Source organism: Mucilaginibacter sp. GW822-FHT03E02, assembly GCF_058801545.1.
In genome coordinates this window covers 115,343-346,028 of record NZ_JBXANJ010000001.1, presented here as the reverse complement: position 1 = coordinate 346,028, position 230,686 = coordinate 115,343, and the positions used below count along the sequence as shown (strand labels likewise).

The following is a 230,686-nucleotide window of genomic DNA, read 5'->3' as shown; positions in this document are numbered from 1 at the left end:
TCAACTGTGCGTTATGCCATTAAAAACGGATCGGCTGCCGAGCAGAACTTTAACTTTAATTATACTTTCCCGCTCAACACCTGGACAAACCTGGCCATAACGCGGTCGGGCAGCACCTGTACCATGTACATCAATGGTGCTTCGGTAGCTTCATCTACAGCTATCAGCATTAAACCATCGGCACTGGGTACCACAAGCGCCAATTATTTAGGAAAATCGCAGTTTTCCGGAGATCCTATGTTTAAGGGCTCGATAGATGGGTTTAAGATATACAGCCGGGCATTAAGCGCCACAGAAATTGCTGCCGATCAGCTGGGCGATCAAACCATTGCCTTTAACCCAATTGCACAAAAGGTAATGGGCGATGCCGATTTTGCACCGCCAGCTACGGCGTCTTCCGGTCTTGCTTTAACATACGCCAGTTCCGATACTACCATCGCATCTGTTGTTAACGGCAATATTCATATTAAAGCAGCCGGAACAGCTGTTATTACTGCTTCGCAGGCCGGCAATACAAGTTATAAAGCCGCAACCTCGATGAACCAAAGTTTAACCATAGTTAAAAAAGCTCAGACAATAGCTTTCAATACTTTAAGCCCCAAAACTGTTATCGATACTGATTTCTATGCAGGCGCAGTTGCAAGCTCAGGCCTCTTGGCATCGTGCGTAAGTGCTGATACCACAGTTGCAAGCATCTTAAACGGCAAAATCCATATTAAAGGAGCAGGTACCACTACTATTACCGCTTCACAGGCCGGCAATGCTACTTATCTTTCGGCAAGTCCGGTAAGCCAAAGCCTTACTGTAAGCAAACTGGTTCAAACTATCACGTTTAATACATTAACTGCTAAAAAGGTTAATGATACTGATTTCTATGCAGGCGCCACAGCAAGTTCGGGTCTATTGGTCTCTTACGCAAGCGTTGATACAACAGTTGCAACCATTGTAAACGGTAAAATTCATATTAAAGGAGCAGGTACAGTAAGCATTACCGCAACACAAGCCGGCAACGCTACTTATCTCCCTGCAAGTCCGGTAAGCCAAAGCCTTACCGTAAGCAAACTGGCTCAAACCATTACTTTTAATTCCCTGCCTGCCAAACGGCCAGGCGATGCTGATTTTAATGTTTCGGCCACCGCATCATCGGGCCTGCCGGTAAGCTTTGGCAGCAGTAATACAGGTGTTGCAACGGTAACAAACGGGCTGGTTCATATTACCGGCACCGGCACAACTATTATTACAGCCAGCCAGCCGGGCAATGCAATGTATAAAGATACTACGCTTAGCCGGACCTTGACGGTTATCCCACTTAACCTTCAGGTACAATACCAGGACGGCGATGCCGGGCAGTTAACCAATAACATAACCCGCCCTTACCTGAAGGTAGTGAATGCCGATTCAGTCGGCGTAGCCTACAGCGAATTAACCATGCGTTACTGGTTCACGGCCGAAAATTACGCAGGCATTAATACCTGGATAGACTATGCCCAGTTGGGGAACAGCAATGTAAAAATGAAATATGTTGCCCTGGATCAGCCCCGGAATGGCGCCCTGGGTTACATCGAATATAGTTTCACCGCAACAGGGAACCTGGCTGCCGGCAGTAATACCGGGCAGATCCAATCCCGGTTTGCCAACCAGGACTGGGGATTGTTGAACGAGGCGGATGATTATTCGTACCAAAGCAATACCGGCAGCTATGCTAATAACAACCACATTACGCTTTACCGCAACGGGATGCTGATATGGGGAACCGAGCCGGCAGCTGCTACCCCGCTTACCAGCCTGAACGTGTTTTACCAGAATCAAAACACCGGTACCAGCGGCAATACCATCAGCACCTACCTGGCCATTAATAACACCGGGAATGTACCGGTAGCTTTTGGTGACATTACTGCCCGTTACTGGTTTACCAAAGACGGCACACAAAGCCTGAACTACTGGATAGACTATGCTAAAAAAGGCAGCGGTAACATCAGCGGTAATTTTGTATCATTAGGTACTGCGCTTACCGGGGCCGATACTTATTTTGAGCTTGCGGTAAATTCCTCAGCCGGCACCCTTTATCCTTTAAGTTCATCGGGCAATATCCAGTACCGTATTACCAAAGCAGACTGGTCGAACTTTAATGAGCTGAATGATTACTCCTACATGGCCAAAGATGTGATGAAGGAGAATAACCATATTACGGTTTATTATAAAGGGCAGCTGATTTACGGGACAGAACCTTCGGCAGGCTCCATGTCATTTAAGAGTGCACCTGTGGCCATAGCCCCGCCGCAGCGCGACATCATTAACGAAGGAATTGTAGTACACCAGGGCCTTTCGCCAAATGGGGATGGTATTAACGATGTGCTGATCATAGACGGATTAACAGCCTACCCCGATAATAAATTAACGATCATGAACCGCAGCGGCGTTAAAATATTTGAAGCAAAAGGCTATGATAACAGCTCGAATGTATTTGATGGCCACTCCAGCATCAGCGGTACCATGCAGCAACCCGGTACCTATTTTTACACGCTGGAATATAAGAAAGGCGAAGAAAATAAACATAAAACCGGTTTCATCATCATTAAATACTGATAGCGCGGCATGATCCGGGATACGAATAAGATATATAACAACAAGTTTTCCCTGCTTGTTACATTAAGCCTGTGCCTGTTACTTATAGTAACAGGCCACAGCGCTTGTGCCCAGCAGCAAGCCTTTAGTTATACCCAGTACATGGATAACCTAACACCGTTTAACCCGGCCTATTCCCTTTTGGATAAAGCCGGATCGATCCATACCCTGGCACGTAAACAATGGGTGGGTATGGACGGTGCGCCGGTAACCTACCTCATCAACGGAAACCTGCCCATCGAATCTGTTGACGGTGCAGCAGGATTAATTGTATTTGATAACCGGCTGGCAATAGAACACCAGACCGAAGTAAATGCCTATTTTGCAAAAGGCATCCAGCTGGACCCGTATAGTTATTTAGCGGTATCTATCAATGGCGGTATTCGTAACTATGCGGCCAATTATTCTGCATTGGATTCCAACGATCCAACCTTCAGGAACGATGTGAGAGGAACCAAACCCAACATCGGATTTGGCGTAATATATTACACCGGCTGGTATTACCTGGGTATCTCGGCACCCGAGCTTACCATAACCAGTTTAGGAACCGCATCTATACAAAACAATTCCAATTTCAGGAGCCATTATTACTTTTCGGGGGCGTTGCTGACCAATATCAGCGAGGATATTAAATTTAAACCAGCCACATTGGTTGCCTACGCCAAAGGAGTGCCGCTTGTGGCAAATATATCAGGTACAGTGTACATGAAACAGGCATTGGGCATTGGCATCAACTACAGTACTGATAAGGCAATGGCCGGCATTGTTACCATAAATATGAATGCCTTCCATGTAGGTTACAGTTACCAGTTTGGCACCTCATCAGCCAATTTGGGCGGTTTTAATAATGCTACGCATGAAATATCCATTAGTTATCGGTTTGGCAATGGCGCGTCATCCAACCCTAATCTATTGTAGCTACAATTCCCGGCAATCTCTTTTATTAGCCCGAATATTCGTTTTCGGGATGCTGTACCCACCTGCTGAAAAGCTAAATTCATTCTGCAATACTGGTTAAGCATACCGGGCAATCCGTTTAAACATTTTGCCTCATATAATAGCTTTTTAATGCCTCCTATATTGGTAGTTGGGATTTATCGAAAAGCTTAAAATATTCTTTTTAGTAATTATGTAACAAAGCCTTACGGAGCGGAGCCAAGTGCCGTTTCTATCAACAGAGGTATGCCCGCAAGGGACCGCATTGTTTTGCCGTGGCCTGTTGCAGGGCTGTGGTAAAAATGCCTATCTTAGGCATATCATACATTTATAGCTACATGGCAGGTTACTTCGATCTGGAAAAGAACAATACCAACATATCTACTGAAATTATTGCGGGGGCATCGTCGTTTTTGGCTACAGCTTATATTATTGTGGTTAACCCTGCCATTTTAGCGCAGGCGGGTTTGCCTTTCGCCGGTGTGCTTACAGCTACGGTGCTGGTTTCTTTTTTTAGTAGCTTGATGATGGGCCTTTATGCCAAAAACCCTGTTTTGGTTGCACCGGGTATGGGCCTCAATGCTTTTTTTGCTTTTACAGTGGTTTTAGGTATGAAGGTGCCCTGGCCGGTGGCGCTTGGGGCGGTGTTTTGGAGTGGGATTGTGTTTTTGCTACTCTCGGTTTTTAATATCAGGGCGGCTATTGTGAAGGCTATACCCCGGCAACTGCGTTATGCCATAACCGCGGGCATTGGTATGTTTATAACGCTTATTGGTTTTACCAGCGCCAAATTTGTGGCGAGCAATCCGGCTACCATTGTAAGCATTGGGCCGCTTACACCTATGGTGCTTACTTTTTTGTCCGGCTTGGGAGTAACGGCTGTGTTGCTGATGCGTAAGGTAAAAGCCGCCATTTTATTGGGTATTTTGTTTACCACGCTGGCAGCTTATCCGCTGGGACGCTGGTGGGGTGGTACGCAAACGCTGGTGAGTGTACATCATGTGGTGGCCGCGCCCGATTTTAGCCTGCTGCTAAAGCTTGATTTAATAGGCTCTTTTAAATGGGCACTGGCACCGGTTATCTTCGCCTTTGTGTTTACAGATATGTTTGATAGCCTGGCTACGTTTATTGGCCTGGCCGAAGGTGCCAACCTGCTGGATGCCGATGGCGAGCCACGCAACGTGAAGCCTGCCTTGCTTACCGATGCGGTTTCGACAACTATTTCGGGATTGTTGGGTAGTAGTCCGGGTACGGCGTATATCGAGTCGGCAGTTGGCATTAGCGTTGGTGGGCGCACCGGGTTGACAGCCGTGGTGGGCGCATTTTTGTTTTTGCCCTTTTTGTTTTTTTCGCCCTTGCTGGCGGCCATACCGGCTATTGCCACCGCGCCGGCCCTGGTGTTGGTTGGCGCGCTGATGATGGGCGCGGTGCTCAAAATTAACTGGCACCAGGCCGATGATGCCATTCCCTGCTTTTTGGCGATGGTGCTTATTCCTTTTACCTACTCGATTACCCAGGGCATTATATGGGGATTTTTGAGCTTTACCGTTTTAAAAGTTTTTAGCAAGAAAGCCAAAGAGGTAAGCCCCACGCTGTGGGTTATTGACGCGTTTGCTGTGCTTGCACTGATATACATTTAGAAACTGAAAGCCTAAAGCAAAAGGGGTATAGATAGATAACGGTTATTTAAAGGAGAACAGAAGTATAAATAATATCGAAGACAGAATTTCGAATGTTCAACACCGAAGTTTTTCCTTCATTATTCGAAACTGCCTATTCGGAGATGGACGTTAGTCGGCTCATTTCGTTAATTGTTTTTAATAGATAGAATATATACAACTTATATGAAGAAACTACTACTGCTGTTGCCTGTTGTTTTGTTGAATACCTTGATTGCTTTTGCACAACAAAAAGCGCCGGTGACGGCGATACTTGGGGCTTTCGCGCCCGAAATTTCGCTAATACACTCGAGGATGGAGAACCGGAGGGAGGATACTATTCAGCATATACCTTTTACCGAGGGTGTTTTGAACGGCAGACGTGTGGTATTGGCGCAAACAGGAATGGGCAAGGTGAACGCGGCCATTACTACCACACTGGTACTGGAACACTTTAAACCTGCCGAAGTGATTTTTACCGGCATAGCGGGTGGCGTAAATCCGGCGATATCGCCCGGCGATATTGTAATTGGCAGCAAGATTGCCTACCATGATTACGGTATGATAACGCCAGAGGGTATGGTAATAAAACCCACCAAAATACAAAACAGCAGCGCCGAAAACCCCATGTATTTTTTATGCAGTCCGCCGCTTGTTGCCCTGGCGCAGGTTGCCGGCAAGGAAATTAAACTGCAAAACATTGGCACCGCCAGCAATCATACCCCGCAGGTAATTACCGGTACCATTGTTACTGGCGATGTTTTTGTGGCATCCACCGCCGCTACCCAAAACCTGCGCCTTAAACTAAATGCCGATGCCACCGAAATGGAGGGTGCGGCTGTGGCGCAAGCCTGCTACCAGCAACAGGTGCCATTTTTGGTGATCCGCAGTCTGAGCGACAACGCCAATAATGGCGCCCATGACGATGTGGCATCGTTTTATAAGGTGGCAGCCTTTAATTCGGCCACGCTGGTAATGGACATTGTGGGCAGGCTGAAGTAGGGCGGCGTTCAACGAGGTTTCGCAGCGCAGTCGGGTTCGTTAGCGGGTAATACTGTAATAACTTTGGTTTTTACCCTTATTTGCATTAAAGTTAATTATGTTGCTCATCCGTCAGATAATTTCGGTACTATTAATGGCACAAAAAATACACAATGAATTCAGGTATCGATCAAGGTAAGGCTAAAAAAATAGGACTGGCACTTTCAGGTGGCGGTGTAAGGGGCGTGTCTCATTTAGGTGTAATGCAGGCGCTAACAGATTATGGTATTAAATTCTCGCATATATCGGGCACAAGTGCTGGGGCAATTGCCGCGGCTTTTTTTGCAGAAGGATATGCGCCGAAAGAAATATTGCAGATGATTAAAGATAATAGCCTGCTTAAATTACTGCGTCCTTCTTTTGGTGGCGATGGGTTGATCTCGATATTAAAAGCAAGGTTTTTAATATCAAAATATATCCCGCATAATTCCTTCGAAAAGCTTAAAACGCATATCACAGTTTCGGCTGTCGACCTGGGAGAAGCAAAACTGGTTTACTTTACCGATGGGGAGCTGGACATGGCTGTTTTGGCTTCGTGCTGCTTACCCGGAATTTTTAAGCCTATTACCATCAACAACCGGATGTATATAGATGGCGGCATCCTGAATAATTTCCCTGTGGAACCATTAGTGGGCAATTGCGACCTGATCATTGGTTCATCCTGTAACCATTTACCGGTGGTTACCTCTATCAAATCATTTGGTAACCTGGTTGACAGGGCTGCTATGATCGCCATCAACTCGGGGCTTAACACCCACAAAATGTTGTGCGATATAGTTATTGAGCCACACGATTTGGGCGGGTACGGTATTTTTGACACCGATGCAGTAGACGAGATTTTTATGATAGGCTACGAAGAGGGCTTAAAAACCATCAATGGCAACGAAAAGCTGAAAGAACTTATCCTGGCACAAAAGAAGTAAAAACAGAGGCCTTAAAAACAGGATAAGCTACCAATCGCGTTTAACCTTTTTACGCCAATATAATAGCTTTTCAAGGTTGAGATAGGTAACCCCTACGGGGCATAAAAGAAATTTATACAAATATTGCTACAAACAGGTAGCCTCTACGAGGCAGACTATCACCTTTGTGAGTGGGTGTCTTGCCTCGTAGAGGCTACCTGTTTGTAGCAAAAAACAAAAAAATATTTTGCCTCGTAGAGGCTACCCATCTTCCGATATGTAAGCCTTTAAAGGCGATTTTCCATGATAAGCAATTGTGATTTATCAAACGTCTATCAGATGTTCCTCAACTTGCCAACTGCCAACTGAAAACCGCAAACTGCATCAAGGGAATTTGACCCCATTATAATCTGATATGTTTACCCGCGGGATAGACGAATTGTATTTGTCATTAATGGCTTTGATAAATTCATCGGCTACTATAGCATAACCGCGTGGAGTAAGGTGCACCCCGTCCAGCGAGAACAGTCCGCCGCTAATATAATTGGAACTAACGCTTACGCCATCTACAACCAATCCGTTTTGTTTTATATTTCGCAGAAAAGTGTAGGCGTCAAAAATAGCCAGGCCTTTTGCTGCCGCTATCGTTTTTATGGTATTGTTGTATGATGTAACATAGTCTTCGGTAAGTGCAGCCTCTTTTTCATCAAGCACATATTGGTTGTCTATCGGCGTATAAGGGGTTAAGCCATAAGGCAGGTTACCAAAAGGTGTTGTAACCGGCTGGCCAATTTTGCTTGTAGGAAAGGTAAGCACAATAAGGTCATTGGCAGTTGCCGCGCGTGGGGCATAAGTACTGCCCGAAACCAGCGCCTTAATATAAAGCGCCTTGGCAGCAGGGTTTACTTTTTGTACGCCAGCCAGTATAGCCGTAACGGTAATGGTATTAAAATAAGGTATCGATGTTACATCGGGTATTGTCGCCACTACGCCTTTTTGCCCTTTGGAGGTAAGGGTGGTTATCAATACGTTGTATAAATAGGCAAAAGTATTTTTATCAGTTAGCACGTCGCCGGCTCCGCCCGATGTAGCGTAAAGTAAAGCATCATTGTTTCCCAGCCAGTTTGAGAAAAAGGTAAATGGCTTTGCCATCACAAAATCAAGATAAGTGGTGGAGTTTGTTGGCGGATTTCCGGGCAGCAGGCGCTCAAAATATCCGTTAAGGTTGCCATAAGGTGCGTAAGTAATATGCAACAGCTTAATGCCCGGTACACCGTAGTTGTTAATATCGCCCGAGTATTTGGTATATAAAATAACATTACCAAAACCCGGAACAGTTACCTGGCCCCGGATACCCAGGTTTGTGGTAACCGCTGTAGTTATTGGCGTACCATCGGCATTAAAACCGGTTAACGATAAATAGCCCGATCCGTTTGATTGGGAGGTTCCGAACAATGGTTGGGTAAACGTTCCGCCGCCCACTACCTGCATTTGTTTACCAATAATGCTGGGGTAGGATACCTGTTGCCCTGCCAGGTATAAACCACCATCGGCATAGCCTGCAGTAAGCGAATTGCCTACCGATATGTATCGCGAGAAATCGGCCGAGCCGGCAACCGGTTTTGGAGTATGGATTTCGGGCTTGCAGGCACCTAATAAAAGTAACCCTGCAATAATATAAATATGCTGTTTAAGTGTTTTCATGTATTAATTTCTTTTAAGAATTACCAGTGATAAGCCAATGAGATACCAGGAATATACACCTCGGTTTTAAATGTTCCCGATAGCTGCGATTCGATATTGGTTTGGGTACGCTGCATCAGGTGTTCATACTCAAAAGAGATATCTATATCCAGGTGTTTGGCCAATGTATAACCTAAGCCCAGTGTGCCATAAACGCGGTTGGCGTCCGGGGCTTCGGGTGTTACATAACCATCTGAAACAGCCGTGCTGGCATAGCCGCCGCCAAAGCGTAGGGCAAGGTTACTGGTAGCTTTGTATTGCGCGCCACCACGGAAACTATACGCCTGTTGGTAATTCCTGGCCGAGTGGGTATCTTGCAAAGCCGCGGTATTGGTTTTATAATCAAATGATAACGTTTTATAGGCGTCCCAGTTAACTATGTTAACATCAAGCGCCAGGATCCATTTACTACAAGGATAAAACCCAAAGCCGATAGAATTAGTAGCCGGCAATGGAATAGTTGAAGTGAAAGTATTAGGCTGCGGGAAACTGCTTTGTATTGATGCAGGTACTTTAAAAATGGCATTACCACCGGAAATAGTGGTATTTACCTGCGAACGGTGAGTTATCCCAACCGTTACACCCGATTCTGTTTTGATATATATACCGGCATTCCATCCGTAGCCTTTTCCGCTGCCTTTCAATTCGGCCTGGCCCGGTTCACCAGAGCTGTTTGCCAGGGGAATAGCACGTGTAAGGTCAACACTGCCATGGTTATAAACAAAACCGCCGCCAATGCTCAGGAAATCGGCCAGTTTAATGCTTAGCGTAGGTTGAAAATAAATAGCTTTCAGATTAAGGCTTTCCAGTACGTATTTGCCCTGCCAGGTATTGCCCCAATCCGTTAAACCGCCAAAGGGTGTATAAACGCCAAGCCCTAATTTCCAAAAGGACGACTTAGGCCCCCAAACCGCGTAAAACTCGAATGGAGTTGCAATCTTATTGGAGGTTCGGTTTTGAGTTGATGTGCCGGCCGGATTAAAATCAGATTTGAAAAATAACGGGCTTATGCCGCCTTGTATGTAGTTTTCTGGCAGCATGGCTACTGCCCCCGGGTTAAAAAATACAGACGCGCCATCCTGAAGGGTACCCACCCCGGTATGGCCCATACCTATTTGCTTTTGTCCTTCCAGGTTTACCTGGAAACCCTGGGAAAAAGCCGTTAGCGGTGCTATAAAAAGCATCAAAAGTAAAACTTTTCTCATAAAAATATAATTGGTTACAATAGGCAATTGCATGTGGATTACAATTGGAAACTATCGGGAATAAAATTAGTTTGGATTGAAAAGAAAAAAAGGGCTATAATGCGGAGATATTAGTCAAAAAGTCGGATAACGCCTATATTTAAGTTAAGGGGCAAAAAATACTGTAAAACTTTCGCCGTTTTGAGGTCTTTTTTTAAAAATAGAAGAATTAAATAATTATAATTAAATATACATGAGTAATAAGGTTGGACAATTAAGCTTATCAAAATTTGCCGATCTATACGCCGACAAGCTGGCCGGCGCTGATTTTTTTGTTGTTGACGAAAAACAGCTATTAAGTTTGAGCGAATATCCATACCGGTCGGATGGTTATATAATAGGTATCTGCACACGCGGCACGGCCAGGGTTGAAGTTAACCTTCAAATATATGATGCCCGGCCCGATGCCATGCTTTTGGCAACCCCTTTTCATGTTTTACGAATTTATAACAGCAGCGATGACTTTTTATGCCGTTTTGTTGTTTTTAGCAAAGCCTTTTTAACAGAAAACAGCGTCAATAGCCATTTTTTGGAGTCCTTCAGTTATTTTAAAAGCGCATCTATCCCGGTAATTTATCCCGATAAAGCAGATGCCAGGATGATACTGGAGATTTATTTATTGATTCAAAAAAAATTAGACCGTGAGGGACATCCCTACAATGTAGAAATTTCCAGGAGTATTTTGATGACCCTGCTTTATGAAATACAGGCCATTTACGAAAAGCAGCACATCATCATAAAAGGTAAACAAACCCGGAAACAGGAACTGAACGTACTTTTCCAGGAACTGGTTTTTCATCACTATAAAGAACATCGTAACGTGCAGTATTATGCCGATGCGCTGTATGTATCCCCCAAACACTTAACGGAAACCGTTAAGGAAGTTACCGGCAGAACGGCCGGCGAATGGATAGACGATGCGGTAATACTGGAGGCCAAAGTATTACTAAGAAACCACGATGTAAGCATCGCCAGGGTAGCCGAGGATATCCATTTCCCCGATCAGTCCTCCTTTGGCAAATATTTCAAAAAACATGCAGGCATGTCGCCGTCCGATTATAGGGCGGTATCGGCGCATTGAGTTGACTAAGTTGGGTGCATAGGTGTTCGGAAGAAATAAAAAAAGCGGAGGGGCGTGCGATTCCTTCCCTGGGGAAGGGGGAGGTAGGGGTTAAATCGGGCGTTCAAGCCGCTTGCAACCCGCCGCTCGTATAAACCCCTCCCTGCCTTTGCGCTCATTCCAGCCGCACCCCTCCCGTGGGGAGGGAACTAAAAAGTCTTCCGAACACTTAAGGAGTTGGTGCAAATCAAATCCATAAAATCTGATAAATCTGTTTAATCCCGGTTCAGACATGAAGCTGATACGCGACACAACACTCACAATCAACCCAATACAACTTAATCAACTACTCACCTCCAATCCCTCCCCAATCCGACTTTTTGACTAATATCTCCGCATTGCAGCCCTTTCATTAGTTTATCATCGCTGCTAATTTTACTCCTGATTATAAAACCAACTGCAGCCCTTTAAACCAGGGTGCTTGTTACATGCTGATAATTACTGGTATAACATAGTGATTAATAATCGGCTAAATTTTAAAACGGGACAAAACACAACCATTAAATACTTATTTATGAATGCCACTGAACCAATGAAAGCCATAAAAGGAGGGGAGTTTCTGATTAGGGAAACATCTGCCGAAAGCATTTTTATTCCCGAAGAATGGAACGAAGAGCAGTTGATGATTGCCGAAACATGTACCAATTTTCTTGCCCAGCAGGTAACACCCAACCTGCAGCGTATTGACGAGCAGGAGGAAGGACTGATGCGTCATTTAATGGACGAGGCCGGAGCGCTTGGGTTATTGGGCATATCGGTACCCGAAGAATACGGCGGTTTTGGTAAAGATTTTAAAACATCTATGCTGGTTACCGAGAAATTGGGCGCCGGGCATTCGTTTTCAGTAGCGTTTTCGGCACATACAGGGATAGGCACCATGCCGATATTATATTACGGTACCGAAGCACAAAAACAAAAATATGTTCCTAAACTGGCAAGCGGCGAGTGGAAAGGCGCTTATTGCCTAACCGAACCATCTGCGGGGTCGGATGCCAACTCTGGCAAAACAAAAGCAAAGCTGTCTGCTGATGGTAAACATTATCTCATCACAGGTCAAAAAATGTGGATCACCAATGCGGGCTTCGCCGATGTATTTACCGTTTTTGCCAAAATAGATGATGATGAAAACCTGAGCGCCTTTATTGTTGAAAAAGATTTTGAAGGCCTTTCGCTGAATACCGAAGAACACAAAATGGGTATCAAAGGGAGCTCGACCCGCCAGGTGTTTTTTAACGATTGCAAAGTTCCTGTTGAGAACCTGCTGTCCGAACGTCAGAATGGATTCAAGATAGCCGTTAACATATTAAACCTTGGCCGTATCAAATTAGGTGGCGGTACGGTAGGGGCAAGCAAGGATGTGATAACCGCATCAGTACGTTATGCCAATGAGCGCGAACAATTTGGCCGCCAGATTTCAAAGTACGGGGCCATAAGATACAAACTGGCCCAACAGGCTATCCGCACTTATGCTTCAGAATCGGCCGTGTACAGGGCTTGCCAAAATATGGAGGAGGCGACCGAAATGCTGATGGCATCCGGGCTTGATGAAACCAAAGCTAAATTAAAAGGAACAGAGCAATATGCCATTGAAGCGGCAATTCTTAAAGTTCACGCATCCGAAGTTTTGGATTATGTAACCGACGAAGGCGTACAGATTTACGGCGGGATGGGATACAGCGCCGAGGCGCCGATGGACAGGGCGTACCGCGATTCAAGGATCAACCGGATCTTCGAGGGCACTAACGAAATTAACCGCTTGTTAACGGTTGATATGATGCTTAAGCGTGCCATGAAAGGCGAACTTGACCTGATGGGCCCTGCCCAAAAAGTAGCAGGCGAACTGGTAAGCATCCCCGATTTTGGTGCAGCCGAAGACGATGGCCTGTTTGCTAAAGAAAAGAAATACATAGCCAATTTTAAAAAGGCCATATTGATGGTAGCAGGTGGGGCAGTGCAAAAACTGATGACACAATTGGGTAAAGAGCAGGAAGTGCTGATGAACCTGGCCGACATGCTGATAGAGCTTTATGTGAGCGAATCGTTGCAACTGCGGGTAGAAAAGCTGGTTGGTTTACGGGGAGAAGAAGCTTGCAAAGTACAGCTGGATATCATGCGCGTATATATTAACGATGCGGCAGAGCATCTTGCAAAAGCCGGCAGGGAGGCGTTAAACTCGTTTGCCGAAGGTGACGAAAGAAGAATGATGCTGATGGGACTGAAGCGTTTCACCAAAACCGAAGATTTTAATACCACCCAGGCACGCAGGAATGTTGCCGCAAAACTGATAGCCGAAAATAAATATTGTTTTTAAGCCGGCGAAAGCCTTACGAAGTGTTAGAAACTTCGTAAGGCCGGGATTCTGAGGGAGGAACGACGTCTATCGCATGTCGGCGACGACTCACCCCGACATCGCTACGCTTGTCACCCCTCTCTCCGCTTCGCGCATAGAGGGGGCAAATAAAAAAAAATGAGCTTCACCCTCTTTGCGGCTTTAGCCGGAGAGAAGGTCGGCCAGCGCAGTGTAGCCGGGGTGAGTCGTAACCAGCGTTCAACCGAATGTTCGTATAAATCCTAACACGCACGGGCAGCCCGCTCCCCATTATAAACAACATCAACCTAAAAAATAAAAATCTAATAATGAAAGTATTAGTTTGTATAAGCCAGGTACCCGATACCAGTACTAAAATTGTATTAAAAAATAACAGTACCGCCATCAGCAGCGATGGTGTTACCTACATAATTAACCCTTACGATGAATGGTATGCCCTCATCCGGGCAATTGAACTAAAAGAAACCGGTATAGCTACTGAGGTTCACCTTGTAACTGTTGGTTCTGCCAATGTCGAGCCGGTGATCCGGAAAGCCCTGGCATTGGGTGGCGATGAGGCCGTCCGCATTGATGCCGATAGCAATGATTCTTATGAAACCGCCGGTTATATAGCAGAGTATGCTGCCGGGGCCGGTTATGATCTTATTTTATGCGGCAAAGAATCTATCGACTACAATAACGGTACTACAGGCGCTATGTTGGCCGGATTGCTGGATATCAGTTACATTGGTTTTGCAACGGGGATACAAGTGGAAGGCAATACGGCAGTGGTAACCCGTGAAATAGAAGGCGGCGAAGAAACTGACGCCTGTAACTTACCCGTGGTAATATCCTGCCAAAAAGGAGTTGCCGAAGCGCGCATACCCAATATGCGTGGTATAATGGCGGCGCGTACGCGTCCGTTAAAGGTTGTTGTGCCTGTAAAAATAGCACAGCTTACCCAAATATTAGCTTATGAATTACCACCGGCCAAAGCCGGGATAAAGCTTGTAAGTCCCGATGATATGGACGAGCTGGTAGCATTGCTGCATACCGAGGCCAAAGTAATCTGATAGCTGAATTTTCATGCCCGCTACTTGTCGGGCACTTCTCAAACCAAAAAACTTAAAAAAATGTCTGTAGTTGTATTGATAGAACATACCGGGGGAACCATTAAAAAGAAAAATTTTGAGGCGCTACACTATGCCGCGCACGTAGCTAAGCAAACGGGTACCACGGTAACTGCCCTTGTTTTGGGCACCGTTGCCGCTGCTGAAATGGAGAGCCTTGGCGGATATGGCGCTCAAAAAGTTTTACATGTTGCCGATAGTCGTTTAGACGAACTGCATGCACGGGCTTACGCCGGCGCGTTGATAGCTGCAGCGCAAAAGGAGGGGAGTAAAATAATTGTAACGCTTCATGATATCGGGGGCAGGATGGTTGCCCCGCGGGTGGCCGTGAAATTAGGGGCCGGTCTGGTGGCGGGTGCATTGTCGTATCCCGATACCGAAAAAGGATTTGTGATTAAAAAAGCCGTATTCTCGGGCAAAGCTTTCGCCTATGTGAATATTTTAAGCGACGTAAAAGTAATTATGCTGATGCCGAATACTTTCCCGGCAACTAAAATTGAAGGGAAAGCGGTGGTAGAGCAATTCGATGTAAGCTTTGGCGAAGAAGATTTTGGCGTAAAAGTAAAAGCAGTAAATAAAGTGACCGGCGAGGTGGCGCTTGCTGATGCCGAACTGGTTGTCTCAGGCGGACGCGGGATGAAGGGACCCGAAAACTGGGGCATATTAGAAGAGCTGGCAAAAGAACTGGGCGCTGCCACAGCCTGCTCGCGCCCTGTGGCCGATTCGCATTGGCGGCCACATCACGAGCATGTTGGCCAAACAGGCGGTACAGTTCGCCCTAATTTATATATAGCAGTGGGAATATCAGGCGCCATCCAGCACCTGGCGGGCGTTAACGGTTCAAAAACCATCGTAGTGATTAACAAAGATCCCGAAGCTCCTTTTTTTAAAGCTGCCAATTACGGTGTTGTGGGCGATGCAATGGAGATTTTACCAAGGCTGACAGCAGCCGTCAGGAAGTTTAAGCAACAGCATAAATAAAACAATAGGGTTATGGAATTTTTTTATGAAGGCCAGGTACTCTGGTCGCAAATAGATTCAAACCAGCACATGCGGCACTCCGCTTATGCCGATTTTGCAGCACAGGCACGTATAACCATGCTGGAAAACCTGGGTTTAAAACTTCCCAAGCTTTACGAATATAAAATAGGGCCCGTACTGTTCAGGGAAGAATTGATTTACCTGCGCGAAATTGGCATTAACGACCTGATCCGCGTAAGCTGCGAACTTATAAGCTCGCGGCCCGACGGTTCCCGCTGGGCAATCAGGCACGAGTTATACCGTGGCGATGGCGTTAAAGCCGCAGTAGTAAATGCCGAAGGTGCCTGGATAGATATGGAAAAACGCAGGCTTGCCATATTGCCGGCAGAACTAAGCCAGATGTTTATGAATGCACCCCGGGGTAGTGATTATATTGAAGAACGTAAACCTGCAGGTGATTAAAATTTTCAAAATGATTTCCGCACTTTAAATCTGGAAAAAAGTTCGATTCCGAATTTATATCGGGTGCGAAGCTAAATCTCCCTTACCGGCTATCATGTACCCACATCTTTTTAACAAAATAAAATTGTCATACGATAGAGCCTGAAGGGGAAGGAGGGAGGCGCGAAAGAGAAATCTTGTACGCCCTGCATCACGACCAGCCCATCGGAATGCAGGGCGTACAAGATTTCTCCTCACCCCCTGTGCACAAGCCCCTTCTGGTTCGCTCGAAATGACATTCGGTTTTATTAATTGATAAGATTCAAAAGGTGTGGGTACACGATAGACGGGAAGGGAGGGATAAAGAGGGGGTTTGGCGGAAATTATTCCGACACATTTATAAATTAATATTTTACCATGACTGATTTAAAAAACACCTTTGAAAAAGCGGTTGCCGAAAGCAAACAACTGCCATCAAAACCGGATAACGAAACACTGTTAAGCTTATATAGCCTATACAAACAGGCAACAGAAGGCGATATTAATACTCAAAATACTCCGGGTATGTTTGATTTTGTGGCCAAAGCAAAATATGACGCCTGGCTAAAACTGAAGGGTATGGCTGCCGATGTTGCAATGCAGCTATATATTAATTTAGTAGCAACCCTGAAAGGCGGATAGTCTTGAGTTGGAAGTCTTAGGTTCTAAGATGCTATCTGAATATAAAAAACATACTGTTATTGCTTCGTGCCACCCGTCATGCATTGGGATTTACATAAACATTCGTTTGAACGCTGGCTAAGACTCACCCGGTCGAGGCTACGCCCGACCACCCTCTCTTCACCTGCGGTGGAAAGAGGGTTTTTGTATGTAATTATTTTATAATCAGATATTTGTAAATATAAATTTCCAAAACCCTCTTTGCGGCGCAGCCGGAGAGAGGGTCGCCGGCGTAGCCTGGCGGGGTGAGTCGTAACCGACATGCGATATACGTCATTCTTTCTTTATCAGAAGTATAAAAAGCATTAGTAAGCCAAATTTAAACAGCCTTTAATCCAAAAATGACACTTCCGACTTAAGACTTCCGACTTAAGACTTAATATTATTTAATAGCGCAATTATCAAACAAAAGAGGCTAACTTTAATTTCCGAAATATTGACAAATGTTTCCGTCGTTTTAACCTTTGTTAAGCGCCGCATAAGCTGATATTTGTTATTATAAACCATCCCGTTAATTAGCGGGGCTAAATTATTTTAATCATTTTATAATTCTACCTGTTTCTTATGGAGAGACGGCTTCTGATGCCGGGATTGCTATTTTGTAAATCTTAAAAGCATGGATATGCCTCAAAAAAAAGGAATGGTTTTTTTGTAAAAATAACACCTGAAGCAATGTCTGTATCAAAAAAACAACCTATCCGTTTTGCACTAATCCTGCTAACTCTGTTATCGGTAAGCGTATGCGTAAAAGCGCAGGCAGACAGAATTGAGGGCATGTGGTATAACGATGTAAAAAGTGCTAAAATTCAAATCACAAAAGAAAACAATGGTAAGTTTTATGGTAAGGTGGTGTGGCTTAAAGAACCCCTTAAAAACGGCAAACCAAAAGTTGACGAAATGAATGTTGACGAAAAATTGCGCACAAGGCCCCGGTTGGGCTTACCTGTATTGGCCGGTTTTGAAAAAGATGGCGAGGACAAGTATACAGGCGGCACCATTTACGATCCGCTAAACGGTAAAACATACTCCTGCAAAATAACTTATAAAGGCAAAACCTTAGATATCCGCGGCTACATCGGCATTTCGCTGTTTGGGCGTACCACTACCTGGTCGCGGGCCGAATAAATTAAAAATTTAATAAACAAGCTTTACTAATGGATGCTAAACGAATTATAAAAAAAGTTGCAGTACTGGGGTCGGGAGTGATGGGCAGCCGCATAGCCTGCCATTTCGCAAATACCGGTGTACAGGTGCTGTTGCTTGATATTGTGCCTAAAGATGCCCCGCCGGAGGATAAAAAAGCCCGGAATAAAATTGTTAATGATGCGCTGGATTTTGCCTTAAAATCCAATCCATCGCCCATTTACCTGAAAGCTTTTGCCAAACGCATCACTACCGGGAATTTTACCGATGATATGCCCAAAATTGCCGATTGCGATTGGGTTATAGAGGTGGTTGTTGAACGGCTTGATATTAAACGCCAGGTATTTGAAACGGTAGAAAAATACAGGAAACCCGGCACGCTCATTACATCAAACACATCCGGCATCCCCATACATTTAATGGCCGAAGGCAGGAGCGATGATTTCAAAAAGCATTTTTGCGGCAGCCACTTTTTTAACCCGCCCCGGTATTTAAAATTATTGGAGATCATCCCCATAAAAGAAACACTGGTTAGCGTAGTTGACTTTTTGATGGACTATGGCAGCAAGTACCTTGGCAAAACCACCGTTTTGGCTAAAGATACCCCTGCATTTATAGGCAACCGCATTGGGGTGTTCAGCATCATGAGTGTGTTGCAATACGTAGAGAAAACCGGCATGACGGTCGAAGAAGTTGATAAGCTAACCGGGCCGGTAATAGGTCACCCTAAATCGGCAACCTTCCGCACCAATGATGTGGTAGGCTTAGATACCATGGTACACGTTGCCAACGGCCTTTATCAAAACGCCCCGGATGATGAGGCAAGAGAGTTATTTAAGGTGCCATCATTTGTAGATGGCATGGTGAAAAATAACTGGCTAGGAAGTAAAACAGGCCAGGGTTTTTATAAAAAGGAGAAAGTTGACGGCGTAAACCAGTTTTACGCGCTCGATTTAAAAACGCTGGAATACAAGCCTTCTCAAAAAGTGAAATTCGCCTCGCTGGAAACTACCAAGGCAATTGACAGTCTTCCGGCCCGTTTGAAAATATTAATCGCTGCAAAAGATAAAGCCGGGGATTTTTACCGGGCAACTTTTTACGAGTTATTTGCTTACGCCGGCAATCGTATTCCCGAAATAGCCGACGAGCTTTATAAAATAGATGCAGCCACAAAGGCCGGCTTTGGCTGGGAAATGGGCCCTTTTGAAAAATGGGACGCGCTGGGTGTTGAAGATACGGTAAAAGCCATGGAAGCAGCGGGCAACAAACCTGCCCAATGGGTATATGATATGCTTGCCGCCGGTGCAAAAAGCTTCTACAAGATTGAGAACGGCAAACGCTTGTATTACGATATTCCGGCTAAAGACTATAAAACCATTCCGGGAACCGAGGGACTTATTTTGCTGGATACCATCCGCGCCACAAATACCATATGGAAAAACAGTGGAACTACCATTACCGATATTGGCGATGGTATATTGAACCTGGAATTCCATACTAAAATGAATACCATAGGCGGCGAGGTAATTGAAGGCATTAATAAAGCTATTACCCTTGCCGAAACCAGCTATAAAGGCTTGGTAATATCAAACGAAGGAGCCAATTTTAGCGCCGGGGCAAATGTAGGTATGATATTTATGATGGCGGTTGAACAGGAGTTTGATGAGCTGAATATCGTTGTCAAAACCTTCCAAAATACCATGATGCGGATCCGTTATTCGTCTATCCCGGTTGTGATAGCCCCTCACCAGATGGCTTTAGGCGGTGGCTGCGAAATGTGTTTGCATGCCGATAAAGTTGTAGCCCATGCCGAATTGTATATGGGTTTGGTTGAATTTGGCGTTGGTTTGATACCGGGCGGCGGCGGAACAAAAGAATTTGCCCTGCGGCTTTCGGATGAATTACAGGAAGGCGATGTTGAGCTGAATAATTTCCGCGATAGGTTTTTAACCATTGGCCAGGCAAAAGTATCCACATCGGCTTATGAGGCTTTTGAATTCGGGTACCTTAAAAAGGGAAGGGATGTAGTAGTGGTATCGCGCGACAGGTTACTTGCGGAAGCAAAGCAGCAATGCCTGCAGATGGCAAATGAAGGATATGTGCAGCCTATCCCGCGCAGCGATATCAGGGTATTGGGCAAGCAGGCCCTCGGCCTTGGGTATGTGGGTGCCAATACGATGTATAGCGGCAACTACATCAGCGAACATGACGTAAAAATATCCCAGAAGCTGGCCTATGTGCTTTCGGGAGGTGATCTGTCTCAACCCTCGATAGTAAGCGAAGAGTATTTGCTGAACCTGGAGCGCGAAGCCTTTATTTCGCTTTGCGCCGAAAAGAAAACGCTTGAGCGGATCCAATCTATTTTAACAGGCGGAAAAGTGTTAAGGAACTAAGTTTTAATAAGTATAAAATCTCGATAAAATGAACGCATACATAGTGGCAGCCAGCCGCAGCGCTGTTGGAAAAGCTACCCGGGGTGGATTTAGGTTTACCCGGCCGGATACACTTGCCGCAGATGTTATCAGGCAGTTAATGGCATCGGTGCCTAATGTTGATAAGGAGCAGATTGACGATGTAATTGTGGGCAACGCTACCCCCGAAGCCGAGCAGGGCTTAAATGTAGCCAGGCTTATCTCGTTAATGGCATTGGATACCGATAAAGTACCCGGCATGACGGTAAATCGCTACTGCTCATCCGGCCTGGAAACTATCGCGATAGCCTCGGCAAAAATACACAGTGGCATTGCCGATTGCATTATTGCAGGCGGTGTAGAAAGCATGAGCCTAATTCCGATGGGGGGCTGGCGCATTGTGCCCAATGCCGATGTTGCCCTGGCGCATCCTGATTATTACTGGGGGATGGGCCTTACAGCCGAAGCCGTGGCAAAGGAATACAATGTCAGCCGCGAAGAGCAGGATCAGTTTGCTTATAACTCCCACCAAAAAGCTATCAATGCCATCAAATCGGGCAAATTTAAAGGTGAAATAGCCCCGGTAAATATAGTGGAAACTTATGTTGACGAAAGCGGGAAGAAAAAGACAAGGGAGTTTAAGGTAGATGTGGATGAAGGGCCGCGTGCAGATACATCCATTGATGCATTGGCCAAGCTAAAACCCGTATTTGATGCCAAAGGGATGGTTACAGCCGGTAACTCATCGCAAACAAGCGATGGTGCAGCCTTTGTAATGGTGGTGAGCGAACGGTTTTTAAAAGCCAATAATCTTAAACCTATTGCAAGGCTGGTTAATTATGCTGTTGCCGGTGTACCGCCACGTATTATGGGGATAGGGCCATTGGTAGCTATACCCAAAGTATTAAAAATGGCCGGGATGAAACAGCAGGATATTGACCTGATAGAATTGAATGAGGCATTTGCATCACAGTCATTAGCTATTATTAAAGGGCTGGAGCTTAATCCCGATATCGTAAATGTAAATGGCGGCGCGATAGCGCTTGGCCACCCGCTTGGCTGCACAGGGGCCAAGCTTTCGGTTCAGCTTTTTAATGAACTAAAAAGACGTGAAAAAAAATATGGTATAGTTACCATGTGTGTAGGCACCGGGCAAGGCGCAGCGGGTGTATTTGAATTACTATAAAGGGCAACCTTTATTTAAATAATTGTTGCAATATGGAAAACGCGACAAGACTATTTGATTGCATGGACACCCAGGCCAAGGCGCCAGGGGCAAATTTCCTGAATGCAAAACAGAATGGGGCCTGGAAATCATACAGCACAAAAGAGGCGCACGATATGATTTACCAATTGTCCATTGCTTTATTGAATCTGGGCGTTTCGGCTGGTGATGGCACCACGGAAGGGCGCGATAAAATAGGGCTGATAAGCAACGGCCGGCCCGAATGGGTGATAACCGATCTGGCAGTGCAGCAAACAGGTGCCGTGCTGGTTCCGTTATACCCTAATACGGGCACTAAAGATATTGAACAGATATTAAATGAGGCCGAAGTTAAATACGTATTTGTAAGCAGTAAAGATTTATGCGATAAGGTTAAAGAGGTATATTTAAATATACCATCATTAAAAGGCATTTATACTTTTGATGATATAGATGGCTGCATGCATTGGGGCACATTACTTAAACCTTTAAAGGAAGATGACTTGCAGAAAATAAGGCAAGTCAGCGATCAGATTACCGAAAATGATATCGCGACCATCATTTATACGTCCGGTACTACCGGCCGCCCAAAAGGGGTAATGCTTACCCATAAAAATATCATGAGCAATGCGGCAGCATCCGGCGATGTGCTTGCCCGGATCCCATTGAAAGAAAAATGTGTTTTGAGTTTTTTGCCCCTCAACCACATTTTCGAAAAGATGTGTACCTATGTTTATCTTTTCCACGGTTTTTCTATTTACTATGCCGAAAATATGGATACCATTGGCGCGAACTTGAAAGAGGTAAAGCCTTCTCTTTTTACAGCCGTTCCGCGTTTGCTCGAAAAAGTGTTTGAAAAAATCATGGTCGAGGGCCAGAAACTAACCGGTATTAAAAGGAAGATCTTCTTTTGGTCGGTAAAACTGGCCGAAGCATATGAGATTAATGGCAACAGCGAGTGGTATAAAATTAAGCTTGCCGTAGCCGATAAACTGGTATTCAGCAAGTGGCGTAATGCTATAGGTGGAAATATAAAAGCGATAGTGGTTGGCAGTTCGGCCTGCCCTGTTAAACTCGAGCGGATTTTTACCGCGGCCAATATCGTTATTTTAGAAGGCTACGGGCTTACCGAAACTTCGCCGGTAATTGCTGTTAACCGGTATGAAAAAAGCGGCAGAAAATTTGGGACCGTTGGCCCCTTGCTTGACGGTGTGCAGGCTAAGATAGCAGCCGATGGAGAAATCCTTTGCAAAGGGCCTAATGTTATGGCCGGATATTATAAAAATCCGGAACTTACCGCTGAGGTGATAGAAGACGGCTGGTTCCACACCGGCGATATCGGCGAACTGGATAAGGATTCTTTCCTGAAAATAACCGATCGTAAAAAAGAGATCTTTAAAACATCCGGAGGCAAGTATGTAGCGCCATTACCCATCGAAAATAAGATGAAAGAAAACTATTTTATTGAACAGATGATGGTGTGTGGCTCCGAAAGAAAATTTGTTTCGGCATTGATTGTACCCTCTTACACCCATTTAAAACCCTGGTGCAAACAACACGAGATCTCGTTTTCATCCAATAGCGAACTAATTAAAGATGCCAGGGTGATTGAACTATACCAATCAATTATCAATACATACAATCCCGAGTTTAACCATGTTGAACAGGTAAAGAAAATAACCTTGCTTCCGGATGAATGGTCGATAGACAGCGGGGAGCTTACGCCAACGGGGAAAATGAAACGGAAGGTGATAGCCGAAAAGTACAAAGCCCAGATAGATAAAATGTATCCCAGCGAAGTGAGTGATAACCCAACCCTTGTAAATTGATTTAGCAGATGAGCACATTTCAAACAACCATACAGGATAAACTTGTTGTAATTACACTTGACAGGGGACGTTCAAATCCTATCAATCATCAGATGGTTAAAGAACTGACCGATTGTATCCACAAACTCGAGAATGATGATAATGTGGGCGGTGTGATTTTAACCGGTAAGGAAGGTTTTTTCTCATCGGGGATTGATCTGATAGAGGCTTATGATTATGATCAGGAACAAAGCCGCGGTTTTTGGATCGACTTTTTAGTGTTGCAAAATACGCTAACAGCTTTCAGGAAGCCAATGGTTGCTGCCATAAGCGGTCATAGCCCGGCCGGAGGCTGCATATTAGCTATTTGCTGCGACTACCGGGTAATGGCTGCAGGGAAATTTGTCATCGGGTTAAATGAAATTCCTGTGGGCATTATTGTTCCTGATAGTGTTTTTAATTTGTATTCATTCTGGCTTGGCCGGCGCAAAGCCTATCAATATTTACTGGAGGGCAAGTTGCTCCAGGTAGATGAAGCATTGGAAGCGGGTTTGATTGATGAAATTAGTGCACCGGATAGCTTGATGAATGCTGCAATAAAGAAGATAACTGTTTATATGAAACTGAACCCCGTTACCTGGAGTGAAAGTAAGCTGAATTTGCGTAAGCAGTTGATAAGTAAATTAAAGACCGATCAAACCCGTACTTTAAATAAGATGCTGGAGCAATGGTGGGCCCCGGCCACCAGGCAAGGCCTGCAAATGATGATCCAGAATTTAAAAGCAAAAAATACAACCGCAAATTAATTGATGATGACAGATCCTTCAACTCCCGATAATTCTAAAGGCCCTAATCCAGTAAATGCCGGGGGTATGTTAAGGGATGATGCCTTGAAAGGTAAAACCATCATCATAACAGGTGGCGGCACCGGTTTGGGTAAGGCTATGGGCACTTACTTTTTACAACTGGGCGCCAACCTGGTTATCACCAGCCGCAAACTGGATGTGCTGCAGCAAACGGCAGCCGAAATGGAATCTGCAACCGGCGGCAAGGTATTGCCCATAGCCTGCGATGTACGAAAGTATGACGAAGTTGAAAAGATGTTGCAACAGGCCATTACAACTTTTGGCAGGGTAGATGTATTGCTGAACAACGCGGCGGGTAATTTTATTTCGCCGACCGAACGCTTGTCGGCAAACGCGTTCTCGGCCATCATCGATATCGTGTTAAAAGGCTCGGCCAATTGCTCATTGGCTTTGGGCAAATATTGGATCGGTGAAAAAATACCGGGTAACATACTGAATATTATTACCACCTATGCTTTTACAGGTTCGGCTTATGTGGTGCCCTCGGCCTGTGCCAAGGGTGGCGTACTGGCCATGACCAGGTCGTTAGCCGTTGAGTGGGGCCGGCACGGCATCAGAACAAACGCCATTGCGCCCGGTCCCTTTCCAACCAAAGGAGCCTGGGAACGTTTACTCCCGGGGGACATGGCCCAAAAATTTGATTTTAAAAACCGGGTACCCCTTAAACGTGTAGGTGAGCACCAGGAGCTGGCCAACCTGGCCGCGTTCCTGGTGTCCGATTTTTCTGGTTACATCAATGGCGAGGTAATTACCATAGATGGCGGCGAATGGCTGCAAGGCGCCGGCCAGTTTAGCGCGCTCGAAATGATCCCTGCCGAAATGTGGGATGATATTGAGAAGTCTACCCGCTCGGCATAGCTTTTATTAAAAACGAAAGCCTAATACATCCGATTTTTTAGGCGGCTTTATCTGAATTTTTGAGCAAAATTTTTTGTGTCAATAAATGTACTATTTGTATCAATAAATTGCGCATTTGTTGCTGAAAAGTATCAATTAATTGCCTCGTTTTTACCTGTTTATGTATGAATAATAGGCGGTTTTTAAATATAAAACGAAGCGCGTAAATTTGTATTGTTTACCCACAAATAAGAACGGTTTCAATGTCGTTTTGCAAGCATTAGGTTTGCGGAATTCGCTTTAACTTGCGGGAGTTATTGCCCATCAGTTTTAACTACTCGCATATTATAGATCTTTAATAATTAAATGCCAGGCAGCGCATATTTTATTGGTATGGCAAATCTCCATCGTTTTCGTAAATAAAAAGCCGCCAATTAAGTTTTTGAATGATTTTTATGCGGATGTTTGATTTAATCCCATTCGCCAATAAAACTGAAAAACTTAATTTATTGATATGCCTAAGAAATTGTTTTCCACGCAATACCTTGTTGTTGTTTTAATTATGGCCGGTGTTAATGTCTCTGCGCAAAACAAAAACGTAAGCGGCTTTCTGTTACAGAATCAGCAGCAATTATCAGTGCTGAAAAAGCAATACCAGGCTGGTGATACAGCTATCAGCAATCAAATTAAATCACTTTTAACCGATGCTGATAAAGAGTTAGCAGGCGGCCCGTATTCGGTTACTTTTCATAAAACCAAGGTTGCACCAAGCGGTAATCCGCATGATTATGTTAGCCAGGCCCCTTATTGGTGGGCTGACCCATCCAAACCCGATGGCAAACCCTATATCCGCAAAGATGGTGAACGTAACCCCGAAATATACCAGCTGCATGACGATTCGCAACTAAATGATTTATGCCGGGCGGTTAAAAAACTGGGTTTTGCTTACTATTTTACGGGCAATGAGCAGTATGCTCAAAAAGCGGCGGGATTAATGCGTACCTGGTTTGTAGATACAACCACAAAAATGGCCCCCAACTTTAACTACGCCCAATACATTCCGGGCATTAATGATGGCCGCGGTATAGGTATCATCGAAAGCCGTGCGCTGGCGGTTATTCCGGATGCCCTTGCCATGATGCAGGGTAGCAAAAGCATAACAGCCAATCTTAAAACAGGTGTAAGGCATTGGTTTGCCGAATATTTGGAATGGCTGCAAAAAAGCAAAAACGGAAATGAAGAAAGGCAGGCACGCAATAACCACGGCACTTTTTACGATGTTCAGGTAGTTGATTTTGCTCTTTTCACCGGAAACGACAAACTGGCAAAAGAAGTTCTCCAAAACCGCACTATCGCCAGGATAGATACCCAATTTGCAGCTGATGGCCGCCAGCCATTGGAATTGGAGCGCACACGGTCATGGAGCTATTCAAATATGAACCTGACCGGCTGGAGCATGCTGGCTACACTTGCAGACCGGGTGGATATTGATTTATGGCATACTGAAAAGCAGGGGAGGGGAATAAAAAAATGCATTGAATGGATAATGCCGTACGTGTTGAAACAAAAAGACTGGCCGTACAAACAAATAGAACCTATTAGTTACGGCGAGACTTTAACCATTTGCAGCCTTGCTGAGGAAAAATACCCAGGGATTGATTTTAAAAAGGTTTTTAAAATGTATCCGCGCCCGAAACCATGGGGAGAAGAGCATCATTAAAATTTAATAGCAGTACTTTCAGTAACACATTGAGGATGAAAAGAATTATACTGTTTGTTGGCATTTTATTGATAAACCTGGCTGTAAACGCCCAGCAAAAAATACGGCTGAATAATAATTGGGAATTTTTAAAACAGGATCTTGGCAGTATATGGGAAACCGTACGACCGCTGACTAAAGACGGACCGGACAATTACCCCCTATGGCAAAAAGTAACGTTGCCACACTGCTTTAACGCTCGCGATGCTGTCGACCCAACCGGAAATTACTACCAGGGGCCCGGCTGGTACCGTACCCGGTTAAACATTAACAATCCATATAAAAACGGGCGTACGCTGTTGTTTTTTGAAGGGGCCGGCCAAACAACCGATGTATATGTTTACAGCACCAAAGTGGCGGCACATGCAGGTGGTTACGACGAATGGTTTGTTGATATTACGCAAGCGGTTGAAGAATTTAAAAAGACAGAAGCCTTCACCAAGCAATTTAAAGGAACTGTTCCCATCGAAATACATTGTGATAACTCGCGCGATGTGGAAAGCATACCCTCGCAGCTATCTGATTTTGATGTTTTTGGCGGTATTTACCGCTACCTCGATTTGGTTTATCAGCCCGCTCTTGGCATCGATAACTTATTTGCAAGCGCGGTATTGGGTAAACAATATAAAACCGGCACTATTGATGTTCAGGCTACATTTTACAATCCCGATCATGTAAAAAAAGCAATCGGGAATATTAAAATCACCGATGCATCCGGCAAAACGGTTGCAGAAACTGTTTACAACATTGATGTTGATAATGATGGCACTATTCCGGTTGGTAAATTCAAAGTTAATAATCCGCATTTATGGTCACCCAATGATCCTTATTTGTATACCGTAACTGTTGAGGCCGGTGGATATACGCGAAAGGAAAAAATAGGTTTCCGCGATTTCTTATTTGCCGATAATGGTCCGTTCTATTTAAATGGCAAACGGCTATTACTTCGCGGCACGCACAGGCATGAAGATCAATCGGGTGTGGCAGCTGCCATGACCGATAGTATGATGTACCAGGAAATGCGCATGATAAAAGAAATGGGAGCCAATTTTATTCGGCTTGGACATTATCAGCAATCGCGGATTATTTTAAATTTATGCGACAGCCTGGGTTTACTGGTGTGGGAAGAAGAACCCTGGTGCCGGGGCGGCTTGGGCGGCGATAAATATAAGGATCAGGCTCGCCGCATGCTAACCAACATGATCTATCAGCATTACAATCATCCATCGATAATTTTGTGGGGCCTCGGTAACGAAAATGATTGGGCAGGCGACTTTCCGGAGTTTGACAAGGCCAAAATAAGGGCATTCATGAGCGAACAAAATGATTTGGCGCATCGGCTCGACCCATCCCGCAAAACGGTTATCCGCCGTTGCGACTTTTGTAAGGATATTCCGGATGTTTATTCGCCCACCATTTGGGCCGGCTGGTACAAGGGAAAATACACAGAGTACAAGAAGTACAGCGAAGATGAGTTTAAGAATGTAAAACATTTTTTCCACGCAGAATGGGGCGGCGACAGCCACTCTGGTCGTAACTCCGAACTTGCAGACAAAGCTTTGGAAAACATCAGGAATAGTGCCGGATTAATTGACACTACACTTTTCAGCAAATCAGCCGAACTTTTAAAAAACGGCGATTGGAGCGAGAATGCCACCTGTAACCTGTTCGATTGGACATTGAAAGAGCAGGATACCATGCCCTGGCTAAGTGGATCGGCGTTTTGGGCTTTTAAAGATTTCTCGACACCCATAAGATTTGATAACCCGCTGCCTTACATGAATCAGAAAGGCGTGGTTGAAAGTGATTTGACAAAAAAGGAAGTTTATTATTTGGTTCAGTCCTATTGGGCCGATAAACCTATGGCGCATATCTACGGGCATAACTGGTCGGTTAGGTGGGGCGATGATGGGGAATTAAAAATGGTAAAGGCCTATTCAAACTGCAGCGAAGCCGAACTATTTGTAAATGGTAAAAGTTATGGCACCAAAAAGCGTAACAGCCAGGACTTTCCCGCAGCCGGCTTAAGGTGGATGGTTCGCTTTAAGAAAGGCAGAAATGAACTTGTCCTAAAAGCCCGCAAGGGACGTGTTACCGTTATTGATACGGTATCACAAGTATATCAAACTGAAAAATGGGGCAAACCAGCTAAACTAAAGCTGGAAAAAATTGCCCAAAGGAATGGCACAGTTACAATACAGGCAACGCTGTTGGATAGCAGGGGAGTATTGTGTCTTGACGCCATTAACTGGGTCAATTTTTCGTTAACCGGAGACGGAACGTTACTGGATGATTTGGGTACATCAAAAGGATCTGCAAAATTGCAAGCTATTAATGGCCGGGCTGTTATCAGCATAAAGACCAATAGGGGCAATAGTGTTGTTGGTGTACAATCGCCGGGCTTGCAAACTGTGTTTTTAAGTCTTTAAATAACAGCGCACATGTGTGTTGTTGAAATTCGTTTAATGGATGATGCCAGCCATTTTACTCCTGACAAATCAGGATGATTACCTATAAACAGTTTCTTGAATTTTTGGCGCCCAACTAAATCGTTTGCGTAGAAATATTAACGCTTATGTGTGAAGTTTAGAGGATTTGGGTGTAATATTGATTTTTACAGCTATCTGCCACTAAAACATTTACCATGATACAAAGCAATCTTTTTCAATATAACGAAGCAACCGATTGGAAAACCGTTGGAGATGGTGTACAACGCCAGGTGTTTGGTTATGATGATAAAGTTATGCTTGTTAAAGTAAAGTTTGAAAAAGGCGGGTGTGGTGTGTTACACAATCATGCACATTCGCAGGTTAGCTATGTGGAGAGCGGCGTATTTGAAATGACCATAGATGGCACCAAAAAAATAATACGTAAGGGCGATGGTTACTACATCCCCCCGTATTCTGTGCACGGTTGTGTTTGTTTGGAAGCAGGTATGCTTATTGACGCCTTTGGTCCATGCCGGTGGGAGTTTGTTGACCACGATCACTGGCGATACACACTATAGATAATGTATCACCTTATTTGCGGTGAAACAAGGTAGGGGGGCATTGCCCCCTTAACCCATATTGTAGTTTTTAAACATCAAGCGCGAAACCATTGAGTACTTCACGCGCTTCTTTGTGAAATACCCGCATAAAATCCTCTGCTTTTTCAACCATTAGCCGCGACCCGATAAAGATGGGAGAGCGCTGATGCAATTCATAAACATCCAGGTCGAGTATACGGGTTGTGCCGTCAGATGCTTTTCCGCCAGCCTGTTCCATGATGAAAGCCATGGGGTTACACTCGTATACCAAGCGTAATTTTCCTTTGGGAGATGCCGATGTATAAGGATAAATGAATATACCGCCTTTGATAAGATTGCGGTGCAGGTCGGCTACCATCGATCCCGTATAGCGGGATGTATATGGCCGGCTGGTATTCTTATCTTCCTCCTGGCAATATTTGATATACTTTTTAACGCCCTGCGGAAAGTGAATGTAATTACCTTCATTTATCGAATAAATGGTCCCGGCTTCCGGGATTGTTAAATTTGGATGCGACAGGCAAAACTCGCCGATTGATGGGTCGAGGGTAAAACCGTTAACCCCTTTTCCTGTTGTATACACCAGCATAGTAGATGAACCGTATATAATATAGCCGGCGGCCACCTGGCTGGTGCCTTTTTGTAAAATGTCTTCCACCGTTGCCGCTCCGGAAACCGAAGTCCTGCGGTAAATTGAAAATATTGTGCCAATCCCCACGTTCACATCAATGTTAGAAGAGCCGTCCAGGGGATCGATAGCTACAACATATTTGGCGTTCTTTGAAATTTCCGAATCAATATTGATGTGTTCGTCGTTTTCTTCGGATACTATCATACAACATTCGCCCCCGCTTCTTAGCGCGGCTATAAATTGCTCGTTTGCATAAACATCCAGTTTTTTCTGGCTTTCGCCCTGTACATTTACCGTCCCTGAATCGCCAAGTATGGAAGCAAGCCCTGCTTTATTAATTTCGCGGTTCACAATTTTTGCAGCAATGGCAAGGTCTCTTAATAATCTCGATAATTCTCCTTTTGCATAAGGGAAATCTTTTTGTTTTTCAATAATAAACTGGCCTAAGGTCTTGATCTCGTTCATGTTATAGAGTATAATAGTATCTGTGAATTAAAATAAGCTATTTGCTGTTATGTTCTGTAATTCAATGAGTTGCTCTGGTAAAGTGATCTGTTTGAGCTTTATCTCTTGCTCAATCTGGCCAATCGCTTTAACTGTTTTCATAAAAGAATCGGGCGTTACCGAAATAGAATCGATGCCTTCTTCAACCAAAAACTGGGCAAAGTCCGAAAAATCGGAAGGTCCTTGCCCGCAAATGCCCACTTTTACTTTCGATTTTTTAGCAATGCGTATCAAATGGGATATCATCATTTTTACAGCCTCATTCCGTTCGTTATATAAACCCGCTACCAAAGATGAATCCCTGTCGAGCCCTAAAACGAGTTGCGTCAGATCATTTGAGCCGATCGAAAATCCGTCAATATGCCGGGCAAATTGTGCCGCCAAAATCACATTAGACGGAACTTCGGCCATCAAATAAACCTCCAGCTTGTTTTCGCCCCGTTTTAGGCCAAACTCATCCATTGTATTATAAACCATTAACAGTTCATCAACTGTGCGGCAAAAAGGGATCATGACTACCACATTGTCAAGACCCATTACTTCCCTTACTTTTTTAATGGCTTTGCATTCCATCCCAAAGGCCTGTTTGTATGCTGTAGAATAGTATCGCGATGCCCCCCTCCAGCCAATCATGGGGTTTTCTTCAACGGGTTCAAAATATTTGCCTCCCGGCATATTGAAATATTCGTTGGTTTTAAAATCCGAAAACCTCACGATAACTTTATTGGGGTAAAACGCCGCTGCTATTTTGGCAATGCCGTAGGATAGTTTTTCGATAAAGAAATCCTCGCCACTTGCATATCCTTTTGTTATCCCGGTAATGTGTTCAGTTAGTGCTGCATCATTTAATTCACCATGCTTAAGCAGCGCGAGCGGATGAACTTTGATATAATTGTTAATGATAAATTCTTCTCTGGCGAGCCCAACCCCTTTATTGGGGTAGCAGGCGTATTGAAAAGCCATCTCGGGCGAAGCCACGTTCATCATTACCGGGGTTGTTATTTCCGGCAAGTCAGCCAGGTTTTGTTCTAATTTTTTAAACGAGATTAAGCCCTCATAAACGATACCGGCTTCACCTTCGGCGCATGATGCTGTAATAAGCTGCCCTGTTTTCAATATATCGGTTGCATTTTCGCAGCCTACTATTGCCGGTACGCCCAATTCGCGTGCTACAATTGCGGCATGGCATGTTCTGCCGCCTTTATTGGTAATAATAGCGGCGGCCTTTTTCATCACAGGTTCCCAGTCGGGGTCGGTCATGTCGGTAACCATAATATCTCCCGGCTGAAAATTAATCTCGTGGATATTTTGCTTTTCAAGGCCGTTAAGTAAATGCACCCGGCCGCTGGCTATTTTATCGCCAACGGCAATACCTTTGAGCAATACTTTTTCATGGCGCATTTCGTCATCTATTTTAAATTCAATAACAATGCCCGCGGTTTTTCTTGAGTGAATAGTCTCGGGCCGGGCTTGTACTATAAAAAGTTCTCTTGAATTTCCGTCAACAGCCCATTCCACATCCATGGGGCACCACCGGCCTTTCAGTGCCGAATAATAATCTTCGATGATCAACACCCATTTGCCCAACTGTAAAATCTGTTCGTCGCTGAGGCAAAACTGTGCACTGTCATTGGCTGGTGTTTCTACCACCCGCACTCTTTCCTTTGCAGTATCGCCATAAACCATTTTTTGATGCTTTGTGCCTAACTTTTTTTCGATAATTGCTCGGAAGCCATCTTTTAATAAGGGCTTGAACACAATATATTCATCTGGGTTTATCGCCCCCTGCACTATCATCTCGCCAAGGCCGTATGATCCATTAATTACCACCGCATCCTTAAACCCGCTTTCGGTATCCAGCGAAAAAGCTACGCCCGAAATACCAAGGTCGGAACGAACCATTTTTTGAACGCATACAGAAAGGCCAATCTGAAAATGATCGTATCCGAACGCTTTTCTGTAACTGATTGCCCTATCGGTAAACAGGGAGGCAAAACAATCTTTTACAGCCGCCAGGAGGCCAACCGCCCCGCTGATGTTTAAAAAAGTATCCTGCTGACCGGCAAAGGAAGCATCCGGAAGATCTTCGGCAGTGGCAGACGACCGAACGGCAACGTCGACATCGTTTTGATGGTATTGTTCACTTAGTGTTCTGTATCCTTCAATTATCTGGGATTCCAGAACAGGTGGAAAACTACCCCTGCATATAAGGCTACGAATACTGGCGCCGCATTGCATCAACGCTTCCAGGTCGTCTGTGTTTGTTTCATCAACAATCTGTTTTATAATTTCGTCAAGCTTATTTGATGAAATAAAATGATAGTAAGCAGCAGCCGTAATAATAAATCCATCGGGAATATTAATGCCAAATCCACCAAGGTTTTGGAGCATTTCGCCAAGCGAGGCGTTTTTGCCACCTACAATGTCAATATCATCAATTGACGCTTCAGTTAGTTTGAGGATAAATTTTTCTGTTTTCATAAACAATTGTGTTTGCTCAAAATTATCCTGCTAAAATTTAGCTTAATTTGTAAATGTTAATCATAACTGATACTATATTAACCAATAATTGGTGTTGTTAAATAAAAATGGTTAGAACTGTATAATGGAAACGCATTTTTATTCATTTTTTAAGCAACAAAAAAAATCGTTAAGCATAACGGAGGCTAACAGGTATCACGCTTTAAATGATTTTCATTATCATGTAGAAACCGAGCTTATTTACATTATTGAGGGTGAGGGGACGCTATTGCTGGGCGATAAATTAATACGGGTATCGGGCGATACGTTAATATTAATCGGCAAAAACACACCGCACATGTTTAAGTTTGATACTTTCACTTACCAGGATGATTTGATGCAGCGTGGAAAAATTCCGTTACAAGTGCAGTTATTAACACTGCATTTTGACCCCAATATCTGGGGCGATGCTTTTATGAAACTCCCTGAAAACGAAACGATGACCCGGCTTTTCGTTGAAGCTGTAAAGGGGTTGCATATTGAAGGCGAAGAAAAAAGAAACGTTATTGAATTGATGTCGAAATTGGTGAATGCCCCGGTTTACGAGCACTTTTCAATTCTGATTAACCTTTTTAATAGGATTGCCATTGGTAATGAGCACCAGTTTTTAACAGAAACGCCCGACGCAGATACTTTTAATAAAACTGACGAAAAACGGCTATCTAAGATATACATATACACGTTAAATAATTTTACGAGAACTATAAAGCTAAAGGATGTTGCTGATATTGTTTATATGTGCCCGAATGCTTTTTGTCGTTATTTTAAACTCCGCACCAATAAAAGTTATTTCGAATTTTTAATTGAAATCAGGATTGACTACGCGTGCAGGTTACTGCGCGAAAAAGATTACAGCACCACTGTAATCTGCTATAATTCGGGCTTCGGCAACCTTTCAAATTTCAACAGACACTTTAAGGCCCTCACCGGAAAAACTCCATTAGAATACCGCAGAAATCCAGGTAGCCCGTTGGCTGCATTCCCTTTTGTCAAAGTCAATTGATGGTTCTTTATTGACATGAAAAATCCCGATTGGGTAAAAAGCGATGAGTGAATTTGCACAAACACCTACAGCAATCAACCAATTTGTTTTGTTCAACGCTCATTAATTCCTAACTAAATCGTTGGAGTGAAAATATTAAGGCTCATTTGTAAAGGGTGACAGAATTGAGTGTATCTTGAGTTTTAAAGCTATCGGGCGTTGAAATATTATGGCAAATGGCGGTATGTCTGGTAAGTATTTTTTGCATGTTAATTACACATGAAAAATATTTACAAATCAATCTGGTACCATGAAGCCCGGTGCATGTATTATTATAAAGTAGTAGTTATCCGGATACTGCTTATGCCAATGAAAACTAATAAATAAACCAGGCGAACGTATTACTATCGCTCAAAACAAAAAAGGGTTATGCGCAGCTTTAATCTTTTGTCGGTAAGGCGTACCGTGAAGAGGTTTCAACAAATATCAATGATGATCAGAAAATTTGCGATAGCCGTATACTTTCTTGCCACAATATTAAATACAAGCCTCGCCTTTGCCCAGGATAAAGGTGACGAGGATAAAACGATGGCAAATGAGGCCAGGGACCGCGACAAAAAAGCCATTGACAATGCGGTAAATGGTTGGTGGACTGCAAGCATGAAAACTCATGATAGCAGGGTAAGCTGGTGGCGCGATGCCCGGTTTGGTATGTTCATTCACTGGGGCATTTATTCATTACCCGGCGGTGAATGGAAAGGTAAACGCATAGATGGTTATGCCGAGCACCTGATGCGTAAACAAAAGATTCACCGCGCCGAATATCTTGAATTGGCCCATCAATTTAACCCGGTAAAGTTTGATGCTGATAAATGGGTTAAAATAGCCAGGCGGGCCGGTATGCGCTATTTAATTATCACCGCTAAACATCACGACGGTTTCGCGATGTACAACTCCAAAGTGTCTGACTACAATGTTGTAAAACAAACGGCCTGGAAACACGACCCAATGGCCGACCTTTCTGCCGCATGTAAAAAATACGGACTGAAGTTTGGCTTTTATTATTCGCATGCCTTTGATTGGGAACATCCTGATGCACCGGGCAATGATTGGGATTATAAAAATCCCGGCGGCGACCTGAATCTGTATGGCGGGCGCGACTGGTATGATCTTCATCCCGAATTGTTACCTAAGGCTGTAAAGTATGTTGATGAAAAAACAATTCCGCAAATTAAGGAACTGCTAACCACTTATCACCCGGATATCCTATGGTTTGATACGCCGCAAAAGCTCCCACTGTCCGAAAATATCCGCATCCTGCAAGCCATCAGCGAAACCGACCCAAATGTTGTGGTGAATGGCAGGCTGGCGCGGGCCGGCAATAACTTAAATATGGGCGATTACAAAAATACTTCCGACCGCCCTGCCGAATTCTTTCCCGTTGACGGCGATTGGGAAGCTATCCCCACTACAAATGAATCATACGGTTACTCAAAATTTGATAAAAGCCACAAGCCCGTTGGTTTTTTTATACAGCTGCTGGCCAAAGCTGCTTCGCGTGGAGGTAATTTGCTAATGAATATTGGCCCTATGGGCGATGGTGAGTATGCCCCGGAGGATGTAGCTATTTTAAACGGCATCGCTGGATGGATGGATAAAAATTCGGAAAGTATCTATAAAACCACCAAAACACCTTTGCCTTTTCAAAGCTGGGGCGTATCTACCCGTAAGGAAAACCTTTTATTCCTCCATGTATTTAAATGGCCGGCTGATGGTAAAATTATATTAGGCGGATTGAAAAGCGATATCAGCAAGGCCTATTTATTAGCCGATCCATCAAAAAAAGAATTATCGTTTCAACGTATCAATTCCCTGGATATGAGCATCACTGTTCCGTCAAAAGCCCCCGATACCATAAATACTGTCATTGTTTTGGCCACAAAGGGTAATATTGAAACAGACCCTGTAAGACTACTGTCGGATAGCGGTGTACCAAATCGTTTACTGGCATTTGACGCTAAGCTAACGGGTAAAGGTTTTGGTTTCGGCGATGGTAAAGCGGGCAAATATTACCTGGATGGCTGGAGTAAAATGGATCAGTCAATCAAATGGAATTTCAGGCTTCTGAAACCAGCTGCTTATAAAGTTACGATAAAGTACCTGGCTGATGATAGTGATGCAGGCAGGTTTGATTGCACAATAGACGGCATGGTTAAACAGGGCGAAGCTTTATCGTCTGAAAAAGATGAAATTAAAAGTTCATCTCTGGGCGAGGTAACCCTGCCAGCCGGTGTGCATACACTACAGATTATCCCTACCGCAATAACCAAAAACAGTCTGATGAAAATTTTAGAGATCCAATTAACGCCTCTTAATAACTAAATGATGAATAAAAAATATACAATCGCATGCCTTTTATGTGCGTTTTTGCAATTAAATGCTTTTGCTCAAAAAAGCGTGTCAAAAGGTTTTGCTTTGGCTCAAAAGCAAACCGAGGTTATGCTATCCGCAATTGATCAGGCCAAAAGTTCCGGAAATGCCGGGGTAACACCACGTTCGTTAACGGCTAATGGCGATTTAGCATTAGTGCCTTCTAAAGATTGGTGCAGCGGCTTTTTTCCCGGCGAGCTTTGGTTCCTGTATCAATATACAGGTCAGGAGAAATGGTTAAAGCTGGCCAAAACATTTACCGCGTTTATTGAAGATCAAAAAACTAACGGGGGGACCCATGATATGGGTTTTAAAATTTATACCAGCGTAGGTAACGGCTACCGCCTCACCAAAGATCCGCATTACCGGGATGTAATCATTGAAGGCGCAAAAACGCTTTCGACCCGGTTTAACCCAAAAGTGGGTTGTATTAAATCATGGGATAACAGGATATGGAAGTTCCCGGTTATTATTGATAACATGATGAACCTGGAGCTGCTTTTTGAAGCCACAAAGCTTTCGGGCGATTCATCGTTTTATAAAATTGCCGTCACCCATGCCAATACTACAATGAAAAATCATTTCAGGACAAACTACAGTTCCTACCATGTGGTAAGTTATGACCCCGAAACCGGCGAAGTACTTAAAAAACAAACCCACCAGGGCTATGCCGACGAGTCGGCATGGTCGCGCGGGCAAAGCTGGGCCTTGTACGGCTATACGATGTGCTATCGTGAAACCAAGGATAAAACTTACCTGCGCCAGGCAGAAAATGTTGCCAAATTTATTTTAGGTAATCCCACCTTGCCCCAAGACCTTGTGCCTTATTGGGACTACAATGCACCTAACATACCAAACGAACAGCGCGATGTTTCGGCAGCCGCAGTAATGGCTTCAGCATTATATGAGTTGAGTACTTATAGTGATAATGGTAAATTGTACAGGTACAAAGCCGATTTGATAATAAAAAATCTGACAGATCATTATACGGCTGAACCGGGCACAAGCAAAGGTTTTATATTGCTGCATAGTACAGGATCAAGACCAGCCAACACCGAAGTTGACTTGCCGTTAAGCTATGCCGATTACTATTATCTTGAAGCGCTGTTACGACAAAAACACCTGGCCGACAAAAAACCGGTAGTAGATTGATTTTACAGGCCCATGGCTTGCAAAGGTGATTCTTGCGCAGGTGATCCATTTAAAAGGGACAAGATTAGTTTGCTATTTTGTCCCTTTTTGTTGTTGATAGTGCGTGGTAGTTCGCCAATCGTTCCATGCACTTTTGTTAAACGGCGGCGTATTTCGCACACCCGGTTTACATTAACTACTCCGCGCCCTTTAGGACATTCTTTTTTCAGACGCAAGTTTCGGCTGATATCTCCTTTATGTTCTGGTGTCTATCGCTATGTGTAATCATTCTGAAAAATAGTGAAGCTTTTAGTTGAATCTTTTATATACCGCTTCCGGCCCAACTTTGCCCGCTTCGTTCACATTTTGCTATAATGCCGCCCCTTTACTGCTCACCTTTGATCTAAATGAAGTAGCCAGCCAACAGGCGGCGCTCAAAAAAAGTCAAAACAAAAGAACACAATTTATGAAAAAGCTATTATCAATGTTAGTGGTTTTGGTTGCAATATCAACCAAAGGTTTCAGTCAGACAACTTCCGAGAGTCAGAGTTTCGGTCAAAAGCTGATGAAAAAATTAGAATTCGGCATTACTGCAGGAGGAAACTATAGTAATTTTACAAGCGCCAATTTTCCTACAGATCCATTACCTGGCTTCCATGCAGGACTTACGGTTGCCTATAAGTTTACTGATAATTTTATGGTGCAGGAAGAGTTTTTATATTCCCTGCAAGGCGCCAAAGTTAAGGGCGGCACGCTCGGCACACAGGATATAAAACTTTCCTATGCATCGGTCCCAATCCTTTTCAAATACCGTACTAACTCCGGTTTCTTCGTAGAAGCGGGCCCGCAGGCCAGTTTTAAAGTAAAAGAAGACCTTGGGGGTATAACCGATGCGAAATTTGCTAAAAAGATTGATTTTGGTATGGCCGGTGGTCTTGGTTATCAGTCTAAAATTGGCTTGGGGATCGGTGCCAGGTACGTTTATGGATTGCAAAAGGTTCAGGAAACACCTTCTCCTATCTTAGGCGACTTTAAAAATAACAGTATCCAGGCCAGTATTTTCTACGTTTTTTAAAGGAATCTAACTCAAAGTCAATATATATAATAATGAATGTCCCGGTTGCACAGTGCATCGGGACTTTTTTTGTCACTCCAAAACCCTGGCAAAGATTAAGTCGCCCGGGGCGATACGGTTTTTAACGGCTAATTATAAGATGGTGTGTGCATGCAATAAGTTAGCCGCTACATTTCCGCTGTAAATCCGCTAATTATAGCTATCCGATATATTTTTATTCTCTGATCAATAGCGAGTTGCGTTTTATTGTAAAGTAAATGTTAAATACAGTTTGCATAAGTGTTAAAAGTATCTACCTTTGCAGCCCGCAAATAAGGAAGCGGGATTGTTCTTAGAAAGGTTACTGAAGGTTTTTTTTGAAGCAGGAATAGGGGAGAGGGAAGAAAAAATAGAGGTTCAAAAAAAACTTCAGATAAAATTTCGGAAAGCGAAAAAGTTTACTACTTTTGCACCCCGCAACGGAGGGAGAAAAGAGAAGGAGTAGGCGGCCAAAACGAAATAGATTCTTTGGAAATCAAGAGAGAAAAAAAGAAAAAATAAGTTTTGGAAAAGTAAAAAGGATTACTACCTTTGCAGACCCAAACGGAGGGTTGTTCGGAAGAGCAAAAGAAGTTAAAAAGCCGGAGCGATTCCGGTAATAGAAATGACAAATCAGACAAGGCAACTTGTAAAGATTATATAGCGGATTCGGATGATGAAGCGAGAAAGTTCTTTTAAGAAATAGAAAATCATGTAGAGTAACAACTCAAACAAACGCAAGTAAGTAAGAGGGGTTATGATAACAAAAGTTAGATACTGTATAAAGATATAATAATTATACAGATTCTATTATTAATAATAGGGTCAGTGAACAAACGAGACATTTTACAATGGAGAGTTTGATCCTGGCTCAGGATGAACGCTAGCGGCAGGCCTAATACATGCAAGTCGGACGGGATAGGAGAGCTTGCTTTCCTTGAGAGTGGCGCACGGGTGCGTAACACGTATGTAACCTACCTTGTTCAGGGGGATAGCCTCTCGAAAGAGAGATTAAGACCGCATAACATTAAGTTGTGGCATCGCAATTTAATCAAATATTTATAGGAACAAGATGGGCATGCGGAACATTAGCTAGTTGGTAAGGTAACGGCTTACCAAGGCTACGATGTTTAGGGGATCTGAGAGGATGACCCCCCACACTGGTACTGAGACACGGACCAGACTCCTACGGGAGGCAGCAGTAAGGAATATTGGTCAATGGGCGGAAGCCTGAACCAGCCATGCCGCGTGCAGGAAGACGGCCCTACGGGTTGTAAACTGCTTTTGTACGGGAATAAACCTTTGGTCGTGACCAAAGCTGAATGTACTGTAAGAATAAGGATCGGCTAACTCCGTGCCAGCAGCCGCGGTAATACGGAGGATCCAAGCGTTATCCGGATTTATTGGGTTTAAAGGGTGCGTAGGTGGCTTATTAAGTCAGGGGTGAAAGACGGTAGCTTAACTATCGCAGTGCCTTTGATACTGATGAGCTTGAATGAACTAGAGGTAGGCGGAATGTGACAAGTAGCGGTGAAATGCATAGATATGTCACAGAACACCAATTGCGAAGGCAGCTTACTATGGTTTGATTGACACTGAGGCACGAAAGCGTGGGGATCAAACAGGATTAGATACCCTGGTAGTCCACGCCCTAAACGATGAATACTCGATGTTGGCGATATACGGTCAGCGTCTAAGCGAAAGCGTTAAGTATTCCACCTGGGGAGTACGCCCGCAAGGGTGAAACTCAAAGGAATTGACGGGGGCCCGCACAAGCGGAGGAGCATGTGGTTTAATTCGATGATACGCGAGGAACCTTACCCGGGCTTGAAAGTTAGTGAATTGAGCAGAGACGCTCAAGTCCTTCGGGACACGAAACTAGGTGCTGCATGGCTGTCGTCAGCTCGTGCCGTGAGGTGTTGGGTTAAGTCCCGCAACGAGCGCAACCCCTATGTTTAGTTGCCAGCACGTCAAGGTGGGGACTCTAAACAGACTGCCTATGCAAATAGAGAGGAAGGAGGGGACGACGTCAAGTCATCATGGCCCTTACGTCCGGGGCTACACACGTGCTACAATGGGCAGTACAGAGGGCAGCTACCTGGCAACAGGATGCCAATCTCTTAAAGCTGTTCACAGTTCGGATCGGGGTCTGCAACTCGACCCCGTGAAGTTGGATTCGCTAGTAATCGCGTATCAGCAATGACGCGGTGAATACGTTCCCGGGCCTTGTACACACCGCCCGTCAAGCCATGGAAGCTGGAAGTGCCTGAAGTGCGTAACCGCAAGGAGCGTCCTAGGGTAAAGTCGGTAACTGGGGCTAAGTCGTAACAAGGTAGCCGTACCGGAAGGTGTGGCTGGAATACCTCCTTTCTGGAGCAGTATCGAAACATTAGTTATTGTAACAAGTTACCTACATGATTATTTCTTAAAATAGATGTGAGATATTAGATGTGAGATATGAGACAGGAACCAAACGAAAGCGCAGTTCATCTCAATACTCAAATCTCAATACTCAAATCTATAATTAAACACAAAAAGGAAACCCAAAAGATGAAGCCATCTATGTGGAGCTATGCCGAAAGGTGAGTGAAGGATAAGGTAGGCAGTCAGCAGTTGGCGGTAAGCAGTTAGCAGTTAGCACGAAAGTGAAGCTAAGACTGCAAACTGAGAACTCAAAACTGCAAACTAAAAAATAGTCCTGTAGCTCAGCTTGGTTAGAGCACTACACTGATAATGTAGGGGTCAGCAGTTCAAATCTGCTCGGGACTACAAGCAATTATTGAATTGGATAATTATGGAATTACTGAATAAAAAGTATTCATTAATTCAGACATTCAATAATTCAATTATTCATTTTTAGGGGGATTAGCTCAGCTGGCTAGAGCACCTGCCTTGCACGCAGGGGGTCAACGGTTCGAATCCGTTATTCTCCACCACACCCTCCGTTTTCCGAAAGGAATAGGATATAATGTAAGCTACGAAACGCAAGTGGAGTATGGGGTAAAGTTCTTTGACATATTGGAAGAAGTAATAAAAAAGAGAAGACAACAGTATAGAGACGGTTGTTGGCTTTAAAGGATTACGAGAACAAAGGTAAAGAGGTAGCAATACCAATGAACTAATGAACGAGTGAACCAATGAACGGCAACTTTATCAAAAAGCATACATACCGAGCAAAAGGCGGTATAGTAGAAGAAAGTAAGAAAGGGTACACGGGGGATGCCTTGGCTCTCAGAGGCGATGAAAGACGTGATAAGCTGCGATAAGCTGCGGGGATCAGCAAATATGAATTGATCCGCAGATTTCTGAATGGGGAAACCTAACTATTTGAAGAATAGTTGCATAAATGCGCAAACCTGCTGAACTGAAACATCTAAGTAAGCAGAGGAAGAGAAAATAATAATGATTTCCTGAGTAGTGGCGAGCGAAAGGGAAGAAGCCCAAACCAATTATGTTACGGCATAATTGGGGTTGTAGGACCACAACATGAATACTAAACAAAACCGGAATGGGGTGGGAAACCCGGCCATAGAGCATGACAGCTGCGTACGGGTAATGAATAGTAGGATAGTGGTATCCTGAGTACCGCGAGGTCGGAGACGCCTTGTGGGAATCTGCCGGCACCATCCGGTAAGGCTAAATACTCCTGAGAGACCGATAGTGAACCAGTACCGTGAGGGAAAGGTGAAAAGAACCCCGAACAGGGGAGTGAAATAGAACCTGAAACCGTGTACTTACAAGCGGTCGGAGCGGATTTGTTCCGTGACGGCGTGCCTTTTGCATAATGAGCCTACGAGTTACTCTTTCCTGGCAAGGTTAAGTGTTTAAGACACGGATCCGAAGCGAAAGCGAGTCTGAATAGGGCGTATAGTCAGGGGAGGTAGACGCGAAACCTTGTGATCTACCCATGGACAGGTTGAAGGTGCCGTAACAGGTACTGGAGGACCGAACCGATAAACGTTGAAAAGTTTCCGGATGATTTGTGGGTAGGGGTGAAAGGCTAATCAAACTGGGAAATAGCTCGTACTCCCCGAAATGTTTTTAGGAACAGCCTGGCGGTTGAGTTAATAAGAGGTAGAGCTACTAATTGGGTGCGGGGGAGTCAAATCCTACCAAATCCAGATAAACTCCGAATGCTTATTAATATACGCTGGAGTGAGGCTCTGGGTGCTAAGGTCCAGGGCCGAGAGGGAAAGAACCCAGACCATCAGCTAAGGTCCCCAAATTACTGCTAAGTTGAACTAACGAGGTCCGATTGCACAGACAGCTAGGATGTTGGCTTGGAAGCAGCCATTCATTTAAAGAGTGCGTAACAGCTCACTAGTCGAGCGATCGGGCATGGATAATAAACGGGCATCAAGCAGTATACCGAAGCTATGGATTTGCAGCAATGCATCTGGTAGGGGAGCATTCTATTATCCGGCGAAGCAGGAGGGACAACCGACTGTGGAGGGAATAGAAAAGCAAATGTAGGCATAAGTAACGATAAGGCGGGAGAGAAACCCGCCCACCGAAAGACTAAGGTTTCCTGATCAACGCTAATCGGATCAGGGTTAGTCGGGGCCTAAGGTGAAGCCGAAGGGCGTAGCCGATGGACAACTGGTTAATATTCCAGTACTTTTTATAACTGCGATGCGGTGACGGAGTAGTGACACTGACGCGAACTGACGGAATAGTTCGTTAAAGGCCGTAGGTATAGGATTTGTAGTTAAGTACGCAGATCTTGCTGAAAGCTGATAGTATACCAAATCTTCGGAGGCGGTAATAGTTCAGGTAATCAGACTTCCAAGAAAACCCGCTAAGCTTCAGGTTATAAAAACCCGTACCGTAAACCGACACAGGTAGTCGAGGAGAGAATCCTAAGGTGCTCGAGTGAATCATGGCTAAGGAACTCGGCAAAATGGCCCTGTAACTTCGGGAGAAGGGGCGCTTTCAGCAATGGAAGCCGCAGTGAAAAGGCCCAGGCGACTGTTTAACAAAAACACATGGCTATGCAAAATCGAAAGATGACGTATATGGCCTGACACCTGCCCGGTGCCGGAAGGTTAAGAGGGGATGTTAGTCGCAAGGCGAAGCATTGAATCGAAGCCCCGGTAAACGGCGGCCGTAACTATAACGGTCCTAAGGTAGCGAAATTCCTTGTCGGGTAAGTTCCGACCTGCACGAATGGTGTAACGATCTGGGCGCTGTCTCAGCCATGAGCTCGGTGAAATTGTGGTATCGGTGAAGACGCCGGTTACCCGCAACGGGACGGAAAGACCCCATGCACCTTCACTACAACTTAACATTGATATCGGATACAGGATGTGTAGGATAGGTGGGAGACTGTGATGCTGCTTCGCCAGGAGTAGTTTAGTCAACGTTGAAATACCACCCTTTCTGTATTTGGTGTCTAACTCTGCAATGTGGAGGACATTGTTTGGCGGGTAGTTTGACTGGGGTGGTCGCCTCCAAAAAGGTAACGGAGGCTTTCAAAGGTAAGCTCAGTACGCTTGGTAACCGTACGTGGAGTGCAATAGCATAAGCTTGCTTGACTGTGAGGCAGACAAGCCGAGCAGGGTCGAAAGACGGATATAGTGATCCGGTGGTTCTGCATGGAAGGGCCATCGCTCAAAGGATAAAAGGTACGCTGGGGATAACAGGCTGATCTCCCCCAAGAGCTCATATCGACGGGGAGGTTTGGCACCTCGATGTCGGCTCGTCACATCCTGGGGCTGGAGAAGGTCCCAAGGGTTGAGCTGTTCGCTCATTAAAGTGGCACGCGAGCTGGGTTCAGAACGTCGCGAGACAGTTCGGTCCCTATCTGTTGTGGGCGCAGGAAGTTTGAGTGGGGCTGACCTTAGTACGAGAGGACCGGGTTGGACTAACCTCTGGTGAATCTGTTATGGCGCCAGCTGTATTGCAGAGTAGCTACGTTGGGAATAGATAAGCGCTGAAAGCATCTAAGTGCGAAACTAGCCACAAGATGAGACTTCCATTGAGGGTCGTAGCAGACTACTACGTTGATAGGTCATAGGTATAAAGGTGGTGACATCATAGCCGAGTGATACTAATTGCCCGAAGCTTTCTCATAGCAGGTAATAATAGTGGTTGATGGCAAATGGATCATAGTTCATAGTAATATGTGCGATGAACCATGAACTATCAACCATGAACACACTAATATTGTTGTTTTCTCTGATTAATTACTTCTTTCAATAATATGTCAATAGATATGAGATATTAGATGTGAGATATGAGACCGGGCGCAAGTCAATCTCAATACTCAAATCTCAATACTCAAATCTAAAAGAAATTCAGGTGCCTATATCGGCGGTGTCTACCTCTTCCCATTCCGAACAGAGAAGTCAAGCCCGCCAGAGCCGATGGTACTGCGGTAAAACGTGGGAGAGTAGGTCGGTGCCAAATCTTAAATCAAGCCCTTGCTGGAAACAGTCAAGGGCTTTTTTGTGTTTGGGAAGTTTGCTCATTGGTCATTTCGCTGCGCTGTCATTAGTCATTGGTGTTCGGTTTGCTACCATACCGTTCGGGTGTTCGGGGGCGAACACTTAGGTTGCTTACAATCAGTATGTTAGGTGTTCGGATGCCTCCGTGAACATAAAATTCACGGGCTAATCAATGCCTCCGTCCGCAGGCATAACCATGCAATAATCCAGCGATTTTCAAAATAGCACAGCGGAATATGGGATACCTGCCGATACCTCGCCGGTGCCTTATCTGCCACCGTTGGCTCACCGTTTGTATCCTTTAAGCTACTTATCGGTAACTTCCTGGTACCGGAGGTTTTGCGTGCGCTGTTTTTGGCGGGGGGGAGTGGAAAAATCCATCCGGTCCGGGCGTTAGTAAAGGTTCCGGGTTCGGGTAAGTGGTTTACTGACAAAGTAAGTAGTGTCACTTGAAGGCAGCACACCACCTCCAGGTAAATAGTAGGTAGTTGAAAAATTACTTACAGTAAGGACTTATCAGCAACCCATTTTCGTAGCAGGTTTTTGTTTGCTGTTAAGCTGCCAATCATGAAAAATTTATTGGTGCTTAGTGCCGGCGATGTATCTATTTTTTCGCGTACTACTCCTTCTTTGTTGATATAGCTGGAATGCAAAAAATAGCAACCGGTACTGGTTTTAACAACGTAGCCGGTATGAAAATCGAGGCCAATAATGAAAACCGAGTTAACCGGCTGTTTGGCCAGGTAGCAATTCAATTTACCGAGGCTATTAAATGATTCAATCCCCACGCAGAGCTTTTTGATCATATCGCCTGAGCGGACTTCGGCAAGCCCCCCCCGGTTAATCTTAAACCCGAGATCTGTCAAGGTATTGGTTATAAAATACCCGCATGCAATACTTCCTGCTTTAGGTTGCTGTGTGGTTCCATGAAATTCCCAGGGGGTACCCGCCCAATAGTTATAAATATCCTCATCTATCAGTTTGAACAAATAATTGCCAATATCTTTTGCCGGGTGTTTAATCAGCAGGCTTTTATGGTCAATTACACTTTTTTTAAAGCTGGTATAATCAACTTTGTTATTGGCAGTTAATTGCGCGTTTTTATAACTGCCATTGCCAAATGCTGTAATAACAATCCAGGTATAAAGTGAAACTAATTGTGCAAGGTGCATAAATTGCTACGCATCAGAATGCGCTGTAACTAAGGTACATAATAGTTTTCAATTCTGCATCGCAACTTAGCCCAGATCCTTCCATTTTACAATACTTGCGCCAGGGGAGTTAAATTATTCAGCGGGGCTAAAATCCCGAAAAGGCTTTACAAAAGTATCGTACTTTACATAAGGGCACACAGGGCCGGAGGTGTGTGGCAGCAGGAAGTGCCTGCAATAGCTGCGGATGCAAATAACAATCGCTTTTAAAAATCTTGCTACCTGCTACTTGATACTCAAAAAGGGCGTTCCCTGCGGGCCGGGCTTTCCATTCATACGCCTGCAGGCATTACGCTCGTGGGCCGGTACCCATTGCAATCCCTAACGCGAACGCCGGAAAACCGTAGGCTTCAATGCTCCACAAAAACACGGTGATTTGCAAGCGGGCGCATGTCGATATTATCGGGGCGGCAGCCGAAATACTTACTTGCGGAGGTATACGGCGATAATATCGGCCATAGGTTGACATGCTAAAACGGTTTACAAGTTGCCCTCCGTTTAGATCAGGTGCCCGCGTGTCACGTGTGATATTTTTCTATCGTCAATATCGAACAAAAAATACAATGGTATCGTGGTGTTTACCCGTCAGCCGCGCACACGAGACACGCGCGCGCCACCGGGTGCTAATACGTTTTAGCACGGGTGTGGAGTAAAGGTTTGAGCGTTGGCTCACCTGTGCCATGATCGGTATTTGTTAAAGGAAGTCACAAGTGACCCTCACGCACGCAAACGCACAACACTGCGCCAAAGGGGGGAATCTAAAACCTTTTGATTTAAAAATCTGTCCAAGCCTGATACTAAAAGCAGGTACTGACAAGGTAGTGTCACCATTGTATTCAACCATCTCCGGTAAATTTGTAGTGTCCCGCCTCCCCGTGTTTTAACCTACCGTGTGTGCACATCTTTTTAGAATCGTATCACTAAACAAAACTGATGTCATACGAACGAACTGGGGCGGGCATTGAGCGTTGGCTCGTACCTCGTTCGTGACATTTTCTTTTGTTTTAAAGATGTGTACACACAGTAGGTGTTTTAACGGGGTGCCGGCAGGTGAAAACACCTATTGCAAAATAATTCCGACAATATTAATTTAAACCCCGAAACTATTGATACCCCGATAACTAAATGAAACCCAGAATCCTTATCACCACCGTGTTATCCGGCTGCCTTGCCTTGTGCTTTGTGGGCGCGACCAACTTAAGCGGCAAATGGACCGGCGCCCTTCGCCAGGCCGACAGCACCGCTTACCCACTAACCTATAATTTTACGCTCATTGGCGATTCTGTTGCCGGTACGGCCAAAAGCCCGCTGGGCGAATTCCCGATTGACCAGGGCAAGGTGGATACCGCCGGGCTGCACTTTAAAGTTACCGTAAACGGGCTGGATGTGTACCACAACGGTATTGTTTATACCGATTCCATCGGGATGAACATCAGCCTGAACGGTTCGGTAGTGCACTGCACGCTTAACCGGGCGGCTAACTAAACCCAGGACGGTTCTGTACCGCATACACGAAATGACGGCAAAAGCCCCTTCCGATTTTTACCCGTGCAAACTACGCGAGGGATCGCAGGTGCTCCAGCGTCAACACCTCCAGGAACCTTCATATACAAATGCTTTATAAATCCGATATGTACTTGTTCAAAAAAAAATACCTGATTCTAAAAACGGTCGTGGCTCTATTGACAGTCGTGGCCTCCACCTTTCCGGCGCTCTCCCAGACGGATTTTACCAAACTGACCGACGTGCTGCACCCGTCGCCTAACGCGGCGTCCCTCGGGAAGTACGGCGGACTTAATACGGGGCTCTCTTCGGGCATGCTCAGCGTAAGCATACCTATTTACCAGTACGAATCCCATAGCCTGAAGCTTCCGGTTTCGCTCAGCTATTCCAGCAACGGCCTGAAGGTTGACGAGATAGCCTCCAGGGTAGGTCAGTCATGGTCGCTAAACGCGGGAGGGGCCATTACGCGTTCGGTCATGGGCACCGCCGACGAACAGGCGGCCAGGGTCATACCACCCGCAGACTTTCCGCAGCGTACCCAAAACCTCATCAACTTCGTTGAAGCCCTGAACGACAAAACCGCGAACGACGGCGAGCCGGATGTTTTCTCGTTCAATTTCGACGGATACTCGGGCCAGTTTATCCTGGACAACAGCCTGAACCCGGTACTGCTCGGCCATTCGGCACTCAAGATCGAAAAGGACTTTACGGGCGCAGCCGGATGGAACTTTAAGATCACCTCACCGAAAGGCGAGCAGTACTTCTTCGGCGGCTCGGCGGCCACGGAAACCACCAACAAGTTCCAGAGCGGATGTGGGAAAAGCTACGCTGCATACGTTCCCACCGCGTGGTACCTCATACGAACGGTCCACCCGAACCGCGACACGCTGACCTTCACCTATTCCCCGATAGGATACAGTTATAAAACCGGCGTAACCGAAACGATGTACGGAACACTGGTTGGCCAGAACGTCCCCAGCGGGGCTCAGCCGGGCCCGCCACCCATGCCCAACACGTCCTGCCTTTCGTGGATGCAGACAAACACAGTACTATTGCAAGAGATAAACTCGACATCCGGCGGCAGGCTAAAGTTCCTGTATGCCGACCGCACCGACGTAGGCGACAAGTTGTTGAGCAGGATAGAGGTCTATCAGCGGAGCCAGTCAGTGCCACTCTCATACTTCAATTTCTATTACCAGACCAGCAAGGCATCCGGCTTTTCCAACTCCTACACCACGGCGGATACCTCCCTGAGTAACCGGCCGTTCCTTACCAGCATTGTAGAAGGCTCGCCTTCTACGTCTCAGACCCAGACCCACCGGTTCTTCTACAACCAGGGCCAGCTTCCCCCGCGGCTGTCATATGCACAGGATGCCTACGGCTATTTCAACGGGAAGTCGAACAATACGCTTATTCCGCATCCCGCCTATCCATACTGGACACCGTACTTCTCCGGCGCTACGGCAGATAGAAGCGCGGACGCGCTGTCGGCCTCGATGGGCATGCTTAATAAGATCCAGTACCCCACCGGCGGTTATGATACCGTGCTGTACGAGGCGAATACCAACTACCAGCTGCTTCCAAACAATTCGACTAAGACGGTCTACCTCACGGGAGTTGGCATCGATACCCACTTGCCAAACCAGCAGACTTCACCGACCTTCGGGCTGGTGGCCAATGAGACGGCAACGCTTGTGGCAAGTTGCTCATACGACCCTCATTCCGGCTTTCCGGAAGACGACCTCCACAACAAGTGCACGGTAACCGTGCTTGACGTTACGAGCGGCACTACCCTGTTTTCGCAGATACTCGTGATGAACCAGTCGATATCGCAACTGATACCTCTCAGTTCCGGCCATTCCTACCAGCTCCAGATCACGCCGTATGGTGCCGCGGCGCAGGCTTCTGCTAATCTCAGCTATCCCGACGACACGGTAGTGCCCCAGTATGCGAACGTGCCGGTGGGCGGGCTTCGCGTGAGCAAAGTAATCACCAAGGCGGCGGCAAGCGATGCCGCGCCTCAGGTAAAGAGTTATTACTATTACAATTCGGCCACGCCGTCGGTCTCGTCGGCATCGCTCATTTATGCGCCCCAGTTTGAAAAGTACTTGCGCGTACTCACGCAAAGCCATGCCTACCCGACCGGCGATCCGGCCGGTACGATCATCTGTGCGCCCTCGGAATACGACTATTACGCCATGTTCTCAAACACCCAGATCAGCCTTTATGCCTATCCGGCACCGGTCTACTACACCTCCGTATTTGAGTCTCTCGGAGACAACTTTCAAAACGGCGGGGTGGAGCACCGCTTCCAGCTCTGGGCGGACGCGCCAGGACAGAGCATTCTCGGCGACCCGATCCCCAATGCGCCACTCAGCGGCTACGGCTGGCGGAACGGCAGGGAACTTTACACCTGCACGTTCAAGATGAACGGCGCCAGCATGGTTCCGGTCAGAAAGGTTTTTACACACTACAAGGAAGACTCCAGGATAAACCAGGAATATGTATCCTATATGGTAAACAAGAAATTTTCGCCAGCCTGCACCCAAACGCCGACCCCGCTCCCCGGGCAGTTTGATGCCTACGACCTGGTGTCGTATTCGCATTTCCGCGAATGGGTGTATCCCGACACGGTAAGAACCTGGGCGTACAACTCGGCGGGAACGGCATACCAGGAGGAATTGGCCGTCAGCGAGTACGGCAACCCAAGCCACGCAATGCTGACCAAGTCGACGGTTACCACCAGCGACGGCAAGGCCAGCGTGACCGCTATGGCATACCCGCAGGACCTGACGCTGACCGGCCCCGAGGAGACGGCGAGGCTGGCCCTCGTGGCGCAGAACAACATTTCAGCCTTGCTTAGCCAGCACTCGACAAGGGGAACATCGGAGGTTTCCACGACAAAGGTCAATTACCTGGTATATCCCAACGGCATGGTACTGCCGCACGTCTACAACGTAAAGGTGGGCAACAACGCGGCGCAGGATAGGGTGATCTTCAACGGGTACAACCACCGCGGCCAGCTGACCTCTGAGTCGCTGGTTGGCGGGGCACCGGTGAGCTTCATTTACGACTACCGCGCGATCATGCCGACAGCGAAGGTCACCAACGCCGACACGACATCCATCGCGTACACCAGCTTCGAGGCCGACGGAAGTGGCAGGTGGACAATCGGCTCATCCCAGCGCGACTCCTCCACGGCGATCACCGGCTACAGGTCGTACAATCTTTCCGGGGGAACGCTGAGCCGTTCCGGGCTGACATCGTCGGCGACATACGTTGTTTCCTACTGGACGAAGACTGCGGCGGCGCTGACTATTACCGGCACGATAGCGGGCTACCCGATAACCGGCATGAAGACCCAAAACTGGTACTACCATGAACACCACGTTACCGGGGTTACTGCCATCACGCTTTTGGGCACGGGGAGCATCGACGAGGTGAGGCTGTACCCGCTGGGTTCCCAGATGGCTACCTTTACCTATTCGCCGATGATCGGGATAACCAGCTCGGCAGACGCCAGGAGCAACCTGTCCTATTACGAATACGACGGCCTGCAGCGGCTGCTCAATGTAAGGGACAAGGACGGCAATATCCTGAAGAACTACAATTACAACTACGCTTCGCAGGCCGCTGCCTGGGCCGACACGGGAACGCCGGAATGCGTTCAGGGCGCAAGCGGCAATACCGGCGAGCAGCGGGTTCAGCAAACCGACACCAACCCGTACAGCGCCACTTACGGTGCGCACCAGTGGCGGAGCATCAGCACTAACTCGTCGTCCTGCCCGGTTTCGGCAGGCGTATACGTACAGCAGACAGTGGGCAGCACCAGCGTAAGCAACGGAGTGACCTACAATACGCTGAAGTTCAACACGTACAGCGACGCCAACTGCACGACACTGGTGAACGCCCCTGCAACATTGACCGTAAACTATACCTATGTGACCAGTGCGAGTTATGCGGACGGCCGCACGCCGAACCCGACAGTGACGACGACCAATGCCACCATCACGATAGCCTCTGGCACTAACCAGGCCACCAGCGGCTCCATCATTGTTTCGGGCTGCAACGGCATCGGCACCAAGCAGATTTGCTATACGCCCACTACCCAGATAACGGTACAGCCGGGTACCGGTTATACGCCGGTCAACATTGAAAATTGATGCCCTATCAAATGACAAAAATGGATATACAGCATAAAACATATAAAAGCTTCCTGCTGATAGCAGGGGCATTTTTTCTGATCAATACCGCGGCTGCCCAAACGGCCACGCAGAACTACGTGCGCACGCGGGTGCCCCGCACGCCTATCCCCACGGTTACGCGGCTTGACCAGCTGACGACCATAAAAGATTCGGTGATGACCACGATCCAGTACGTGGACGGCCTGGGCCGCCCGATGCAAACGGTACAGCAGCAGGCCTCGCCTTCGGGCTATGACATTATTCAACCGAACGTCTATGACGCGTACGGCCGGGAAGCGCAAAAATACCTGCCCTACAGGAATACGTCAACGGGCTATGGAAGCTACCGCACGGATGCGCTTGGCGCGACCGCGGGCGTAAAGGCATTCTACAATCCCACAAACGGCATCATTGAGGGCCAGCAGAGCAACGGCGTTGTCCTTACGCAATTCCCGTACGCCCTTAGCAACTTTGAGCCTTCGCCCATGAACCGTGTGACCGAACAGGGCGCTCCCGGCGCGGCATGGCAGCCGCAGGCCACTGTCGACGCCGGCCATACGGTGCGCATAACGCTGGTAACAAACGAGCAAACCAGCAGTTTCAACACAGGCGACGTAACGGCTTCCAATGCCGGCAGCCGCAAGGTGGCACTCTATACAGCAAACATCAACGCCAATAACAGCCGTAACCTGGTACGGGCAGGCAACAACGCCACATACGGCCCGGATCAATTGGAGGTGACCATCAGCAAGGACGAGAACTGGAAGGCTGCCAACGGCTGCTTCGGCACCAACGAGCAGTACAAGGACAAGGAAGGCCATGTCGTACTGAAGCGTACCTACAATATTAAAGGCAGCGCAGCCGAAATGCTTTCTACCTATTACGTATACGACGACCTGGGCAACCTGTGCTTCGTGCTGCCGCCGGGAGCGGCTCCCGATGCTACATCCGCCATAAGCCAGGCAACACTAGACAACTTCTGCTACCAGTACCGTTATGACGACCGCAACAGGCTGACGGAAAAAAAAGTGCCCGGCAAGGGCTGGGAATTCATGGTGTACAACCTGCTTGACCAGGTGATCTTCAGCCAGGATTCCGTACAGCGCCAAAAATCGCCCCAAGACTGGAGCTATACCAAGTATGACGCGATGGGCAGGACGATCATAACCGGGGTTGAAGGTGGGCATGCCGAAACACGCGCCGCGCTGCAAAGTTACGTGACCAGCATGCTGGCAGACCCGGGTTCCGGCACAACCGAATGGGAAATGCCAAGTACAGCAGGCCCCAGCGGATACACCAACACCGCGTTTCCAACGGGCTCCAACGCCAAGCCAATGGTTGTCACCTATTACGATACCTACGCCAACATTCCCGGCTTACCATCCATGTACAACCAGCTAAGCAATACGCTGTACAGCAGCCATATCACGGGGCTGGTTGCCGCAACCAAGGCCCTGGTGCTGAACACCACGGGCGACTACCTATGGTCAGTTCCTTATTACAACGAGGACGGGCAGGTGATCCGCACGTTCACGCAGCATTACGTGGGCGGCTCATCGGCGCTGAGCCAGTACAACTACGACGACGTAACCACGACATATAACTTCGCGAAGCAGGCGTTGTCCAATGTGCGGCAACATTATGTCACCAACGCCGCCAAAACAGCTCCCATACGGAAGCTGATGTCGGCAGAAAGCTATTCCTACGACCACATGGGGAGGCGCAGGTCGAACGCGAGCCAACTGCAGGACAGCACGAACACCATCCAGGGCGCCGTACGGGTATCGCTGGCCAGTTATAATGAGATAGGGCAGCTGACCAAAAAAAGCCTGCACTCCGTCAACGGCACCTCCAACTTTTTGCAGAATGTGGACTACCGTTACAACGCAAGGGGCTGGGTGACGAATATCAACAACCCGGCCCTGAGCGCCGACGGCGGTACCACCAACACCGACCTTAACGACCAGTTTGGCATGGAACTGAAGTACGACAACGCGGCAACACCGCAGTACAACGGGAACATCGGCAGCACGACCGTTAAAACAACGGCCTTGTCTGGCATTACCTACCCGGCCCTGGTTTACAACTACAGTTACGACAAGCTGAACAGGCTGACGGATGCCATAAGTACTACCACAACCCAAGGTGATGGTTTTTACAACGAAAACCTGACTTACGATCCTATGGGCAATATCCAGACGCTGAAACGATACGACAAGAACGGAACAGCAGCCCAGCTGATAGACAACCTGAATTATATCTACGTAAGTGGTAATAAGGTTGACCGGATTGATGATGCAGGAACCACCGCAGGGTTTAACAATACCGTAAGCCAGGCGGGCGAATACACCTACGACGGCAACGGCAACCAGCTTGTCGATCTGAATAAAGGACTTACCCAGGCCTACAATATGCTCAACCTGCCGCAAACGGCGGTCAAGTCTGGTGTATCCGTTGCCTATATCTACGATGCCACAGGCAGGAAGTTGAGGAAGCTGTCGACCATGGGCACCACAACCACGGTTACCGAGTATGTTGGCGGCATCCAGTACGAGTATACGGGAACCTATCCTGTGATTTCCTTTATCCAGACCGAGGAAGGCCGGGCGAGAAAAAGTGGAACTGTCTACAAGTACGAGTATGATTTGAAGGACCACCTGGGCGATACCAGGCTGACCACCACCTGGGACCCATCGGACGTGAACCAGCTTACGCCGCTGAACCTGCAGCGGAACGATTATTATGCGTTTGGGTACGTAATACAATCTACCGCTTATTCCATTTTTCCAAAAAATGAGTACCTTTATAATCATAAGGAATTACAGGAAGAGACGGGGCTATACGATTATGGCGCGAGGTTCTATGACCCGGTGATTGGCAGGTGGGGAGCTGTTGACCCATTAGCGGAAAAAGGAAGAAAAGAAACGCCGTATGGCTATGCTTTTGACAATCCTATGCGCTTTACCGATCCTGACGGGATGTGGCCGGACTGGGGTGCTTTGGTAAATGCAGTGAAAGGTTGGTTCAATACTCCGACCAAGTTTGCCAGTGACGTTTCAGCTGGTTATCAAACTTCAATGGGCATGGTACCGGCTGGAACAGAAAAGGCAACAAATGGAACAGCCGTTATGTGGGCTATTGCTGCTGGAGTTAATGCCTACTCAAGTCAATATAATACTGGAAGTAGATTTGAGATTGAAAGTCCCGTAAATACTCCAAAAGTAAATGCTCAACCCGAAGTACCTGAGGTTGCAGTAGCACCAAAGGCTTCGGCGCATACGGAACCTGAAGCACCCCAAGGTGGAGCTTATAAAAACCTTTCGGTCGGGGCGGATGAACAAAGGCATCATTTAGTGGCTGATGCGGTCAGCCCTGTTAGCAAGAAAGCAGGACCATCGATAGTTATGAAAACTACCGATCATGTCCTTACAGGAAGCTGGGGTAATTTCAAAGAATCAAAGGCTTTCCAGGCTAAACAATATGAAATGATTTCGCAAGGCAATTTTGAAGGCGCGATGAACATGGGTATTGAAGACGTTCAGGCTAAATTCGGCACAAAATACGACGTCGGCATACAGCAAGCGAAAGCTTACGCAGATAAATTAAATAAGGCAAAAACATCAACAACCAAAGAATAAAGCATGGATTACACAATAACGCCATATGAGTCTCTCGGAAATATCCCTTTGGGACTACATAGAAATGAAATCAGGAAACTCCTAAAAGAGCCTAATATTGAATTTTACCGTAACCAATTTTCTAAAACTCCAACTGATTTTTTCGAAAATTTAGGGCTTTTTATAGGTTATGATGAAGATTTTTTATGTGAGGCAATAGAAATAGTGAAGCCCGCAAATCCGATTTTGTTTGCGATTGAGCTGTTAAACCTGCCCTATGCATCGATCGAAGAGCAAATTGCAGAGTGGGACGATGGGTTAGAGATTATGTATACAGGCTTTACATCTTATAAATTCGGCGTAGGTGTGTATGCCCCGAACAGAGATGACTCTCCGAATGAAATTAGCGAATCAGTAATTGTATTCAAAAAGGGTTACTATGATTAGCCCCCAAGCTGGCGCACGCGGGGGGCGATTAATAATGCTGTAAAAGTTGCACTACAAGACGGGACAAGCGTAGTAAAAAATGTTGAAAGAGGTGCTGCAAACCCCAGTTGTCCGTAGTCTTCCGCTGTTCGAATCTGACTTCGAACGGCTATGCTTGTAGTTTACAACTACAGTATTTTCGCTGAATGAATATGCAACACCCGGATGTTTAATTTCATCCGGGTGTTTTTGTATACCGGCAGCTCGCGTAAAGGATTGGCGTGGATACCGGCCAGGTGGCTAAGGCCTGTGTAGTATGAACAGAAAGCCTGGCGCCGCTTCTACCGGCGGCGTACGCCATGATATTAAGTCAAAAGTTAAAATTCAAAAGTCAAAAAACAGCCAGCATCACCTTGGCGGCTCGTCGGCCTTAAGCCCGTATAATTATGATGATGCATCCATTGGTTATAATTTCGTAAAACAGGTTACCTCCAATTACCGGCAACATTATGTCACCAACGCCGCCAAAACAACTCCCATACGGAAGCTGATGTCGGCAGAAAGCTATTCCTACGACCACATGGGGAGGCGCAGATCGAACGCGAGCCAACTGCAGGACAGCACGAACACCATCCAGGGCGCCGTACGGGTATCGCTGGCCAGTTATAATGAGATAGAGCAGCTGACCAAAAAAAGCCTGCACTCCGTCAACGGCACCTCCAACTTTTTGCAGAATGTGGACTACCGTTACAACGCAAGGGGCTGGATGACGAATATCAACAACCCTGCATTAAGCGCCGACGGCGGTACCACCAACACCGACCTTAACGACCAGTTTGGCATGGAACTGAAGTACGACAACGCGGCAACACCGCAGTACAACGGGAACATCGGCAGCACGACCGTTAAAACAACGGCCTTGTCTGGCATTACCTACCCGGCCCTGGTTTACAACTACAGCTACGACAAGCTGAACAGGCTGACGGATGCCATAAGTACTACCACAACCGCAGGTGATGGTTTTTACAACGAAAATCTGACTTACGATCCTATGGGCAATATTCAGACGCTGAAACGATACGACAAGAACGGAACAGCAGCCCAACTGATAGACAACCTGAATTACATCTACGTAAGTGGTAATAAGGTTGACCGGATTGATGATGCAGGAACCACCGCAGGGTTTAACAATACCGTAAGCCAGGCGGGCGAATACACCTACGACGGCAACGGCAACCAGCTTGTTGATCTGAATAAAGGACTTACCCAGGCCTACAATATGCTTAACCTGCCGCAAACGGCGGTCAAGTCTGGTGTATCCGTTGCCTATATCTACGATGCCACGGGCAGGAAGTTGAGGAAGCTGTCGACCATGGGCACCACAACCACGGTTACCGAGTATGTTGGCGGCATCCAGTACGAGTATACGGGAACCTATCCTGTGATTTCCTTTATCCAGACCGAGGAAGGCCGGGCGAGAAAAAGTGGAACTGTCTACAAGTACGAGTATGATTTGAAGGACCACCTGGGCGATACCAGGCTGACCACCACCTGGGACCCATCGGACGTGAACCAGCTTACGCCGCTGAACCTGCAGCGGAATGATTATTATGCGTTTGGGTACGTAATACAATCTACCGCTTATTCCATTTTTCCAAAAAATGAGTACCTTTATAATCATAAGGAGTTACAGGAAGAGACGGGGCTATACGATTACGGCGCAAGGTTCTATGATCCGGTGATTGGTAGATGGGGTGCGGTGGATCCGCTGGTTGAAGCAGGGCAGGAGTCAGGTACACCTTACGGGTATGTATTTGATGACCCGATGAAGTTCACCGATCCTGATGGACGGTCACCGGATATTACAATTGACGGTTCGAATAATTCCAGCCTCACAATAAAGACCGACCTGATCAATGTAAGGGTCAATGTTGACATAGATCTTCATGGTAATCATACTATTGATGGAGAAGCTGCTGTTCAGACAGGCTTAGATTTTGTTAGCTTATTCGACCCCACTGGAATTACGTCTGTATTAAGTGCTGGCATTTCTGCTAAAAATGGGGATTACCTTGATGCTGCAATGGGCGTGTTAGGTGCGATACCGATAGCAGGTGAACTTGCAAAAGCAGAAAAGGTTGCCAAAGACATTAAGGTTATTGATAAGTTAATTGTTGATGGAGAAAAGGCTGCAAAAATAGCAAAAGCAGAGGCAAGGGCAGCTAAGTTAAGTAAGGTCGCAAGAGAAGGAGAAGATTTTACAAAAGCGGGTAAAGAAGCGGTACATGACTTAAATGCTGCACATAACGATGGAAAAGTCATATGTGTAGATTGCAAAGTGGAGACGTTGCCAGCAACTCAATCAAAAAAAGGCGTAAAGCCTTCAGATAGAGAAAGACATGCAGATCACAAAATCCCTAAATCTAAAGGAGGTAGTGGTACACCTGACAATGGTGAATCTCGGTGCAGAGCCTGTAACATTAAAAAGAGTGATAATTAACCGATGAGAAAAAAAGTAATTTTAGTATACAAGGATTCTGCTGGGGAAATAGCAGAAGAAACTATTTGGACTGAGCTTCTTGATAATGGAAATCATAAAGTAGACAACATTCCTTTTTTTGCTCCCAATCTGGCATATGAAGACATAATAAGCGTTGAAGATGATAATGGAGAATTGTATTTTGAAAGCCTAATACAAGCATCGAAACATTCTACTATACAAGTCATCTTCTTTGATCCACATAAAGAAAATGAGGTGTTAAGCAGGTTGGTGGAGGCAGGCTGTCAATGGGAAGGAATGCGGGGTGGGCGCTATTATGCGATCGATGTACCACCAGAACTATATTACGGAAAAATAAAAAAAATGCTGGATATTGAGCATCAAAACTCAGTATTGGATTACAAGGAAGCATGTATCGGGTAATGTATTCCTTAGTTGTCCGTAGTCCCCGCTACCGCGAGGGCTTTTTAAACGCTACCGCAGGCCTCCTGGCCTGTGGTACACATGCAAGGGGTGCTTGTTGGATAGTATAAAGCTGTAGAATAAACAGAGCCTGGCGGAGATGCCGGGCTTTGTTATTTAATGGGCATAAGCTTTTTTAGCTTTAAAGTCCCTGATAAGGGCATCAACCACCATAAAGACCTGTTTTCTATCTTCATCAGGAAGGGCAGTAACTTCACACGCTGCTACCGCGAGGGCTTTTTGAACGCTACCGCAGGCCTCCAGGCCTGTGGTACGCATGCAAGGCAGGGTGCTTGTTGGATAATATAAAGCTGTAGAATAAACAGAGCCTGGCCGTGATGCCGGGCTTTGTTTTGAAGGTGCTAAGAACTTAGATATTAGCGATGTTAAAGCTAAATTCGACACAAAATATGATATCGGCATATAGCAAGCGGAAGCTTACGCAGATAAGTTAAATAAGGCAAAAACATTAACAACCAAAGAATAAAGTATGGATTACACAATAACGCCATATGAGTCTCTCGGAAATATCCCTTTGGGACTACATAGAAATGAAATCAGGAAACTCCTGAAAGAGCCTTATACTGAATTTTATAGAAGTGAATCTTCCAAAGTACCAATTGATTTTTATGTGGGTTTAGGGCTTCTTATCAATTATGAAGAAAATTTCCTGTGTGAGGCAATAGAAATAGTGAAGCCCGCAAATCCGATTTTGTTTACGATTGAGCTGTTAAACCTGCCCTACGCATCGGTCGAAGAGCAAATTGCAGAGTGGGACGATGAGTTAAAGATTATGTATACAGGCTTTACATCTTATAAATTGGGCGTAGGTGTGTATGCCCCGAACAGAGATGACTCTCCGAATGAAGTTTGCGAATCGGTAATTGTGTTTAAGAAAGGGTATTACGATTAGTACCCCCAGTTGTCCGTAGTCTACCCCCGCCCGCGCTTTGTTAGAGTTGTTCTCCAACAAACTCGTTACCCGTTATAATGTCGCAGAAAGCCGAACCATCCTGGCCAGTATCATAATACCAGGGCGGTGAATATTTGTATCCTTTGCCCTTGTTGATATAGTCATAGCGGCTAATATGTCACCCTTTCAGGGCTATGTCGTTGGGGTGTTTTAATCGATGGGCGATGCCCATCGCAGATGGATGTCGCCCTTTCAGGGCTGGGCTGTCGGTGAGTTTTTAATCGGTGTGGAATGCCTGTTGCCATTGTATGTTGCCATTTCGAGGCTGGGCTATGGGCGACATTTTCGTACGCGACCATAATTTAACATTGCCAGCCCTGAAAGAGCATAATCTGTCAGCACCGGGCACCGCCCCGTGCTGCGAAGCGATACATGTGGGACAGCCCTGAAAGGGTGACATCTGCTTTATAATGATATGATTATAACGTATTGATTATTAATGCATTTTTTTGTAGAGACGCATCACATGCGTCTCCCGCATGCAAATCGAACCTGTCTGGCGGGAGGCGCATGTGATGCGCCTCTACAAGAGCTCCGATGATGTCAATTACTGTTTTTCCAGCCAAGCCGGTGTTCACTCGCAACGACGTGGTTTTTAGTACCCGCAGCTCGCGTTAGTGATGGCAGTGGATACCGGCCTCGCGCTTAATGCCTTGTGCAGTATGAACGTACAGCACGGGCCGGAGGCAACGCCATTTTGGTTCATTAGTTCACTGGTTCATTAGTTCATTGGTGGGACGTTCATTAGTTCACTGGTTCATTGGCGGATGGTTAGTTAGCTTATTGGTGGGGAAGGGGCGTGCGGGGGAGGGCTTTGATTGTTGCTGTTTGGTTGGTGTGTTTTAATCGGTATCCCATTTGCAAGGCGAAAGAATTGAGGTGACGAGAGGATGTAGTCGGTTGTCCTAAAGGCGCGCCGTGTACTTAGCATGCGGCCCCCAAGTGAGGACACTTGCGGCAGCGAACCCCGACCACAGCCTAAACAAGAAATTGTAAAGCATGTTCAGCCTGTTTTAACCACAAAATGGTTAGCTGTTATCATCTTTTTTTATCTATCGAATTACGCATTTCCTCCATTTCTTTTTTGGAATAGCCGAGGAGTATTACACACGTAGTTCCGGTTTTAATTGGTGTTTTATTTTCAACAACATATAACAGTCTGTTGGCAATAACTACCGCAATTTTAGGATGCAGCGGATTCCCGGTACCTTTGGCAAGGGCTTTCGCCCCCGTATCGTCAAATGTCATACACAGGTTTGTGTACTCTTGCTTCTGGTATTGGCCTTTCTCGGATGTGATTCGTACTATATTTTTAACAGAAGCGAATGGGAGTGGAGCAATTGCATAAATTTCATCTGATTTCTCTTCGCGCATTTTGATTCCCTTATCTTTTTCTGCAAGAAAATAAAAGCCGGTTGCCATGTATGTGGTGTCTACTTCTTTTTTGTACCTGGCTTTAATTAACGCAAGCAATTTGGGGTGGGGTGCAGTTGTTGGGTCTGCTTGTTTGCCGGTGGTTTCAGTCTGATTTTCTGTACTTGTTCTGATAGCCGAGTAATTTGCATGATTATATTGGCCGATACCTATTAATACCACGGTGACAAGCACGATGACCGAAACAGTTAACCGCCTTGTTCTGCTATTTACCTTGAAAATACTACTAATATCCTGCTTCCAAAGGAAAGTAAGGATGGGAATATCTAAGAAAATATTTAACAAAGAATAGGTTAAGAGGTGAATGCCATGCTCTACGGGCCAATATTCGTTAAAATAGAATATCAGCGAAGGCACAATTGTGATAAGTTTTACTCCAAATAATGTTATCCATCCCCAGCGCATACGTTTATAAAACATATAATACACAAAAGGCAGAAACAATAGATCCAGATACGACAACAGGTTTACAAGTCTATAAGGATAGTCTTGACCACCAAGCACAGCCGGGATGAGTTTAAAGTCGGTGTATACCAAATGGATATACTCGGATACAGCTATTGCAAGTATTATATTCAACCATGTTTCATGGCTATAGCTACCAACCTTCAAGATATTTGCCAATGGCCCTTTCTGTGGGGTTGCAGGCGCGTTTTCCCTAAAATCGCCTTCTGCCTCTTCTATATCAGCCTGCGTTATCACCCGGGTTTTTAGTATTGCTGTGGCTTCGATGACTACAGCATGCTCATAGGATTCAGGGCGCATCGTTATTTTCAGCAGGTCGGCTGTAGTGTAATCTTTGTATTGGTCATGAAGGCTATTATTCATATTCCTAAGATACAATTCGTGGAAATTATATTACCGATGGGGCTGAAATAAATATGTAATACTATTCCGTTTAGCACATCGTAGTTTGCATAGCCGACGATAGATTCTTCGTTCCTCAGAACGACAGGGTGGGTTTTCGAGGTGCGCAGGCCTGTCGCCCTGAGCCGTAAAATTTCGCCAAATTTTACGGCTATTCATGATGTGTTCGGGTTTTACACAAACATTCGGGTTGAACGCCGGTTACGACTCACCCCGGCTACGCTGCGCTGGCCGACCCTCCGGCTGAAGCCGCAAAGAGGGTGGAGCTCATTTTGTTTTTCCTTTTCGCCCCTATATGCGACGCAGTCGGAGAGAGGCAGACGCCCCGATATTTATCGGGGTCGTCGGGGTGAGTCGAGTCGCCGACATGCGATACTGCCCACTGCCCACTGCCCACTCAAAACTGCCAACTACTTTACCACCGTGACACTTCCCGATAGCGCCTTCTTGCCGTTCTTCAGGTTTACGATGTAGTAATAGGTGGCCGGCGGAACGGGGTGGCCGTTAAAGGTACCGTCCCAGGAGGTGCTGTAGCCGGCTGATCTGAATATGCGCTGGCCGTAGCGGTTAAATACTTCTACCGTGTTTTTGGGGTAGGTACTTAGGCCGGTGATGGCCCACAGATCATTGCTGCCATCGCCGTTGGGCGAGAAGCTGTTGGGGATGCTGATATCAACCGGAACCGCCGAGGGGTTTACGGTAATGGAAAACTGAACGGGTAAACCGGGGCATTCATTATCGCTTAAAATAGCCATAAACCTGCCTCCGGATTGAACGGGGATTTGTTGGGTAACGGTATTGGTAGCCGCGTTGATGACAGCTATATACGGCGAAAGGGAATTAACCACATAAACCTTGCTGCCATCGCTGTTGGTGGTTATGCCTGCCGGGTTTTGGCCTACATCAACAATGGCGGCAATGCTGCGGGTTAGGGTGTTGATGACGGTAACCTTTTTGTCGTTAATGAGGGATACGTAAAGTCTTGCCCCATCCGGGCTTATGGCCAGGCAGTTGGCGGCTGTGCCAACGTCTATTTTATACAGGATACGCCTGGCGGCAATATCTATAACGGCAACATCGTGCGAGTTATAATTGGCTACGTACAGCGTTTTATTATCGGGGCTGATGACGATACTGTTGGGCGTTGTGCCGGTAATGATGGCATATTCAAAATAACTGGTAGCGATATCATAAAACTGCACCAGGTTTGAGCCGACATTGATGATATACAGTTTTTTACCGTCGGCGCTGATGGTCAAATCATACGGGGTATCGCCTGTGGTAACGGTTTTTATAACGGCGTAATTAGCCGTGTTGATGGTGGTTAACTGGTTGGTGCTGCCATCGGTAACATATAGCTTGCTGCCGTCGGGGCTGATAACCATACCAACAGGATCAAAACCCGCCGGGAATGTGGTGACTACCTTATTGGTGACGGTATTAATTACAGCTATGGTATGTGAGCCTTCGTTTTCTACATACAGCAGGCTTTTGTCGGGGCTAAACAGCAGCCGCTGTGGGCTGGAGTTTGGCGGCATCCCATCGGTAATAACCTGCTCAACACTATTGGTAATGGTATTGATAAGCGAAACCGAGTTCGACGAGCTGTTGGCTGCATAGGCATAGCTTGCAGGCGCCGGGGTAACCGTTATATGCGCTGTAACGGGCGTGGCTCCCGTATTTATAGCAGTAAACGGAGTTATATCCTGGTTTCCGCTTGCGGCCAGGCCAATGCCGGGATTATCATTTGTCCAGCTAAAGGCGCGCGCGGTGCCTGTGAAAATAACGCCGGTGGTAAGTTGTCCGTTTTGCAGGGTTTGATCGGGAATGGGGTTAACCAGGGGCAGGGGATTAATATGACCGCTTACCCTTGCTGTTTGCGTTACTTCGCCCGAGGTTAGCGCAACATCGCCCGAAATATTACCCACCGCGGCCTGCGCCGAAGATCGTACGTAAACCACCTGGCTGGATATTAAGCCGGATGTTTGCGTAAGCACAACACTTGCGCTAAAAGTGCCATCGGCAGTAAGCGATACCTCGAAATTGTCGGGTGCTGTAACCACTACATCGGCAGATAAACCACTTGCCGACACCGTGAATTGCTGAACAGCCGGATTGGCAGAGGCCGTTCCGGCACAGGCAGAAATAGCCCCGGTTACCTCGCCGATTATCAATTGCGGCGCGGCGTTGGCAGATTTGGATAATATCTTAAAAGAAACATTTTCCCGTCGGCCCGGCATTGCCCAGGCTCTTATCATTACCAGGAGCAGTAATGCAATTATAAACGGTAAATGCAGGTGTTTTTTCATATAACTTCGTCGCCGTTCAATTAAAACGAATGTTAAACGCTATAATGTTTTGTAAATATAAGGCTAATATTAACTTACCTGATAATGGCCGCCCCGGCAAACTTGAGTTAAAGGGATTTATTTTAAAACACGGGGTTGTAAATTAATTTTATCTATTTGGTACTATATTATACAATAATTTAATTATTGATACAGTTAAGTACTATATTTGTTCGCTGATTAGTTGGTTTATCCGGGTTGATAAACCATATTTACATAAACAATCATTTGAGCTGATTTTGAACAATAAAACCAATTTCGCTGTTATTGGCGCTGGCTTTGCCGGTTTAAGTGCCGCTGCATACCTGGCAAAGGCCGGGTACCAGGTTGATGTGATTGAAAAAAATGCAACCATAGGCGGCCGTGCCCGGCAGTTAACCGCCAATAACGGTTATTTGTTTGATATGGGCCCAAGCTGGTACTGGATGCCCGAGGTATTTGAAAAGTTTTTTGATGATTTTGGTTATAAGCCTTCCGATTTTTATGAATTGCAGCAGTTAGATCCCGGTTTTACGGTGGTGTTTGGTGAAAATGACGTATTGGCGGTACCTGCCGATTTTAATGCTTTATGCCGGCTGTTTGAGTCGATAGAAACCGGTAGCGCGGCACAATTAAAAGTGTTTTTGGCCGAGGCCGCTTATAAATATAAAACGGGAATGAATAAACTGGTTTACAAACCCGGTTTGTCGCTTACCGAATTTTTGGATTGGGACCTGTTTAAAGGAGTTTTTAAATTACAGGTATTTACGGCCTTCAGCAAACACGTCAGGAAGTTTTTTAAAAATCCCAGGCTAATAGCGCTCATGGAGTTCCCGGTACTGTTTTTAGGCGCCATGCCCGAAGATACCCCGGCTTTATACAGCCTCATGAATTATGCGGGCCTGCAGCTGGGTACCTGGTATCCGAAGGGCGGTTTCGGTAAAATTATTGAGGGGATGCAGGAAGTTTGCAAAGCGCAGGGGGTAAAATTTCGTACCAATACGGCTGTTACTTCAATTAAGGTAGTCAGCAACCGGGTTTCGGCAATTGTTACTGCCCATGATACAAAGGCTTATGATGGCGTTATTGCTGCGGCGGATTATCATCATGTAGAAGAAAAACTGCTGGAGCCACAATTCAGAAATTACCAGGAAACCTATTGGGACAAACGGGTAATGGCGCCATCAAGCCTTATTTTTTACGTTGGTGTAACCCGCAAAATAAACAGGCTTGACCACCACACGTTGTTTTTTGACGCCGATTTGAAACAGCATGCGCAGGAAATATATAAAGAGCCCCAATGGCCCTCAAAACCGTTGTTTTATGTTTGCTGCCCGTCAAAAACCGATGATACCGTGGCACCCGCAGGGCACGAAAACCTGTTTATCCTGATGCCACTGGCGCCCGGAATTGAAGATAATGATGACCTGAGAGAAAAATACTTTAATTTGATTATGGATAGGCTGGAACGTTTTAGCGGTGTAGCTATAAGGCAAAACCTTGATTACAAGCAAAGCTATTGTATAAATGATTTTGTGGCCGATTATAACTCGTACAAAGGCAATGCTTATGGGTTGGCCAATACGCTCATGCAAACGGCAAACCTTAAGCCATCCATCAGCAACCGCCGGGTAGATAATTTATTTTATGCCGGGCAGCTTACGGTACCTGGCCCTGGGGTACCACCATCAATCATATCAGGTAAAGTTTCGGCCCAACAATTAATCAAATATTCAACCAAAAATAAATGAAAGCGAGATTCGATAAATTATCTGCCACGTGCAGCAGGGAAACCACCCGGCTATACAGTACCAGTTTTTCGCTGGGTATCTATTTTTTAAAAAAAGAGCTTCGGGACCCCATATACGCCATTTATGGCTTTGTAAGGCTGGCCGACGAAATTGTGGATAGCTTTCACGATTACCCCAAAGCCTTGCTGTTAGCTGAGCTTAAAGAAGATTGTTTCCGCGCTATAAGCCGTGGCATCAGCATCAACCCGGTACTCAATTCTTTTCAGCAGGTTGTTAATAAATATCACATCAACCATGACCTTATCAGGCAATTTTTAAAGAGCATGGAAATGGACCTGACAGTGCATCAGTATACCCCCGATAAGTACGAGGAATACGTTTTTGGTTCGGCGCAGGTAGTGGGTTTAATGTGCCTTCATGTGTTTACCAACGGCAATGCCGTTGAGTTTGAACGGCTGCGCCTGCCTGCTATGAAATTAGGATCGGCCTTTCAAAAGGTGAATTTTTTAAGAGATGCAAACGCCGATTACCAGGAATTGAACCGGACTTATTTTCCGGAAGTAAACCTATCGGCCTTTTCTGATGAGGATAAAAAGGCTATCGAGGAAGACATTCTTAGGGAGTTTAGCGAAGCACTGGATGGTATCAGGCAGCTGCCCCGTTCGTGCCGTAAGGGTGTTTACCTGGCTTATGTTTACTACCGGCAGTTGTTTCGGAAGATAGCCAATGTACCGGCCGGGAGGGTGATGGAACAACGCATCCGTGTATCTAACGGGCATAAATTTTGGCTCATGTTTGATTCGCTGGTGCGGTACAAACTAAATGTGTTGTGAATGCCGTTGTTAAATGTAAGAAATAACAAAAAATTACTGATAAAACAAACCTGATGGAAGAATACGTTATTTTGGTTGATGATGATGATAACGAAATAGGTACCATGGAAAAGATGGAGGCCCACCTGCAGGGTAAAAAGCACCGTGCATTTTCGGTATTTGTTTTTAACCTGAATGGCGAGCTGCTATTACAGCAGCGCGCATCGGATAAATACCACTCGGGCGGTAAATGGACAAACACCTGCTGCAGCCACCCGCGGCCAGGTGAGGATACACTTGAGGCCGCCCATCGCCGCTTAATGGAAGAGATGGGTATGGATTGCCCGCTAAACCACGTTTTTAGCTTCAGCTATCGTGCTGAAGTGCAGGCAAACCTTATTGAAAACGAATATGACCATGTGTTTTTTGGCGTAAGCAATACGGTGCCCAATCCATCGCCCGATGAGGTAGAAGCCTACCGGTACATCAGCCTTGACGACCTTGCCCGGGAGCTGGAAGAACATCCTGCAGATTATACGGAATGGCTGAAGATTTGCTTTGAGCAGGTGCATGCAAATTATTACCAATAACCCCAATTAACCTGCAATAATGAACGCTTTAATTATCATAATCACATTTGTTGCTATGGAGGGCGTTGCCTGGTTTACCCATAAATATGTAATGCATGGCGTGTTATGGGTATGGCACTGCGACCATCATAAAAAAGAACAGCCCGGCTACCTGGAAAAAAACGACCTGTTTTTCCTCATCTTCGCTATACCCGGTATCAGTTGCCTGGCAGCGGGTACCTTAGGGGCTATGCCGGCTTTTACCTTTGTGGGTACCGGTATTACGCTGTATGGTGCCTGCTACTTTTTTGTGCACGATTTATTTATACATCAGCGCATTAAAGTACTGCGCAACTCCCAAAACTGGTATTTAAAGGCTATTCGCAGGGCGCACAAAATGCACCATAAGCATATTGGGAAAGAAGAAGGGGAATGCTTCGGCATGTTATGGGTGCCGTTTAAATACTTTCGGATAGGCTCAGTAGACGGGAAATAGCATAACCAGATAAAACTTATAAATTTGACAACAAATGGCGGTAACCGTTAGATAGAAAAATCATGAAATCATACAAACTCATTCATCAATTGATAAGCCTTGTAGAAGAGATGGAGAAAGAGCACAAAGGCGATGAAGTTTCTATTCAGGATTTTACCGGTTTTTTACTTAACCATGTAGCCGACCCTGCCGACGATTTTGTTAACGGCGATATCCGTTTCGGTAACAGCGAAAAAATGGCACTTGAAGTGGCCTACCAGCTGGATAATAATATAGGCAGGTTGTTTGTATTTATGAGCCGTTATGCCAAATTCTACATTAAAAAAGCGCTGGATGGCACCCCCCTGCAAACCGCCGAGGAATTTACCGGGCTGGCTATTTTGCTTACGCATGATCATTTAACAAAAAGCGAGCTGATTAACTATAACCTGCAGGAAAAAACATCGGGCACAGAAGTGATCAGGAGGCTGATAGCTGCAGGCCTGGCCCGGCAATGGGATAACCCCGAAGATAAACGCGGTAAGTACGTGGGCATTACCGATAAGGGCAAGCAGTTATTATACGAGGTTTTTGTAGATACAAGCTATGCCGGCAAAATGATAACCGGCAAGCTCAGCATTCCCGAGAAACTGACGCTGCAGCACCTGCTACAAAAGCTGGAAGATTTTCATTACGAACATCATGAAAAGAAAACCATCAACACAAAGGCCGATATGAAAGCCTTTATTGAAGAAGGCGTTGATTAAAAACCAAACCGAACGTTTTGTGAAACTATATGGAAAATAGCACCTCAATCATCTCACCAGGCGAACTTACCGCCTTATTGTTATTGGCTAAGCAAGCCGGCGCCGGTATTTTAACGGTTTATAATACGCATATCGAGGTAACGCTGAAAGATGATTTGTCGCCCTTAACGCTGGCAGATAAGGTATCCCATGATATTATCACCGAAGGTTTGACCGCGCTTACTCCAGATATACCCATAATTTCAGAGGAAGGCAAAGATGTTCCCTATGAGACCAGGAAAAATTGGGAATACTACTGGTGCGTTGATCCGCTTGACGGCACCAAAGAGTTTATTAAACGCAACGGCGAGTTTACTGTGAACATTGCGCTTATGCATAACAATACCCCGGTTTTGGGTATTATCTACGTACCCGTAACAGATGATCTTTATTATGGAGGTGAAGGGATTGGCAGCTGGAAGGAAACAGCCGAAGGCGGGAAAACTCAAATTTATGCCGATGTAAAGGCAACAGCATGGATATCTGTAGGCAGCCGGTCGCATGCATCAGCAGAGGAAGCGGAGCTGCTGGCGCGATACCCTGTTTCGGCTGCGATTTCCATTGGCAGTTCCATTAAGTTTTGCCTGATAGCCGAAGGTAAAGCCCATATTTACTATCGCCATGGCCCCACCATGGAGTGGGACACCGCCGCCGGCCAGGCCATTGCCGTTTACAGTGGCGCCGTAATGACCAGGCCCGATGGCCAGCCATTTGAATACAACAAACCATCGTTATTAAACGGAAGTTTTTTGATGAAGGTAGGATAGTGGAAGCCTGGATTTTATGCATTTAGTAGCGCAAAAAACACCTGGCTATAGCAATTGCTTAACGGAATACTTTAAGGTCGTCGACCAGTTTAAAATGTTTTTTGTTAGAGGTCAGGATCGGTTGATCAAATGTAAGGCAGGTCGCTGCGATCATGATGTCGGCAACGCCGATTAGCTTATTCTGTTTTTTGAGTGCCCGGTAAATCTCGCCAGCTTTGGTGGCCACCGTGGCGTCGAACGGCAGTACCACCAGATCTTCGGTTACGGCAGCTACATCCTGTTTTTTTTTCGGGCGTTGGCGCACCGCAATACAGCTCAAAAATTGTTACGACTGAAATGTAAATGAGCTCATCTGTCGGCAGGGTGGCTAAAATAGACTTTGTCCTATCTTTTGCCCGCAGATGTTCAATAAATATGCAGGTATCGATTACCATTCCTGCGGCCTAAAGTTATCGAATGCCTTCCGATTCTCTTCAAAAACTTTCAGGTTATCGTCAGACCAGGCACCAATCTTAGCGATCTTTACCCGGTAGGCATCCATATCCAGTAGTTTAGGCTTGTCAACGAGGACACCCATGCTTTTTAGAAAGCCCTTGATCTCGGCACTTTTTGAATCAGGAATATTGATTGTTAACCGTTCCATAAGAACAAATTTAACAATTTCAATTTAAAAGTGCCACTAATGTTTTGTTTCGATGGAGCAGCCTGTCAACTCATTAACTTAAACGCATTGAGGATACAAATCAGGGAAATCGTGGTTAAAGTTTACAAGATTTATTTCACGCAAAGACGCAAAGTGATTTGCTTATTTTCCCTTTGCGGCTTAGCGTCTTTGCGCGAAAAATCTAATGACTTGATACCATTGACATGCGGATAGCACAATAAGTTGATCATGAAATCTTAAACACGATTTCCCTGGGGTGCAGACAGGGCATCCCCCCAAAATACCCCAAAGATGCTATATAGCATCTTTAAACAACGGCCTACTTTAGTTTCAAGTTAATGCCGTAGCCTTTACACTATTTTGTTGTCGCTAATTTCCAAAGGATAAGTGCTGTTTGATGTGGATAACAGGAGTTGAATTTATACGGTTTGAAAACGCTGTTGATTTAACCCCTATTGATAAATGAAGCATTTCTGTAAGTTTTGTAAAGGTGCCCCACTTAAAATACTGCTTGCTTTTGCCATAATTGCTTGCGTAAGTCCTCGCGTGATTGCGCAGGACTTAAGCAATATCCAGAATGCTAAGCCTGTAACCATAGGCGGCGCGTTCCAGGCCACCGGTATCGGTTACGGGGCCGAGGGGATTGCCGATAGGAGGCAACCCTTTAACTACCTGCTCAACGGCGATCTTTTCTTCAATTTTTATGGTGTGGTTATCCCGGTAGGGTTTAGCTATACAAAATCACAGTCAACTTTTGTGCAGCCTTTTAACCAGTTTGGTATCAGCCCAACCTATAAATGGGTTACCCTGCACGCGGGTTACCGCAATGTTGAGTTTTCGCCCTATACGCTGGCGGGGCATACCTTATATGGCCTGGGTGCCGAGCTTCACCCCGGCAAATTAAGGCTGGGGTTTATGTATGGGCGCTTAAATAAGGCAACCACGGTTGATACCACATCGGGTGCATTGGTGCCGTATTCGTTTTCGCGCAAGGCATACGCCGCAAAGCTGGGTTACGGTACCGAAGCCAACTTTTTTGAACTGAGCTACCTGCGGGCGAAGGACGACAGCACATCAGTAAGCAGGAGCGGGGTGCCGGTTACCAGCTATGTAACGCCTGCGGCAAATACGGTAGCCGGGTACGAAACCCGTTTTACATTTTTTAAACGCCTGTTTTTTGAAAGCGCCGGGGCCCTGAGCCTGTACACCCGCGATTTAAATTCGCCCATTAAAGTAGATACTTCCAAAAACAGCCTGCTTAAACAGCTTAAAAGCTTTGCCGATATAAACGGCACCAGCCAGTATTTTACCGCCCTGAACGCCGCCATGGGCTACCGCGATAAATATGTAGGCCTGAAGGTAGTTTACAAACGCATCGACCCGGAATACCAAAGCATGGGCGCGTATTATTTTGATACCGATTTGGAATCATGGTCGATAGCCCCAAGTTTCAACTTTTTTAAAAACAAGGTGAGGCTGGCCGGTAACCTGGGTTTTCAGCATGATAACCTGCTGCACCAAAAACGATCAACCAATAAACGCGTTATTGGGGCCGGCAATATGAACATCGAGTTCAGCCGGTCGTTTGCTATTGATGCCAATTACAGCAATTTTTCAAACGATCAAAAACCCAATACGGTTAAATATCCCGATTCGCTGCGTATTGTGCAAACCACCAGCAATATATCTTTCACGCCCCGCTACACCATCATCACTGCCGATCATGTTCACGTAATCAGCATCACCGCGGCCATGAGCAAACTGAATGATTTAAATAAAATCATCACCAGCCAGCTTACCACCAACCGCAATGTAGATACCAAACAATATTTTATTACCTACGCGCTCACCTTTACCAAAAAAAGCCTCGGCCTGGTATTCAACGTTAACCGGACTGACTTGACCAGCCCCGAAGCAAAATATACCTACCAGGGTGTAACCCTGGGCACGTTTGGTTCCTTTTTTAAAACAAAGCTGCAAGCCAACGTGAATGTATCGGCTATGCAGGGTATTACCAACCAGGGCAAAAGCCTAATCATAAATGGCTCGGGCGGTTTAACGTACCGGGTTGACCGACTCAACGCGCTTAAATACACGGCGTTTTATACAGGCAACAACCCGGCACCGGGCAGTACCCAAAAATCAACAAGCGAATACAGGAATGAACTTAGCTACCTACTTAACTTTTAAGCATATGAAAAAGAAATACAATTTACTTAAAGGATTAATAGCTGTAATGCTGGTAGCCGCGCAATTTGCGGCGCATGCACAGGTAACTATAAGTACACAGGTGTTCCCGCCATTTCGCGCGCATTTAACAGATTACTCATCGCACCCCGAGCAAATGCTTATCACCATCATGAATACCAGCACCAAAACCCTGCGTATACAGCTGAGGGGTAATGTTACCGGCGATAATGGAGTAGAGCTGCGGGTTAGCTCGACCTATAAAAGTAAAACCCCGATAACATTAACGGCAGGCGGCATCAGGGTAATAAACGCCGGCGATTTACCTTACTTTTTTGATTTCACCAAATTTGTATATACCGGCTATACCCAAAGCGACTTTTTCAGGGTAGGCGGCCTGCCCGAAGGCAACTACCGTTTATGCCTGCAGGCATTTGACTACGATACCAACGCCGTATTGAGCGGCAGCGACCCGAGCGGCTGTAGTAATGTGTTCACGGTAACCAACGTAGATCCACCGGTAATTACCGCCCCTTATGACGGGCAGCAGATCATCGCTCTGGCAGCCAATATATTTACCATCAACTGGACAACCCCCGCCGGGGCACCGCCATCAACCATGTACAACATCCGTATTGTGGAGGTGTTGGGCAACAAAAATATCAACGATGCCGTGATGAGCGCCCAGCCGCCCTATTTGTTTGATAAACAGGTAATGGGCAATACCTACCTTTACAGCCCCGCCGACCCGGCACTTACCGAAGGCAGGCAATACGCCATGATGATAACCGCTATCGACCCCAATAATACCGTAACGTTTAAAAACAAAGGGAACAGCACTATTATAGGCTTTACCTATAAAGCCCCTATGAAGCTGCTAAACGCGCCGGTAATTACCTCGGCGCTTGATATGCCCTCCATTCCATCTCAAATTACGTTTACTACAGATGGTACCCCAGTACATAAAACGCTCAAACTTCGTATTGTAAGTGTTGATGATGGCCAAACACCTGCCGACGCCCTGGCTTCAGTAAACCCAGCATTTTTGTTCGAAAAGGAAATAGTGTTTGACCAGATAACGCCTTACCAGGACAAGCAATATTATCCAAACCTGGTTATTGACGGCCATCCGGCTATGTTTTATGATATAGCCTTGCCACCATCGTACAGAGTATCGTACATGTATCGTGAAGGCGATGGGTTTCATACCATATACCTTACGGCAATTGGCTTTCCTACCGCAAAGCAGGGCGCAAAGTTTGCCGCTGTAGTACAGGAGACAGATCCTAACAATCCTGTAGCCATTATCAACAATGGCATGAGCAGTATCATGACATTCAGAAATGGCGATCCGTTAAGCATCGTACCCACTATGGGCACACCTGCCGATGCCTCTACTATAACAACAAGTGGCATTCAGCAAAGCTCCGCCGGGTTTTACGTGAAAATGGCCGATCCTAAATGGCCTTATGCGGGTATGGTATACAATTTGAAAGTGGCCGAGGTGCCAGACGGGCTTACTCCGGAAATAGCTATGAAAAATGCCACAAGCTATGTCTTTTCAGCGCCTATTAATAATTCGACAGGTACCTATCAAACTTTTTTTAAATATAACCTGTTAACAAGCGGCAAAAAGTACGCGCTACAGGTACAGGTGGCCGATACCCGGAACCAATACGTTATGGCCAATAACGGTTATGGCCCGGTAACCAGTTTTACATATCAGAACGTTCAGCCGGTAGCTATTACTACTACTGCCGATTTGACGAATGTGACCATGTTTAAAGATTTTCATGATAATCCGCAAAAATTTAAGGTAACCATCACCAATAACCAAAACACCACGCTTTATTATGCCACAACGCTGCGTATTTACAAGGATGGAAACCAAATAAGTCAGGGTACAGCCGCTAATACAGCCGTATTACCCGCCGGTCAGTCGTACACCTATACCGGATCTGATTTTTTTGGCTCGCAATCAGACCTGGTTTCGGGTGCTTACCAGGCCGTCGTTGAATTATATCCGCAGAAAGACGCGGGTCAAAAGTACGGCACTGGCGTATCGGCAACAAATACCACTACACTTGCTTTTGCTACCAGCTACAACATACCCTACACGGCTGTTCCGTTGCTTAGCAGCCCAACTGGTGATATTACTTTAACGCCGGGCGATGGTATGGCCATTGCATGGGCTGCCCCCGATGGTGTATCGGCGGCTACAAAATACCGTTTAAAAATACGGCAGGATAAGATATTGCTTGATACTACCATAGCAGGCAATACTTATCAGTACGCGCAAAGCAAGGGGCTGTTAAAATCGGGCGTTAATACAACTATAAACGTGCAGGCCATCGACCCTAACAATACTTTTGCCTTTACACATGATGGGTTGGATGTAAATTTGAAATGGGCACAGCTTGCGGGCGCGCCAGATGGCTTAGCTTACCATGTACAGCTTTTGCAGGGAAAAAATGTGATAAGGGATACTGTTACCCGGTTAAAAAACTTTTTAATCCGGCAAAACGCAGGTACACTCGTTAAGGGGACCCAGTATATAGTAAAATTATGGGGCGTTGATGCAGCCGATACGGCGGCTATAGACTGGGCGGGAATGGCATCCAAAACATTTGTTTATACCCAGGCAGCTTATCCGGCAGGCTATACCAATGTTAATGGAACAGTCAGGCTAAATTCCGGTGCCCCTTTGGCCAATACAAGTATCGCCATAAACGCAACTATTTACACTTTTACATACGCGTCAGATCGCGATCGGTTCAACGGCTTTAGCGAGGACATGCTGAACCGGACGGAGGCCGACAGGGAATATTATATGGGTTTCCGGCTGTCTACCATGGTAATAGGTACTGCGGTAACCGACGGGCAGGGCCATTTTTCAATTAAATCGCCGGATTTGGCTACCCTGAACGGTAAATTCGCACGGGTTTATATGAAGCCGGTATCAAACAGCGATGTTATCAGCCTGCGCGATACCACTGTGGAACTTGTGGCGGGTGCCAACAATAGTATGGGCATTTTAAGGGCCTATAAGTTTGGCGAGCAATACAACAGCACTTTAACAGGCACCGTTAAATTTGCTTTCAGGCAAACAGAAGTTTCGGGCACCGGCGGCGATTATAATTTGCCGGGTACGGTAAGCTACCCGCTGGCCAACACCAGGTTTAAGCTGCGTATGTTTACCAAAAAGTTTACCCAACCCGCGGTTTGGGATTGGTACGTGAACCACCGCTCGGAAGATGATGTTACACGGTCTAACCAGGAGAGGCTAAGCACAACCGATGAAGAAATTGGCGAAGTAACCACCGATGATAAAGGGAATTTTACAACAACCATATACAACAAAGCTAATTTTGATAAGGTAAATTACATCACGCTTGATGACTGGCCCGGCGTGTTTTATTATAAAGTTTACCTGGTAAGCACCGATGGGCGTTTTACATTGCCTGTAGCACAAACAACTTTGCAGGCAGCCGATAATGTAAGCGTAGGTACACTTACAGCCCTGGCCAATACCTACAGGTTTACGCCGACTATAGCCGATGGAAAAGGTACCTCCAATACCGACGGGCAAATTGCCTTGTACCGGAAATCGGACTTTTACGCCACCAACGCCAATTTGCAGGTTGAAGGTAACCTGAGCGTAAAGGCTACGGCAGATACTGTTATCAATGGCGATAAATACCGCAAAATAGGTACTACCACGCCCGGCAAGCCGCTCAATGGCTTGTTTTACAATACCAATACGGGCGATGAGTATAAGGTTATTGTAAGCGGCGCAAGGTATATTACCAATACAGCCACCATGAGCTATGCAGGTAAAGGTACCACCGCGCCCTCCCAGCCCGATAATTATGCTGCCACGTATACCATGAGCTATACGCAGCCAACATTTGCGGGCCATGTTACTAAATTCATCAACAATGTTAAGTACCCGGCTGCTAATGCTGTAGTGCGCGTGGCGTTACCGGGGGGCACGCTGGGCAGTAATACCGATATTTTGGTAAGTACAGATCAGTCGGGGTATTTTAAAGTTACATTGCCCGCCGATTCTATTGGATTTTATTCGGCAAACTCGCCGGCGCATCCGTATTCCATCCGCCTGGCCGATGACACCGATCCGCTGGGCAGTTTCCGCGATACCTTGGTTATCAGCCAGCCCGGCCAACAGCGGGTAAAAGATGCCAGCATATTTATACCAACGTTTACGGTATCGGGCAAGGTGCTTGATCAAAAAAATCAACCCCTGGCGGGTGTTATGGTGCTTTCAAAAACGCTGGGGCGGTCGGTAGTTACTAAATTCGACGGCACATTTATCCTGGGTTCGCAAAATGGGGCCGATACGCTGATATTGAGTAAAACATCATGCAGCACCACCAGGCTGGGCATCAACATCAATGGCGTCAACCTTACGCTGCCCAATATTACGCTAAGCAGGCTTAGTTACCCGGTAAACATCACTGTAACCGATAATAACAACGCGGCTATTGCGGGGGCTGTTATTAGTATATCAAATGCAACCGGCAGCAATTATACTACTAACGCGCAAGGCATTGTAGCGGCAAGCACATATGATAGTAACCCCGAAATAGATATAGCCGGCCCGGCCGCGAGTAATTATGTTAATGCCCAGGCGGGCCCGCAATTAGATGCCAACGCGGTTACCAGCTTAAAAATTAAACTGGATCATGGCGTTGTTATCAGCGGTAAAGTAACTGCCGATGCCAATACCGTGGCGGGTGCACAGGTGGCCGTAGATGGACTGGAATATATAAAAGCCATAACCGACAATTCGGGCAAATACAGTATTAACATCCCCAAAGGGAATAACCTGCTCAAGGCATCAAAGCCGGGTTTTGTAACCGATAACAAACCCGGCAACTATGCTGCCGATCAGTCGCTTGACTTTAGTTTAACAACAGCGCCTGCCAGCTTAAAAACCTTGTTAGGTTATCCAATACAAATTGATGCCATTGCCGATAATGGCGGTAACAAGATCATCAGTGGCTCATTTGTAAATGTGCCGGGGAATAGCACGTTTTCCGTTAAAGCAGGTACCGGAATCAAATTCCATAATATCGAGGTAGGGGTGGTTAATGGCATATACGCCCCTGTAAAAGGCGATGTACAAACCGACGAAACATCGGTACCTGTAAAGGCCTTTGGCTACCTGCCGCTTAGCCTGACCAACGGCGGTAGCCAGGTGGTTATAAGCAGTATAAATAATGGCCAGTCGGGTGTGATTAAAGGTGATTTGAAGATTGACTATGCCAGCTTTATCCCTGCCGATGCCGGTACAATCGTTAGCAGCGATGCGCAGAACTTTGTAGTAGCAAATCAAGGTGCCACGGGGCAGGTGCCGGTTTTCAGCACAGCGGCCGATGCTGCTAATAGTACTACGCTTTACCTTAAAGCTGCTACCACAGCCCAGCAACTTACATTGGCCGGTTTTAAAGTTGCGGTTGATATGCCCAACAGCACCATTACAGCCAACGGGATCCATTACATTGGTACAATGAGTTTGGCAACCGTAAAGGGCATGGGCAACAGCTCGCTGGCTTTAGATGATATACAGGTTGATACAACCGGGCATGTAAGCAATGTAGTTGCGGCCTATAATGCCAGCTTTGATATTTTTAACTGGAAGGCCAACGTAAGCAGTGTTGCTTATAATGATAACGGTTTTACGTTTGGCGGCAACCTTAAAGTGTTCCTGCCATCATCGCAGGCGTTTACACAATCCATCGCCTTTACCGATATGGTAATAACCCCCGACCAGATTTTTGGCGGCAACCTGCAAATGCCCGATGATGGTATTGATGTGGTGGGCGCCGCCAGCTTTAAGCCGGGCAGCACGCCATTCAGCTTTGGTTTAACATCCGATGGCAGCGCGTACTATTTAACCGGTTCGGGCTCGCTAAGCGTAGCAAAATTGTTTGATGATTTCAAGATCAATGAGTTCACTATTCAAACTGATGGTAAGTTTTATGCCGATATCCCGCTTGATTATAAAAAGGATTTTGTGGGCCTTGGCAAAATGCATGTTACCGGCATCAAGGTAAATACCATTAATACCCCCAGGGTTGATATTTTGGGTGAATTTGAGCTAAGCGCCATCCCCAATTTTAAGGCAACAGTTGGCAATGTACACTTTGGGCAGGGTAAAACCGTAAGTGTTGATGAACTGGGTATTGAGATGGACCTGGCCAGCATTGGCAAAACAGAACTTAAAGTAAAATATGTTGATAATGCCGATACTACAGGTTTTGAAGGATCGGGTAAGTTTGGCATTACCACCCTTGGCTCATCTGATGTTGGGTTTAAATATTACAAAACAGCCCAGGGACTTACCGTTGGCGGTAACTTTATGGCGGCAACCAGGATTCCGCTGGGGGTAACGGGCTATTTTATCACCAGTGTAGGCGGCGGCTTTACCTTAGGCCCCCACAGTGATTGGACGGTAACTATATCCGGTATCATTCAGGCAGGCCTCAACGCCTCGTTATCAAAAACAACGGTTAACCTAACGGTAGCGCCAGGGCCTGTAATAACGGGTACGTCAGAAACCATCATCAAACAAATGGCAACCATTGATGGTAATATCGTGCTTGATATCCCTAATAAAAAACTAAACATTGATGTTACCGGTAAAATGGACCTGGTGCCCGGCCTGGCATCCACAGCCGAGGGCTGGATAGTAATAAGTGTGGATCCTAATGATGCTTATTTTTTCCTGGGTGCGCAGGTTGATATGAATACCATGGACGGCATACTATCCAACAAGGGCGAGTTTTATGCAGGTGTTAACGTTGATATTACCAAACACAAAAGCGATTTAAAACAGTATTTTGATAAAATGAACCAGAACGATCCTGTTTTTGCCAATAATATATTCAATGGCTTTAGCGGTAGGGTAAGCAGCACTACATCCAAAGATTTTAGCTACAATTTTTATATAGCCAGCATAAGCGCTCATCTTAACTACAGTAATTATGGGTCGGTTTACGGTAATATAGGTGCAAGTCAGTATGGCTTCAACCTCGGTACAAAATGGGATATCGGCGGAAGCGCCAGCGTAGGGTACGATGTGTTTAGCGCCACCCTTAGTGTCGGGGTTGATTTTGGCGCCAACCTTACCGGTACCTACAACTCGGCAACCAACCATTTATCGCTGGCCGCCAGGGGTAATGCCGGCTTTCATGCTAATTACAACAGCAGTGGCTGTTATAACGGGATAGGGGTAGATTGGGATTGTTGTTGCTGGGGTGTTATTTGCTGGCCAAGTGGTTTAACGGTGGGCATTTGCGCCAATGCCAGTATGGAAGTTGATGTTGATTCAAGTTCAGGGGTATCTGTTAAAATATAATCAGTATGAAGCGTCAAATCATGAAAATAAATAGGATCCTGGTTGTTATTTTGTTAATGACCGGAAAACAGGTTTTTGCGCAGTATGCAAACAGCCCCATGCCGGTTTACAATTACCGGGGCAACCCAATGATATTGTTTTCGCAAGATAACAAAACCACCGTACAGCTAAGCCGTGCCATTGGCGATACATTAAAAGGCTTTACTCCATTGCAGGCGCCGCAAATGGCGGCAACCATGCAACAATTCAGGCTTATTGCCGGCAGCATACTTACCGATACCTTAAAAAGACGGTTAAAAATGGCTACAGATGCCGCGTTATGGAACCATCTTAAAGCCAACCACGATTTTAAAAGCTATGGCTCCCTGGCATTAAATGGCGGCTTTTTAAAGGCCATGGGCGTAGCGCTGAATGATAGCATTGGCACACAGCCCACCGGTACAGCGGTGTACTATAAATTAAAGGTATCCGGCACGGTTAAAACTACATTTACAGGAACCTATATTGTGGGCGAGCCTGCAAAGTTTGAAAAACCAAAGCTTAAGCTACGGAAACTCCAGGATGGTGTTATCAGCCTAAAATGGGCTTATAAACCAATATTCCGGGAGCACGTGCCGCTTTTTGCAGGGGTGTATTATTACACTGCCGATGGAGGTTTCCAGGCCCTGCCTTCAAAAATAACATCTACCATAACAGCCGACTCGGTCTTTTTTACCTATGTAACCAAGGCGCGGCCCTTGCGGTTGAATAAGTTTTTTATCCGCCCTGCCGATTTGTTTGGCAATGAAAGTGTAGTGCCATCAGATACCGCCACCCTTACGGTAGCCTACACCGGGCATCTGCCTGTTGTTGAAGGGTTAACGGCCCACAGTAGCGTTAAAGGCATTACGCTGGAATGGAAACAGATGGAAGAAAACACAGGTGCCATCGGTATCGAGGTGCAGCGCTCGTTAAGCATGGCAACAGGGTATAAAGTGATTGATACCGTTGCCGCGACAGCAACCTTGTATACCGATGATAAAGTTAAAACCGCGGTTTCATATTACTATCGTTTACGGTCGGTACGTGATAAGGATACCAAAAACGACCAGGTATCATCGTACACCACCGCGGTTTATATGGATAAAGGCAAACCCGATGCACCTTACGCGCCAAAAGCTACCGCGACGGCAAAAGGGATACGCGTGTCCTGGAAAAAAGTGGCCAACGCCGATGGTTATTACGTTTATCGCTCATTAACCAGTGATGATAGCAAGCCCGAAACCATCTCGCACCTGCTGGCGGATACAGCCACATCGTTTTTGGATAACGCGGCCAACCGCAGCAGCCGTACCGATTACTATTACACTGTTAAAGCCATCAGTAAAAGTGGTATCGAAAGTGATTTTTCGGCACCGGCAACAAGCCGGTTTGTAAACGGCAAAGATTTTATTGCCGCCCCGGTAGGTTTGCGGCTGAGCATAAAAGGCAAAACTACCCATGTGGAGTGGCAGGAAAATAAAAACCCGGATGCCTACGTGGTGGGATATGCATTGTATAAAAGAAAAGCATCGGTAAGTAACCCGCCGTTAACAGATGCAGCTACACAGCCAGCCACTACCACTGCAAAGCAGCTGCACTTTACCAGGGTTGATCAAAGTAAAACCGGCCTAAAGGCAACTTATTACGATGACAGCCAGGCAAACGATGGCGCTTATGAATACGCTGTAGCCACGGTAGATGCCTTCGGCAAGCAAAGCCCAATATCGGCCATAGCCTCAACCGCTTTTTTCGCTAAAAACGCCGTAGCAAGGCCGCCATCAAAAATGTTTGCCCGGTATATTGTGGATGCCGTAGAGTTAAAGTGGGAACCATCTGACGAAAGCACCGCCGTTACTTATGCCATATACCGCCGCGCTGTCGAGGATAAGGACATGGTAAAGCTGGCGCTGTCAACCGCCGGCGATAATACCTATTTAGATAAAACCGCCCTGAAACAAAAACTTTATGTTTACCAGTTGAAAGCCGTAAAGGATAATTTTGAAAGTAAAGAAGGCATTGAGAAGACGGTAAGGACGTATTGAGCGATTAAGTTTAACAATGTTTTTTTACATCACACTTAGATATAAAACAGAACTTTGCATAAGATACCTTGCAAAATGTTAAACCACCAACAGCCCTTGAATAATCAAACCGGCCTTTTTCATGTAAGCGAACAACCGGGCATCCAACTATTTGAGCCAAGACCATCGCCGTCTTATTTTCCTGAAATAAAAGGCGACATAGTGTTTGCCATTGATGCCTCCTTACTACACAACTACCTGTTGCCGCGCGACTGCCCGCGGGTTACTTTTTACCTTAATGCCGAAACTTCGGGAGCGGATAAGGAAAGATTTTTCGGAAGCACCGCAGCCAGGCATGTCGTTGTTGTTGAGTCAGGCTGGTACCGACGGATAGTCGAAACTACTTTATACTGCTACCAACTACCTGCCGATAGTTTTACGCTACTTGATGCCTGTGCCGGGTATTATATCTCCTATCATCCGGCTGTGCCAACATCGGTTACGCTGGTAACCGATATTATTGACGAATTACTTTGCCGTAATATCGAACTACGTTTTACACCATCACTTATTCAACTGGCCAATGATGTAAGCAAATCAACACTTAGCTTTTCAAATATCCGGATGAGGAACGCTAAATAAACGGCGGTGGCTGCCTGATGCCATTAGGTTAGGCAAAAATAGAGGTGCAAATAATAGCAAATTCTGAATATACAACACCGAAGTTTTTTCCATGACAGCCCTTTTTAAAACGTCAATTCCCTTTCATGATTTTGCAAGGTTTTATAAACCAATACGAAAATAAAAAAGCGCCCGTATAAACAGGCGCTTGCAATTGTTAAATAATAAGGAGTCAATTAGGTTGTAATATTGTTATTCACCTGCGCGGTATCCAGCACAAGGTTAAACAGGTCCTGTTTAACCTGTCTGAATTCGCGGGTTAGGTTGATCATAAAATTGGCCAGTTTTACCTGGGTGGATGCAAGCGCATCGGTATCTTCCGGAATAATGTCCTCCGACATTAATTCCAACAGCCTTACCTGCTTTGTCAGCAGTTCCTCAACTTCCGTATCTTGCAGGTGCTTTAAAGCCTTGCCGGTGGCAATGAGCTGATGGATGTGCTTCATATCCTGCAAACCGGCAATATGCTTATCCAGTAATCTTTGCAGGAACGATGTTTCTATCTTAAAAAATTCAAGATCGGATAGCCAGCGCCGGGCTATTACGTAGTACTGTAATGAACGTGCAGATATTGATGTATTAGCTTGCATATCAACTTTAGTAAATATTAGATAGTATCTATTTCCTGGCAGGTAAAATTAGCAGGCCTTGAATACTAAAAAAATGATCGCCGTCACCTTTAGTAAATTAAGCGCGTTCAAACAGCCATTTAATTGGTTTAGGTTTGGCTTTCGCTTTAAGTCCATATTGTTTGATGCTTTTTTCTTTAATAAGGTTAACGGCTTCTTCAATATCATCGGTAACCAGGTAAAGGTCGGCATCAAGTTCGCCTATCGTTGCGTTCTTTTTCATCACCTGGATATGCTCAAGCAGCTCTTTGTGGTATTCGGTCCCGAAAATGATCACCGGGAAATTGTTTATTTTATGAGTTTGGATCAGGGTGAGTGCTTCAAAATATTCATCTAAAGTACCATAGCCGCCCGGCATCACTATAAATGCAAAGGAGTATTTTACAAGCAGTACTTTACGCAAAAAAAAGTGTTTCATGTATACCCACTTATCCAGGTAGGGGTTGGGTTTTTGTTCAACCGGCAGCTGAATGTTACAGCCCACTGATCGTCCGCCAACATCTTTGGCGCCGCGGTTGGCGGCTTCCATTAAGCCCGGGCCCCCGCCCGTTAGTATAGTAAACCCAAGTTTGGCAAATTCAGCCGCTGCCTTCCTGGTAAGCCGGTAATAGGGGTGATCTTCTTTGTACCTGGCTGAGCCAAAAACGGTTATACACGGGCCTATAAAATGCAGAGCCCTAAAGCCATGAATCAAATCGGCCATGGTTGCAAAAGTAAATTTGAGTTCGCTCAGCCTTGAATGCGGGCCCTCAAGAAACTGGATCTCGGCATTATTCATAATTGGGGATTATCGGAGGTTATAATAATAAAATGGAATACCGTGTAAAGGTTGATGTTAATAGCAGTTTAAAACATGATTATGCTCATTAAACTAAGTGGTTGTTGTCAGTTTGTAAACAGCCCGGCTAACAGCGGCCGGTTGACAGCAAGCAGCGGGTATGATGCAAAAAATGACTACCGTCACATTTAAACATGAAAACTATTATATTTTAATTGGCTGTTTATGCCAATATTTGTGACGTTCGTCAGTTTATTGATAACACCTGTTTATGGAAAATGCGGCCTTGCTAAAAGCTATTATTGAAAACGCCATTGATGGCATAATTACCATCAACGGGCGCGGTATCGTGGAAACGATTAACCCTTCGGGGTGTAAGCTGTTTTTGTGTACGCCAGAAGATGTTATTGGTAAAAACATATCGGTATTAATGCCGCAGCCTTATAAGGCGCAGCATGACGAATATATACATCGGTATCAGCAAACCCACGATCCGCACATCATTGGCATAGGCCGCGAGGTTACGGGTTTACGCACAGATGGCACAACCTTCCCCTTCAGGCTTGCAGTAAGCGAAGTTGATTTTGCCGGCAGAAAAATATACGCCGGTTTTATACATGACCTTTCACGGGAAAAAGAAGCCGAAGAGCAACTAAAAGATTATGCCGCCCACCTGGAGGATTTGGTTGAACAGCGCACCCAAACCCTTAAAAACACGGTACAGGCGTTGCAGCAGGCAAAAGAGGAGGTGAGTGTTTCGCTTGAAAAAGAGAAAGAACTGGGGCATTTAAAAAGCCGCTTTGTATCGATGGCCTCGCACGAGTTTAGGACACCCTTAAGCGCGGTGCAGTTATCAGCATCATTAATTGAAAAATACGCGCAACCTTATGATAATGCCAACATCCGCAAGCATGTGGCAAAAATAAAAAACGCGGTAGGCAATTTAACAACCATTCTTAATGATTTTCTGTCGCTCGAGAAATTGGAGGCCGGCCGCGTTGAACCAGCTTGTGCCCCGTTTGACCTGGTGAAATTTTCGGAAGAAATAACCGAAGAGATGCAAATGGTTGCCAAACAAAACCAAAACATTATTTATCAGCACACCGGTACCCGGGGTATAGTAAACCTTGATCAAAACCTGCTCAGGAATTGTGTTATAAATCTGATATCGAATGCGATAAAATATTCGGGCGAGAATACTTTTATCGAGTTTAATACCGAAATTGCCGATAGTAACTGTGTAATAACTATAAAAGATAACGGTATTGGCATACCCGATACCGACCAGAAACATTTGTTTGAAGCATTTTTCCGGGCGCACAACACAGGCAATATTCCCGGTACAGGGCTGGGCCTGAATATTGTGGCGCGCTACACCAGTTTGATGAATGGCCGTGTTGAGTTTAAAAGCGATATAAACCAGGGTACTTTGTTCACTATAACTTTTCCGATATCATGAGTAAAAAAGTTTTGATCATTGAAGACAATAATGACATACGCGAAAACGTAGTTGAAATTCTTGAACTGGCCAACTACCAGGTATTTGATGCCAATAACGGAAAAAAAGGGGTTGAGCTTGCCTTAAAAGAGTTGCCGGATATTATTTTATGCGATATTATGATGCCCGAGCTTGACGGCTATGGTGTTTTATACATGCTGAACAAGAATGTTGAAACGGCTGCTATTCCTTTTATATTTTTAACGGCTAAAGCCGAAAGGCTGGATTTGAGAAAGGGTATGGAATTGGGCGCTGATGATTACCTTACCAAGCCTTTTGATGATATGGAGCTTTTAAATGCCATTGAAAGCAGGCTGAAGAAAAAGGATTTGCTCCAGAATTTTTATAGTAAATCGCTTGACAGGTTGAACAGCCTGATAGCGAAAAATGACGGGCTGGCCGAATTAAGAAAGATAATTGCCGAACGTAAAGGCCGCCATGTTAAAAAGAACCAGGTAATTTATTATGAAAGTGATAAGGGCAACGGCCTTTACCTGGTGATAACCGGCCGGATAAAAACCATAAGGCTTGCCGAGGACGGACGTGAACTGATGACCGGCATTTACATCAGCGAAGACTACCTGGGTATTAACGCTATTTTATCTAACGAACCTTATTCAGATACAGCCACTGCGCTTGAAGATAGCACGCTTTGCCTTATCCCCAAAGATCAGATAGATCACTTGCTGAACCATTACCCTGATGTAGCCCGCGAATTTATAAAATTACTGGCCAATGATATCCGCGATAAGGAAGATCAGCTTATGCAGCTGGCTTACCACTCGGTACGTAAGCGAATGGCCGAAGCTTTAAGCCGATTGCACCGCCAGGATGCAGATAATGGGGGAATAAAGATCACCCGGGAAGACCTGGCAGCAATGGCCGGTATGGCTACCGAAACCGTAAGCCGCACACTATCTGATTTTAAAGATGAAGGATTGATAGAAAAAAAAGGCAGCCTGATTACTATTCTCAACCCAGAAAAGTTATCTAAAATGAAAAACTGATAACGATCATTTTTTGGGCTGATTGCGCTCATACTATTGCGGCCCTCGCAATTGTAGCTTTGTTTTTATAAACAAGATACGATGAAAGCGGTAGCCTACAGTATAAAACCTTTCGAAAAAGAATACCTGGCAAAGGCCAATCAAAAAAAGCACGATATCACCCTGATTTCAAATCCATTGGGGCCCGATACTGCTATTTATGCCGAAGGTAAAGACGCTGTTATTGTGTTTACCAACGATGATGTTTCGGCTGTTGTAATAGGCAAGCTGGCCGCACTTGGGGTAAAGTATATCGTTACCCGGTCGTCGGGTACCGATCATATCGATAAAGACGCCGCCGCCGTGCATCACATGAAAATTGCAAACGTACCTTCTTACTCTCCGCAGGCCATTGCCGAACATGCCGTGGCCATGGCCTTTGCCCTTAACAGGCAGGTAGTTAAAGCCGATCAGCATAGCCACGCATTTGATTTCAGGAACGATGGGCTCATCGGCTTTAATTTTGCGGGCAAAACCGTAGGCATAGTAGGGCTGGGCAGCACAGGCAAGGCCGCAGCCGCTATTTATCACGGGTTGGGTTGTAATGTTATTGGTTATGATGTTTTTTTTCCGGCTGATGAAGTCTTTGCTCAATCGGTATCGTTTGATTATTTACTGCAAAATTCGGATATCATAACGCTACACGTTCCCTTAACAACCGATACCAGGCATTTTATAGATGCCGAAAGTATTGCTAAAATGAAAAACGGAGTGATGCTGATTAATACCTCCCGAGGTTTGCTTATCAATACCGCCGATGCGCTTGCTGCAATAGAAAGCGGCAAAATAGGGTACCTGGGCATTGATGTATATGAATTTGAAAAAGGTTTATTTTTTGAAGATCATCAAAAAGATACCGTAAAAGATCCTTTGTTAAATAAGTTAATGGAGCATCCTAATGTACTGGTAACCCCTCACCAGGCGTACCTTACCCGCGAAGCATTGCAGGAAATAGCCAACTCAACCATAAAAAGCCTTGATTTGTGGCAACAAAACAAATGCGTAGGTAAAGCCTGCGCCTGTGCAAAAGAATGCCAAAAAACGGTACCCAACAATATAACGACAGACGTTAATAATGGAAAATAAATCGCTGCTGCTTACTGATAAATATAATGTAGCTGTGCCGCGCTACACCAGTTATCCAACAATGCCTTACTGGGACGCCAATACCTTTGGCCCTGAATTGTGGCAGCAATCTGTAAAGTTTTCATTTACCGAAAGCAATGCGCAATCGGGTATCAGCTTATACATCCATTTGCCTTATTGCGAAAGTTTGTGTACTTACTGTGGCTGTAATACCCGTATTACCAAAAATCACAGGGTTGAGGAACCTTATATAGCGGCTGTGTTAAAAGAATGGGATATTTACCTGGCGATTTTTAACGACAGGCCGGTGATAAAGGAAATTCACATGGGCGGGGGTACCCCTACTTTTTTTAGCCCCAAAAACCTGCAAACGCTTATAAAAGGGATTGTTAAAAAGGCCACGATACACCCCGATGCTGAATTTAGTTTTGAAGCACACCCGGCAAATACAACGGTAGATCATCTGCAGGTTTTGTATGACCTTGGCTTCAAAAGGCTGTCATTAGGTATACAGGACTTTGATCCTAAGGTGCAGTTTATCATCAACCGGCATCAAACTGCCGACCAGGTGATGGCTGTAACCCAACAGGCCCGCCGGATAGGCTATACATCTATTAACTACGATTTGATATACGGACTGCCTTTACAAACTTTGGCCGGCCTTGCCGATACCATGAACAAGGTAGCCTTATTCAGGCCGGATAGGATTGCGTTTTATAGCTATGCCCACGTGCCCTGGATAAAACCCGGCCAAAGGCGTTTTACCGAGCAGGACCTGCCCGATGCCGCTGCCAAAGCCAAGCTCCACGAAACCGGGCGGGCCTTATTAATGCACTATGGCTACCACGAAATTGGTATGGATCATTTTGCATTACCGGGCGACACGCTTTTACATGCAGAACAAAATGGCAAGCTACACCGCAATTTTATGGGGTACACCCATCAGCATACCCAGTTACAGGTTGGCCTCGGCGTATCCGCCATCAGCGACTCCTGGTACGGCTTTGCGCAAAACGTAAAAACGGTAGAGGAGTACTTTCAGCTGATAGCCGGCGGCCAGCTGCCTGTATTTAAAGGACATATTTTAACTGCCGAAGATTTGATCGTCAGGAAGCATATCCTGAACATTATGTGCACAGGGCAAACGGTATGGAACCATCATGGCGAGCATTGCGCTGCCGTAGCTGATGGCCTGGACAGATTAGATGCCCTGGCCGACGACGGCCTGGTTGAATTAACCTCTATGGGGCTTACCGTTACCGAAATTGGTAAACGTTACCTGCGCAATATTTGCATGTGCCTTGACGCCCGCCTATGGGCCGATAAACCTGCATCGCAGTTGTTTAGTATGGCTATATAAATGATGAACGCCGAATGCCCGATACCAAAGTCGTTATGATTAGGTGTCGGGCATTTGGCGTTTAATAATCGTCAATTGCTCTTATAGCGTGGGGTGCAAATCAAATTGGCACTAACGGGCTATTTAGGCTGAAGCCCATAACTCTTAATTTATTCTCGTCCGACCCTTAAAAGGCTACCTGTACCCATATCTTTTTAATGAAAAGCTTGTCATTTCGAGCGAACCAGAAGGGCCTTGTGCGCTGGGGGGCAATGCTATTAAGTTAAGGAATTCACAGGTTGCTCCATCGGAGCAAAACATTTGTAGCACTTGTAAATCAACATTTTTGCGTGCCGTATTCTAGGTTTACCATATTTCCAAATTTAATTTAAAATAAGCTTTTTAAGCTGTTCTCTTATAGTTATCCACATACATTTCACCTCTTTTTACCAGAGAGAACATACGTAATATCAGCTTGAATTTTACATTATTCAGCACCAGGGAATAGTTTTTGCTTTGAAGTTTACGCTTAGGCGCTTATTTCCGGATCATGTGTTATGGCCGTTTTGGCTGCTTGGTTCAGTTCCGATTTTAGTTCTTTTTGCGCCAAATGGCTTACCCGTTTTCGGCCTTTAATACTGGTACCCGAATCGTGGCCGAACGGGATCACGCCAACATATACACCGTATGACCGCGCATCTTTAAAACTGACAAAGTTCTCAGTGTAGGCTATTGTCATCCATCCGTTTACTTCCCCAATTCCCTTGATACTTGTTATTATCCGGTAGTTTTGCAACAGTTCCTCATTACTTTTGATCAATTCCCTGATCTTCCTTTCTACCTCATCAATGTGCTTTTCATCTTCTTTTATCTTTGCCTGTGCAATACGGACAATCGTATCGGTATCCTTTACTTCATAGATGTGTCTTCGTTCTTTTAAAGTGCTCATTAGCCCGGCCTTTTCCCTGATGAGCCTTTTACGGAAAGACAGGAGTTGCTTAATGGATAAGATATTCTTGTCCAGTGGTTTAGATGGCGACAGCTTATGACTCTTTTCTTCACCATAGCGACCGATACGGAAAGAATCTGCTTTGTCATTTTTACCCCTGACCATACCCATGGATTGTTTAATTTCTAGTCCAGGTACCCGGCAATAGAGAATAGATTTCGATTCACAGAATTGCAGGAACCGATATTCGTACCCACCGGTATATTCCATCACCATTAATGTATCTTTCAGATCTATACAATTGGTTTTGCACCATTTCTGAAACTCAGCAAACCCTTTGGAGTTATTGTCAATTTTGATATGCAAATTCCGTTTTGCACAACTGACGTCAAGCGTTAACTTTGAAACATCGACACCTAAAATAACATTCCAGTTTTTCATACGTTTGTGTTTTAAGTATTCCAAATAAATTGCCTTTTGCCAATTACCTTTGTTGAAGCAAAGAGAGTATTCTAGCTGGGCCTTGGGCAATCATAAAAGGCAGGGACTAATACGGCACTTAGTTCTCAAAAACATAGGAGGTACGAAAGTTCACCCTGCCTTTTATAATAACGTTTTCCACAAAGTTTTTAGTTTTTAACACCCCCCAGACCCCCCATTCCAACAACAACAATATTTACTGATAAATTGTCTTTGTAAGACCAAAGGTAGGTACGCTTCATAAGTTCCGTACCTACGGCACGGAGCATTATTTTTCTGTTTTTTCTACAAATGTTATACCCCTACGGGGTTAAATACCTTAACTTAATAGCATTGCGCTGGGGGTGAGGAGAACACCCTACATCCCGATAAGCTTGTCTCGATGCTGGGCGTTCAAGATTTTTCGCTACGCTCAAGAGATAGTTTCTCTTTCGCGCTCCCGCTCTTTGCCCTCCTTTGCTCTATCGACATTTTTTGTTGAAAAGATGTGGGGTAGCCCCTTACGGATTAATTCATTGCCGTTAGCTTCAGCCGAATTTTTGCATTCCGCTTTAATCCTTTTTCGGTGGGGTTTTAACCCAAACAAAAGCCAGGCAACACTTAAGTTCCTGGCTTTTACTTGGGCTATGATGGTGTTTTTTGGGGCGAATTTTTATGGCGTGGCTATCTCCAACACAACACGGCCGTCAATTTTTCCGGCTTTCATATCATCAAATACAGTATTGATATCCTCTAATTTAGCGGCATGCACGGTTGCCTTAACCTTGCCCTCAACTGCAAATGCAATGGCTTCTTCCATATCTTTACGGGTACCAACTATTGATCCTCTTACGGTATAGCGGTTAAGCACGGTTTCAAATATTGGCAAATCAAAAGCGCCTTTGGGCAAGCCGTTAAGCGCGATGGTACCCTTGCGGCGCAGCGCCGATATGCCCTGGCTGAACGCTATTGGCGATACTGCAGTAACCAATACCCCATGCATTCCCCCGGTTTCTTTTTGCAGATAGGCACCGGGATCCAGCTCTTTGGCGTTAACAACCAGTTCGGCTCCCAGTGTTTTTGCAAGTTCCAGTTTATCATCGGCAACATCAATTGCAGCCACATGCATGCCCATAGCTTTGGCATATTGTACGGCAAGGTGCCCTAAACCGCCAATACCTGATATAGCAACCCATTCGCCTGGCTTAACTTCAGTTTCTTTTAGTCCTTTATATACAGTTACACCGGCACAAATAATTGGCGCCATCTCGGTAAAGTTGATGCCAGCAGGGAAGTGCGCCACATAACGCGGATCGGCCAATACATATTCGGCGAAGCCACCGTCTACACTGTATCCGCCATTTTGCTGTGTTCCGCAAAGTGTTTCCCAGCCTGTAATACAAAACTCGCAGCAGCCGCAGGCACTGTAAAGCCATGGTACGCCTACAATATCGCCTTCTTTTACATTTTTAACATCGGCCCCCATTGCTACCACATAGCCAATAGCCTCGTGCCCCGGTATAAGGGGTAGTTTGGGTTTTACCGGCCAGTCGCCATTGCAGGCGTGTAAATCGGTATGGCAAACACCACATGCAATTACTTTAACCAGTATCTGGTTTGCGCTCGGGGTTTTAACCTCCACATCTTCAATTTGTAATGGTGCGCCAAACTCACGTATCACGGCGGCTTTCATTTTTTGAGGAATCATAAATATAAATTATATGGTGAAGGCAATAAGCATTAACGCATGAAGCGCTATGCTTGCAGCAAACAAGGTAAGCAGGGTTTTAATACCGGCGCCACCCATGCCGGCTATAATGTTGGCAAAAAATAAGGTTAAGGTTACAACCAAAACAAGTATTGGTGCATCAAAATAATATATCAAAAAGGCGGGTATCGGTAAAAAAAATACACCCTGGAAAACCAGTGATACCAAAAACCACAATGTTTTGCTGTCGACCTGGCTGTTAACAAATGCATTCCATTGATAAGCTAAATTGTTGGCTTTTGTTTTAGTTGATGGTTGGGCGGTCCATTGGACACGGGGACTCATTGTAGTTTCCATGATTCAATTGATTTTTATACCGCAAATATCCGGGGAATGAATAGGGCACACCATGATAACCGGCACTCCAAAAAGTGATGATCGTCACATCAGGGGGGAGGAAATAAAAAGAAGGGGGTGTGCGATTCCTTGCCATCTGTACATATCCTTTAATAAAAGAAAATGTCACGATAGAGCAAAGGAGGGCAAAGAGCGGGGCGCGAAAGAGAAATCTTCGACGCCCTGCAATTCGATAGGCTTTTGGGATTGCAGGGCGTCGAGGATTTCTCCTCACCCCACCTCACTTTTCCCTGCGCCTGCTCGTTCGAAATGACAAATTTATTTATAAAAAGATGTGTACACACAGTGCCCCGTGTGGAAGAAATTAAAAAATTTTCGATCGCATAACTTAAACCGATCTTTTCATGCGCCCCTGCAAGCTCCGATAATATTGTTTAACCGCAATGCGGAACACGTCATATAACAGGGTGTATATTAAAATGATAACAGGGACGAAAAAACAATAGAAATGCAGCCAGCGAAAAATATAGGCACCAGCCAATGCCCCGCACATAAAGAAAAAAATAATAGCCGCCCGTAGTTTTATTTTAGCTTTTAGGGCCGTCCTGTCTTCTGCTTTATGCCGCAAAAACTGGGCAAGTTCAATCCCCAGGTCGGTAAATGTACCGGTAAGGTGGGTGGTGCGTACAACCGAGCCCGAAACCATTGATACCAGCGCGTTTTGCAGGCCCATAGCAAACAGCAGGCTGCCGGCAAATATCTCTTTGCCTACTAAGCTATGATCGTACCGGTAGCCAAACAGGGCTACGCTGAGCAATATGGTTGTTTCAATTAAAATAGGGATTACGTAGGAGTACTGCTGATTTTTGCCGATGCGGGAAACAATAAAGCTTGATACAAAGGCCCCGGCTAAAAAAAGGAACATCCATAAGGCAATTACCCTGGCCGTTTGCCAGTTTTGCAGGGCAATTTGCTCGGCAAACAATGCCGCGTGCCCGGTTACATTGGTGGTAAGCACGCTAAACCCAAGAAACCCGGCCGCATTGACAAAACCCGCCGTAAGCCCAAGCAGCGAAGCGAGCTTTACATTATGATTATACGTTCTTTTGGTACCCAGATGTCTCAGCATTCGTTATAAATAAGTCGTAAGTACTTAGTCTTAAGTCATAAGCCTAAATTGCCATTTTTGACTTAGAACCTGAGACTTTCGACAAAAAATATTATTGTTAAGTCAAAAGTACATTGTCTTGAGTTCCGAGCCTGAATTGCCATTTTTTACTTAGAACTTAAAACTTTCGACTAAGGACTATCCTAATGGCAATTGGTTATTCCTTGTGATTGCTTGGCTGGGCTCAAATAGGGGATATCTAAACCTAATCCGCGCAGTACAAACCACAAACCTAAGCAAACCATAAGGTAGGGCATGGCCATATTAATACGGCGGCGTACCTGTGGGCCTATAAAACCCATGCTTACCGTAGCCAGCAGCATTAAGGGGAAAGTGCCCACCCCGAACCAGAACATATATTGCGCAGATGAATAGGCCGAGTCGGTATTTACAGCGCCGATAAGTGCAAGATAAACAAAGCCGCAGGGCAGGAAGCCGTTAAGCAAACCCACCGCGAAATGGCCCGCCTTATGTTTCAGCGCGAAACCGATAAGCTTGTTGATTGGTGCCAACATTTTGGGCATCAGCTTACTTTGACTGAACCTGACTTTAAACATACGCGAAAAGCCGGCCATGATAATTAATATACCGCTGATTACGGCCACACTTTGCTGTAAGCCGGCCAGCCAAAGCTGTCTGCCCAATAAGCCTATCAACAATCCAAGCAGGGTATAAGTAATAACACGCCCGGCGTTGTAAACAAATTTGTCGACCACCACCATCCACCATTGTGAATGAAAGGACGGTACCGCAAAAGCAAGCGGCCCGCACATACCAATGCAGTGCACACTGCCAAACAGGCCAATAAAAAAGGCTATCTGGTTACTACTCATTCTATATCCACCTCCTTTTCGTACAGGTACGCTTTTCTGTTGCTTTGCCACTCCAGTACAATATGCCAGCGGCCTTTAACAAGGGACGTAGCAGATACGTTGGCAACCCTGTCAAGTTCGGTGTTTATGGGGAAGGTTTTATCAAGCGCCTGGCTGGAGGGGCGTATAAATTTAACGCTGCCTGTTGCCGGCGCTGTAAAGGCAATACCCACCTGTTTGCCGTTTACCCTTATTACCGGCTGGGCATGATCAGTAACTACCTGCTTTTCCTTTGCATAATCTTTATCAAAGTTCAGCCCTTTTTCATAATAATGGTGGTCATATTCATCGGCCGGTAAGGCAAACATCCGTACACACATAAATATGATAAACAGCATGAACATGGCCATGCCTGCAACTATTCCTTTTCCCCAATTCATCTTTTTAATCATTTGGTGGCCCTACAAACGCTGTACTGACCGTTTGAATTACTTTGTTATTTAATAACAGGTTGATTTTAACATCCGTTTTTGCCGACTTGATATGTGAGGCCGGGATCATCAGGAAGAAAACGGTTTTAACAGATGCGCCTGCCGCAATTTTGCCCGGAGCCTGGATATATTTAATTTTTATTGCCGGGTCATTAGGCTGTATCACGATATCGCGGCTTTGGTTTGATTTGTTGATAACCTCGGCATTGTAAATATTACTTACCAGGCCGCCTTTTTGTTCCTGGTACAACATGCCCGCACTGCGCATAACCGCCAGGTCCATATCGCCCCTGCTAAAAATAAAGTAACAAAGTACGGTCATCAAAACAGCGATGATGCCGCTATAGCCCATCATTCTGCCCGTAAATGCCGGCTTTTGCTGCTTGTGGATCATATTCTCCGAGTAAAACCCTACCAGGTTAAGCGGCTTATGAATCTTGTCCATTACCTCGTTGCATACATCAATACAGGCGGTGCAATTAATGCACTCCATTTGTGTGCCCTGCCTGATATCGATACCCGTAGGGCAAACCGATACACATAGGCCACAGTCTACACAATCACCTTTTGCGCTGTTATCGCTTGTTTTTGAAAGTTTTCCTCTTGGCTCTCCGCGCACTTCATCATAGGCTACCACCAGTGTGTCGCTATCTAATAATACACCTTGAAGGCGACCGTAGGGGCATACTACGGTACAAACCAGTTCCCTAACCTGGCTGTAAACCAGGTAAAAAGCAACAGTAAAAACCCAGATGCTTAAAAAGCCAACCAGGTGCAGTTGCACAGGTTCGGTTATTATTTTAAACAGCACATCGCTGCCTACCAGGTAGGCCAAAAACGTGTTGGCTATCAGGAACGAGAATATGATGAACAGCAAATGTTTGCTGCTTTTTTTGAGTATTTTCTCCCTGGTCCAGGGGCCTGCATCTAATTTTTTTTGTTTGCTGCCATCTCCTTCAATCCAGTTCTCAATCTTTCTGAAAAACATTTCCATAAAGATGGTTTGCGGACAAATCCAGCCGCAAAAAACACGGCCGAAAGCGATGGTGAACAATACCACGCAAACCACAAATACAAGCGATGCCAAAACAAACAGGAAGATATCCTGGGGCCAGAAAACCTGCCCCAGGATAACAAAATGCCTCTCCATAAAATTCAGCAGCAGCAATGGTTGCCCCTTGATCCTGATAAGCGGTCCTGCAAAAAACAGGAGCAGGTAGCCATAACTAATCCATGAGCGCCACTTATATAATTTCCCTTTGCGGATTAGCGGATATATCCATTTACGCTTATTCGTCTCTTTCGCTACCAGTAATCCGTCCATGTTTTATTTATTTGCTGCCAGTTTATCGTCTGTATCGGACTCTTTTGTGCCTTGCGGCTCTTTTGCGCCTGCGGGGTGAGTACCGTGTAATGATTTAACGTAGTTGGCCACATCGGCAATTTGCTTTGGCGATAATTGTTTTTCCCAGGTAGGCATACCTTTAGCAAGCACACCGTACTTAATGGTTTTAAACAAATCGTTTATTTTACTGCCGTGCATCCAGAAATCGTCTGTAAGGTTAGGGCCAACATTTCCCTGCGCATGATCGCCGTGGCAAGCAACGCAATTGGTTTTAAATATACCCTCGCCAGATGCAATTACTGCCGGATCTTTTACCAGTTTTACCGTGTTTTCATCTACCCGGTTGGCGGCTTTGCTCAGGTAAGCCTTTTTTTCGATGTCGGCCTGTACCATTTCTGTTTTATACTCGGCATATTGCAGCTGCCCGGTTTTAAATACGTGGTAGTTGAGCAGGTAGCCTATCCCGAAAATGATGGTGCCATAAAAAAGGTACATAAACCAGCCTGGTATTGGGTTATCAAGCTCCTGTATGCCATCATAATCATGCTTGATAAGGATTTCATGTTCTTCCTCCAGGGGCCTGAGTGAAAGAAGTTTTTGCCAAACTTCTGCTTTTGGTTTTTTGCTCTTCTTTTCCTTAACGGGGTTCATTTGTGCGGCTATCTCGGCATCTGATAGTCCCTGTTGCTTAAGCATTACGCGTGCTAAAACGTTAAACGTTTTTACCAGCACCAGCATAGCTATTAAAAAAAGCAACAACATGCCAACAACAACTCCATAAGCAATATAATTCATTACATCACCCGGAATAAGACCATCAGCCATAACGGGCTGAATAAATAAAACAAATGCTGATATTAATATAATGCGATGGTATTTCATGATTGAAAAGGTTGTTGATCTGTTAAACTATCTTTTAAGGGCAAATCGCTCATATATTGAACATGTGGCTTCCGGATGCGAATGAGCATGATGGTTACTACAATAAAAAACACAAAGAATATCCCCAACGAGAAAAGCAGGTATGCCTGGTTTGCGTTGATGTTTTCTGTAAATTGCTTAAACATGATGGTGGTTATTTATTGGCGGTTTTGTTTGCTTTAATGTCTGTTCCTAACCGTTGCAGGTAAGCAATTACGGCTATGATTTCCTTGTTGTTTTTTACCTTAATATGGTCGGCATAAAGGTTGTCCCTTATCTCTTTTTCCTGTTTTTCAAGGTCCTGGTTAGCTATGTTTTCATAGCCTGCCGGATAAGGCACACCCAGTATGCGCATAGCATGTATTTTTGCACGGGTTGATGTAGTATCCAGGTCTTGCGTTATGAGCCAGTCATAATTAGGCATGATGCTTCCCGGCGACATCAGGCGCGGATCCATCAGGTGGTTGTAGTGCCAGGCGTTACCATATTTTTGGCCTTCGCGGGCCAGGTCAGGTCCGGTACGTTTTGATCCCCATAAAAACGGGTGGTCGTACACAAATTCGCCGGCCTTGCTATACTCACCGTAGCGTTCCGTCTCAGATCTAAACGGCCGAACCGTTTGTGAGTGGCAGTTAACACAGCCCTCGCGGATATATAAATCGCGGCCCTGAAGCTCAAGCGGGGTGTATGGTTTTACAGATGCTATGGTAGGTATGTTAGATGATACGGTTAGTGTGGGCATCAGTTCAATAAAGGTGCCTACAAGAATAACCAATAGTGCCGCAATAAGCATTTGGATGGGCTTACGCTCCAACCTGCGGTGCCAGCTGTTTTCCCTCGCAATCGTGTGAACTGGTTCAAGCGGCATAGCCTGTGCCGCCTCATTGGCTACCAGTTTGCCTTGTAAAGCTGTGCGGGTAAGGTTATAAGCCATTACTATCACGCCCAATAAGTACATGGCCCCGCCTGCAGAGCGCATCATATGCATTGGTAAAATCTGCAGCGTGGTTTCCAAAAAGTTTGGATATTTCAGCATGCCTTCGGCGGTAAACTCTTTAAGCATAAGGCTTTGTGTAAAACCGGCCCAGTACATTGGGATAGCATAAAAAAGGATACCCAATGTGCCTATCCAGAAGTGGAAGGAAGCCATTTTTTTAGAGAACAGCTCAGTTTTATAAATACGTGGGATTAACCAATATAGGATAGCAAAGGTTAAGAAACCATTCCAGCCTAATGCGCCAACGTGCACGTGTGCAATAATCCAGTCGCTAAAGTGAGCTATGCCGTTTACTTGTTTAAGGGAAAGCATAGGGCCTTCAAAAGTGGCCATACCGTAGGCGGTTAAACCTACTACCATGAATTTCAGGATCACATCGTCCCGTACCTTATCCCATGAACCGCGCAGGGTTAACAAGCCATTGATCATACCGCCCCAGCTTGGTGCTATCAGCATAATAGAAAAAGCTACACCTAATGATTGTGCCCAACCCGGTAAGGTAGTATATAAAAGGTGGTGAGGGCCGGCCCAGATATAGATAAATATAAGCGCCCAAAAGTGCAGGATACTTAATTTATAGGAGTAAATAGGGCGGTTGGCCATTTTGGGTAAAAAGTAGTACATCATACCCAGGTAAGGGGTGGTCAGGAAAAACGCAACGGCATTGTGGCCATACCACCATTGCACTAATGCATCCTGAACGCCTGCATAAACCATATAGCTTTTAAATGCAGATACCGGTAACTCAAAGGAGTTTACTATGTGTAATACGGCTATAGTAACAAACGTGGCTATGTAAAACCAAATGGCTACGTATAAATGCCTTTCTCGGCGTTTAAATATGGTGCCAAACATGTTCCAGCCAAACACAACCCAAATTACGGTGATGGCAATATCTATAGGCCATTCCAGTTCGGCATATTCATGTGATGTGGTTAAACCTAAGGGAAGTGTAATTACTGCCGATAAAATAATAAGCTGCCAACCCCAGAAATGGATTTGGCTAAGTACATCACTAAACATCCTTGCTTTGAGCAGGCGTTGCAGCGAATAATAAACGCCCATAAAAATGGCATTGCCCACAAAGGCAAATATTACCGCATTGGTATGTAACGGGCGGATACGACCGTAGGTAGTGTACTGGTTACCCATGTTGGCGGCCGGGTGATAAAGCTGAATGGCTACAATTAAGCCTACAGTCATGCCGATTATCCCCCAGATTACGGTAGCGATACCAAAATTCCGGACGATTTTGTTGTCATAGAAAAATTTTTCGGGCTGCATAAAATGTTGTCTTTTTATGGGTGTAAAATTATTGAAGTGCACTGGGTGACAGAATGATGACAGTTGGCTTTAAATATGATTAGCATCACTTTTTGTCTGCTTCAGCATCGTCATCATCAAGCAGAATGCGCATGGAGGGTGTATACAGATCATCATTTTGACCACTGCGCTGGGCCCAAAGAAAGGCGGCTAAAAATATCAGTGCAAGCAAAACGCTGCAGCCAATTAAAAAATAAATGATGTTCATATAAGTTTTCTTTTTTTGGCTGCAAAATGAGTTGCCAACGTAGTAAATGAAATAATGGTCACAGTGCTCAATGGCATTAATACGGCTGCTATTAACGGCGATAGGTGGCCGGTAACCGCATAACTAAGGCCGATGATATTGTAGGTAAGCGAGATGAGGAACGACAGGCTGATGACGTTTACCGTATCCCTGGCAAAGCGAAGAAAAGCTGGCAGTTTGCTAAATGATTTACCATCTAAAATGGCATCGCAACCCGGCGAAAAATTGTTTACATCGTCTGTAACTGCTATGCCGACATCACTTTGTTTTAGCGCGCCCGAGTCGTTTAGCCCATCGCCCAGCATTAAAACCTGCTTCCCTTTTTGCTGAAGCGCTTCTATAAAATTCAGCTTATCCTGGGGCGACTGGTTAAAATGCATGGCCTTATCGGCCTTGAAAAATTGCACAAGATCTGTACGCTCATGATCATGATCGCCTGAAAGCAAAAACAGGCCATAGTTTTTAGTTAACGAGCTGATGTTTTCCATCCCCTCCCTATATTCCTGGGCAAATTGAAAATACCCCAGGTAATGGTGGTTGATCATGATATGTACGCTGGTATTGCGCACGCCACCTTCGGCAAAGCCAAACACAAACGCTCCGCTACCCATGCGTAAAGTGTTGTTTTCGACATTTGCCGTAATTCCCTTACCGGGAATCTCGTTATAATCTGTTACCGGCAGTTTTTTATAGTCGCCTAAAAATTGACAGATCATCCTGCTTAAAGGGTGTATCGAGTTGTGGCAGGCGCTGTATATCAGTTGCTTTTGTTTTTCGGTAAGCTGGCCTTGTATTACTACGCTTTTGCTGTTACCTGTCGATATAGTGCCGGTTTTATCCATTACAATGGTGTCAATGGCTGCCAGCTGTTCAACTATCCGGGTGTTTTTAAGGTAAAAAAGGTTTCTGTCAAAGATGCTTAGTGCCGCGGCCATGGTAAACGGAGTGCTTAAGGCGAGGGCGCATGGGCAGGCAATAATAAGTACGGCGGTAAAAGCATCAATGCCACGCCGGTAATCTGTAAATAGCCAGGCCAATAACGACCCAAATGCTATAATCAGGAGCACAACGGTAAAGTATTTACTTATGGTTTCGCTAAAAGTTTTTACCCTGCTATCCTGTTTCCGGGTAAAAGCCTCGTTATTCCAAAGCTGGGTAAGGTAACTTTGCGATACCGGCTTTACTACTTCAAGCTCAATAGCATCGCCCGTTTGCCTGCCGCCTGCGTAAATGATTTCGCCCCATGTTTTATTTACGGGGATGGCTTCGCCGGTAACAAAACTAAAATCAATGAGTGCATCTCCTTTCAAAAGGATGGCATCTGCCGGGATTATCTCATTATGCCGTATCAATATGCGTTGGCCGGTAACAATTTTTGCCAGGGGGATAGACTTTTCTGCATCGCCCGTTAATACCTGCACGGCAACAGGAAAAAATGAGCGGTAATCCCGCTCGAATGAGATATGGTGATATGTTTTTTGCTGCACAAATTTGCCCACCAGCAAAAAGAAAACCAGGCCGCAAAGGGTATCGGCATACCCGGCCCCGGTATGGGTTAATACTTCGGTTACCGTGCGAATAAAAAGAACTGCAATGCCCAGCGCCAGCGGAAAATCGATATTAAGTATCCTGGCTTTTAAATTTTTGAAAGCGGAAACAAAGTAATCCCTGCCACAAAAAAACACTACAGGCAATGTGAATACGATGTTTAGATAGCCAAAAAAATGTTTAAAAGTTTGCTCAAAGGCCGATAGCCCAAAATATTCAGGAAAGCTTAGCAACATAACGTTGCCAAAACAAAAACCGGCTACCGCGATTTTTTGAACCAAGTTGCCTTTATTGGCCGAATTTTGCTTTTTAATAACGTCCTGCAGGCTGATTAATGGTTCGTACCCGATGTCATAAAGCAGCTCTACCAGTTGCTGCAGGCTGCAAATGCGATGATCAAAACGTACTATTAATTGCTTTTTTAAAAAATCGACCCTGGAGTAATGGATGGCCGGGTTAAATCTGTTTAACTGTTCAAGCAGCCACAAACACGAGCTGCAATGAATATGGGGTATATATAAAGTGATGATAGTGATATGCTCATCAGTATAATCCAACAAATCGTTAACTATGGACGATTCGCTTAAATATTCAAATCGTTTGCTAACCCGTGCCCGGGTTGCACCGGGGTGATCATTGTAATTGTAATAGCTCCCAAGGCCGTTGCCTGCCAGTATCTGGTAAACACTTTTACAGCCCTGGCAGCAAAACTGTTTTTCATCAACTATAAATGAGGTGGTTAAGCACTCGTCTCCGCAATGGTAGCATGATGTTTTAACAAGAATTGTGTCGTTCGTCATCTTTTTATTCTGGTTTACCAAAAGTCCATTTAAAGGGCGGAAGTACAAATGATGGACATTATGGGCTAATGTGACCCTCGTCATTTTTTGGAGGTATGAATGCCAATAGATTTGTAATTGATGAACAGGCCGGAAACTTTTGATGTCAGGATGATTGATCCAGGCACAATGCACGTTGATATTTTTGAAAAACTAAGTGCGATGGAGATCGGTCGGTCGATAGTAATAATTCACGATCAGAACCTGAGGCCACTTTATTTTCGTTTGCTGGCAGAGTGTAGACAAGCATTCAGTTGGGAAGCACTGGATGATGGTCCCGAAGCCTGGCGCGCTCAACTCACCAGGCAAACGCCGGGAATAGATAATGAAACCATAGGCGATATGGTATCCCGCGATTACCGGAATGCGGCAGTGTTTAAAAAACTGGGGGTGGATTTTAGCTGCGATGGAAAAAGGACGCTGGAACAGGTTTGTACAGATGGTCATTTGAATATAGATGACCTGCGCCAGCAGCTGGCTATGTGTTTAACACAACCTCCGGTACAAACCATAAACTTATTAAGCTGGGCTCCGGCATTTTTATGCCGTTACCTTATCAATCTTAATCATCAATACATCAAAATAAATTCCCCCTTTATTGCCGAACTGGCTCAAAAAGTTGCTGTTGGTTATAAAGACAGTCATCCGCAGATTGGCCGGGTTAGCAAGCTTTTTTTTAATGCAGGTGAAGTTATGATGCGCGATGTATTGATTGAGGAGACATCGCTGTTTCCTGAAATTGTTAAGCTATCGGAGTGTTATAATAAAGGCTGTATGCCTGCAATAGATACAACAGACGATATTTTAACCACCTTTTATAGTATGATGGCAACGCATGAAAAATTAGCGGCTGATTTTCGCCTTATCAGGCAGCTAACCAATAATTACCAGGTGCCGCGTTATGTTTCTTCATCCTATAATATTTTATATAAGCTTTTGCAGGATTATGAGGATGATTTGCTGTTCAATTTCCATCTTGAAAATAATTTACTTTTCCCTAAAGTTATAACCATTCGCGATAAAATGCGATCAATGCAAATGCCTCACTGATGAGCTGTTGTAAACTGATGTTAAATTAAGTGCTGTTTTAAATATAAAAAATAATGATTCACACATTTCATATCCCGGTTTTGGGTCTTGGGTACTCCATTGATACCCCGCTAAAGGTTGCCCGTTATGGCATATCGTCTGTTATTTCTATCGTAGACGACGAATTGATTGAGAGAATGCGGGCTTACCACTGTCATGTAAATAATGAACCTTACATAGCGATAACAAAAAAAGAGCCCGATTACAGGGCAAAACGAATTACCGCTTACCTTGACCTGGTAAACTTGCTTGTTACCCGCCAGTTTGATCATTTACGCAATATGGATTTTGATAAAGGAAATGATTTGTGCAGGTATTTTGAACTGCTTCCTGAGCAATCGAGGCTGCGGCAGGGTTATGACCTGATGCTGGACTACCCGGAAGGAGCACAAAAAAGAGTATTCCAGCGAAGGCTGGTTAAAGAGATGAAGCCCGGAAGCATTGATGTAAACATCATGTCGAAATTAGATAAAATGAATTATACGGCCAATGGCGAGTACACCGGCGATACCTTTACAGATGCACTGGCAGCGTTGCGTGGTTTCGCTGAAAGCAAGCTTCATTCCTCAATTATTTTATCAGCCGGCATGAATCCGCGCTTGTACAGTTACCTGGAGGCTTTTCCTGGTTTTTTCCCTGACGATAGCGGGCAATTATTGAAAAAGGTTGTTTTAAAGGTGAGCGATTTCAGGTCGGCATTTATCCAGGCCAAGTTTTTGGTAAAAAAAGGGTTGTGGGTATCTGAATTCAGGATAGAATCGGGCCTAAACTGTGGAGGGCACGCATTTGCTACCGAAGGCTTTTTACTTGGGCCTATATTAGAAGAGTTTAAGCAAAAAAGGCAGGAAATGCTTGACGAACTGTTTAGCACTTACCAGGCTGTATTATTGCAAAAAGGAATAGTACTTGCGCACGCCCCAAAGCAAAAGCTTACCGTACAGGGCGGCATTGGCACTGCAGATGAAAACCGGTTTTTGTTAGACCACTATGATATGGACGGCACCGGGTGGGGGAGCCCATTTTTACTGGTACCCGAAGTAACCAATGTTGATGATAACACACTTGCCCAACTGGAAACCGCTACAGAAGAGGATTTTTATTTAAGCGGATCGTCACCCCTGGGTATCCAGTTTAACAATTTTAAAAAGAGCACCTCGGAAGAATTGCGCTTGAGCAGACTTGAAAGAGGGCGCCCCGGAAGCCCCTGTACTAAAAAGTACCTGGTAAGCAATACAGAGTTTACCGAAACACCTATTTGTACCGCATCGAGAGAATACCAGCACTTGAAAATAGAACAGTTGCAAACCCTGGGGCTTGCAGCAGATGAATATGAACAACAATACAAGGCAGTAACCGAAAAAATATGTCTTTGCGAGGGCTTGTGCGCATCTACCTACATCAAATATGATTTATTAAAGCCAAGAGAAAATAAAGCTGTTGCTATATGCCCTGGCCCTAACCTGGCTTATTTTTCAAGAACCTATTCGTTAGACGAAATGGTGCACCATATTTACGGCGCTACAGATTTGCTTGGAAAAATAAAGCGGCCGCACATGTTTATAAAGGAATTGAACCTTTATATTGATTATCTTCAAAACGATTTACAATCGCAATTAAAAGATATTACCGAAAAAAAGAAGAAACAATTGAGCAAGTTTAAGTTGCAGCTGCAGGATGGTATAGCTTACTATAAAGAGTTGTTTGCCAGTTCGGCAAATCAAACATCTGGTTTAATACAGGATTGGATAAACGATTTGAGTACATCAGAAGAGCAGTTAAGCAGTATAGCCATATAGGTATTGCCCAAATGAATGTATGGGCAGCCCGGTCAGATCGGGCTGCTTTTTTTGTGTCTATAAAGATCTGTTTAAGTAGATAGACATGCCGTTAAGACCACAAATGTTTTCTACCCATGACATGTTTTCTTTTCGAGGTGCGTAGGCCTGTCAACCCTGAGCCTTTCGAAAGGGGGGCGTGGAGAGGCCTTTACCCGCTATGCTTCGACGGGGCTACCCATGACACGCTTGGTTTGACATAAACATTCGCTTAAACGCTGGCCACGACTCACCCCGGCTACGCTGCGCTGGCCGACCCTCCCCGGCTGCGCCGCAAAGAGGGTTGAGGAAAGAAAAATTATTTTTTCGCCCCTCTATGCGCGAAGCGGAGAGAGGGGCAGACGGGCGTAGCCTCGTCGGGGTGAGTCGACTCGCCGCGTTGCGATAAACGTCATTCTCCCTTCAAAGTTTCGCGAAATTTTACCACTCAGAATTACGTTAAAAGTTATTGTTTTACGGAACAGGTAAAGCCCCGGCTCATGCGGGGCTTTTACCTATAAAATATTAGGGCCTTTTAGGCAATACCATAACCGGGATGGTTATATGGTGAGTTATGTGGCTGCTTTGGCCGCGTTTAAAAAATGACGTCATCTGCTCCTTTGGGCGTTTGGCAATGGCCAGCAAGTCTGTCCGTTTATTGGCTTTCAGCCATTCCCAATCTTTTTGATATTTGATATCGGGCACGCTGCGAAAGTATACGCCGCCACAATTCAGGTCGGTATAAAGTTTGCGGTTAAGTTCTTTTTCGACGGCTCTTGTGTTATCATCTGCCGGATTGCTATTCAGGTGGGCAACCATCAATTCGGCGTGGAAACCGTCCATCAGGTTACCAAGTTCGGCTATAGATAATATATCGCCGGCATCCAATGTAGTGGCAAACGCCATTTTTTCAACATTGCGTAAGGGGGCGTGTTGAGGTACTACCAAAACGGGTACGGTCGTCCAGTCTATTATCCTGCTGCCTGCGTCACTCATCATAAAAGACGCTAAATCATCAGTTTCAAGCGGTGCCGTAACAATCATAGCTGTTTCTGAATTGTTGATAATTTCCGTCATCACATCTACCATATCTGCACTGCCCGCATAAAACGATACCTGGGGCATAAAAGATCCCGGAAAAACCCGTTTTACTAAATCGGCCTCTAATGCTTCTGAAAATTCTGTGAGCCTGGTATCAGTTATCGGCTCTTCGGGATATTCTTGTCCGCTTAATACAGGTTGCGCGTATAATGCTGCCGGTGTTAGCTGCAAGTGGTAAAGCCTTACGTTAGCCTTCAACTTTTTTGCAATATGCAACGCATATTTAGCCGCATGGCCAGATTTTTCTGAAAAGTCGGTCAGGACTGCTATAGATTTCATGTAGGTTAATTTTTTAATTCAGTTATGGTTTTACGAGATGCTATAATTCTTTCCGCATAGGTAAATAGCTTGTTTTTTGTCTCCTTTAAAGCAGCCATCGAGTCGGACAGGCCGCCAGCCAGAGTACTGTACTTTTCAATAAACTGAAGCCCCATCGCTTCTTTTTCATTACCTACAAACGGTTTAAGAAATACGAGAAATACTGGTATGTCGGATTTAAGATTATCGATATTTTTTGCCTGTTTGAGTATTTCCCGTTCAAATTCCTCTTTTTTTAACATCATTTCGGGCGTAAGCCTTGCGCTTTTGTATTTATCAAGAATGTTATTAAAAAAACGGATCTCATCTTCCATGAAACAAACGTCTTTCATCCAGTGGCTGGCTAAAATATATAGCTCCTGTATTTCGTCTTCTAATTGGTTATCGGGCGTTAACTTATTCATGGTTGTAATTTTTAGTGAAGCAGGTGTTAAAATTTTGCAGGTATTACTAATAAAGGCAATGCAATGTGCCCTGCCATTTTTTTAGTATGGCTGCCGGTAAACAGCGATGCCAGTAACCCGCGATGGTGGTGCACCATAGCCAGCATGTCAACATTGCCGTAGTTGCATAGCCAGTTAAGCCCGGTTTCGGTTGGTGCCTGTTTAATAATTAATGAACTTGTTTTGGCATATCCGGCAATTTGTTTAACCTCCTGCACCATTTCGGCCAGGTATATTTCTGCTTCATCGGTGTTTTCGCCTTCATGGCAAACGTGTACCAATTGCATGGTGGCATCCATTAAAGTTGCCAGGGGCTGTATGGCTGTGATAGTTGCAAAATCATCACCCTTATGTTTCATATCAAGCGCCACAGCAATAGTTTTAACAGGGCTAAACTTAAAGCCCGATGGGATAAGCAGCAATGGGGTTGGCGTGGCATCAATCAGGTTACGCGCATGGTTGCCAAGCATTAACCCGCTTAAGCCTCCGGCGCCATGTGTTCCGGCAACTATTAATTCTACATGGTCCTGAGCTGCCAATATTTTTATTACATCTGTGGCTGTACCAGGTTCGGCTTTATAGCTAACATTCGGTTTAAAATCGCCTGCTGCGTGTTGGGCTTCAAGTATTTTTTTTAACTGCTTTAGTTCGGTTAGGGCAGCTTCTTCAATAACGTGGTACTCTTCCATGGGCCATACAATTACGCCGGCCTGGGGTATTTCGGCAGGTATCGTCATCGCTGTACATATCTCTACATCACTTTTTGTTTGCATAGCCAACCTATAACCAAAAATGGCGGCGTTTTTGGCGTTTTCCGAAAAATCGGTAGCAATCAATACTTTTTTCATGGTTTTAATTGTTTAATTATTTTGAGTAAAATTCAGGAAATGAGGTTGTTTAAAAAGTGATGCCCGTCACTTATTATTATGATATAGTATCGGCTGGTCCAACAATTTACAAGTATCAAAATGCTACGGATTAGCCCAATTTGGTGCCGCTGGTGACCGATATCATTTGTGTTTATGCCCGATATCATTTATTACTGGGCTTAGCCAACTGATATTTGTTAGTAACAATAGTTAGTCCCTTGGATATGAATAAAATATTGGTACCTACAGATTTTTCTCCCTGCGCGGTAAATGCAAGCCATTATGCCTTACAACTGGCTACACGCCTGAGGGTTGGCGTACATATATGCCACGCTATATTAATACCTATTCAAACATTAGCAGTCAATCCGGATTCATGGGCAACCTCCGATTATTCGCACCTGGAAACTGCCACCATGGATGCCTTAAGCGTAACCGCCGGCGAAATGGAAAACGAGATGGCGCATGAACAGGCTACTGGCACCGGTAATTTTAAACCTCATGTTGACTATTCGTGCCACATGGGGTTGGTAGCTGACGTAGTTGATAGAATTGTTGATGAAAGGCGATTATCGCTGGTTGTAATGGGGATGTCGGGCGCGGGCGAATTAAGCAGGCTGTTCATGGGCAGTAGCAGCCGGTCGGTAATTGATCATGCTAAATTTCCGGTGCTGTTGGTGCCGCGTAAGGTTAAATTTAAACCCTTAAAAAAAATAGCTTTCACTACCGATATGCTGGCCGGAGATATTGATGTGTTAAATTTGGTGGCCGATATAGCCAGACATTTCAACGCCGAAATTTTGATTGCCCACATTACCAGCCCGGGTAAGGATGCCCGGTTGGATGATAAGCAGGTGGCTCAATTTTTAAGTGAAGTAACAGATAAAATTAATTATCCTAAAATATACTACAGAAATGTAAAAAGCGCCGACATAGAACAGGGACTTGACTGGCTATGTAAACACGGACAAACTGATATGGTAGCTACCGTACACCGGCATCAAAATTTTATAGAAAGGATTTTTTCAGGTAGTTACACGCAACGGCTGGCTAAACATGTTGAGATGCCGCTATTGGTTTATCCCGCCATTGCTACGATAAAACGATAAATCCTATTCGTATTAACCTTTTCTTATTGCTTTTAAGTGCTTTACGGTGCGGTAAGCGCAACCCTCCTGTAGAACAATATTTGGCAACGCGCCTCTTTTATAATCGCCAAAATTCAAAAAACTTTTTTAATTAAGATAGGCAATAGGTTTATCTACAGTGATTTATCACTATAAAGTGTATAATTATTTTTTTTATTTCATCATTAAGTGTAGCTTACACAAGTAAATAAAACCAGTTTAACCTGAATTTTTTGGCGGTGTTTTATACCGATGTTTAATTGGTAACTTTTGGTTATACTATTGTGTGCTATTAGGCAGCATCGAATGTTACTTGACGCCTGATTTATATGAAGAAGATAAATTTACTGTTTGCTTTGCTGTGTTTTGCGGTTTGGGGGCATGCCCAATCGCCTGTCAGGAACAAGATTCTTAAATACTCGTTAAAAGATGGCCTGTCATTTGGCATCGTAAACAGTATTACCCAGGATAATAAGGGCTTTATGTGGTTTGCCACCAACGAAGGGCTTAACCGCTTTGATGGTACAACATTTAAAGTATTTAAATCCCGGCAGGGCGATTCAACGTCATTGGCCAGCAACTTTGTACAAAGCATAATTTTAGGTAAAGATGGCTTTATATGGGTTTCATCCAGGAGTGGGCTCAGCAGGCTTGATACCCGTACCGAAAAATTCTCGCATTATAAATTCACATACGGCAATAACGTAAAAAACGCGGTAAATAACATTACAAAAGGTAGGGATGGCAATCTGTGGATAGCATCTTATAGTGTAGGTTTCTCGTATTTTAATACCCAAACTTTAAAGTTTACAAATTATAACAGTAAATCGCTGCCGGGATTGTCAAGCTACCGGATAACCGCCCTGCTTGAAGACTCAAAAGGTTTACTATGGTTGGGCTCAGACAACGCCGGTATCAATATAGTAAATCAAAAAAACGGCGTGGTTGCCGGTAAGTCAAATTTTTATGCACCCATAAGCAACTTTGCCGGCGGGCGTATAAACGACATTTTTGAAGATCATTTTCACAACGTATGGATAGCTACGGGCAAGGGCATCATATATTATAACCGCAGTAATAATACTTTTTCGCAACTTCAAACTACACAACCTGCTTTTAAAAACAAAAGGTATTTATCTATAATTGAAGATGGCAGCAAACAGCTGCTGGTTGGGTTGCAGGATGGTGGCGTGTACAAGGTTTCGGTTGAACCCGGGCCGGCACCGACTCATTTTTCGCTTTTACCAATTACCGGGGATGATGATCATTATATAACCCAGCGTTCTGTTCAAACCCTATTTATTGATAAGGACAAAAACACCTGGTTGGGTACCTATGATGATGGTATTGGCATGATAAGTAATATCAAAGCGCGCTTTACTAATATCCAAAAGAAAAGGGTGGAAAAAAGCGGCGAGAGCTGGATACGCTTTTACGGAATGTGTCAGGATGGTGATGGTTATTTATGGCTTGGTACCGATGGCGACGGCATTTTTAAAATGCGGCCCGATGGAAGCCTGGTTAAGCAATACAAGGCCAACAGTCGTCTGGGAGGGCTTACAGATAGCGCCTTTTTGTACGGGTATACCGATAGAAATAAGAATGTTTGGTTTGGCACCTATGCCAGGGGACTTTTTTTGTACAATAAAAAAACAGATTCGTTTACAAATTTTAGTCATGATGCAGCAGACAATAAAAGTATTGGCGGTAATGATGTAAGAGCTATTTACCAGGACATACATAAAAATTTGTGGGTTGGTACTAACGGAGGCGGATTGAGCCTTTTTGATCACGCTACCAAAACATTTACCAATTACACGCCCGCCAACAGCGGCTTCGGCTCATATGATGTAAGGGCTATAGCCGAGGATGAAAAAGGGAATTTGTTTGTTGGTACCTACGGCAGCGGATTGTTATATTATGATGTTGCACAAAAAAAATTCTCGAGGTTGTTTAAGGAGGACGCCCAAAAAAGCTATTTTCCCACCCAGATCATCTTTTCGCTTTATCCTGATAAAAAAAATCAGCTGTGGATAGGCACCGAGGGGGATGGGTTGATTGTATATAACCTTAAATCGAAAACATTTAAAAAGTTTAACGAGAAAAGCGGGCTGGCAAATAATACCATCAACGCCATAAAGCAAGCCGGTAATGGTACGGTTTGGATAAGTACAAACCAGGGTTTGTCATCCATTGATACCCGCACCAATAAAATATTTAACTACGATAAATCGGATGGATTGCAATCCGGGCAATTTAATGCAGGATCGGTGGTAATGGACACGGTGGGCAAACTCATGTATTTCGGCGGAACAGAAGGTCTTAATATTTTTGATCCCGAAAAAGTAAATCAAAACTATTACCAAACCCAACTATTAATAACAGGCCTGCAGATTTTTGACAAGCAGATAGAGGTAGGGGCGCAGGGCAAAGACGAAACGGTATTGTCAAAAACCATTAGCGAAACCTCCCAGCTAACCCTTCAGCCAGATCAGTCGGTTTTTTCTATTCAATACACCGCTTTAAATTACGTTTATCCCCAAAAGGGCAATTTTGCCTACCGGCTGGATGGGCTTGATAAATCATGGAACTATGTAGGCAACCAGCGGTCGGCAACCTATCGTTACCTTGAGCCAGGCGATTATGTTTTTAAAGTAAAAGCATCCGATCAGGATGGCGTCTGGATGGATAACTATGCAACCTTGCATATAAAAATTTTGCCGCCATGGTACAAAACATGGTGGGCCTATTTATGCTACCTGGCCACAATAGGGGTTATTATTTATTACTATATACAGTATAGAGCCAACCAGTCGAAGCTTAAATACGATATCAGGATTGCCCAGCTATCGGCCGAGAAAGATAAGGAGCTGAATGAGCGAAAGCTGTCGTTTTTTACCAATATCTCGCATGAGTTCAGAACGCCGCTAACCTTAATTATTAACCCGGTAAAGGATATGCTGTTTGGCCCCACAGATAAGGGCGATGTGGGCAACCTGCACATCGTTTACCGGAATGCAAGGCGGCTGTTAAGTTTGGTTGATCAGTTACTGCTGTTCAGAAAAGCCGAAAGCGATACCGATAAGCTAAAATTAGTTAAGCTCAATATTGTAAACTTATGCCGCGAGGTTTTCTTATGCTTTAACCACCAGGCCAAAACAAAACAAATACAGTTTGAATTTGTCAGCCAAACAGAAGCCATTGAAATATTTGCCGACCGCGAAAAGATAGAGATTGTTTTATTTAACCTGATATCAAACGCCCTTAAGTTTACACCTGAGCACGGTACGGTAACTTGTACAGTGATAAATGAAGCCGACAATGTAAATATTGAAATACGCGACACCGGCTGTGGCATAACCGAAGGTACCGGCGATCAACTATTTAACAGGTTTTACCAGGTTGAAAATGCCGCCCCAATGGCTGGCGGGTTTGGTATTGGCTTATACCTGGTTAAAGTGTTCGTTGAAAGCCACAACGGTAAAATTGTTTATGAAAGCAAACCGGGCAGCGGCACCGTTTTCAATATTTGTTTATTAAAAGGTAAAGCCCATTTTGGGCAGCAATTTGTTTTTGAAGATGTTGCCGAAACCTCCGTTTTTTTAGATGAACTGATAGAGAATAAGGGGGAGTTAACGCAGGATACCGCAAATGCCAAACAGGCAAAAGCCAAAAATGCCGATCCGTTGAGCTCAGATACCAAAACTATGCTGCTGATAGAAGACAATCAGCAAATCCGCGATTATTTGAAGCAAATATTTAATGATGAGTTTGAGATTTTTGAGGCTGATAACGGCACAGACGGGCTTGCGCTGGTTTATCAGCTTGTGCCGGATATTGTTATCAGCGATGTAATGATGCAGGGTTTAAGCGGTATCGAGGTTTGCCATCGCGTAAAGGAAGACCCTGTTTTAAATCATATACCGGTGATTTTGTTAACAGCAAGTTCATCCGCCGAGATAAAATTAAAAGGCATTGAAGGCGGCGCCGACGATTATATCACAAAACCATTTGAAAAAGAAATACTGATAGCCCGCGTTAACGGCATTTTGAAAAGCAGGAATAATCTGCAAAAATATTTTTATAATGAGATAACCCTCAAATCAAACGACCTGAAGATATCGCAGGAATACAAAGAGTTTTTAGAAAAGTGCCTGGTTATTGTTGAGCGGCATTTAACCGACCCGGAGTTCAGCATTAAAACACTGGCTGCCGAAATTGGTATGAGCCACTCCAATTTGTACCGGAGGATTAAGTCTATTTCGGGGCAATCGGCGAATAGTTTTATCCGCTTTATCCGGTTAAGGAAGGCCGCCGAGATCCTGTTAACAACCGATAGTACAATTTATGAAACCGCCTACAAAGTAGGCTTAAATGACCTTAAATATTTCAGAGAGCAGTTTCATAAATTGTTTGGAATAAACCCGTCAGACTACATCAAAAAATACCGTAAACCATTCCACAATAATTACAACGTAAACCGCGATGTAATTAAAGAAAATTGACGGTGGTTAATTTACCCCCTATACAAAACCCGCTTAAATACCTTATTTAAGCGGGTTTTGCTTATTTACCCCCTATTTAATTGAGAATTTACCCCTCACTCAATTTTGCTTTTTAACCCCATTTTGGCCTTACCAATTAACCGGAGATAAATCGTAATTCATTACCGGCCATTTTAATAACATGCAAAAAGCTTTGTAAAATCATGAGTTTACAAAGCTTAATGTAGGTGTTTTAATTGCCTGGGAGTGCGTCCGATCGACATCCTAAATTTAGAAAACCCAGTAAAATATGAAATCAAATTTACACGTAAAGCATTCCCCTCACCGGAAAAGATTACCCCGGCTTTTCTTATTAGCCACAAGTATGGCAATTGCTTGTTTAACTACCACCGCACTACCAACCCAGGTTTACGCAGGAGTTAAAAACATTAACAAGCAGGACTTGAAAATAAGCGGCGTGGTAACCGATGAAAAAGGCGAAACCCTGCCTGGTGTTTCCGTAACGCTAAAAGGTACCACCACCGGTGTTATTACCGATATTAACGGAAAGTATACATTAAACGTGCCCGATGCTTCGGCCACATTAGTGTTTACTTATATCGGCTACACCAAACAGGAAGTACCTGTTAACGGCCAAACAATTATCAATGTAAAATTAGAAGCCGACTCAAAATCATTAAACGAAGTTGTGGTTGTTGGTTACGGTACGCAAAAGAAAGCAACCTTAACCGGCTCTATATCGCAGGTTAAGGGATCGGAGCTGGTTAAAAGCCCACAACCCAACCTTTCAAACGCGTTAGCCGGAAGATTCTCGGGCGTTATTGTTAACAACCGTAGCGGCGAACCTGGTTACGATGGTTCAAACATCACTATTCGTGGTTTGGCTACTACAGGTAGTAACAACGTACTGATAGTGGTTGACGGCGTGCCCGGCCAGATAGGTGGTTTGGAAAGGCTTGACCCGAATGATATCGAAAGTATGTCGGTGTTGAAGGATGCATCGGCAGCCATATACGGTAACAGGGCGGCAAATGGTGTTATCCTGGTTACCACCAAACGTGGTAAATCGGGTAAGCCACTCATTAGCTACAGCTTTAACCAGGGGTTCAGCTCGCCAACACGTTTGCCAAAAATGGCCGACGCGGCAACTTATGCCCAGATCATGAATGAGATTAGTCTTGACTCGAACCCTACGGGAGGTCCAAACCAGTCATACTCGGCAGATCAGATTCAGAAATTCAAAGACGGATCAGATCCGTTAAATTACCCTAATACCGATTGGGAGAAGCAAACACTTAAAAGTACTGCATTGCAAAATCAGCACAGCCTTTCGGTTACCGGCGGTAGCGACGATGTAAAATACTTTGTTTCGCTGGGTACTATTTACCAGGATGGCTTATACAAAAATGGTGTTACCAAATATCACCAGTATAATTTCCGTTCAAATATCGATGCTAATGTTACCAAACGTTTAAAAGTAGGGTTGTCGTTGTCAGGCAGGGAAGAAGACAGGCAGTTTCCTGAAGTAGGCGCCGGCGATGTATTCCGTTCTGTGTATCGCGCAAAACCTATTGTTGCAGCCTACTATCCAAACGGATTGCCAACAACAGGTATCGAAAACAACAACCCGGCCGTTCAGGTAACCGATATTGGTGGTGTTAACAATAACCCTACCCAGGTGTTTAACGGTATTTTAAAGGGCAGCTACGCACTTCCGGGTATTGAAGGTTTGTCTTTGGATGGTTTCTTTTCTGTTGATAAATCGTATGCGTTTGACAAAAATTTCAGTAAGCCTTATATTCTGTACAGCTATGATTCAAATGCAAAAACTTACAACAAAAATGTGGTTGGCGGTAATAACAACGCTCCAACACTGTTTGAGTCGCAAACCAACCAGGCATTACTTACCTCAAACATTAAGCTGAATTATGCGCGCAAATTTGGCAAGCACGATGTAAATGCTTTTGTTGGATATGAGCAAAGTAAAAACCACCTGGAATATTTTGATGCTACACGCTACAACTATTTATCATCACAACTGCCCGAACTTTCACAGGGTGGCAGTGCCGCAACAGATTACCTGAACTCTGGCTATAGTTCAAATTATAACCGCCGTAGCGTGATCAGCCGTTTAGCATATGCATTTGATGAAAAGTATTTATTTGAAGGCCAGCTGCGTGCAGATGGTAGTTCGATATTCCCTTCGGGTAAGCAATGGGGTTATTTCCCATCGGCATCAGTAGGATGGAGGATTACCAAAGAAAATTGGTTTAAAAATAATGTCAGCTTTTTTGATGATTTAAAACTAAGGGCATCGTACGGTTCGTTAGGTAACGATAACGTAAATGGCTTCCAGTATTTTGATAATTATGTTTTGGTTAACAATGGTTTTGTAGCCAGTGTTCCGGGCAGCGGGTCAAATACCATTCAGCCAAACGTTAACCTGGTAAAACTGGCTAACCCTAACATCACCTGGGAAGTTGCCAGAAAGTTGGACATCGGTGTAAATGCTACATTCCTGCATGATTTTACAGTTGAGGCTATCTACTTTAAACAAAAACGTTCTGATATCCTTGCCGCAAGGAACGCGTCATTGCCAGGTACTTCGGGTATCGTAAATCCATACGGCTCTGATCCTTTGGTTCCTTCAGAAAATATTGGTAAAGTAAACAGCGAAGGTTTTGAGGCAACCCTCGGCTACAACCACACCAGCAATAAATTTAGCTGGGGTATAAGCGGTAACGTAACCTATGCTAAAAGCAAGATTATTTTTATAGATGAAGCCAGTGGCGCTATAAGTTATCAGCGCCAAACCGGCAGGCCTTTGAACACCTACCTGCTTTACAATGCCATAGGTATTTTCCGTACCCAGGCAGATCTTGACAGTTATCCGCATGTTACAGGCGCCAAAATTGGCGACTTAAAATACCAGGACTTTAACGGCGACGGCCAAATAAATGCCGACGACCAAACACGCACCAAATATGGTAACATCCCACAAATTACTTATGGATTTACGCTGAACGCAGCTTACAGTAATTTTGATCTTTCGGTATTATTTTCAGGCCAGGCGCAGGTTAGCCAATATGTTTTACCTGAATCGGGAAGCATTGGTAACTTTTACAGCAGCTGGGCCGATAACAGGTTTAGCGCTTCGAATACAAACGGAACCTATCCAAGGGTAACAGATCGTGCGTCTAACGCCATCAGCGGGGGGCAGTACAACAGTACGTTTTGGCTTAATGATGCTTCGTTCTTCAGGTTGAAAAACGTTCAGTTAGGTTATAATTTCAATACAGCTTTCCTTTCAAAAATTAAATTAGGCGGCTTAAGGGTGTATGCAAGCGCGTTCAACTTGTTCACCATCACCAAGGTGAAGGATTATGACCCTGAAGGAACCAGTGGCAGCGGTCAGTTTTATCCGCAGCAGCGAATTATCAACTTAGGTGCAAACGTTAAATTTTAATTAGAACAGATCATGAAATTACAATATAAAACCCCGCTATATTTCATCGTATGCGGCATGCTGTTCACAACGGCATGTAAAAAAGACCTTTTAAATGTGCAACCTACAGACAGGATTGCTACATCGGCCATTCAATCGGATACAGCTGTTTTCGAGGCCTATGTAACCAATCGTTATATCGGCGCCAAGTTACAGGATAAAGAGGGCGACGGATCAAACCCCGGTTTTGGCCGCGGCTTTGAATACAGTATGTGGAGTTCCCTTACCGATGAGTCCATTTACAATAATGATGATGCTACGTGGCTTATACAGCGCGGACAATTGGCCCCCGAAAATTTAGGTGGAGCAGGTGTGCTTTGGGCCCGGAGTTATCGCAGCATAAGGGAGTGTAACTATGCCTTAAGTATTTTACCAAATCTGCCTTTAAGCGCCGGGCATAAAACACATATTGAAGGCGAGTTGAAATTTATCAGGGCGTTCCGTTACCAGGACCTCATCCGTAATTACGGTGGGGTGGTGCTAATGGGTGACAAAGTGGTGAACCTGGGCGATAATTTACAGGATCCATCATTATTTAAAAGGGCAACTATCAAAGAAAGCATTGACTATGTTACCGCTCAACTTGATGATGCCGCTGCTAAATTGCCTTTAAATAACGACGGAACCTGGCTGTTAGGCCGTGCTACAAAAGGTGCCGCGTTGGCATTAAAATCAAGGCTAAAGCTTTATGCTGCAAGTCCGTTGTATAATGCCGGCACATGGGCCGATGCTGCAACAGCGGCACAAGCGGTTATCAGCTTAAATAAATACGGTATTTATTCAGGCGGTTATGATAACATGTTTTTAGTTAACGAAACTAACGAGGTGATTTTTGAGCGTTTGTACACTAAAAATGCCAACCATACCCACATGGAAATTGCCAACGGGCCAAATGGTTATGGCGGTTGGGCCGGTAATACGCCGCTGCAAAACTTAGTTGATGATTATGAAATGGATAATGGTAAGCCAATTACCGATCCTACATCAGGATACGATCCAACACATCCTTACGATCACCGTGACCCAAGGTTTGATGCAACTGTATTACACAACGGATCTCCATACAGGGAGCGTACTGTTGAAGCATTTATACCGGGTGGAAAAGACAGTAAAGATGGCGATAGCAACTGGAATACCACTAAAACAGGTTACTATTTACGCAAATATATGGACGATGCTTACCCGCTTCAAAACCCTTGGGGTAATGCTGGTTTTCATCCATGGATTTATTTCCGTTACGCCGAAATCCTGCTGAATTTTGCCGAAGCAGCCAACGAAGCTTACGGAGCCGATGTTATTCCGGCTGGTTCAACCATGTCGGCAAGGCAGGCTATCAACATGATCAGGGCAAGGCCGGGTGTTAATATGCCGGCATTAGCTGCAGGATTAAACCAATCGCAAATGCGCGATGCGATTAGATACGAAAGGCGTGTTGAACTGGCATTTGAAGAACATCGTTTCTACGACGTACGCCGTTGGAAAATTGCCGATGTTACCGAAAATAAGCCGGCAGGAGGTGTAATAATCACTAAAAACGCCAATGGTACGTTTTCATACACACCTAAAGTGGCATTGGACGGACGCAGTTTCCAAACCAAACATTATTGGTTGCCAATACCACGCACCGAGATCCAGGCTTCTGGTGGCCAGTTACAGCAAAATGCAGGTTACTAAAAAAAGCCTCACCTAAATCCTCTCCAAAGGAGAGGACTTAAAAAAAGATGCAAATATCCCTGACTAAAAATGGGGGTAAAAATCATGCAAATCAAGAACCCTCTCCTTTGGAGAGGGCAGGGTGAGGCTAAACAGAAGGGAGTATTACTTGCTCCCTTCTGTTTTAATGGTGCTATAAAACCACGTTAACCATGAAAAAAATATTTAGTTTACTATTTGCAGCAGGCGTTTTAATAACAGGCTGTAAAAAAGACAATAGTGCGGTAACCCAACCCGTTACTAAAACGGTGGTAGATATCCCAGCAAAACCCATTACTATTGATTCGACCCCGGCAAGCGCACTTAAAGGCGTTAACTGGGCTTGCGATGGCGATAACTTTAGCGATGGGATATTGGTTTTAAGCGGCCTGGCGTCAACCGATAGTTATGCCACAGTATCGGCAAAGGCCGACGGTGTAATATCGGGCCTTCAGGCCAATACGGGCGCAAATACACTGCGACTGCCGGTAAATTACCCAACCGTGTCACAAACCTGGTGGAACTCCTACACCGGGGTGATTGATAAGGCCTTAAGCAAGGGTATGAATGTTATTTTGGCCTGTTGGGAATCTAAATCGGCTGCGGATGGGGTAATAGATAATACAACCCAGTTTTGGTCTATGTGGCAAACCATTGTCAACAAATATGGCAGCAATGCACATGTATACTTCGAAATATTTAACGAGCCCCACGGCTATACCTTAAACGCCTGGACTACCATTTGCGCACAGTGGTTAAGCAATTATCCATCTATACCGCAAGGCCGCATTTTGGTTAGCGGTACTTCATACTCACAGGATATTACCGGCGTTGGGGCCGATAGCCGTTTTAGCGGTTGCCTGTTATCTATTCACGACTATACTTTTTTCAGCAACGGCACCAACACCACAGCCGCGCAATGGGAAAGCAGGCTGCGGGGCAATATCGGCAGCTACAGTAGCCGTGCGGTATTAACCGAGTTTGGCGTACCCATGACCGGTGGTAAAAACTACACCGGCGCGATAGGCGGCGATCAGGAGATTGCTTATCTGCAGGGTTTAACCAATCAGGTTAGGGCATTTGGCATGGGCAGCGTCTACTGGCCGGGTATCCGCACGGGCGATAGCTACGCCATGGAGACTTTGGGTGGCACGGGCACAAGCCTTACCGTTTCAAATACCAACACATCGGGCTTAAGCAGGCTTAAATATGGCTGGGGCGTGGGAGCAGGTGGTACCGATACCTTTTACCCAACAGCGTACTACCGTTTGTTAAACGTCAACAGCGGTTCGGCTTTAGATGTAAACGGCTCGTCGACAGCTAATGGCGCGGGTATTATACAATGGCCGCAAAACGGCGGTAATAACCAGCAATGGATAATAACCGGCAACGGCGGCGGATACTACAAAATAACCAACCGCAACAGCACGCTGGCACTTGATGTTAACAGCGCATCAACCGCCAACGGCGCAAGCATTATTCAATGGCCGTGGAATGGCGGCAACAACCAGCAATGGCAGCTTACGTCTGTAGCAGATGGTGTTTATAAAGTAATTAACCGCAATAGCGGTCTTGTATTGGATGTTAATGGCGGTGTAACCACCAACGGTGCCGGCATTATTCAGTGGCCATGGAATGGCGGTACTAACCAACAATGGCAAATTGCACAGCAGTAAGTTTTAAGTTGTGAGTCTTGAGTAGGGCGTTCTGAATTTTGAGTAATGAGTATTTGGTCTTAAGCCGCAAATTCGATTGATTATTTTTCGACTCGATACTCATAGCTCAATACTTTAAACAAAAAATAATACGGTTACTAAAACATGAATATTAAAAACTACAGCTGCTTTTTTTTGCTGGTAACGCTTACAACAACTTTGTTTGCGCAGGATAAATCCAAGCCGGTATTGTTTAACTCGGGCTGGGGTTTTCATAAGGGCGATATTACCAATGGCGATAAAGGCGGCGCAGCCGGTGTTTTATGGAAAACCGTTGATTTGCCGCACGATTGGAGTATTGAGGGGCCCTTTAGTGAGGACTGGGCCAGCGCCACGGGCTATTTACCCGGCGGCATAGGCTGGTATAAAAAGACATTTAACGCCGAAGCCGGATGGCAAGGCAAACAGGTTTACATTTACTTTGATGGCGTTTACAAAAACAGCGAAGTTTGGATAAACGGCCATTACCTGGGCAAGCGCCCCAACGGATTTATTCCGTTTCAGTATGAACTTTCAAAATACCTTAGCTATAAGGGTAAAAATATAATAACGGTAAAGGCAGATCATAGTGAATTTGCCGATTCAAGATGGTATACCGGCTCGGGCATCTACCGCAACGTTTACCTGGTGGTTAAAAATCCGGTCCATGTCGATCTGTGGGATGTAGCTTTTACTACACCAAGAGTATCGGCAGCTAAAGCGGACATCAACGTAAAGGTCAACATCAGCAACAGTACAGCAACCCAGGCAGCTATCGGCATTAAAATAAACCTGGTTGATAATACCGGTAAAATTGCCGCCGCTATACAAAAGCAGGTTAAAGTAAAACCTGGCAAACACGAAACAAGTTTTGATGCCGAAATATCGTCTCCCCGTTTATGGGATGTTGAACACCCGGAACTATACCAGTTACAGGTACAGCTAAGCCGCAACGGCAAACAAATTGATGCTGTAAACCAGGCGGTAGGCATCCGCAGCATTCGTTTTGATAAGGATAATGGTTTCTTTTTAAATGATAAAAGCACCAAACTGAAAGGCGTATGCATCCATGACGACGCCGGTGCGTTGGGTGTAGCTGTTCCGCGGGAGGTATGGATCCGCCGTTTAAAAATATTAAAGGACGCCGGGGTTAATTCACTGCGCCTGAGCCATAACCCACACGCCGATTATTTATACGACCTGTGCGATAAAATGGGCTTTTTGGTAATTGATGAAGCCTTTGACGAGTGGGAACTGGGCAAAAATAAATGGGTTAAAGGATGGAACGTAGGTACCCCCTCCAAGGATGGCTACCATGAATATTTTAAAGAATGGGCCACGCGGGATCTGTCAGATATGGTGTTACGTGCACGCAACCATCCATCCATCATTATGTGGAGCATTGGTAACGAAATTGATTACCCTAATGATCCATACACACACGAAGTTTTAAACACAGGTAAAAACCCGCAGATTTATGGCAAAGGCTACCTTCCGGAGCATCCTGCTGCAAGCGGTTTAACCGTAATTGCAAAACAACTGGTTAAGGCAGTTAAAGCAATTGATACTACCCGGCCGGTTACCGCGGCGCTTGCAGGGGTAGTAATGTCGAATGAAGTAGGCTACCCGGAAGAACTTGATGTTGTTGGTTATAATTACCAGGAGTACCGTTATGCCGATGACCACAAAAAATATCCAAATCGCATTATTTATGGCAGCGAAAACGGCATGCAGCGCCAGGCCTGGACCGCGGTTGATAGTAATGAATACATATCGGCCCAATACCTTTGGACGGGGATTGACTACCTGGGCGAGGCCGGTAAATGGCCGCAGCGCAGCAACGGGGCGGGACTTATTAACCTGGCCGGCTTTAAAAAGCCCGAATACTTTTACAGGCAAAGCCTTTGGGCCGATAAGCCGATGGTTTTTATTGGTGCCAAGCCAATTACACAACAGGAAGATAAAGGTATCTGGAGCCATAAAGCCATTGAACCTGTATGGAACTGGCCGGCCGGCAGTAAAATAAGGGTTGACTGCTTTACCAACTGCCAGGAAACGGAGTTGTTTTTAAATGGTAAATCGCTCGGTAAACTTTCGCGGGCTGATGCTAAAGGCCAAATACCATCCTGGGCGGTTAATTATGAACCGGGCGAACTACTGGTAAAAGGTTACAATAACGGAATTGAAGCAGCCAGCTATACATTAAAAACAGCAGGCGAGGCTTCCGGTATCCAGGCAATTGCCGATGGTACATCATTTAACACCAAATCAAAAGGATTAAGCCAGGTAGAGATACAGGTGACCGACAAAAACGGCGTTCCTGTTACAAACGCTGATAATGAAATTGAGGTAACCATAACAGGTCCGGCTAAATTGCTGGGATTGGAGAGCGGAAGCACCACCAGTCATGAAAACTACCAGTCAAATACTCGCAAGGTTTTAAAAGGCCGCCTGTTGGCCTATATACAAACAACCGGTAAACCGGGCAAAGTCATTGTACAGTTTAGCGCTGCCGGACTTAAGTCAACATCAATCATTTTAACCGTAAAATAGCTTCTATCATCAACACTAATAAACAATTGCCTGCATTTTTTAAATTTATGAAACTTTTTAAACTATTAATTCTACCCGTTATTTTACTCTGCGGCATCAGTGCAAATGCGCAAACTGCCAAACACACATTTGCATTAACCGACAGTACATTTTTGCTTGATGGTAAACCATTACAAATTATATCCGGCGAAATGCATTACCCCCGCGTTCCGCGTGAGGCCTGGCGTCAGCGTATGAAAATGGCAAAGGCAATGGGTTTAAACACCATAGGTACTTACGTTTTCTGGAATGTTCATGAACCGCAAAAAGGGCATTTTGATTTTACCGGTAATAATGATGTAGCCGCATTTGTAAAAATGGCGAAGGAAGAAGGCCTGTGGGTTATTTTGCGCCCAAGCCCATACGTTTGCGCCGAATGGGAATTTGGCGGATATCCTTACTGGCTCGAGAAAGAAAAAGGACTGGTAGTGCGCAGCAAAGAGGCTACGTATTTAAAAGAATATGAGCAATATATTAAAGAAGTGGGTAAACAGCTTGCCCCCTTACAGGTAAACCATGGCGGCAACGTTTTAATGGTGCAAATTGAAAATGAATACGGATCATACTCCAACGATAAAGATTACCTGGAATTAAACCGTAAAATGTTTATCGACGCAGGTTTTGATGGCCAGCTATATACATGCGACCCCGAAGCGGCTATTAAAGACGGGCATCTGCCCGGGTTATTACCCGCTATTAATGGTGTTGATGACGTTGCAAAAGTAAAAAGGCTGATTAAAGAAAACCACGATGGCAAAGGACCTTTCTTTATTGCCGAATGGTACCCGGCCTGGTTTGACTGGTGGGGAACAAAGCACCATACGGTTCCTGCAGAACAATACCTGGGTAAATTAGATGCCGTATTAAGTGCGGGGCTTTCTATCAACATGTATATGTTTCATGGCGGTACAACCCGTGGCTTCATGAACGGTGCCAACTACAACGACAAAGAACCCTATGAGCCACAGATAAGCAGCTATGATTATGATGCCCCGTTAAATGAGGCAGGCAATGCTACCGATAAATATAATAAGTTTAGGGAAGTGATAAAAAAACACCTCCCCACTGGCCAACCCCTGCCCGATGTACCGGCTGCCAAACCGGCTATGAACCTGCCTGCTGTTAAGTTCACGCAAACAACAGGTTTGTTTGATATACTGCCAACTGCAAAACTCAACAAAACACCTTTAACTTTTGAAGACCTTAACCAGGCCTATGGTTTTGTTTTGTACCGTACCACCATCAATGGCGGCAAAAAAGGCGTTATTAAAGTAAACGGCCTGCGCGATTACGGGATTGTATTTGTAAACGGCAAGCGCGTAGGCATCATGGACAGAAGGCTGAAACAGGATAGCTTGTTAGCCGATTTACCAAAGGGAAAAGTACAGCTGGATATCCTGGTGGAAAACCTGGGCCGTATCAACTTTGGCCCTTATTTGCTGAAGAATACCAAGGGCATAACCGAAAATGTAACCTTTGCCGGTGCCGAAATAACCAACTGGAAAATGTTCGGTTTACCGTTTGATGATATCAGCAAAATAAAGCCCAAAGCAGGCAAGTTAAAGGCAAATGAGCCGATACTTAAAGCCGGTACGTTTAAGCTGGCCGAAGTTGCCGATACCTACCTGGATATGAGCAAATGGGGCAAAGGCGTGGTTTGGGTAAACGGGCATAACTTAGGCCGTTACTGGAACAATGGACCGCAACAAACATTATATTTACCAGCCGAGTGGTTGAGGAAAAATAACAATAATATTGTAGTTTTAGAGCTGATTAAACCGTCGGTAAATGTGATAAACGGTTTGGATAAACCAATTCTTGATCAGCTTCAGTAACTCATAAAATGTCAAAAGTATCAGGTAAGCAAAGCAAACAATACCGGGGATGTTTCCTGGTATTGTTTGCTTTTATTGTTTTTACAGGTTGTAAATCGTCATCAACCAATAATATGCAGGGCGATACGCTCTTCCGTTTACTAAAACCCGAAGAAACTCATGTCGATTTCAGCAATACTTTAACCGAGGGCTTAAATACCAACGTGTTAATGTATGAGTATTTTTATAACGGCGGTGGGGTTGCCGTTGGCGATCTGAATGGCGATGGCTTACAAGACCTATACTTTACCGGCAACATGACTGATAATAAATTGTATTTGAACAAAGGTCATTTACAGTTTACCGATGTTACCGCCGCTGCAGGTGTGGCAGGGCGCCCAGGCCCCTGGAAAACGGGTGTAAGTTTGGTTGATATTAATGGTGATGGTAAAATTGATATTTACGTTTGCTATTCGGGGAAATTAAGTGCCGAGAAAAGGGTTAACGAGCTGTTTATAAACCAGGGAAATGATAGCAACGGCACACCGGTATTTAAAGAAATGGCGGCAGATTATGGCCTCAATTTCCCTTCCTTTAGTACGCAGGCCTATTTTTTTGATTATGACAGGGACGGCGACCTGGATATGTTGCTGGTAAACCACAATCCCAAGCGCCAAAATAGCCTCGACGAAATAACCGTAAGCAGCCTGATGAGTAAAACCGACCCGGAATCAGGCATAAGGTTATTTAACAACAATAATGGTCATTTTCAGGATATAACCAAAGCTGCCGGCATTGTAAATACCTCGTTATCGTACGGATTGGGCGCGGGTATTGCCGATATTAATGGCGATGGTTACCCGGATATTTACATCTCCAATGATTACAGTGTGCCCGATAGATTATACATTAATGATAAAAAAGGGCACTTTACCGATGAACTTCCTAAACAGATGGGGCATACCTCGTTTTCATCGATGGGGAACGACGTAGCCGATATTAACAACGACCTTGTGCCCGATATTTATACACTGGATATGTTACCAGAAGATAACAAAAGGCAAAAAATGTTATTCGCGTCGGACAATTACGAAGCATTTAACCTTAACCTTAAAGTGGGGTTTTACTATCAGTACATGCGTAATATGCTGCATGTAAACAATGGCAATAACACATTCAGCGAAATTGGGCAGCTATCCGGAATATCAAATACCGATTGGAGCTGGGCTCCCTTATTTGCAGATTATGATAATGATGGCTGGAAAGATCTTTTTGTAAGCAACGGTTATACCCGCGATTACACCAACATGGACTTTTTGAAATACGCCGGCGATAAGTTACGCGACAGGCGTGTTATGCGGCAGGATCTTTTCGACCTGGTTAACCAAATACCATCGTCAGAGGTAAAGAGTTACTTCTTCAGGAATAATGCCGATCTTACTTTTACCAATACAAGCGCACAATGGGGTATAACCCAACCATCAAACAGCAATGGTGCAGCCTACGCCGACCTGGATAACGACGGCGACCTTGACCTGGTGATCAACAACGTGAATAAGCCGGCATTCATTTATGAAAACCAATCGGTACAGCAAAACAAAAGCCATTACCTGTCGGTAAAGCTAAAAGGTGCAAATAAAAACACCCAGGGTATTGGCGCAAAAGTTATTATTTATACAGCCGGTAAAAAGCAATATCTTGAACAAATGCCTACCAGGGGCTATGAATCTACCGTATCGGCGGTATTGCATTTTGGTTTAGGTAGCGCTAAGGAACTGGATTCCCTGCGTATTATATGGCAGAGCGGTAAGGCGCAGGTAGTTAAAAACATCAAATCCAACCAAATTATTACACTATCCGAAAAAGACGCCACAGCGCCTTATATCGGCCAAAGTATAATAAAGCCTTTATTTACCGAAGTGTCATCCCCGGTTAAGTATCATAGCACCATGAGCCTGGTTAATGATTTTAAACGGCAGCCGCTGTTGGTTAATCCGCTATCTTACAACGGTCCATGCATGGCCAAGGCCGATGTAAATCACGATGGGCTGGAGGATGTTTACGTAGGCGGCGACAACGATAGCCCCGGTGCTTTATATCTTCAGCAAAAAAACGGTGGGTTCACGGTAAAAAAAGAAACTGCTTTTGAATCCCGTAAAACCAGTACCGATGCCGCCGCAGTTTTTTTTGATGCCAATAACGATGGCAAGCCCGATTTATATGTATGCGCCGGTGGATACCACAATTATATGCCGGATGATGCTGCTTTACAGGACAGGTTATATATAAATGACGGTTCGGGGAATTTTACGGAATCAACTAATGCCCTGCCTAAAATGACGGGCAGCAAAAGCTGTGTTAAAGTGGCCGATATTAATGGCGATGGCTACCCCGATTTGTTTGTTGGCGGCAGGGTAATACCAGGCAGGTACCCCGAAGCGCCTGAAAGTTATGTGCTGCTAAATGATGGCAAGGGTCACTTTACAGATGCGACAGCCAAATTAAATCCTGCTTTGAAAAGGATAGGCATGGTTACCGATGCAGCGTGGGTAGATATGAATGGTGATAACAAGCCCGACCTGGTGGTAGTTGGCGAATGGATGCCAATAACCGTTTTTGAAAACAACAACGGCAAACTCACCGATGCCACCGCTAAGTATTTTGACAAAAAATACACAGGCTGGTGGAACTGTTTAACCGTGAGCGACGTTAACCATGACGGCCACCCTGATCTTATTGCCGGTAACATGGGCCTCAATACACAATGCAAAGCAACCGACAAGGAGCCGGCCGAAATGTATTACAAAGATTTTGACGATAACGGATCAATTGACCCGATACTATGTTTTTACATCCAGCATAAAAGTTACCCTTATGTTAGCCGCGATGAAATGCTTGACCAGATAAGCATGATGCGTGGCCGGTTCCCTGACTATAATAGTTATGCTGATGCAACTATCGACAAGATTTTTACCCCCGAAGAAATGAAAGGAGCAGGGCACCTGTCGGCAAATTGCCTGTCAACCATGTGCTTTGTAAGTAACAACCAGGGTAAACTACACCCAATAGCCTTGCCCTTGCAGGCACAGTATGCGCCTGTGTTTACTATAACAACGTTGGACTATGACAAAGATGGGCAGGTTGATCTTTTACTATGTGGAAACATTAACCATGCAAGGGTAAAGTTTGGCAAGTACGACGCCAATTATGGAGTATTACTTAAAGGAAATGGCAACGGAACATTTAACTATTTGCCCCAGCAAAAATCCGGGTTTAAATTACCCGGCGATGTAAGGGCGGTTTTAAAAGTAAATGATTTGTATTTATTTGGAATTAACGGCGTGGGCGTAAAAGCTTACCGGTAATAGTTGTCGATTTATTCCTGACACCGTTATATATACAGACGAATCCCGGATGCTACTTGCGCCCGGGATTTGCTTGTTTAAAGGCGTAGCAGTTTAGCCTTCGGCGCTAATCGACCCAATTTGCTCCGGCAGACTCAAAAAAATATCATTTAAGAAAACGAATAGGCGAAGTAGACAGTGGAGGTTGCCGGTTTTATTTTAATGATTTAAAATAGCTGAATTATAAACCGAAGATATTTCAACCTAAAACAGAATGCCGGTTAACGGTGCATTTGCAAAAATTCAAATATTCTTATTTAGCTAATAAATCACTTATTCGCATTACATGCAGTATATCTATAAAAACGTTTTTAGGTTATTTTTAACCCTCGCTGTTTTGTTTGTTACCAATTTGCCCGGTATTGCCCAGGTAAAACAGCAACAAAAAAAATATTCGCAAAAACTACTTTCCGGCTTTAAAATGCCGCCCGATTCTATCCAAACCAGTATATACTGGTATTGGATGTCGGATAATATCTCGAAACAAGGGGTTATTAAAGACCTCGAATCAATGAAGCGGGTAGGCATCAACCGGGCCTTCATTGGCAATATCGGTATCAGCGAAACTCCATACGGCAAAGTGAAATTATTCTCGGCCGAATGGTGGGATATCATGCATACCGCGTTAAAAACCGCCACAAAACTTGGCATTGATATCGGGATTTTTAATGGTCCCGGATGGAGCCAGTCTGGCGGTCCCTGGGTTAAGCCGGAGCAGGCCATGCGCTATCTTACATCATCGGTAAAACAGGTAAAAGGTCCCTTAGTTTTTAATGAGAAATTGACCAAACCTGCCGATCAGTTCCAGGATGTTAAGCTGTTAGCCTATCCTGTACCCCTGGATAATGATTTAACAATTGGTGATTTAAAGCCTTTAATCAGTGCCCAGCCATCGGTGGGTAATATTACCAATATCATGGATGGCAATGAAAATACTGTTCTGGAACTTCCCGCCAATAAAACATTTACTGTTGATATAAAAGCAGGTACTTCATTTACCGCGCGGGGCCTAACTATTTACCCGGCCAAAACTGCCATGCGTTTTGAAGGCGACATCCAGGCAGATATCAATGGCAATTACCAAACCATCAAACATTTTGTGGTTGACAGAAGCAATAGCGAACTTAACGTGGGCTTCAGCCCGTACGGGGCGGCGGGCGTATCAATACCAGCCACTACCGCCAAAAACTTCAGGATAGTTTTTAACAACGAAAGCCAGCATAGTGCAATTGCCGAATTGAAATTATCGGCATCGCCTGTTGTTGAAAATTATATCGAGAAAACGCTGGCTAAAATGTTCCAGACACCTTTCCCGTATTGGAAAGAGTATCAATGGCCCGTGCAGCCGGCCGTTGATGATGCACGCTACGTGATAGACCCGCAAAAAGTGATTGACATTTCAAAATATCTTGCTACCGATGGTACTTTAAAATGGAACGTTCCGGCAGGTAACTGGGTAATTATGCGTAGCGGGATGACACCTACCCAGGTAACTAATGGTCCCGCATCACCTGAAGGCCGGGGTTTTGAAACCGACAAAATGAGCAAAAAACACATTGCCGAACATTTTAATGCCTTTTTGGGCGAGATATTGCGCCGCATAACGGCAGCCGATCGTAAGAGTTTTAAAGTAACCGTTGAAGATAGCTATGAAACCGGCGGCCAAAACTGGACGGACGGCTTAACAGATAAATTTAAATCATCGTTTGGGTACGATCCAACTCCCTACATCCCTGTAATGAGCGGTAACGTGGTGGGCAGCCAGGATATGTCTGACAGGTTTTTATGGGATATGCGTCGGTTTATTGCCGACGAGGTTGCCTATCAATATGTTGCAGGTTTAAGGGATATTAGCCACAAAAACGGCCTTACTACCTGGCTGGAAAATTATGGCCACTGGGGTTTCCCTGGCGAGTTTTTGCAGTATGGAGGCCAGTCGGACGAGGTGGGTGGTGAGTTTTGGAGCGAAGGCGACCTGGGGAATATCGAAAACAGGGCCGCATCGTCATGTGCACATATTTATGGAAAAAATAAAGTATCGGCCGAGTCATTTACCTGTGGCGGCGGCGCATATTCGCGCTACCCGGCTGTAATGAAACAGCGCGGCGACCGCTTTTTTACCGAAGGTATAAACAATACCTTACTCCATGTTTATATCGAGCAGCCCTATGAAGATAAGGTGCCGGGCGTTAATGCAGGTTTTTCAAACGAGTTTAACCGGTTAAATACCTGGTTTTACGATATGGATATGTTTACCCAATACCTTAAGCGCTGTGGCTATATGTTACGCCAGGGAAAGTATGTAGCTGATGTTGCTTACTTTATTGGCGAGGACGCGCCAAAAATGACAGGCATCCGCGATCCTGAACTGCCCAGGGGGTATTCATTTGATTACATTAATGCCGAGATATTAAATGAACGTGCAACTGTGGTAAATGGTAAGCTGGTATTGCCAGGTGGTATGGCCTACAAAATATTGGTGCTGCCTAAACTGGAAACCATGCGACCGCAGCTGCTCAAAAAAATAAAAGAATTAGTAGGGCAGGGGTTAATCATTTTAGGGCCTGCGCCAAAACGGTCGCCTGGTTTGCAAAACTATGGGCCGGCAGATGTTGAGGTAAAAAAAATAGCCGCCGAACTTTGGGGAGATATTGACGGGGCAAAAATAACAAAACATACCTATGGCCAAGGCTTGGTGATTAATGGACTGGATATGCAGCAGGCGCTTGACCTTGTAAATGTTATACCCGATTGTAAATTTGACAAAGCCGATGAAGCTTTGTTCATCCACCGCAAGCTGGACAATGGCGATTTATATTTTGTATCAAACCAAACCAATAAAGAAGTTGATTTAAATGCCACCTTCAGGGTTCATGGAAAACAGCCCGAGCTATGGGATGCGGTAACCGGAACCGCCCGCGATTTGCCTTCATTTAAGCAAACGGGTAGCGTTACGGAGATGCCACTTAAGCTATCGGCCAATCAAAGTGCCTTCATTGTTTTTCGTAAAGACAGTAAAGCAGGTAAAAAACCTAATGTTGATGTTAACTTTCCCGAAGGAAAAAATGTGGTTAAATTAAATACGCCGTGGATAGTGAAGTTTGACAGCAATAGATGGGGGCCTGCCAAACCTGTAGTTTTTGATAAACTTACTGACTGGACTGAACGGGCCGAAGATAGTATCAAATACTTTTCGGGACATGCCGCATATCATAACACATTTAAAGCGCTTAAACCTGTAAACGGTCAGCATGTAATACTTAACCTGGGCGCTGTTACAGCAATGGCCAAGGTGAAGATAAATGGGGTAGATGTAGGTGGTGTTTGGACAGCTCCCTATCAGTTGGATGTTACTAAAGCAATTAAACCGGGCGTAAATACAATTGACATAACAGTGGTAAACACCTGGGTTAACCGCCTGATTGGCGATAGCAAGCTGCAGGCCGATCAAAGAAAAACATGGACTGTGGTAAACCCTTATAACGAAAATAGCAGGTTGCAATCATCGGGGCTTACGGGCCCTGTAACGATAAGTACAGTAGTTTATTAATTTAAATTATTGCCTGGAAAAAAGCGCTTGATATTTAAAATCAAACCTTTAAAAAAGGCCTGATTTTATTAAAGTGATAAGGTTTAGGTTTATAAATAGCTATCGGGTTGGTTTACCAACATGGCCCTTTAGTTTCTTTATGATGCTAAATTAGTATTAAACCCCACGCCCTGCAATACTGAAAAAGGGGTATATTATATGGCGCGGAATTTGTTTATGGCCTCTACCTTGTTTTGTACCTGCAGTTTGGTGTATGTATTGCGTATGTGCTTTTTAACGGTACCTGTGCTAATATCAAGTTTGTCGGCTATTTCTTTGTATTGAAGACCACGGGCCAGGTGGTTAAGTACTTCTACCTCACGATCCGTGAGGTTTTCGGTAGCGACTGTCGGTTTTGGCGGGGCATCATTAAATGAAGCAATTACCTTACGCGATATATAGGCACTCATCGGCGATCCGCCCGCCGCTATTTCTGTAATAGCGTTCCTGATCTCGTTGGCCGATGACTCTTTTAGGATATAGCCAGTGGCGCCGCTTTTAAGCGATTCAAAAATGTGGGTATTGTCATCATTTATTGTACACATCATGAACTCGGCCTGAGGCATCACGGGTTTTGCCCGCCTTATGAATTCAATACCCGACATGCCCTCCAGGTTTATATCAACAATAAAGATATCCGGCTTAAGCTCGGGTATCTTTTTTAATACAATTTCGGCATTGGTGTATGATCCCATCAGGCTTACGCCGCTCATATCATGAATAATTTGTTCCAGGCCCCGCCGGTAATGTAAATTATCCTCTAACAAAATTATCTGGAGCATGATTGTGGTAAATGTAAAACGCTAATATCCTAAAATTATCCTTGTTTAAAATACCTATTATGGCCACCATTTATAGGGGTAGTTTAAGGCTGATGGAGGTGCCCTCGCCAGGTGCTGTGTCAATTTTCAAATCGGCATTCAATCTTTTTGCGCGTGCGTAAATGTTACGGATACCCATGGTTTCCTGCTTGCGCACATCGGGCACAAAGCCGCGGCCATCGTCCCGGATACTGATATGCAACAGGTTTTTGTAGAGGCTAATTGCCAGGAACGCGTTTTGGGCATCCGAGTGTTTAATAATGTTGTTTAAAGCTTCTTTCACCAGCAGGTATACCTGTCGTCGTTTTTCGCCGCTAATGGCAATCATGGTTTCACCAACCGAGATGCTTTCATGAAGGCGAATATCGCAGCAATCAAATATTTTAATGCTTTGCTTATGAATAAAATTTGCCAGGCTGCTTACTTCATCGTTTTCAATATCAAGGCTCCAGATAATTAACCTCACCTGGGTAGATATATCAGTTATCGCGTCATGGATAGCATCTATTTCCTTAAAAACCGGTTGGTTAGCTACTTTTCGGCTCAGCATTTCGGTTTGCAGCTTAATGCCCGATATACTTGCCCCCAAATCATCATGCACCTCGCTGCTGATGCGCTGGCGTTCACGTTGCAGGGCAAGTGCATTTTCATAATCCTTTTTCTGTAAACCGATGATAGACAGATAGTATTTTCGGATAAGCAAAAAGCTTATAAATATAGCTCCGGTAACGGCTATAGCTTGCAGCCATAGTTGTTGGTACCATAAAGGCATTACTGTAAATTGAAAAACAAGCGGGCGGCTTAATTGGTTAAAGCGGTCAATAGCTACTGCATCTAACTCGTATTGGCCGGGCGGCAGCAGGTCAAGCCGTTTTTCACCAGTTGGCGCGGCGGCCCAATTTTTATCAACATCTTTGAGCCTGAACCTGTATTGTATTTTACCCATGCTTTTGTAGGATAGGGCTACGCAATTAAACACAACCGGCTGGCCATAAGTGAAGCTGTTTTGTTTAGCCGGTATGCCATCATCAAGCAATATTGGCCTGGGCATATTGGTATTCCATAAATTTTGAGTAACAGCTATGCCCTGATCGGTGGCGATATAATAATCACTTCCGTCGCGGACTACATCCGCAACATTATCTGATGGCAGCCCGTTACTGGTATTTAACCGGCTTACCCGGTAAGTTTGGTAATTATTACTAAAGCCAATAATACTTACGCCATTGGCCGTGCAAGCCCATAGTGTATGGGCGTCCGTCCATACAAGTTTGCGGATGTTGCCCGATGAAATAACAGGTGCGTTAAACTGCTTAACGGCCTTACCTGCTAACAGAAACACCCCTTTATCTTCGGTGCCAATGGCGCATGCCTCTCCGTTAGATGCCAGGCACTTTACGGCATTTATTCCTTTTTCAGCCAATATCCGTACATATTTAAAATGGTTAGGACTAAGGGGTGGTACAATTTTATATAAACCATAGAGAGAACCTACAAGCAGGTTGTCTTTATGCCAGACTAATGATGTTAGCCGGATAGGGGGAAACATGTATCCGTATCGGCCTTGTAACGTTGCAATAGCTTGAGAGCTCAGGAAATAAATAGTATCACGCGGTTGTATAGTGCCTTTTATCGGGCCACCTGTGTAGAACTCCGGGCGCCACAATGACGGATTGTCATTTGACACATTTAACCCGAAAAGACCATTATCAGTACCTATCAATAGCTTTTTGCCCTTGATAGGAAGCAAGCTGGTTACCCTGTTAAAATCCGACCGGTTTTGCTGTAAATAAAGTGTGCCTATTGATGGATTTTGATTAGTCCCCAGTTTCATATAGCTCAACCCTGTTAAAATATGCCCCGCAAAAAGGTAACCACCGGCTATACCCAGCTTTAAGACACTTTCATTTTCCAGGCCGCTTTCCTTGTTTATGATTTTTACTTCGGGATCGGTACTTAAAAAGAAACCAGTGTCATAAGTGCCAAACCATAAATTATTTTCGCGGTCAATAAGTGTAGATGTGGTAATATGATTATTAAGATAGTTTTTCCGCTCGCCTGTAATGTAGTTGATAATATACGTGCCCTGTTTTACCGTTGTAACGGCAAACGTATTTTTGCCGGTGAGGTAAACCGATGTTACATTACCGGTAAAATTGATTTTATTAATGGGGATGATCCCGCTTTTTTGATATTGATAAACGTGTACCCAATCTTTAGTTATCAACAATAAATGATTTTGTAGTATGGCCAATCTATAAGGTTTGGTATTGGTCTTGGCTGTTGTGTCGTTTAAATGCGCAGCGCCAAGCTCATTTTTGAGTATGGTAAGGTTGTGTTCAGAAAGGGTAATCTCTTCTTCGCCGGCACCATAAATATAGCTCCCCGGCTGTTGGCCCTGATGCTTTGGGGATTTCAGTTCAGCGAAACTGTAAACTTTGGTGTTTAGCTCGTAATTTACGCAAAGCTCATTGTAACGGTTAAAAAACATGTTGGCAAATGGCTGCACCAAAACTTTCTGAGTTGACGTAAGTTTGTGTATAAGCCCGTTTTCGTAGTAACAAACCCTGTAGTTATTGCAGTAAAAAAAAATCCGGTGGTAATTATCTTCAGCTATCCGGAAAGCCTCGTTGCTTTCAAGCCCGTCGGCGGTTGTGAAATTTTTAAAGTGTTGTCCGTCAAACCGGCTTACACCCTTATCCGTAGCTATCCAAATAAAGCCTTTACTGTCTTGCATTAAATAGTTAACCTGCGAGCCAGGCAGCCCGTCACTTGCGCTATAATTTTTTAAGTAAACCACCTGGTATGGCGTACTGGCGTATGCGCCCGAAAATAAAAATTGAATTAATAGTAAAGTTTTTAGAAATGGACTTTTTAGAGGCATTTTTATTATTTGTGGCAACTTAACATTGCAGCCCTTTTTTGATAATTATTGAATTATATATGCGGCACGGCTTTGTACAGTTGTATCAATTTATAAATATAAAATAAATAGCTCGTAATCAATAACACTTCTTAATATTTAAGAAAAACCGTCTCTAAACATTCATTATATTGCCATCCCTTAATTATGATATTGCAATGGATAAATTGCCCGATTTGGAACTGAAAATTCAAGCCGAGATTGATAAAATACACGCTGTTGCCAACCTGCTGCCGGGTGTAACCATTATACACCGGATGCCCGATTTTAAATTGGAATACATGTGTCAAAATGGGTTAAACCAGCTGGGTATAACTTTAGCCGAATTTAGGAGCTATTCTACAGCCGAGTATACTGCAAAATATTTTAACTCAGAAGATGCAGACTCCTACGTGCCGAAGGTGAAAGATATGGTTGAAAGAAATACCGACGAGGATATCACCTTTTTTCAACAGGTAAAAATAAATGGTAACCCAGAATGGGTGTGGCATTTGAGTACCATGAAAATTTTAATGCGCGATGATGCAGGGCTCCCTTTACTGGTGATTAATATGGCTTTTAAGGTTGACCCTGTTCAGCATGTAACGGCCAAAGTGGAGCGAATGCTGGATGAAAATACTTTTCTGCGTAAAAACTTAAGCAAGTTCTCCAGCTTGTCCAAACGCGAGTGTGAAATTCTACGCTTGATGGTACTTGGGAAAAGTTCGCCCGAAATAGCCAACCAATTATTTATAGCAGTAGGTACGGTTGATACACATCGTAAAAACATCAAGCATAAACTACAGGCAAACACATCTTTTGAACTGTCGCAATACGCACGGGCGTTTGATTTGGTGTGAGGAGTTGGAGGGCTTACATATATGCAAATCCACTATCGATAGCTTCATAATTTGACTGCGACTTTTTGAGTTTTAAATCGAAAAGGACATAAAGCGATGGTATGGCTTAAAAGGTTTAAACAGCATAGCGCCAAACTATGCCGTTTAAAAGCAATAACACGGAGTTGAATCCCCGTGTCTTAAAATGAAGGTTTTACTAAAAAGTTCAGTCGGTATTTTTATGTCGCTCTTCTTGGTCGTTTGGCTTTTGGGGCGTCGCCCGCAACAGGTCTTTTATAATTATTGCTACTGTTGCCGTAGCTGCTGCCACTGCCACTGCGGTTATTAGTGCTGTTATATCCTCCAAAGTTTCTTTTGGGTGGTGGCGGCTTTACCGCGTTTTCCTCGTTTATCTTTACGTTCAGTGTTCTGTCGCCCATAGGGGTGCCATCTAAGGCAATCACGGCGTTTTCGGCACCTTCCCGGTCCTTCATTTCTAAAAAGGCATAGCCCTTACAAATCCTCGTTTTTTTATCCCGTACTATCTTAATCGTACTCACTTCCCCATGCAGGTTAATTATTTTAACCAGGTCAAGTTCTGTCATGTCCAAAGGGAATCCCCCGACAAATAATTTCACCATTAGCTTTAATGCTTTATTTAGATTTAAAGTTACTCAATAACCAACGAATATCGGTTTCGTTTTATATTAATAGCTAAAATTCTGAATATTTTTTTTGATGAGCGCTGCCTATCGAGGCTTATCATGTCCGAAATTATTGGTTAACAGTAGATTTACCAATATTTCGCCCCCAATATTCTTAAGTTAAAAATGTAAAAGCTTTATCGCCCATACCGTAAACTGGCCGGGAAACTAAAAGATTGACTTTAAATTCCCGTTCATCCCCAAACAACCGCGTCCATGTATTTCCGCTTTATATTACCAAATAGTTTTTGTTGGTTTGTTTTGTTAACCAACAGTTCATCAACATTGAGACAAAAAAAGGGGATATCGCTATACTGGTCTTGTCAGCTTATTGGCTGGTCGTTGGCTGGTTTGTTCTGGGGGGGGGCTGCCTGGCTGCAAATGTATGCCGGCGGCCATAGTGGGCAATATAGTTATACACTGGCGCTGGTTCATTTTGTATTTGATATTGGCATTGGCATCCTGATTACCCATGCTTATTATCGCTTTGCGCATAGGTTTAACTTCACCCATTTAAAAGTACAAAACATGGCTGTGCGCCTTATTCCCGCGGTGCTTTTAATGGGTGTATGTTACATGCTGCTGGTTACTGTTAAACTGTACGCAGCCCGCTATTATTTTACATTTGCTTATAGCGAGAGTTTTTGGACTTTTTTTAGTCAAAACTACCTGGTGCTGCTGGCCACGGGTATCAGGCTTATGGCTATTTGGGTGCTGGCTTTTCACCTGTACCATTATGCCCTGATGGAGATTGGCACCGCTACCGATAATGCCCGTTTACAGGTAGTTGCCCGCGATGCACAAATGCAGCAACTATCGGCACAGCTTAATCCGCATTTCTTTTTCAACTCCCTCAATAGTGTTAAAGCATTAACAAGTACCAACCCGGCCAAAGCCCGGCGAGCTATAGATTTATTGTCCGATTTGCTGCGCGCCACTTTGTACGGCGGCAATGCAAAGCTTATATCCTTACATGACGAGGTTAATTTAGTGATGGATTACCTAGAACTTGAAAAGATCCGTTTTGAAGAAAGATTGCAGTTTACCGTTGATATGGAAGAGGGGATAGAACACTGTTTGATACCGCCGCTAAGTATCCAAACTTTGGTTGAAAATGCTATTAAACATGGCATTGCACATCAGAAAGCCGGAGGTGAAATTAAAATAACCATCAAAAACACCGACGGGAAAATACGCATTGCCGTTTTAAACCCCGGCCGGCTCACTGCTGAAGGTAACCAGCATGGCCTTGGTTTAAAAAATCTAAAAGACCGTTTACTGTTACAATATCAAACCCAGGCCAGTTTTGTAATGGAGGAGGTATATGGCGATAAAGTTTTATCAACCCTTATTTTGCCGCTATCATGAAAAAGATAAAGGTAATTATTGTGGACGACGAACGGCTTGCCCGCGAAGAGGTAAGGACGGCGCTGGGCTATTATGGTGATGTTGAAATTGTTGCCGAGGCAGCAAATGCCGATGATGCAAAACTTTTAATAGAAAAGCATCAACCTCAATTGGTATTCCTTGACGTGCAAATGCCCGAAAAATCCGGGTTCGACTTGTTGGAAATGCTGGATAGTGTGCCCGAAATTATTTTTACTACTGCCTTTGACCAATATGCTGTAAAAGCGTTTGAGGCCGATGCCCTTGATTATTTGGTAAAACCTATGCGTGATGAGCGTTTTGCCAAAGCAATGGAAAAAGTGAGGGCTAAGCTAAACACAAACACAGATAACAGGCAGATTTTTATAAAGGACGGCAGCAAATGCTATTTTTTAAAAATAGATGAAATTCACCTGGTTGAATCGATGGATAATTACGCGGTATTATATTTTGGCGATAAAAAAACATTCCTGAAACGCTCACTAAACCAAATGGAAGAAAGGTTGGACGAAACCATTTTTTTCAGGGTAAACCGGGCGCAAATCATCAACCTGGCCTATATCGATCAAATCAGCCATCTGCCGGGCGGAAAACTGAACATCAGTTTAAAAACCGGGCAGGTAGTTGAAGTATCGGAAAGGCAATCCGTAAAGTTTAAAGGGAAGCTGAAGCTTAAAGCGTAAGGCAGAAAGCTAAAAGTATTAAGCAGAAGCAAAAGTGGAAAATAACAGCTTCGGGTAAAGTGCTAAAACGTTCCTTTCGATAAAAGAATAGACAATAATCTGAATAACAAAAAGCTTTGGGCTTTGGGCCTTCAGCTTTAAGCAAAAAAATCATGAAAAAACTAATGCTATTACTGGTTTTAATAAGCCAGGGGGCAACTCTTTTTGCCCAAAAATCGCCCGATGCCGACGTGGAAAAGTATGTTATTAATGATAGCGCGCTTATTAAAACCCCGCAGGGATACACCTTATCGGCTGTTGTTGTGCGCCGGCGTGATGTAACCGGGCCGCAACCCGCGGCACTGCTGTTTTTTATTTACTCGGATACTAAAAGAAGTTTGATTGAAGCCAAATACGCCGCCGATCATGGCTACGTGGGCGTAGTGGCCGATGTACGCGGCAAGCGTTTAAGTCCCGAAGAAATAGTACCTTATGAACACGATGCCGAAGATGTTTATTGGGTAATTGACTGGATAAGCAAACAAAGCTGGAGCAATGGCAAAGTGGGGATGTATGGGGGCAGTTATTCGGGCTTTGCGCAATGGGCAGGTTTAAAATATAAGGTGCATCCGGCGCTCAAAACCATTGTGCCTTATGTTTCGGCAATTCCGGGCATGGGGCTGCCTATGGAAAATAATGTGTTCATTAACGCCAATTATGGCTGGGCCTTTTACGTTAGCAATAATAAATACCTTGATACCGCTACTTACAATAATCAGCAGCGCTGGCGTAATTTGAGCGAAAACTGGTACCAAAGTGGCGCGGCCTACAATAAAATTGATAGTGTTGACCATGCACCTAATAAATGGCTGCAACGCTGGCTTAAGCACCCCGGTTTTGATAAATATTGGCAAGCTATGATCCCATACGGTAAGGAATTTGAAAAAATCAATATCCCGGTGCTGGCTTTTGATGGTTATTATGACGACGGGCAAACATCTGGACTATACTACCTGCGCCAGTTAGCCAAATACAACCCCAGGGCCAACTATTACCTGATACTTGGCCCGTACGATCATTTCGGCACACAAAGAGGCGGAGAGCCTGTTTTACGGGGCTACCAGGTTGATTCGGTAGCTATCATCCATACTAAAGCAATTACTTTTGAGTGGTTTGATTATATCATGAAACAAGGTAAAAAGCCTGCCATTATCAAAGACAGGATCAATTACGAGGTTATGGGCGCCAACCGATGGGGTCATGCCCCATCCCTGGATAAAATGCACCAAAGCATGCTCCGGCTGTACCTCAGTAATGTAAAAAAGGACGATCAGTTTAAATTATCTGCCCAAAAGCCAGTCACACTGGCATACCTTGAGCAGGAGGTTGACTTTGCCGACCGCGCTACATCCAATAATTACGCATATCCGTTCCCCATTATTCAAAAAGATATTTACAGTAATGGTTTTACTTTCATAAGCGATAGTTTAAAACATCCGCTTATTGTGAACGGCGCTTTCCTCGGCCAAATTACAGCTGCTATCAACAAAAAAGATTTTGACTATAGCGTAGCGCTTTATGAAGTGATGCCCAACGGCGAATATTTTGAGCTTACCTACTTTTTGGGGCGGGCCAGCTATTCGTGGGACATTACCAACCGCAAACTGCTGCAACCGGGCAAAATAACAACGCTTCCGTTTTCAAATACCAAGGTGGTAAGCAGGCAACTGCGTAAAGGCAGCCGCTTGCTGGTTGTTATCAACGTAAACAAAAATAATTTTTGCCAAATTAACTACGGTACCGGCAAAGATGTAAGCCTTGAAAACATTAACGATGCCAAAATACCGCTTAAAGTAAAATGGTACAACAGCAGCTATATAGATGTTCCGGTATCAAAATAATACCCGTACGACAGACGCATCTAATTGGGTTAACATAACTTAACATATTTCAGATGTTTTATTTATAAGTATTTGATAATCAATATTTTATATTTTATCATGGTTGGCACTAAAATGATCGCCCAATTTAGCATCCAAATATTTGTGCCTGTTGCTGGCCAATATATTTGATCATCATTATAATTGACATCTGTTGTAGCCTATTCACGAACGGAGCACTTGCGCATGTAAATATTGCGTCAAAAAAAACAGCATATTATCAATCATAAAACAAGTCGGGCTCTATTAGTGTTAGTTGTTACACCTGCTTAACACAAGGATGATTATGGATACCTCGACATTAAAAACCATTGCTTACCAGCTAATGCAAGGCAATAAAGGCTTACTGGCCATGGACGAAAGCACCGCCACCTGTAACAAGCGATTCCAGGAACTGGGCATCCCCCAAACCGAAGAATACCGCCGCAAATACCGTGATTTGATTGTAAACGCGCCTGCGTTGGAGGAATACATTAGCGGCGCAATCCTGTTTGATGAAACCATTCATCAAAGTACTGCAGATGGCACGCTGTTCATAGATATTTTAAAGCACAAAGGGATAATTCCGGGCATTAAAGTTGATGAAGGCGCCATCCCCATGGTGGGTTTCCCCGGCGAAAAGATAACCGAAGGCTTAGACGGCCTGGGCGGCCGTTTGAAAAATTACTATCAAATGGGAGCCCGGTTTGCCAAATGGCGGGCTGTTATCACTATAGGTGCCGATATCCCGTCATCAACCTGCATAAAAGCAAATGCTTATACGCTTGCCCGCTACGCGATGTTTTGCCAGGAAACTGGTTTGGTACCCATAGTGGAGCCAGAAGTAGTGATGGACGGCGATCATTCATTGCAAAGATGCGCGGAGGTTACTACCGAGGTAATACACGCCGTATTTAATGCCCTATACCAGCACCGGGTTGACCTGGAAGGCATGATTCTGAAACCTAATATGATATTGCCGGGAGAGGAAAGTCCCGAAAAACCGGGGCTCGATGAAGTTGCCGAAGCAACGGTTAAATGCTTTTTAAAAACGGTACCGGCATCGGTACCGGGTATAGCTTTCCTGTCGGGCGGGCAATCGGCCGCACTTGCGTCGGAGCGGTTAAACCGCATGCATACCCGTTTTGGCGATGTGATGCCCTGGGTGCTTACCTACTCTTTTTCGAGGGCGATACAGCAGCCGGCGCTGGAACTTTGGAAGGGAAGCGACGAAAATATTGTTGCTGCACAACGTGCATTGGTACACCGCGCAGCCTGTAACAGCGCAGCCAAAATGGGCGTGTACACTGCCGATATGGAAGTGAACGGAATGTAGTTTTATCAGCACCTGCAACCAGAATTTGATTTTTTTGTTAAATATTTCCGGGGCGTTAAATATTAGGCTAAATGTTATATTTTAGAGGTGTTAAATGCCCCTAAGTAAATATGTTAGCCGATACAAGCCGATCTTTTTTACAGCTTTGTAAATTGCTGCCAGTTATTGTTTTTTTAACGACAAGCATGGTTTTTAATACCCATGCGCAGTCCTATTACCATGCAAAAAAAATAGATCTTCCGGCGCCTTTTAAATACTCCGAAATAAAAGATATTACCCAGGATAAAGAGGGCTTTATATGGTTTACCAATAGCCAGGGTATTTGGCGCTTTGACGGAACAACTGTGCAGCCTTTTAACTCTCACTATGCCGATTTGCCTCAAAGCGCCGTACCCGACTATATTTATGCCCATGACGACTATTTGCTGATCTTTTTTGAAGAGGACGCCAAAAGTCTTTTGTTTACCTATAATACAAAAACTTTACAGCTAATTAAATATGAGATAGATACGCCGCCGGCGGGTTTTTATAAAACACCGAATGGCGACCTGGAGTTTTATGGCCGCCGGGGGCAAAAGTGGTTTTTTGCGCATCAAGCGGTGATAAAAGAAAAAAAAGACCCCAACATAGTTCATTGGCTTGGTAAAGAAACGCTGCAAAATTTTAAAGTTGATGACGATGGCAGCGTATACCTTTGTTACAATGAAAAAATTGCCCGTTTAAAAAACGGCCATTTTTTTGCCGGCCCGGGCGATACGGTTAAGGTGCAGGGTAATCCATCGTTTAAGTTTACACAATCAAAAGCTATCCTGGTATCCTCAAAATATATATTGGATAAATTTGGTAATGGCTTTATCATCTTCGACAAAAAAACGCTGAAGCAGGTATATGTATACAAGGGCGATGGTATAGCCATGATACGTTTATTGCGCGATGAATTTATATTACTACAGGACGAAGCAGGCACCCTGCAAGCCGATTCCCGGTTTTTTAAAATACAGCAGTCGCCATTTGTTGGGCAGGCCGATATCGTCAAAAATATCGCCCCCGAAATCCATTCAGATAAATTATTGGTAGCCACCAACCGGGGCATTTTTGAATTGATTGCCGACGCCGGTAACAGTTATAACAATAAACAGAACGCAGCAATTAGCAGTTTTTTTAAAAAGAAAAGTGTACGCAGCATTTACCGGATGCCCAACGGAAAGCTATATGTGGGCGTTTATGGCGGTTTTTTTGCGGTTGATACTACAGGAAGTATTCATGAAGTATCAACCAATGTGATTTACTGTATCAGCCGCATTGATGATCATTTGCTTTTATTAGGGATTGAGGGCGGGGTGGGCTTTGCAACACTTAATACCGATACGGACCAAATAACCTTTTTGAGTAATCCCAGCCAGCGTACTTATGGTTTTAGCCTGGCAAAAGATGGCGACAGCTTTTTGGCCGGTACCGCGTTTGTGATGTACCGGATATCAAAACAGGCAAACCAGCAATGGCAGCTTCAAAAACTTTTCCGGAAGGATAGCTTGGGGTTTGTTAAGCAGATAAAAAAGATTAATAACCAATGGTGGATTGCCAGCGCTAATGGCTTATTCAGGCTTGAAAACGATACGGTGTTAAAGAGGATCTATCCGCAAACGGGTAGAACGACCATTTATACTATGCTCCCCGAAAAGGATGGCGTTTGGCTGGGTACTGCCGCCAACGGCCTGGTGAAAATAAACTTTGGCGGTAAGGTGCTAAACCAGGTTAGGTTTAGCAACGGACTTGCCGGCGAGTTTGTGTATTCGTTGTATAAAGCTAACGGGCTCATTTTTGCCGGTACCAACGGCGGCCTCAGTGTTTTTGATACCCATGCCGGTATGCTGGCCATAAGCCCGCCCGATTACGAAGAGTACAGCCAGGAACTTAACCACTCGGCTATTTTTTATGACGAAACGCGCCACCAACTGATCATGGGCGGAGTAGGGGGGCTTTTGTTTATTGATATGGAACATTACTCCCTGGCCAAAAGTAAGGAGGCCGATATGGTTAAGCTTTCGTATTTCAAAAAAGGATCAAACGGGGTGGTGCCCGGCGAAACCAATTTGTTTGCCTACCAACAACCCGGTATCACCCTTTATCCGGGCGATGTATTTATGGGCTTAAAGTTTGCCGGTAATAATATTTGGCACCAGGGTAAATTCCTTTTCCGCCTGCGCGAACTGGATAGCACCTGGCGTAAAGCCGACCTGGCCGACGAGATTAGCTTTTACAGCCTATCCCCAGGTAAATATACTTTGCAGGCCCGGTTTGCATCGGCTGTTAATCCGCGTTACTGGCTTAACAAAACCATCATCGTGGTGCCGCATTTTTATCAAACCTGGTATTTTGATATAGTAGTAATTGCCATCATCGGATTATTAATATACGCGGCCTGGCTGGCAAGGCTCGGCCAAATCCGTAAAGAACAGCTGGTACGTACTACTATAGCAAGCGATTTGCATGACGAAATTGGCAGCGCGCTCACCCGGATATCTATGAGCAGCGAACTGATGCACATCAGGCAGGCTGCAGATGCTAAAGTAATTGAACATATTTCGGATGATAGCAAGAACGCTATCGCGTCGATATCGGATATCATTTGGTCAATAGATGCCAGAAACGATAATAAGGAAGATTTGCTGTTGCGCATGAGGCAGCACGCTTTTGTGATGCTGGAGGATAATGCCGAGGTGCACTTTGAAGCAACAGGGCTTGATAAAGTTGTAGATCTGCCGCAGCTGATAAGGCAAAATGTTTACCTGATATTTAAGGAAGCCATCAACAATATTTTAAAGCACAACCAACATCCCGAAGTTTGGATTGAATTGAAAAATCGCACATCAGGAATGACTATCACCATAAAAAACACAATCAACGCGCAAACAAAAACAAGTAATTATACCGGCCAGGGCTTAAAAAATATGAAAATGCGTGCCGAAAGGATAAAAGGCAGCGTTAATATTGTTACCGGGGATGACCTGTTCATGGTGATCATAAAAATGAAAAAGTGGTGAGGGGGGAGTGGGAAGTCCGAAAGTCGGGAAAGTCGGAAAGTCCGAGAGTTGGGGAGTCAGCAAAGCTCCGAGGCGGGGAAGTAGCCAGGTTCAAAATTTGCAACTTTCAAACCTTGCCAAATTTGCGCCTTTTAGTCTTTCGAACTTTCGGACTTTCCGACTTTCCGGACTTTCGGACTGTCCGACTTTCCGGACTTTCGGACTTTCCGACTTTCCGGACTTTCGGACTTTCCGACTCCATTCAAAAGATACCCTAATCATGTTATATAAGCAGCCATTTTTTATACACAACTTTACGATGTATGATAGCCATTTCGGTAATTGAAGATGATGTTTACATCAGGAACAGTGTTGCGCAGTTTCTGCAGATGCAGGCCGAGTTTGGCAACGTGCAATGTTATGGCAGCGTTGAGGAATTTATGGCAACCAAAAATCGTACTCCCGATGTTATCCTGCTGGATATAGAGCTGCCGGGTATGACAGGGATCGAGGGTGCTTTCCGCATTAAACAAAAATGGCCGGCTTTAAATATTCTGATGTTAACGGTATATGAAGAGAAGGACCGCATATTTAAAGCATTACAGGCAGGTGCAAGCGGCTACCTGTTAAAAAATACTCCATTAACAAAGCTGAAGTTGGCCATCATGGATGTGTTGGATGGCGGCGCGCCCATGAGTCCCGTGGTGGCCAAAAAAGTTGTGGCTTATTTTGCTGCAAAACCCATGCCTGCTGAGCCCGAAAGTAATGAACAGTTAACCGCCCGAGAGCAGGAAGTTGCCAAATTGCTTATTGTTGGCGATACCTATAAACAAATAGCTCATCGCTTGTTCATCTCGCCCGATACCGTACGGCAGCACATTAAAAATATTTATCGCAAGCTCCAGATTAATAGCCGCATACAGCTGGTTAACGAGTTTAATTCCAAGAACTCGCCATATTAAAGGCATACATACTTCTCTTGAAAAATACCCCAAACATGTTATTTATACTGCTTGAGCAAGTGTTTACATTTGATATCAAATAGCGTGTATTAAACGGAAGAGGTTTGTTTTTAATGCAGCTTTTAATAAAAGTCAATCCCTTACCCTTATTATATCATAAACATGCGGCTATAACAGCAGGAAATTGTTTAACAACGTTTTCCTGCAAGCCGCTCATTATTAGTTTTCTTTATAGTTTTACATAGTTAAGGCCGCCGGTTAAATGTACCGGCCGGCTTTTTTAAGTTCGACACTTATCTCATCGGCTTTTACATCTTAAACTATAAGTGTTCGGAAGATTTTTAGTTCCCTCCCCACGGGCTACCGTGTGTACACATCTTTAAAACAAAAGAAAATGTCATTTCGAACGAGGTACGAGGAGAAATCCTGTACGTCATACATTCAACCATGCAAATTTGCAAGCATGTTGCAGAAGATTTCTCCTCACGCCAACACTCAATGCCCTCCCCGGTTCGTTCGAAATGACATCTTTTTTTATTATTGGTACGTTTCCAAAAGATGTGTACACACAGTAGCCCCACGGGAGGGGTGCGGCTGGTAATGTGCGTAAAGGCGGGGAGGGGTTTCACCGTGCGGCTGTAAAATGAGCCTGTGTACGCCTGATTTAACCCCTACCTCCTCCTTCCCCGAGGAAGGAATCGCACGCCCCCCGGCTTTTTTTCTTCCGAACACCTATGATCTTGCCTCTTGATTCTATCTCCTCTGTAACAATCTTTAAACACGTTCAAATAAAAAAAAGCATTAATTTGCGCTTTAAACATAAGTTGACACTCATGAATAAATATTTACTCACCATTCCGGCGTTTGCCTGGGTTATGTCGGCGTATGCCCAGCAGGGTAGCCCCTTAACCACAAAGGATTATGAACATGCCGAAAGTTTCATGTCCTACAATACCTCCCCGTTTGTTGACAGGGCCGATGTAAGGCCTAACTGGTTACCGGGCGATAAATTCTGGTACCGCGTACTCACCGCACAAGGCAGCGAATTTGTATTGGTTGATCCGGTTAAAAAAACACGCGAAACAGCCTTTGACCATCAAAAACTGGCCCAGCTGCTTTCGGCGGCTTTGGGCGATAAATACGATGGCGATATGCTGCCTTTTCAAACCATCAGCTTCTCGGCCGATGGTAAAAAAATAATGTTTACGGCAGCCGATAAACACTGGCAGTATGACCTGGTCACAGACCTGGTTACTCCCGGAGCAGAACAAAAACGGGGCCGGATGCAACCTGGCGGACGCAGGGGCAAAACGGAAGAAGTATTATCGCCCGATGGCAGCCGGGCAGCCTATATCAAAGACTATAACCTTTGGGTACGCGATACAAAAACGGGCAGCCAAACCCAGCTGACTACCGATGGTATTAAAGATTTTGGCTACGCTACAGATAATGCAGGCTGGCAAAACTCCGACGCGGCAATTTTACGGTGGTCGCCGGATTCAAAGAAGATAGCCACCTTTAAGCAGGATCAGCGTAAGGTGAGCGATATGTACCTGGTTACCACCAACGTGGGCAAGCCGGTATTGAAGCAATGGAAATACCCTTTGCCGGGCGATGAAATTGCCATGATAACCAGGGTTATTATTGAAGTGGATAATCCCAAAGTAATTACCCTGCAGGTGCCACCCGACGCACACCGTGCTACCCTGAGCGACGACATCAGCAGCAGCGGCACATTTGATGACGTGGATTGGAGCGCTGACGGATCAAAGCTGGCCTTTGTATCCACCTCGCGCGATCATAAAAACGAGAAATTCCGCATTGCCGATGCCGTAACAGGTGCAGTTAAAGAGGTTTTTGAGGAGACGGTAAAAACCCAGTACGAGTCGGGCTGGGGCACTATTAACTGGAAGTTTTTGCCCAAAACCAACGAGATTATCTGGTTTTCTGAACGCGACAATTGGGGCCATTTGTATCTGTACGATGCTGCCACCGGTAAAGTGAAAAATCAAATTACCAAAGGCGATTTTGTGGTAACCAGGCTATTGAAGGTTGATGAGAAAACCCGCACGGTTTATTTTATTGCCGACGGCCTTGAAAAAGAGAACCCATATTACAGTCAGTTATGTAAAGCAGGATTTGATGGTAAGCATTTCGCCGTTTTAACACCCGAAGAAGGCAACCACAATATTACGTTATCGCCCGGCGGCGGTTATTTTGTTGACAGCTATTCTAAACCAGACGTGCCGCCGGTTACTGTTTTACGCAGTATGGATGGCAAGCTGATAACCAACCTGGAGAAAGCCGATGTATCAAGGCTAACTGCTACCGGCTGGAAAGCGCCAACCCCGGTTAAATTGATTGCAGGTGATGGCAAAACTGATATTTACGGACTGATTTTTACGCCGACCAACCTGGATGCCGGCAAAAAATACCCGGTTATTGATTACATATACCCGGGCCCGCAAGGCGGGAGCGTAGGCAACTGGTCGTTTGCGGCTTCAAGGAGCGATAATCAATCACTGGCCGAGCTGGGCTTTATTGTAGTAGTGATTGAAGGTACCAGTAACCCGTTGCGTTCAAAAAGTTACCACGATATAAGCTACGGTAATATGTCTGAAAATACCTTGCCCGATCAGATTGCAGGTATCAGGCAGTTATCAAAACAATACCCTGTTGATACCAACAAAGTGGGCATCTGGGGGCACTCGGGCGGTGGCTTTGCTACCGCAGCGGCTATGTTCCGTTACCCGGATTTCTTTAAGGTGGGTATTTCCGAATCGGGCAACCACGATAACCGTAATTACGAGGATGATTGGGGCGAACGTTATGACGGCCTGGTAGCAAACTCCGATTACGAGGCGCATGCCAATGAAATGTATGCCAAAAACTTAAAAGGCAAGCTAATGCTGGCCCACGGCTTAATGGATAACAACGTGCCGCCATACAATACCCTTTTGGTTATTGAAGCGCTGGAAAAAGCCAATAAAGACTATGATTTAGTAGTATTCCCCAATATGCCGCATGGTTATGGCCCTTACTCGCCCTACATGATGCGCCGCCGCTGGGATTATTTTGTGAAAAACCTGTTGGGTGTAGAACCACCGCATGAATACGTGTTGAAATCAAAAACAGATCCGAGGAATGTGGTAAAGTAGAATAACAATATCGAACACCGGATAACCAATGTAGAATGATGAAGTAAATTCATTATTCGATATTCAAAATTCGGTGTTCGATATTTAATTGAGTTATTTATGTATTTAGCTTGCTCTCTACAGCTTCCCCTTCAGCCTTTCCTTAACCCCGCTTTCCCATTCATCTTTTAAAATACTTAGTATGATCGAGTCGCGCCTGCCGCCATCTTCCAGGGGCATGTTACTGCGTAAAATACCCTCAACCTGGCAGCCAATGCTTTTCATGGCGGCTATGCTGCGCTCGTTACGTGCATCGGCCCTGAATTCAACGCGCATCATATTCAATTCTTCGAACGCGAATTGTAACAGCAAAAATTTACAGTGTTTATTTAAGCCCGTACCCCTGAATTTTTCGCCATACCAGGTATAGCCCAGTTGGAGCGAGTTTAGTTTGGGCTGTATGTCGTAATAACGGGTGCTGCCGGCAAATTCGTCGGTTTGCTTGTCAATCACTATAAAAGGATATTCGCGGCCTTCTGTGCGGGCTTTAAGGGCGTCATTAACATAACGGCGCATGCCATCCTCATATTTGGCGCTCACGTTGGAGTATCGCCAGGTGGTGGGCTCATTAATAGCAAAAGGCAGTAGGTTTTCAAGATCATTGGCCTGCAAAGGGCGTAGTATTACACGCTCATCTTCTAAAACATAAGTAGCTGAGGGATCAAAGTAGGAGGTCATTAGTTCAGATAATTTTTATAAAGCTAAGGTAGAAAATGATTTTTGAGGATTTAGTTGTAAGGGGCTTTAAATCGATGACAGAGCGGGCATTGTATGATTCCGTAGCATGACATTGGGAAGAACGAAGCAGGAGTTAACGTAGGTTAGATAAGTACACGTTTTATCGTCGCACGTACAATCGCTTCCCGCTTTGTACTGTCATCATGTTAACGCGGGTAACAGGAAAATATTTTTGCAAAAAATTTATACTTTTTAAAGTTTTAAAAACCGTAATTCCACATATATATTTGGCGGCATAAGTAATTCCGATGTGGAAGAAAATCAATTATTGCTTAAGCATTTAAAATGTTTTTGATTATCAATCGTCCAATAAAGTAGTGTTTATTTGTAATATACTTTTACGGCATCAAATATAACTTGCATATGCAACCCGATAAAACCAAACCAAATCAAAAACCACCCGGCGTATTCAGCCTGCTGAAACCATATATGGGTTGGGTTACACTATTATTAATATTTTCTGTAGCGGCTACGGCAATTAACCTTTGGTTGCCTAAAATAATTGCCAATGGTATTGATGCATACACCCATCACCAATTTGTGGTTAACGACGTGATTAAAAAGTTTTCGCTGGCGACAATATTGGTATTTGTTTTCGGCGCGATACAGGGTGTTATACAAACCTATTCGTCGGAGTTGGTGGCTAAGGATCTGCGCGAAAAACTGGCAGATAAAATTTCGCGCCAAAGCCATGCATTTATTGAACAGGTTAATCCTTCAAAACTGTTAACCAACCTCACGGCCGATATCGACTCTATAAAACTGTTTGTATCCCAGGCGCTGGTATCTATAGTTACATCACTTTTTACCATTATTGGCTGTAGTGTAATGCTGCTCCTTATCAATTGGCGGTTGGCACTGGTAGTTATTGTTATTATCCCCATTATAGGCGGCACGTTTGCGTATGTTTTAAAAAATGTGCGTGCGCTATTCATGAAAAGCCGTGGGGTGATAGATACGCTGAACAAGGTTATTAACGAAAGTATTTTGGGCGCGGCATTGATCAGGGTTATCAATTCGCAGCAACTGGAGTTTAACAAATTTTTGGCTGCCAATACCGAAGCGAAAAATTACGGCCTAAAAATCCTCACTTTTTTTGCCGGGTTAATACCTATAGTAACCTTTACTGCCAACATGGCCTCGTTAACCATTTTAGTAATGGGCGGACATTTTGTAATAAACAGCAGCATGAGCCTGGGCAGTTTTGCGGCGTTTTACAGTTATTTATCGCTATTGATATTCCCGATATTTGTGCTTGGTTTTATGAGCAACCTGATAGCGCAGGCCAGTGCGTCATATACCCGCATCGGCGTTGTTTTGGATGCCCCGGATGTTGCGGAGGGCGGCGATTTAAAAGAGGTGCTTCGCGGAGATGTAGAGCTGAAAGATGTTTCGGTTGCCTATGGGCAAAAACTGGCGCTTAAGGGGATATCGTTAAAAGTAACCGCCGGATCAAAAATTGCCATCATCGGGCCAACATCGGCAGGTAAAACCCAATTGCTTTACCTGTTAACCGGGCTTATTAACACAACCAGCGGCGAGGTTTTGTACGATGGCAAAAGTATAGCGGCTTATGACAGCGAATCGTTTCACCGGCAGGTGGGGTTTGTTTTCCAGGATAGCATTATTTTTAATATGAGCATTCGTGAAAATATTGCTTTTAGCGATACGGTAACCGATGAATCGCTGCAAAAGGCGATTGATACGGCAGAGTTGAAAGATTTTATTGGCAATTTGCCTGATCATTTAAATACCATCGTATCCGAACGGGGATCCAGCCTGTCGGGCGGCCAAAAACAGCGCATTATGCTGGCCAGGGCATTGGCGGTTAATCCAAAGGTTTTATTGCTGGATGATTTTACAGCGCGGGTAGATGGTAATACCGAAAAGAAGATATTGACCAATATTCAGAAAAATTATCCGGGCTTAACATTAATATCGGTTACCCAAAAAATAGCTTCTGTTGAGCATTACGACCAGATAATTTTATTGATGGAAGGCGAAATGGTAGCCAGCGGTGTACATGACGACCTGATGAAAACCAGTACCGATTATGTACAGATCTTTAACTCGCAGCAAAGTACAAGTAATTACGAATCGGTTAAGTCTTGAGTCATAAGCACTAAGTCAGAAGTCTTGAGTCGAAAGTCCTGGGTCAAAATACATTTTGTTTGATCTAAGACTTACTTCCGATTTAGATCTTAAAACTTCGGACTTACAACTTTTGACTTAAGACTTAGAAGTGTCACAAAAAATATTATCACAAAATGAATTACGATCTTAACCAGCTAAGTAAAACTGCCCCAAAAACATCAACCTGGGCTGGTCTTGGCAAGCTGATCCGGCTGATATCGCACGAGCGGCGGATACTTATCATGGCACTTATTGCCATACTAATAAATTCCTCACTCAACCTTCTGGGGCCATTAATTATAGGCCGCACCATTGATAAGTATATTCAACATAAAGATTTTGCCGGCGTTATTCGCAATGGCATACTGTTATTATGCATGTATGCCGTTGCGTTGTTTACCAGCTACAAACAAACCACGCTAATGGGCGGTGTAGGGCAGCGCATGCTGTTTACACTGCGCAATTCCATCTTTAACAAACTGCAGCAATTGCCCGTGGGCTTTTTTAACCAAAATAAGGCGGGCGACCTGATATCGCGCGTAAATAATGATACCGATAAGCTGAACCAGTTTTTTTCGCAATCACTAATGCAGTTTATCAGCAACATCTCTATCATGATAGGGGCGGGGATATTTTTACTGCTTATTAACCCCGAACTGGGGGCTGCTGCGCTATCACCGGCTTTAATTATTCTTGTTTTAACGCTGATATTATCGCCATGGATTAAACAAAAAAATGCGGCCAGCCTGAAAAGCACCGGCGGCCTAAGCGGCGAGATACAGGAAAGCCTGAACAATTTTAAAGTGATCATTGCCTTTAACCGCCGCGATTATTTCAGGAAACGTTTTGGTATTGCCAATACCGCCAACTACAAAGCAGCTATTGGGGCGGGCCTGGCCACCACTATTTTTATACCCGTTTATGGTTTTTTTGCCAGCATGGGGCAGCTCATCGTGTTGTCGTTTGGTATTTATCTTATCAGTAAGGGGCTTTTTAGCATTGGTATCCTGGTAAGTTATTTGTCATACACCACTAACTTTTACAACCCACTAAGGCAGCTGGCCGCGCTGTGGACAAATTTTCAGCTGGCTATGGCGGGCTGGGACAGAATATCGCAGATACTATCGTTAGAGAGTGACCTACCGCAGATAGCCGCCGGTATTACCGAGCCCAACGCAGCGTTGCTGGAGTTCAGGAACGTGCATTTCAGTTATGATGAAAGTAAAGAGATATTGCACAACGTTAACTTTAAACTGGAACAGGGTAAAACCTACGCCCTGGTTGGCCCCACAGGCGGTGGTAAAACCACAACGGCATCGTTAATAGCGCGCCTGTATGATCCATCAAAAGGATTGGTACTGCTTGATGGTAAGGACATCCGAACCTATACCGCCGAAGAGCGCAGCCTTAAAATAGGATTTATTTTACAGGAGCCGTTTTTATTTAGCGGCACGGTGAAGGATAACATCCTGTACAGTAACGATATGTACAAGGAGCATACCAACGAGCAATTGGAGAAAGTAATTACAGATGCCAACCTGGGCAGCCTGCTGGCCATTTTTGAGAACGGGTTGGAAACTCCTGTACTTTCCAGCGGTGATAGCATTAGCCTTGGCCAAAAACAACTGATAGCGTTTATGCGCGCCGTACTGCGTAACCCGCAGATACTGATTTTGGATGAAGCCACTGCCAACATTGATACCATTACCGAAAAACTGTTGAGCGATATCCTGAACAAACTGCCCGAAACCACTACACGGGTGATTATAGCCCACCGCCTGAACACCATTGAAAATGCCGACGAGATATTTTTTGTAAACTCCGGTGAGGTGATACGTGCAGGTGGCTTAAATGAAGCGATTGATATGCTGCTGCATGGGAAGAGGGTGAGTTAGCAAGTAGAGTTAAGAATCAAGACGGGAGTTTGTTGGATACTTTGTGTTACGCTACCACGACTTTAGCGCAGCGTAACGCATTGAGCGACAGTTTTAAAAGTTACATAAGTCCTCCTGCTGTGTCATTTCTGCCCATCTTGCAGAAATAAGTTTTGCATAATCAATGTAAAAGAGGCCATAGTTTCCAATAGCGTATCCTTCGTTAACTTCTACAATTAAAAATCTTCCATCTGCTGTTAAACCGAAATCGAGAGCGTAACCGGCGGGTGCATTCTCATATGAATTCACTGCCTCTTCTATAATTTTATAATCATATTGGTTTCTCCAGTCTCCCTTGTACAGCTTTACGCCGAGTATTTCCTTGTATCTTACGAAAACCCTCCACTCGCTCATAAACTCAACAGGTTCAGAAACCCATATAGGTACATCGCCATCTATATCACCGCATCCGACTAAATCATAAGTAGTTTTAATATGCCTGCCGGTGAACTTTTTAAGTTTATCCTTGGGTTTCACAAATACATTCCACAATTCGGGATTATTCGAAATCTTATCAATCGTAGATTCGGTTATTTTCCGTCTATAAAATTTCGAAAGGCAATCAGGATAGTCATTATGTTCAGGGATTTTAAAGTTCAATTTCGTCAAAGCAGTTTGCACGAAGCCTATGCTGCCAAAGAAGACATTGTCCGGGGATACAGCAAGATCGTCAAAACGCTCTACCTCTATGATCTCAAACCCCATGTAATAAAAAGCTTCAATTCCTGTAACCACAGTGATATTGCTTGCTTTTCCTCTTGTGATTTTTTCTGTATATAGTTTCATGTATTTTGGGGATGTATATTTAGGCGGTAGTATTTGTGATGGAGACCGTTGCTTCATTTTTACAACCGGTGTACTATTAGTGGTGGTCTCTATTACAGTTTTTTAACGCATCTGCTAAAAGATGATATCTGCCGGGCGAAAGCTTGACGGCCGACATCGATATGGCCAAGTTACTATATATAGGTCATAAATACCAACCGGTCGTATGTATAATTTAAGCTGGAAACTTAAATCGAGTTACGCTACGCTAAACTCGCGGCAGCGAAAAAAATGCAAACCTCTTAGGACAATACAAAAGGTGCTTGCCTTGTAGAGGCTACCTGTTTGTAGAAAATAATTTATTTAGATTCTTTTATGCCCCGTAGTGGGCTACCCGTCTCAACGTCAAAAGCTATTACATAATGTAATAAAGTATAAACGCTATTTCCCCGCGCAATGTGTTTTTTCACTGTCAGGTTATACCTAAGGTTGTTATATTTATGCAAATGATTTTGGGATACAATGGCAGGTAAAATTAAAAGTGACTTTGATATAATTATGGCCGAATCGCGTAAATTGGCTATAGCCTGGCAGCATGGCTTTATCAATTACGATCACTTTTTTGTGGCTATGTTGCAAAATAAATGTAAGGCTACAAAATATTTTGACCATTTTGATTCTGATTACTGGGAAGCAAAAATAAAAGAATTGTATCCTGCAACAGGTAAGCAAAAACAGCGGGATTTGATGCCGTTAACTGTAGAGGCGGAACTTGTTGTAAGGCATGCTTACCAAATATCGGGCATTGATGATTTTGCCCCAACCAATACCATACACCTGTTGCTGGCTATTTTAAGTTACGATAATGAGGTAAGCAAAGCTTTTTGCCAGGCGGGGATATTAATTGAAGATATTACGGGTGCTGAATTTAAAAATCCGGTAAAACAGTTTCCATCTCCGGTAGAGGCTGTTCGGGAAAAACCATATCGCAAAGCAGAACTCTTTTTTTTGTCAAAAGCATTTAAAAAGAAGCGGGTTGACACTTTGTACCGAAACGCCCTGAGCTTTTATTTTTACGGACAATTTGATGATGTTTTAAAAATATGCCGTATAGGTTTAAGTCTTTTGCCCAATTATATACACTTCAAGGTGTTAATGGCTTTTGGTAGCCAAAAGCTGCGTGATTTCGATTTAGCATTGTCACTGATGACCGAATTGGCGATGCTTCAGCCCGGTGATGTTGATTTGCGCCTGTCGTTATCAATTCTATATGGCATGATGGGGAGCTACGAGCAGTGTGATGTGATATTAGACGCTCTTTTGCTGGAGCAGCCGGATAATTTATCGTTTTTAAATAACAAAGGCTTTAACCTGCAATTGCAGGGGCGTTATGCCGAATCGGTGCCTTTATTTGAACAGGTTATACATGCTGATCCTTCAATTGCCTATGCCTGGAATAATTTAGGTTTTTCGAAATTTAAGCTGGGAGATAGCGAACCGGGGTTGGACATGATCAATAAATCGCTTGAGCTGGATAAAGGAAATTCTTACGCGTACAAGAACAGAGGTATTGTCCTGATGGAGCAAGGACATAGAACTGAAGCAAAACAAAACTTTATACTTGCCCTGAAATTTGGCTACACCGAAAAGTATGGTGATGAAGCGAAGCAATTGCTTGCCGGGCTCGGATGATGATGGTATCGGATTGAATTATCCTGATTTGAAGGTATGTCATCGGTATACGAATATTGCAGCAACTTGCCGGTTTTAAAATTCAGCCTGCCAGGTTAAACTAAATATTATAGGGGAGATATCACGGTTGATATCAGCATATAAAATAGTTGTCTGCTTAACACTAAATAATTGCATAATTATTTTTACACTTGCAAATAAACTCAAACTAAATTATGCAGAAATATAGCGGCCAGAAACGCATCTTAGTGGCTACCGATTGTATCATTTTTGGATTTGATGGATGGAATATCAAGCTATTGCTGGTTCAGCGTGGCCTTGAGCCCGAGAAGCATAAATGGAGCCTGATGGGCGGCTTTATTCAGCCTTCAGAATCGCCGGAAGATGCCGCTAACCGCGTTTTGGAATTGCGCACGGGGCTTAAAAATGTATACATGGAGCAGTTCCAGGTATTTGGCAGCCCCGATCGTGACCCGGTTGAACGTACGCTTTCTATAGCTTATTTTGCATTGATAGATATTCATCAATATGAAAAACAACTGAGTGAAGAATATCACCCGGAATGGTTTTTGTTGGATGAAATGCCCGATTTGATATTTGACCATGCTCAAATGGTTAAGCTGGCCCTGAGGCAGTTGCGCTATAAAGCTGCACTGCACCCTATACTTTTCCAGCTATTGCCCGATAAATTTACCATCCCGCAATTGCAGGCATTATACGAGGGGGTTTATCAAACTAAATTCGACGACAGAAATTTCAGCCGTAAACTGTTATCAACCGGTTTGTTGGTTAAGCAGCCCGAAAAGGATAAGCTGTCCTCAAAAAAAGGAGCATTTTATTATAAGCTCGATCAATCGCACTACGAACAAAATTTCGAATCGTTTTTAAACCTTGTACCAAACCCCGAGAAGTTTTTTTAGGCATATTGATATCAGGCCAGGTTTTTAGGCAATAATATGGTGAATGTTGTGCCCTTGCCCGGAGAGGATACTACTTCAATGCGGCCCTGGTGTTTTTCGATGATCCCGAATACAATTGATAAGCCAAGGCCTGTGCCTTCGCCTACGTCTTTAGTAGTAAAAAAAGGTTCAAAAATACGGTTTTTAGTCTCGTTATCCATCCCTATGCCGGTATCGGCAATTTCAATAGAAATATGACCGGGCAGTTCGCTGGTTGTTATCACCAGGCTATCGCCTTCGTGCTGTTCTTTTGCTTTAATGGCATGTATGCTGTTTGCAATCAGGTTTATTAACACCTGGTTAATTTTTCCCGGATAACAGTTTATTGGTTTGATATTGTTTAAAACGGTTTTAACTTCGATGTAATAGGGGATGGTGCTTTTTAAAATAAGCAGGTTGGCTCGTATGGCTTTATTAATATCAAGTTTTTTTATGATTAATTCATCTGTACTGCTAAAGGTAAAAAGGCTTTTAACAATTTCGGTAGTGCGTTTGGCACCCTCTTCAATGCCATTTAGTAATATGTCAATCTCATCCCGTAAAAAATCGGGGTTGATGGTTTGCCGGTAGGCCCGCGCCGCACCAATATATTCTGTGCTATCGGGGTTGTTTAAAACATCATCATATTTATTAAGCAAAGCAAACAGTTCATCTAAATCAACGCGCAAAGGACTGATGTTGGAGCTTACAAAGTTGATGGGGTTATTAATTTCGTGTGCAACACCAGCGGTTAGCCTGCCCAGGGAGGCCATCTTTTCGGTATCAACCAATCGGTGCTGTGTGCTTTTAAGGTTATCTATAATTTTCGACAGGTCTAAATTGGTATTTATCAATTCACTTGTACGCTCTTTTACTTTGTTTTCCAGCAATATGTTTTGCTGCATAATTAAACGTTGATTTTCCCGGGCAACTGAAATGGCGAAGTTTTGTGCCTCCATTTTTTGGTTCCGGTAAAGGCTAATCTTGTCGGCCAATGCCCCCGAAAATAAAACTATCCCGATAACTAAACTTAAAGGTGTAAGGTTGGCTGTAAAAATATTATAAGGAATAACGTCTTTAGTTTGCGCGGCCGATATTAATATGCCAACAAAGAGAGCGCCCCAGCCCAGCATAAATAATTTGGCAGGTTTAAAGCCCTTAAAGTACAAATAGCAGCCTATAAAAAGCATATAAACGGCGGTGCAAATAATTATAATGTTGATGAAGCCATAAGCAACCGTGACGTGTTTGCTAAAAATTATCATAGCGATAACCATATAAATTGCCAACAACGACAAATTGATATGATAGCTTGCTTTCAGTTTTTCTTTTAACTGCAAAAACTCGCCGGCAAACAGTAAAGTAAATACACCAAAACCCACCAGGGCCAACGGGATGATGTAATTGTTAAAGGTAATTTTATCGCCAGCCAGGTAGCTTCCATATCCCCGTCTGAAGGTTAGCGTTACACCCATAAACACGATATAAAAAACGTAGTAGAGATAACTCAGATCGCGTATGATAAAAAAAAGCATTAAGTTGTATAATACGCTTATCATAATAGCACCCACAAATGCGGCAGTAACCACGTTTTCGATATTTTGGTTCCGGAAAAAAGACCACTGGCTATAAATTTTTATGGGAATAACGGCCCATAAACTGCTTTTAACCCGCAGGTAAATTGTTTTTGATGAGCCAGAAGGGAGTGGTAGACTGATACTGTTGGGGCTTTGTAATTTCGACTGGCCGGGCTCGTCGCTGGCCGTTAAATGGCAGATTTTATTGTTTTCGGTAACATAGTACAAATCAAAAGAGTCGATAATTCCCGGGCCGGTATTTATAAACATGTTAGGCTCATCATCGCTATTTTTAATGGTAGCCTTTAACCAGACAGCCGAATTGAAAAGTCTTAAAATGGGCAATGAATTGAGGCTTTTTTTAAAGGCATTACTTTTTAGTACCTGGTTTACTGTCAGCTTCCCCGATGGGTCTTCCAACTCATAAAAATAATTGCTGCTTAGCAGCCTTGATTGGTTGTTACCGATAACAAGTGTATCTGCATTGTGTGCAAAAGCTATAGCATTTATGAGTAGTAAATATGCTGCTAACAAAAATTTCTTCATATTTACCTGTTGTAATTTTTTGATAGCGCAATATTTGCTAAAAAATGAGCGAGAATTAAAACTTTCTATAAATTTACTGCACAAACCAATTATTTGAACCATTTTTTTACTTAAGTTTTTTGCCATGCCCGTTGGAGTGTTGTATGTTGATGATGAGATAAATAATTTAAATAGTTTTAAAGCGGCGTTCAGGCGGAGTTTTAATATATATACAGCACAATCGGCAGCCGAGGGGTGCCAGGTATTGCAAGCTTACGAGATAGGTGTTATAATCACAGATCAGCGTATGCCTGTTACCACCGGTATTGAATTTTTAGAGTCAATTTTACCTTTGTATCCCGATACTATCCGCATACTTTTAACAGGTTTTTCGGACGTTAACGCGGTAATGGATGCAATTAACCGCGGACAGGTTTACAAATACCTGGTAAAACCCTGGCAAAACGACGAACTAAAAATTTACATTCAAAACGCTATTGAAATATATGAGTTGCGACGGGAAAATAAAGAGCTAACCTATAAATTGCAAATAGCAAAGCTTGAACTTGAGTCGCTTCATAAAACCGGGGGATAGTTTAGACTTTGAGGGCGCTTTATCGCGCCGAACACTACAATTTAACAATCAACACATGTTTAGTATTTCAAATCTTACGTTTCAAAGCTAATATTGACATGAAAGCGGTTTGCAGAGCTAATTTGTGTGATTGTTTTTGTTTAGCAATACTTAATAGTCTCAAATCTCAAATCTCATATCTCATATCTGTTCCTGTTTTTTTACTGTGCTTTAATTTCAGCGCTAACGCGCAAAGTGGTTTTTCGAACCAGGGGACCGAATTCTGGACGGTGTATATGGATCATATCGATCCACCTACAACAAGCGATCCCAAGGGCACTGTAAGTAAAATGGATCTTTATATTACTGCCGATGTAAATACCAGGGTAACGGTTGCCATTGCCGATGGCACTTTTTCGCAAAGCTATGATGTGGTTGCCAGGCAAATACTTACCGTAGTAATACCCGCAAGCGCGTTTATAGATCAGCAGGGATTAAGTTTAAAGGGTATTCACATTACAGCCCAAAAACCGGTTGCAGTTTATGCCCACATTTTTGCGCAAAGCGTTTCGGGCGCCACGCTTTTACTGCCTGTAAATGTGCTGGGTAAAGATTATCTTTCTATTAATTACGCCCAACAATCCAATTCGCTCAGCAGCGAAAAAAGGCCATCTTATTCCACATTTGCAGTTATTGGTACCGAAGATAATACAACGGTAGAAATAACACCAACCACGTACCTGCTTAATGGCGAGCCTCCTGGTAAACCATTTACCGTAATTTTAAACAAAGGCCAGGTATACCAGGGGCTGGCTAATAACGATTTAACGGGTACGCGCATCCGTACTATAAGCACACAGGCAGGCACATGTAAAAAAGTGGCTGTTTTTTCGGGCAGTTCAAAAATACTTATCGGTTGTATAACCAAAAACAATACATCTGATAACCTTTTTCAGCAGGTTTACCCCACGGGTGCCTGGGGCAAAAACTATATTACTGCCCCCTTAAAAAGCCGCTACTATGATGTTTTCAGGATAGTTAAAAGCGATGATAACACAACGGTAAACCTGAATGGCACTAATCTTTCACCGTCGGATTTTGTCAACGGCCGCTATTACGAGTTTAACTCAGCCAGCCCCAATGTTATTAAAGCCGATAAACCTGTGCAGGTTGTGCAGTATGCTGTAACTCAATTTAAAACAATTAACTGTATTGATACCGCGCTTGATATAGGCGACCCCGAAATGATTTATCTTAACCCGCTTGAACAAACGCTTGATCATGTCACCTTAAATTCCACCGGTAATTTCAGGATAGTAAACAGCTATATCAATGTAATTATTAAAACTGCCGCCGTACCCACTTTTGCACTCGACGGTAAACCGTACACTGAATTTACTCCGGTTAGCAATAGTCCGGAATATTCATATGCCCAGATATATGTTTATAATGGCGTTCACCACATTAGCGCATCCGATGGTTTTAACGCCATTGCTTATGGCTTCGGTAATGCCGAATCATACGGTTACGCCGCGGGTACCAACTTGAAAAATCTAACCCAGTTTATAGCGTTGGATGACCCCCAAACCAATACTACTACATTGAATGGCTGCTCTGGCGTAACCTATAAAATACAATTAACCCTGCCCTACAAAACAACGCACATCAAATGGGATTTTAAAAATGGCATTACTTACGATGATAGTAACCCGGTTGTAAAATCAACGTCGGTAAAGGGCGGGCAAACATTATATTTATATGAGTATGCAGCCGATGAGGTTTATAAGGCCGGCGATTACACTATATTGGCAACTGTATTTAACCCCGTCGCCGATGAATGCGGTTCGGACGAGGATGTCGAGCTCGACTTCAACATCTCTGATCCGCCAGTTTCAAAGTTCAACTTTTCGGGGGTATGTTTGGGCGATACCACATTTTTTAGGGATACATCGGTAACTAATGGTCGCGAAATTAAAACATGGCTCTGGGATTTTGGCGATGGGCACACCGATGTAGTGCAAAACCCATCGCATTTGTATACAAAGGCTGGTAATTACACGGTAAGGCTTACCATTACCAACGAAAATGGCTGTGCCGATATATCGGATGCCGCTACAGTGAATATCAGTAATTTGCCTGTGGCAAACTTCGAGGTAGCTGCATCCGGATGCCCTGCACAGGATATAACTTTTACCGATCAGTCTGTTGCCGGCGATGGGGCAATTTCAAAATGGATATGGGATTTTGGGGACAGTACTGCCGTTATAGTCAAAACCGATAAGTCTCCTTTTACACACGTTTACCCGGTAGGGGGCACTTATAACGTTAAGTTAACAGTATTGAATGCCAACGGGTGTGCCGGCCCGGTTAAACAAAAAACTGTAGTGATAACCCCACTTCCTGTGGTTGATTTTATTTTGCCCGACGCGTGTGTTGCCGATTATGTTCAGTTTAAAGACAGTAGCATTATAGCCGACCACACGGAGAGTGAATTTATTTACCATTGGAATTTTGGCGACATTAACGCCACCGCTGCCAATAATATATCTGCTGAAAAAAATCCGCAGCATCATTATACCCAGGCGCGTGATGACTACCAGATAACTTTAACAGTGACTTCAAAATATGGTTGCAGCTATACCAAAACCAAAACTTTTGTAGTTAACGGCGATATTCCTAAAGCAAACGTGGTGTTAAAAGACCCATCGGCCGTATGTAGTAATAAAGAAGTTTTCTTTGAAAACCGGTCGACTGTTAACTTTGGTAACATAACCCGGCTGGAGGTTACTTTTGATATGACAGATGCCTCCTCGCTACGGGTGTATGAACATCCTGCTTACGGGCAGCAGCTGCGCTACACTTATCCCATATTTACTGATGGCGACCGTACTTTTAATGTGCATGTTGCAGCCTACTCGGGTGGCGTTTGTGCCAATATTCAGGAATTTCCGGTAGTTGTAAAAGCTACGCACATTATTACTTTGACACAAGTGCCGTCAATTTGTCCCGAAGCTACACCTGTACAACTTGCGCCTTTGAGTATAGCAGGCCAGCAGGGTATTGGGGCGTATTCAGGTAAGGGCGTAAGCGGGGGGGGCTTATTTAGCCCGGCAGTTGCCGGCACAGGCACTGCTGAGGTAAGCTATATTTATACTACTCCAAATAGCTGTCCCGATACTGTGAAACAACAAATTATGGTATACCCATCACCTACAGTAAGCTCAGCCGGGCCGCTAACCGTGCTTGAAGGCGCTGCAATTACCTTGAATACATCGGCGGCCGGCCATAATCTGAGTTATAAATGGTATCCCGCTATTGGCTTAGATCATGACGATATATTAAATCCGGTTGCAAGCCCTACAGAAAATACCAGTTACAGGTTAACCGTAACATCGGCAGAAGGTTGTTCAAGTTCGGCTGATGTTGTGGTGAAGGTTTTAAAATACCTGGTAATACCCAATGTTTTTACGCCTAATGGCGATGGCAGAAACGACGTATGGGATGTAAAATATTTAGATGATTATCCAAACAATACCGTCGAAGTGTATAACAGGTACGGTCAAAAAGTATTTTCATCAATTGGCTACCCTGTTCCCTGGGACGGCAGATACAAAGGGGGTTACCTGTCGCCGGGGACTTATTATTACATCATTAATCCTAAAAATGGCCGTAACGTGGTGGCCGGAAGTGTTACGATTATGAGATAGTCAATTATGTAGTAAAATTTATAAAAACTACATGAATACTAAAAACATCGATATTTTAATAAATTCTATCGATAGAATATGTAAATAGATACAGAGAAAGATTATATTCGTCAATTGGTTACAAAGCACCCTGTAACGGCAAACAGAATGGATCTGATTTGCCACTGGAACGCTTTATTACATAGTGAAGCCTAAACCGGACGCAATGTTATTTGGTTTTTTGTAGCCATCATAAGATAAATTGATGAAGAGAATTTTATACGCGATTGTTTTTTTTACTACAGGTGTACAATTTGCCCATGCGCAGCAAAAGCCTCAATACACCCAATATATTTTTAATAATTACCTGCTAAACCCAGCCTTAACCGGGATTGAGAATTATACCGATGTTAAAGCGGGCTACCGTAGCCAATGGACAGGGCTTGAAGGTGCACCCACAACAGGCTATTTGAGCATTAACGCGCCTATTGGCGATAGGTTTGTGCAGGGCGATGCTACAGCCTTCCCGGCAAGCGGCGGGCTTAATCCTTCAAGCAGGTTATATACCCAGCAATACCAGGCTGCGGAGCCGCACCACGGCATCGGCTTAACCTTGGTATCCGATAAAACAGGACCCATAAGCCAAACTACTATCGATGCTACTTATGCTTATCATTTAGGCCTTACCGATAGGTTGAACCTGGCGGTAGGCGTATCTGCAGGCGTAAGTCACAACGTGTTGGATAAAGCGGCACTTCATTTTGGCGGGGTAGATGACTCTGATCCCATCCTGGCCACCCTTAATACCAATCAGTGGAAACCTGATTTGGGTTTTGGAGTTTGGGCTTATGCTTCTGATTACTTTTTTGGCGTTTCGGTGCAGCAAATACTGCCGCAAAGCCTATATGTAACCGGGTCGTCATCGTTAAACAAAACGGTGCCACACTACTTCTTTACGGCTGGCACCAAGCTGTTCTTGTCTGATGATGTTACACTTATCCCATCGGTATTGGTTAAGGTGATACAGCCGGTGCCTACTACTTTTGATGTAAATATGAAAATATCGTTCCAGGACAAATTTTGGTTAGGCGGCTCATACCGCCGCAGCGATTCTTTTGCGGCCATGGTTGGTTTCAACCTTAGCTCGTTTATAAATGTTGGTTACTCTTATGATTTTACCACCTCGGCCCTAAACACAGTAAGTAACGGATCGCACGAAATAGTTATAGGAATCCTGCTCAACAACCGTTATAAAGTTACTTGCCCGCAACATACTTTTTAAGGAAGTATCAAGTAGTTAGTATCAAGTATCAAGATAGGAGAGGCGCGGATAACGAGCAATATATCCCATTAAAAAGAAAGAGGCTGTATCATAAATCATGATCAGCCTCTTTTTTGTGTGATTTACTCGGGTACCTGATGGAGGCAATTTTCGTACAGGCGATTCTCAGGCGGTCATTTTGATTTATGATACAGCCTCTTTCAGATTTTAGTCGTTTTACTGAAAAGTGTTGCGTTCGCAACAGGTGAAACAGATAAAAATGTCAATTATCTAATAGTCAATAAATTAAGAATTGTCATATTTAAAAATCGCAACAAAACCGCAACAGTGTTAGTTCAATTTCTCCAATACAAAACTTACATTCGAAACGACTAAATCACCCGCAACATTAATTCCATCTACACATCTGAAATCTGCACATCTGTAATTTACAATTCCCTGCGTAGCCTTGCAACCGGGATATTCATTTGCTCGCGGTATTTGGCTACGGTGCGGCGGGCTATGTTATAACCGGCATCTTTTAATATATCGGTCAGTTTTTCATCGGCAAGCGGGTGGCGTTTGTCTTCTTTGCCAATATGTTCTTCCAATATCTTTTTAACCTCTTTATTAGATACCTCTTCGCCGCTTTCGGTCTGGATGGCTTCTGAGAAGAAGGATTTTAGCAGAAATGTACCAAACTCTGTTTGAACGTACTTTGAATTGGCCACGCGCGATACGGTACTGATGTCCATGTTTATCCTGTCGGCAATATCCTTCAGGATCATCGGTTTCAGGTTCTTATCATCACCTGTTAGGAAAAACTCGTACTGATATTGCATAATGGCATTCATTGTTTTAAGCAATGTTTGCTGCCGCTGTTTAATAGCATCAATAAACCATTTGGCCGAGTCGAGTTTTTGTTTTACAAACTGCACCGCTTCTTTTAGCTTCTTATCCTTTTGCGATGCCTTATCGTAATGTTGAAACATCTCCTGGTATGAACGGCTCACGCGCAACTCGGGTGCGTTTTTAGAGTTTAAGGTGAGTATCAGCACGCCATCATTATTGGTGATATGAAAATCAGGAATCACCTGCATTTGTTTGGTGTTAATCTCGTTACTATCACCCGGTTTGGGGTTAAGTTTTAAAATCTCGTTGATAACGCCACGTAACTCATCCGAATCCATGTTTAACGATTTTTCCAGCTTATCGTAATGTTTGCGGGTAAATTCGTCAAGGTATTGCTCAACAACAATAATTGCCTTTTTTATGATAGGGTCATTAGGGTCTTTTTTACGAAGTTGAATAAGCAGGCATTCCTGCAGGCTACGCGCACCTACGCCGGCCGGATCAAAGTTTTGAATCACTTTTAACATGTCTTCAACTTCCTCGTCTTCGGCCATTACGTTTTGCGAGAAGGCCAGATCGTCGGTAAGTGACATGATAGGGCGTCGCAGATAGCCATCATCGTCAAGGCTGCCAATGATCTGTTTGCCTATTCTGAAATCCTTATCACTTAATGGCAACAGGTCAAGCTGCAGTTGCAGACTTTCAAAAAACGAGCTTTGTACAGCAATAGGTATCTCTTTTCGCTCATCCTCGTCATCACCATTTTGGTCATAACGCGATCCGTAGTCATTTACATTGTCATCCTGTAAATAATCGTCTATGTTAAACTCATCCATTTCTCCCTTTTCTTCATCGCCGTTAAAGGTGTCTTCGTCAGGGTCGCGGTCCGGGTATTCTTCAACAGGCTCGTTCAAATTTGTTAAGCTCAGGTCCTCAAGCGCAGGGTTTTCTTCCAGTTCTTCTTTAATACGGGTATCAAGGGATACGGTAGGCACCTGCAGCAATTTTATAAATTGTATTTGCTGTGGCGATAACTTTTGTAATAGTTTTTGTTGAAGGTTTTGTTTTAGCATAGTTAAGACGTGCGCAAAAATACATCAATTACCGTTAACTTTAAAATAACTTACGGTAAATGGAACAATGATGTTAAATGCTGAATAAAAACTTTTGTTTGATTAGTGTGTTAATAATCTTAACCAAAAATCAATATCATGGCTGTAGTTAAAGAATTTAAGGAATTTGCCCTTCGCGGCAACGTTGTTGACCTTGCAGTAGGTGTTATTGTTGGCGCCGCTTTCGGTAAAATAGTTACCTCGCTGGTAACAGATATAATTATGCCGCCAATTGGGCTTGTTACAGGCGGTGTGGATTTTAAAGATATCAAGATATTGCTGAAGCATGGCGATGCCGATAAAAAAATACCCGATGTGTCTGTTAATATTGGTAATTTTATTAACATCACCATTGAGTTTTTAATTGTCGCTTTTTGTATTTTTCTTATTGTAAAAACAATCAATGCTATGAAGCGCACGCCCGAACCTGAGGCTGCTCCGGCACCCGAACCAGCTCCGACAAAAGAAGAGGTTTTACTTACTGAAATCAGAGATCTTTTAGCAGCCCGGAAATCTTAATGTCCGATAGCTGATATAGTTCATGGATTGTAGCTTTGATGTTAATCCATGAACCATCAGCTATGGTCTAAAAGCTCTTTGGTAACCTGGGGTCTGTCAGGATAATATAATCTGCCAGCGTACTGAATTTGCTCCAGTCGGGGTTATCAAAACTATCATCCGCATAAGCGCCTATGGTGATAACACGTGCTTTTGGAGCGTATTTCTTTAGCTGGGCAACGGTGCCCATTTTTTCTTCGCTATGAAAGCCGCCGTTAATTTGCATGATCTTAAAATCAGCATGTTTTTTATAAAACTGTGCTATTGACCAACCCATGGTTGCATCCCAAAGGTTTTGTGATTGATAAATTTGCATTCCTGCCATAGCGGCATGGCCGCCCATTATCTTTACAAATTTATCGTAATAGGGCCCCGTAGCCGTGTCAATAGGCAGGGGAGCGAGATAACCTTTGGCTTGCGCATCAAGTTGCTGCAGGCTGTTTAAGCCATTGCGTGTTACCATGTTAGTATAACGCGATGGCGCGTTTGCTGCTACCACAGGTATTTGGCTTTGTTTGGCCAGCTCAACCATTGGGCGATAATCTTTATAATTGGGCCAGGTGCGCGCATCGCTTGTCAGATTTTTTTCACGGATGAGGCCGTTCAGATATTCGTTTAATACCAGTTGGCAATCTGTAGTAAACATTTCCATAGATAAGGCTGTTTTGCCGGGATATTGTTGCGCAAGTTGCTTGAAAAGGTCAAACTCCAGCATGTGCCCGGTAGAATCATTGTGTTCCTCGCCAAAAAACAATACATCGGCCCTGGCCATATTATTGATAATATCGGTAACCGTTACCGTTTTTTGGGTTGCTGTGCTATATATTTTATAATGAACCGTTTGGGTTGCCTGGCTTAATGCAACAAAAGGTAAACAAATGATAAGCAGCAGGATAGATAGTTTCATAGTGTGGTTTTAAAACGCTTAATTTACAGCAATAAATATAGAGCGGCAAATAAGAAAAATAGTGTTTGAAAAGTTTTAAAATATTACTACATTTGCGCTCTTGTTTTTAAAACGACGAATAGAATAAATAGTTATGAAAAGAACGTTTCAGCCTTCTCAAAGAAAAAGAAGAAATAAACACGGATTCCGTGAACGCATGTCAACTGCTAACGGCAGGAGAATATTAGCAGCCAGAAGAGCTAAAGGCAGAAAAAGATTATCAGTTTCTGACGAGGGTCGTCATAAAGCATAAACCGGTTGCGCTGGTTGGCATTTTGCCAATCAATGGATACCGATTGTCTGCTTAAATCCCGGTTCCAGATAAGCAACTATGTATACTTTTAAAAAAGAAGAACGGTTATGTAATAAGAGGCTTATTGATAAGCTTTTTCATAGCGGCTCTTCTTTTTTGTGTTATCCTTTTAAGGCCTCGTGGTTGTATCATACAGAACCACAGCAATTTCCTGCCCAAATATTATTTTCGGTTTCCAAAAAGCGTTATAAACATGCTGTTGACCGGAATTTAATAAAGCGCTGTATGCGCGAAAGCTACCGGTTACACAAACAACAAAACTTATACAATTTGCTGCAAACAGCCGATAAAACCATCGTGTTGTCTATAGGTTATATTGGTAAGGAGATTGTGCCGTATAGCACCATCGAAAAAAAGATGCTGAAGATGCTTACGCTGTTGTCTGAGCAATTAACTGCTGCCAATAACACCGTTGTATGATGGCGCTGGTAAGGTTGTTTAAACAGCTGATAGGCTATATTTTTATCGCACTGATAAAAATATACCAGTATTTTATTTCGCCGATGACGGGTGCTTCGTGCAGGTATACGCCAACATGCTCGCAATATGGGGTAGAGGCTATCAGGAAGCACGGTGCCTTCAAAGGCGGGTGGCTAACCATTAAACGAATTGCCAGCTGCAATCCCTGGGGAGGGCACGGGCATGACCCTGTACCTTAATTAGTTTTAAGTTTTGAGTTTATTTTTGCTGCCTCAAACTTAAAAGGTTAAATATTTTGTGTTATGGGGGTGATTGCGATTGGAATTTTTCAACTCACAACTCACAACCGACAACTCACAACTGAAAAAAATGGGCCTTATTTTACAAATAGAAACTGCAACAACATCGTGCTCAGTAGCATTAGCTGCTGGTGGTAAGGTTTTGGCCTTTAAGCAAGTAAACGAGCGTAATAAACACGCCGAGGTAATTACTTTGTTTACGGAAGAGCTTATAGCCGGCGGTAATTTTACTTACCGCGACCTGGATGCTATTGCGGTAAGCTGCGGCCCAGGTTCGTACACAGGTTTGCGGATAGGAGTATCAACAGCAAAAGGGCTTTGTTTCGCGCTTGATAGGCCACTAATAGCTATAGAAACTTTGGAGGCCATGGCTTATGGCGTAATTAATGATAATAGTATATCTATCGATAAAAACACGTTGCTATGCCCCATGATTGACGCCCGCAGAATGGAGGTTTATTGTGCTGTTTTTAATATAGCCGGCGAAAAACTTAAAGATACAGCCGCCGAAATTATTGATGAGCATAGTTTTGCTCATTTGCTAAATAATAACCAAATTCTTTTTTTTGGCGATGGCGCCGATAAGTGTGAAGCTATTTTAGGCGGCAATCCCAACGCTCGTTTTCTACGCAATTTCGAAAACTCTGCAACGTATCTTACCCAAAAGTCAGCCGAAAAATTTGCTAATAAAGATTTCGAAGATGTAGCGTATTTTGAACCGTATTATCTGAAGGATTTTATAGCCGGAGTTAAGAAAGAGTCAAGAGGTTAGAGTCAAGAGTTAAGACTTTTGGAGCGATGATCAAAGAAAAAAAGCAACCTGTAATAATCTGTTCGTGTTCACTTAAAGGTTAATTTAAAAACACAAACAATCCGCAAGTTGAAGCTGTCTTGATTCTTGACTCTAATATCTTGACTCTATATTTAATTGCCTGTTTTAAACAATCTTCCCCACAGTCGGCCAAAGAAGCCTTTTTCTCCCATAGGGATATAACTTGAGTTCATGGGATGCTCAATCACGGCGCCAAATTTTAGCGAGAAACCGAGAAATATGTCCATACCTGAGTAGGTGCCAATGTGATCTATCTGGGTTTGGTTACCCAGGGCGGCAAATGCAAGCCTGCCTGTGTTAATAAGCCTTTCGGAGCCTCCGTATACCTCAAAGTTCGGGGTTTTATACATCAACTGAGCACCTACATTAAACAGCTTCATATCATCGTAACTGGCCGTAATAGTAGCGGTATAGTTTTGATATTGCACATGGTTAACCAAAGCAGCAGTAAAGCCTGTAAACCAAAACTCTTTTGAGCCTATTAGGGTTGGGGTGTATTTAAAATTATTATCCGGATCAATCCAATAAGTTTTGGAGGCGCTTAATTCGCCCTTTGCATTTGTTTTTGTAGTGAACGATCCAATTTTTGACATCGCTTCAGTGCTTCTGAATAGCTTAATTACCGCGTTGTATATGCTATCTTCCCGATGACCAGACGCTAACCCTGTTATGGTTGTAGTATTATCAAAATCAGAAGCAAGCGAACGGCTGCTCCAGTGTATAAAGCCTAAATCTTTAATATTGGCCTGTATGGTTATTTTGTCGTCGGTTATGTACGATGTTCCGATGGTTATTGATGCGCCTGGGCTTCGAAATGTAGGCAGGTAATCATGCGCCGATGGCTGGCCCGGTATGTAGCTTGAATAATAACGGCCGCGCATGCTGAGGGTGGCCTGGTTGTTAACGGAATCAAACACGGCATGCGAGCCTGTAATATCAAATTTTGAATATTTTACACCTAACAAAGCACTCAACTTAAAACCAAAGGCAAACTGTTTATTGATCCGTTCGCGGTATGAATAACTGATCTGGTTATAGGTTTGCAATTGAAAATGATTGTTAAAGATATCATCATAAGGATTGTCTTTAAAGTTGGCAACATTATCAAACAAAGCAATAGTTTCATCAGATACCAGGCCACGGCTTTCTGCTTTTAGTTGGTATGAAAAACCCATTTCCACATCGCCGTTAAGACTTGTGAACGATTTAAGCATAATGCCGTAGGCATTAACATTGGCATTAAAGTGGTTGTACTTGCTTTTGCCGATTTGAAGTGCCGATGCTTTATAAGTTGGAGTAGTAGAAAAAATCCTGTTTTTAAGCGCCTGCTGAATATCCCCCGTCACATAAGCGTTTGCACCAAAGGTTGGTAAAAAAAAGTTAAAAGCGTATTGCCTGCTTGAATCGGGTATAAATGATCTTACAGATGGGTTTTCGAATGAATCGTAGAGCGTGCCGGTGTTATACTGCGAAAATTGCTGGGCCGAAGCCGAGAAAGAGATGAGCAAAAAGAAGAAAAGAATGTAAATTTTATTCATATAATATCTCGCGAGCCTTAGTCCGTTTAATTTTTTAAAGATAAAATTCAAAAACGGTTATCTGTAAAAAAGAATAAATTAATCGGTAGTTTTAACGTATTTGAACGTAAGTTGGTTGTGAAATGACCAAAGTAATTTTATTTTGTTAACGCTGCTGTGTCGATATTGTTCGCTTTTATACAAAAGTTAGTGTAAAAATTCCTGTCGGACGCTGTGAATTGATAGGCTGCGCCATAAAAATCTTTCCAGCCGGGATGGTTGTTTTCAAAGGCATCATAAAATGGATCTTTAAGATCGCGCTTTAATATTGGTTGCGCATTTTTAAAATTGATAAAAAAAGCCACATTGCTCCGCTCGGCCAGCAAATTGTCAAACTGGTTATATTGTTCGGTTTTGCTGATGAATTTACGGTTGATATAGGTATCAGTATAGCTAACCAACTCGGATGAGGATGCCGCCAGCACAAGGTAGTTATCTACAATCATGAAATATGGTTTCCTGAAAATACTGAAAGCATCGCCCAATAAAAAAAAAGGCAGCTTTTCGTAATTAAACTGCCCTATATGATCGGTTACCATGGTGCTGATGTTGGTCATTAAAGGCAATAGTTTTGATCCGTCCTTAATAGTAATAATGGCAAATTTTTCCTGGTAGCGGGTAGTTACCACGGCAAATTCATTACTTAACAAAGGCTCAAATTCTGTTTTTAAGAATAACCCGGTTTCTTGTCTTATTTTATCAAAAAGCTTACCTTTTTCGCTGTTTACCCCTGCTTTAACGTGCCATTGCGATAAGTCGGCCTCAAACTTTTGCGGATCGGATACGGCGAAACAAATACTATAAGCTGTAGTTGCCGGGAACATATCTTTTAAATGATTGCTAACAGGCTGTTGCCTGGCGAACAGGTTTAAATAACTGTAGGTATGGCTATCTAAGCTGGTTAACCCGTTAAACATCAATGCATCGTTTTTATAATTTATGCTAAGTGCGGCCACGGCCGGTAACAAACGGAAGCTTTTAAAAATATCGGTATTTTTGTTTTTAAAAAACTCGTCGAGCAATGGAGATAGCTGCCCGTAATTGATGTATAAGTTGGCCAGCGAGTTGGCATTCTGTTGTTCGGGCAGGGGTACAAATATGGTTTTGCTTTTGTCGCTTTTATATAGCTCGCTTCGGTTTACCAAATCTTTTGAAAAACTGCCCACAACAATATTATCCTCTTTTTTAATAAGGTAAAAGTGCTTGTTAATGGCTTTTACCCAAATGTCATATTCAAGCCCAAAAGCATTGTGGTTAACAGCTATTGAAAGCGCTCCTTTTGATTGTGCGGCTATCAGGTTAAATGAGTTTGACTCAAAACCTACAGATGCCGTTGTGGTTACCAATAATCCTATATCGTCGTTATCGGCCGGATGAACGGAAACGAAAATATTTTGGCCCGAAAAAAATTGATCAGACAAGGCCGACGACATCAGCAACCTGCGTAAGGTATCCAGGTCGCTTAATTTTTGTTTGCCAACAACAGCCGCTAAAAGGTGGTTGCCATTAAAAATATCGTAAAAACCTTTCTCGTTATTAAATTCAAATACAGCTACCGCGTTATCGGGAATGCTTTGCATCACCCGGTTATTACGTACCCCGGGCGGGTTTAAATTTTTAAAATATACAACCGTTATAAATACAGTGGCAGCCAGTAAAATTATGGTGGTTACTATCAGTCGTCTCATAGCGGTTTGCTTTACAAAGGTAGAATTTTACCCTGCGGCATTAAAGTAATACTTTCAATTGGTTAACTTAGCTTTTTATATCTGCATGAACAAACAAATAATCGTCACCGCTTCGTTTTTAGGAATGCTGGCCGTAATAACGGGGGCTTTTGGGGCACATGGGCTTAAAGCAGTTTTGCAACCCAGCCAGTTAGAGGTTTGGCATACTGCCGTACAATATAATTTTTACCACGTATTTGCCCTGCTTTTTCTATCTACCTTTAAAGAACCAAAAGGGAAGCTGATTAAAGCCGCTTATTACCTGTTTACCTTCGGGATAATATTTTTTTCGGGGTCGTTATACCTGTTAAGCTGCCGCGATATCATAGGCTGGAGCTGGCTGATATACATGGGGCCAATAACACCACTTGGCGGCCTGCTGTTTATTTTAGGCTGGCTGATGATGGCGATTGCTGCCTTTAGCTACAAGGGGCTTTCGGACAAAGGATAAGGGACTTTTTCCTTGCATAGAATATATATCCTACGTCATTGCGAGGTACGAAGCAATCCCAAACTATGTGGGACTTAGCACATCGGGGATTGCTTCATTCCTCGCAATGACGGTCAAATAAAACAATTTGTTAGCAATTAATCAATGTTAGAGTTTACCGAATTTGAGCATACTGATCGTAAAACACTTTTTGTAGAAGTGATTTTGCCGCTGTCTATCTCAAAAAATTACACTTATCGCGTACCATTTGAAATGAACAATGCTGTTGCCATTGGTAAAAGGGTAGTGGTGCAGTTTGGTAAAAGCAAGCTTTATACAGCCGTTATAAAAGGAATAAGCGAACTGGCCCCCGAAAAGTATGAGGCCAAGTATATTATTGAGGTATTGGATAACCTGCCGGTAGTTACGCCCCACCAACTTCACTTTTGGCAATGGGTGGCCGATTATTACATGTGCAACGTAGGCGAGGTAATGAACGCCGCGCTGCCTGCCGCGCTGAAACTGGCCAGCGAAACCAAAATTGAACTTAATAAAGAATTTGATATAGACCGGAGCGCCCTGCACGATAAGGAGTTTTTAATTGTGGAGGCACTGGATATTCAGCCCGAGTTAACTATAAGCGACATAGCTAAACTGTTAGGCCAAAAAACAGTTATGCCTATTTTGAAGCTGATGTTTGAGAAAAACCTCATCCACATCAGCGAAGAAGTAAGCGAGCGTTACAAGCCCCGCAAACGTACTTTTATCACCCTAAATCCGGTTTACAATAATCCAGATAACCTGCGCGAGCTATTTCCGATATTGGAAAAACGCGCGGCTAAACAAGCGGATGCCTTACTGGCCTACATCAAACTATCGCGTACCCAAAAGGCTGTCACCAAAAACGAACTGATTGAGGAGAGCGGGGCCGGAGAATCGAGCATAAAATCGCTGATGGAAAAAGAAATTTTGTTCGCGGTTGAGAAGAACGTAAGCCGGCTTCATTTTGAGGAAGATTTGGACGCCATTACCAATTTTGATCTGAGCGACCAACAAACGGAAGTACTGGAGAGCATCGGGCGGCAGTTCCTTGAAAAAGATGTTACGTTACTGCATGGCGTAACCTCGTCTGGTAAAACACAGCTTTATATCAGGCTGATTGAGGAGATGATGCGCAACGACAGGCAGGTGCTTTACCTGTTGCCCGAAATTGCGCTTACCACCCACATCATCGAACGGCTGCGTATTTACTTTGGTGCCGACATTGGTGTATACCACTCCCGTTTTAATGATAACGAGCGGGTAGAGGTTTGGCAAAAAGTGCTTAATAACGATTATAAGGTGATATTGGGTGCACGATCATCCTTGTTTTTGCCTTTTAATGACCTTGGGTTGATTATTGTTGATGAAGAGCACGAGACATCGTACAAACAGTTCGATCCTGCTCCCCGCTACAATGCGCGCGATGCTGCCATATTTTTGGCCAGCATGCACCACGGCAAGGTTTTGCTGGGTTCGGCCACGCCTTCGTTTGAAAGTTATCACAATGCTAAAACCGGCAAATATGGTTTTGCAGAACTTACAGAGCGTTTTGGAGGGGTAGAGTTGCCCAATGTGGAAGTTGTGAGTATTGCCACGGAAACGAAGCAAAAGACCATCCAGTCGCACTTTACCAGTGTGTTGATGGCCGGTATAACCGAAGCATTGGCCAATAAAGAGCAGGTGATATTGTTCCAGAACCGGCGTGGCTATGCCCCGGTGCTGATGTGCAAAATTTGCGCCTTTACGCCCAAGTGTATCAATTGCGATGTAAGCCTTACTTATCATAAAAGCAGCGGCAAGCTGCATTGTCATTACTGCGGGTATAAGGAAGATTCACCTTCCATTTGCCCGGCATGTGGATCCACACACCTGGAATACAAGGGTTTTGGTACCGAGAAAATTGAGGACGAGTTAAGCCTACTATTGCCCGATGCACGTATTGCCCGTATGGACCTGGATACCACCCGTGCCCGCAATTCGCTGCAAACCATTTTGAACGACCTGGAAGAAAAAAAGATAGATATACTGGTAGGCACCCAAATGGTAGCCAAAGGGCTCGATTTTAGCGACGTTACCTTAATCGGGATCATTAATGCAGATAGTTTACTCAAGTTTCCGGATTACCGCGCTAATGAGCGCAGTTTCCAGATGCTGGCCCAGGTAAGCGGCAGGGCAGGGCGCAGAGGCAAGCAGGGTAAGGTGGTAATACAAACTTATGATCCGTTCCATCGCATCATTAAACAGGTGATTGCTAATGATTACAATGATCTGTATTATACCGAAATGGCCGAGCGTAAGAGTTTTAAATATCCGCCATTCTACCGTATTATTAATTTGGATATCAAACATAAAAATCCCGAAATACTGTATAATCAATCGGTTTACCTGGCCAATGAGTTGCGCAAGCACTTTGGCGAAAGAGTGATTGGTCCCGAGTCGCCATTGATTAGCCGCATTCGTAATTTTTATATCAAATCTATCATGCTAAAGTTTGAGAAGGATGGAATTTCGATTATAAAGGCAAAGGCGATATTAAAGGATGTGATTGTACAGTTTCAGACTACGAAGCTGAGTAAGGGAAGTATTGTGCAGCCGGATGTGGATCCTTATTAAATAATGTTTCCCTTTTGTCACTCTGAGCGGTAAAATCCGCGGATTCTGAAGGGGAGATAACAATCAAAAATAAACGACTGTCATCCTGAGGTACGAAGGATCTATTCACGAACTTTTCTATCGGTCATGCACGACTGATAGATCCTTCGTACCTCAGGATGACAGGAAAATTGGATATACCATATGCGTAGGGACGACGACTTTATTGGCGAACTTTTCTAATGGTCTTGCATAGTCAATAGATCCTTCGTTCCTCAGGATGACAAAGTAGAAATTTATTGGTTAACACATAAGTGTTTACGATTTGCTGTTCAATCCCTCTCCCAAAATCACCAAAATCCTGCTAACTTTACTGTGTAATGGCTCAAAAGTACATCGATAATTATCGCGAAAAAGGTGCCCGTAAACGGCTGGTTGATTTGTTGGAGAAAAAGGGCATCCAGGATCAGGACGTGTTAAAGGCAATTGGTACCGTACCCCGCCACTATTTTTTTGCCGAAACTTTCTGGAACCAGGCTTACAAAGATATCGCCTTCCCGATAGGCGAGGGGCAAACCATTTCGCAGCCGTATACGGTAGCCTATCAAACCGAACTGCTGCACATCCGCAAGGGAGATAAGGTATTAGAGATCGGCACCGGCTCGGGCTACCAAACCTGTGTTTTATTAGAGATGGGTGCTACTGTTTACACCATCGAACGGCAGGAAAAACTCTACGAAAAAACAAAATATGTATTGCCCGAAAAAATGGGTTATAAAGCCAACTTTTTTTGTGGCGATGGCTCTATCGGCATAGCAAAACATGCCCCTTACGATAAGATCATTGTAACCGCAGGTGCGCCAACCGTTCCCGAAATTTTACTCAAACAATTAAAAATAGGCGGCATTTTGGTAATCCCCGTAGGCGATGAAGAAACCCAGAAAATGATAACCATCCTGAAAGTGGCTGAACATGACTATGAAAAAATTGTGCTGGACACCTTTAGGTTTGTACCGTTGGTAGGGGATAAGGCCTGGTAATAAAGATTTCGGAATTTGGATTTTCGATTTCGGATTTTTAAATTGAGATTTGATTTAAATTTAGAATAATACATTCTCTAAATCCGAAATCGAACATCCGAAATCCCAAATCAAGTTACCTTTTCATCGCCCTATCCATTTCAATTTTGGTATCGCGCTCTTTCATGGTGTCCCGCTTGTCAAAAGTCTTTTTACCTTGTGCTAAACCGATTTCCAGCTTGGCAAAACCGCGCTCGCTGATGAACAGGGCAAGGGGGATAATGGTTAAGCCTTTTTCTTCGCCACGGGTTAGAAGTTTTTTGAGCTCTTTTTTGTTGAGCAGCAAAACACGGTCGCGTTTGGCTTCGTGGTTGTAGAATGATCCATATGAATACTCAGATATGTGCAGGTTACGCACATATAGCTGCCCGTTAATGAAAGTACAAAATGCATCATTAATATTGGCTTTACCCTCGCGGATGGATTTAATTTCGGTACCCAGCAATTTTATGCCGGCCGTGTATTTGTCCAGTACATGATATTCAAAGTAAGCTTTTTTATTTTTGATGTATATTTTATCCTCGGCCATTGTATCCTGCTGCTAAAGGTGCAAACTTACGTAAAAAAAAAGCCCCCTCTAAATCTCCCCCGGTTGGGGAGACTTTTTTAACGTTTTCGTGTCTTCCCTACCGGGGAGGATTTAAGAGCGGCTACCCCTTTTGTGGCTTCACAATCAACACAGGCACATTAACCTTGTGACGTACCGAGTTTACGGTTGTTCCAAATATCAGGTCTTTTAAAGCTTTGTGCCCGTGCGAACCCATCACAATAAAATCTATCCCGTTTTTGTTTACAATATCGGCAATGGCATCTGCCGGGTTACCAAAGCCAATTTCACCTTCGGCTTTGTAACCTAATTTTTTCATGGCCTGTACGTATTTATCCAGGTTGTCAAAATCGCTTTGGGTTTCGCTATCCATTACCTGGCCGCCGTAATAACGGGCACCGGCAGTTTCTACCACGTGTATAAGGGTATAGGTAGCGTGTTTGCCACCCTGCATAATGGCATGGCGCATACAATCATTGTCGTTTTTCGAAAAATCGATGGTGATGGCCAGGTGTTTATATATAACAGCGTCCAGCTCGTTAATGGAATTTGCAATGCCATGCGGCACGTAGATAGGTTTATCGCTGTGTTTATAAAACATCGGCCTGAAAAATACATACAGCAGCAACAGGGCTATCCCAATTACTATTGGTACAACAAAAATATAAATGTATAAATCAGCTTGCTGGTTGCCTTTCAGCCAATCGCCAATTTGATCGTAAACCAGTTTGGCATTAAGGCCAACTATGAGTATGGCGCTTGCCCAGGCTAATATTTTTACTTTAAGGCTGATAGCGAAATTACCCATCCGTTTTTTATCGGATGTGAAGTGGATTAACGGAATTACCGCGAAACCAAGCTGAAGGCTCAATACTACCTGGCTTAAAATAATCAGGTTGCCCAAAGCATCTTCTCCGAAGTATATGATGGTGAATACTGCCGGTACTATAGCTAATACCCGCGTAAGCAATCGCCGAAGCCATGGTTCAATACGCAGGTTAATATGGCCCTCCATAATGATTTGACCGGCAAGGGTACCAGTAATGGTTGAACTTTGCCCCGATGCAATAAGGGCGATAGCAAACAATACGGGCGCTATACGGCCAAATATGTGTTCCAGCAGTTTGTAGGCATCCTGTATTTCGGCAACTTGAAAATAACCGTTTTTAAAAAAAGCGGTAGCCGCCAGGATCAATATGGCTGCGTTTACAAAAAAAGCAAGGTTTAGCGCGATGACGGTATCAAACAGGTTGAATTTTATGGCCGATTTAAAGCCCTCTTCGGTACGGGTAATTTTACGGGTTTGCACTAACGACGAGTGCAGGTAAAGGTTGTGTGGCATTACCGTAGCGCCAATAATGCCAATAGCTATATATAGCATTTGCTGGCTTACCGCATCGTTTTTAAAAAGGTTGCTGGGGATAAATCCTTTTGCAACATCCATTACATCAGGACCCACAATAAACATCTCGACCAGGAACGAAACGCCGATGATGAAGATCATTGATATAATAAAACCTTCCAGCTTGCGCATGCCCTTGTTCATCAAATAAAGCATCAGCACTGTATCGGTTATAGTAAGCGATACTCCCCAAATGAGGGGTAAATGGAATAATAACTTTAAACCAATGGCCATACCAATAATTTCGGCCAAATCGCAGGCTATAATGGCAACCTGGGCCAATATATACAGGCAAAAATTTACAAAACGGGGGTAGGCATTCTTAGAGGCCTGTGCCAGGTCCAGCCCACGCACTATGCCCAGCCGGGCGGCCAGCGATTGTAGTAACAAAGCAATGAGATTTGAAGCAAACAAAACCCAGATGAGTTTATAACCAAAGGCGCTGCCTCCGGCAATATCGGTTGCCCAGTTGCCGGGATCCATGTAGCCCACGCTAACCAGGTAGGCCGGGCCTAAAAAGGCCATAATTTTACGCCACCCGGTTAAACTCTCGGGGTTAACCGAACTGTGTACGTTACCTAAAGAATGATTATCATTTGTATTGTTTTTGCTCATAGGGCTATCAGTAAATTATTGGCAACCTCGCGGCTGATGTGTACTTCTTTATCTGTATCAAGTTTTAATGCTACCGAATGATCGTATTCGACGATATCGGTAATGGTTATTTTTTTGCCGATGGTAAGCTGCTGCTTTTCCAGGTATTGTAAAAATGACGATGTATGATCACGTACTCCCGAAATAACCCCGCAATCGTTAATTGTTAGTGCCGAAACCGGCTTAAGCTCGGCCGATTTAAATTTGCCATTGCAATCGGGTATCGGATCACCGTGCGGGTCGTGCTTTGGATGGCCCATAAATTCGTCGAGCCGGTCAATTAATTCTTCCGAAGAGATGTGTTCCATCTCTTCGGCCATATCATGTACCTGGTCCCATTTAAAGTTCAGCTTCTCAACCAAAAAATACTCCCACAGCCTATGCTTACGAATAATGCCAATGGCTATCCTCTCGCCTGCAGCCGTAAGACTTACGCCCTGGTAACGGGTATAGTTAATCAGCGCCTTATCCGCCAGCCTTTTCAGCATATCTGTTACCGATGAAGCCTTGGTATTTAATGATGCTGCAATTTGATTGGTGCTGGCCATTCCGGCACCTGTTGCCAGGTGGTAAATGCATTTTAAATAGTTTTCCTCGGCTAACGTGTTCATTTATACAAATCTAATAAAAAATTTAGACTAATCTAAAATATGAAGAGTAGAGAAATATATTTTTGTTTTACTCGTTTTAATTAAAATTTAATTTCGTGAAATGCGGAATATATTATATTTGCAACACTATGGGCGCTGAATTAGATAAAATAGACTTACAGATACTAAAGATATTACAGGAAAATGGAAGGATAACCAACCTTCAATTGTCCAACGAAATTGGCCTTTCGCCGGCACCAACGCTTGAGCGTGTGCGTAAGCTGGAAAATGCCGAATACATTAAAAGTTATCATGCGCTGGTTGATGAAGAAAAACTGGGCCTGGGTATCAAAACTTTTATCCAGATTTCGTTGGATTTTCATCAAAAAAACACCATCCAAACTTTTTTAGATGAGATAAAAAACATTAAGGAAGTAACCGAGTGCCATCACGTAACCGGCCAGTGCGATTTTTTACTGAAGTGCTACGTGCGCGACATCAAATCATACGAGCAATTGATCATGGAAAAAATAAGCCGCATTACGGTTGTAAAAACCTTCCAAACCATGATGATCATGTCGACCAGTAAGAAGGAGCCGATAGTGCCATTAGAATATTGATATGCAGATATGCAGATTTCAGATGTGCAAATGAGCTTCAAATAAGGCCATTTGCACATTTTTAGTTTTTGACCGGCCCATCAGGTACTTTAAATTAAATCATTAAATTTCTTACATCTGCATACTTGTACATTTGAAATCTGCACATCTTTTTTCCATTATCTGCATATCTGCACATCTGAAATTTGCACATCTTTTTTCATCTGCATATCTGCACATTTGAAATCTGCACATCTACTTCACCTGCCAATCAATCTCTTTTTTTCCTTCTTTCCTCAATATTTCGTTGGTTTTCGAGAATGGCTTGCTGCCAAAAAAGCCCCTGTCGGCCGAGAAGGGGGATGGGTGGGCGCTTTTGATGATGAAGTGCTTTTTGTCATCAATAAGTACCGCCTTTGATTGGGCGAAGGCTCCCCAGAGTATAAATACGATGCCTTCTTTTTTATCGGATATGGTTTTGATAACCTGGTCGGTAAATTCCTCCCAGCCTTGTTTTTGGTGCGAGCCGGGTGTGCTGGCCCTGACGGTTAATGTGGCGTTTAATAGCAATACACCTTGTTTGGCCCATTCTTCCAGGTTGCCGTGTGTTGGGATGGTAAAGCCCGGGATATCGGTTTTTAATTCCTTGTAAATATTGGATAACGACCGCGGGATAGCAATCCCTTTTTGTACCGAAAATGATAGTCCGTGTGCCTGGTGTGCGCCGTGGTAAGGATCCTGGCCCAGGATAACCACTTTAACATCATCAAAATGAGTGGTATTAAAGGCGTTAAAAATGTCGGCGTTTTTGGGGTAAACTATTTGTCCCGATTCTTTTTCCTTTAGCAGAAATTGTTTCAGTTTTACCATGTAAGGTTTGTCAAATTCGGGTTGTAAAACTGCCTGCCATGATGGGTCTAATGAATTAGCCATAAATATTTTTATAGATGTTGATTTAGCGTACAAATAAACAGATATTTGCGCTTAATATATAGTAAAGCAAATTATGTCAAATATTGTTCGGTTAGTAGTAGCGTGTGTATTCTTTGGCGCAGCCGTTGCGCTTTGTGCTTTTGGCTTTTGGGGCTGGGGGATTTTAGTATTGTTATTTGGTGGTATTGTGTTGTTAAGTTTCTTTTTTAATGAAAACATGATCCTGGCGCAATATTTTTTGCGCAAAGAGAATTCTGAAAAAGCTGAAACCTGGTTGTTGAAAATTACCGACTACGAAAAGCAATTGCATAAAAATCAGCATGGTTATTATAACTTGCTGATCGGTTTGATCGAATCGCGCAAGGCGCCGATGAAATCTGAAAAGTATTTTAAGAAATCATTGCAACTGGGCATGAAAATGTCGCACAATATTGCATTGGCTAAATTGAGCCTGGCAGGTATCTCGATGGCGAAACGCAACAAACGAGAAGCGCAGATGTATTTATCTGAAGCATCAAAAGACGATAAGAATAAATTACTTACCGAACAGATAAAAATGATGAAAGGCCAGTTGGCTCAAATGGATAAACAGGTAGTAAGAGGCGGATATCGCCAGTTTTAATCCGGATTATAAATAGATGCAATAAAATCAAAGGAAAAAAGATAAAAATAAAAGGGACCCAAAACTGGGTCCCTTTTATTTTTCGTCAATAGCGCTAAAATAGTCGGCTGTGGCGGAGTGGTTTTGATAAGGGTGGATTATGCGGTCGCTATAAGAAAACTCGCTTTCGTCGCTTGGGTTGGCCACTTCAACCATCTTTAATAAACTCCTGATGAACGACAGGTTGAAATTGCTCCTGTTTAGCTTTATCAGGTATTCGTTTTCGGTGATCTCCAGAATTGAATTGGTCATGATGTTTTGTATATTATTGTTTATTACAAGTATAACAAAACATTATTAAGTTACAAGTGGTATTTGCTTTAAGCTTTCATTAACAAATTGTTACGATCATTGAGGTTTTATATACCTAATTTAGGGCTTTTTATATATGTTTAAAAAGTATTTTATCTTTATGAGTAAATGACCAAATCCGAACTTGTAAAGCAAATTACCAACATTATTGGAAAGCCCAAGGTGCTTGAGCTAAGCCGGATATTGAAGGCGCAGCAATTTGCTTTGCATGACTTGATTGATATTACCTTTCACCCGGATAAGGCTGTCGCGTTCAGGGCGGTGTGGATCCTCGAAAATGTCTTTTTATCAGATCCGGAAATTTATCTCGACGATCTGCACTATATGATCTCGCGGTTCGGTGAAGTGAGACATCCTGGATGCCAGCGTCATTATGCAAAAATAATAATGCACATTACTGATGCAAACACCCCGGAGTCGTTACAATTAAAGCTTCAGGAAATCAATTTTGAACCGGTGGTTGAGCAACTGTTCGACTGGATGATAAACCCCAGGGCAAAGGTTGCCGTGAAAATATTTGCCGCTTATGCCTTATTCAATTTAAAAGAATCATTTCCCTGGGTTAAAGAAGAGCTTATCGCCCAAATGGAGTTTTTAATGCGTAATGGCAGCGCAGCTATACAGGCAGGCGGGAGGAAAATATTGAAGGGGTTGTAAATTAGATGTGCAGATATGCAGATTTCAGATGTGCAAATGATGGAGTTGCAGATGTGCAGATTTCAGATTTCAAATGATAGAACTGTGGGTGCGCAGGTATGCTGCGAATTTCAGATGATTGAACTTTGGGATGTGCACATATGCAGATGACTGGCAAAAGGTTTCATTTGCACATCTGAAATTTGCATATCTGCACATCTGAAATTCTTATGCATGCGGTCTATCTTCTCCGTGCAGATTATGGCTTACCTGGCCGTGGCGTAGCTTAGCATGTATGGCAGATGAACTATCATCGGCATAGGTACCATAGGCATTCACTAATACGCCTTTAAGGTTATATTTTGGTGATGACACCGCATATACTATCGACATATCGTCGGGGTTGCTGGCGCCTTCAAAACGGTAAAACTCGTCAATTATAAAATCGTCGGCACCCATATGAATTGCCTGGGCTTTATCATCTATGGTGTCGCCTTCGAGGCTAAGGTTAGCTGTATATCCCCGTTTGAAAAGATCATTGGTGGCATCAAGCAGGCTTTCGTAATTTTTCATGGTGGTGATGTTTTGTTTAAGTAACAGCGTTTGATAATGCGCGTATTTGTGTAACCAATGAACTATTGATGTTGTTTTGATTTAATGAATAATAAGCCTCTTATAAATCTACATTAAACAAAATGTCTCATTGCATTTAAGCAACAAGACATTTGTTTATTTAAGGTATCCCCTTTTTGAAGAGGTTTAGGTGAGGCTATTTACTGCGCCTTAGCCAGCCACAGCGAAGCGTTTAAATGCAAAGCAGGGTGCGAAGTATACCCTGATGGCGCATCGCCCGACCAGCCATTAAATAAGCTGTCGTTAGTATCGCCTGTACCGTCATCGGCTGGTGAGCTATCACCAATAAATACAACCCTGCCGCTGCCATATGTTGCCAAAAGCGCCATTGCATTGGCAGTACCTCCATTAGTGGCACTGTTGCGCCAGAATAAGCCCTGTACACTTGAGTTATTTGCAGGGTACAACGTAGCGGTTGATCCGTTATAGAAAGCCAACTTTGAAGCCGTACCCGCTGCTCCGTTTAATACTATCTGTGCACTGGTATTGGTGCCTGTATAAACGTTGGTTGAAGGCCCTTCGCTGATATCAACGTAATTGATGTTGAAACCAAAAGGGTTGCTGTTATTGATGCCGTTGTTGGTCATTAAATCGTTCCAAACACGGGGCGAATCGTAACCATCGCCATCCCTGTCAGACGGGTTGTAGCCATTGGCATCGGTACCGGCAGTTGTAGCTGCGGTGTGATCGGCTATCATAAACAAGCCGCCGCCGTTGGCAACAAAGTTCATTAAAGCAGTTTTCTCTGCAGCAGTGAATAAACGGTTAGGTTCAACAACCACAAATACATCATAATTGCTCAAATCCTGCGCGTTTGCTGTACCATAGGTAATGGTCGATCCGCTTGGCAATGATTCTACCAGCTCGCCGCGTTTTACCAGTTCAACAGCCCATGACGAAATAGCGCCTTTCCAATAAGTTTCGGCAGTACTTGATGTTATGCCTGTATAAGATGGGGTAGGGATACTTTGGGCTTTTGTTTCTACAGTGGTACCACCGGTGTAAATTGGTACACTTTCTGTGCCATCGGCATCAATCTGCCAATCAGCACTGCCTGCATTTTCAAGATGGCTGGCATCAAACAGGAACTTTTTGCCTGTAAGTACAGTGCCGCCGCCACCGGTGCCTCCGTTATCGTTTATGGTAATGTCATCAATGTCTACACGGTTGGTGCCGCCGCTTAGTTTGCGGATTTCGATACGGGCAGTGCCGGTTACGCCGGTGATTGTGAAAGTTGATAAGGTTAGGGTTGAAGTAGTGGTTATTGTTGATCCGGCCTGTGTATAGCTGCTGCCGCCGTTTACAGAGTAAAACAGCCCCCATGTGCTGGCGCCATCGCTGCCGTAGGTGCCGCTTTTTACGGTAACGGTGCTAATGCCGGTGGTGACATCAAACAACATGGTAATTTTACCGGTATTACGGATGCGTGCTGCCCATGAGCCTGCCTTTAAATCGCCGGATAGGTTGCCAATTAAAGCATCATACAAATTCCATGAATTGCCCGATAGTGTAACGTTATCGCCGCTGCTTGAACCTGTAGGCGAAACATCATAAGCTGTTTTAGGACTGGTTGCCCCTACTTCGAAGCCCTGGGTAAGTGATACCGCCTGGGTTTTAAGTTTTGTTACCGATGCTGTTTGGTTGTCGGCAGCATTTTGAACCGGCTGATTTGCATTTTTTTGACAGCCAGAAGCCAACGCTCCGGCAAAAGCTAAGGCAGCAAAAAGCAGCCTCGGATTTGTAAATTTTAGCATAGTGTGTTTTTTAGGTGATTAATGTATAAGTATATGTTTATTAACTGCGTGTCAAACTTGGTGATTATTATGTAATTAACTATTGCTAATATATTAACTTATTGTTAAATATGGTTGAATAAGTGAGTGGTTGATTAAGTTGGACGAGTGTCGTGTCAACGATAAATTGACGGATAGTCTTTAGCCCAAAGTCTTAAGTTCTAAGCAAAAAAAAGAAAAAATTCAACTTTAGACTTACGACTTAGTACTGTTGACTTAACACCAGGTTGTTTATCTTGAATTTCGCCAGATATTACAACTGGTCTGTTTTAGTTACATCCACACGCATTTAAGTTATCATTTACTATATTTACCCATGCTCAACCACGAAATCTTAATCAGCATAAAAAATAAGGCCAGGCATGGTTTGCTGGCGTTTACTTTGTCGTTGAGTTTTTTTGCTATTTCGGGTTATATAAACAATAACTGGTCGGCGACAGGGCCAGTAAATAGCGAAGCCCCGGCCGTTAGAGATAAATCAGGCCGACGGGGCATAAGCTACAAAAGGGCTTCCCTGGCTTTTTGTAGCAGAACAGTTGTTCATTTAGCTGTAAAAGACAACCCAACCGCCCGAATTTCTGTTTGTAATAAAATCATTGCCGGTAGATATGCGCATTTAAAGCATCTTTTTTTAAAGCATAAAAGCATTACCAATTTTCAATTTATCCCGCTTTTATATCCTGTCGATCAGGAATATCCTGCTGTCGCTTAGCGCCTCCCTGTTTATCCATTTAATGGAATAAGTAAAAATTTCTTATCCGCTTAATGTGCTGTAAAGCTTGTTGAGCAATATTGCTATATGCATGAAAAAGCTAAAAAAGCTACTCAGGCTTGTTTGCCTGGGCCTGTTTTTATTATTGGCTGTAACTGGCATCTCTATTGCCGGAGCAGCACCCATACTTGCCAAAAACGAAGAACGTTTTAATAATAACGAAACCCTTATTGAAATGGTTGATGAGAAAAAGGAGGATGAGGAGAAGTTGTGAGTTGTGAGTAAAATGGCCGTCAAGATAATCAAAATCCAAAAAAATCTGATAAATCTGCTTAATCCGAGTTCAGACAAATTTGCGTTAGGGATTGGCGTGGATACCGGCCAACGAGCGTAATGCCTGCAGGCGTATGAACAAAAAGCCCGGGCCGCAGGCAACGCCAGGGAAAAGAGCCAAGAGATTAGAGTCAAGAATCAAGACATATTTTAAATGATCAAACTTCAAACAAAAATAGCCACCCGAAAGCCAGGCGGCTATTTTTAATATGATGGAGTTGATTTAATCGAAGCCCAATCAACCACTCACTTATCCAACTACTTCGCTAACCTTGGGTGTATTTAAAAATACAAAGTTGTTATCAAACATATCCACCTTAATGGTACTGTCTTTATCTACTTTGCCGGCCAGGATCTGTTTAGATAGTTCGTTCAGGATCTTTTTCTGGATGACACGTTTTAACGGACGGGCGCCAAACTGCGGATCGTAACCTAACTGGGCCAGCCAATCCAATGCTTCTTCGCTTGCTTCCATCGTGATGCCCATTTCGGCCAGGGTTTGTTGTACCTGTGCAAACTGTAGTTTCACAATGTCCTGTATCTCGTTCCGGCTTAGCGGTGTAAACATAATGATCTCATCTATCCTGTTTAAAAACTCGGGGCGGATAGTTGCCCTCAACAGGTTAAACAGCTCATTTTTGGTTTTGGCTATCAGTTCATCCCGGTTACTATCTTCCAAAGTCTGGAAGTTTTCCTGGATGATGTTTGAGCCAATGTTGCTGGTCATGATGATGATGGTGTTTTTAAAGTTTACCACACGGCCTTTATTATCGGTTAAGCGGCCATCATCCAATACCTGCAGCAGGATGTTAAATACATCCGGGTGCGCTTTTTCAATCTCATCTAATAGTACCACGCTATACGGTTTCCTGCGTACGGCTTCGGTTAACTGGCCGCCTTCATCATAACCCACATAGCCCGGAGGCGCGCCTATAAGCCTTGAAACGGCATGGCGTTCCTGGTATTCGCTCATATCTATCCGCACCAGGGCGCCTTCATCGTTAAACAGGTATTCGGCCAGGGCTTTGGCCAGCTCGGTTTTACCCACACCTGTTGTGCCCAAAAATATGAACGACCCTATTGGTTTACGCTTATCCTGTAAACCGGCGCGGCTGCGGCGTATGGCATCACTTATCGCCTCTATCGCTTCCTCTTGCCCTGCAACACGCTTGTGCAGCTCGCCTTCCAGGTTTAACAGTTTTTCTCTTTCGCTTTGTATCATTTTACTCACCGGGATGCCTGTCCAGCGGGCTACCACGCCGGCAATATCGTCGGCAGTAACTTCCTCTTTCAGCATGCGGCTATCGCTCTGGTTCTCTAACAGGGCAGCTTTCAGTTTTTCAACTTCGGCCTGGGCCTGTACAATGGTACCGTAGCGTAATTCGGCTACTTTACCATAGTCACCGGCACGTTCGGCCTGCTCGGCTTCCAGCTTATAGTGCTCAATCAGTTCAACTTTTGTGTTGATGCCATCAACCAGGTCTTTTTCGCCCTTCCATTTGGCACGTAACGAATCGCGCTGAGCTGATAGATTAGCAATTTCTTCACTTAGTTCGGCAACCTTGCGGTCGTCCTTTTCGCGTTTAATAGCCTCGCGCTCAATTTCCAGCTGCATAATGCGACGTTCCAGCTCATCAACCACTTCGGGCACCGAGTCCATTTCCAGGCGCAGTTTTGATGCGGCTTCATCCATCAAATCGATAGCTTTATCCGGTAAAAACCTGTCGGCTATGTACCGTTGCGACATTTCTACCGCAGCAATAATGGCCTCGTCTTTAATCCGCACCTTGTGGTGAGTTTCGTAACGTTCTTTTAAACCACGTAATATCGATATGGCATCGGCGGCATCCGGTTCTTCAACCATTACCTTCTGAAAACGGCGTTCCAGCGCTTTATCTTTTTCTAAATATTTTTGATACTCGTTAAGCGTAGTGGCGCCTATCGACCGCAGTTCGCCACGGGCCAGGGCCGGTTTTAAAATGTTGGCAGCATCCATAGCGCCTTCGCCACCACCTGCGCCAACCAGCGTATGTATCTCATCTATAAATAAAATAATTTCGCCATCGCTTTGCGTAACTTCTTTTATAACGGCTTTAAGGCGTTCTTCAAACTCACCTTTATATTTGGCGCCTGCAATCAATGCGCCCATATCTAACGAGTAAACTGTTTTTGTTTTCAGGCTTTCAGGTACATCACCTTTGATGATCCTGAAAGCAATGCCTTCGGCAATGGCGGTTTTACCAACACCCGGCTCGCCAACCAGTATCGGGTTGTTTTTGGTACGGCGGGACAGGATCTGGATAACCCTGCGGATTTCATCATCGCGGCCAATAACGGGGTCAAGCTTGCCGCTTTCGGCATACTCATTCAGGTTACGGGCATATTTATTGAGGGCATTGTAGGTTGCTTCGGCATTTTGGTCGGTTACTTTGCTGTCGCCACGTAAAGCGATAATGGCTTTTTTAAGGTCTTTTTCGTTTACGCCAAAATCTTTAAGCGCGCCGCTTACCTTACCTCCGGCTGCCAGCAGGCCCAACAGGATATGCTCAACCGATACAAACTCATCTTTAAATTCTTTTAAGTATCCTTGCGCTTTTTGCAGTGCCGAGTTACTATCTGACGATAAGTAAACGTTGCTGCCGCTAACCTTCGGGAACGATGCTATCTGGGTATCCAGCACCTCGTTCAGGCGGTTAAGGTTAACATTGAGCTTTTTTAGTAAATAGGATATGACATTTTCATCAACCAGCAGTAACCCTTTTAACAGGTGCGCTGGCTCAATTGCCTGCTGCTGATTACCGGTAGCAATTTCAGAAGCTTTTTGTACAGCTTCCTGTGCTTTTATTGTAAAGTTGTTAAAATTCATAGTGATTTAGTGTTATGAGTTGTATTAGTCAAATCCCTTGCCAGTTAGCTAAACATGATAAAAAGTCACGTAAAAAATATTTTAAACGTCATTTTGTCGTTACCTGAAATAATTGTAACATTTTTAATACTTTTATCCGTTTGGTAAATATCAACTCATGTTGAACACGCGCTTTTTTTTCAATAGCCTGCCTGTTAAGTACAGATCACTGTACAAAGATTTTTACACGTACCAGAATTTGATTGCTGTACGGGCAGCCAGCATCATATTTTTATTGTTGAATATAATTATAAGGGTGCTGTATGTTGTTTTCCCGGCAAGCCTTACCAAAGCGCAAAACTTTCCCGAATTTAACACAAGCAACTGGGTATTCCTGGTAATAACCCCCTTTTTTCTGATAGCTGCCAACCTGCTGATACTGGAATATAAAAGGCAAAAAAAAAGCACCCAGCTTATGGCGTTTACGGTATTTTTATTTTCGTTGTACATTATTACATGTGGCATGTATTCCAGCTTTATAGCTACATCCGATCCAAGTAATTCGCTTACACTTTACCTGATAGCTTTATGCCTGATAAGCGCAATAGTAGTATTTGAGTATTACGAGTCGATTATCCTTATTATAGGCATAGAGTTGTTTTTTACCGCTTTGTTGCTGTATAGCCAAACATCGCCTACGCAAATGGTTTATAATCAACTAATTTCAGTTGTATTACTATCTGCTTTTTATTTAACTTCCCGGTACTTTTTTACTTATAAGGCCAATAGTTATCAGCAGGTTTTACAAATAAGCGAAAAAAACGAGCTGATAGAGGGTGCCAATGTGTTTAAAAACCAGGTGCTGGGTATGGTTGCTCATGATTTGCGTAACCCTATTGCCTCTGTTGAATCGATAGCGATGATGATGGAACTGGATGAGGTGACCGAGGATACGCAGGATAATTTAAATATGATTAAAGAATCGTGCGCCAAAGCCCGGTCGATCATTAACGACTTGCTGGATGCCGCCCGCAATGAAAACGGGAGACCTATTGAAACCGAAAGAACAGAACTGAATCTGCTACTTAAAACCGCAGTAAATTCATGGCGCACCCAGGGGAAACTGAACGTTGACGTTATTTTTACCAGCAGCGTAAACCCCGCTTATGCGCTGATTAATAAAGAAAGGTTTTCCCGTGTGATTGACAACCTGGTAAGTAATGCCGTGAAATTTTCAAAGGATAACAGTCGTGTTGACGTGCGGTTAAGCCAGGTTAATAAAGATGTGATTATAGAGGTTCAGGATTATGGCATGGGGATTCCGCAGGCCATGCTCCCCGAGATATTTAACCGCTTTACGAAGGCCGGCCGCACCGGCGTGCGTGGTGAACAATCAACAGGCTTAGGGTTAAGTATTGTACGTCAGATAGTTGAAAGCCATAAGGGTACTATTCATGTGGAAAGTACAGAAGGCAAAGGCTCTGTTTTTGTAGTGAAATTGCCGGTTAGTTAGTTCATTTCGCTTCGCTGTCATTGGGCATTGTCGCTGCGCTTGTCATTGGTCATTTCGCTGCGCTGTCATTAGTCATTGGTAGTCGTAAAATTTCGCGAAACTCTGAAGGGGGAATGACATCGTAAAAAAGGGCTGTCATGGTGAGCTTGTCGAACCATAGCGGGTAAAGGCCTCTCCGCGCGACCCTTCGACAGGCTCAGGGTGACAGGCCTACGCACCTCGAAAAGAAAAGATATCAGGGGTAGATTTATTAGAAAAATTAAAACAATCGTTAGCCCAATCAAACTTGCCCTTAAATGACCAATGACCAATGACCAATGACCAATGACCAATGACCAATGACCAATGACCAATGACCAATGACCAATGACCAATGACCAATGACCAATGACCAATGACTGCTAACCGAAAACTGATTTCGCTTTTTCCATTGTTTTTTCCAAATCGATGGCCTTTCCCAATACTCCTTTAAATAAATCACCTTCAACCTTCAGCCTGTCTATTGAATTGAATATGGTAAAGTGTTTCATGGTAAGGCCGAGTTTCACCTCGTCCCAATGCAGGGGCATAGATACGGTGGCACCAATTTTGGGGCGGAGTGAGTAGGGGCCGGCTATGGTAGCGCCGGGGCGGTTTTGTAAAAAATCAAGATACATCTTGCCATCACGCTTTGCCACCATCCGCTCCACGGTAGTGTAATCGGGAATTTGTTCGTGAACGATGTTTACAATGATGCGGGCAAATAACTGAGTTTGATCATAACTGTATTTGGCATCGGTTGGGATATATATGTGCATACCGGTTGAGCCGGAAGTTTTGCAGTAGGAGGGAACATTAATGGCATCCAGTATCTTTTTAACTTCCAGGGCCGCAGCAATTACCTGGTCGAAGGTGTTTTTGTCGGGGTCGAGGTCAATCACGCAATAGTCCGGGTTGTCGGGCGATTGAATACGACTGAACCAGGGGTTCATCTCGATGCAGCCTAATGACGCCATCCATAGCAGGCTCGCCTCATCGGTGCCCACCAAATATTCTTTGTGCTCGCCTTCGCCGTTGGTATACGGAAATGTTTTTACCCAATCGGGCGCTTTGCCTTTTACATCTTTTTGGTAAAAACTTGGGCCGTGAATACCGCCGGGAAACCGGTTAAGCGACATGGGGCGATCTTTCAGGTACGGTAAAATATACTCGGCAACCTGGTAATAGTAGTTAAACATATCGCGCTTGGTTACCTTATCCTCGGGCCAGTAAATTTTGCTCAGGTGGGTAAATTTTAAATCATGGCCGCAAATTTTGCGCACCTGGGTTTCGTCGGTTGGGTTTAGCAAGGTTTTTCTTCCTTTCTCTTTTGGCGGTTTTATGGCCGATGCATGGCTGCCTTCATGTTTTTCTTCGGCTTGTTCAATGGCAGCTTCGGTGGGTTCTGCAACCTCGCGCACTACATCTGTTGCCTTTTTATCAACGCGCATACCCTGGAATGACGGGTGACGGAACACGCCGTCGCTGGTAACTTCGCTAAAAGCTACTTCGCAAACCAACTGGGGCTTTAGCCATGTTGCCTTGGCTTTGGGCGGATTTGGCCTGAAACGCTATGGTTTGTTTACATCGGGGATAGTATCAAAAGGACTTTTATCAGTTATTAATGGCTTAAATTGTGCCATCATTTCCTTTTGTACTTTATCCGAAAAACCAGTGCCCACTTTACCTACATATTGCAGGTTTTTATCCTCATAAACACCCAGCAGCAATGAGCTGAACTGTTTGGATGTATCCGCGTTTTTAGTAAAACCCGCTATCACCACTTCCTGCCGTTTATTAACCTTGATTTTGAGCCACTCCTTTGAACGCAGGTCGGGCGAATAAGTGCTGTTTGCTTTTTTAGCAATGATGCCTTCCAAGCCCATCTTTTCGGCAGCTTTAAAAAATTCGGTGCCGCTGGCATCAAATACCTTACTTACACGCATCCTGTCGTCATCGGTTGGCAAAACTTGCTTTAGTATAGCCTGGCGTTGCGTGAGCGGCAAATTCACCAGGTTTTTACCATCGTACCATAAAATATCAAACACATAATAAACCAGTTCGCCATCGGCCTCGCTGCGCCAGTTTTGAAGGTTGCCGAAGTTAGAGATGCCTTTATCGTTCAAAACCAGGATCTCGCCATCCAATACAGCGTTAATGTTCCAACCCTGTAGCAGTTTGTAGACAGGGTAAAACTTTTGGTTAAAGGTTTTATTGTTGCGGGACAATAGCTCTACCTCTCCCTTGTTCACAAAGGCCAGCGCGCGGTAACCATCCCATTTTACCTCGTAAACCCAATCAGGGTCGTCAAAAGGTTCATCAACCAAAGTGGCCAGCATGGGTTTTATTCCTGTTGGTATTTTAGCTTTCGGGGCTTTTTTTAATATAGCGGTGATGTTAATATCACCCTGTTCAGCTAAGCTTTCTTTGGGCTCAGTTGCTTCAATCACCTTTTTTATTGATGCGGCCTTCTTCGGCTTTGCAATGTTTTCTTCATGCCCGTTCTGCCAAACCTTTTCACCGGTTTTTTCCATCGCTTCAATGGTTTTTCCCGATATTACCGATTTATCTTCTTTAATAATATCTTTTTTTGATGCAAAATTATCATCGTGCTTTATCAGCAGCCAGGCATTATCGCCCATGCCATGGGTTTTTACCAGGGCAAACTCGCCCTGTAGTTTTTTGCCATGGAGCTTTATTTTTAATGATCCGGATTTGAGCTCTTTTAACAGGTGCTTTTCCTGCTCTTTTTTGCCTTTAATTTTTTCGATGGGTTCGTAGGTGCCCTCGTCCCAAACTATAACCGTACCGCCACCATATTCGCCTTCAGGTATAATGCCTTCAAAGTTACGGTAATCATAAGGATGGTCCTCAACCATCATGGCCAGCCGTTTGGTTTTAGGATCTGTTGATGGCCCCTTGGGCACTGCCCAGCTTTTGAGCACGCCATCCATCTCCAGCCTGAAATCATAATGCAGCTGCGAAGCATCATGTTTTTGAATTACAAAAGTCAGGCTGTTTTTGTCCTTACTTTTTCCTGCTTTGGGTTCGGCGGTCTTGGTAAAATCCCGCTTCTCTGCATATTTTTCCAGGCTCATGGTAACTAATGTTTGATTAATGGGATAACATTATGTTGGTGAGGAAAGTTTTAGGGTAGTTCACTGGTTCATTGGTATCCAGGTGGTGCCAACGCAGGAGAGGAAGAGGTGTACCACCCCGTACCAGGGTGTTTCAACCGTACCACCCCGTGTCATGGTGTTTCTGGGTGTTTCATTTCCGGGCGATACACACACTTTGTTGGTTAGGCTTGGTACCGGGAGTTTAATAATGTTAGCACCCAATGGGTTGTGGATGAAGAAGGAAAGTCGTTGAGTTATTTTTGCCTCCTTTTGAAATCCCCTGCTATACGTTTGCACTTTATGTAATTATAAAGACCGTGATAGGGGGAAATAATATTTCTGGAACCAACAATTGATGTCACATTTATATAAACGTTTTCCCTGTCGAAAATAACTGTAACTATCCTGCCCGAATTAAGCCCTTTGGGCGCTTTTACATTTCTTGAGATCTGACCGATAGCAAGTGGAATGGCATCGCCGAAATATTCCGCTAAAATAGCTGTAATATCGGCGCGGTTAGCATTTTCACTAAATCCTTTAAAGTGGGTTAAATTATTTAACAATACCAGGTTAAGTGTAAAAAACAAAGCGAAACCATAAAAGACAAACGTTAAAAATAACGTATAATGATTTTTGGGATTTAAATTAACTGCAATGCTCACGAAAATTAATGCCAAACCTAAAGACCAGGTTAAAAGGTAGCTGAAAAAGTTAATCCAGCTAACTTTTGGTATCAGTATTTTGTAGTGAATGCTTTTTTCGACATTTACAGATATAAACGGCATAGTTCAAAAATACTTAAAGTATTTATATTTACTATTCAACAGATAGTAAAGTAGTAACAGCGGTACCACAGCAGCTATTTATGGCCAAAAAAATTAAACCAATACTGCAAACATCAGTCATACCCAGAAAAAACATAAACTATGAAAAAGATATTCATAATGATAGCTTTAGTTGCAGGACTGGGCTTGTTTGCACATGCACAGGAAAAAGTAAAAGCAACTCCCGCATTACGGGCTGCAAAACAAACTAAGGTATTGGCCAAACAGCTTAACTTAAGCAACAGCCAGATAACCCAGGTAAACGCAGTACTGTTGGAGCAGGGTAGAGGACTTGATAGTTTGAAGGCCCTTAAAGGTACAAATGATAAAAAGGAACAACGATATTCACATAAACTGGTTCGTGACAACGCGCAGACCAAACTGGAAGCTATTTTTACAGCCGAACAAAAAACGAAATACCTTGCTTTTATAGAGGCCCAAAAACAAAAAAAGGCCGCCAGGAAAGAAGCGAAGACATCGCCGGTGCCGCAGAACTAACTAATTGTATTTTGCGGGATAAGTTTTAAACCCCACAATGTAATAAGCCGCCCTGATATGTCATGGCGGCTTTGTTTTGTGCGCCGTGGCGAAAATTTTCCCAATTTGATGTACTTAATACCTCATTAAGAACTAATTGTGCTGCTTAAAGTACAAAAGCACGCTGCCTTGCAGCAAGGCTATAACAGTTTTTTATCTTATATAAGCGTCGTTTTCAATAAATCACATCAAAATCTGCAAAAGTCATCAACATAACCAACAAATACGCAAAATATTTTAATCTAAGGGCACTAATGGTATTATTATTGCGTTAAATGAACATATTGATATACAGGCAAATAATGTGTTGAAATGACAATTATTTATTTAACAATATTGTAGTTAAATCGGCGTTGTATTATTAAATTGTTAATAGTTGACTTTTTTACTTAAAATATTTGCAAAATAAAAGATGTGTTGTATATTTGCAGTGTAGTATTTGTAAGGCGCTGAACGGCAGCACCAGAAGGTTCGAGACCTCCCTTACAGCTCTTCTCATAATTTAGGTTTATAATTGGTTAGAACGCGCCCCTGCCCATCAGAGGGCGCTTCTTGTTTCTAATGGTTTTTGAAACTTTCAAAACCAAATCTGAAAGCACCCAGCCTATCGAAACGTCGTTTGATGAATTTGGATAATTACCTGTTGATTATTACGCAGTTTATCAAATTCGGTTAAAAAACGCCGATATGATTTGAGTTATCTTTATTTGCTTGCCCTGCTTTAGCCAATAAAACTACGCCAATGATTCTTCCAATAATGCTTCAAATCAAAATAGATATGTTTACCTGTTGGAATAGGTGTGTTACCATTAATCCGCACTTTCCATTTTTTTATAAAAACACGCTTTTTACCGTTGAGTTTATAAAACGAAATGCCATACTCACCGTTATCGTCATACTTAATATTGCCCACGTTGATGATCTTTGAATCAGCAATGTAAAACAGGTTGCTGCTCCAAACTCTTCCCATACAACAATCCTCGTAAGTATAGTAAAATTTTGTTGTTGGTATCCTTTCAGCATTTGAACAATCGCCGGCTAATTTGAATGCCTTTGATTTTACGTCGTAAATAATCAAGTCCTGTGCACCCGAATCTACTCCCCTTAGTTCTACGGTGATATCTTTATAGCCATCTCCATTAAAATCAATGAATTTAAAATAAACCACTTCCTCATCGGCAGTTGCTTTATAAACTATTTTACCGCTTTTATCTTTTATATAAAACCTGCCGTGGCTAACGCCATCACCAAAAGTATTTATCGCAGTATAGCTAATGCCGTTTACAATTTCGGTTTTACTTTGTAATACTGAATCTTTTTTTGAGGTTAACGGTGTTAAAACCGGCTTCAAGCCGAGATATAAGTGCAGTTGCACGACATTAAAAAACGTTAAAAAAAGCAATGTTTTACCGATAAAATTCATTAATGTAATATAATAAATGACTTACCAATTTACATTTTTTAATACAAGAAAATTAGTTTTTGCCTGCTTTAAATGAACGTTAAGAATCGCGATTTTGGAAATAAAGAAGAATGGGAAAGAGTTAGGTATATTTTTTCCTTGTTGTCGAAAAATATTTATACTTAGCTGTGCTATTCACATAAATGAAATAAGCTCTGTTACGGATTGAGTCCAATTGTACGGATTAAACACCGAAAAACGGGTTCTATGTTTTATCAGGTAAATATCTTTTTCGATTTAACTTAACTTAATTTGATTTGCCACATCCGCTTTAAATTGTACCTGTCAATATTAACCATCCACAATAACCATCATAGAGCCATAAAACAAAACACTTATACTACTGTATTAATCTATGAAGACCACTCTATTATGAAAAACCCGGTTTACGCAGATTTAAAACACGCCGACGGCACTTCACGAAATATTATCATCGAACCGGTACTGGAACATGATCTGGTAGATACAGGGGTATATAAAATTTACAAAACTTCGGTCGACAATGAGTCAATGCTGTTTACGGAAGAAATGGAGATTGATGGCGATGGCCCCACCTTAGCCGATGAAGACAATCCGGATTATTTAGGCGCAATATATTTCCCCCAATCAGGTCCCTGGCACTACGAAGGCGAACTGCTCAGCAACGGCGAGCAGCAGCAAATTATTTCTATATTACAACAGAAAGCATAGTGTTGTAGTCTATAGTTGAAAGTCCTAAATTTCAAGTCAAAAGAACTAAATCCGACTTAAGACTCATGACTTAAGACTTCCGACTTAATTAGTCCCCTTTACCTTCATCTGGAAAGTATATACAGCTTTTGAGGCGGTGATGAAAAGTACATCACGGTTTTTGCCGCTAAAACAGATATTGGCTGTCCATGGTTCGTCAATATCAATGTGGCCAATTTTTTCGCCTTTAGGGTTAAAAATAGTAACGCCTTTGCCGGTGAGGTATATGTCGTCCAGTTCATCAATCGTCATCCCGTCTGACCCCATGGCTGCAAAAAGTGTTTTGTTGGTTAATGAACCATCTTTATTAATATCGTAGCGATAGGTTTTGTTGTCACCTATATCGGCAACAAAAAGATGTTTGCCATCGGCAGTGCCAACTATACCATTTGGCCTCACAAATTTATCATCAACAATAACCGCTTCGTGCTTGCCTTTAGGCAGGTAGTACAGTTTCTGACCGTCAAGCTCGGGCTTTTTGTGCGTCCAATAGTCGCGTTGGTAGTAGGGGTCGGTAATATAAAGACCACCATCGGGCCTCACCCAAACATCGTTTGGTCCATTAAATATTTGGCCTTTATAGCCTGTAAGCAATACTTCTATTTTTCCTTTTGGGCTGATAGACCAAAGTTCGTTTTTGCCATCGGCACAGCTAATCAGGTTGCCTTTGCTGTCAAAATCCATTCCGTTGCTGCGGCCCGCGCTATCCATAAATACAGAAAGTTTGCCATCTGTGCTATATTTCCAGATCTTGTTATTGGGCTGATCTGTAAAAAATACATTACCTTTTTTGTCAACTGCCGGCCCCTCGGTAAACGAGAATTGTTTGGCGATTAACACTGCTTTGGTGCCGGCGCTGTATAAAGCAGTAGTATCCTGGCTAAACACTTTGCAAGTGGCGGCTACCAGGCCGAATAATATCAGGGACAGTTTTTTCATAGTTTGGGTAATTGGTTAGCTAATATAGATTGTTTTTTGGGTATGATTACCCCAAAGGAAAAACAATTCACTTAATCTGTAAACCAATTACTCACTTTCAATTGCATTAATATTAAAAAGAGCTCTGCTTACTTAGCCCATTTTCAAATCCTGTAAGCTATTGATAGAATGATAACCTAATTTTCGATAACTTTCAAACTGGGCCTCATCAAAAAACTGGTCGCCGGTTGATTGCTGAGGAAACTCGGTGTTGGCAATGGCATATTCGCGGATATCAACGGGCTCATCGCCGGTAAGCGCGGTTTTTACATAAATTATGGTACCCGGCGACTCTTTTAACCCCGGATAAGTAATGGTACCGCTTGCAATATGGGCGTTACAATACCCCGTATCTTTATCCTTTTTAGTGATCTTAGTAATATCCAAATCAATCTCTACCCCAAAATCTATCCGGCATCTTCTTATAGCATTTGCCAGCCCTTCACATGATGCATCGTCATCCTGTTCGCCATCGCCAAGTAATATATAATTGCAACGCCTTCTGATGAGTTCATATAAACCCATATTATCAAAATGACCACCATCCGAAAGGCATACATAATCTGTATTAATATCCGATTTGCCAATCAGGTCTTTGATCAAATAAGCCAAACCTGTTTTAGGATCAGATCGTTTCCATTTCTTGAGTCTTGGGTTTCCTATCCACCAGCCCAGGCGTACATTAAAAACAGTTAACAAAAAAGCGATAGGGGCCGAGGAATGATAGCCCCAGTTGGGGTTAACCGCTGCTCCTGAAATAGCCATAGCAGTACCTAATGTTGGTCCGCCGTTTTCGTCTGAAAAATTTTCTGTGGGGCGATACCCATATTCATAAACCGGGTTTCTGTTAGATGCAGCTGAACGTGTAGGACTAAAATCGTATCCGCAGAAAAGCGGTGAAAATATAAATGATTCAGCTTTACGATCCTGCCTGTCTAATGCAGAAACCACAGTAGCATTTAAGGATGTATTTATAATAGGGTAAGGGCCAATATAACCATTTCCTGATCGCATGGAAGCCAATAACATATCGTCATTAGTGTCAAAATCGGTAAATGAATTAGCCGTCTCCTCCCTGTCCGACCGGCGCCTTGTAGCCCCCATATATGCCCTTATTAACCGGTTACGGTAAAAATGATGCAATGAAAATTCGTTTACGCCAACACGCCAGCTTAAAGCCCAGGTACATAAACCTAACAACACCGTTAAAAAAACACATAATAAATTACCTTTTAAACCTAAAAAGGCCCAATCGTTACAAAGGTTTTTTACGCCTACTACCAAATACCCCCCAATCAGTAAAAAGCCAAGCATAAATAAATAGGGGGCAATTTTTATAAAAATCTCTGTTACGCCTTTTGAGCCTTTTTGATCTTTGGGAGATAACTCTTTAGACTCGAACGCCTTTTTTACAGCCCATCCAATAATGGCTGTCCACCCTCCCCATAAACCAATCGCTTTTTTTATGACATAACTTTTAACCATATAGCTTTTAAATACATCCGGAATTATTAATGCCGCAGAACATACCAACAGCCAAATTAAAATAAACCGATGAACAAGGCCCCCCATACGGCCCCACCATTCCCTGCGTTCATCAGGGAAAAGAGTGCCCATTATTGCCATCCTTACTACAACACTTAATGATATAGCTTCAAATACCAACGGCACACCAACTACTAATGCAACGGTAGGATTTGCTACATTTAAAGATTTAAAGCTTGCATAATAAATAATCTCGATAACTTGCCAGCTAAGTACCAAAAACAATATGGCAGCCAACACCCCGGCTATTGATGATACTACGATACCTATAAAAGTAAAAAAAGTATGTCTTGCATCAAGCATTCCTCCTTTGAGGTGTTTTATCATTTGGGTATTTATAACCGTTTGGTTTTGCCACTGTTTGTTTGCCCTACCCAATTTTTTTAAATCTTCGCGCTGGTGATAGTTACCTAATAAAGCTATTAACATCATTCCTAAAAAACCCGCCACGCTACACGGCAACCAAAGCAGGTTCCATTTAACCATTAATCCGGAGGTAACAGGTACCGAAATGTAAAACCAGGTGGTTATCATAATTGAACATAAGGCCCCCCAGGCAATTAAAAAATGTGCGAGATATGTTTTGATAAACTCTAAGGTGATCTCTAATTTGCTATATATATTCCAAAAAAAAACTTTAAAAGCCTTGTCAATCTTATTCCACCCGGATGTGAGGCCCGGTAATTGCCGGATAATTACATTGCCCGTTTTTTGCCATCTTCTAAACAGCTTAAATAGAAACTTTTTGTATCCGGGACTAAGTTGATTACCCTTCTTATTGTTCTTTTTATCAAACGACCACATGCCAAAGCCGGCAAGGAATGCTACAGGGGCAACTACAATTAAACTACTAACAAAAACGCACAAAAAACTAAAGCTTATGTGTGTAAACGGAAAATGGAGCCAGCCTCTATATAAATTATCAATAGTTAACAATATTGTTAATAGTATCATCAACAATATACATTGATTAATAACGGTATTACGCAGCCAGGTAATGCCCATTGTCCACGCATCGGGCGACATAATGCTTGCGTTGGGTGACAAATAATTGCTGAACATACGTAACCACCTTATAGGGCGTACTTCATCTGCCAGTGGGTCTCCTGATTTATCCGGGCACAACCTGTCGGTTACCTTACTAATAGATGCCGACCTCATCAGCCAGGAGGTGTACCATGTACCTATGTAACCTCCTCCCGAAACAGTTGAAAGATAATCAAAACGACCAAGCAAATTTAAGGAAGCAAGCTTTTGCAATATCCCAAGATTAAAAGTGGCCGACCGTATCCCTCCGCCTGAGAATGCCAGCCCCGTAAGCTTCATGCCCTGGGCTTTCTGTAAGGGGTCATTTAAATCAGCTGCACTTTTTGGTTCCGTAAAGCCCTTCGCCGTATCTACTTGTCCTGCAGTAATGGCGGGTGGAATATCCCTATCTCTTGATTTCCTTAAACTTTCTACTTCAAATAATTCTTTGCTAAAAAGTGTTTCAAACGGTAAGGCTATCTCTTTATCTGTTAGTGCTTTTAAAAGGTCGCTGTCGTTTATAATTAATTCTTTTAATGATGGCCTGGGTTGGGGTTTTACGCCAATTAATTTTTGCCAAAGCTTTTCAGGATCGGGCTTATCATAGTCCTCCTGCCATTTTTTTAGCTTGCCTCTATCGTGAGCGCTTAATAAATCGATATAAGCAGGCTTATAAACCTGGTAAAGCCTTTGATTGTATGTGTTTGTACTTTTTTTTCGAATTACAAAAACAACCTGCAATGGTAAATATTCTAATATTTTCACCAGTTCAAACCGTTGCTCCGGTTTACGGTAAAGGATATCCCTGATGTGTTGTCGCCAAAAAAATGGGCTACAATAAATAGCTGGCGTTTCGGAGTTATTTTCTTTGCTTGAATATTCATTATTATTAAAGATCCATCTAAGTAGTCCGGACGCTATTTTAAAAAATGAAAGCTTTAATAATTCGGGGTTATCCACATCATAGCTGTGCCAGATTATTTCACTTAACCGGGCATCATAATTTGTGACATGGGCAAGTGACGTTTTAAAATCGTCCTCTGTAATGGTGCCCCAACCAGCAATATTTGTTAGTTTAATTTTAAATAAACGCTTAGCCTCGGCTATATTTTCGGTTTCATTTGGTTGTTTTGACAAACTATTTTTACAAATATCCTGGGTAACAGTAATAAAAGTGACAGCTTGCGCGGTAAGGTCGGTTACAATATCCATATTGTTAATTGGTTTAAGTTAAATTAATAAGCCGGGCAAACAATAATTTAACGAGTTGGCAAAACTTAAGAATAATAAGCTATTGAAAGTATATTAAGCAATTGATTGTTAATTTCAATTGTTTAATAATCAATTATTTAAAGCATGAATCTATTAACTAAATCCTGAAATAACTCGCGTATTTTTACGTAATCTGTACCGTATTTTCACGGTGGCAGGCGTGCCCGCTTTTAAGAATAGTTTAAATGAACAAAAAGTATCTGCAGCTAATACAATTCTCATTATCCAGTACTCATTAAAAACGCTATTTTTGCACCTTTATTAAAAATACCGTTCAAAACATGAGTATTGCACTATCCGAGCAGGAAATTATCCGCCGCGAATCTTTACAAAAATTAAGGGAACTGGGCATAAACCCGTACCCCGCCGAAGCATTTGATGTTAACGCCTGGGCACAGGATATTACCGATAATTTTGCAATAAAACCCGAGGCCTACCAAAATGTAGTTATCGCAGGCCGTATCATGACCCGCCGTATCATGGGCAACGCATCGTTTGCCGAGATCCAGGATTCAACCGGTCGTATCCAGATTTACCTTAAACGCGATGATATTTGCCCCGACGAGGATAAAACTTTATACAACACCGTATTTAAAAAACTGCTTGACCTTGGCGATTATGTTGGAATTAAAGGTTATGTGTTTTTAACGCAAACCGGCGAAATTTCTGTTCACGTAAGAGAATTAATCGTTCTTTCAAAATCGTTGAAACCACTACCCGTAGTTAGGCGCGATGATGAAGGAAATATATATGATGCGTTTACCGATCCTGAGTTGCGTTACCGTCAGCGCTATGTTGATTTAACGGTTAACCCGGCTTACAAACAAATATTCATCAACCGGTCCAAAGTGATCAGCAGCATGCGCAATTATTTTAACGCGCAAGGGTGGATGGAGGTAGAAACCCCCATACTGCAGCCTGTACATGGCGGCGCAGCGGCACGCCCGTTTGCTACGCACCACAATACGCTGGATATGCCATTGTTTTTGCGCATAGCCAATGAGCTTTACCTGAAACGCCTTATAGTTGCGGGTTTTGATGGTGTGTACGAGTTTGGTAAAATGTTCCGTAACGAGGGTATGGACCGTACCCACAACCCGGAATTTACAGCCATGGAAATTTATGTGGCCTATAAAGACTATATATGGATGATGGCCATGGTTGAAGAATGTTTGGAAACCGTTGCCAAAGCCGTTCATGGTATTCCCGTGGTGCAGGTAGGCAGCAACGAGATCAACTTTGCTGGTCCGTACGAAAAATTATCCATGTACGATTCTATCCTGAAATATACCGGTATAGATGTATCGGCCATGGATGAAGCCGCTTTGCGCGACACCTGTGCCGAATTGAAAATAGAAGTTAACCCAACTATGGGCAAAGGCAAACTGATTGACGAGATCTTCAGCGCCAAAGTTGAGCATAACCTGATCCAGCCAACTTATATTACCGATTACCCAATTGAAATGACCCCGCTTGCCAAAAAACATCGTACCAAAGATGGCCTGGTGGAGCGTTTTGAGTTGTTTGTAAATGGTAAAGAAATAGCCAACGCCTACTCGGAGTTAAATGACCCGATTGACCAGCGCGAGCGCTTAGAGGAGCAGTTGATACTGGCAGGCAGGGGCGATGATGAAGCTATGGCCATGGACGACGACTTTTTACGCGCCCTGGAATACGGTATGCCGCCAACATCTGGCCTGGGTATCGGTATCGACAGGTTGGTGATGCTGATGACTAACCAAAGCACCATTCAGGAAGTATTATTCTTCCCGCAGATGCGTCCAGAGAAAAAGGCTAAAGTTGTTACTGCTGACGACTTTATAAATATAGGTGTTAAGGCCGAGTGGGTACCCGTGCTTAATGCAATGGGGTTCAATACGGTAGATGAACTAAAAGCCGCCAACCCCAACAAGGTATTTAATGATCTTGGTGGCATGCGCAAAAAATTAAAGCTGGATATTACCATGCCTACCAAAGACGAGGTGATGGCCTGGTTTAAATAATATAAAAGGTAATACCTTGTCATATTAAGGACCGCGGGTTATCTTCTTAAAGATAATTCGCGGTCTTTTTTTATTCACCTTACTTAGCGGCTTAGGCTTATTTTGAAGCTGTTTTTTTCTTTGTCTTGATTCTTGACTCTTAATTCTTGACTCTCATCCCCGATTGTCGTCAAAAGTTTTACATTTGCTTTGTTAAAATAAGAACTATCCATGGTTAAATTCAACCGGTTTACACTGGATAATGGCCTCCGGGTTATTGTTCATGAAGATAATACCACGCCTATGGCAGTGCTCAACATTCTGTACGATGTTGGTGCACGCGACGAAGATCCCGAGCAAACCGGCTTTGCTCACTTGTTTGAGCACCTGATGTTCGGCGGATCTGTAAATATTCCCAGCTACGATGAACCACTGCAAAGGGTAGGGGGCGAAAATAACGCCTTTACCAGTAACGATATCACCAACTATTACATCACCCTGCCATCGGCCAATATCGAAACGGCATTTTGGCTCGAGAGTGATCGTATGCTTAACCTCGCCTTTAGCGAAAAAAGCCTCGAGGTGCAGCGTAACGTAGTAATTGAGGAGTTTAAGCAGCGTTACCTTAACCAGCCTTACGGCGATGTTTGGCTAAAACTGCGCCCGCTGGTTTATAAGCAGCACGCTTACCGTTGGGCTACCATTGGTAAAACCATCAAGCACATCGAGGATGCTAAAATTGAGGATGTGAAAGCATTCTTCAAAAAACATTATAATCCGCAAAACGCCATTATGGTAGTTGGGGGCAATATCACAACCGAAGAGGTTAAAAAACTCTCCGAAAAATGGTTTGGCCCAATCCCCGCTGGTGAGAAATACACACGCAACCTGCCGCAGGAGCCCGAACAGCATGACGAACGCCGCGAAACGGTTACTGCCAAAGTGCCGCTGAACGATGTGTACATTGCCTTCCAGATGGGAGCAAGGCTGGATGATGATTATTACCCGGTAGAACTGCTGAGCGATATCCTGTCGCGTGGTCACTCCTCACGTTTGTACCGCAGTTTGGTGCAGGACAAGCAAATTTTTAGCGAGGTACATGCCTATATTACCGGCAGCCTGGATAAAGGTATGTTTGTGTTAGAGGGTAAACCCTTGGAAAACGTTAGTATTGAGCAGGCCGAAGCCGCGTTTTGGGACGAGTTGGAAAAAGTAAAAGCCACGGAGATTCCGGCTGATGAGTTGACCAAGGTACAAAACAAGACCGAATCGACCATGGTGTTTTCTGAAATGTCGTTGTTGGATAAAGCCATGAACCTGGCTTCGTTTGAGTTGCTGGGCGATGCTGACCTGCTGAACCAGGAAACCGCCAAATACCTGGCGGTAACTCCTGCGCAGATCAAAGAAGCCGCCAACAAGATATTCAGGAAAGATAATTCATCAACGCTGATTTATTTGGCCGAGAAAGCCGAAGTTTCTGAATCAGAGTTTTCAGAATTAGAGAATTAACAGAATTGGAATTGATCTGAACCACGATTTTTCAGATTAACGGATTTACAGGATTAGTATAATCAAATCCAAAAAATCTGATTAATCTGCTTAATCCGGGTTCAGAAAAAAGAATTACTGACCAATGACCAACTTAGATAGAACATTAGCCCCTGATTTTAAGGCTATCGATAATATAAACCTGATACGCCCCGCGCATAAAAAGCTCGGTAACGGCTGTAATATATTTTGCTTTAACTCCGGCGACCAGGAATTGGTACGTATAGAATGGATTTTTGGCAACCTGCGTTTTAACCCGGCGCTGCCGCTGTTAAACATGGCCGTAAATACCATGCTTACCGAAGGTACCAGCACGCTAACCGCAGCCCAGATTGCCGATAAGGTTGATTTTTACGGCGCCTTTTTGCAGGTTGAATACGGGTACGAAAACTCGCAGGTTGTATTGTACAGCCTTAATAAGCACCTGCACCATACCTTGCCCGTTATTGTTGATATTTTAACCAATTCAACCTTCCCCGAGAAGGAATTGGAAACTTTTAAACGCAACCAGCAGCAAAAACTACAGGTTAGCCTGCAAAAAAACGATGTTGTTGGCCGCCGCAATTTTAACAAGGCTGTTTATGGCGATACCATATACGGGGTGGGTGCAAGCTTTGATAATTATAAAGCCCTGCAGCGCGATGAATTGGTTGCGCACTATAAAGAGCAATACCAGCCATCAAACTGCACCATTATCATTTCAGGGAAAATTGAACCGGAAACTTTGACGCTTATTACCGATACCTTTGATAAAGGATGGGTAAATGGCGATAAACCCGCCGATACCACCCAACCCGAAATTGTACCGGCTACAGAATTATTTTATTTTACCGAAAAGCCCGACGCCCTGCAATCGGCAATCAGGATAGGTACGCCGATGATTAACCGTAACCACCCGGATTTTCAGCAATTGCAGGTATTGAATACGGTTTTGGGCGGCTATTTCGGGTCGAGGCTGATGGCCAATATCCGCGAGGATAAAGGTTACACGTATGGCATCGGCTCGGGCCTTGGCTCGTTTAAGCAAGGCGGATCATTCTTTGTAGCTACAGAGGTTGGGGCAGATGTGTGCAAAGCGGCCCTTGCCGAAATTGAAAAGGAAATCAATATCCTTAAAACCGAACTGATCCCCGACGAGGAGCTTTCATTGGTACGCAACTACATGTTAGGCTCGCTGTTAGGCAGCCTGGAGAATGTTTTTTCGCATGCCGATAAATTCAAGAGTATCTATTTTGCCGGTTTGGACTATGATTATTATGACAGGTATGCCGCCACTGTAAAAAGTGTCGACTCGGCAAGGTTATTGGAATTAGCCAATAAATATTTCCATTTTGAGAACTTCTATAAAGTGATAGTAGGAAAGTATTAATTTTTGATTTGGGATTTCGGATGTTCGATTTCGGATTTGGTCTTTATTTCCGAAATTGAACATCCGAAATCCCAAATTTCCCCAAATATCACAGAAAGGCAATTTTTAAATAATTCCGAAATCGAACATCCGAAATCCGAAATAAAAAGTTAGCTTTGCCCGGCAAATAATAACTCCAAAATAATTATTTGCTATGCAGTTAGACCCATCTAAATTTGTTGCCGAAGGATTAACTTACGACGACGTTTTACTACTCCCCGCTTATTCAGAAGTATTACCGCGCGATGTTAACACCAGCAGCTGGTTAACAAAAAACATCCGTTTAAACATTCCCATCATTTCGGCAGCAATGGATACAGTTACCGAAGCTGGCCTGGCTATTGCCATTGCCCAGGCGGGTGGTATAGGTATGCTGCATAAAAATATGACCATACAGGCCCAGGCTGATGAGGTGCGTAAAGTTAAACGATCTGAAAGCGGCATGATCCAGGATCCGGTTACTTTGCTGGAAGATGCCCTGCTTGCAGATGCATTCCAGATCATGAAGGAGTTTAGCATTGGTGGTATCCCGGTAATTGATGCCGATCATCGCCTTAAAGGCATTATCACCAACCGCGATCTGCGTTTCCAAAAAGACATGAGCGTTCCGGTTAGCTCGGTAATGACAAAAACAAACCTGATCACGGCTCCCGAAGGTACTACACTTACCGAAGCAGCCTCGATACTGCAAAGCAATAAAATTGAAAAATTACCGGTTGTAAATACCAATGGTAAGCTGGTAGGCTTAATTACATACAAAGATATTCAGAAGGTTAAAAACTTCCCCAACGCCTGTAAAGACGAATTTGGCCGCCTGCGTGTAGGAGCCGCCGTTGGCGTTGCTGCCGACAATATCGACCGCGTAACTGCCCTGGTAAATGCCGGTGTTGATGTGGTCACGGTTGATACAGCCCATGGCCATAGCAAAGGGGTTATTGATATGGTGAAAGCCATTAAAGCTTTACATCCAAACCTGCAGGTTATTGCCGGTAACATTGCCACTGGCGATGCGGCTATTGCCCTTGCAGATGCAGGTGCCGATGCCGTTAAAGTAGGTATTGGTCCGGGTTCAATTTGTACTACCCGTATTATTGCGGGTGTGGGTGTACCACAACTGTACGCCGTTTACGAGTGTGCTAAAGCATTAGAAGGCCGTGGCATCCCCGTTATTGCCGATGGCGGTATCAAACAAACAGGCGACATTGTAAAGGCTATAGCAGCCGGTGCAAGCTCTATCATGGCAGGTTCACTGTTTGCCGGTGTGGAAGAATCACCGGGTGAAACCATCATATATGAAGGTCGTAAGTTTAAATCGTACCGTGGTATGGGCTCGGTTGAGGCGATGGCAAAAGGATCGAAGGATCGTTATTTCCAGGATGAAACCGATGTGGTAACTAAACTGGTTCCCGAAGGCATTGTAGGCCGTGTGCCATTTAAAGGCAACATGGGCGAAGTGATATTCCAGTACATTGGCGGTTTACGCGCCGGTATGCACTACTGTGGTGCTGCCAACATTGAAGACCTGCAACGCGCCAAGTTTGTACGCATAACAGCGGCCGGTATGCGCGAAAGCCATCCGCACGATATTACTATTACCAAGGAAGCTCCCAATTATACAAGCAGGTAAGCAATTATTGAATTATTGAATGACTGAATTATTGATTTTTATTCACAGTCATTCAATAATTCGATAAATCTATAATTCAGTAATTAAAAAACAAAAGAAGCTCCCAATTATACAAGCAGGTAGTTTTGAGCTTGATATGCTGTTGTTCGGTTAACCATTTGATGAGATTATGAGTGAAGAAACAGATGTGATAGATGCAGATAAACGGTCTATGCTCAAACGCAAGGCCATTATCTGGGGTTCTGCCCTGGTTGTTGTAGTTTGGTTTTTCTTTTGGGGAGTGCCTATCAATTACATGAAATCGGCACTAACTGTGCTGGCTATCATGGCAGGTGTATCGATAACGGTATGTTTTTTCATGACATATTTTGCAATTAGGTTTTTGCTGTTTCCGGGTAAAAAGGATAATCCCAATGAAGGCTATATTATTTTTGCCATCATTATGGTTGCTTTTTTTGGTTCATGCGTTCTGATGATATTTACAGAGACCAAGCGCGAACAGCGCGAGCTTGAAAAGTATGGGCAGATAGCTATGGCGAAGATAGTTGATGGCAGTTCGTTTGCTACCCGCAGAATCGATCTTACGAGTGTGAAATTGGTGTTCACAATGGCTAATGGTGAGGAATACACGGTTGATGAGTCTGTATCGCATGTTAATTTTGACATGTTTTACCAGGGACAGGAGATTCCTGTAATATACTCTACAGAGCATCCAACAATATTGGAGATACTTTACCGAAGGGAAGAACTTGACAAATACAAGAAACTCATTAGCGACAGGAAAAAATGAAATCCATCTGCGTATTCTGCGGTGCCAACTTTAACGGCGATCCTTTATTAAAACAAGCTATTGAGCAACTGGCCGAAGTTATGGTAAGCCGCGATATTACCCTGGTATTTGGCGGCGGTAAAGTTGGCGTTATGGGGCTGATAGCCGATGCCATTTTAAGCCGTGGCGGTAAAGCGATAGGGGTAATACCCCAATTTTTGATGGATAAGGAAGTTGGCCATACCGGGCTTACCGAACTGCACATTGTAGATAACATGCACCAGCGCAAGCAAATGATGAATGATTTGTGCGATGGCATCATCACCCTGCCCGGCGGACTTGGTACCCTCGAAGAGTTTTTTGAAGTACTAACATGGCTTCAGTTGGGCCTGCACAGCCACCCGATAGGCCTGCTTAATACCGGCGGGTATTACGATTCATTGCTAAAGCAACTGGATGTAATGGTTGAGCAAAAATTCCTGAAACCCGCCAACCGCGAACTGGTGATTACCTCCGGAGACCCAATTGAACTGGTAAACCTGATGAGTAATTTCAACGCCAGGCCAGACGAAGTTTGGTTTAAGGATAGAAACCTCTTTTAAGTCAAAATTCAAAAGTAAAAATTCAAAAAGAGAAGTTCGAAAAATGGGTGCTATATCAATTCTGTTAATTCTTAAATTCTGCAAATTCTGACAAAAGTGTTAGGGATTGGCGTGGATACCGGCCAACGCGCGTAATGCCTGCAGGCGTATGAACAGAAAGCCCGGCCGCAGGCAACACCCTCTTTTAAGTCAAAATTCAAAATTCAAAAAGAAGGGGTTGGCAATTCATTATTTAAATTTTGAAACCGGCTTTACCGTCTTGACGCCATTAAAATAAACACAGGCAATTCAGACAAAATCCAAAAATCCATTAATCTGCTGAATCCCGGTTCAGAAAAAAAACAACAGATTTCAGACATCAAACATGCAAAAAATCATCTGCACATTTGAAATCTGAAATCTGCACATCAAAAGATCTGCACATCAAAATTACCCTTCCACCTGAGTTATTGTCCAGAAGTCATCGGCAAGGTCGGTACTGGTGATGTAATCATAGGGCATTAAAAAATAGCCTTTTTGGCCCCAGGCATCGCCCCAGCTGTTGCGGATAATGAATGCTTTCTTACTATCGTCATACCCGGCAGCCATAACCGCATGGCCACCCAAAACACTTTCGGTTTTTGCGGGCATAGGCAATATGCCGGTTTGGGCAACTGTAGCGCTTTCGAAGCTTTGGTATACGGTAAAGCCAAAAACAAAGGGGTTGCCGGTAGCAAGGCACGATTTGAGCTCGCTGATATTCATATTATTTAGACGGGTATATTGCAGGGCCTGGCTTTTTTTGGCTTTGGTGTATGATGTTTTTGTTGGCTTTTTGGCAAATTTCTTGATATTATAAGGCCAAAGTTTCTCGTCGCAAACGCCCAGGGTGGCTACTGATTTTACGCCGTCGCGCAGCTGGGCGCCGCTATCCTGGCTAACAGTACCTTCCAGCACCCGTTCGTTATAATAAATAAACAGGCGCGATGGATTAAATACCGGCAGTTTTTGGCGCATCAGTTCAAATTGAAATGCCCCGCCTATGGCGTTGGCTGTGCATGACCCTAATTGGCCCTGATCATAAACAGGGGGGCATTGCAGTCGCAGGTCAACCATTGGTGGTAAAGGCTTGGCTAAAGCTTCGGGCCTTACAATGGCATATCTTAAATCGCGATGATCGGGCAAGTCGGGAGTCCAGCCGTAGTGTTGAGTTTTTTGTATCATGACAGATGGGGGCTAAGTGAATGTGAAGTAAAGCTATATGGATTCAGGTAATTATATATACGTGTTTTTACGTTATTTTAAACGTAGTGATACTGTTTCGCTGCGCTGTCATTAGTCATTAGTCATTGTCGCTGCGCTTGTCATTAGTCATTTCGCTTCGCTGTCATTGGTTTATTTATTAAAAAAAATTAAAACAATCTTCGTCAAGTCGGCTTGGCGTTAAATGACCAATGACCAATGACCAATGACCAATGACCAATGACCAATTGAAAACTAAAAATTACCTTTACAACGGTAATTATCCCTAAATTACGTTTTCTATTATATACCAATTATGGATCTGTCGTTCAATATAAATGAAGATATAAACAAGCAGCTTGTTTATGAGCTTAAAACCCGGTTAAAAAAAGTTTACCTGGGCGGCGGCGAAAAGGCTGCTTTGAAACAAAAAGAAAAAGGCAAAATGCTGGCGCGCGAGCGGGTGGCCTATTTGATAGATAAAGATAAACCCTGGCTGGAGGTTGGCGCTTTTACTGCCGATGGCATGTATGCCGAGCATGGCGGCTGCCCATCTGGCGGTGTAGTTTGTGGTATTGGCTATGTATCGGGCAGGCAGTGTGTAATTGTAGCCAATGATGCCACGGTGAAGGCCGGCGCCTGGTTCCCGATAACGGCTAAGAAAAATTTACGCGCCCAGGAGATAGCCATGGAAAACCGGCTGCCTATCATTTACCTGGTAGATTCGGCGGGGGTGTATTTGCCTTTACAGGATGAGATATTCCCGGATAAGGAACATTTCGGCCGCATTTTCAGGAATAATGCCATGATGAGCAGTATGGGTATCGTCCAGATTTCGGCCATTATGGGTTCATGCGTTGCGGGTGGCGCGTATTTGCCTATCATGAGTGATGAGGCTATGATTGTAGAGGGCACCGGATCGGTTTTCCTGGCGGGATCGTACCTGGTTAAATCGGCCATAGGCGAGGATGTAGATAACGAAACCCTGGGCGGTGCTACCACGCATTGCGAAATTTCGGGAGTTACCGATTATAAGCAGCCAAACGACCAGGCCTGCCTCGATTCTATTCGTAACATTATGAGCATGGTGGGCGATTATAACAAAGCCGGGTTCGACAGGATAAAGCCCATTGCCCCCAAATTAGATCCCAAAGATATTTATGGCATTTTGCCTGATAACCGCGAGAAGGCTTACGATATGCGCGAGATTATTTTACGGTTACTGGACGATTCGGCTTTTGAAGAATATAAGGAAGGTTACGGTCAATCCATCATTTGCGGCCTGGGCCGGGTTGATGGCTGGGCAGTAGGCATTGTGGCTAACCAGCGTAAAGTGATTAAATCAAAAAAAGGCGAAATGCAGTTTGGCGGAGTCATCTATTCCGATTCAGCCGATAAGGCAACCCGGTTTATTATGAACTGCAACCAAAAGAAAATTCCGCTGGTATTTTTGCAGGACGTTACCGGTTTTATGGTAGGCAGCCGCAGCGAACAGGGAGGCATTATAAAAGATGGCGCCAAAATGGTAAACGCGGTAGCCAATTCGGTAGTACCCAAGTTTACCATAGTTATAGGTAACTCCTACGGCGCAGGTAACTATGCCATGTGCGGCAAGGCTTACGATCCACGGCTGATATATGCCTGGCCATCGGCAAAAATAGCCGTTATGGGCGGCGCGCAGGCAGCCAAAGTGCTGGTGCAAATGCAGTCGGCAGGGTTAAAGGCCAAAGGGGAGCTGGTAGATGAGGTAAAGGAGCAGGAACTGTTAAAACAAACCACCGATAGGTATAACAGCCAAACCACACCATACTATGCAGCTGCACGGCTTTGGGTTGATGGCATTATCGATCCGCTGGAAACCCGTAAAGTAATATCTATGGGTATAGAGGCTGCTAACCATTCACCTATTGAAAAAGCGTTTAATGTGGGGGTGATACAGACGTAGTTGTGAGTTGTGAGTTGTGAGTGGTGAGTAGTGAGTGGTGAGTAGTGAGTGGTGAGTAGTGAGTGGTGAGTTAAATAGCCGTTAAGATAATCAAAATCCAAAAAATCTGATCAATCTGCTTAATCGCGGTTCAGAAAAAAATCCTGTTAATCCTGCTAAATCCTTAAATTGTGTTATGAATGCAACAATTGACGAATTAATATTATTGGCCGGCGGAACCTTTCTTATAGTTTGGGGGATAGGGAAAATAAATGAACGTCGTAAACTACTGAAATCCGGAATTAAGGTTGATGGTGTAGTTTTTAAATTAGAAGAGCGCTTAAGCAGCAGAACAGACCGAATGCTTTTATACTATCCGGTAATTAGGTATGTTACTTTAGATAAAAACTGGATAACTGAGGAATACGATGTTGGTTCTAACCCTTCTGCATATAAAGAAGGGGACATTGTCAAAATAATATATGACCCTGCAGATCAAAAGCATTTTATAATTGATAACTTTTCAACTAAAATTTTCGGATGGGTACTTGCCTTGATAGGGGGGGCGATATTAGCAGGTGTACTAATTTACTATATATTAAACCAATATTCTCCAAATTAACCGCTCACATCAGACTGTCATCCTGAGGTACGAAGGATCTGTTCGCAAACTTTTCCATCGGTCATGCACAGCTGATAGATCCTTCGTACCTCACGATGGCATGTTGGAATTTACATAAACATTAGCATGAACGCTGGCCACGACTCACCCCGGCTACGCTACGCTGGCCGACCCTCTCTCCGGCTTACGCCGCATAGAGGGTAAACCCCATTTTTTTTTTGCCCCTCTATGCGCAAAGCGGAGAGAGGGGCAGAACGAGCATAGCGATGTTCGGGGTGAGTCGAGTCGCCGCCATGCGATATATGTCATTCCTCCTTCATAGTTTCGCGAAATTTTACACCTCAGGATGACAATAACATGGATATGTCATGGGTAGTTATTTCACCGTAGCAGGAACTGTTTCCTTTTTATATTCATCATTTAGGCCGGCAAGTACTTCTTTGGTCACATCAAGGCTTTCGTCACCATAAAGCATGGATGGGTTTGATTTTGAGTAAGTAAGCACAATTTTATAGCCCTTTGTTTTAGTATAAGTTTTTAAGTATGCGGTTATACGGTCGTAAAGCTTTGTATTTTGCTCAGCTTCTTCATCCTGCAATTGCTTGCCTGTGTTTTGGGAAAGGGCTTGTAATGCCTGTTGTTTTGCTGCCAAGCGTTTCTCTGTAGCAGTACGCTGTACCAGGCTAAGTGAAGCCGCAGTTTTTTGATAAGTGGCTACTTCCTTTTGAAATGCTGTGCCTTTTGCTGTAATTTCGGCTTGGGCTCTTTGTGAAAGATCCTGCAATTTAAATTTCACAGCTTTATAATACTCATAATTGTTAATAAGCGAATCTGAATTAACAAAGACAACTGTATTGACAGTGCTGGTTGCAGGTGCGGTTTGCGCACTTGCGGCAAGCGAGGTCAATATAATAAATACGGCGATGATAGTATACTTCATAATTTATAGATTTAAAAACCGCCAAGTTACAGGTTAAAAGTAAAAGGCCCCGCCCATTCAGGAAAAAATAAATATATCCACTCATTATTGTCCTGAATTTGTGCTTTTTATGGGATAACTATAATTCCATTTTTGATAATTTGCAAAAGAAGTAAAGGGCTATTTGAAAGCGACAACCTGTGCTACCAGTGCAGAAAAATCGCTTTTTAACCTTTCATCTACAAACGGTTAACCTTTAAAAGATAAGGCACTTTTAAGCTGCCTCGTAGAGGCTACCTGTTTGTAGAAAACCAATAGTTACCCTTTTTGCTCCTTAGGAGCTACCTTTCTTCAGGATCAACTTTTAAAAGCGATTTACCTGCTCTAATTGTGATGCTGGCTGCATTTATATAAAAAAAAGCATATAATATCCCTGAAATTTTTATCTTGACGCTATGAAAAAACTGCTGTTGCCTTTACTTTTCTTTTCTTTAAAGCTTTGCGCGCAGGATGCCGCTAAAATTCACCAGAAAGCAATTTTAATAGATACCCATAACGATGTATTATCTAACGAACTGATTACGAAGTTTGATTTGGGTAAACGGCAAGTCGAGGGCGATTTTGATTTGGTACGCGCCAAAGAAGGAGGCTTGGATGCGCAGATTTTCTCTATCTGGTGCGGCGAAAATTATGGTAAAGGTACCGCCTTTGCTTTTGCCAACCGCGAAATTGATTCTTTGTACGCCCTTGTTAAACGCTATCCGGATAAAATTACACTGGTACACAACACTGCCGAACTTAAAAAAGCGGTAGACCAAAAAAAGCTGGCGGCATTGATAGGCGTTGAAGGCGGGCACATGATAGAAGACCGCATGGATTATATTGACAGCCTGGCCAAACGGGGTATGAACTATTTAACCCTTACCTGGAACAACAGCACATCGTGGGCAACTTCGGCCCGCGATGAGGTGACTAAAAAAGACAGCCTGAAGTTTTTAGGCCTCACCGATTATGGTAAGCAGATTGTTAAACACCTGAACCAGTTGGGTGTTATGGTTGATGTATCGCACGTAGGCGAACGCACTTTTTACGATGTGCTGGCTACCACCACCAAACCGGTTATTGCATCGCATAGCTGTGCCTGGAGTATTGACCCCAGCAGGCGCAATATGAAAGACGATCAGCTGAAAGCCCTGGCCAAAAACGGGGGCGTTATCTGCCTTAATTTTTACAGCGGGTTTGTGGATAGCACCTATTCGCCAAAAGTGGCCGTGTTTTTACATCAGCATAAAGCCGAGCTGGATTCGCTTACCAAAATTTACAATGATGGCGACCTGGCCAACATCAGGCTGAACGCAATGTATAAAGCCGAATCGGACAAAATTCGCCCACCGCTGAGTTTACTCATCCACCATATCGATTACATTGTGAAGCTAATAGGGGTTGACCATGTAGGTATCGGCTCGGATTTTGACGGTGCCGAATCTTATCCGCTGGGCCTGGATAGCGTGAGCGATTATCCGAAAATCACTGAAGAACTGCTGAAGCTGAACTACAGCGAAAAGGATATCGATAAAATTTTAGGCGGCAATGTGATGCGGGTTTTGAAGGCTAATACGGGGAAATAATTATCTTTGCGGTAACCTTTTTATCACGATATGATTAAAAAAATACTTTTCATTTTATTTTCTGTAACTGTTATAAGTTCAAATCTATATGCCCAGGATAAGTATGTGGTTTTTATGGATCGTAACGGCCAACGCGTGGCCGATAGGATGCAGGCAGTTTCTTATTCATTTATTCAAAAGCTGCATGATTCGGCTTGGTTTGTAAAAGAGTTTGATATGCGCGATACTATCCTCTCGTCGGGCTATTACAAAGATGAAACATTGACTATCCCAACCGGTAAATTCATTTATTACGAAAAAAAACGGCCGTTAACCGGGTTCGCAGGTATAAATGTAGATACCATGAACCATATAAGAATTTCAGGGTATTTTTTAAATGGCAAAAAAAATGGGGTTTGGCGCGAATATGATACCGGCAGGCTGCAATATTTAAAAACTTACGTTAGCGACAAATTGGATGGGTTATACCAAAATTTTAGCATGGCAGGTGATGGGGTTGTTTTTGAGGGTTACTACGTTAACGGACACAAAGAGGGCGATTGGTGTACTTTGGGGAGTGATGGTTTTGCAGACAGGGTAGAGGTTTATAATAAAAAAGGGGTTGTAGTAAAGAAATATAATTACGTTTTAAGCGACTTTCGTGCACCGGAGATGCCATATAACCTGAGTACTTACATGAAACGCAAGACCGAAAATTACGTTTTTAAAAGAAGCACGGGCAAAATTGTTGTAAGTTTTGTTGTTACAAAAGAGGGGAGCATCACAAATCCTAAAGTAGTCACCTCTTTTGATCAGGAGCTTGATGATTTGGTTGTTGATGCTTTAACCAGTTCTGCAAAATGGAAGCCGGCGTTTGCAAAAGGGCAAAATATCAATTGCAATTTTACCATAACCCTTAATATCTACGAGGCGTCGTTGAATTTAGGCAATCCGGCTAATCTCCATAAAAAATACAATCTTCAAACAGGTTCCTACCAATAAATTGTTTACCCTCCACTGACCCTGAAATCCCACTTTTTTTATAGATTTGTGCCTCATTTATAACAAATGTCTGAAGAATTAGAACACGTAAAATGCCTGATCATCGGATCGGGCCCGGCAGGATATACTGCTGCCATATATGCCTCAAGGGCCGATCTTAAACCGGTAATGTATACAGGTTTACTGGCTGGCGGGCAACTAACACAAACTACCGACGTAGAGAACTTCCCTGGTTATCCGGAAGGCATTATGGGCCCCGAAATGATGGAAGATTTCAGGAAACAGGCCGAGCGCCTGGGTACCGACATCCGTTTTGGCTATGTAAGCTCGGTTGACTTTACCAGCCTGCCGCATAAAGTGGTGGTTGATGAAGTAAAGACCATTCTTGCCGATACCGTTATTGTTTCAACAGGTGCATCGGCCAAATGGCTGGGCCTGCCATCTGAGCAAAAATACAGCGGCTTTGGCGTTTCGGCCTGTGCTGTGTGCGATGGTTTCTTTTTTAAAGGCCAGGATGTAGCCATAGTAGGTGCCGGCGATACCGCTGCCGAAGAAGCTACCTACCTTGCTAAATTATGCCGTAAGGTATACATGATCGTTCGCCGCGATGAATTCCGTGCTTCAAAAGCAATGGTGCATCGCGTGAAAAATACGCCAAACATCGAGATATTGTACAATACCGAAACCAAAGAGATTCTTGGCGATGGCCAAAGTGTAACTGCGGTTAAGGTAATTAACAACGTTACCAATATTGAAACCGACCTTGACGTTACCGGTTTTTTTGTGGCGATAGGTCACCATCCCAATACCGATATTTTTAAAGGCTGGTTAAATATGGACGAGACAGGTTATATCATAACCCGCCCCGGATCAACTGAAACCAACGTAGAGGGCGTGTTTTGCTGCGGCGACGCCCAGGATCATATTTACCGCCAGGCTGTAACAGCCGCAGGTACAGGCTGTATGGCGGCCATTGATGCCGAGCGTTACCTTGCCGGTAAAGAGCATGTGGTAACGGCGTAGCCCCACCCAACCCTCCCCTAAAGGGAGAGGGCTTTGAATAAACATTTGAAAGCTGCCCATTTTATGGGTGGCTTTTTTACGTAATTTTAAAATTCCGTTCGGCGGAAGCCACTGTATTGTGAAAAATTCCAAACGATTTTACTATCTATATAGTTGCGTTGTAAGGTAGGTTTGAAATTAGGAGCGGCAGTAGGCAGCAATTATTTCAGACCTCGTCTTTTTGATTTTTCTTCTTGTTTTTTTTCCCTGCTGTTGCGGTTTTGTTTCGGTTTGTAAAATATGACAATTGTCAATTTATTGATTATTAAATAATTAAAATATTTCTCTGTTTCACCTGTTGCGCAACAACACAACAGTCGTAGCTAAAATTGAATAGGTGTACCAGGAAGTAGCCCGGGGAAAGGTGAACGACAAATTGCGTAAAGGGCAGGGGGGATTATTTTTACATGTTAAACTTCTTATAATTTTTTAAAAAGTTATATATTCACGGCTCAGTACCAATTTCATATTACCATGCTCAAAAAAACTGCCCTGATGCTAAGCGCATTGTTAACCGTGTTTACTATTGTTAAAGCCCAGGATGCCGATCCGTATGCGGGGATTATCCCGGCGCCGGTGTCGCTCACAAAAGCCCCCGGAACCTTCCTGTTCAACCAGGAAACAAAGGTGCAGGCCGATTCGCCCTCAAACAAAGCTGTGCTGTTTTTTAAAGATTACCTTGCCGGCAACCAGGCGTACAATGCGGCCATTGTAGCGAAAAACGCAGGAGCTGCCTCCAATGTCATCACGTTAACATCAGCCGGTACCGATAACCTGCCAGCCGAAGGTTACCGCCTAACTATTACCCCGCAGCAAATTACTGTAGCCGGTAAAGGAGCCGGGTTGTTTTATGGCATTCAAACGCTTATCCAGCTATTCCCGGCCGATAGGGCTGCCACGGCTAAATTGCCTTGTGTGAAGATTGAGGATTATCCCCGTTTTGGCTACCGTGGCGCCATGCTTGATGTAGGCAGGCACTTTTTTGGTGTAGAGATGGTTAAAAAATATATCGACCTGCTGGCAGCCTACAAGCTAAACAACTTTCACTGGCACCTTACCGAAGACCAGGGCTGGCGCATAGAGATAAAAAAATATCCAAAGCTTACGCAAATCAGCAGTATGCGTGCGCAAACGCTTATTGGTGGCTACCGCGATAAAACACCGCAGCAATTTGATGGCACCCCTTACGGAGGCTTCTACACCCAGGATCAAATTCGCGATGTGGTAAAATATGCCGCCGCAAGGTACATCAACATTGTACCCGAAATTGAAATGCCGGGCCACTCGCAAGCTGCACTGGCCGCTTACCCCGAGCTAAGCTGTGACCCCACTAAAACCTATAAAGCAGCCGAAACCTGGGGGGTATTTAAAGATATCTACTGCCCGAGCGATAAAACATTTGCCTTTATACAGGATGTTTTAACCGAGGTAATGGAGCTGTTCCCCAGCAAATACATCCACATTGGCGGCGACGAAGCCCCGAAGGATGCCTGGAAACAGTCGGCATTTTGCCAGCAGCTGATTAAAAAACTAAAACTGAAGGACGAAAATGAGCTGCAAAGCTATTTTATACAACGGGTTGAAAAATTTGTAAACTCTAAAGGCCGCAACATTATTGGCTGGGACGAAATTTTAGAGGGTGGACTTGCACCCAACGCTGCTGTAATGAGCTGGCGCGGCGAAGAAGGTGGTATAGCAGCCGCCCAACAAAAACATAACGTCATAATGACACCTGGCAGCCACGGCCTTTATATAGATCATGGCCAGGGCAAACCAAGCCAGGAGCCACTGAGCATTGGAGGTAACGAGCCATTATCAAAAATTTATAGCTATGATCCAACTCCCGAAGCTTTAACGCCTGAGCAAAAGACATATATCATGGGTGTACAGGCCAACCTTTGGACCGAGTATGTGGCCACTGATGCTAAAGTAGAGTTTATGCTGCTGCCGCGCTTAATGGCCTTATCTGAAATTGCCTGGAGCCCGCTGGCTAACAAAAACTTTAAAGATTTTAGCGAAACCCGTTTACCATCGCACTTAGCCTGGCTGGATAAAAACAACCTGGATTACCATGTCCCGGTTGCTATTGGGGCAAAAGATACCGTTATGATCGGTTCGCAGGTAAGCGTGAACCTGAAATCGCCGGTTGATGGCGCAAAAATTTACTACACTATTGATGGCTACATACCGCGCGAAACCGATTTGGAGTATCATATTCCCATGAACTACGAGGTACCAATTGATCAATACCGCGAATTGCAAACCATAGTTATTACTCCGTCAGGCAAACGCAGTAATGTTACCCGCACATTGGTTTACAATAAAGCACCTTTTGCAGCCGTTATTTATACAGGCAACGCAAGTGGCCTTAAATACCAATTATTTACAGGCGCTTTTGGTAGCACAAGCCAGTTATTAGGTTTGCCAAGCGATAGCGGAGCGGTAAAAAACTTTAGTACAACAGATTTCAGGAAAAGTAAAGGTAAGTTTGGTGTAATTTACAACGGATTTATTAATATTGAGGCTGATGGCAACTACGGATTCTCAACATTATCGGCCAATGGCTCGGTTTTATTGATAGATGACCAGGTTGTGGTTGATAATGATGGCAAGCATTTGGCCAACGAGCAATTTGGTGCGGCGCCTTTATTAAAAGGTTACCACAAGTTTACACTTAAATATGTAGACGCCGGTGGCAATAACACGTTGAAGGTGTTTATATCGGCACCGGGCAAAACCAAGGCTGAGTTGACCGCAGATGTGCTGAAAAATTAACAGAAGGATAAAATAGATAATGGTCAGGAGATTTTATTATATAACTTTTTTAATGGCCGCGGTAACTATAGCCGGCTGTGGCGGTAATCAACCTAAAACAGCCGGCCCATCTGCAAAGCCTAAAACGCCCGAACTCATGAAACCTTTCAGGTTTCATAAAATGATTGAGGTTTCGCCAGGTCAAAATTATGATGTGTTTAGCTGGGGTAGGGGATCGCAGGAAGCGGGTGCCTTTATGATCCTGCACTCCGATTCGGCAGCTATAAAATATACCACTACAACCGGCGATTTGGAAGGCCAGATTATTGATGTGTATAACTCCGATATGGATGTAGATGGTAACCCAGAGATATTGATAGCCGCAAAATCAAAAGATACCATCAACCGTACCAGCATTTTAGCATTTGAGTTTAGCAATGATAATGGCAAAGCCAATAAACTCGATTTTCCTAAACTGAACATTTCACATCGTAAAGGTTACCGGGGCGATGACAATTTTTACATTCGCGACGGCAAACTTATCCGGGAATTTCCGATTTATAAAGGTAGTGGTAAAGATGCAACTTCAACAGGCGCAAAACGCCAGCTGGAGTATGGGTTAAGCCGCAACGAATTTACCGTAAAGCAACTAAGCAAAGATTCTGTTGACGTGGCGGATAAAACAACCACGGTTACCCAGGTAAAATCGACCGAATCGAAAAAAAGTTCGTCAAAATCTGAGAAGAAAAGTTCTTCTAAATCAAGCAAGAAGAAAAAGCATAAAAGGCATAGGGAGTAAAAGTCGTTGACAACACGGTGAAAGACTTAGGAAGTTTTTAAAAACTTCCTAAGTCGGGCATTCAGCTATTAATTCGTCGGCCTGTCTGTTAAACTGATACCCCAGTGCTCGTTGGCTTTTGGTCCCATTACAAATTCAAGGGTACCGCCTTTCATGATATCTTGCTGTGTGATAAAGGTATGAGTGTATGGCTTGCCGTTAAGCCTGGCAGACTGGATATAAATGTTTTTGGTTGAACTGTTTGGGGCGAGCACCGTGAACTGCTTATTCATCGGAAGCCGCATTATAGATTTGCGCATCACCGGGGTGCCTATCACATAAATGCCGCTTGCCGGGTTTACCGGGTAAAACCCCATGGCACTAAAAATGTACCATGCCGACATCTGCCCGCAATCTTCATTGCCTGCATATCCTGAAGATGAAGTGTTATAAAGTTCACTGCAAATTTTGGCCACATACATTTGTGTTTTCCATGGCTGGCCGGCATAATTGTACAGGTAGGTAATATGATGACTTGGCTCATTGCCATGCGCATACTGGCCAATAAAGCCCGAAGCATTGCCATTTACCTCGCCGGGTTTGCTGTTAAGGGTGAAAAATGTATCAAGCTTGGTTGTAAATTTCTGCTCACCGCCAAATAATGCTATTAGTCCTTTAACATCGTGTGGTACATACCAATCATATTGCCAGGCGTTACCCTCAGTATAAGGGTTACCGCCATTACCGCCATATTGTAGTGGATTGAATGGTGCAAGCCATTTGCCATCGGTGTTTTTTGCCCTGAAAAATCCGGTCTGCGCATCATACAGGTTTCTAAAATACTGTGATCGTTTTATAAACCGGGTGTAGTCGGCAGTTTTGTGAAGTTTTTTAGCCAGTTGTGCAACGCACCAATCATCATAGCCCATCTCTAGTGTGACAGATACTGATTGTGATAAAACATTCTCGGGTACGTAGCCATATTTTTCCCAGGCCTTAAACGGCGAGCCGGGATGATCTGTCACCGACGAGTTTTTTACTGCCTCATAGGCCTGGTTAATATCTATACCAGGGATGCCCTTTAAAACGGCGTCAACTATTACAGGTATGGCATGGTTGCCAATCATGCAATAATTTTCCTGCCCCCATAGTTGCCAGATGGGCAAGTAGCCATAAGCTTTGCACTGGCTTATCATACTGTTAACAAACCCGGCGCTCCGTTCTGGCTGTACAAGCGTATAAAGCGGATGGGCAGCACGATAGGTATCCCATAAAGAGAAAGTGCTATAAAAGCCACCTTTCGTGTTGTGTACCGTGTAATCGATGCCCGTATAATCGCCGTTTACATCTGCATAGTTGTTAGGTTGAATGAAAGTGTGATACAATGCCGTATAAAAAATCTGTTTTTGTTGCTCCGTGCCGTCAACCCTTATTTTATCCAGTTCCTTTTCCCATTTGGCATCAGCCCGGGCTACTGTTTTAGCAAAATCCCAACCTGGTATCTCGGCAATGAGGTTCAGCTTTGCATTTTTTGTGCTTACGGTAGATAGGCCTACTTTGGCCATTAGCGGTGTACCATCGGTGGTATCAAAATTCAGCACCGCGCGTAAATCGGTGCCGTTTAATAACTGTTGGTCAAAATACTGGGCTCCGCCGTCAACAAGATCGTTGCTTTTGATGGCTTTGTTAAATTCTGCATAAAAATAAACCTTACGCAATTTGGCCCAGCCGGTAATCACCCTAAAACCTTCTATGGCGTGATCATTTACCATGTGAAATTGGGCGGCGATAACATGGCAGCCAAAATTTGGCTTTTTAAGTGAATGATTTAGATCGATTATCACCCGGCCTTCGCTGTTTTTGGGGAAGCTATATTTGTGGAACCCTGCATGTTCTGTAGCGGTAAGCTCGACATTTACGCCATAATCATCCAGCTTAACCCGGTAATAACCAGCCCTTGCCGATTCTTGATCGTGCGAAAACCTTGAACCGTATCCGCTGCCGGCCTGTTGTGCATTGCCAGCTCTTGTTTTTTCGTCGCCGGTATAGGGCATAACTAAAATATCAAACAAATCGGGCGCTCCTGTGCCGCTTAAATGGGTATGGCTAAAACCGGCTATAAAGTTATCGTTATGGTCGTACCCGCAGGCAGCATCCCATTCGGGTTCATCACGGGTATCCGGGCTTAGTTGCACCATACCAAACGGAACTGTAGCGCCTGGATAGTTATTACCGGATAAACTGCCTTTAACTGCGCCTGTACCAATAAAAGGGTTTACATAAGGGGTTAATTTCTTGATAGTTTGAGTATGCGCCACAAATCCAATAGCTAAAAGCGCGCCAAGGCAACAGTTACTTTTATAAAAATTGATCATGTTTTAGGTTGGTGATTTTTACCCCGTAACAAGGGGAGTTGAACTTGTTAAAAATATAGCTATCCTGGCAAGTGCTAAATAGACAATATTCTAAATTGAATGGATAATTTACTTACTAACATGGGGCTCTTATCCCGTATTCTTCGCCGTAATACGGTATTGCTCGGGCGATGAGCCAATGTATTTTTTAAAAATGCGCGAAAAGTAGTAGGGGTCTTCGTAGCCCAGTTCGGTAGCCACAGCTTTTATTTTATCGCTATTGGCATATAGTAGCTGGCAGGCTTTTTGCATTTTTAAGTGGATAAAATAATCAATAGGGGGCATTCCGGTGGCCTTGCGAAACAGGTTAGAAAAATGTGATACCGATAAACTATGCTTGCCGGACATATCTTCCACACTCAGTTTTTTGTTAAGGTTATTACGCATGAAGTGGATAGTTTTGGTGATGATGTCGCCTTCGTCGTCCGTATCATGTTGAATGTGCCGTTCGGGCATTAAAAAAGTAGCTATAATATGGTACAGGCAAAAGCACGCGCTGTTAATGTTTTCCAGACTGTAGCCCATCTCAAGGGTTTGGTAAATGTTTTGCCAAATAGTAATCGCGTTTTCGTTAAAAGGGATATTCGCCGGGCCGCGGCCGATACTTAAGTTGAGCGATTTGTTAAAGCTTTCTATTTTATCACCAGTAAAATGTACCCAGTAAATGGTCCATGGGTCGTCATTATCAGCCCAATACCTCATATATTTATCGGTAGCCGGTATTAGTATAAACTGGTTGCTGCGTACTTCAAAACGCTTGTTATCTACAATATAATGACCTTTTCCCTGCAAGCAGTAAATAAGTATGTTGTCTTCGCAGCCTTTGCGGCGTTCGCGGTAATGAAATGCCGCCTTAGGAAAATAACCTATGTGCGTAATATAGATATGAAAAAGTTCGGGATGACGTTGTTTGGCGTCGCGGAGTACTTTTTGAGGAATGCTGATAAATTTTTCGCCCTCAAAACCTTGCCGCCTTTTAAAGCTGTTACTCATCAAATATAATATTAAGGAATAATTGGTGTTACAGTGGGATATTACATCAGCAGAAACATAGCATCCGGCATTTGAACGCTATTATAGATAAAACATTCTATAAATTACAATCATTTAACCCGTATTGCAAACCTGCCACAACATTATGCCAATAAACCACAATTTTGCTGGTGGTTTAATTGAATAATCCATTAAAAAAAATGTTTTGGCTATTATAAACTCACAAACATCAGTTTACTTTTGGTTTGTTCATAACAACCAATATAACCAGCGCTGTCGATCTTGCTTTTAAAGTTTGCCCTATTGCCGGTTACGGCGGTAAACTACAAATTGCCTGCTTCAAGCCTTTTATATGGCTAAAACATTACAGTTTAAATATTAAACCTGTGCACGCCGGGTTTGCTCTGGCGACACTACATCATTTATATGCTATTAAAGAATAAGGTGATTTTTTTAACAGGCGGTACCGAAGGCATAGGCTTTGAGTGCGCCAAAATATATCATGCAGCTGGCGCCAAGCTGGCCATTGTTTCCAATTCGGAGCGGAGCATTGATGAGGCCCGGTCAAAGCTACAGTCGCTGGATGTTCTGTATATTAAAGCTGATGTTTCAGTAGCTGCAGCGATAAGGCAAGCCATTGCCAAAGCTGTAGATTATTTCGGCAAAATTGACGTAATTCATAATAACGCGGGCATTAGCAACCCTTCAAAAGCTGTTCATGAAACCACTGCTGATGAGTGGGATGCTCTTTTTGATGTAAATGTGAAGGGTATATTTAACACTACCCGGTATGGCATTGATGAACTTAAAAAAACGCGGGGAAATATTTTGAACACCAGCAGCCTGGTTGGTGATATGGGCCAGGAGATACATGCTGCATACAGTGCAACTAAAGGCGCTGTAAACGCTTTAACCAAATCAATGGCGCTTGATTATGCCCCTTTCGGTATCCGCGTTAACGCGGTGGCTCCTGCGGGTGTTTGGACACCCATGCTGCGAGCCTGGAGCCAGCAACAGCCAGACACCCATTCTATCGAAAATTACCTGGATAACATCCACGCCCTGGGCTATTGCCCCGAAGGTGATGTGGTAGCCGATGCCTGTTTGTTCCTGATATCCGACCAGGCCCGGTTTGTAACCGGTTGTATTTTACCCGTATCCGGTGGCGCCGAATTAGGTTATCGCCGCGTACTAAATCAAACTACTTAATCAATCCCTAAAAAACTTTATATAATATGATTAAAAATATTCAGGTTGATGATATCCGTTATAAGCTTGATGGCGCGGCCGGTAGCGATGCTATTCATACCGATCCTGTTTACTCATACGCGGTAACCCGTTTATTTGACGATAGTGGCCACACAGGAGTTGGCTTTGCCTTTACTTTGGGCGAGGGTAACGATTTGGTTTGCAAAGCTGCCCAATATTATGCCGATAAAATTAAGGGCAGGGATATTGAAGATACCATGGCCAATTTTGGCGATTTGTTCAAAAGCCTGTCTAACGATCAACAATTTCGCTGGCTGGGGCCACATAAGGGGGTAGTGCATTTGGCGCTTGCTTCGGTTACCAATGCCTGTTACGATCTGTGGGCCAAAAAACGGGGGCTACCATTATGGAAACTGTTAACAGACTTAACTCCTGAACAGATTGTATCCACTTTAGACCTGTCGTACCTTGAAGATGAGTTGACTCATGAACAGGCTATCACGATGCTCAAAGAGCAACAATCGACAAAAACAATCCGCGAAAGCATTTTGCAAAAAGGCTATCCTGGGTATGATACATCCATAGGCTGGTTTAATTACTCCGATGAAAAAGTACGCGAAAACTGCAAAATTGCGTTGGCCGAAGGTTTTACGGCCATGAAACTTAAAGTGGGTTCTATCGACCCTGAAAGGGATATCCGCCGTGCGCATATTGTGAGGGAAGTTGCCGGCGATAGTGTAAAAGTAATGCTTGATGCAAACCAGCAATGGAACCTGCCGCAGGCGATATCGATATGCAATAAACTTAAAAGCATGAATCCCTACTGGATAGAGGAGCCAACTCACCCGGATGATGTATTAGCACATAAAACTCTGACAGATGCTATTTCGCCGTTAAAACTGGCTTTAGGCGAGCATGTGCCCAATAAAATCATCTTTAAAAATTATCTGCAAACCCGCTCGGCTTCATTTATCCAGGTTGATGCAGTAAGGGTAGGGGGCGTAAGTGAATTTATAACCGTGAGCCTGCTATGCAAAAAATATGGGGTACCTGTTGTGCCACACGTGGGCGATATGGGCCAGCTGCATCAGCACCTGGTTTTATTTAACCATATAGCGGTAGGGCACGAGGCTTTATTTTTAGAACACATTCCGCACCTGCAAAAGCATTTTGTAAACCCCGTGAACATAACAAATGGCGTATACCAAACACCGCAGGAACCAGGGAGCAGCTGCGATTTGAAAATATTGGCCCCACCCAACCCTCCCCGGTAGGGAGGGCTTAAAAAGATGTTCAATTTGTTCAGTAACAAAAGGGTTTAAAATTTGAATTTACAAAAAGTCTCCCCTACCGGGGGAGATTTAGAGGGGGCTTATATGATACACACACCAGATTTGATCATTAGTGGCTTGTACATAGCGATAATATTTATTATCGGGCTGTGGTCGGGTATTCGTCATCAGCAAAAAACAAAAAATAACAATAATGAGGCCGGCGAATATTTCCTGGCAGGTAAAAAACTGCGCTGGCCAATGATTGGCCTGGCCTTATTTGCCACCAATATATCATGTGTACACCTGGTGAGCCTTGCACAAAGTGGTTTTGATACCGGTTTGCTTAACGGCGACTTTGAGTGGATGGCGGCATTTACACTGATACTACTGGCTTTGTTTTTTGCACCTTTTTATATCAAATCAGGCGTATCAACACTACCCGATTTTTTGGAAAAACGTTATGACAGGGCCAGCCGCGATTGGCTGGCCATTATATCGGTAGTATCGGCGGTGTTAATTCATATCGCTTTTTCGTTATTGGCCGGCGGGATAGTACTGCACACGCTAT

General features: G+C 44.0%; 157 protein-coding genes, 2 tRNA genes, 3 rRNA genes and 2 pseudogenes (2 of these 164 cut by a window edge). 108 read left to right on the top strand and 56 right to left on the bottom strand.

Annotated elements, in window-relative coordinates; genetic code table 11:
* The 5 genes from AC1RM2_RS01215 to AC1RM2_RS01195 all read left to right on the top strand — a co-directional run.
* Nucleotides 1-2,586: the end of a cellulose binding domain-containing protein gene (locus AC1RM2_RS01215; protein ID WP_492982579.1), read on the top strand. Its footprint begins 4,812 nt before the window's first position; 2,586 of the gene's 7,398 nt are visible here — the last part of the coding sequence; its start codon lies off the left edge, out of view; it ends in the stop codon at nt 2,584-2,586.
* 9 nt (nt 2,587-2,595) lie between these two features.
* Nucleotides 2,596-3,543, top strand: a complete 948-nt coding sequence (locus AC1RM2_RS01210; protein WP_492982577.1) for a PorP/SprF family type IX secretion system membrane protein — start codon at nt 2,596-2,598, stop codon at nt 3,541-3,543.
* Nucleotides 3,544-3,863: 320 nt separating this feature from the next.
* Complete coding sequence (locus AC1RM2_RS01205; protein WP_492982575.1) at nt 3,864-5,201, top strand: NCS2 family permease; 1,338 nt, start codon at nt 3,864-3,866, stop codon at nt 5,199-5,201.
* Between the two features lie 204 nt (nt 5,202-5,405).
* Nucleotides 5,406-6,221, top strand: a complete 816-nt coding sequence (locus tag AC1RM2_RS01200; RefSeq protein ID WP_492982573.1) for a 5'-methylthioadenosine/adenosylhomocysteine nucleosidase — start codon at nt 5,406-5,408, stop codon at nt 6,219-6,221.
* A gap of 152 nt (nt 6,222-6,373) precedes the next feature.
* A complete protein-coding gene (locus AC1RM2_RS01195; RefSeq protein WP_492982571.1) occupies nt 6,374-7,183 on the top strand; it encodes a patatin-like phospholipase family protein in 810 nt (269 codons plus the stop codon).
* 363 nt (nt 7,184-7,546) lie between these two features.
* Here AC1RM2_RS01195 and AC1RM2_RS01190 read toward each other — a convergent pair whose 3' ends face one another.
* Nucleotides 7,547-8,866, bottom strand: coding sequence for an SGNH/GDSL hydrolase family protein (locus tag AC1RM2_RS01190; protein ID WP_492982569.1), 1,320 nt, complete (start codon nt 8,864-8,866; stop codon nt 7,547-7,549).
* Between the two features lie 20 nt (nt 8,867-8,886).
* Nucleotides 8,887-10,110: an OmpP1/FadL family transporter gene (locus tag AC1RM2_RS01185; RefSeq protein ID WP_492982567.1), complete on the bottom strand. Its 1,224-nt coding sequence runs from the start codon at nt 10,108-10,110 to the stop codon at nt 8,887-8,889.
* 232 nt (nt 10,111-10,342) lie between these two features.
* Between AC1RM2_RS01185 and AC1RM2_RS01180 the strand changes: the two genes are divergently transcribed.
* From AC1RM2_RS01180 to AC1RM2_RS01110, 15 genes are all read left to right on the top strand, one after another.
* Nucleotides 10,343-11,230 (top strand): helix-turn-helix domain-containing protein, encoded by an 888-nt coding sequence (locus tag AC1RM2_RS01180; protein ID WP_492982565.1) that lies wholly within the window; start codon nt 10,343-10,345, stop codon nt 11,228-11,230.
* Nucleotides 11,231-11,783: 553 nt separating this feature from the next.
* On the top strand, nt 11,784-13,580 hold the full coding sequence (locus AC1RM2_RS01175; RefSeq protein ID WP_492982563.1) for an acyl-CoA dehydrogenase FadE: 1,797 nt from the start codon (nt 11,784-11,786) through the stop codon (nt 13,578-13,580).
* Between the two features lie 326 nt (nt 13,581-13,906).
* Nucleotides 13,907-14,650: an electron transfer flavoprotein subunit beta/FixA family protein gene (locus AC1RM2_RS01170; RefSeq protein WP_492982561.1), complete on the top strand. Its 744-nt coding sequence runs from the start codon at nt 13,907-13,909 to the stop codon at nt 14,648-14,650.
* Between the two features lie 60 nt (nt 14,651-14,710).
* Nucleotides 14,711-15,688 (top strand): electron transfer flavoprotein subunit alpha/FixB family protein, encoded by a 978-nt coding sequence (locus AC1RM2_RS01165; RefSeq protein ID WP_492982559.1) that lies wholly within the window; start codon nt 14,711-14,713, stop codon nt 15,686-15,688.
* A gap of 12 nt (nt 15,689-15,700) precedes the next feature.
* Nucleotides 15,701-16,150: an acyl-CoA thioesterase gene (locus AC1RM2_RS01160; protein ID WP_492982557.1), complete on the top strand. Its 450-nt coding sequence runs from the start codon at nt 15,701-15,703 to the stop codon at nt 16,148-16,150.
* A 396-nt stretch (nt 16,151-16,546) separates the two neighbouring features.
* A complete protein-coding gene (locus tag AC1RM2_RS01155; RefSeq protein WP_492982555.1) occupies nt 16,547-16,810 on the top strand; it encodes an acyl-CoA-binding protein in 264 nt (87 codons plus the stop codon).
* A 711-nt stretch (nt 16,811-17,521) separates the two neighbouring features.
* Complete coding sequence (locus AC1RM2_RS01150) at nt 17,522-17,974, top strand: DUF2147 domain-containing protein (RefSeq protein ID WP_492982553.1); 453 nt, start codon at nt 17,522-17,524, stop codon at nt 17,972-17,974.
* 29 nt (nt 17,975-18,003) lie between these two features.
* The gene (locus tag AC1RM2_RS01145) at nt 18,004-20,385 is read left to right on the top strand and encodes a 3-hydroxyacyl-CoA dehydrogenase/enoyl-CoA hydratase family protein (RefSeq protein WP_492982551.1); all 2,382 of its coding nucleotides are present in this window, start codon (nt 18,004-18,006) and stop codon (nt 20,383-20,385) included.
* A gap of 28 nt (nt 20,386-20,413) precedes the next feature.
* On the top strand, nt 20,414-21,589 hold the full coding sequence (locus tag AC1RM2_RS01140; RefSeq protein WP_492982549.1) for an acetyl-CoA C-acyltransferase: 1,176 nt from the start codon (nt 20,414-20,416) through the stop codon (nt 21,587-21,589).
* A gap of 32 nt (nt 21,590-21,621) precedes the next feature.
* Nucleotides 21,622-23,436, top strand: coding sequence for an AMP-dependent synthetase/ligase (locus AC1RM2_RS01135; protein ID WP_492982547.1), 1,815 nt, complete (start codon nt 21,622-21,624; stop codon nt 23,434-23,436).
* Nucleotides 23,437-23,444: 8 nt separating this feature from the next.
* Nucleotides 23,445-24,221, top strand: coding sequence for an enoyl-CoA hydratase/isomerase family protein (locus AC1RM2_RS01130; protein WP_492982545.1), 777 nt, complete (start codon nt 23,445-23,447; stop codon nt 24,219-24,221).
* Nucleotides 24,222-24,227: 6 nt separating this feature from the next.
* The gene (locus AC1RM2_RS01125; protein ID WP_492988231.1) at nt 24,228-25,139 is read left to right on the top strand and encodes an SDR family oxidoreductase; all 912 of its coding nucleotides are present in this window, start codon (nt 24,228-24,230) and stop codon (nt 25,137-25,139) included.
* Between the two features lie 493 nt (nt 25,140-25,632).
* Nucleotides 25,633-26,838, top strand: a complete 1,206-nt coding sequence (locus tag AC1RM2_RS01120; RefSeq protein ID WP_492982543.1) for an alginate lyase family protein — start codon at nt 25,633-25,635, stop codon at nt 26,836-26,838.
* A 35-nt stretch (nt 26,839-26,873) separates the two neighbouring features.
* A complete protein-coding gene (locus AC1RM2_RS01115) occupies nt 26,874-29,306 on the top strand; it encodes a glycoside hydrolase family 2 TIM barrel-domain containing protein (protein ID WP_492982541.1) in 2,433 nt (810 codons plus the stop codon).
* Between the two features lie 215 nt (nt 29,307-29,521).
* Entirely contained in the window at nt 29,522-29,884 is a 363-nt protein-coding gene (locus AC1RM2_RS01110) for a cupin domain-containing protein (RefSeq protein ID WP_492982539.1), read from the top strand.
* Nucleotides 29,885-29,954: 70 nt separating this feature from the next.
* On the opposite strand, the gene fbp is transcribed toward AC1RM2_RS01110, so the two are convergent.
* Entirely contained in the window at nt 29,955-31,001 is a 1,047-nt protein-coding gene (gene fbp / locus AC1RM2_RS01105) for a class 1 fructose-bisphosphatase (RefSeq protein ID WP_492982537.1), read from the bottom strand.
* A 27-nt stretch (nt 31,002-31,028) separates the two neighbouring features.
* Entirely contained in the window at nt 31,029-33,521 is a 2,493-nt protein-coding gene (gene ppsA / locus AC1RM2_RS01100) for a phosphoenolpyruvate synthase (protein ID WP_492982535.1), read from the bottom strand.
* Nucleotides 33,522-33,645: 124 nt separating this feature from the next.
* Here ppsA and AC1RM2_RS01095 point away from each other — a divergent pair, with 124 nt between their 5' ends.
* From AC1RM2_RS01095 to rrf, 9 genes are all read left to right on the top strand, one after another.
* Nucleotides 33,646-34,563 (top strand): AraC family transcriptional regulator, encoded by a 918-nt coding sequence (locus AC1RM2_RS01095; protein WP_492982533.1) that lies wholly within the window; start codon nt 33,646-33,648, stop codon nt 34,561-34,563.
* A gap of 468 nt (nt 34,564-35,031) precedes the next feature.
* Nucleotides 35,032-36,924 (top strand): alpha-L-fucosidase, encoded by a 1,893-nt coding sequence (locus tag AC1RM2_RS01090; RefSeq protein WP_492982531.1) that lies wholly within the window; start codon nt 35,032-35,034, stop codon nt 36,922-36,924.
* Nucleotides 36,925-36,927: 3 nt separating this feature from the next.
* On the top strand, nt 36,928-38,124 hold the full coding sequence (locus AC1RM2_RS01085) for a glycoside hydrolase family 88 protein (RefSeq protein ID WP_492988230.1): 1,197 nt from the start codon (nt 36,928-36,930) through the stop codon (nt 38,122-38,124).
* A 445-nt stretch (nt 38,125-38,569) separates the two neighbouring features.
* Nucleotides 38,570-39,178, top strand: coding sequence for a porin family protein (locus AC1RM2_RS01080; protein WP_492982529.1), 609 nt, complete (start codon nt 38,570-38,572; stop codon nt 39,176-39,178).
* 866 nt (nt 39,179-40,044) lie between these two features.
* Nucleotides 40,045-41,566: ribosomal RNA gene (locus AC1RM2_RS01075) — 16S ribosomal RNA — on the top strand.
* A gap of 324 nt (nt 41,567-41,890) precedes the next feature.
* Nucleotides 41,891-41,965, top strand: a tRNA-Ile gene (locus AC1RM2_RS01070).
* 90 nt (nt 41,966-42,055) lie between these two features.
* Nucleotides 42,056-42,132 (top strand) — tRNA-Ala (locus tag AC1RM2_RS01065).
* A 256-nt stretch (nt 42,133-42,388) separates the two neighbouring features.
* Nucleotides 42,389-45,268, top strand: a 23S ribosomal RNA gene (locus AC1RM2_RS01060).
* A 224-nt stretch (nt 45,269-45,492) separates the two neighbouring features.
* Nucleotides 45,493-45,604: ribosomal RNA gene (rrf, locus tag AC1RM2_RS01055) — 5S ribosomal RNA — on the top strand.
* The 16S, 23S and 5S rRNA genes sit together here with 2 tRNA genes alongside, the layout of an rRNA operon.
* 538 nt (nt 45,605-46,142) lie before the next feature.
* Here rrf and AC1RM2_RS01050 read toward each other — a convergent pair.
* On the bottom strand, nt 46,143-46,814 hold the full coding sequence (locus AC1RM2_RS01050; RefSeq protein WP_492982527.1) for a hypothetical protein: 672 nt from the start codon (nt 46,812-46,814) through the stop codon (nt 46,143-46,145).
* Between the two features lie 1,164 nt (nt 46,815-47,978).
* Between AC1RM2_RS01050 and AC1RM2_RS01045 the strand changes: the two genes are divergently transcribed.
* The 6 genes from AC1RM2_RS01045 (at nt 47,979) to AC1RM2_RS01020 (ending at nt 59,506) form a co-directional block, all read left to right on the top strand.
* Nucleotides 47,979-48,338 (top strand): hypothetical protein, encoded by a 360-nt coding sequence (locus AC1RM2_RS01045; RefSeq protein WP_492982525.1) that lies wholly within the window; start codon nt 47,979-47,981, stop codon nt 48,336-48,338.
* Between the two features lie 128 nt (nt 48,339-48,466).
* Nucleotides 48,467-52,519, top strand: coding sequence for a hypothetical protein (locus tag AC1RM2_RS01040; RefSeq protein ID WP_492982523.1), 4,053 nt, complete (start codon nt 48,467-48,469; stop codon nt 52,517-52,519).
* A gap of 20 nt (nt 52,520-52,539) precedes the next feature.
* Complete coding sequence (locus AC1RM2_RS01035; protein WP_492982521.1) at nt 52,540-56,178, top strand: DUF6443 domain-containing protein; 3,639 nt, start codon at nt 52,540-52,542, stop codon at nt 56,176-56,178.
* A 3-nt stretch (nt 56,179-56,181) separates the two neighbouring features.
* The gene (locus AC1RM2_RS01030) at nt 56,182-56,604 is read left to right on the top strand and encodes a hypothetical protein (RefSeq protein WP_492982519.1); all 423 of its coding nucleotides are present in this window, start codon (nt 56,182-56,184) and stop codon (nt 56,602-56,604) included.
* Nucleotides 56,605-56,899: 295 nt separating this feature from the next.
* Nucleotides 56,900-59,083 (top strand): RHS repeat-associated core domain-containing protein, encoded by a 2,184-nt coding sequence (locus AC1RM2_RS01025; RefSeq protein WP_492982517.1) that lies wholly within the window; start codon nt 56,900-56,902, stop codon nt 59,081-59,083.
* Nucleotides 59,084-59,086: 3 nt separating this feature from the next.
* The gene (locus AC1RM2_RS01020) at nt 59,087-59,506 is read left to right on the top strand and encodes a DUF4265 domain-containing protein (RefSeq protein ID WP_492982515.1); all 420 of its coding nucleotides are present in this window, start codon (nt 59,087-59,089) and stop codon (nt 59,504-59,506) included.
* Between the two features lie 156 nt (nt 59,507-59,662).
* On the opposite strand, the gene AC1RM2_RS01015 is transcribed toward AC1RM2_RS01020, so the two are convergent.
* Complete coding sequence (locus AC1RM2_RS01015) at nt 59,663-59,968, bottom strand: hypothetical protein (RefSeq protein WP_492982513.1); 306 nt, start codon at nt 59,966-59,968, stop codon at nt 59,663-59,665.
* A 67-nt stretch (nt 59,969-60,035) separates the two neighbouring features.
* Between AC1RM2_RS01015 and AC1RM2_RS01010 the strand changes: the two genes are divergently transcribed.
* Nucleotides 60,036-60,458, top strand: coding sequence for a hypothetical protein (locus AC1RM2_RS01010; RefSeq protein ID WP_492982511.1), 423 nt, complete (start codon nt 60,036-60,038; stop codon nt 60,456-60,458).
* A 1,098-nt stretch (nt 60,459-61,556) separates the two neighbouring features.
* On the opposite strand, the gene AC1RM2_RS01005 is transcribed toward AC1RM2_RS01010, so the two are convergent.
* Both AC1RM2_RS01005 and AC1RM2_RS01000 read right to left on the bottom strand, forming a co-directional pair.
* Complete coding sequence (locus AC1RM2_RS01005) at nt 61,557-62,780, bottom strand: hypothetical protein (protein WP_492982509.1); 1,224 nt, start codon at nt 62,778-62,780, stop codon at nt 61,557-61,559.
* 449 nt (nt 62,781-63,229) lie between these two features.
* Nucleotides 63,230-65,128 carry a T9SS type B sorting domain-containing protein gene (locus AC1RM2_RS01000; RefSeq protein WP_492982507.1) on the bottom strand — a complete coding sequence of 633 codons (1,899 nt, stop codon included), beginning with the start codon at nt 65,126-65,128 and terminating at the stop codon, nt 63,230-63,232.
* A gap of 278 nt (nt 65,129-65,406) precedes the next feature.
* Between AC1RM2_RS01000 and crtID the strand changes: the two genes are divergently transcribed.
* From crtID to cysQ, 6 genes are all read left to right on the top strand, one after another.
* Nucleotides 65,407-66,897 (top strand): bifunctional phytoene desaturase/3,4-desaturase, encoded by a 1,491-nt coding sequence (gene crtID, locus AC1RM2_RS00995; RefSeq protein ID WP_492982505.1) that lies wholly within the window; start codon nt 65,407-65,409, stop codon nt 66,895-66,897.
* The gene (locus AC1RM2_RS00990; RefSeq protein WP_492982503.1) at nt 66,894-67,730 is read left to right on the top strand and encodes a phytoene/squalene synthase family protein; all 837 of its coding nucleotides are present in this window, start codon (nt 66,894-66,896) and stop codon (nt 67,728-67,730) included. Before crtID ends, AC1RM2_RS00990 begins: the two co-directional genes overlap by 4 nt.
* 53 nt (nt 67,731-67,783) lie before the next feature.
* Nucleotides 67,784-68,299, top strand: coding sequence for an isopentenyl-diphosphate Delta-isomerase (gene idi, locus AC1RM2_RS00985; RefSeq protein WP_492982501.1), 516 nt, complete (start codon nt 67,784-67,786; stop codon nt 68,297-68,299).
* Between the two features lie 19 nt (nt 68,300-68,318).
* Nucleotides 68,319-68,774 (top strand): sterol desaturase family protein, encoded by a 456-nt coding sequence (locus tag AC1RM2_RS00980; protein WP_492982499.1) that lies wholly within the window; start codon nt 68,319-68,321, stop codon nt 68,772-68,774.
* A 62-nt stretch (nt 68,775-68,836) separates the two neighbouring features.
* Nucleotides 68,837-69,520 (top strand): MarR family winged helix-turn-helix transcriptional regulator, encoded by a 684-nt coding sequence (locus tag AC1RM2_RS00975; RefSeq protein WP_492982497.1) that lies wholly within the window; start codon nt 68,837-68,839, stop codon nt 69,518-69,520.
* A 29-nt stretch (nt 69,521-69,549) separates the two neighbouring features.
* The gene (gene cysQ, locus AC1RM2_RS00970; protein ID WP_492982495.1) at nt 69,550-70,326 is read left to right on the top strand and encodes a 3'(2'),5'-bisphosphate nucleotidase CysQ; all 777 of its coding nucleotides are present in this window, start codon (nt 69,550-69,552) and stop codon (nt 70,324-70,326) included.
* Nucleotides 70,327-70,384: 58 nt separating this feature from the next.
* Here the strand turns inward: cysQ and AC1RM2_RS00965 are convergent, their stop codons facing one another.
* From AC1RM2_RS00965 to AC1RM2_RS00955, 3 genes and pseudogenes are all read right to left on the bottom strand, one after another.
* Nucleotides 70,385-70,630: a type II toxin-antitoxin system VapC family toxin gene (locus AC1RM2_RS00965; protein WP_492988229.1), complete on the bottom strand. Its 246-nt coding sequence runs from the start codon at nt 70,628-70,630 to the stop codon at nt 70,385-70,387.
* 52 nt (nt 70,631-70,682) lie between these two features.
* Nucleotides 70,683-70,760: pseudogene (locus tag AC1RM2_RS00960) on the bottom strand (hypothetical protein); the annotation flags it as partial.
* Nucleotides 70,754-70,969, bottom strand: a complete 216-nt coding sequence (locus tag AC1RM2_RS00955) for a hypothetical protein (protein WP_492982493.1) — start codon at nt 70,967-70,969, stop codon at nt 70,754-70,756. The gene AC1RM2_RS00955 and the pseudogene AC1RM2_RS00960, both read right to left, overlap by 7 nt.
* A gap of 483 nt (nt 70,970-71,452) precedes the next feature.
* Here AC1RM2_RS00955 and AC1RM2_RS00950 point away from each other — a divergent pair, with 483 nt between their 5' ends.
* The 4 genes from AC1RM2_RS00950 (at nt 71,453) to AC1RM2_RS00935 (ending at nt 83,242) form a co-directional block, all read left to right on the top strand.
* Nucleotides 71,453-73,180: a hypothetical protein gene (locus AC1RM2_RS00950; protein ID WP_492982491.1), complete on the top strand. Its 1,728-nt coding sequence runs from the start codon at nt 71,453-71,455 to the stop codon at nt 73,178-73,180.
* A 4-nt stretch (nt 73,181-73,184) separates the two neighbouring features.
* Nucleotides 73,185-80,558 (top strand): hypothetical protein, encoded by a 7,374-nt coding sequence (locus AC1RM2_RS00945; protein ID WP_492982489.1) that lies wholly within the window; start codon nt 73,185-73,187, stop codon nt 80,556-80,558.
* A gap of 5 nt (nt 80,559-80,563) precedes the next feature.
* On the top strand, nt 80,564-82,621 hold the full coding sequence (locus AC1RM2_RS00940; RefSeq protein WP_492982487.1) for a fibronectin type III domain-containing protein: 2,058 nt from the start codon (nt 80,564-80,566) through the stop codon (nt 82,619-82,621).
* 75 nt (nt 82,622-82,696) lie between these two features.
* Nucleotides 82,697-83,242, top strand: a complete 546-nt coding sequence (locus tag AC1RM2_RS00935; protein WP_492982485.1) for a DUF6886 family protein — start codon at nt 82,697-82,699, stop codon at nt 83,240-83,242.
* A 215-nt stretch (nt 83,243-83,457) separates the two neighbouring features.
* Here the strand turns inward: AC1RM2_RS00935 and AC1RM2_RS00930 are convergent, their stop codons facing one another.
* Nucleotides 83,458-83,871 carry a hypothetical protein gene (locus AC1RM2_RS00930; RefSeq protein ID WP_492982483.1) on the bottom strand — a complete coding sequence of 138 codons (414 nt, stop codon included), beginning with the start codon at nt 83,869-83,871 and terminating at the stop codon, nt 83,458-83,460.
* A 97-nt stretch (nt 83,872-83,968) separates the two neighbouring features.
* Nucleotides 83,969-84,688, bottom strand: coding sequence for an LOG family protein (locus AC1RM2_RS00925; RefSeq protein WP_492982481.1), 720 nt, complete (start codon nt 84,686-84,688; stop codon nt 83,969-83,971).
* A 271-nt stretch (nt 84,689-84,959) separates the two neighbouring features.
* On the opposite strand from AC1RM2_RS00925, the gene AC1RM2_RS00920 reads away from it, so the two are divergent.
* The 4 genes from AC1RM2_RS00920 to hemN all read left to right on the top strand — a co-directional run bounded on the left by AC1RM2_RS00920 (nt 84,960) and on the right by hemN (nt 89,678).
* Nucleotides 84,960-86,147 carry a PAS domain-containing sensor histidine kinase gene (locus AC1RM2_RS00920; protein ID WP_492982479.1) on the top strand — a complete coding sequence of 396 codons (1,188 nt, stop codon included), beginning with the start codon at nt 84,960-84,962 and terminating at the stop codon, nt 86,145-86,147.
* Nucleotides 86,144-87,193 (top strand): response regulator, encoded by a 1,050-nt coding sequence (locus tag AC1RM2_RS00915; RefSeq protein WP_492982477.1) that lies wholly within the window; start codon nt 86,144-86,146, stop codon nt 87,191-87,193. Before AC1RM2_RS00920 ends, AC1RM2_RS00915 begins: the two co-directional genes overlap by 4 nt.
* Nucleotides 87,194-87,274: 81 nt before the next feature.
* Complete coding sequence (locus AC1RM2_RS00910; protein ID WP_492982475.1) at nt 87,275-88,318, top strand: 2-hydroxyacid dehydrogenase; 1,044 nt, start codon at nt 87,275-87,277, stop codon at nt 88,316-88,318.
* A complete protein-coding gene (gene hemN, locus AC1RM2_RS00905) occupies nt 88,308-89,678 on the top strand; it encodes an oxygen-independent coproporphyrinogen III oxidase (RefSeq protein ID WP_492982473.1) in 1,371 nt (456 codons plus the stop codon). Before AC1RM2_RS00910 ends, hemN begins: the two co-directional genes overlap by 11 nt.
* 508 nt (nt 89,679-90,186) lie before the next feature.
* Here hemN and AC1RM2_RS00900 read toward each other — a convergent pair.
* The 12 genes from AC1RM2_RS00900 to AC1RM2_RS00845 form a co-directional block, all read right to left on the bottom strand.
* Nucleotides 90,187-91,047, bottom strand: a complete 861-nt coding sequence (locus tag AC1RM2_RS00900; RefSeq protein WP_492982471.1) for an IS110 family transposase — start codon at nt 91,045-91,047, stop codon at nt 90,187-90,189.
* A 691-nt stretch (nt 91,048-91,738) separates the two neighbouring features.
* Nucleotides 91,739-92,773: an alcohol dehydrogenase AdhP gene (gene adhP / locus AC1RM2_RS00895; protein ID WP_492982469.1), complete on the bottom strand. Its 1,035-nt coding sequence runs from the start codon at nt 92,771-92,773 to the stop codon at nt 91,739-91,741.
* Nucleotides 92,774-92,782: 9 nt separating this feature from the next.
* Nucleotides 92,783-93,130 carry a hypothetical protein gene (locus tag AC1RM2_RS00890; protein ID WP_492982467.1) on the bottom strand — a complete coding sequence of 116 codons (348 nt, stop codon included), beginning with the start codon at nt 93,128-93,130 and terminating at the stop codon, nt 92,783-92,785.
* A 388-nt stretch (nt 93,131-93,518) separates the two neighbouring features.
* Nucleotides 93,519-94,259, bottom strand: coding sequence for a YoaK family protein (locus AC1RM2_RS00885; protein WP_492982465.1), 741 nt, complete (start codon nt 94,257-94,259; stop codon nt 93,519-93,521).
* Between the two features lie 182 nt (nt 94,260-94,441).
* Nucleotides 94,442-95,131: a sulfite exporter TauE/SafE family protein gene (locus tag AC1RM2_RS00880; RefSeq protein WP_492982463.1), complete on the bottom strand. Its 690-nt coding sequence runs from the start codon at nt 95,129-95,131 to the stop codon at nt 94,442-94,444.
* Nucleotides 95,128-95,550 carry a FixH family protein gene (locus AC1RM2_RS00875; protein ID WP_492982461.1) on the bottom strand — a complete coding sequence of 141 codons (423 nt, stop codon included), beginning with the start codon at nt 95,548-95,550 and terminating at the stop codon, nt 95,128-95,130. Before AC1RM2_RS00875 ends, AC1RM2_RS00880 begins: the two co-directional genes overlap by 4 nt.
* Nucleotides 95,551-95,554: 4 nt before the next feature.
* On the bottom strand, nt 95,555-96,925 hold the full coding sequence (ccoG, locus tag AC1RM2_RS00870) for a cytochrome c oxidase accessory protein CcoG (protein WP_492982459.1): 1,371 nt from the start codon (nt 96,923-96,925) through the stop codon (nt 95,555-95,557).
* 3 nt (nt 96,926-96,928) lie between these two features.
* Entirely contained in the window at nt 96,929-97,828 is a 900-nt protein-coding gene (locus AC1RM2_RS00865; RefSeq protein ID WP_492982457.1) for a cbb3-type cytochrome c oxidase N-terminal domain-containing protein, read from the bottom strand.
* Complete coding sequence (locus AC1RM2_RS00860) at nt 97,825-98,013, bottom strand: hypothetical protein (RefSeq protein ID WP_439696945.1); 189 nt, start codon at nt 98,011-98,013, stop codon at nt 97,825-97,827. The genes AC1RM2_RS00865 and AC1RM2_RS00860 overlap by 4 nt, the downstream gene beginning before the upstream one ends.
* A gap of 8 nt (nt 98,014-98,021) precedes the next feature.
* Complete coding sequence (gene ccoN, locus AC1RM2_RS00855) at nt 98,022-100,148, bottom strand: cytochrome-c oxidase, cbb3-type subunit I (protein WP_492982454.1); 2,127 nt, start codon at nt 100,146-100,148, stop codon at nt 98,022-98,024.
* 85 nt (nt 100,149-100,233) lie between these two features.
* Complete coding sequence (gene ccoS, locus AC1RM2_RS00850; protein WP_492982452.1) at nt 100,234-100,395, bottom strand: cbb3-type cytochrome oxidase assembly protein CcoS; 162 nt, start codon at nt 100,393-100,395, stop codon at nt 100,234-100,236.
* A complete protein-coding gene (locus tag AC1RM2_RS00845) occupies nt 100,392-102,782 on the bottom strand; it encodes a heavy metal translocating P-type ATPase (protein ID WP_492982450.1) in 2,391 nt (796 codons plus the stop codon). Before AC1RM2_RS00845 ends, ccoS begins: the two co-directional genes overlap by 4 nt.
* A gap of 120 nt (nt 102,783-102,902) precedes the next feature.
* On the opposite strand from AC1RM2_RS00845, the gene AC1RM2_RS00840 reads away from it, so the two are divergent.
* Nucleotides 102,903-103,871: a DUF542 domain-containing protein gene (locus AC1RM2_RS00840; RefSeq protein ID WP_492982448.1), complete on the top strand. Its 969-nt coding sequence runs from the start codon at nt 102,903-102,905 to the stop codon at nt 103,869-103,871.
* A 53-nt stretch (nt 103,872-103,924) separates the two neighbouring features.
* Nucleotides 103,925-105,706, top strand: a complete 1,782-nt coding sequence (locus AC1RM2_RS00835; RefSeq protein WP_492982446.1) for a hypothetical protein — start codon at nt 103,925-103,927, stop codon at nt 105,704-105,706.
* A 543-nt stretch (nt 105,707-106,249) separates the two neighbouring features.
* Here the strand turns inward: AC1RM2_RS00835 and AC1RM2_RS00830 are convergent.
* Genes AC1RM2_RS00830 through AC1RM2_RS00820 form a run of 3 tightly spaced genes read right to left on the bottom strand, consistent with a single transcriptional unit; the run spans nt 106,250 to nt 108,434 of the window.
* Nucleotides 106,250-107,104 carry a universal stress protein gene (locus tag AC1RM2_RS00830; protein ID WP_492982444.1) on the bottom strand — a complete coding sequence of 285 codons (855 nt, stop codon included), beginning with the start codon at nt 107,102-107,104 and terminating at the stop codon, nt 106,250-106,252.
* Nucleotides 107,105-107,109: 5 nt separating this feature from the next.
* Entirely contained in the window at nt 107,110-107,547 is a 438-nt protein-coding gene (locus AC1RM2_RS00825; RefSeq protein WP_492982442.1) for a hypothetical protein, read from the bottom strand.
* Nucleotides 107,548-107,573: 26 nt separating this feature from the next.
* Nucleotides 107,574-108,434 (bottom strand): universal stress protein, encoded by an 861-nt coding sequence (locus tag AC1RM2_RS00820; protein ID WP_492982440.1) that lies wholly within the window; start codon nt 108,432-108,434, stop codon nt 107,574-107,576.
* Nucleotides 108,435-108,679: 245 nt separating this feature from the next.
* Here AC1RM2_RS00820 and AC1RM2_RS00815 point away from each other — a divergent pair, with 245 nt between their 5' ends.
* The 9 genes from AC1RM2_RS00815 to AC1RM2_RS00775 all read left to right on the top strand — a co-directional run bounded on the left by AC1RM2_RS00815 (nt 108,680) and on the right by AC1RM2_RS00775 (nt 132,338).
* Nucleotides 108,680-109,564 (top strand): universal stress protein, encoded by an 885-nt coding sequence (locus tag AC1RM2_RS00815; protein ID WP_492982438.1) that lies wholly within the window; start codon nt 108,680-108,682, stop codon nt 109,562-109,564.
* Between the two features lie 347 nt (nt 109,565-109,911).
* Nucleotides 109,912-114,087, top strand: coding sequence for a hybrid sensor histidine kinase/response regulator transcription factor (locus tag AC1RM2_RS00810; protein ID WP_492982436.1), 4,176 nt, complete (start codon nt 109,912-109,914; stop codon nt 114,085-114,087).
* A gap of 364 nt (nt 114,088-114,451) precedes the next feature.
* Nucleotides 114,452-117,553 (top strand): SusC/RagA family TonB-linked outer membrane protein, encoded by a 3,102-nt coding sequence (locus AC1RM2_RS00805; RefSeq protein ID WP_492982433.1) that lies wholly within the window; start codon nt 114,452-114,454, stop codon nt 117,551-117,553.
* 12 nt (nt 117,554-117,565) lie between these two features.
* The gene (locus AC1RM2_RS00800) at nt 117,566-119,266 is read left to right on the top strand and encodes a RagB/SusD family nutrient uptake outer membrane protein (protein ID WP_492982431.1); all 1,701 of its coding nucleotides are present in this window, start codon (nt 117,566-117,568) and stop codon (nt 119,264-119,266) included.
* A gap of 191 nt (nt 119,267-119,457) precedes the next feature.
* On the top strand, nt 119,458-120,960 hold the full coding sequence (locus AC1RM2_RS00795; RefSeq protein WP_492982429.1) for an RICIN domain-containing protein: 1,503 nt from the start codon (nt 119,458-119,460) through the stop codon (nt 120,958-120,960).
* 144 nt (nt 120,961-121,104) lie between these two features.
* Nucleotides 121,105-123,531, top strand: a complete 2,427-nt coding sequence (locus AC1RM2_RS00790) for a glycoside hydrolase family 2 TIM barrel-domain containing protein (protein WP_492982427.1) — start codon at nt 121,105-121,107, stop codon at nt 123,529-123,531.
* Nucleotides 123,532-123,578: 47 nt separating this feature from the next.
* A complete protein-coding gene (locus tag AC1RM2_RS00785; protein WP_492982425.1) occupies nt 123,579-125,405 on the top strand; it encodes a glycoside hydrolase family 35 protein in 1,827 nt (608 codons plus the stop codon).
* An 8-nt stretch (nt 125,406-125,413) separates the two neighbouring features.
* Nucleotides 125,414-128,749: a VCBS repeat-containing protein gene (locus tag AC1RM2_RS00780; protein ID WP_492982423.1), complete on the top strand. Its 3,336-nt coding sequence runs from the start codon at nt 125,414-125,416 to the stop codon at nt 128,747-128,749.
* 325 nt (nt 128,750-129,074) lie between these two features.
* Nucleotides 129,075-132,338, top strand: coding sequence for a glycosyl hydrolase (locus AC1RM2_RS00775; RefSeq protein ID WP_492982421.1), 3,264 nt, complete (start codon nt 129,075-129,077; stop codon nt 132,336-132,338).
* Between the two features lie 194 nt (nt 132,339-132,532).
* Here AC1RM2_RS00775 and AC1RM2_RS00770 read toward each other — a convergent pair whose 3' ends face one another.
* Together AC1RM2_RS00770 and AC1RM2_RS00765 are read right to left on the bottom strand one after the other, a co-directional pair.
* The gene (locus tag AC1RM2_RS00770) at nt 132,533-133,159 is read right to left on the bottom strand and encodes a response regulator (RefSeq protein WP_492982419.1); all 627 of its coding nucleotides are present in this window, start codon (nt 133,157-133,159) and stop codon (nt 132,533-132,535) included.
* Nucleotides 133,160-133,229: 70 nt separating this feature from the next.
* Nucleotides 133,230-136,082, bottom strand: coding sequence for a sensor histidine kinase (locus AC1RM2_RS00765; protein WP_492982417.1), 2,853 nt, complete (start codon nt 136,080-136,082; stop codon nt 133,230-133,232).
* Between the two features lie 197 nt (nt 136,083-136,279).
* Between AC1RM2_RS00765 and AC1RM2_RS00760 the strand changes: the two genes are divergently transcribed.
* A complete protein-coding gene (locus AC1RM2_RS00760; protein WP_492982415.1) occupies nt 136,280-136,960 on the top strand; it encodes a response regulator transcription factor in 681 nt (226 codons plus the stop codon).
* 218 nt (nt 136,961-137,178) lie between these two features.
* On the opposite strand, the gene AC1RM2_RS00755 is transcribed toward AC1RM2_RS00760, so the two are convergent.
* Nucleotides 137,179-137,580 carry an RNA recognition motif domain-containing protein gene (locus AC1RM2_RS00755; protein ID WP_492982413.1) on the bottom strand — a complete coding sequence of 134 codons (402 nt, stop codon included), beginning with the start codon at nt 137,578-137,580 and terminating at the stop codon, nt 137,179-137,181.
* A gap of 348 nt (nt 137,581-137,928) precedes the next feature.
* Here AC1RM2_RS00755 and AC1RM2_RS00750 point away from each other — a divergent pair, with 348 nt between their 5' ends.
* The 7 genes from AC1RM2_RS00750 to AC1RM2_RS00720 all read left to right on the top strand — a co-directional run bounded on the left by AC1RM2_RS00750 (nt 137,929) and on the right by AC1RM2_RS00720 (nt 150,089).
* Nucleotides 137,929-139,011 (top strand): sensor histidine kinase, encoded by a 1,083-nt coding sequence (locus tag AC1RM2_RS00750; RefSeq protein ID WP_492982411.1) that lies wholly within the window; start codon nt 137,929-137,931, stop codon nt 139,009-139,011.
* Nucleotides 139,008-139,712: a LytR/AlgR family response regulator transcription factor gene (locus tag AC1RM2_RS00745; protein WP_492982409.1), complete on the top strand. Its 705-nt coding sequence runs from the start codon at nt 139,008-139,010 to the stop codon at nt 139,710-139,712. The genes AC1RM2_RS00750 and AC1RM2_RS00745 overlap by 4 nt, the downstream gene beginning before the upstream one ends.
* A gap of 152 nt (nt 139,713-139,864) precedes the next feature.
* Nucleotides 139,865-141,592, top strand: a complete 1,728-nt coding sequence (locus AC1RM2_RS00740) for a CocE/NonD family hydrolase (RefSeq protein WP_492982407.1) — start codon at nt 139,865-139,867, stop codon at nt 141,590-141,592.
* A 325-nt stretch (nt 141,593-141,917) separates the two neighbouring features.
* Complete coding sequence (locus AC1RM2_RS00735) at nt 141,918-142,946, top strand: class I fructose-bisphosphate aldolase (protein WP_492982405.1); 1,029 nt, start codon at nt 141,918-141,920, stop codon at nt 142,944-142,946.
* A 185-nt stretch (nt 142,947-143,131) separates the two neighbouring features.
* Nucleotides 143,132-145,990 carry a sensor histidine kinase gene (locus tag AC1RM2_RS00730; protein ID WP_492982403.1) on the top strand — a complete coding sequence of 953 codons (2,859 nt, stop codon included), beginning with the start codon at nt 143,132-143,134 and terminating at the stop codon, nt 145,988-145,990.
* 302 nt (nt 145,991-146,292) lie between these two features.
* Complete coding sequence (locus AC1RM2_RS00725; protein ID WP_492982401.1) at nt 146,293-146,931, top strand: response regulator; 639 nt, start codon at nt 146,293-146,295, stop codon at nt 146,929-146,931.
* 833 nt (nt 146,932-147,764) lie between these two features.
* A complete protein-coding gene (locus AC1RM2_RS00720) occupies nt 147,765-150,089 on the top strand; it encodes a S9 family peptidase (RefSeq protein WP_492982399.1) in 2,325 nt (774 codons plus the stop codon).
* A 117-nt stretch (nt 150,090-150,206) separates the two neighbouring features.
* Here AC1RM2_RS00720 and AC1RM2_RS00715 read toward each other — a convergent pair whose 3' ends face one another.
* On the bottom strand, nt 150,207-150,806 hold the full coding sequence (locus AC1RM2_RS00715; RefSeq protein WP_492982397.1) for a GNAT family N-acetyltransferase: 600 nt from the start codon (nt 150,804-150,806) through the stop codon (nt 150,207-150,209).
* 423 nt (nt 150,807-151,229) lie between these two features.
* Between AC1RM2_RS00715 and AC1RM2_RS00710 the strand changes: the two genes are divergently transcribed.
* Together AC1RM2_RS00710 and AC1RM2_RS00705 are read left to right on the top strand one after the other, a co-directional pair.
* Nucleotides 151,230-152,978, top strand: coding sequence for an ABC transporter ATP-binding protein (locus AC1RM2_RS00710; RefSeq protein WP_492982395.1), 1,749 nt, complete (start codon nt 151,230-151,232; stop codon nt 152,976-152,978).
* Between the two features lie 155 nt (nt 152,979-153,133).
* Nucleotides 153,134-154,894: an ABC transporter ATP-binding protein gene (locus tag AC1RM2_RS00705; protein WP_492982393.1), complete on the top strand. Its 1,761-nt coding sequence runs from the start codon at nt 153,134-153,136 to the stop codon at nt 154,892-154,894.
* Nucleotides 154,895-154,987: 93 nt separating this feature from the next.
* On the opposite strand, the gene AC1RM2_RS00700 is transcribed toward AC1RM2_RS00705, so the two are convergent.
* On the bottom strand, nt 154,988-155,719 hold the full coding sequence (locus AC1RM2_RS00700) for an ATP-grasp domain-containing protein (RefSeq protein ID WP_492982391.1): 732 nt from the start codon (nt 155,717-155,719) through the stop codon (nt 154,988-154,990).
* Nucleotides 155,720-156,220: 501 nt separating this feature from the next.
* Between AC1RM2_RS00700 and AC1RM2_RS00695 the strand changes: the two genes are divergently transcribed.
* Together AC1RM2_RS00695 and AC1RM2_RS00690 are read left to right on the top strand one after the other, a co-directional pair.
* Entirely contained in the window at nt 156,221-157,390 is a 1,170-nt protein-coding gene (locus AC1RM2_RS00695) for a tetratricopeptide repeat protein (protein WP_492982389.1), read from the top strand.
* Nucleotides 157,391-157,605: 215 nt separating this feature from the next.
* Complete coding sequence (locus AC1RM2_RS00690) at nt 157,606-158,310, top strand: NUDIX hydrolase (RefSeq protein WP_492982387.1); 705 nt, start codon at nt 157,606-157,608, stop codon at nt 158,308-158,310.
* Nucleotides 158,311-158,321: 11 nt separating this feature from the next.
* On the opposite strand, the gene AC1RM2_RS00685 is transcribed toward AC1RM2_RS00690, so the two are convergent.
* Nucleotides 158,322-160,451 (bottom strand): sensor histidine kinase, encoded by a 2,130-nt coding sequence (locus AC1RM2_RS00685; RefSeq protein WP_492982385.1) that lies wholly within the window; start codon nt 160,449-160,451, stop codon nt 158,322-158,324.
* 124 nt (nt 160,452-160,575) lie between these two features.
* On the opposite strand from AC1RM2_RS00685, the gene AC1RM2_RS00680 reads away from it, so the two are divergent.
* From AC1RM2_RS00680 to AC1RM2_RS00670, 3 genes are all read left to right on the top strand, one after another.
* Nucleotides 160,576-161,025 carry a response regulator gene (locus tag AC1RM2_RS00680; protein ID WP_492982383.1) on the top strand — a complete coding sequence of 150 codons (450 nt, stop codon included), beginning with the start codon at nt 160,576-160,578 and terminating at the stop codon, nt 161,023-161,025.
* A 275-nt stretch (nt 161,026-161,300) separates the two neighbouring features.
* Nucleotides 161,301-164,711 (top strand): PKD domain-containing protein, encoded by a 3,411-nt coding sequence (locus AC1RM2_RS00675; protein ID WP_492982381.1) that lies wholly within the window; start codon nt 161,301-161,303, stop codon nt 164,709-164,711.
* 244 nt (nt 164,712-164,955) lie between these two features.
* Nucleotides 164,956-165,972: a PorP/SprF family type IX secretion system membrane protein gene (locus AC1RM2_RS00670; protein ID WP_492982379.1), complete on the top strand. Its 1,017-nt coding sequence runs from the start codon at nt 164,956-164,958 to the stop codon at nt 165,970-165,972.
* Between the two features lie 428 nt (nt 165,973-166,400).
* Here AC1RM2_RS00670 and rpoN read toward each other — a convergent pair whose 3' ends face one another.
* Complete coding sequence (gene rpoN / locus AC1RM2_RS00665) at nt 166,401-167,876, bottom strand: RNA polymerase factor sigma-54 (RefSeq protein ID WP_090652946.1); 1,476 nt, start codon at nt 167,874-167,876, stop codon at nt 166,401-166,403.
* A gap of 138 nt (nt 167,877-168,014) precedes the next feature.
* Here rpoN and mscL point away from each other — a divergent pair, with 138 nt between their 5' ends.
* Nucleotides 168,015-168,434, top strand: a complete 420-nt coding sequence (mscL, locus tag AC1RM2_RS00660) for a large-conductance mechanosensitive channel protein MscL (protein WP_492982377.1) — start codon at nt 168,015-168,017, stop codon at nt 168,432-168,434.
* 67 nt (nt 168,435-168,501) lie between these two features.
* Here mscL and AC1RM2_RS00655 read toward each other — a convergent pair whose 3' ends face one another.
* Entirely contained in the window at nt 168,502-169,380 is an 879-nt protein-coding gene (locus AC1RM2_RS00655) for a ChaN family lipoprotein (RefSeq protein ID WP_492982375.1), read from the bottom strand.
* Between the two features lie 133 nt (nt 169,381-169,513).
* Here AC1RM2_RS00655 and rpmH point away from each other — a divergent pair, with 133 nt between their 5' ends.
* The 4 genes from rpmH (at nt 169,514) to tsaB (ending at nt 171,223) form a co-directional block, all read left to right on the top strand.
* Nucleotides 169,514-169,672: a 50S ribosomal protein L34 gene (gene rpmH / locus AC1RM2_RS00650; RefSeq protein WP_076375290.1), complete on the top strand. Its 159-nt coding sequence runs from the start codon at nt 169,514-169,516 to the stop codon at nt 169,670-169,672.
* Nucleotides 169,673-169,750: 78 nt separating this feature from the next.
* Entirely contained in the window at nt 169,751-170,152 is a 402-nt protein-coding gene (gene rnpA, locus AC1RM2_RS00645; RefSeq protein WP_492982372.1) for a ribonuclease P protein component, read from the top strand.
* Nucleotides 170,149-170,391: a membrane protein insertion efficiency factor YidD gene (gene yidD / locus AC1RM2_RS00640; protein WP_492982370.1), complete on the top strand. Its 243-nt coding sequence runs from the start codon at nt 170,149-170,151 to the stop codon at nt 170,389-170,391. The genes rnpA and yidD overlap by 4 nt, the downstream gene beginning before the upstream one ends.
* 130 nt (nt 170,392-170,521) lie before the next feature.
* The gene (gene tsaB / locus AC1RM2_RS00635; RefSeq protein WP_492982368.1) at nt 170,522-171,223 is read left to right on the top strand and encodes a tRNA (adenosine(37)-N6)-threonylcarbamoyltransferase complex dimerization subunit type 1 TsaB; all 702 of its coding nucleotides are present in this window, start codon (nt 170,522-170,524) and stop codon (nt 171,221-171,223) included.
* Nucleotides 171,224-171,375: 152 nt separating this feature from the next.
* Here tsaB and AC1RM2_RS00630 read toward each other — a convergent pair whose 3' ends face one another.
* Both AC1RM2_RS00630 and AC1RM2_RS00625 read right to left on the bottom strand, forming a co-directional pair.
* Entirely contained in the window at nt 171,376-172,821 is a 1,446-nt protein-coding gene (locus AC1RM2_RS00630; RefSeq protein WP_492982366.1) for a DUF5723 family protein, read from the bottom strand.
* A gap of 137 nt (nt 172,822-172,958) precedes the next feature.
* On the bottom strand, nt 172,959-174,548 hold the full coding sequence (locus AC1RM2_RS00625; protein ID WP_492982364.1) for a hypothetical protein: 1,590 nt from the start codon (nt 174,546-174,548) through the stop codon (nt 172,959-172,961).
* An 85-nt stretch (nt 174,549-174,633) separates the two neighbouring features.
* Here AC1RM2_RS00625 and AC1RM2_RS00620 point away from each other — a divergent pair, with 85 nt between their 5' ends.
* The 3 genes from AC1RM2_RS00620 to AC1RM2_RS00610 all read left to right on the top strand — a co-directional run bounded on the left by AC1RM2_RS00620 (nt 174,634) and on the right by AC1RM2_RS00610 (nt 178,691).
* A complete protein-coding gene (locus tag AC1RM2_RS00620; RefSeq protein WP_492982362.1) occupies nt 174,634-175,038 on the top strand; it encodes a DUF423 domain-containing protein in 405 nt (134 codons plus the stop codon).
* Between the two features lie 144 nt (nt 175,039-175,182).
* Nucleotides 175,183-177,672, top strand: coding sequence for a replication restart helicase PriA (gene priA / locus AC1RM2_RS00615; protein ID WP_492982360.1), 2,490 nt, complete (start codon nt 175,183-175,185; stop codon nt 177,670-177,672).
* A gap of 359 nt (nt 177,673-178,031) precedes the next feature.
* Nucleotides 178,032-178,691, top strand: coding sequence for a protein-L-isoaspartate(D-aspartate) O-methyltransferase (locus AC1RM2_RS00610; protein ID WP_492982358.1), 660 nt, complete (start codon nt 178,032-178,034; stop codon nt 178,689-178,691).
* 115 nt (nt 178,692-178,806) lie between these two features.
* Here the strand turns inward: AC1RM2_RS00610 and smpB are convergent, their stop codons facing one another.
* The 3 genes from smpB to AC1RM2_RS00595 all read right to left on the bottom strand — a co-directional run bounded on the left by smpB (nt 178,807) and on the right by AC1RM2_RS00595 (nt 181,944).
* Nucleotides 178,807-179,259, bottom strand: a complete 453-nt coding sequence (smpB, locus tag AC1RM2_RS00605; protein WP_090649909.1) for an SsrA-binding protein SmpB — start codon at nt 179,257-179,259, stop codon at nt 178,807-178,809.
* A gap of 121 nt (nt 179,260-179,380) precedes the next feature.
* Nucleotides 179,381-181,294, bottom strand: coding sequence for an Nramp family divalent metal transporter (locus AC1RM2_RS00600; protein ID WP_492982355.1), 1,914 nt, complete (start codon nt 181,292-181,294; stop codon nt 179,381-179,383).
* Complete coding sequence (locus tag AC1RM2_RS00595) at nt 181,291-181,944, bottom strand: metal-dependent transcriptional regulator (RefSeq protein WP_492982353.1); 654 nt, start codon at nt 181,942-181,944, stop codon at nt 181,291-181,293. Before AC1RM2_RS00595 ends, AC1RM2_RS00600 begins: the two co-directional genes overlap by 4 nt.
* A gap of 128 nt (nt 181,945-182,072) precedes the next feature.
* Between AC1RM2_RS00595 and AC1RM2_RS00590 the strand changes: the two genes are divergently transcribed.
* Nucleotides 182,073-182,543, top strand: a complete 471-nt coding sequence (locus AC1RM2_RS00590) for an Lrp/AsnC family transcriptional regulator (protein WP_090649916.1) — start codon at nt 182,073-182,075, stop codon at nt 182,541-182,543.
* 234 nt (nt 182,544-182,777) lie between these two features.
* On the opposite strand, the gene ung is transcribed toward AC1RM2_RS00590, so the two are convergent.
* On the bottom strand, nt 182,778-183,455 hold the full coding sequence (ung, locus tag AC1RM2_RS00585; protein WP_492982351.1) for a uracil-DNA glycosylase: 678 nt from the start codon (nt 183,453-183,455) through the stop codon (nt 182,778-182,780).
* A 73-nt stretch (nt 183,456-183,528) separates the two neighbouring features.
* Between ung and AC1RM2_RS00580 the strand changes: the two genes are divergently transcribed.
* Entirely contained in the window at nt 183,529-184,077 is a 549-nt protein-coding gene (locus tag AC1RM2_RS00580; RefSeq protein ID WP_274213791.1) for a DUF2892 domain-containing protein, read from the top strand.
* A 75-nt stretch (nt 184,078-184,152) separates the two neighbouring features.
* On the opposite strand, the gene AC1RM2_RS00575 is transcribed toward AC1RM2_RS00580, so the two are convergent.
* Nucleotides 184,153-184,368: a hypothetical protein gene (locus tag AC1RM2_RS00575; RefSeq protein ID WP_090649923.1), complete on the bottom strand. Its 216-nt coding sequence runs from the start codon at nt 184,366-184,368 to the stop codon at nt 184,153-184,155.
* 168 nt (nt 184,369-184,536) lie between these two features.
* On the opposite strand from AC1RM2_RS00575, the gene AC1RM2_RS00570 reads away from it, so the two are divergent.
* Entirely contained in the window at nt 184,537-185,085 is a 549-nt protein-coding gene (locus tag AC1RM2_RS00570; RefSeq protein WP_492982348.1) for a HEAT-like fold family protein, read from the top strand.
* A gap of 207 nt (nt 185,086-185,292) precedes the next feature.
* On the opposite strand, the gene AC1RM2_RS00565 is transcribed toward AC1RM2_RS00570, so the two are convergent.
* Nucleotides 185,293-185,637 carry a phosphoribosylpyrophosphate synthetase gene (locus tag AC1RM2_RS00565; protein ID WP_477366296.1) on the bottom strand — a complete coding sequence of 115 codons (345 nt, stop codon included), beginning with the start codon at nt 185,635-185,637 and terminating at the stop codon, nt 185,293-185,295.
* A 200-nt stretch (nt 185,638-185,837) separates the two neighbouring features.
* Nucleotides 185,838-187,451, bottom strand: coding sequence for a hypothetical protein (locus AC1RM2_RS00560; protein ID WP_492982346.1), 1,614 nt, complete (start codon nt 187,449-187,451; stop codon nt 185,838-185,840).
* Nucleotides 187,452-187,806: 355 nt separating this feature from the next.
* Between AC1RM2_RS00560 and AC1RM2_RS00555 the strand changes: the two genes are divergently transcribed.
* Together AC1RM2_RS00555 and AC1RM2_RS00550 are read left to right on the top strand one after the other, a co-directional pair.
* Nucleotides 187,807-188,202 carry a hypothetical protein gene (locus AC1RM2_RS00555; RefSeq protein WP_492982344.1) on the top strand — a complete coding sequence of 132 codons (396 nt, stop codon included), beginning with the start codon at nt 187,807-187,809 and terminating at the stop codon, nt 188,200-188,202.
* A 91-nt stretch (nt 188,203-188,293) separates the two neighbouring features.
* Entirely contained in the window at nt 188,294-188,476 is a 183-nt protein-coding gene (locus AC1RM2_RS00550; RefSeq protein ID WP_492982342.1) for a hypothetical protein, read from the top strand.
* Between the two features lie 309 nt (nt 188,477-188,785).
* On the opposite strand, the gene clpB is transcribed toward AC1RM2_RS00550, so the two are convergent.
* Nucleotides 188,786-191,401 (bottom strand): ATP-dependent chaperone ClpB, encoded by a 2,616-nt coding sequence (clpB, locus tag AC1RM2_RS00545; protein WP_492982340.1) that lies wholly within the window; start codon nt 191,399-191,401, stop codon nt 188,786-188,788.
* 157 nt (nt 191,402-191,558) lie between these two features.
* On the opposite strand from clpB, the gene AC1RM2_RS00540 reads away from it, so the two are divergent.
* Complete coding sequence (locus AC1RM2_RS00540) at nt 191,559-192,893, top strand: sensor histidine kinase (protein WP_492982339.1); 1,335 nt, start codon at nt 191,559-191,561, stop codon at nt 192,891-192,893.
* A gap of 401 nt (nt 192,894-193,294) precedes the next feature.
* Here AC1RM2_RS00540 and ligD read toward each other — a convergent pair.
* From ligD to AC1RM2_RS00525, 3 genes and pseudogenes are all read right to left on the bottom strand, one after another.
* A pseudogene (gene ligD, locus AC1RM2_RS00535) lies at nt 193,295-196,009 on the bottom strand (DNA ligase D).
* 60 nt (nt 196,010-196,069) lie between these two features.
* Nucleotides 196,070-196,252 (bottom strand): hypothetical protein, encoded by a 183-nt coding sequence (locus tag AC1RM2_RS00530; RefSeq protein WP_492982337.1) that lies wholly within the window; start codon nt 196,250-196,252, stop codon nt 196,070-196,072.
* Between the two features lie 32 nt (nt 196,253-196,284).
* The gene (locus AC1RM2_RS00525) at nt 196,285-196,815 is read right to left on the bottom strand and encodes a hypothetical protein (protein ID WP_492982335.1); all 531 of its coding nucleotides are present in this window, start codon (nt 196,813-196,815) and stop codon (nt 196,285-196,287) included.
* 141 nt (nt 196,816-196,956) lie between these two features.
* Here AC1RM2_RS00525 and AC1RM2_RS00520 point away from each other — a divergent pair, with 141 nt between their 5' ends.
* On the top strand, nt 196,957-197,352 hold the full coding sequence (locus tag AC1RM2_RS00520; RefSeq protein ID WP_492982333.1) for a hypothetical protein: 396 nt from the start codon (nt 196,957-196,959) through the stop codon (nt 197,350-197,352).
* A 760-nt stretch (nt 197,353-198,112) separates the two neighbouring features.
* On the opposite strand, the gene AC1RM2_RS00515 is transcribed toward AC1RM2_RS00520, so the two are convergent.
* Nucleotides 198,113-198,814, bottom strand: a complete 702-nt coding sequence (locus AC1RM2_RS00515; RefSeq protein WP_492982331.1) for a hypothetical protein — start codon at nt 198,812-198,814, stop codon at nt 198,113-198,115.
* A gap of 411 nt (nt 198,815-199,225) precedes the next feature.
* On the opposite strand from AC1RM2_RS00515, the gene AC1RM2_RS00510 reads away from it, so the two are divergent.
* Complete coding sequence (locus AC1RM2_RS00510) at nt 199,226-199,543, top strand: hypothetical protein (RefSeq protein ID WP_492982329.1); 318 nt, start codon at nt 199,226-199,228, stop codon at nt 199,541-199,543.
* A gap of 84 nt (nt 199,544-199,627) precedes the next feature.
* Here the strand turns inward: AC1RM2_RS00510 and AC1RM2_RS00505 are convergent, their stop codons facing one another.
* Complete coding sequence (locus AC1RM2_RS00505) at nt 199,628-200,521, bottom strand: SMP-30/gluconolactonase/LRE family protein (protein ID WP_492982327.1); 894 nt, start codon at nt 200,519-200,521, stop codon at nt 199,628-199,630.
* A 132-nt stretch (nt 200,522-200,653) separates the two neighbouring features.
* A complete protein-coding gene (locus tag AC1RM2_RS00500; protein ID WP_492982325.1) occupies nt 200,654-204,343 on the bottom strand; it encodes a patatin-like phospholipase family protein in 3,690 nt (1,229 codons plus the stop codon).
* Nucleotides 204,344-204,684: 341 nt separating this feature from the next.
* On the opposite strand from AC1RM2_RS00500, the gene lysS reads away from it, so the two are divergent.
* From lysS to AC1RM2_RS00470, 6 genes are all read left to right on the top strand, one after another.
* Nucleotides 204,685-206,406: a lysine--tRNA ligase gene (gene lysS, locus AC1RM2_RS00495; RefSeq protein WP_492982323.1), complete on the top strand. Its 1,722-nt coding sequence runs from the start codon at nt 204,685-204,687 to the stop codon at nt 206,404-206,406.
* A 210-nt stretch (nt 206,407-206,616) separates the two neighbouring features.
* Entirely contained in the window at nt 206,617-207,894 is a 1,278-nt protein-coding gene (locus AC1RM2_RS00490) for a M16 family metallopeptidase (protein ID WP_274213775.1), read from the top strand.
* Between the two features lie 124 nt (nt 207,895-208,018).
* Complete coding sequence (locus AC1RM2_RS00485) at nt 208,019-209,302, top strand: M16 family metallopeptidase (protein WP_492982320.1); 1,284 nt, start codon at nt 208,019-208,021, stop codon at nt 209,300-209,302.
* A 193-nt stretch (nt 209,303-209,495) separates the two neighbouring features.
* Nucleotides 209,496-210,968 (top strand): IMP dehydrogenase, encoded by a 1,473-nt coding sequence (guaB, locus tag AC1RM2_RS00480; protein WP_492982318.1) that lies wholly within the window; start codon nt 209,496-209,498, stop codon nt 210,966-210,968.
* 169 nt (nt 210,969-211,137) lie between these two features.
* Nucleotides 211,138-211,758 (top strand): hypothetical protein, encoded by a 621-nt coding sequence (locus tag AC1RM2_RS00475; RefSeq protein WP_492982316.1) that lies wholly within the window; start codon nt 211,138-211,140, stop codon nt 211,756-211,758.
* Nucleotides 211,755-212,339, top strand: a complete 585-nt coding sequence (locus tag AC1RM2_RS00470) for an LOG family protein (RefSeq protein ID WP_492982314.1) — start codon at nt 211,755-211,757, stop codon at nt 212,337-212,339. The genes AC1RM2_RS00475 and AC1RM2_RS00470 overlap by 4 nt, the downstream gene beginning before the upstream one ends.
* A 429-nt stretch (nt 212,340-212,768) precedes the next feature.
* Here the strand turns inward: AC1RM2_RS00470 and AC1RM2_RS00465 are convergent, their stop codons facing one another.
* Entirely contained in the window at nt 212,769-213,542 is a 774-nt protein-coding gene (locus tag AC1RM2_RS00465) for a C1 family peptidase (RefSeq protein ID WP_492982312.1), read from the bottom strand.
* Between the two features lie 334 nt (nt 213,543-213,876).
* Between AC1RM2_RS00465 and AC1RM2_RS00460 the strand changes: the two genes are divergently transcribed.
* Nucleotides 213,877-215,505 (top strand): acyl-CoA carboxylase subunit beta, encoded by a 1,629-nt coding sequence (locus AC1RM2_RS00460; RefSeq protein WP_492982310.1) that lies wholly within the window; start codon nt 213,877-213,879, stop codon nt 215,503-215,505.
* Nucleotides 215,506-215,680: 175 nt separating this feature from the next.
* On the top strand, nt 215,681-216,106 hold the full coding sequence (locus AC1RM2_RS00455) for a DUF3592 domain-containing protein (protein ID WP_492982308.1): 426 nt from the start codon (nt 215,681-215,683) through the stop codon (nt 216,104-216,106).
* Between the two features lie 376 nt (nt 216,107-216,482).
* Here AC1RM2_RS00455 and AC1RM2_RS00450 read toward each other — a convergent pair whose 3' ends face one another.
* Entirely contained in the window at nt 216,483-217,046 is a 564-nt protein-coding gene (locus tag AC1RM2_RS00450; protein WP_492982306.1) for an OmpH/Skp family outer membrane protein, read from the bottom strand.
* Between the two features lie 434 nt (nt 217,047-217,480).
* On the opposite strand from AC1RM2_RS00450, the gene AC1RM2_RS00445 reads away from it, so the two are divergent.
* The 5 genes from AC1RM2_RS00445 (at nt 217,481) to AC1RM2_RS00425 (ending at nt 224,249) form a co-directional block, all read left to right on the top strand.
* A complete protein-coding gene (locus AC1RM2_RS00445) occupies nt 217,481-218,653 on the top strand; it encodes a dipeptidase (RefSeq protein WP_492982304.1) in 1,173 nt (390 codons plus the stop codon).
* Between the two features lie 30 nt (nt 218,654-218,683).
* Nucleotides 218,684-219,634, top strand: a complete 951-nt coding sequence (locus AC1RM2_RS00440; protein ID WP_492982302.1) for an energy transducer TonB — start codon at nt 218,684-218,686, stop codon at nt 219,632-219,634.
* A gap of 66 nt (nt 219,635-219,700) precedes the next feature.
* Entirely contained in the window at nt 219,701-220,657 is a 957-nt protein-coding gene (gene trxB, locus AC1RM2_RS00435) for a thioredoxin-disulfide reductase (RefSeq protein ID WP_492982300.1), read from the top strand.
* A 513-nt stretch (nt 220,658-221,170) separates the two neighbouring features.
* Nucleotides 221,171-223,471: a family 20 glycosylhydrolase gene (locus tag AC1RM2_RS00430; RefSeq protein ID WP_492982298.1), complete on the top strand. Its 2,301-nt coding sequence runs from the start codon at nt 221,171-221,173 to the stop codon at nt 223,469-223,471.
* Nucleotides 223,472-223,523: 52 nt separating this feature from the next.
* Nucleotides 223,524-224,249: a hypothetical protein gene (locus AC1RM2_RS00425; protein WP_492982296.1), complete on the top strand. Its 726-nt coding sequence runs from the start codon at nt 223,524-223,526 to the stop codon at nt 224,247-224,249.
* Between the two features lie 68 nt (nt 224,250-224,317).
* Here AC1RM2_RS00425 and AC1RM2_RS00420 read toward each other — a convergent pair whose 3' ends face one another.
* Nucleotides 224,318-226,603 (bottom strand): GH92 family glycosyl hydrolase, encoded by a 2,286-nt coding sequence (locus tag AC1RM2_RS00420; RefSeq protein WP_492982293.1) that lies wholly within the window; start codon nt 226,601-226,603, stop codon nt 224,318-224,320.
* Between the two features lie 129 nt (nt 226,604-226,732).
* Nucleotides 226,733-227,635: an AraC family transcriptional regulator gene (locus AC1RM2_RS00415; RefSeq protein ID WP_492982291.1), complete on the bottom strand. Its 903-nt coding sequence runs from the start codon at nt 227,633-227,635 to the stop codon at nt 226,733-226,735.
* Nucleotides 227,636-228,061: 426 nt separating this feature from the next.
* On the opposite strand from AC1RM2_RS00415, the gene AC1RM2_RS00410 reads away from it, so the two are divergent.
* The 3 genes from AC1RM2_RS00410 to AC1RM2_RS00400 form a co-directional block, all read left to right on the top strand.
* The gene (locus tag AC1RM2_RS00410; protein ID WP_492982289.1) at nt 228,062-228,844 is read left to right on the top strand and encodes an SDR family NAD(P)-dependent oxidoreductase; all 783 of its coding nucleotides are present in this window, start codon (nt 228,062-228,064) and stop codon (nt 228,842-228,844) included.
* A 26-nt stretch (nt 228,845-228,870) separates the two neighbouring features.
* The gene (locus tag AC1RM2_RS00405) at nt 228,871-230,118 is read left to right on the top strand and encodes an enolase C-terminal domain-like protein (RefSeq protein WP_492982287.1); all 1,248 of its coding nucleotides are present in this window, start codon (nt 228,871-228,873) and stop codon (nt 230,116-230,118) included.
* 102 nt (nt 230,119-230,220) lie between these two features.
* On the top strand, nt 230,221-230,686 hold the start of the coding sequence (locus AC1RM2_RS00400) for a sodium:solute symporter (protein ID WP_492982285.1). Its footprint extends 1,190 nt past the window's final position; only the first 466 of its 1,656 coding nucleotides appear in the window; the start codon lies at nt 230,221-230,223; its stop codon lies off the right edge, out of view.

What these genes read in the sequence shown, in the direction of transcription:
- AC1RM2_RS01210 (WP_492982577.1), top strand. Translation starts at nt 2,596, where the DNA reads ATGATCCGGGATACGAATAAGATATATAACAACAAGTTTTCCCTGCTT.
- AC1RM2_RS01205 (WP_492982575.1), top strand. Translation starts at nt 3,864, where the DNA reads ATGCCTATCTTAGGCATATCATACATTTATAGCTACATGGCAGGTTAC.
- AC1RM2_RS01200 (WP_492982573.1), top strand. Translation starts at nt 5,406, where the DNA reads ATGAAGAAACTACTACTGCTGTTGCCTGTTGTTTTGTTGAATACCTTG.
- AC1RM2_RS01195 (WP_492982571.1), top strand. Translation starts at nt 6,374, where the DNA reads ATGAATTCAGGTATCGATCAAGGTAAGGCTAAAAAAATAGGACTGGCA.
- AC1RM2_RS01190 (WP_492982569.1), bottom strand. Translation starts at nt 8,866, where the DNA reads ATGAAAACACTTAAACAGCATATTTATATTATTGCAGGGTTACTTTTA.
- AC1RM2_RS01185 (WP_492982567.1), bottom strand. Translation starts at nt 10,110, where the DNA reads ATGAGAAAAGTTTTACTTTTGATGCTTTTTATAGCACCGCTAACGGCT.
- AC1RM2_RS01180 (WP_492982565.1), top strand. Translation starts at nt 10,343, where the DNA reads ATGAGTAATAAGGTTGGACAATTAAGCTTATCAAAATTTGCCGATCTA.
- AC1RM2_RS01175 (WP_492982563.1), top strand. Translation starts at nt 11,784, where the DNA reads ATGAATGCCACTGAACCAATGAAAGCCATAAAAGGAGGGGAGTTTCTG.
- AC1RM2_RS01170 (WP_492982561.1), top strand. Translation starts at nt 13,907, where the DNA reads ATGAAAGTATTAGTTTGTATAAGCCAGGTACCCGATACCAGTACTAAA.
- AC1RM2_RS01165 (WP_492982559.1), top strand. Translation starts at nt 14,711, where the DNA reads ATGTCTGTAGTTGTATTGATAGAACATACCGGGGGAACCATTAAAAAG.
- AC1RM2_RS01160 (WP_492982557.1), top strand. Translation starts at nt 15,701, where the DNA reads ATGGAATTTTTTTATGAAGGCCAGGTACTCTGGTCGCAAATAGATTCA.
- AC1RM2_RS01155 (WP_492982555.1), top strand. Translation starts at nt 16,547, where the DNA reads ATGACTGATTTAAAAAACACCTTTGAAAAAGCGGTTGCCGAAAGCAAA.
- AC1RM2_RS01150 (WP_492982553.1), top strand. Translation starts at nt 17,522, where the DNA reads ATGTCTGTATCAAAAAAACAACCTATCCGTTTTGCACTAATCCTGCTA.
- AC1RM2_RS01145 (WP_492982551.1), top strand. Translation starts at nt 18,004, where the DNA reads ATGGATGCTAAACGAATTATAAAAAAAGTTGCAGTACTGGGGTCGGGA.
- AC1RM2_RS01140 (WP_492982549.1), top strand. Translation starts at nt 20,414, where the DNA reads ATGAACGCATACATAGTGGCAGCCAGCCGCAGCGCTGTTGGAAAAGCT.
- AC1RM2_RS01135 (WP_492982547.1), top strand. Translation starts at nt 21,622, where the DNA reads ATGGAAAACGCGACAAGACTATTTGATTGCATGGACACCCAGGCCAAG.
- AC1RM2_RS01130 (WP_492982545.1), top strand. Translation starts at nt 23,445, where the DNA reads ATGAGCACATTTCAAACAACCATACAGGATAAACTTGTTGTAATTACA.
- AC1RM2_RS01125 (WP_492988231.1), top strand. Translation starts at nt 24,228, where the DNA reads ATGACAGATCCTTCAACTCCCGATAATTCTAAAGGCCCTAATCCAGTA.
- AC1RM2_RS01120 (WP_492982543.1), top strand. Translation starts at nt 25,633, where the DNA reads ATGCCTAAGAAATTGTTTTCCACGCAATACCTTGTTGTTGTTTTAATT.
- AC1RM2_RS01115 (WP_492982541.1), top strand. Translation starts at nt 26,874, where the DNA reads ATGAAAAGAATTATACTGTTTGTTGGCATTTTATTGATAAACCTGGCT.
- AC1RM2_RS01110 (WP_492982539.1), top strand. Translation starts at nt 29,522, where the DNA reads ATGATACAAAGCAATCTTTTTCAATATAACGAAGCAACCGATTGGAAA.
- fbp (WP_492982537.1), bottom strand. Translation starts at nt 31,001, where the DNA reads ATGAACGAGATCAAGACCTTAGGCCAGTTTATTATTGAAAAACAAAAA.
- ppsA (WP_492982535.1), bottom strand. Translation starts at nt 33,521, where the DNA reads ATGAAAACAGAAAAATTTATCCTCAAACTAACTGAAGCGTCAATTGAT.
- AC1RM2_RS01095 (WP_492982533.1), top strand. Translation starts at nt 33,646, where the DNA reads ATGGAAACGCATTTTTATTCATTTTTTAAGCAACAAAAAAAATCGTTA.
- AC1RM2_RS01090 (WP_492982531.1), top strand. Translation starts at nt 35,032, where the DNA reads ATGATGATCAGAAAATTTGCGATAGCCGTATACTTTCTTGCCACAATA.
- AC1RM2_RS01085 (WP_492988230.1), top strand. Translation starts at nt 36,928, where the DNA reads ATGAATAAAAAATATACAATCGCATGCCTTTTATGTGCGTTTTTGCAA.
- AC1RM2_RS01080 (WP_492982529.1), top strand. Translation starts at nt 38,570, where the DNA reads ATGAAAAAGCTATTATCAATGTTAGTGGTTTTGGTTGCAATATCAACC.
- AC1RM2_RS01050 (WP_492982527.1), bottom strand. Translation starts at nt 46,814, where the DNA reads ATGCACCTTGCACAATTAGTTTCACTTTATACCTGGATTGTTATTACA.
- AC1RM2_RS01045 (WP_492982525.1), top strand. Translation starts at nt 47,979, where the DNA reads ATGAAACCCAGAATCCTTATCACCACCGTGTTATCCGGCTGCCTTGCC.
- AC1RM2_RS01040 (WP_492982523.1), top strand. Translation starts at nt 48,467, where the DNA reads ATGCTTTATAAATCCGATATGTACTTGTTCAAAAAAAAATACCTGATT.
- AC1RM2_RS01035 (WP_492982521.1), top strand. Translation starts at nt 52,540, where the DNA reads ATGGATATACAGCATAAAACATATAAAAGCTTCCTGCTGATAGCAGGG.
- AC1RM2_RS01030 (WP_492982519.1), top strand. Translation starts at nt 56,182, where the DNA reads ATGGATTACACAATAACGCCATATGAGTCTCTCGGAAATATCCCTTTG.
- AC1RM2_RS01025 (WP_492982517.1), top strand. Translation starts at nt 56,900, where the DNA reads ATGAACAGAAAGCCTGGCGCCGCTTCTACCGGCGGCGTACGCCATGAT.
- AC1RM2_RS01020 (WP_492982515.1), top strand. Translation starts at nt 59,087, where the DNA reads ATGAGAAAAAAAGTAATTTTAGTATACAAGGATTCTGCTGGGGAAATA.
- AC1RM2_RS01015 (WP_492982513.1), bottom strand. Translation starts at nt 59,968, where the DNA reads ATGCCGATATCATATTTTGTGTCGAATTTAGCTTTAACATCGCTAATA.
- AC1RM2_RS01010 (WP_492982511.1), top strand. Translation starts at nt 60,036, where the DNA reads ATGGATTACACAATAACGCCATATGAGTCTCTCGGAAATATCCCTTTG.
- AC1RM2_RS01005 (WP_492982509.1), bottom strand. Translation starts at nt 62,780, where the DNA reads ATGAATAATAGCCTTCATGACCAATACAAAGATTACACTACAGCCGAC.
- AC1RM2_RS01000 (WP_492982507.1), bottom strand. Translation starts at nt 65,128, where the DNA reads ATGAAAAAACACCTGCATTTACCGTTTATAATTGCATTACTGCTCCTG.
- AC1RM2_RS00990 (WP_492982503.1), top strand. Translation starts at nt 66,894, where the DNA reads ATGAAAGCGAGATTCGATAAATTATCTGCCACGTGCAGCAGGGAAACC.
- idi (WP_492982501.1), top strand. Translation starts at nt 67,784, where the DNA reads ATGGAAGAATACGTTATTTTGGTTGATGATGATGATAACGAAATAGGT.
- AC1RM2_RS00980 (WP_492982499.1), top strand. Translation starts at nt 68,319, where the DNA reads ATGAACGCTTTAATTATCATAATCACATTTGTTGCTATGGAGGGCGTT.
- AC1RM2_RS00975 (WP_492982497.1), top strand. Translation starts at nt 68,837, where the DNA reads ATGAAATCATACAAACTCATTCATCAATTGATAAGCCTTGTAGAAGAG.
- cysQ (WP_492982495.1), top strand. Translation starts at nt 69,550, where the DNA reads ATGGAAAATAGCACCTCAATCATCTCACCAGGCGAACTTACCGCCTTA.
- AC1RM2_RS00955 (WP_492982493.1), bottom strand. Translation starts at nt 70,969, where the DNA reads ATGGAACGGTTAACAATCAATATTCCTGATTCAAAAAGTGCCGAGATC.
- AC1RM2_RS00950 (WP_492982491.1), top strand. Translation starts at nt 71,453, where the DNA reads ATGAAGCATTTCTGTAAGTTTTGTAAAGGTGCCCCACTTAAAATACTG.
- AC1RM2_RS00945 (WP_492982489.1), top strand. Translation starts at nt 73,185, where the DNA reads ATGAAAAAGAAATACAATTTACTTAAAGGATTAATAGCTGTAATGCTG.
- AC1RM2_RS00940 (WP_492982487.1), top strand. Translation starts at nt 80,564, where the DNA reads ATGAAGCGTCAAATCATGAAAATAAATAGGATCCTGGTTGTTATTTTG.
- AC1RM2_RS00935 (WP_492982485.1), top strand. Translation starts at nt 82,697, where the DNA reads ATGTTAAACCACCAACAGCCCTTGAATAATCAAACCGGCCTTTTTCAT.
- AC1RM2_RS00930 (WP_492982483.1), bottom strand. Translation starts at nt 83,871, where the DNA reads ATGCAAGCTAATACATCAATATCTGCACGTTCATTACAGTACTACGTA.
- AC1RM2_RS00925 (WP_492982481.1), bottom strand. Translation starts at nt 84,688, where the DNA reads ATGAATAATGCCGAGATCCAGTTTCTTGAGGGCCCGCATTCAAGGCTG.
- AC1RM2_RS00920 (WP_492982479.1), top strand. Translation starts at nt 84,960, where the DNA reads ATGGAAAATGCGGCCTTGCTAAAAGCTATTATTGAAAACGCCATTGAT.
- AC1RM2_RS00915 (WP_492982477.1), top strand. Translation starts at nt 86,144, where the DNA reads ATGAGTAAAAAAGTTTTGATCATTGAAGACAATAATGACATACGCGAA.
- AC1RM2_RS00910 (WP_492982475.1), top strand. Translation starts at nt 87,275, where the DNA reads ATGAAAGCGGTAGCCTACAGTATAAAACCTTTCGAAAAAGAATACCTG.
- hemN (WP_492982473.1), top strand. Translation starts at nt 88,308, where the DNA reads ATGGAAAATAAATCGCTGCTGCTTACTGATAAATATAATGTAGCTGTG.
- AC1RM2_RS00900 (WP_492982471.1), bottom strand. Translation starts at nt 91,047, where the DNA reads ATGAAAAACTGGAATGTTATTTTAGGTGTCGATGTTTCAAAGTTAACG.
- adhP (WP_492982469.1), bottom strand. Translation starts at nt 92,773, where the DNA reads ATGATTCCTCAAAAAATGAAAGCCGCCGTGATACGTGAGTTTGGCGCA.
- AC1RM2_RS00890 (WP_492982467.1), bottom strand. Translation starts at nt 93,130, where the DNA reads ATGGAAACTACAATGAGTCCCCGTGTCCAATGGACCGCCCAACCATCA.
- AC1RM2_RS00885 (WP_492982465.1), bottom strand. Translation starts at nt 94,259, where the DNA reads ATGCTGAGACATCTGGGTACCAAAAGAACGTATAATCATAATGTAAAG.
- AC1RM2_RS00880 (WP_492982463.1), bottom strand. Translation starts at nt 95,131, where the DNA reads ATGAGTAGTAACCAGATAGCCTTTTTTATTGGCCTGTTTGGCAGTGTG.
- AC1RM2_RS00875 (WP_492982461.1), bottom strand. Translation starts at nt 95,550, where the DNA reads ATGAATTGGGGAAAAGGAATAGTTGCAGGCATGGCCATGTTCATGCTG.
- ccoG (WP_492982459.1), bottom strand. Translation starts at nt 96,925, where the DNA reads ATGGACGGATTACTGGTAGCGAAAGAGACGAATAAGCGTAAATGGATA.
- AC1RM2_RS00865 (WP_492982457.1), bottom strand. Translation starts at nt 97,828, where the DNA reads ATGAAATACCATCGCATTATATTAATATCAGCATTTGTTTTATTTATT.
- AC1RM2_RS00860 (WP_439696945.1), bottom strand. Translation starts at nt 98,013, where the DNA reads ATGTTTAAGCAATTTACAGAAAACATCAACGCAAACCAGGCATACCTG.
- ccoN (WP_492982454.1), bottom strand. Translation starts at nt 100,148, where the DNA reads ATGCAGCCCGAAAAATTTTTCTATGACAACAAAATCGTCCGGAATTTT.
- ccoS (WP_492982452.1), bottom strand. Translation starts at nt 100,395, where the DNA reads ATGAACATCATTTATTTTTTAATTGGCTGCAGCGTTTTGCTTGCACTG.
- AC1RM2_RS00845 (WP_492982450.1), bottom strand. Translation starts at nt 102,782, where the DNA reads ATGACGAACGACACAATTCTTGTTAAAACATCATGCTACCATTGCGGA.
- AC1RM2_RS00840 (WP_492982448.1), top strand. Translation starts at nt 102,903, where the DNA reads ATGAACAGGCCGGAAACTTTTGATGTCAGGATGATTGATCCAGGCACA.
- AC1RM2_RS00835 (WP_492982446.1), top strand. Translation starts at nt 103,925, where the DNA reads ATGATTCACACATTTCATATCCCGGTTTTGGGTCTTGGGTACTCCATT.
- AC1RM2_RS00830 (WP_492982444.1), bottom strand. Translation starts at nt 107,104, where the DNA reads ATGAAATCTATAGCAGTCCTGACCGACTTTTCAGAAAAATCTGGCCAT.
- AC1RM2_RS00825 (WP_492982442.1), bottom strand. Translation starts at nt 107,547, where the DNA reads ATGAATAAGTTAACGCCCGATAACCAATTAGAAGACGAAATACAGGAG.
- AC1RM2_RS00820 (WP_492982440.1), bottom strand. Translation starts at nt 108,434, where the DNA reads ATGAAAAAAGTATTGATTGCTACCGATTTTTCGGAAAACGCCAAAAAC.
- AC1RM2_RS00815 (WP_492982438.1), top strand. Translation starts at nt 108,680, where the DNA reads ATGAATAAAATATTGGTACCTACAGATTTTTCTCCCTGCGCGGTAAAT.
- AC1RM2_RS00810 (WP_492982436.1), top strand. Translation starts at nt 109,912, where the DNA reads ATGAAGAAGATAAATTTACTGTTTGCTTTGCTGTGTTTTGCGGTTTGG.
- AC1RM2_RS00805 (WP_492982433.1), top strand. Translation starts at nt 114,452, where the DNA reads ATGGCAATTGCTTGTTTAACTACCACCGCACTACCAACCCAGGTTTAC.
- AC1RM2_RS00800 (WP_492982431.1), top strand. Translation starts at nt 117,566, where the DNA reads ATGAAATTACAATATAAAACCCCGCTATATTTCATCGTATGCGGCATG.
- AC1RM2_RS00795 (WP_492982429.1), top strand. Translation starts at nt 119,458, where the DNA reads ATGAAAAAAATATTTAGTTTACTATTTGCAGCAGGCGTTTTAATAACA.
- AC1RM2_RS00790 (WP_492982427.1), top strand. Translation starts at nt 121,105, where the DNA reads ATGAATATTAAAAACTACAGCTGCTTTTTTTTGCTGGTAACGCTTACA.
- AC1RM2_RS00785 (WP_492982425.1), top strand. Translation starts at nt 123,579, where the DNA reads ATGAAACTTTTTAAACTATTAATTCTACCCGTTATTTTACTCTGCGGC.
- AC1RM2_RS00780 (WP_492982423.1), top strand. Translation starts at nt 125,414, where the DNA reads ATGTCAAAAGTATCAGGTAAGCAAAGCAAACAATACCGGGGATGTTTC.
- AC1RM2_RS00775 (WP_492982421.1), top strand. Translation starts at nt 129,075, where the DNA reads ATGCAGTATATCTATAAAAACGTTTTTAGGTTATTTTTAACCCTCGCT.
- AC1RM2_RS00770 (WP_492982419.1), bottom strand. Translation starts at nt 133,159, where the DNA reads ATGCTCCAGATAATTTTGTTAGAGGATAATTTACATTACCGGCGGGGC.
- AC1RM2_RS00765 (WP_492982417.1), bottom strand. Translation starts at nt 136,082, where the DNA reads ATGCCTCTAAAAAGTCCATTTCTAAAAACTTTACTATTAATTCAATTT.
- AC1RM2_RS00760 (WP_492982415.1), top strand. Translation starts at nt 136,280, where the DNA reads ATGGATAAATTGCCCGATTTGGAACTGAAAATTCAAGCCGAGATTGAT.
- AC1RM2_RS00755 (WP_492982413.1), bottom strand. Translation starts at nt 137,580, where the DNA reads ATGGTGAAATTATTTGTCGGGGGATTCCCTTTGGACATGACAGAACTT.
- AC1RM2_RS00745 (WP_492982409.1), top strand. Translation starts at nt 139,008, where the DNA reads ATGAAAAAGATAAAGGTAATTATTGTGGACGACGAACGGCTTGCCCGC.
- AC1RM2_RS00740 (WP_492982407.1), top strand. Translation starts at nt 139,865, where the DNA reads ATGAAAAAACTAATGCTATTACTGGTTTTAATAAGCCAGGGGGCAACT.
- AC1RM2_RS00735 (WP_492982405.1), top strand. Translation starts at nt 141,918, where the DNA reads ATGGATACCTCGACATTAAAAACCATTGCTTACCAGCTAATGCAAGGC.
- AC1RM2_RS00730 (WP_492982403.1), top strand. Translation starts at nt 143,132, where the DNA reads ATGGTTTTTAATACCCATGCGCAGTCCTATTACCATGCAAAAAAAATA.
- AC1RM2_RS00725 (WP_492982401.1), top strand. Translation starts at nt 146,293, where the DNA reads ATGATAGCCATTTCGGTAATTGAAGATGATGTTTACATCAGGAACAGT.
- AC1RM2_RS00720 (WP_492982399.1), top strand. Translation starts at nt 147,765, where the DNA reads ATGAATAAATATTTACTCACCATTCCGGCGTTTGCCTGGGTTATGTCG.
- AC1RM2_RS00715 (WP_492982397.1), bottom strand. Translation starts at nt 150,806, where the DNA reads ATGACCTCCTACTTTGATCCCTCAGCTACTTATGTTTTAGAAGATGAG.
- AC1RM2_RS00710 (WP_492982395.1), top strand. Translation starts at nt 151,230, where the DNA reads ATGCAACCCGATAAAACCAAACCAAATCAAAAACCACCCGGCGTATTC.
- AC1RM2_RS00705 (WP_492982393.1), top strand. Translation starts at nt 153,134, where the DNA reads ATGAATTACGATCTTAACCAGCTAAGTAAAACTGCCCCAAAAACATCA.
- AC1RM2_RS00700 (WP_492982391.1), bottom strand. Translation starts at nt 155,719, where the DNA reads ATGAAACTATATACAGAAAAAATCACAAGAGGAAAAGCAAGCAATATC.
- AC1RM2_RS00695 (WP_492982389.1), top strand. Translation starts at nt 156,221, where the DNA reads ATGGCAGGTAAAATTAAAAGTGACTTTGATATAATTATGGCCGAATCG.
- AC1RM2_RS00690 (WP_492982387.1), top strand. Translation starts at nt 157,606, where the DNA reads ATGCAGAAATATAGCGGCCAGAAACGCATCTTAGTGGCTACCGATTGT.
- AC1RM2_RS00685 (WP_492982385.1), bottom strand. Translation starts at nt 160,451, where the DNA reads ATGAAGAAATTTTTGTTAGCAGCATATTTACTACTCATAAATGCTATA.
- AC1RM2_RS00680 (WP_492982383.1), top strand. Translation starts at nt 160,576, where the DNA reads ATGCCCGTTGGAGTGTTGTATGTTGATGATGAGATAAATAATTTAAAT.
- AC1RM2_RS00675 (WP_492982381.1), top strand. Translation starts at nt 161,301, where the DNA reads ATGGATCATATCGATCCACCTACAACAAGCGATCCCAAGGGCACTGTA.
- AC1RM2_RS00670 (WP_492982379.1), top strand. Translation starts at nt 164,956, where the DNA reads ATGAAGAGAATTTTATACGCGATTGTTTTTTTTACTACAGGTGTACAA.
- rpoN (WP_090652946.1), bottom strand. Translation starts at nt 167,876, where the DNA reads ATGCTAAAACAAAACCTTCAACAAAAACTATTACAAAAGTTATCGCCA.
- mscL (WP_492982377.1), top strand. Translation starts at nt 168,015, where the DNA reads ATGGCTGTAGTTAAAGAATTTAAGGAATTTGCCCTTCGCGGCAACGTT.
- AC1RM2_RS00655 (WP_492982375.1), bottom strand. Translation starts at nt 169,380, where the DNA reads ATGAAACTATCTATCCTGCTGCTTATCATTTGTTTACCTTTTGTTGCA.
- rpmH (WP_076375290.1), top strand. Translation starts at nt 169,514, where the DNA reads ATGAAAAGAACGTTTCAGCCTTCTCAAAGAAAAAGAAGAAATAAACAC.
- rnpA (WP_492982372.1), top strand. Translation starts at nt 169,751, where the DNA reads ATGTATACTTTTAAAAAAGAAGAACGGTTATGTAATAAGAGGCTTATT.
- yidD (WP_492982370.1), top strand. Translation starts at nt 170,149, where the DNA reads ATGATGGCGCTGGTAAGGTTGTTTAAACAGCTGATAGGCTATATTTTT.
- tsaB (WP_492982368.1), top strand. Translation starts at nt 170,522, where the DNA reads ATGGGCCTTATTTTACAAATAGAAACTGCAACAACATCGTGCTCAGTA.
- AC1RM2_RS00630 (WP_492982366.1), bottom strand. Translation starts at nt 172,821, where the DNA reads ATGAATAAAATTTACATTCTTTTCTTCTTTTTGCTCATCTCTTTCTCG.
- AC1RM2_RS00625 (WP_492982364.1), bottom strand. Translation starts at nt 174,548, where the DNA reads ATGAGACGACTGATAGTAACCACCATAATTTTACTGGCTGCCACTGTA.
- AC1RM2_RS00620 (WP_492982362.1), top strand. Translation starts at nt 174,634, where the DNA reads ATGAACAAACAAATAATCGTCACCGCTTCGTTTTTAGGAATGCTGGCC.
- priA (WP_492982360.1), top strand. Translation starts at nt 175,183, where the DNA reads ATGTTAGAGTTTACCGAATTTGAGCATACTGATCGTAAAACACTTTTT.
- AC1RM2_RS00610 (WP_492982358.1), top strand. Translation starts at nt 178,032, where the DNA reads ATGGCTCAAAAGTACATCGATAATTATCGCGAAAAAGGTGCCCGTAAA.
- smpB (WP_090649909.1), bottom strand. Translation starts at nt 179,259, where the DNA reads ATGGCCGAGGATAAAATATACATCAAAAATAAAAAAGCTTACTTTGAA.
- AC1RM2_RS00600 (WP_492982355.1), bottom strand. Translation starts at nt 181,294, where the DNA reads ATGAGCAAAAACAATACAAATGATAATCATTCTTTAGGTAACGTACAC.
- AC1RM2_RS00595 (WP_492982353.1), bottom strand. Translation starts at nt 181,944, where the DNA reads ATGAACACGTTAGCCGAGGAAAACTATTTAAAATGCATTTACCACCTG.
- AC1RM2_RS00590 (WP_090649916.1), top strand. Translation starts at nt 182,073, where the DNA reads ATGGGCGCTGAATTAGATAAAATAGACTTACAGATACTAAAGATATTA.
- ung (WP_492982351.1), bottom strand. Translation starts at nt 183,455, where the DNA reads ATGGCTAATTCATTAGACCCATCATGGCAGGCAGTTTTACAACCCGAA.
- AC1RM2_RS00580 (WP_274213791.1), top strand. Translation starts at nt 183,529, where the DNA reads ATGTCAAATATTGTTCGGTTAGTAGTAGCGTGTGTATTCTTTGGCGCA.
- AC1RM2_RS00575 (WP_090649923.1), bottom strand. Translation starts at nt 184,368, where the DNA reads ATGACCAATTCAATTCTGGAGATCACCGAAAACGAATACCTGATAAAG.
- AC1RM2_RS00570 (WP_492982348.1), top strand. Translation starts at nt 184,537, where the DNA reads ATGACCAAATCCGAACTTGTAAAGCAAATTACCAACATTATTGGAAAG.
- AC1RM2_RS00565 (WP_477366296.1), bottom strand. Translation starts at nt 185,637, where the DNA reads ATGAAAAATTACGAAAGCCTGCTTGATGCCACCAATGATCTTTTCAAA.
- AC1RM2_RS00560 (WP_492982346.1), bottom strand. Translation starts at nt 187,451, where the DNA reads ATGCTAAAATTTACAAATCCGAGGCTGCTTTTTGCTGCCTTAGCTTTT.
- AC1RM2_RS00555 (WP_492982344.1), top strand. Translation starts at nt 187,807, where the DNA reads ATGCTCAACCACGAAATCTTAATCAGCATAAAAAATAAGGCCAGGCAT.
- AC1RM2_RS00550 (WP_492982342.1), top strand. Translation starts at nt 188,294, where the DNA reads ATGAAAAAGCTAAAAAAGCTACTCAGGCTTGTTTGCCTGGGCCTGTTT.
- clpB (WP_492982340.1), bottom strand. Translation starts at nt 191,401, where the DNA reads ATGAATTTTAACAACTTTACAATAAAAGCACAGGAAGCTGTACAAAAA.
- AC1RM2_RS00540 (WP_492982339.1), top strand. Translation starts at nt 191,559, where the DNA reads ATGTTGAACACGCGCTTTTTTTTCAATAGCCTGCCTGTTAAGTACAGA.
- AC1RM2_RS00525 (WP_492982335.1), bottom strand. Translation starts at nt 196,815, where the DNA reads ATGCCGTTTATATCTGTAAATGTCGAAAAAAGCATTCACTACAAAATA.
- AC1RM2_RS00520 (WP_492982333.1), top strand. Translation starts at nt 196,957, where the DNA reads ATGAAAAAGATATTCATAATGATAGCTTTAGTTGCAGGACTGGGCTTG.
- AC1RM2_RS00515 (WP_492982331.1), bottom strand. Translation starts at nt 198,814, where the DNA reads ATGAATTTTATCGGTAAAACATTGCTTTTTTTAACGTTTTTTAATGTC.
- AC1RM2_RS00510 (WP_492982329.1), top strand. Translation starts at nt 199,226, where the DNA reads ATGAAAAACCCGGTTTACGCAGATTTAAAACACGCCGACGGCACTTCA.
- AC1RM2_RS00505 (WP_492982327.1), bottom strand. Translation starts at nt 200,521, where the DNA reads ATGAAAAAACTGTCCCTGATATTATTCGGCCTGGTAGCCGCCACTTGC.
- AC1RM2_RS00500 (WP_492982325.1), bottom strand. Translation starts at nt 204,343, where the DNA reads ATGGATATTGTAACCGACCTTACCGCGCAAGCTGTCACTTTTATTACT.
- lysS (WP_492982323.1), top strand. Translation starts at nt 204,685, where the DNA reads ATGAGTATTGCACTATCCGAGCAGGAAATTATCCGCCGCGAATCTTTA.
- AC1RM2_RS00490 (WP_274213775.1), top strand. Translation starts at nt 206,617, where the DNA reads ATGGTTAAATTCAACCGGTTTACACTGGATAATGGCCTCCGGGTTATT.
- AC1RM2_RS00485 (WP_492982320.1), top strand. Translation starts at nt 208,019, where the DNA reads ATGACCAACTTAGATAGAACATTAGCCCCTGATTTTAAGGCTATCGAT.
- guaB (WP_492982318.1), top strand. Translation starts at nt 209,496, where the DNA reads ATGCAGTTAGACCCATCTAAATTTGTTGCCGAAGGATTAACTTACGAC.
- AC1RM2_RS00475 (WP_492982316.1), top strand. Translation starts at nt 211,138, where the DNA reads ATGAGTGAAGAAACAGATGTGATAGATGCAGATAAACGGTCTATGCTC.
- AC1RM2_RS00470 (WP_492982314.1), top strand. Translation starts at nt 211,755, where the DNA reads ATGAAATCCATCTGCGTATTCTGCGGTGCCAACTTTAACGGCGATCCT.
- AC1RM2_RS00465 (WP_492982312.1), bottom strand. Translation starts at nt 213,542, where the DNA reads ATGATACAAAAAACTCAACACTACGGCTGGACTCCCGACTTGCCCGAT.
- AC1RM2_RS00460 (WP_492982310.1), top strand. Translation starts at nt 213,877, where the DNA reads ATGGATCTGTCGTTCAATATAAATGAAGATATAAACAAGCAGCTTGTT.
- AC1RM2_RS00455 (WP_492982308.1), top strand. Translation starts at nt 215,681, where the DNA reads ATGAATGCAACAATTGACGAATTAATATTATTGGCCGGCGGAACCTTT.
- AC1RM2_RS00450 (WP_492982306.1), bottom strand. Translation starts at nt 217,046, where the DNA reads ATGAAGTATACTATCATCGCCGTATTTATTATATTGACCTCGCTTGCC.
- AC1RM2_RS00445 (WP_492982304.1), top strand. Translation starts at nt 217,481, where the DNA reads ATGAAAAAACTGCTGTTGCCTTTACTTTTCTTTTCTTTAAAGCTTTGC.
- AC1RM2_RS00440 (WP_492982302.1), top strand. Translation starts at nt 218,684, where the DNA reads ATGATTAAAAAAATACTTTTCATTTTATTTTCTGTAACTGTTATAAGT.
- trxB (WP_492982300.1), top strand. Translation starts at nt 219,701, where the DNA reads ATGTCTGAAGAATTAGAACACGTAAAATGCCTGATCATCGGATCGGGC.
- AC1RM2_RS00430 (WP_492982298.1), top strand. Translation starts at nt 221,171, where the DNA reads ATGCTCAAAAAAACTGCCCTGATGCTAAGCGCATTGTTAACCGTGTTT.
- AC1RM2_RS00425 (WP_492982296.1), top strand. Translation starts at nt 223,524, where the DNA reads ATGGCCGCGGTAACTATAGCCGGCTGTGGCGGTAATCAACCTAAAACA.
- AC1RM2_RS00420 (WP_492982293.1), bottom strand. Translation starts at nt 226,603, where the DNA reads ATGATCAATTTTTATAAAAGTAACTGTTGCCTTGGCGCGCTTTTAGCT.
- AC1RM2_RS00415 (WP_492982291.1), bottom strand. Translation starts at nt 227,635, where the DNA reads ATGAGTAACAGCTTTAAAAGGCGGCAAGGTTTTGAGGGCGAAAAATTT.
- AC1RM2_RS00410 (WP_492982289.1), top strand. Translation starts at nt 228,062, where the DNA reads ATGCTATTAAAGAATAAGGTGATTTTTTTAACAGGCGGTACCGAAGGC.
- AC1RM2_RS00405 (WP_492982287.1), top strand. Translation starts at nt 228,871, where the DNA reads ATGATTAAAAATATTCAGGTTGATGATATCCGTTATAAGCTTGATGGC.